General features: G+C 52.5%; 216 protein-coding genes, 8 tRNA genes, 1 other RNA gene, 9 pseudogenes, 1 riboswitch and 1 other annotated feature (1 of these 236 running past the window's edge). Of the genes and pseudogenes, 138 read left to right on the top strand and 96 right to left on the bottom strand.

The window, feature by feature from the left end:
* Positions 1 to 103 precede the first annotated feature (103 nt).
* The 3 genes from ybfE to fur all read left to right on the top strand — a co-directional run bounded on the left by ybfE (position 104) and on the right by fur (position 1,890).
* Positions 104 to 391: a LexA regulated protein gene (gene ybfE, locus ABIE29_RS05155; RefSeq protein ID WP_021805298.1), complete on the top strand. Its 288-nt coding sequence runs from the start codon at positions 104 to 106 to the stop codon at positions 389 to 391.
* A 203-nt stretch (positions 392 to 594) separates the two neighbouring features.
* Positions 595 to 1,134 carry a flavodoxin FldA gene (fldA, locus tag ABIE29_RS05160; protein ID WP_429617126.1) on the top strand — a complete coding sequence of 180 codons (540 nt, stop codon included), beginning with the start codon at positions 595 to 597 and terminating at the stop codon, positions 1,132 to 1,134.
* Positions 1,135 to 1,443: 309 nt separating this feature from the next.
* On the top strand, positions 1,444 to 1,890 hold the full coding sequence (gene fur / locus ABIE29_RS05165) for a ferric iron uptake transcriptional regulator (RefSeq protein ID WP_429617127.1): 447 nt from the start codon (positions 1,444 to 1,446) through the stop codon (positions 1,888 to 1,890).
* Positions 1,891 to 2,034: 144 nt separating this feature from the next.
* Here the strand turns inward: fur and ABIE29_RS05170 are convergent, their stop codons facing one another.
* The 5 genes from ABIE29_RS05170 to nagE form a co-directional block, all read right to left on the bottom strand.
* Positions 2,035 to 4,698 carry a beta-N-acetylhexosaminidase gene (locus tag ABIE29_RS05170; RefSeq protein ID WP_429617128.1) on the bottom strand — a complete coding sequence of 888 codons (2,664 nt, stop codon included), beginning with the start codon at positions 4,696 to 4,698 and terminating at the stop codon, positions 2,035 to 2,037.
* Between the two features lie 18 nt (positions 4,699 to 4,716).
* Positions 4,717 to 5,043, bottom strand: a complete 327-nt coding sequence (gene chiQ / locus ABIE29_RS05175) for a ChiQ/YbfN family lipoprotein (protein ID WP_429617129.1) — start codon at positions 5,041 to 5,043, stop codon at positions 4,717 to 4,719.
* Positions 5,044 to 5,093: 50 nt separating this feature from the next.
* Entirely contained in the window at positions 5,094 to 6,482 is a 1,389-nt protein-coding gene (gene chiP, locus ABIE29_RS05180; protein ID WP_429617130.1) for a chitoporin ChiP, read from the bottom strand.
* 561 nt (positions 6,483 to 7,043) lie between these two features.
* A complete protein-coding gene (gene glnS / locus ABIE29_RS05185; RefSeq protein ID WP_429617131.1) occupies positions 7,044 to 8,708 on the bottom strand; it encodes a glutamine--tRNA ligase in 1,665 nt (554 codons plus the stop codon).
* 190 nt (positions 8,709 to 8,898) lie between these two features.
* Positions 8,899 to 10,932: an N-acetylglucosamine-specific PTS transporter subunit IIBC gene (nagE, locus tag ABIE29_RS05190; RefSeq protein ID WP_429617132.1), complete on the bottom strand. Its 2,034-nt coding sequence runs from the start codon at positions 10,930 to 10,932 to the stop codon at positions 8,899 to 8,901.
* A gap of 336 nt (positions 10,933 to 11,268) precedes the next feature.
* Here nagE and nagB point away from each other — a divergent pair, with 336 nt between their 5' ends.
* The 12 genes from nagB (at position 11,269) to ABIE29_RS05250 (ending at position 18,473) form a co-directional block, all read left to right on the top strand.
* Entirely contained in the window at positions 11,269 to 12,069 is an 801-nt protein-coding gene (gene nagB / locus ABIE29_RS05195; protein WP_021805317.1) for a glucosamine-6-phosphate deaminase, read from the top strand.
* An 18-nt stretch (positions 12,070 to 12,087) separates the two neighbouring features.
* Entirely contained in the window at positions 12,088 to 13,227 is a 1,140-nt protein-coding gene (nagA, locus tag ABIE29_RS05200; protein WP_429617133.1) for an N-acetylglucosamine-6-phosphate deacetylase, read from the top strand.
* A 26-nt stretch (positions 13,228 to 13,253) separates the two neighbouring features.
* The gene (nagC, locus tag ABIE29_RS05205) at positions 13,254 to 14,474 is read left to right on the top strand and encodes a DNA-binding transcriptional regulator NagC (RefSeq protein WP_429617134.1); all 1,221 of its coding nucleotides are present in this window, start codon (positions 13,254 to 13,256) and stop codon (positions 14,472 to 14,474) included.
* Positions 14,475 to 14,541: 67 nt separating this feature from the next.
* On the top strand, positions 14,542 to 15,294 hold the full coding sequence (locus tag ABIE29_RS05210; protein ID WP_074027926.1) for an HAD-IIA family hydrolase: 753 nt from the start codon (positions 14,542 to 14,544) through the stop codon (positions 15,292 to 15,294).
* A 581-nt stretch (positions 15,295 to 15,875) separates the two neighbouring features.
* Positions 15,876 to 17,540: an asparagine synthase B gene (asnB, locus tag ABIE29_RS05215; protein ID WP_021179986.1), complete on the top strand. Its 1,665-nt coding sequence runs from the start codon at positions 15,876 to 15,878 to the stop codon at positions 17,538 to 17,540.
* A gap of 217 nt (positions 17,541 to 17,757) precedes the next feature.
* Positions 17,758 to 17,834: transfer RNA gene (locus ABIE29_RS05220), tRNA-Met, on the top strand.
* A gap of 9 nt (positions 17,835 to 17,843) precedes the next feature.
* Positions 17,844 to 17,928 (top strand) — tRNA-Leu (locus tag ABIE29_RS05225).
* 29 nt (positions 17,929 to 17,957) lie between these two features.
* Positions 17,958 to 18,032, top strand: a tRNA-Gln gene (locus tag ABIE29_RS05230).
* A gap of 41 nt (positions 18,033 to 18,073) precedes the next feature.
* Positions 18,074 to 18,148, top strand: a tRNA-Gln gene (locus ABIE29_RS05235).
* A 42-nt stretch (positions 18,149 to 18,190) separates the two neighbouring features.
* Positions 18,191 to 18,265: transfer RNA gene (locus ABIE29_RS05240), tRNA-Gln, on the top strand.
* Positions 18,266 to 18,303: 38 nt separating this feature from the next.
* A tRNA-Met gene (locus ABIE29_RS05245) sits at positions 18,304 to 18,380 on the top strand.
* Positions 18,381 to 18,398: 18 nt separating this feature from the next.
* Positions 18,399 to 18,473 (top strand) — tRNA-Gln (locus ABIE29_RS05250).
* A gap of 90 nt (positions 18,474 to 18,563) precedes the next feature.
* On the opposite strand, the gene ubiF is transcribed toward ABIE29_RS05250, so the two are convergent.
* Positions 18,564 to 19,745 (bottom strand): 3-demethoxyubiquinol 3-hydroxylase, encoded by a 1,182-nt coding sequence (gene ubiF / locus ABIE29_RS05255; RefSeq protein ID WP_429617135.1) that lies wholly within the window; start codon positions 19,743 to 19,745, stop codon positions 18,564 to 18,566.
* A gap of 176 nt (positions 19,746 to 19,921) precedes the next feature.
* Here ubiF and miaB point away from each other — a divergent pair, with 176 nt between their 5' ends.
* The 11 genes from miaB (at position 19,922) to rihA (ending at position 30,735) form a co-directional block, all read left to right on the top strand.
* Complete coding sequence (gene miaB / locus ABIE29_RS05260; protein WP_024483191.1) at positions 19,922 to 21,346, top strand: tRNA (N6-isopentenyl adenosine(37)-C2)-methylthiotransferase MiaB; 1,425 nt, start codon at positions 19,922 to 19,924, stop codon at positions 21,344 to 21,346.
* Positions 21,347 to 21,440: 94 nt separating this feature from the next.
* Entirely contained in the window at positions 21,441 to 21,776 is a 336-nt protein-coding gene (locus tag ABIE29_RS05265) for a zinc ribbon domain-containing protein YjdM (RefSeq protein ID WP_429617136.1), read from the top strand.
* Positions 21,777 to 22,000: 224 nt separating this feature from the next.
* Positions 22,001 to 23,056 carry a PhoH family protein gene (locus ABIE29_RS05270; RefSeq protein WP_429617137.1) on the top strand — a complete coding sequence of 352 codons (1,056 nt, stop codon included), beginning with the start codon at positions 22,001 to 22,003 and terminating at the stop codon, positions 23,054 to 23,056.
* Entirely contained in the window at positions 23,053 to 23,526 is a 474-nt protein-coding gene (ybeY, locus tag ABIE29_RS05275) for an rRNA maturation RNase YbeY (RefSeq protein ID WP_429617138.1), read from the top strand. Before ABIE29_RS05270 ends, ybeY begins: the two co-directional genes overlap by 4 nt.
* A gap of 81 nt (positions 23,527 to 23,607) precedes the next feature.
* Positions 23,608 to 24,486 (top strand): CNNM family magnesium/cobalt transport protein CorC, encoded by an 879-nt coding sequence (gene corC / locus ABIE29_RS05280; RefSeq protein ID WP_429617139.1) that lies wholly within the window; start codon positions 23,608 to 23,610, stop codon positions 24,484 to 24,486.
* A gap of 7 nt (positions 24,487 to 24,493) precedes the next feature.
* Positions 24,494 to 26,023, top strand: a complete 1,530-nt coding sequence (lnt, locus tag ABIE29_RS05285; protein ID WP_429617140.1) for an apolipoprotein N-acyltransferase — start codon at positions 24,494 to 24,496, stop codon at positions 26,021 to 26,023.
* Between the two features lie 361 nt (positions 26,024 to 26,384).
* Positions 26,385 to 27,281, top strand: coding sequence for an amino acid ABC transporter substrate-binding protein (locus tag ABIE29_RS05290; RefSeq protein WP_414825777.1), 897 nt, complete (start codon positions 26,385 to 26,387; stop codon positions 27,279 to 27,281).
* A 201-nt stretch (positions 27,282 to 27,482) separates the two neighbouring features.
* Positions 27,483 to 28,223, top strand: a complete 741-nt coding sequence (locus ABIE29_RS05295; protein WP_021179996.1) for an amino acid ABC transporter permease — start codon at positions 27,483 to 27,485, stop codon at positions 28,221 to 28,223.
* Positions 28,223 to 28,897: a glutamate/aspartate ABC transporter permease GltK gene (gltK, locus tag ABIE29_RS05300; RefSeq protein ID WP_429617141.1), complete on the top strand. Its 675-nt coding sequence runs from the start codon at positions 28,223 to 28,225 to the stop codon at positions 28,895 to 28,897. The genes ABIE29_RS05295 and gltK overlap by 1 nt, the downstream gene beginning before the upstream one ends.
* Entirely contained in the window at positions 28,897 to 29,622 is a 726-nt protein-coding gene (locus tag ABIE29_RS05305; RefSeq protein ID WP_021179998.1) for an amino acid ABC transporter ATP-binding protein, read from the top strand. The genes gltK and ABIE29_RS05305 overlap by 1 nt, the downstream gene beginning before the upstream one ends.
* Before the next feature lie 180 nt (positions 29,623 to 29,802).
* On the top strand, positions 29,803 to 30,735 hold the full coding sequence (rihA, locus tag ABIE29_RS05310; protein WP_429617142.1) for a pyrimidine-specific ribonucleoside hydrolase RihA: 933 nt from the start codon (positions 29,803 to 29,805) through the stop codon (positions 30,733 to 30,735).
* Between the two features lie 110 nt (positions 30,736 to 30,845).
* Here the strand turns inward: rihA and ABIE29_RS05315 are convergent, their stop codons facing one another.
* Entirely contained in the window at positions 30,846 to 31,724 is an 879-nt protein-coding gene (locus tag ABIE29_RS05315; RefSeq protein WP_429617143.1) for a LysR family transcriptional regulator, read from the bottom strand.
* Between the two features lie 512 nt (positions 31,725 to 32,236).
* On the opposite strand from ABIE29_RS05315, the gene ABIE29_RS05320 reads away from it, so the two are divergent.
* From ABIE29_RS05320 to ABIE29_RS05340, 5 genes are all read left to right on the top strand, one after another.
* Positions 32,237 to 32,743 carry an MBL fold metallo-hydrolase gene (locus ABIE29_RS05320; RefSeq protein ID WP_429617144.1) on the top strand — a complete coding sequence of 169 codons (507 nt, stop codon included), beginning with the start codon at positions 32,237 to 32,239 and terminating at the stop codon, positions 32,741 to 32,743.
* Between the two features lie 12 nt (positions 32,744 to 32,755).
* Positions 32,756 to 33,901 carry an MFS transporter gene (locus ABIE29_RS05325; protein ID WP_429617145.1) on the top strand — a complete coding sequence of 382 codons (1,146 nt, stop codon included), beginning with the start codon at positions 32,756 to 32,758 and terminating at the stop codon, positions 33,899 to 33,901.
* A gap of 229 nt (positions 33,902 to 34,130) precedes the next feature.
* Positions 34,131 to 34,676 (top strand): glutathione S-transferase N-terminal domain-containing protein, encoded by a 546-nt coding sequence (locus ABIE29_RS05330; protein ID WP_429617146.1) that lies wholly within the window; start codon positions 34,131 to 34,133, stop codon positions 34,674 to 34,676.
* 42 nt (positions 34,677 to 34,718) lie between these two features.
* Positions 34,719 to 35,483, top strand: a complete 765-nt coding sequence (locus tag ABIE29_RS05335; RefSeq protein ID WP_429617147.1) for a carboxymuconolactone decarboxylase family protein — start codon at positions 34,719 to 34,721, stop codon at positions 35,481 to 35,483.
* A gap of 48 nt (positions 35,484 to 35,531) precedes the next feature.
* A complete protein-coding gene (locus ABIE29_RS05340; protein ID WP_429617543.1) occupies positions 35,532 to 35,777 on the top strand; it encodes a YfhL family 4Fe-4S dicluster ferredoxin in 246 nt (81 codons plus the stop codon).
* A gap of 103 nt (positions 35,778 to 35,880) precedes the next feature.
* On the opposite strand, the gene ABIE29_RS05345 is transcribed toward ABIE29_RS05340, so the two are convergent.
* Positions 35,881 to 36,363, bottom strand: a complete 483-nt coding sequence (locus tag ABIE29_RS05345; protein WP_024531309.1) for a zinc ribbon-containing protein — start codon at positions 36,361 to 36,363, stop codon at positions 35,881 to 35,883.
* A 267-nt stretch (positions 36,364 to 36,630) separates the two neighbouring features.
* Between ABIE29_RS05345 and leuS the strand changes: the two genes are divergently transcribed.
* From leuS to lipB, 12 genes are all read left to right on the top strand, one after another.
* On the top strand, positions 36,631 to 39,213 hold the full coding sequence (leuS, locus tag ABIE29_RS05350; RefSeq protein ID WP_429617148.1) for a leucine--tRNA ligase: 2,583 nt from the start codon (positions 36,631 to 36,633) through the stop codon (positions 39,211 to 39,213).
* A gap of 14 nt (positions 39,214 to 39,227) precedes the next feature.
* On the top strand, positions 39,228 to 39,791 hold the full coding sequence (gene lptE / locus ABIE29_RS05355) for an LPS assembly lipoprotein LptE (protein ID WP_429617149.1): 564 nt from the start codon (positions 39,228 to 39,230) through the stop codon (positions 39,789 to 39,791).
* Positions 39,788 to 40,822: a DNA polymerase III subunit delta gene (gene holA, locus ABIE29_RS05360; RefSeq protein WP_429617150.1), complete on the top strand. Its 1,035-nt coding sequence runs from the start codon at positions 39,788 to 39,790 to the stop codon at positions 40,820 to 40,822. Before lptE ends, holA begins: the two co-directional genes overlap by 4 nt.
* A complete protein-coding gene (gene nadD, locus ABIE29_RS05365; RefSeq protein WP_429617151.1) occupies positions 40,812 to 41,474 on the top strand; it encodes a nicotinate-nucleotide adenylyltransferase in 663 nt (220 codons plus the stop codon). Before holA ends, nadD begins: the two co-directional genes overlap by 11 nt.
* A 184-nt stretch (positions 41,475 to 41,658) precedes the next feature.
* Positions 41,659 to 41,976: a ribosome silencing factor gene (gene rsfS, locus ABIE29_RS05370; protein ID WP_429617152.1), complete on the top strand. Its 318-nt coding sequence runs from the start codon at positions 41,659 to 41,661 to the stop codon at positions 41,974 to 41,976.
* Positions 41,977 to 41,979: 3 nt separating this feature from the next.
* Positions 41,980 to 42,450 (top strand): 23S rRNA (pseudouridine(1915)-N(3))-methyltransferase RlmH, encoded by a 471-nt coding sequence (gene rlmH / locus ABIE29_RS05375; RefSeq protein ID WP_004949595.1) that lies wholly within the window; start codon positions 41,980 to 41,982, stop codon positions 42,448 to 42,450.
* A gap of 37 nt (positions 42,451 to 42,487) precedes the next feature.
* Entirely contained in the window at positions 42,488 to 44,383 is a 1,896-nt protein-coding gene (gene mrdA / locus ABIE29_RS05380) for a peptidoglycan DD-transpeptidase MrdA (protein ID WP_429617153.1), read from the top strand.
* A gap of 8 nt (positions 44,384 to 44,391) precedes the next feature.
* Positions 44,392 to 45,504, top strand: coding sequence for a peptidoglycan glycosyltransferase MrdB (gene mrdB / locus ABIE29_RS05385; RefSeq protein WP_429617154.1), 1,113 nt, complete (start codon positions 44,392 to 44,394; stop codon positions 45,502 to 45,504).
* A 10-nt stretch (positions 45,505 to 45,514) separates the two neighbouring features.
* Positions 45,515 to 46,594, top strand: a complete 1,080-nt coding sequence (gene rlpA, locus ABIE29_RS05390) for an endolytic peptidoglycan transglycosylase RlpA (protein WP_429617155.1) — start codon at positions 45,515 to 45,517, stop codon at positions 46,592 to 46,594.
* Positions 46,595 to 46,820: 226 nt separating this feature from the next.
* Positions 46,821 to 48,032, top strand: a complete 1,212-nt coding sequence (gene dacA, locus ABIE29_RS05395; RefSeq protein WP_429617156.1) for a D-alanyl-D-alanine carboxypeptidase DacA — start codon at positions 46,821 to 46,823, stop codon at positions 48,030 to 48,032.
* Positions 48,033 to 48,134: 102 nt separating this feature from the next.
* On the top strand, positions 48,135 to 48,401 hold the full coding sequence (gene ybeD, locus ABIE29_RS05400; protein WP_021180010.1) for a DUF493 family protein YbeD: 267 nt from the start codon (positions 48,135 to 48,137) through the stop codon (positions 48,399 to 48,401).
* 135 nt (positions 48,402 to 48,536) lie between these two features.
* The gene (gene lipB, locus ABIE29_RS05405; RefSeq protein WP_429617157.1) at positions 48,537 to 49,205 is read left to right on the top strand and encodes a lipoyl(octanoyl) transferase LipB; all 669 of its coding nucleotides are present in this window, start codon (positions 48,537 to 48,539) and stop codon (positions 49,203 to 49,205) included.
* Between the two features lie 155 nt (positions 49,206 to 49,360).
* Here lipB and ABIE29_RS05410 read toward each other — a convergent pair whose 3' ends face one another.
* The 3 genes and pseudogenes from ABIE29_RS05410 to ABIE29_RS05420 all read right to left on the bottom strand — a co-directional run.
* On the bottom strand, positions 49,361 to 49,690 hold the full coding sequence (locus ABIE29_RS05410; protein ID WP_429617158.1) for a hypothetical protein: 330 nt from the start codon (positions 49,688 to 49,690) through the stop codon (positions 49,361 to 49,363).
* A 115-nt stretch (positions 49,691 to 49,805) separates the two neighbouring features.
* Positions 49,806 to 49,934: pseudogene (locus tag ABIE29_RS05415) on the bottom strand (IS200/IS605 family transposase); the annotation flags it as partial.
* A 37-nt stretch (positions 49,935 to 49,971) separates the two neighbouring features.
* Positions 49,972 to 50,112: pseudogene (locus tag ABIE29_RS05420) on the bottom strand (zinc ribbon domain-containing protein); the annotation flags it as partial.
* A gap of 124 nt (positions 50,113 to 50,236) precedes the next feature.
* On the opposite strand from ABIE29_RS05420, the gene lipA reads away from it, so the two are divergent.
* Entirely contained in the window at positions 50,237 to 51,202 is a 966-nt protein-coding gene (lipA, locus tag ABIE29_RS05425; protein WP_429617159.1) for a lipoyl synthase, read from the top strand.
* A 95-nt stretch (positions 51,203 to 51,297) separates the two neighbouring features.
* On the opposite strand, the gene tatA is transcribed toward lipA, so the two are convergent.
* The gene (gene tatA, locus ABIE29_RS05430; RefSeq protein ID WP_121606181.1) at positions 51,298 to 51,504 is read right to left on the bottom strand and encodes a Sec-independent protein translocase subunit TatA; all 207 of its coding nucleotides are present in this window, start codon (positions 51,502 to 51,504) and stop codon (positions 51,298 to 51,300) included.
* Positions 51,505 to 51,722: 218 nt separating this feature from the next.
* Between tatA and adrA the strand changes: the two genes are divergently transcribed.
* Both adrA and crcB read left to right on the top strand, forming a co-directional pair.
* Positions 51,723 to 52,799 carry a diguanylate cyclase AdrA gene (adrA, locus tag ABIE29_RS05435; protein WP_429617160.1) on the top strand — a complete coding sequence of 359 codons (1,077 nt, stop codon included), beginning with the start codon at positions 51,723 to 51,725 and terminating at the stop codon, positions 52,797 to 52,799.
* A 140-nt stretch (positions 52,800 to 52,939) separates the two neighbouring features.
* A riboswitch (Fluoride riboswitch) is annotated at positions 52,940 to 53,002 on the top strand.
* Between the two features lie 73 nt (positions 53,003 to 53,075).
* Positions 53,076 to 53,459, top strand: a complete 384-nt coding sequence (gene crcB, locus ABIE29_RS05440) for a fluoride efflux transporter CrcB (protein WP_429617161.1) — start codon at positions 53,076 to 53,078, stop codon at positions 53,457 to 53,459.
* 249 nt (positions 53,460 to 53,708) lie between these two features.
* On the opposite strand, the gene cspE is transcribed toward crcB, so the two are convergent.
* Positions 53,709 to 53,918, bottom strand: coding sequence for a transcription antiterminator/RNA stability regulator CspE (cspE, locus tag ABIE29_RS05445; RefSeq protein ID WP_002210315.1), 210 nt, complete (start codon positions 53,916 to 53,918; stop codon positions 53,709 to 53,711).
* Positions 53,919 to 54,265: 347 nt separating this feature from the next.
* Here cspE and ABIE29_RS05450 point away from each other — a divergent pair, with 347 nt between their 5' ends.
* Positions 54,266 to 54,748 (top strand): cold-shock protein, encoded by a 483-nt coding sequence (locus tag ABIE29_RS05450; protein WP_429617162.1) that lies wholly within the window; start codon positions 54,266 to 54,268, stop codon positions 54,746 to 54,748.
* Between the two features lie 73 nt (positions 54,749 to 54,821).
* Positions 54,822 to 54,983 (top strand): YnfU family zinc-binding protein, encoded by a 162-nt coding sequence (locus ABIE29_RS05455; RefSeq protein ID WP_021180016.1) that lies wholly within the window; start codon positions 54,822 to 54,824, stop codon positions 54,981 to 54,983.
* 4 nt (positions 54,984 to 54,987) lie between these two features.
* Here ABIE29_RS05455 and ABIE29_RS05460 read toward each other — a convergent pair whose 3' ends face one another.
* A complete protein-coding gene (locus tag ABIE29_RS05460) occupies positions 54,988 to 56,436 on the bottom strand; it encodes a diguanylate cyclase (protein WP_429617163.1) in 1,449 nt (482 codons plus the stop codon).
* A gap of 1,094 nt (positions 56,437 to 57,530) precedes the next feature.
* On the opposite strand from ABIE29_RS05460, the gene ABIE29_RS05465 reads away from it, so the two are divergent.
* The 4 genes and pseudogenes from ABIE29_RS05465 (at position 57,531) to ABIE29_RS05480 (ending at position 59,511) form a co-directional block, all read left to right on the top strand.
* Positions 57,531 to 58,199 (top strand): DUF3313 domain-containing protein, encoded by a 669-nt coding sequence (locus ABIE29_RS05465; RefSeq protein ID WP_429617164.1) that lies wholly within the window; start codon positions 57,531 to 57,533, stop codon positions 58,197 to 58,199.
* A 439-nt stretch (positions 58,200 to 58,638) separates the two neighbouring features.
* Positions 58,639 to 58,946: pseudogene (gene pnuC, locus ABIE29_RS05470) on the top strand (nicotinamide riboside transporter PnuC); the annotation flags it as partial.
* Positions 58,947 to 59,018: 72 nt separating this feature from the next.
* Entirely contained in the window at positions 59,019 to 59,225 is a 207-nt protein-coding gene (locus tag ABIE29_RS05475; RefSeq protein WP_021180021.1) for a hypothetical protein, read from the top strand.
* 109 nt (positions 59,226 to 59,334) lie between these two features.
* On the top strand, positions 59,335 to 59,511 hold the full coding sequence (locus tag ABIE29_RS05480; RefSeq protein WP_429617165.1) for a hypothetical protein: 177 nt from the start codon (positions 59,335 to 59,337) through the stop codon (positions 59,509 to 59,511).
* 355 nt (positions 59,512 to 59,866) lie between these two features.
* Here ABIE29_RS05480 and ABIE29_RS05485 read toward each other — a convergent pair.
* Positions 59,867 to 59,971: pseudogene (locus ABIE29_RS05485) on the bottom strand (Rpn family recombination-promoting nuclease/putative transposase); the annotation flags it as partial.
* 101 nt (positions 59,972 to 60,072) lie between these two features.
* A complete protein-coding gene (locus ABIE29_RS05490) occupies positions 60,073 to 61,005 on the bottom strand; it encodes a DMT family transporter (RefSeq protein ID WP_429617166.1) in 933 nt (310 codons plus the stop codon).
* A 161-nt stretch (positions 61,006 to 61,166) separates the two neighbouring features.
* Between ABIE29_RS05490 and ABIE29_RS05495 the strand changes: the two genes are divergently transcribed.
* Positions 61,167 to 61,655, top strand: a complete 489-nt coding sequence (locus tag ABIE29_RS05495; protein WP_429617167.1) for a YbaK/prolyl-tRNA synthetase associated domain-containing protein — start codon at positions 61,167 to 61,169, stop codon at positions 61,653 to 61,655.
* A gap of 181 nt (positions 61,656 to 61,836) precedes the next feature.
* Here the strand turns inward: ABIE29_RS05495 and ABIE29_RS05500 are convergent, their stop codons facing one another.
* The 7 genes from ABIE29_RS05500 to nrfA all read right to left on the bottom strand — a co-directional run bounded on the left by ABIE29_RS05500 (position 61,837) and on the right by nrfA (position 68,318).
* Positions 61,837 to 62,418, bottom strand: coding sequence for a TPR domain-containing protein (locus ABIE29_RS05500; RefSeq protein ID WP_429617168.1), 582 nt, complete (start codon positions 62,416 to 62,418; stop codon positions 61,837 to 61,839).
* A complete protein-coding gene (locus ABIE29_RS05505) occupies positions 62,415 to 62,801 on the bottom strand; it encodes a cytochrome c-type biogenesis protein CcmH (RefSeq protein ID WP_429617169.1) in 387 nt (128 codons plus the stop codon). Before ABIE29_RS05505 ends, ABIE29_RS05500 begins: the two co-directional genes overlap by 4 nt.
* Positions 62,789 to 64,486: a heme lyase NrfEFG subunit NrfE gene (nrfE, locus tag ABIE29_RS05510; protein ID WP_429617170.1), complete on the bottom strand. Its 1,698-nt coding sequence runs from the start codon at positions 64,484 to 64,486 to the stop codon at positions 62,789 to 62,791. Before nrfE ends, ABIE29_RS05505 begins: the two co-directional genes overlap by 13 nt.
* A gap of 216 nt (positions 64,487 to 64,702) precedes the next feature.
* Positions 64,703 to 65,650: a cytochrome c nitrite reductase subunit NrfD gene (nrfD, locus tag ABIE29_RS05515; RefSeq protein WP_429617171.1), complete on the bottom strand. Its 948-nt coding sequence runs from the start codon at positions 65,648 to 65,650 to the stop codon at positions 64,703 to 64,705.
* Positions 65,647 to 66,318, bottom strand: a complete 672-nt coding sequence (gene nrfC / locus ABIE29_RS05520; protein WP_429617172.1) for a cytochrome c nitrite reductase Fe-S protein — start codon at positions 66,316 to 66,318, stop codon at positions 65,647 to 65,649. Before nrfC ends, nrfD begins: the two co-directional genes overlap by 4 nt.
* On the bottom strand, positions 66,315 to 66,884 hold the full coding sequence (nrfB, locus tag ABIE29_RS05525; RefSeq protein WP_429617173.1) for a cytochrome c nitrite reductase pentaheme subunit: 570 nt from the start codon (positions 66,882 to 66,884) through the stop codon (positions 66,315 to 66,317). The genes nrfC and nrfB overlap by 4 nt, the downstream gene beginning before the upstream one ends.
* Positions 66,885 to 66,926: 42 nt before the next feature.
* The gene (gene nrfA / locus ABIE29_RS05530) at positions 66,927 to 68,318 is read right to left on the bottom strand and encodes an ammonia-forming nitrite reductase cytochrome c552 subunit (protein WP_429617545.1); all 1,392 of its coding nucleotides are present in this window, start codon (positions 68,316 to 68,318) and stop codon (positions 66,927 to 66,929) included.
* Between the two features lie 281 nt (positions 68,319 to 68,599).
* On the opposite strand from nrfA, the gene ABIE29_RS05535 reads away from it, so the two are divergent.
* Positions 68,600 to 69,091, top strand: coding sequence for a hypothetical protein (locus ABIE29_RS05535; protein WP_429617174.1), 492 nt, complete (start codon positions 68,600 to 68,602; stop codon positions 69,089 to 69,091).
* A gap of 266 nt (positions 69,092 to 69,357) precedes the next feature.
* On the opposite strand, the gene ABIE29_RS05540 is transcribed toward ABIE29_RS05535, so the two are convergent.
* Entirely contained in the window at positions 69,358 to 70,287 is a 930-nt protein-coding gene (locus ABIE29_RS05540) for a LysR substrate-binding domain-containing protein (protein ID WP_021180041.1), read from the bottom strand.
* 530 nt (positions 70,288 to 70,817) lie between these two features.
* Between ABIE29_RS05540 and ABIE29_RS05545 the strand changes: the two genes are divergently transcribed.
* From ABIE29_RS05545 to ABIE29_RS05575, 7 genes are all read left to right on the top strand, one after another.
* Entirely contained in the window at positions 70,818 to 71,423 is a 606-nt protein-coding gene (locus tag ABIE29_RS05545) for an ankyrin repeat domain-containing protein (protein ID WP_429617175.1), read from the top strand.
* Positions 71,424 to 71,567: 144 nt separating this feature from the next.
* On the top strand, positions 71,568 to 72,356 hold the full coding sequence (locus ABIE29_RS05550) for a DUF2877 domain-containing protein (RefSeq protein ID WP_429617176.1): 789 nt from the start codon (positions 71,568 to 71,570) through the stop codon (positions 72,354 to 72,356).
* A complete protein-coding gene (fdrA, locus tag ABIE29_RS05555; RefSeq protein WP_429617177.1) occupies positions 72,316 to 73,863 on the top strand; it encodes an acyl-CoA synthetase FdrA in 1,548 nt (515 codons plus the stop codon). Before ABIE29_RS05550 ends, fdrA begins: the two co-directional genes overlap by 41 nt.
* Positions 73,863 to 75,281 carry a DUF1116 domain-containing protein gene (locus ABIE29_RS05560; protein WP_429617178.1) on the top strand — a complete coding sequence of 473 codons (1,419 nt, stop codon included), beginning with the start codon at positions 73,863 to 73,865 and terminating at the stop codon, positions 75,279 to 75,281. The genes fdrA and ABIE29_RS05560 overlap by 1 nt, the downstream gene beginning before the upstream one ends.
* A 119-nt stretch (positions 75,282 to 75,400) precedes the next feature.
* Positions 75,401 to 76,951: a xanthine permease gene (locus ABIE29_RS05565; RefSeq protein ID WP_429617179.1), complete on the top strand. Its 1,551-nt coding sequence runs from the start codon at positions 75,401 to 75,403 to the stop codon at positions 76,949 to 76,951.
* A 209-nt stretch (positions 76,952 to 77,160) separates the two neighbouring features.
* Positions 77,161 to 78,111, top strand: a complete 951-nt coding sequence (locus tag ABIE29_RS05570) for a carbamate kinase family protein (RefSeq protein WP_429617180.1) — start codon at positions 77,161 to 77,163, stop codon at positions 78,109 to 78,111.
* 13 nt (positions 78,112 to 78,124) lie between these two features.
* A complete protein-coding gene (locus ABIE29_RS05575; RefSeq protein WP_429617181.1) occupies positions 78,125 to 79,519 on the top strand; it encodes an amidohydrolase family protein in 1,395 nt (464 codons plus the stop codon).
* A gap of 416 nt (positions 79,520 to 79,935) precedes the next feature.
* Here the strand turns inward: ABIE29_RS05575 and ABIE29_RS05580 are convergent, their stop codons facing one another.
* The 3 genes from ABIE29_RS05580 to murQ form a co-directional block, all read right to left on the bottom strand.
* Positions 79,936 to 81,390, bottom strand: coding sequence for a Wzy polymerase domain-containing protein (locus ABIE29_RS05580; RefSeq protein ID WP_429617182.1), 1,455 nt, complete (start codon positions 81,388 to 81,390; stop codon positions 79,936 to 79,938).
* Between the two features lie 681 nt (positions 81,391 to 82,071).
* Positions 82,072 to 83,523: a PTS N-acetylmuramic acid transporter subunit IIBC gene (murP, locus tag ABIE29_RS05585; RefSeq protein WP_429617183.1), complete on the bottom strand. Its 1,452-nt coding sequence runs from the start codon at positions 83,521 to 83,523 to the stop codon at positions 82,072 to 82,074.
* Between the two features lie 8 nt (positions 83,524 to 83,531).
* Positions 83,532 to 84,434 (bottom strand): N-acetylmuramic acid 6-phosphate etherase, encoded by a 903-nt coding sequence (gene murQ, locus ABIE29_RS05590; RefSeq protein WP_429617184.1) that lies wholly within the window; start codon positions 84,432 to 84,434, stop codon positions 83,532 to 83,534.
* 228 nt (positions 84,435 to 84,662) lie between these two features.
* On the opposite strand from murQ, the gene ABIE29_RS05595 reads away from it, so the two are divergent.
* Complete coding sequence (locus ABIE29_RS05595; RefSeq protein ID WP_429617185.1) at positions 84,663 to 85,523, top strand: SIS domain-containing protein; 861 nt, start codon at positions 84,663 to 84,665, stop codon at positions 85,521 to 85,523.
* Positions 85,524 to 85,631: 108 nt separating this feature from the next.
* Here the strand turns inward: ABIE29_RS05595 and ABIE29_RS05600 are convergent, their stop codons facing one another.
* Positions 85,632 to 85,871 carry a DUF1127 domain-containing protein gene (locus tag ABIE29_RS05600; RefSeq protein WP_429617186.1) on the bottom strand — a complete coding sequence of 80 codons (240 nt, stop codon included), beginning with the start codon at positions 85,869 to 85,871 and terminating at the stop codon, positions 85,632 to 85,634.
* Between the two features lie 166 nt (positions 85,872 to 86,037).
* Here ABIE29_RS05600 and ABIE29_RS05605 point away from each other — a divergent pair, with 166 nt between their 5' ends.
* From ABIE29_RS05605 to ABIE29_RS05615, 3 genes and pseudogenes are all read left to right on the top strand, one after another.
* Entirely contained in the window at positions 86,038 to 87,480 is a 1,443-nt protein-coding gene (locus tag ABIE29_RS05605; RefSeq protein WP_429617187.1) for a PLP-dependent aminotransferase family protein, read from the top strand.
* Positions 87,481 to 87,483: 3 nt separating this feature from the next.
* A pseudogene (locus ABIE29_RS05610) lies at positions 87,484 to 87,720 on the top strand (transposase); the annotation flags it as partial.
* 236 nt (positions 87,721 to 87,956) lie between these two features.
* Positions 87,957 to 88,889, top strand: a complete 933-nt coding sequence (locus ABIE29_RS05615; protein ID WP_429617188.1) for a diguanylate cyclase — start codon at positions 87,957 to 87,959, stop codon at positions 88,887 to 88,889.
* A 193-nt stretch (positions 88,890 to 89,082) separates the two neighbouring features.
* Here the strand turns inward: ABIE29_RS05615 and ABIE29_RS05620 are convergent, their stop codons facing one another.
* A complete protein-coding gene (locus ABIE29_RS05620; protein WP_429617189.1) occupies positions 89,083 to 89,856 on the bottom strand; it encodes an N-acetylmuramoyl-L-alanine amidase in 774 nt (257 codons plus the stop codon).
* A 169-nt stretch (positions 89,857 to 90,025) separates the two neighbouring features.
* Between ABIE29_RS05620 and ABIE29_RS05625 the strand changes: the two are divergent.
* Positions 90,026 to 90,121, top strand: a pseudogene (locus ABIE29_RS05625) (hypothetical protein); the annotation flags it as partial.
* 359 nt (positions 90,122 to 90,480) lie between these two features.
* Here the strand turns inward: ABIE29_RS05625 and ABIE29_RS05630 are convergent.
* A complete protein-coding gene (locus tag ABIE29_RS05630; RefSeq protein ID WP_429617190.1) occupies positions 90,481 to 90,687 on the bottom strand; it encodes a hypothetical protein in 207 nt (68 codons plus the stop codon).
* A gap of 20 nt (positions 90,688 to 90,707) precedes the next feature.
* Here ABIE29_RS05630 and ABIE29_RS05635 point away from each other — a divergent pair.
* A pseudogene (locus tag ABIE29_RS05635) lies at positions 90,708 to 91,769 on the top strand (tyrosine-type recombinase/integrase); the annotation flags it as partial.
* A gap of 15 nt (positions 91,770 to 91,784) precedes the next feature.
* Here the strand turns inward: ABIE29_RS05635 and ABIE29_RS05640 are convergent.
* Together ABIE29_RS05640 and ABIE29_RS05645 are read right to left on the bottom strand one after the other, a co-directional pair.
* A tRNA-Arg gene (locus ABIE29_RS05640) sits at positions 91,785 to 91,861 on the bottom strand.
* Between the two features lie 443 nt (positions 91,862 to 92,304).
* Positions 92,305 to 92,517, bottom strand: a complete 213-nt coding sequence (locus ABIE29_RS05645; protein ID WP_429617191.1) for a hypothetical protein — start codon at positions 92,515 to 92,517, stop codon at positions 92,305 to 92,307.
* Positions 92,518 to 92,745: 228 nt separating this feature from the next.
* Here ABIE29_RS05645 and folD point away from each other — a divergent pair, with 228 nt between their 5' ends.
* On the top strand, positions 92,746 to 93,612 hold the full coding sequence (folD, locus tag ABIE29_RS05650) for a bifunctional methylenetetrahydrofolate dehydrogenase/methenyltetrahydrofolate cyclohydrolase FolD (RefSeq protein ID WP_429617192.1): 867 nt from the start codon (positions 92,746 to 92,748) through the stop codon (positions 93,610 to 93,612).
* 11 nt (positions 93,613 to 93,623) lie between these two features.
* Positions 93,624 to 93,836: a ribosome-associated protein YbcJ gene (gene ybcJ, locus ABIE29_RS05655; RefSeq protein ID WP_021180059.1), complete on the top strand. Its 213-nt coding sequence runs from the start codon at positions 93,624 to 93,626 to the stop codon at positions 93,834 to 93,836.
* A 270-nt stretch (positions 93,837 to 94,106) separates the two neighbouring features.
* On the opposite strand, the gene ABIE29_RS05660 is transcribed toward ybcJ, so the two are convergent.
* Positions 94,107 to 95,297: an MFS transporter gene (locus tag ABIE29_RS05660; RefSeq protein WP_429617193.1), complete on the bottom strand. Its 1,191-nt coding sequence runs from the start codon at positions 95,295 to 95,297 to the stop codon at positions 94,107 to 94,109.
* Positions 95,298 to 95,369: 72 nt separating this feature from the next.
* On the opposite strand from ABIE29_RS05660, the gene ABIE29_RS05665 reads away from it, so the two are divergent.
* From ABIE29_RS05665 to ABIE29_RS05685, 5 genes are all read left to right on the top strand, one after another.
* Positions 95,370 to 95,945 carry a Gfo/Idh/MocA family protein gene (locus ABIE29_RS05665; protein ID WP_429617194.1) on the top strand — a complete coding sequence of 192 codons (576 nt, stop codon included), beginning with the start codon at positions 95,370 to 95,372 and terminating at the stop codon, positions 95,943 to 95,945.
* Positions 95,946 to 96,057: 112 nt separating this feature from the next.
* Complete coding sequence (locus ABIE29_RS05670) at positions 96,058 to 96,378, top strand: hypothetical protein (protein WP_429617195.1); 321 nt, start codon at positions 96,058 to 96,060, stop codon at positions 96,376 to 96,378.
* Positions 96,379 to 97,185, top strand: a complete 807-nt coding sequence (locus ABIE29_RS05675; RefSeq protein ID WP_429617196.1) for a DegT/DnrJ/EryC1/StrS family aminotransferase — start codon at positions 96,379 to 96,381, stop codon at positions 97,183 to 97,185.
* Positions 97,186 to 97,196: 11 nt separating this feature from the next.
* Positions 97,197 to 97,487: a DegT/DnrJ/EryC1/StrS family aminotransferase gene (locus ABIE29_RS05680; RefSeq protein WP_429617197.1), complete on the top strand. Its 291-nt coding sequence runs from the start codon at positions 97,197 to 97,199 to the stop codon at positions 97,485 to 97,487.
* A complete protein-coding gene (locus tag ABIE29_RS05685) occupies positions 97,487 to 98,176 on the top strand; it encodes a hypothetical protein (RefSeq protein WP_429617198.1) in 690 nt (229 codons plus the stop codon). Before ABIE29_RS05680 ends, ABIE29_RS05685 begins: the two co-directional genes overlap by 1 nt.
* Positions 98,177 to 98,313: 137 nt before the next feature.
* Here ABIE29_RS05685 and tnpA read toward each other — a convergent pair whose 3' ends face one another.
* Positions 98,314 to 98,634, bottom strand: coding sequence for an IS200/IS605 family transposase (gene tnpA, locus ABIE29_RS05690; protein ID WP_429617199.1), 321 nt, complete (start codon positions 98,632 to 98,634; stop codon positions 98,314 to 98,316).
* Between the two features lie 198 nt (positions 98,635 to 98,832).
* Positions 98,833 to 100,218: a cysteine--tRNA ligase gene (gene cysS, locus ABIE29_RS05695; RefSeq protein WP_429617200.1), complete on the bottom strand. Its 1,386-nt coding sequence runs from the start codon at positions 100,216 to 100,218 to the stop codon at positions 98,833 to 98,835.
* A gap of 285 nt (positions 100,219 to 100,503) precedes the next feature.
* Here cysS and ppiB point away from each other — a divergent pair, with 285 nt between their 5' ends.
* From ppiB to purK, 4 genes are all read left to right on the top strand, one after another.
* Positions 100,504 to 100,998, top strand: a complete 495-nt coding sequence (gene ppiB / locus ABIE29_RS05700) for a peptidylprolyl isomerase B (RefSeq protein WP_248944760.1) — start codon at positions 100,504 to 100,506, stop codon at positions 100,996 to 100,998.
* Positions 100,999 to 101,008: 10 nt separating this feature from the next.
* On the top strand, positions 101,009 to 101,731 hold the full coding sequence (locus ABIE29_RS05705) for a UDP-2,3-diacylglucosamine diphosphatase (protein WP_429617201.1): 723 nt from the start codon (positions 101,009 to 101,011) through the stop codon (positions 101,729 to 101,731).
* Positions 101,732 to 101,861: 130 nt separating this feature from the next.
* On the top strand, positions 101,862 to 102,386 hold the full coding sequence (purE, locus tag ABIE29_RS05710; RefSeq protein WP_429617202.1) for a 5-(carboxyamino)imidazole ribonucleotide mutase: 525 nt from the start codon (positions 101,862 to 101,864) through the stop codon (positions 102,384 to 102,386).
* Positions 102,383 to 103,450, top strand: a complete 1,068-nt coding sequence (gene purK / locus ABIE29_RS05715; protein ID WP_429617203.1) for a 5-(carboxyamino)imidazole ribonucleotide synthase — start codon at positions 102,383 to 102,385, stop codon at positions 103,448 to 103,450. Before purE ends, purK begins: the two co-directional genes overlap by 4 nt.
* A 339-nt stretch (positions 103,451 to 103,789) precedes the next feature.
* On the opposite strand, the gene ybbP is transcribed toward purK, so the two are convergent.
* Positions 103,790 to 106,222: a putative ABC transporter permease subunit YbbP gene (gene ybbP, locus ABIE29_RS05720; RefSeq protein WP_429617204.1), complete on the bottom strand. Its 2,433-nt coding sequence runs from the start codon at positions 106,220 to 106,222 to the stop codon at positions 103,790 to 103,792.
* Complete coding sequence (gene ybbA, locus ABIE29_RS05725) at positions 106,219 to 106,905, bottom strand: putative ABC transporter ATP-binding protein YbbA (RefSeq protein ID WP_429617205.1); 687 nt, start codon at positions 106,903 to 106,905, stop codon at positions 106,219 to 106,221. The genes ybbP and ybbA overlap by 4 nt, the downstream gene beginning before the upstream one ends.
* On the opposite strand from ybbA, the gene tesA reads away from it, so the two are divergent.
* From tesA to ABIE29_RS05740, 3 genes are all read left to right on the top strand, one after another.
* The gene (gene tesA / locus ABIE29_RS05730) at positions 106,876 to 107,514 is read left to right on the top strand and encodes a multifunctional acyl-CoA thioesterase I/protease I/lysophospholipase L1 (protein ID WP_429617548.1); all 639 of its coding nucleotides are present in this window, start codon (positions 106,876 to 106,878) and stop codon (positions 107,512 to 107,514) included. The two genes, ybbA and tesA, sit on opposite strands and share 30 nt — an antisense overlap.
* Positions 107,515 to 107,539: 25 nt before the next feature.
* A complete protein-coding gene (locus ABIE29_RS05735; RefSeq protein WP_024486095.1) occupies positions 107,540 to 108,316 on the top strand; it encodes an SDR family oxidoreductase in 777 nt (258 codons plus the stop codon).
* An 85-nt stretch (positions 108,317 to 108,401) separates the two neighbouring features.
* The gene (locus tag ABIE29_RS05740) at positions 108,402 to 109,256 is read left to right on the top strand and encodes a co-chaperone YbbN (protein WP_429617206.1); all 855 of its coding nucleotides are present in this window, start codon (positions 108,402 to 108,404) and stop codon (positions 109,254 to 109,256) included.
* A 43-nt stretch (positions 109,257 to 109,299) separates the two neighbouring features.
* On the opposite strand, the gene ABIE29_RS05745 is transcribed toward ABIE29_RS05740, so the two are convergent.
* The 5 genes from ABIE29_RS05745 to ABIE29_RS05765 form a co-directional block, all read right to left on the bottom strand.
* Complete coding sequence (locus tag ABIE29_RS05745; RefSeq protein ID WP_429617207.1) at positions 109,300 to 110,526, bottom strand: MFS transporter; 1,227 nt, start codon at positions 110,524 to 110,526, stop codon at positions 109,300 to 109,302.
* Between the two features lie 43 nt (positions 110,527 to 110,569).
* Positions 110,570 to 111,472 carry a carbamate kinase gene (locus ABIE29_RS05750; protein WP_429617208.1) on the bottom strand — a complete coding sequence of 301 codons (903 nt, stop codon included), beginning with the start codon at positions 111,470 to 111,472 and terminating at the stop codon, positions 110,570 to 110,572.
* 69 nt (positions 111,473 to 111,541) lie between these two features.
* The gene (locus ABIE29_RS05755; RefSeq protein ID WP_429617209.1) at positions 111,542 to 112,360 is read right to left on the bottom strand and encodes a DUF2877 domain-containing protein; all 819 of its coding nucleotides are present in this window, start codon (positions 112,358 to 112,360) and stop codon (positions 111,542 to 111,544) included.
* 43 nt (positions 112,361 to 112,403) lie between these two features.
* Positions 112,404 to 113,669 carry a DUF1116 domain-containing protein gene (locus ABIE29_RS05760; protein WP_429617210.1) on the bottom strand — a complete coding sequence of 422 codons (1,266 nt, stop codon included), beginning with the start codon at positions 113,667 to 113,669 and terminating at the stop codon, positions 112,404 to 112,406.
* Positions 113,670 to 113,678: 9 nt separating this feature from the next.
* Complete coding sequence (locus ABIE29_RS05765) at positions 113,679 to 115,346, bottom strand: acyl-CoA synthetase FdrA (RefSeq protein WP_429617211.1); 1,668 nt, start codon at positions 115,344 to 115,346, stop codon at positions 113,679 to 113,681.
* Between the two features lie 364 nt (positions 115,347 to 115,710).
* Between ABIE29_RS05765 and allD the strand changes: the two genes are divergently transcribed.
* The 4 genes from allD (at position 115,711) to allE (ending at position 120,248) form a co-directional block, all read left to right on the top strand.
* Complete coding sequence (allD, locus tag ABIE29_RS05770) at positions 115,711 to 116,760, top strand: ureidoglycolate dehydrogenase (protein ID WP_429617212.1); 1,050 nt, start codon at positions 115,711 to 115,713, stop codon at positions 116,758 to 116,760.
* A 135-nt stretch (positions 116,761 to 116,895) separates the two neighbouring features.
* The gene (allC, locus tag ABIE29_RS05775) at positions 116,896 to 118,143 is read left to right on the top strand and encodes an allantoate deiminase (RefSeq protein WP_429617213.1); all 1,248 of its coding nucleotides are present in this window, start codon (positions 116,896 to 116,898) and stop codon (positions 118,141 to 118,143) included.
* A complete protein-coding gene (locus ABIE29_RS05780; RefSeq protein ID WP_429617214.1) occupies positions 118,140 to 119,417 on the top strand; it encodes an MFS transporter in 1,278 nt (425 codons plus the stop codon). Before allC ends, ABIE29_RS05780 begins: the two co-directional genes overlap by 4 nt.
* Before the next feature lie 45 nt (positions 119,418 to 119,462).
* A complete protein-coding gene (gene allE / locus ABIE29_RS05785) occupies positions 119,463 to 120,248 on the top strand; it encodes a (S)-ureidoglycine aminohydrolase (protein WP_024486475.1) in 786 nt (261 codons plus the stop codon).
* 662 nt (positions 120,249 to 120,910) lie between these two features.
* Here allE and ABIE29_RS05790 read toward each other — a convergent pair.
* From ABIE29_RS05790 to ABIE29_RS05815, 6 genes are all read right to left on the bottom strand, one after another.
* Positions 120,911 to 122,257, bottom strand: coding sequence for an MFS transporter (locus tag ABIE29_RS05790; protein ID WP_429617215.1), 1,347 nt, complete (start codon positions 122,255 to 122,257; stop codon positions 120,911 to 120,913).
* Positions 122,258 to 122,439: 182 nt separating this feature from the next.
* Positions 122,440 to 123,321: a 2-hydroxy-3-oxopropionate reductase gene (gene glxR, locus ABIE29_RS05795; protein ID WP_429617216.1), complete on the bottom strand. Its 882-nt coding sequence runs from the start codon at positions 123,319 to 123,321 to the stop codon at positions 122,440 to 122,442.
* Positions 123,322 to 123,331: 10 nt separating this feature from the next.
* Positions 123,332 to 124,111, bottom strand: a complete 780-nt coding sequence (gene hyi, locus ABIE29_RS05800) for a hydroxypyruvate isomerase (protein ID WP_429617217.1) — start codon at positions 124,109 to 124,111, stop codon at positions 123,332 to 123,334.
* Positions 124,112 to 124,122: 11 nt separating this feature from the next.
* Positions 124,123 to 125,904 (bottom strand): glyoxylate carboligase, encoded by a 1,782-nt coding sequence (gcl, locus tag ABIE29_RS05805; protein ID WP_429617218.1) that lies wholly within the window; start codon positions 125,902 to 125,904, stop codon positions 124,123 to 124,125.
* Between the two features lie 126 nt (positions 125,905 to 126,030).
* Positions 126,031 to 126,855: an HTH-type transcriptional repressor AllR gene (gene allR, locus ABIE29_RS05810; protein ID WP_429617219.1), complete on the bottom strand. Its 825-nt coding sequence runs from the start codon at positions 126,853 to 126,855 to the stop codon at positions 126,031 to 126,033.
* Between the two features lie 69 nt (positions 126,856 to 126,924).
* A complete protein-coding gene (locus ABIE29_RS05815) occupies positions 126,925 to 127,416 on the bottom strand; it encodes an ureidoglycolate lyase (RefSeq protein ID WP_429617220.1) in 492 nt (163 codons plus the stop codon).
* A 359-nt stretch (positions 127,417 to 127,775) separates the two neighbouring features.
* On the opposite strand from ABIE29_RS05815, the gene allS reads away from it, so the two are divergent.
* Positions 127,776 to 128,699: an HTH-type transcriptional activator AllS gene (gene allS, locus ABIE29_RS05820; RefSeq protein WP_429617221.1), complete on the top strand. Its 924-nt coding sequence runs from the start codon at positions 127,776 to 127,778 to the stop codon at positions 128,697 to 128,699.
* Positions 128,700 to 128,708: 9 nt separating this feature from the next.
* On the opposite strand, the gene ABIE29_RS05825 is transcribed toward allS, so the two are convergent.
* A complete protein-coding gene (locus ABIE29_RS05825) occupies positions 128,709 to 129,050 on the bottom strand; it encodes a hypothetical protein (RefSeq protein ID WP_429617222.1) in 342 nt (113 codons plus the stop codon).
* A 459-nt stretch (positions 129,051 to 129,509) separates the two neighbouring features.
* Here ABIE29_RS05825 and ABIE29_RS05830 point away from each other — a divergent pair, with 459 nt between their 5' ends.
* The 4 genes from ABIE29_RS05830 (at position 129,510) to ABIE29_RS05845 (ending at position 131,452) form a co-directional block, all read left to right on the top strand.
* Positions 129,510 to 129,716: a hypothetical protein gene (locus ABIE29_RS05830; protein WP_429617223.1), complete on the top strand. Its 207-nt coding sequence runs from the start codon at positions 129,510 to 129,512 to the stop codon at positions 129,714 to 129,716.
* 5 nt (positions 129,717 to 129,721) lie between these two features.
* Entirely contained in the window at positions 129,722 to 129,937 is a 216-nt protein-coding gene (locus tag ABIE29_RS05835; RefSeq protein ID WP_429617224.1) for a hypothetical protein, read from the top strand.
* Between the two features lie 148 nt (positions 129,938 to 130,085).
* Complete coding sequence (locus ABIE29_RS05840) at positions 130,086 to 130,991, top strand: SPFH domain-containing protein (RefSeq protein ID WP_429617225.1); 906 nt, start codon at positions 130,086 to 130,088, stop codon at positions 130,989 to 130,991.
* Between the two features lie 2 nt (positions 130,992 to 130,993).
* Positions 130,994 to 131,452, top strand: coding sequence for an NfeD family protein (locus tag ABIE29_RS05845; RefSeq protein ID WP_429617226.1), 459 nt, complete (start codon positions 130,994 to 130,996; stop codon positions 131,450 to 131,452).
* Here ABIE29_RS05845 and cueR read toward each other — a convergent pair.
* The gene (gene cueR / locus ABIE29_RS05850) at positions 131,449 to 131,850 is read right to left on the bottom strand and encodes a Cu(I)-responsive transcriptional regulator (RefSeq protein WP_429617227.1); all 402 of its coding nucleotides are present in this window, start codon (positions 131,848 to 131,850) and stop codon (positions 131,449 to 131,451) included. The genes ABIE29_RS05845 and cueR overlap by 4 nt on opposite strands.
* A gap of 243 nt (positions 131,851 to 132,093) precedes the next feature.
* Here cueR and ABIE29_RS05855 point away from each other — a divergent pair, with 243 nt between their 5' ends.
* From ABIE29_RS05855 to ybaK, 5 genes and pseudogenes are all read left to right on the top strand, one after another.
* Entirely contained in the window at positions 132,094 to 132,657 is a 564-nt protein-coding gene (locus tag ABIE29_RS05855) for a YagU family protein (RefSeq protein ID WP_429617228.1), read from the top strand.
* 84 nt (positions 132,658 to 132,741) lie between these two features.
* A pseudogene (locus tag ABIE29_RS05860) lies at positions 132,742 to 132,895 on the top strand (transposase); the annotation flags it as partial.
* A gap of 220 nt (positions 132,896 to 133,115) precedes the next feature.
* On the top strand, positions 133,116 to 135,830 hold the full coding sequence (copA, locus tag ABIE29_RS05865) for a copper-exporting P-type ATPase CopA (protein ID WP_429617229.1): 2,715 nt from the start codon (positions 133,116 to 133,118) through the stop codon (positions 135,828 to 135,830).
* Between the two features lie 148 nt (positions 135,831 to 135,978).
* On the top strand, positions 135,979 to 136,782 hold the full coding sequence (locus tag ABIE29_RS05870; RefSeq protein WP_429617230.1) for a TraB/GumN family protein: 804 nt from the start codon (positions 135,979 to 135,981) through the stop codon (positions 136,780 to 136,782).
* Positions 136,783 to 137,003: 221 nt separating this feature from the next.
* Positions 137,004 to 137,483, top strand: coding sequence for a Cys-tRNA(Pro)/Cys-tRNA(Cys) deacylase YbaK (gene ybaK, locus ABIE29_RS05875; RefSeq protein WP_429617231.1), 480 nt, complete (start codon positions 137,004 to 137,006; stop codon positions 137,481 to 137,483).
* A gap of 42 nt (positions 137,484 to 137,525) precedes the next feature.
* Here the strand turns inward: ybaK and ushA are convergent, their stop codons facing one another.
* Entirely contained in the window at positions 137,526 to 139,178 is a 1,653-nt protein-coding gene (ushA, locus tag ABIE29_RS05880; protein ID WP_429617232.1) for a bifunctional UDP-sugar hydrolase/5'-nucleotidase UshA, read from the bottom strand.
* A gap of 253 nt (positions 139,179 to 139,431) precedes the next feature.
* On the opposite strand from ushA, the gene ABIE29_RS05885 reads away from it, so the two are divergent.
* Positions 139,432 to 140,652, top strand: coding sequence for an MFS transporter (locus tag ABIE29_RS05885; RefSeq protein WP_429617233.1), 1,221 nt, complete (start codon positions 139,432 to 139,434; stop codon positions 140,650 to 140,652).
* 225 nt (positions 140,653 to 140,877) lie between these two features.
* Positions 140,878 to 142,569, top strand: a complete 1,692-nt coding sequence (gene ybaL, locus ABIE29_RS05890; protein WP_429617234.1) for a YbaL family putative K(+) efflux transporter — start codon at positions 140,878 to 140,880, stop codon at positions 142,567 to 142,569.
* A gap of 53 nt (positions 142,570 to 142,622) precedes the next feature.
* Here ybaL and ABIE29_RS05895 read toward each other — a convergent pair whose 3' ends face one another.
* The 9 genes from ABIE29_RS05895 to dnaX form a co-directional block, all read right to left on the bottom strand.
* Positions 142,623 to 143,927 carry an inosine/guanosine kinase gene (locus ABIE29_RS05895; protein ID WP_429617235.1) on the bottom strand — a complete coding sequence of 435 codons (1,305 nt, stop codon included), beginning with the start codon at positions 143,925 to 143,927 and terminating at the stop codon, positions 142,623 to 142,625.
* Positions 143,928 to 144,038: 111 nt separating this feature from the next.
* Entirely contained in the window at positions 144,039 to 145,001 is a 963-nt protein-coding gene (gene hemH / locus ABIE29_RS05900) for a ferrochelatase (RefSeq protein WP_429617236.1), read from the bottom strand.
* 126 nt (positions 145,002 to 145,127) lie between these two features.
* On the bottom strand, positions 145,128 to 146,276 hold the full coding sequence (locus ABIE29_RS05905) for a glycerate kinase (RefSeq protein WP_429617237.1): 1,149 nt from the start codon (positions 146,274 to 146,276) through the stop codon (positions 145,128 to 145,130).
* 135 nt (positions 146,277 to 146,411) lie between these two features.
* A complete protein-coding gene (locus ABIE29_RS05910; RefSeq protein ID WP_429617238.1) occupies positions 146,412 to 147,545 on the bottom strand; it encodes a sugar diacid recognition domain-containing protein in 1,134 nt (377 codons plus the stop codon).
* 112 nt (positions 147,546 to 147,657) lie between these two features.
* Positions 147,658 to 148,302: an adenylate kinase gene (gene adk / locus ABIE29_RS05915; RefSeq protein ID WP_429617239.1), complete on the bottom strand. Its 645-nt coding sequence runs from the start codon at positions 148,300 to 148,302 to the stop codon at positions 147,658 to 147,660.
* A gap of 247 nt (positions 148,303 to 148,549) precedes the next feature.
* Positions 148,550 to 150,415, bottom strand: coding sequence for a molecular chaperone HtpG (gene htpG / locus ABIE29_RS05920; RefSeq protein ID WP_429617240.1), 1,866 nt, complete (start codon positions 150,413 to 150,415; stop codon positions 148,550 to 148,552).
* A gap of 141 nt (positions 150,416 to 150,556) precedes the next feature.
* Entirely contained in the window at positions 150,557 to 151,162 is a 606-nt protein-coding gene (recR, locus tag ABIE29_RS05925) for a recombination mediator RecR (RefSeq protein WP_024484410.1), read from the bottom strand.
* Positions 151,162 to 151,491, bottom strand: a complete 330-nt coding sequence (locus tag ABIE29_RS05930; RefSeq protein WP_021180123.1) for a YbaB/EbfC family nucleoid-associated protein — start codon at positions 151,489 to 151,491, stop codon at positions 151,162 to 151,164. The genes recR and ABIE29_RS05930 overlap by 1 nt, the downstream gene beginning before the upstream one ends.
* Before the next feature lie 40 nt (positions 151,492 to 151,531).
* Entirely contained in the window at positions 151,532 to 153,484 is a 1,953-nt protein-coding gene (dnaX, locus tag ABIE29_RS05935) for a DNA polymerase III subunit gamma/tau (protein ID WP_429617241.1), read from the bottom strand.
* Positions 152,135 to 152,199, bottom strand: a sequence feature (DnaX frameshifting element). (Overlaps the previous gene by 65 nt.)
* 426 nt (positions 153,485 to 153,910) lie before the next feature.
* On the opposite strand from dnaX, the gene ABIE29_RS05940 reads away from it, so the two are divergent.
* The 15 genes from ABIE29_RS05940 (at position 153,911) to ABIE29_RS06010 (ending at position 166,579) form a co-directional block, all read left to right on the top strand.
* Positions 153,911 to 154,711 carry a winged helix-turn-helix domain-containing protein gene (locus tag ABIE29_RS05940; RefSeq protein ID WP_429617242.1) on the top strand — a complete coding sequence of 267 codons (801 nt, stop codon included), beginning with the start codon at positions 153,911 to 153,913 and terminating at the stop codon, positions 154,709 to 154,711.
* Positions 154,696 to 155,187 carry a hypothetical protein gene (locus ABIE29_RS05945; protein WP_429617243.1) on the top strand — a complete coding sequence of 164 codons (492 nt, stop codon included), beginning with the start codon at positions 154,696 to 154,698 and terminating at the stop codon, positions 155,185 to 155,187. Before ABIE29_RS05940 ends, ABIE29_RS05945 begins: the two co-directional genes overlap by 16 nt.
* 435 nt (positions 155,188 to 155,622) lie before the next feature.
* Positions 155,623 to 156,096 carry a winged helix-turn-helix domain-containing protein gene (locus ABIE29_RS05950; protein ID WP_429617244.1) on the top strand — a complete coding sequence of 158 codons (474 nt, stop codon included), beginning with the start codon at positions 155,623 to 155,625 and terminating at the stop codon, positions 156,094 to 156,096.
* 36 nt (positions 156,097 to 156,132) lie between these two features.
* The gene (locus ABIE29_RS05955) at positions 156,133 to 156,672 is read left to right on the top strand and encodes a type II secretion system protein N (protein ID WP_429617245.1); all 540 of its coding nucleotides are present in this window, start codon (positions 156,133 to 156,135) and stop codon (positions 156,670 to 156,672) included.
* A 61-nt stretch (positions 156,673 to 156,733) separates the two neighbouring features.
* Positions 156,734 to 158,659 carry a type II secretion system secretin GspD gene (gene gspD, locus ABIE29_RS05960; protein WP_429617246.1) on the top strand — a complete coding sequence of 642 codons (1,926 nt, stop codon included), beginning with the start codon at positions 156,734 to 156,736 and terminating at the stop codon, positions 158,657 to 158,659.
* Positions 158,656 to 160,140, top strand: coding sequence for a type II secretion system ATPase GspE (gspE, locus tag ABIE29_RS05965; RefSeq protein WP_429617247.1), 1,485 nt, complete (start codon positions 158,656 to 158,658; stop codon positions 160,138 to 160,140). Before gspD ends, gspE begins: the two co-directional genes overlap by 4 nt.
* Positions 160,127 to 161,341, top strand: coding sequence for a type II secretion system inner membrane protein GspF (gene gspF / locus ABIE29_RS05970; protein ID WP_429617248.1), 1,215 nt, complete (start codon positions 160,127 to 160,129; stop codon positions 161,339 to 161,341). Before gspE ends, gspF begins: the two co-directional genes overlap by 14 nt.
* Before the next feature lie 15 nt (positions 161,342 to 161,356).
* A complete protein-coding gene (gspG, locus tag ABIE29_RS05975) occupies positions 161,357 to 161,800 on the top strand; it encodes a type II secretion system major pseudopilin GspG (protein WP_429617249.1) in 444 nt (147 codons plus the stop codon).
* Positions 161,784 to 162,287 (top strand): pilus assembly FimT family protein, encoded by a 504-nt coding sequence (locus ABIE29_RS05980; protein ID WP_429617250.1) that lies wholly within the window; start codon positions 161,784 to 161,786, stop codon positions 162,285 to 162,287. Before gspG ends, ABIE29_RS05980 begins: the two co-directional genes overlap by 17 nt.
* The gene (gspI, locus tag ABIE29_RS05985) at positions 162,277 to 162,642 is read left to right on the top strand and encodes a type II secretion system minor pseudopilin GspI (RefSeq protein WP_429617251.1); all 366 of its coding nucleotides are present in this window, start codon (positions 162,277 to 162,279) and stop codon (positions 162,640 to 162,642) included. Before ABIE29_RS05980 ends, gspI begins: the two co-directional genes overlap by 11 nt.
* Positions 162,630 to 163,238 (top strand): type II secretion system minor pseudopilin GspJ, encoded by a 609-nt coding sequence (gspJ, locus tag ABIE29_RS05990; protein WP_429617252.1) that lies wholly within the window; start codon positions 162,630 to 162,632, stop codon positions 163,236 to 163,238. The genes gspI and gspJ overlap by 13 nt, the downstream gene beginning before the upstream one ends.
* Entirely contained in the window at positions 163,235 to 164,191 is a 957-nt protein-coding gene (gene gspK / locus ABIE29_RS05995) for a type II secretion system minor pseudopilin GspK (RefSeq protein ID WP_429617253.1), read from the top strand. The genes gspJ and gspK overlap by 4 nt, the downstream gene beginning before the upstream one ends.
* Positions 164,191 to 165,291, top strand: a complete 1,101-nt coding sequence (gene gspL / locus ABIE29_RS06000; RefSeq protein ID WP_429617254.1) for a type II secretion system protein GspL — start codon at positions 164,191 to 164,193, stop codon at positions 165,289 to 165,291. The genes gspK and gspL overlap by 1 nt, the downstream gene beginning before the upstream one ends.
* A complete protein-coding gene (gspM, locus tag ABIE29_RS06005; protein WP_429617255.1) occupies positions 165,288 to 165,734 on the top strand; it encodes a type II secretion system protein GspM in 447 nt (148 codons plus the stop codon). The genes gspL and gspM overlap by 4 nt, the downstream gene beginning before the upstream one ends.
* A 17-nt stretch (positions 165,735 to 165,751) precedes the next feature.
* Positions 165,752 to 166,579, top strand: a complete 828-nt coding sequence (locus ABIE29_RS06010) for a prepilin peptidase (protein ID WP_429617256.1) — start codon at positions 165,752 to 165,754, stop codon at positions 166,577 to 166,579.
* Positions 166,580 to 166,634: 55 nt separating this feature from the next.
* Here ABIE29_RS06010 and gspS read toward each other — a convergent pair whose 3' ends face one another.
* A complete protein-coding gene (gspS, locus tag ABIE29_RS06015) occupies positions 166,635 to 167,012 on the bottom strand; it encodes a type II secretion system pilot lipoprotein GspS (RefSeq protein WP_429617257.1) in 378 nt (125 codons plus the stop codon).
* Between the two features lie 275 nt (positions 167,013 to 167,287).
* Here gspS and gbpA point away from each other — a divergent pair, with 275 nt between their 5' ends.
* Positions 167,288 to 168,709: an N-acetylglucosamine-binding protein GbpA gene (gbpA, locus tag ABIE29_RS06020; protein WP_429617258.1), complete on the top strand. Its 1,422-nt coding sequence runs from the start codon at positions 167,288 to 167,290 to the stop codon at positions 168,707 to 168,709.
* Positions 168,710 to 168,790: 81 nt separating this feature from the next.
* A complete protein-coding gene (locus ABIE29_RS06025) occupies positions 168,791 to 169,321 on the top strand; it encodes a cytochrome b (protein WP_429617259.1) in 531 nt (176 codons plus the stop codon).
* Positions 169,322 to 169,673: 352 nt separating this feature from the next.
* On the opposite strand, the gene apt is transcribed toward ABIE29_RS06025, so the two are convergent.
* Both apt and ABIE29_RS06035 read right to left on the bottom strand, forming a co-directional pair.
* Entirely contained in the window at positions 169,674 to 170,225 is a 552-nt protein-coding gene (gene apt, locus ABIE29_RS06030; RefSeq protein ID WP_429617260.1) for an adenine phosphoribosyltransferase, read from the bottom strand.
* A gap of 147 nt (positions 170,226 to 170,372) precedes the next feature.
* Positions 170,373 to 170,753: a DUF454 family protein gene (locus ABIE29_RS06035; RefSeq protein ID WP_429617261.1), complete on the bottom strand. Its 381-nt coding sequence runs from the start codon at positions 170,751 to 170,753 to the stop codon at positions 170,373 to 170,375.
* Positions 170,754 to 170,900: 147 nt separating this feature from the next.
* Between ABIE29_RS06035 and priC the strand changes: the two genes are divergently transcribed.
* Positions 170,901 to 171,437, top strand: a complete 537-nt coding sequence (priC, locus tag ABIE29_RS06040; protein WP_429617262.1) for a primosomal replication protein PriC — start codon at positions 170,901 to 170,903, stop codon at positions 171,435 to 171,437.
* Between the two features lie 132 nt (positions 171,438 to 171,569).
* On the top strand, positions 171,570 to 171,749 hold the full coding sequence (rsmS, locus tag ABIE29_RS06045; protein WP_021180129.1) for a pleiotropic regulatory protein RsmS: 180 nt from the start codon (positions 171,570 to 171,572) through the stop codon (positions 171,747 to 171,749).
* A 30-nt stretch (positions 171,750 to 171,779) separates the two neighbouring features.
* Here the strand turns inward: rsmS and mscK are convergent, their stop codons facing one another.
* From mscK to acrR, 3 genes are all read right to left on the bottom strand, one after another.
* Positions 171,780 to 175,172, bottom strand: coding sequence for a mechanosensitive channel MscK (gene mscK / locus ABIE29_RS06050; protein WP_429617263.1), 3,393 nt, complete (start codon positions 175,170 to 175,172; stop codon positions 171,780 to 171,782).
* Between the two features lie 106 nt (positions 175,173 to 175,278).
* Positions 175,279 to 175,632 carry a DsrE/DsrF/TusD sulfur relay family protein gene (locus tag ABIE29_RS06055; protein ID WP_429617264.1) on the bottom strand — a complete coding sequence of 118 codons (354 nt, stop codon included), beginning with the start codon at positions 175,630 to 175,632 and terminating at the stop codon, positions 175,279 to 175,281.
* A 20-nt stretch (positions 175,633 to 175,652) separates the two neighbouring features.
* Entirely contained in the window at positions 175,653 to 176,300 is a 648-nt protein-coding gene (acrR, locus tag ABIE29_RS06060; RefSeq protein WP_429617265.1) for a multidrug efflux transporter transcriptional repressor AcrR, read from the bottom strand.
* Positions 176,301 to 176,442: 142 nt separating this feature from the next.
* On the opposite strand from acrR, the gene sdeX reads away from it, so the two are divergent.
* The 4 genes from sdeX to ykgO all read left to right on the top strand — a co-directional run bounded on the left by sdeX (position 176,443) and on the right by ykgO (position 181,360).
* Positions 176,443 to 177,627, top strand: a complete 1,185-nt coding sequence (gene sdeX / locus ABIE29_RS06065) for a multidrug efflux RND transporter periplasmic adaptor subunit SdeX (protein WP_429617266.1) — start codon at positions 176,443 to 176,445, stop codon at positions 177,625 to 177,627.
* Between the two features lie 17 nt (positions 177,628 to 177,644).
* The gene (gene acrB, locus ABIE29_RS06070; RefSeq protein ID WP_429617267.1) at positions 177,645 to 180,791 is read left to right on the top strand and encodes a multidrug efflux RND transporter permease subunit AcrB; all 3,147 of its coding nucleotides are present in this window, start codon (positions 177,645 to 177,647) and stop codon (positions 180,789 to 180,791) included.
* 158 nt (positions 180,792 to 180,949) lie between these two features.
* Positions 180,950 to 181,207 carry a type B 50S ribosomal protein L31 gene (locus tag ABIE29_RS06075; RefSeq protein ID WP_429617268.1) on the top strand — a complete coding sequence of 86 codons (258 nt, stop codon included), beginning with the start codon at positions 180,950 to 180,952 and terminating at the stop codon, positions 181,205 to 181,207.
* A gap of 12 nt (positions 181,208 to 181,219) precedes the next feature.
* Positions 181,220 to 181,360, top strand: coding sequence for a type B 50S ribosomal protein L36 (ykgO, locus tag ABIE29_RS06080; protein WP_021805462.1), 141 nt, complete (start codon positions 181,220 to 181,222; stop codon positions 181,358 to 181,360).
* A 108-nt stretch (positions 181,361 to 181,468) separates the two neighbouring features.
* Here the strand turns inward: ykgO and ABIE29_RS06085 are convergent, their stop codons facing one another.
* The 3 genes and pseudogenes from ABIE29_RS06085 to ABIE29_RS06095 form a co-directional block, all read right to left on the bottom strand.
* On the bottom strand, positions 181,469 to 182,347 hold the full coding sequence (locus ABIE29_RS06085; RefSeq protein WP_429617269.1) for a metal ABC transporter substrate-binding protein: 879 nt from the start codon (positions 182,345 to 182,347) through the stop codon (positions 181,469 to 181,471).
* Between the two features lie 25 nt (positions 182,348 to 182,372).
* Entirely contained in the window at positions 182,373 to 183,230 is an 858-nt protein-coding gene (locus tag ABIE29_RS06090; protein ID WP_429617270.1) for a metal ABC transporter permease, read from the bottom strand.
* A pseudogene (locus tag ABIE29_RS06095) lies at positions 183,230 to 183,865 on the bottom strand (metal ABC transporter ATP-binding protein); the annotation flags it as partial. The pseudogene ABIE29_RS06095 and the gene ABIE29_RS06090, both read right to left, overlap by 1 nt.
* 171 nt (positions 183,866 to 184,036) lie before the next feature.
* Between ABIE29_RS06095 and ABIE29_RS06100 the strand changes: the two are divergent.
* The 4 genes from ABIE29_RS06100 to ABIE29_RS06115 all read left to right on the top strand — a co-directional run bounded on the left by ABIE29_RS06100 (position 184,037) and on the right by ABIE29_RS06115 (position 185,437).
* Positions 184,037 to 184,279: a hypothetical protein gene (locus ABIE29_RS06100; RefSeq protein ID WP_429617271.1), complete on the top strand. Its 243-nt coding sequence runs from the start codon at positions 184,037 to 184,039 to the stop codon at positions 184,277 to 184,279.
* Between the two features lie 24 nt (positions 184,280 to 184,303).
* Positions 184,304 to 184,657: a hypothetical protein gene (locus ABIE29_RS06105; RefSeq protein WP_429617549.1), complete on the top strand. Its 354-nt coding sequence runs from the start codon at positions 184,304 to 184,306 to the stop codon at positions 184,655 to 184,657.
* Between the two features lie 157 nt (positions 184,658 to 184,814).
* On the top strand, positions 184,815 to 185,183 hold the full coding sequence (gene tomB, locus ABIE29_RS06110) for an Hha toxicity modulator TomB (RefSeq protein WP_261288428.1): 369 nt from the start codon (positions 184,815 to 184,817) through the stop codon (positions 185,181 to 185,183).
* A gap of 50 nt (positions 185,184 to 185,233) precedes the next feature.
* Positions 185,234 to 185,437 carry an HHA domain-containing protein gene (locus ABIE29_RS06115; protein WP_021180142.1) on the top strand — a complete coding sequence of 68 codons (204 nt, stop codon included), beginning with the start codon at positions 185,234 to 185,236 and terminating at the stop codon, positions 185,435 to 185,437.
* 75 nt (positions 185,438 to 185,512) lie between these two features.
* Here the strand turns inward: ABIE29_RS06115 and ABIE29_RS06120 are convergent, their stop codons facing one another.
* Positions 185,513 to 186,445 carry a LysR family transcriptional regulator gene (locus tag ABIE29_RS06120; RefSeq protein ID WP_429617272.1) on the bottom strand — a complete coding sequence of 311 codons (933 nt, stop codon included), beginning with the start codon at positions 186,443 to 186,445 and terminating at the stop codon, positions 185,513 to 185,515.
* A 135-nt stretch (positions 186,446 to 186,580) separates the two neighbouring features.
* Here ABIE29_RS06120 and ABIE29_RS06125 point away from each other — a divergent pair, with 135 nt between their 5' ends.
* Positions 186,581 to 188,368 carry an adenine deaminase gene (locus ABIE29_RS06125; protein ID WP_429617273.1) on the top strand — a complete coding sequence of 596 codons (1,788 nt, stop codon included), beginning with the start codon at positions 186,581 to 186,583 and terminating at the stop codon, positions 188,366 to 188,368.
* 298 nt (positions 188,369 to 188,666) lie between these two features.
* Here the strand turns inward: ABIE29_RS06125 and ABIE29_RS06130 are convergent, their stop codons facing one another.
* Both ABIE29_RS06130 and ABIE29_RS06135 read right to left on the bottom strand, forming a co-directional pair.
* Positions 188,667 to 188,894, bottom strand: coding sequence for a DUF2188 domain-containing protein (locus ABIE29_RS06130; RefSeq protein WP_429617274.1), 228 nt, complete (start codon positions 188,892 to 188,894; stop codon positions 188,667 to 188,669).
* Between the two features lie 177 nt (positions 188,895 to 189,071).
* A complete protein-coding gene (locus ABIE29_RS06135; RefSeq protein WP_039995762.1) occupies positions 189,072 to 189,641 on the bottom strand; it encodes a recombinase family protein in 570 nt (189 codons plus the stop codon).
* A 360-nt stretch (positions 189,642 to 190,001) separates the two neighbouring features.
* Here ABIE29_RS06135 and ABIE29_RS06140 point away from each other — a divergent pair, with 360 nt between their 5' ends.
* On the top strand, positions 190,002 to 191,822 hold the full coding sequence (locus ABIE29_RS06140; RefSeq protein ID WP_429617275.1) for an ATP-dependent nuclease: 1,821 nt from the start codon (positions 190,002 to 190,004) through the stop codon (positions 191,820 to 191,822).
* Positions 191,823 to 191,917: 95 nt separating this feature from the next.
* Here the strand turns inward: ABIE29_RS06140 and ABIE29_RS06145 are convergent, their stop codons facing one another.
* The 4 genes from ABIE29_RS06145 to ABIE29_RS06160 all read right to left on the bottom strand — a co-directional run bounded on the left by ABIE29_RS06145 (position 191,918) and on the right by ABIE29_RS06160 (position 194,334).
* Complete coding sequence (locus ABIE29_RS06145; RefSeq protein WP_429617276.1) at positions 191,918 to 192,589, bottom strand: EAL domain-containing protein; 672 nt, start codon at positions 192,587 to 192,589, stop codon at positions 191,918 to 191,920.
* 268 nt (positions 192,590 to 192,857) lie between these two features.
* Entirely contained in the window at positions 192,858 to 193,208 is a 351-nt protein-coding gene (locus ABIE29_RS06150; RefSeq protein WP_429617551.1) for a hypothetical protein, read from the bottom strand.
* Between the two features lie 48 nt (positions 193,209 to 193,256).
* Positions 193,257 to 193,841 carry a hypothetical protein gene (locus ABIE29_RS06155; RefSeq protein WP_400189626.1) on the bottom strand — a complete coding sequence of 195 codons (585 nt, stop codon included), beginning with the start codon at positions 193,839 to 193,841 and terminating at the stop codon, positions 193,257 to 193,259.
* A 244-nt stretch (positions 193,842 to 194,085) separates the two neighbouring features.
* Positions 194,086 to 194,334: a transcriptional regulator gene (locus ABIE29_RS06160; protein ID WP_400189625.1), complete on the bottom strand. Its 249-nt coding sequence runs from the start codon at positions 194,332 to 194,334 to the stop codon at positions 194,086 to 194,088.
* A gap of 102 nt (positions 194,335 to 194,436) precedes the next feature.
* Here ABIE29_RS06160 and ABIE29_RS06165 point away from each other — a divergent pair, with 102 nt between their 5' ends.
* Positions 194,437 to 195,051, top strand: coding sequence for an XRE family transcriptional regulator (locus ABIE29_RS06165; protein WP_429617277.1), 615 nt, complete (start codon positions 194,437 to 194,439; stop codon positions 195,049 to 195,051).
* Between the two features lie 454 nt (positions 195,052 to 195,505).
* Here the strand turns inward: ABIE29_RS06165 and ABIE29_RS06170 are convergent, their stop codons facing one another.
* The 4 genes from ABIE29_RS06170 to ffs form a co-directional block, all read right to left on the bottom strand.
* Entirely contained in the window at positions 195,506 to 197,113 is a 1,608-nt protein-coding gene (locus ABIE29_RS06170) for a type III restriction endonuclease subunit R (protein ID WP_429617278.1), read from the bottom strand.
* A gap of 31 nt (positions 197,114 to 197,144) precedes the next feature.
* A complete protein-coding gene (locus tag ABIE29_RS06175) occupies positions 197,145 to 197,519 on the bottom strand; it encodes a hypothetical protein (RefSeq protein ID WP_429617279.1) in 375 nt (124 codons plus the stop codon).
* Positions 197,520 to 198,181: 662 nt separating this feature from the next.
* Positions 198,182 to 199,252, bottom strand: coding sequence for a tyrosine-type recombinase/integrase (locus ABIE29_RS06180; RefSeq protein ID WP_429617280.1), 1,071 nt, complete (start codon positions 199,250 to 199,252; stop codon positions 198,182 to 198,184).
* A gap of 110 nt (positions 199,253 to 199,362) precedes the next feature.
* An RNA gene (gene ffs / locus ABIE29_RS06185) (signal recognition particle sRNA small type) lies at positions 199,363 to 199,459 on the bottom strand.
* A gap of 213 nt (positions 199,460 to 199,672) precedes the next feature.
* On the opposite strand from ffs, the gene ABIE29_RS06190 reads away from it, so the two are divergent.
* A complete protein-coding gene (locus ABIE29_RS06190; protein WP_429617281.1) occupies positions 199,673 to 199,987 on the top strand; it encodes an MGMT family protein in 315 nt (104 codons plus the stop codon).
* 54 nt (positions 199,988 to 200,041) lie between these two features.
* Here ABIE29_RS06190 and ABIE29_RS06195 read toward each other — a convergent pair whose 3' ends face one another.
* The gene (locus tag ABIE29_RS06195) at positions 200,042 to 200,530 is read right to left on the bottom strand and encodes a YbaY family lipoprotein (protein WP_429617282.1); all 489 of its coding nucleotides are present in this window, start codon (positions 200,528 to 200,530) and stop codon (positions 200,042 to 200,044) included.
* A gap of 234 nt (positions 200,531 to 200,764) precedes the next feature.
* Between ABIE29_RS06195 and tesB the strand changes: the two genes are divergently transcribed.
* Positions 200,765 to 201,628 (top strand): acyl-CoA thioesterase II, encoded by an 864-nt coding sequence (tesB, locus tag ABIE29_RS06200; protein WP_429617283.1) that lies wholly within the window; start codon positions 200,765 to 200,767, stop codon positions 201,626 to 201,628.
* 53 nt (positions 201,629 to 201,681) lie between these two features.
* Here the strand turns inward: tesB and amtB are convergent, their stop codons facing one another.
* From amtB to ABIE29_RS06225, 5 genes are all read right to left on the bottom strand, one after another.
* A complete protein-coding gene (gene amtB, locus ABIE29_RS06205) occupies positions 201,682 to 202,968 on the bottom strand; it encodes an ammonium transporter AmtB (protein ID WP_429617284.1) in 1,287 nt (428 codons plus the stop codon).
* Between the two features lie 37 nt (positions 202,969 to 203,005).
* Positions 203,006 to 203,344, bottom strand: coding sequence for a P-II family nitrogen regulator (gene glnK, locus ABIE29_RS06210; protein ID WP_004949337.1), 339 nt, complete (start codon positions 203,342 to 203,344; stop codon positions 203,006 to 203,008).
* Between the two features lie 273 nt (positions 203,345 to 203,617).
* The gene (locus ABIE29_RS06215; RefSeq protein WP_429617285.1) at positions 203,618 to 205,396 is read right to left on the bottom strand and encodes a SmdB family multidrug efflux ABC transporter permease/ATP-binding protein; all 1,779 of its coding nucleotides are present in this window, start codon (positions 205,394 to 205,396) and stop codon (positions 203,618 to 203,620) included.
* Positions 205,389 to 207,164 carry a SmdA family multidrug ABC transporter permease/ATP-binding protein gene (locus tag ABIE29_RS06220; RefSeq protein ID WP_429617286.1) on the bottom strand — a complete coding sequence of 592 codons (1,776 nt, stop codon included), beginning with the start codon at positions 207,162 to 207,164 and terminating at the stop codon, positions 205,389 to 205,391. Before ABIE29_RS06220 ends, ABIE29_RS06215 begins: the two co-directional genes overlap by 8 nt.
* An 80-nt stretch (positions 207,165 to 207,244) precedes the next feature.
* Complete coding sequence (locus ABIE29_RS06225; RefSeq protein WP_429617287.1) at positions 207,245 to 207,706, bottom strand: Lrp/AsnC family transcriptional regulator; 462 nt, start codon at positions 207,704 to 207,706, stop codon at positions 207,245 to 207,247.
* A 166-nt stretch (positions 207,707 to 207,872) separates the two neighbouring features.
* On the opposite strand from ABIE29_RS06225, the gene ABIE29_RS06230 reads away from it, so the two are divergent.
* Positions 207,873 to 208,913: a PLP-dependent cysteine synthase family protein gene (locus ABIE29_RS06230; protein ID WP_429617288.1), complete on the top strand. Its 1,041-nt coding sequence runs from the start codon at positions 207,873 to 207,875 to the stop codon at positions 208,911 to 208,913.
* A gap of 181 nt (positions 208,914 to 209,094) precedes the next feature.
* On the opposite strand, the gene cof is transcribed toward ABIE29_RS06230, so the two are convergent.
* Positions 209,095 to 209,916: an HMP-PP phosphatase gene (cof, locus tag ABIE29_RS06235; protein ID WP_429617289.1), complete on the bottom strand. Its 822-nt coding sequence runs from the start codon at positions 209,914 to 209,916 to the stop codon at positions 209,095 to 209,097.
* A 132-nt stretch (positions 209,917 to 210,048) separates the two neighbouring features.
* Here cof and ABIE29_RS06240 point away from each other — a divergent pair, with 132 nt between their 5' ends.
* Entirely contained in the window at positions 210,049 to 211,755 is a 1,707-nt protein-coding gene (locus ABIE29_RS06240) for an SgrR family transcriptional regulator (protein WP_429617290.1), read from the top strand.
* 152 nt (positions 211,756 to 211,907) lie between these two features.
* Positions 211,908 to 212,606, top strand: coding sequence for a 7-cyano-7-deazaguanine synthase QueC (gene queC, locus ABIE29_RS06245; RefSeq protein WP_429617291.1), 699 nt, complete (start codon positions 211,908 to 211,910; stop codon positions 212,604 to 212,606).
* Positions 212,607 to 213,176: 570 nt separating this feature from the next.
* Here the strand turns inward: queC and ABIE29_RS06250 are convergent.
* The 9 genes from ABIE29_RS06250 to bolA all read right to left on the bottom strand — a co-directional run bounded on the left by ABIE29_RS06250 (position 213,177) and on the right by bolA (position 224,031).
* Entirely contained in the window at positions 213,177 to 213,590 is a 414-nt protein-coding gene (locus tag ABIE29_RS06250) for an acyl-CoA thioesterase (protein WP_429617292.1), read from the bottom strand.
* Between the two features lie 197 nt (positions 213,591 to 213,787).
* The gene (locus tag ABIE29_RS06255; RefSeq protein WP_429617293.1) at positions 213,788 to 214,165 is read right to left on the bottom strand and encodes a ComEA family DNA-binding protein; all 378 of its coding nucleotides are present in this window, start codon (positions 214,163 to 214,165) and stop codon (positions 213,788 to 213,790) included.
* 269 nt (positions 214,166 to 214,434) lie between these two features.
* Positions 214,435 to 216,315, bottom strand: a complete 1,881-nt coding sequence (ppiD, locus tag ABIE29_RS06260) for a peptidylprolyl isomerase (protein ID WP_429617294.1) — start codon at positions 216,313 to 216,315, stop codon at positions 214,435 to 214,437.
* Between the two features lie 170 nt (positions 216,316 to 216,485).
* Positions 216,486 to 216,758, bottom strand: coding sequence for a nucleoid-associated protein HU-beta (gene hupB, locus ABIE29_RS06265; protein ID WP_004954599.1), 273 nt, complete (start codon positions 216,756 to 216,758; stop codon positions 216,486 to 216,488).
* Between the two features lie 217 nt (positions 216,759 to 216,975).
* Entirely contained in the window at positions 216,976 to 219,330 is a 2,355-nt protein-coding gene (gene lon, locus ABIE29_RS06270) for an endopeptidase La (protein ID WP_021805482.1), read from the bottom strand.
* A 194-nt stretch (positions 219,331 to 219,524) separates the two neighbouring features.
* Positions 219,525 to 220,796 carry an ATP-dependent protease ATP-binding subunit ClpX gene (gene clpX, locus ABIE29_RS06275; RefSeq protein WP_248944682.1) on the bottom strand — a complete coding sequence of 424 codons (1,272 nt, stop codon included), beginning with the start codon at positions 220,794 to 220,796 and terminating at the stop codon, positions 219,525 to 219,527.
* 207 nt (positions 220,797 to 221,003) lie between these two features.
* Entirely contained in the window at positions 221,004 to 221,627 is a 624-nt protein-coding gene (gene clpP / locus ABIE29_RS06280; protein WP_429617295.1) for an ATP-dependent Clp endopeptidase proteolytic subunit ClpP, read from the bottom strand.
* Positions 221,628 to 222,047: 420 nt separating this feature from the next.
* Entirely contained in the window at positions 222,048 to 223,352 is a 1,305-nt protein-coding gene (gene tig / locus ABIE29_RS06285) for a trigger factor (RefSeq protein ID WP_429617296.1), read from the bottom strand.
* A gap of 364 nt (positions 223,353 to 223,716) precedes the next feature.
* Positions 223,717 to 224,031 (bottom strand): transcriptional regulator BolA, encoded by a 315-nt coding sequence (gene bolA, locus ABIE29_RS06290; RefSeq protein ID WP_429617297.1) that lies wholly within the window; start codon positions 224,029 to 224,031, stop codon positions 223,717 to 223,719.
* A 354-nt stretch (positions 224,032 to 224,385) separates the two neighbouring features.
* On the opposite strand from bolA, the gene ABIE29_RS06295 reads away from it, so the two are divergent.
* The 6 genes from ABIE29_RS06295 to ABIE29_RS06320 form a co-directional block, all read left to right on the top strand.
* Complete coding sequence (locus ABIE29_RS06295; RefSeq protein ID WP_429617298.1) at positions 224,386 to 224,964, top strand: lipoprotein; 579 nt, start codon at positions 224,386 to 224,388, stop codon at positions 224,962 to 224,964.
* A 48-nt stretch (positions 224,965 to 225,012) separates the two neighbouring features.
* Positions 225,013 to 226,491, top strand: coding sequence for a muropeptide MFS transporter AmpG (gene ampG / locus ABIE29_RS06300; protein ID WP_429617299.1), 1,479 nt, complete (start codon positions 225,013 to 225,015; stop codon positions 226,489 to 226,491).
* A gap of 444 nt (positions 226,492 to 226,935) precedes the next feature.
* Entirely contained in the window at positions 226,936 to 227,889 is a 954-nt protein-coding gene (gene cyoA, locus ABIE29_RS06305; RefSeq protein WP_429617300.1) for a cytochrome o ubiquinol oxidase subunit II, read from the top strand.
* A gap of 4 nt (positions 227,890 to 227,893) precedes the next feature.
* Complete coding sequence (cyoB, locus tag ABIE29_RS06310; RefSeq protein ID WP_429617301.1) at positions 227,894 to 229,885, top strand: cytochrome o ubiquinol oxidase subunit I; 1,992 nt, start codon at positions 227,894 to 227,896, stop codon at positions 229,883 to 229,885.
* Positions 229,875 to 230,489 carry a cytochrome o ubiquinol oxidase subunit III gene (locus tag ABIE29_RS06315; protein WP_024528376.1) on the top strand — a complete coding sequence of 205 codons (615 nt, stop codon included), beginning with the start codon at positions 229,875 to 229,877 and terminating at the stop codon, positions 230,487 to 230,489. Before cyoB ends, ABIE29_RS06315 begins: the two co-directional genes overlap by 11 nt.
* A protein-coding gene (locus tag ABIE29_RS06320; RefSeq protein ID WP_024483939.1) for a cytochrome o ubiquinol oxidase subunit IV crosses the window boundary here: on the top strand, positions 230,489 to 230,686 show its 5' portion. 141 nt of this gene lie beyond the right edge of the window; the window shows 198 of its 339 coding nt (coding positions 1-198); the start codon lies at positions 230,489 to 230,491; its stop codon lies off the right edge, out of view. Before ABIE29_RS06315 ends, ABIE29_RS06320 begins: the two co-directional genes overlap by 1 nt.

Raw genomic sequence — 230,686 nt, forward strand, 5'->3', positions numbered from 1 at the left:
GGGGCGAATTTGGGTTAGGGTTTATTGGCCCGAATTGTGTAAATCAAACCGTCAGGAAGCGTAAACCGCTTTTTGATGCAAACTCCCTTGCAGTAGCGCAACAATGGCAAAAGAACAAACGGATCGCACGACGCTGGATTTGTTCGCAGATGAACGCCGTCCAGGGCGCCCGAAAACCAACCCGCTTTCCCGTGATGAACAGCTTAGAATTAATAAGCGCAATCAGCTACGACGGGACAAAGTGCGTGGATTACGGCGTGTGGAGCTGAAAATCAACGCAGACGCGGTAGATGCTCTGAACAAACTGGCCGACCAGCGCAATATCAGCCGCAGCGAATTGATCGAACAAATGCTGTTGGCCCAACTGGCGGAAGAACAGCCAGAACACTGATCTCTGCTGCCGCACGCGCGGCACGGCGTTAAGGATGACGCCAGATCGGTTCCACCTCCGCTGAGGCATCGCATAAACGCGATAAAACCTCAGGGCAAATTTCTGGCATGATACGCATTTACGGCTGAGCAAGCCTTCCCTTGGCAGCGCCTCAGGCCGCGTTTACGCAATACATTCATTTGAATTAAAAGGTTATTCTCACTATGGCTCATGTAGGCATTTTCTTTGGCAGCGACACTGGCAATACCGAAAACATTGCCAAGATGATCCAAAAGACGCTTCAGCAAAAATTCGGCAACGACGTGGCAGAAATCCACGACATCGCCAAAAGCAGTAAAGAAGATCTGGCAGCGTTTGACATCCTGCTGCTCGGTATCCCAACCTGGTACTACGGCGAAGCACAGTGCGACTGGGATGATTTCTTCCCGACGCTGGAAGATATCGACTTTAACGGCAAGCTGGTAGCGCTGTTTGGCTGTGGCGATCAGGAAGACTACGCGGAATATTTCTGCGATGCGATGGGCACCATCCGCGACATCATTGAACCACGCGGTGCGGCCATCGTCGGCCATTGGCCAACCAAAGGCTACCATTTCGAAGCCTCCAAGGGTCTGGCAGATGACGATCACTTTATCGGGCTGGCCATTGACGAAGATCGTCAACCTGAGCTGACCAACGAACGCGTAGACGCCTGGGTCAAGCAAATCAGTGAAGAGCTGAGCCTGGCCGAGATCGTCGGCTAAGCTCTGAACATATTGTAGGGGCGCCGTATACTGCGCCCTTCTGTTATCGGCATCACGGATTAGAGCAATAGAAGCTACAAGTTTGTAACTTCCTGCCTCGCCACGGTAGACTAAGACATCGGTTTATCCCATCCATCAAAGCTTTGCATGATTACCCTGTAAAAGTGCAAAGATATGTTTGTTAACAACCGGCGGTTTCTATTTGCAGCAACCGGTTCTATAATGAGACGCGATTAACGCTTTGTGCCGACCGATGCCATAGGCGAGAACGCCTCAACTTGATTAGCATAGTAACAGGACTGAATCCGCATGACTGATAACAACTCCGCATTGAAGAAGGCTGGCTTAAAAGTCACTCTTCCGCGACTCAAAATCCTGGAAGTCTTGCAGGATCCGGCATGCCATCACGTCAGTGCGGAAGATCTGTACAAAAAACTGATAGATATGGGCGAAGAAATTGGCCTGGCCACGGTATACCGCGTGCTGAACCAGTTTGACGACGCAGGTATTGTGACACGCCACAATTTTGAAGGCGGCAAGTCGGTATTCGAACTGACTCAGCAACACCACCACGATCACCTGATTTGCCTGGACTGCGGCAAAGTGATCGAGTTCAGCGACGAATCCATCGAAGTGCGTCAGCGCGATATCGCCAAGCAACACGGTATCAAGCTCACCAACCACAGCCTGTACCTGTACGGCCACTGTGAAACCGGCGATTGCCGCGAGAACGAAGCGCTGCACGACAAGAATTGATTCTGGCCCGCGCCAGAACGCGAAAACCGCCTACATGGCGGTTTTTTTATGCCCGGATGACAGAGAAAAAAATCCCCGGACAGGCCCGGGGAAAAATATCCACTCAATGATCACTATTGCAGTTTGCTCTCACCTCGCACTATTTTACGCTTTCACCGGTTCGGCGCGGCTGAAGCGTTTGCCGTCCGGGCTGATTGCACGGATTTGCACGTCACCCGCTACCGCAGGGCGCGCTTTATCGTCATAGCGCTGCCACTGTTTGCCGCCGTCGGTGGAATATTCAATCCCCAAACCTGGCAGAGAAATATTCGCTTCCAACTGACCACCGACGATACGTGCACCTGGAACCGGCAGGCGATAGCTCACGCCCGCTTTATCCATCTTGGCCAGCTCACGTTGACCAATCAGGTTAGCAAAGCGCAGCCAGTCCTGGTCCAGGGTTTTGGTATCGACCTGGTGGGTTTCGCCACCTTTGTACTCACGGCCAGCTTTGTAATCCTGCTCCCAGCTGGCGCGGTGCCATGCACGCTCTGCAAGCGACACTGCACGTGGGTAAATCATGTATTCCATCTGCTGGTCGGTACGCACGACTTCGCTCCACAGTTGTGCGGAAAGACCATATGCGCCCGGCCATGGTTTGTCGCTCTTGGCGGTGAAGTGGTTACCGTCACGGTCAACCGAGGTTTCGGCGTTCTGCGGCAGGTTGTTCGGCGCAAAGCTGAAGATCTTCTGCTCGTCGCTGAAGCGGGTGCCCCAGTAATAACCGTGTTCGTCCGGGCTGACTTCATATGGGAAGTCCATATAGACGTAGTCCGGGTTAGAGATCACCACGTCATAACCCTTGTTCGCCCAGTCGTTAGCCGAGTCGAAACCACCCCAGTACAGGGTATCCCAGAAGTTCACCGCCACATGCTTGGTCGCAAAGGCCTTCGAGTCTTTGGCATCTTTCAGGCCGTCCTGCCACGCCTGCATTCTGTCAATGCCGTGCGCTTTCACCAACTGGCTGACTTCCAGACCGAAGTAGCTTGGCAGGTGTTCCATATCTGCCACCTTGCCGTCTTTGATGATGGCCTGGCAAACCTGCGACTTGGCCCACGGCTTGTCTTCTTTGCTCAGATCGAGGATACCCTTGCCCGCTTCCGGTTTTTTCACGTCGGTATAGCCAGCACCCAGACGGATGTTCTTCGCTTCGTCCCCACCAAAGTGCCAGGTTTTCAGCGGTTGGCCGGCCTCTTTGTGCATCTGGGCCACTTCACCAATCACTTTGTCCACAAAGCTCTTGGACGAATCCAGGCATGGGTTCAGGTAGCTCTGGCGGTTGAAGTACTGCACCGAGGTGGTATTGGAGGTATCGGTCGGATCCACCAGGCGGAACTCGTTAGCCTCTTTCTCTTTCCCTTCGGCAAGCAGTTTCTTGTAGCGAGCTTCCATGGAAATAATCGCTGCACGAGCGTGCGCTGGCATGTCGATCTCAGGGATCACTTCAATCTGGCGCGCCTGAGCATATTTAACGATGTCGATATAGTCCTGACGGGAGAAGAAACCACCGTGCGGTGCCGGGCCAGAGCCATATTGCGGCATCAGGCAGGTGGTTTCACTCAGGTCATGGCAACGCTGGCCGCCCACTTCGGTCAACTCTGGCAGGCCAGGGATCTCAATACGCCAACCTTCATCATCCGTCAGGTGGAAGTGGAATTTGTTCAGCTTGTAGGCTGCCATCTGATCCAGCAGGCGCAATACGGCGTCTTTTTGGTGGAAGTTACGCGCCACGTCCAGGAAGATGCCGCGGTATTGGAAGCGCGGTGCATCTTTGGCATCCAGCGTCGCGATCTTCTTGCTACCATCCGAAGGGATTAGCGACAGGATGGATTGCAGACCATAGAACACCCCAGTCTGATCGAAACCGACGATCTCGGCACCTTTCTCGCCGATCTTCAGTTGGTAGGCACCTGGCACGGCCCGATCGCCTTTGAATGCAGCGGGCTTAATATCCGTCTTGATCGGATAACCGCTCTCCTGGCTCTCAATGCCCAACAGGGCAAAACGCTCGGCTGCTGCATCTGCCGCTGGCTTGGCCAAGGCGCTCAGTTCCAACGCCACGCCTTTGCTCAGGTCAATATCCTTCGCATGGACTTTAACTTCCATCGGGGTTGGGATGATTTGCCCACGCAGCGATGCCATCGGCAACACTTTCAGATCCTGGTTCTTGGTGAAGCGGCTTTCCGGCACCATCAGAATGTTGTTGTCATCCTTGGTACGCTTCCACTGGTCACCGGTGAACGGGGCAACAAACTGGTGAACATCTTCGGTATCGGTATTTGACAGGATCTTCGGCTGAGCATCGCCGGAAGTGGCATACCAGCGCGGCAGGAAGTCGGTGCGGAACAGCTGCCAGTATTCGGCAATAATCGGAATTTCCACCGCCTGGTTGGCCGGGAAGCTGGTGAATTTGTCCGTCGGCTCCAGCTTATACAGATCGCCGGTAATGTGGGTGATTTTGAACTGGTCGTTATCGACCTTCAGCGTCTGGCGCGGGCTGTGGAAATAGATCGCCCAGTCTTTATCTTTGATTTCCTGATTGCCGTTGGTCAAGGTGATCAGCACCTTGTGGCAGGACGCCCAGTCGGCACCCAGCTTGGCACAGTCCACGCCGTTCTCAGCGGCACGGTTATCCAACATTTTCAAATTGACCTGCAACTGGCTGAGTTGATCAACCACCTGCTGGCTGGCCATGGCAGAACCTACACTGCCCAAGAGTCCAAAGGTAGCCGTCAGGGCGGCGAGAGCACTCATCTTAAACTTGTTCATCTGCAACCTCTTGCGTAATCAGTTGTTGTTTGCGCGAATTTCTTTCCACAGCTTGCCGCATTTGGCGTCATACGCCTGGCCATTGCCGGTATGGGCGGCCTGGATGCAGCTTTGATAATCCAGCACCCGCACGGTTTCCTGTTCAGCGAACTGTTGATGCTGTTTCTCTTGCTTCAACACGTTCAGCACCGCCTGGCAGGCCTGCAATTTTTCTGGCGAACCTTCTGCGGTATTGATACAGGCGCTGTAGGCCTGGCGCAGCTTGACATCTTCCGGGGGCGCGGCAGATTGCGAGCAGGCGCTAAGCCCGGCAACCGCAGCCATAATCAGCATCAGTTTTTTCATGGTTAAAGTCCTGTGACATTTCCCCGGCAGCCTGGCCACCGGGGAGTGCATTAGAAGATGGTGAACGGTGCGATAACGATGAATTTGACGTCTTTCTCGTCCTGGAAGATGTTGCCGTAACCGCCGCCCCAGCTTGGGATATCGGAATGGTTGTCATACTGCGTGAAGTGCAGTTTGAACAGGGTGCCTTTGGCGCGCCCGTCCTGCATGGTGTACATCGCATCCAGGCTGTAAGCACTCTCTCTCAGGCGCTGGCTCTGATCGTAAATCGGATTGGTGCTTGGCTTGGCGTCCCAGGCGTAAACGTAGGAAGCGCCGACGGCCATACCAGGCAGGTTCCAATTGCTCAGGTCATACATCACGCCACCGAACACGGCTTTTTCGCCGTTGGCGTTAAAGTCGGAGCGGTTATCCCACCAGATATCGAGGCGGCCGTTTGAGGAGGCATAGGTCGGGGTCATACGCTGCAGGAAGAAGCCTTGGTTACCTTCCGCCTTGACCATGGTGCCTTCCAGACGCCAGTTGAACTGGCCGGTGGTATAACCGAAGGTCAGTGCCTGCAACCACGCCAGGCCATCATAGATGCTGTTCGGATCGCTATTGTCACCGATACGGTCTTCAGCGCCGTAAAACTGGTAGCTGGTGGTCAGCGGATTACCGGCCAGATCAAACTTGTAAGACGCCTTGGTGAAATACTGATTCACGTAGCCTTGCGCCTGGCCAAATGCGGCTTCCAGCACCAGGTTGTTCTTGAAATCGTATTTGGCACCCAGCGAGTGCAGGTAGGAAACGTCGGTCTTGCGATCGTTCTGACGGAAGTCGTCCATCTCGATGTGCCAAGGCGCTTTGTACTTGTTGGTCCACATGTAGGAAAAACTCAGCGCACCTGAATCGCCATAGTCAAAGTTGGCACCGGCTTCGGCACCCTGGTAGGTACCCGGCATAAGGCTCCAGTGCGGGGCCAGCAACGTTTGCCCGCTTGGCTGGATATAACCGGCACGCGCCCAGACCGGGCCATACTTGAACTTACCGGCTGCTTTATACAGGCTGATACCGCTTTTATCGCCGGAGTAATCTTCGTCATAGGTACGGTTACGGCTGGAGAACGCAATTTCGTTTGGGTGGCCACTCTCGCTGGATTCCGCCATTTCTATGGCGGTGAACGCCGCCACATCGATACCGAACATGTCCGCCGCATAACCGGAGGTGAAATCCAGGTTGGCGTTCCAGGTAGAGTGAGAGAGGTTGGTTTTAAACTCACCGGTTTCAACGTCTTTGCGATCGCGTTGACGTTGCCAGTAATACACCCCACCGGTCAGCGTAGAGTCATCGATAAACCCTTCAGCTTGCGCTTCTGGGGCCATGACGAATCCGCTTCCTAATATTGCACCCGCGACAGCGAGCGCCAGCGTTTTACGCTGAGCACCGTGCGTACCCATAAGTAAATTCCTCTTTGACTTTGACTTTAAAGTGCGCCCGTCTGCGTTCACCACTGCCCTGCACGGTCGCTAATAAAAAACCCTAATCGGGTAAAATTGTGCCGGATAAGAAAATTCATCTCGGCCTTGATACTGTAGCTAGACTATTTTTCGCGACGCGAATTATCAAATGAAAAGTGAGATAGATTTGTCAAAGTATGACAAGGTGCACACATTGATGATATTTCGTTACAATAATGATCGGTGTCACTTTCTTGATAAAAAATTCAATAAAATCATCAAATAGAGACATAAACAGGCTATTGCCTTGTTAATTGAAAGGTTTCAGCACGACAAAAAAGACAGTTCTGAACAAAAATGAGAGCGCTCTACAAATGATATTAATTCGCATCACGAAAATACGAACAACAATGATAAGAGCGGAGGCCAGATAAAAACGGGTTAATTCTTGGCGATAATCAAGTGATAGCTGAGATGGGAACGGCAAAAAGGGGGGTTGGTTTTGAAGACAAAAAAAGCGCAACCGAAGCTGCGCTTTAACAAACGATGGTGAATTAGCGTTTAAGCGCCAATCTTGGCCCAGGTATCACGCAGACCTACGGTGCGGTTAAACACCAAGCGCTCAGCCGTAGAATAGCGGCTGTCGGCGCAGAAATAGCCTTCACGCTCAAACTGATAGGCTTTTTCCGGTTGGGCACCCGCCAGGCTTGGCTCAACAAAGCCTTGCTTGATAATCAGCGATTCCGGGTTGATGGTGGCGAGGAAGTCCTCTGCCGCCGCCGGGTTAGCCACGCTGAACAGACGATCGTACAGGCGAATTTCTGCCGGTAAGGCGTGTGCCGCAGACACCCAGTGGATCACGCCTTTCACCTTGCGGCCATCGGCAGGATCTTTACTCAGCGTATCAGGGTCGTAGGTACAGAAAATGGTGGTGATTTCCCCCTCCGCATCCTTCTCTACGCGTTCGGCCTTGATCACATACGCATTACGCAAGCGCACTTCTTTGCCCAACACCAGGCGTTTGTACTGCTTGTTGGCTTCTTCACGGAAGTCTGCACGATCGATATACACTTCGCGGCTGAACGGTACTTCACGGCTGCCCATTTCCGGCTGGTTCGGGTGGTTAGGCATGGTCACCATTTCCACGTCTTGCGACATGTTCTCGATGATCACCTTCACCGGATCCAGCACGGCCATGGCGCGCGGTGCGTGCTCATTCAGATCGTCACGAATACAGGACTCCAGCGCCATCATCTCGACGTTATTGTCCTGTTTGGTAACGCCGATACGCAGGCAGAACTCGCGAATGGAGGCGGCCGTATAGCCACGACGACGCAGGCCGGACACGGTCGGCATACGTGGGTCATCCCAACCTTCAACAATCTTCTCGGTCACCAGCTGGCTCAGCTTGCGCTTGGACATGATGGCGTATTCGAGATTCAGGCGCGAGAACTCGTACTGACGCGGATGGCAAGGGATAGTGATGTTATCCAGCACCCAGTCGTACAAACGGCGGTTATCCTGGAACTCCAGGGTACACAGCGAATGGGTGATCCCTTCCAGCGCATCGGAAATGCAGTGGGTGAAATCGTACATCGGGTAGATGCACCATTTGTTGCCGGTCTGATGATGTTCCGCAAACTTGATGCGGTAGATCACCGGATCGCGCATCACGATAAACGGCGAGGCCATATCGATCTTGGCGCGCAGGCAAGCGGTGCCTTCGGCAAACTCGCCGTTACGCATCTTTTCGAACAGCGCCAGGTTCTCTTCAACCGTGCGGGTACGGTACGGGCTGTCTTTGCCCGGGGCCGTCAGCGAGCCACGATATTCACGGATCTGCTCGGGAGAAAGTTCATCAACATAGGCCAGGCCCTTGTTGATCAGCTCGACCGCATACTGGTGCAGTTGATCGAAATAGTCCGAGGAATAACGAACGTCGCCGCTCCAGGTAAAGCCTAACCACTCCACATCGTGCTTGATGGAGTCGACAAATTCGATGTCTTCTTTTACCGGGTTGGTGTCATCGAAGCGCAGGTTACATTGGCCCTGATAATCCTTGGCGATGCCAAAGTTCAGGCAAATGGACTTGGCATGGCCGATATGCAGATAGCCATTGGGCTCCGGTGGGAAACGCGTATGAACCGACGTATGCTTCCCTGATGCCAGATCTTCATCAATGATCTGACGGATAAAATTGGTTGGGCGGGCTTCTGCCTCACTCATGTCACTATTCCTCAAATGCAAAGCGCTACACATAACCACCTATGTTCCAACAAGCCACGTCCAGAAACAACCGTTATTCGTCGAGTTCCCGTGGTGCAAAAACAAAAAAAGCGGGAAAAGATCGCTCTTTTCCCGCTGATACTGCTCACCGCCCGTTTAACACCCGAGCGGAGCCAGGGTTAAACCCGACTTATTTCTGGATCTCGAACAGTTTGGTCTGGCCAGCAATCACATTGCCGGTAGCCAGCGCCGTCAGGCCAGCATAGTCATCAGCATTACTGACCACGACCGGGCTGATCATCGAGCGCGCATTGGCGTTCAGGTATTCCAGATCCATTTCCAGGATTGGTTGGCCTGCTTTCACCTCAGCACCCTCTTCCACCAGGCGTTTGAAGCCCTGACCGTTCAGCGCCACGGTGTCGATACCCATATGCACGACGATCTCCGCACCCTTGTCTGTTTCCAGGCAGAAAGCGTGGTTGGTGTTGAAGATTTTCACCACGGTGCCATCAGCCGGCGCCACAACGGTTTTATCGGTTGGGCGAATAGCCACACCGTCACCGACCGCTTTGCTGGCGAAGGCTTCGTCCGGCACCTGATCCAGAGCAACCACTTCACCGGTTACCGGCGCCACCAGCGCTTCCAACACGGTTTTAGCGGCGTTAGGTACGGCCTGCGGTTTAACTTCTGCCGCTGCGGCTGCGGCGGCTGGAGCAGAGGCTGCCGCTACCGGGCCTGCTGCAATCACTTTGGTCATCGCACTGGCAATCAGCTCGGCACGAGTACCGACAATCACCTGCACGCTTTGCTTGTTCAGACGGATCACGCCAGAAGCACCCAGGCGTTTAGCCAGAGCATCGTTCACCAACGCAGAATCTTTGACGTTCAGACGCAGACGGGTGATACAGGCATCGATCCCGGTCAGGTTGTCAGAACCCCCGATGGCGCTCACATAGCGGCGAGCCAGGGTCGTGGTTTCATCTTCGTTTTTACCTGCAGTGGTATCCACGTCATAACCGTCGGTTTCGTCACCGGCAACCGCCAGTTCACGGCCTGGGGTCATCAGGTTGAATTTTTTGATGGTGAAGCGGAACACCACGTAGTAGATAGCGAAGAACACCAGACCTTGCGGGATCAGCATGAACCAGTGAGTGGCCAGTGGGTTACGCGTTGACAACGCCATATCCACCAGACCGGCACTGAAGCCAAAACCGGCAATCCACTGCATGCTGGCTGCGATGTACACGGAGATACCAGTCAGAATGGCGTGGATCACATACAGCACAGGAGCAACGAACATGAAGGAGAATTCCAGCGGCTCGGTGATCCCGGTGAAGAAGGCAGCGAACGCCCCCGCCATCATGATACCCAGCACTTTCGCTTTGTTCTCAGGACGCGCGCAGTGGTAGATGGCCAGTGCTGCACCTGGCAGACCGAACATCATGATTGGGAAGAAGCCTGCCTGGTAACGACCGGTGATACCAACAGTGGCTTTACCCGCTTCGATAGACTGCGAGCCACCCAGGAAGTTAGGAATATCGTTAATACCGGCAACGTCAAACCAGAATACCGAGTTCAGCGCATGGTGCAGACCGACTGGAATTAACAGACGGTTGAAGAAGGCGTAGATACCGGCACCGGCAGAACCGAGTTTTTGGATCTGCTCACCGAAGCTGACCAGACCGTTGAACACCACCGGCCAGATATACATCAGGATGAAGGCAACCAGGATCATCAGGAAGGAGATCAGGATTGGCACCAGACGGCGGCCGCTGAAGAATGACAGCGCTTTCGGCAGTTCAACACCGCTGAAACGATTGTAGACTTCAGCAGAAATGATACCCACCAGGATACCCACGAACTGGTTCTCAATTTTGCCAAAGGCGGCTGGAACCTGATCGAGAGGGATCTTCTGAATCATTGACACGGCGGCAGGTGAACACAGCGTGGTCACTACCAGGAAGCCGACAAAACCGGTCAGTGCAGCAGCACCGTCTTTGTCTTTAGACATACCATAAGCCACACCGATGGCGAACAGGACAGACATATGATCGATAATGGCCGAACCGGATTTGATGAACAAAGCTGCCAGAGCGTTGTCCCCACCCCAGCTAACCGGGTCAATCCAGTAGCCGACGCCCATCAGGATGGCCGCGGCAGGCAGTGTGGCTACCGGAACCATCAAGGCCCGACCCACCTTTTGTAAATAACTAAGAATGTTCACCTTTTCCCCCTATTCGTCCGATGCCGGACCCTATTGGCAGTTTATTGAGATAACTCACTACCTTTTTAGAAATAACGCTTGGTACGTATCACTCATGCGGAGTGTAAAAAAATTATTTCGTATCGCAAATTAAAACCTCCTTTTTTGTGACAAATATCACCAAAAAGCAGTGTTAAACTGCCACATTGCTAGCCATCGCACAAAACTTATTTTATCATTCAAAAAATCAACGGGCAGTCATCCCTAACACCTGCTTCACAAAGCTGAGTTACGCTTTAAGCTACGGTTGTTGCCCGTACCAGTATAGACACAGTTTATTCTACCTAGAGGTGTACGATGAGACTTATCCCACTACAAGACACTACTCAAGTCGGCAAATGGGCCGCACGCCATATCGTTCAGCGTATCAACGCCTTCAAACCGACCGCAGATCGCCCATTCGTCCTTGGCCTGCCAACCGGTGGCACCCCGCTGGAAGCTTACAAACACCTGATCGCGATGCACAAAGCCGGTGAAGTCAGCTTCAAGCACGTCGTGACCTTCAACATGGATGAATATGTTGGCCTGCCGCAGGAACACCCGGAAAGCTACCACACCTTCATGTACCGTAACTTCTTCGACCACGTTGATATCCCACGTGAAAATATCAACCTGCTGAACGGCAACGCACCAGACGTTGACGAAGAGTGCCGTCAGTACGAAGCCAAGATGAAATCCTACGGCAAAGTTAACCTGTTCATGGGCGGCGTGGGCTTCGATGGCCACATTGCGTTCAACGAACCTGCGTCTTCCCTGGCTTCACGCACCCGTATCAAAACGCTGACCGAAGAAACCCGCATCGCCAACTCCCGCTTCTTCGACGGTGACGTAAGCCAGGTGCCAAAATATGCCCTGACCGTTGGCGTAGGTACCCTGCTGGATGCGGAAGAAGTGATGATCCTGGTCACTGGCCGTGGCAAGGCACAGGCGCTGGAAGCCGCAGTGGAAGGCAGCATCAACCACCTGTGGACCATTAGCTGCCTGCAGCTGCATGCCAAAGCCGTGGTGGTTTGTGACGAGCCGTCCACCATGGAACTGAAGGTAAAAACCGTTAAGTATTTCCGCGAGTTGGAAGCGGAAAGCGTTAATAGTCTTTAATTTTTTGCAGGGGGCTACATGTTCGCTTTAACCCAATGCCGGATTTTTACCGGCCATGACGTGCTTGATGACCATGCGGTAGTGATTGCTGATGGCCTGATTGAACGAGTCTGCCCACTGGCCGAGCTGCCAGCAGGCATCGAAACGCGCGATCTGGGTGGCGCCATCCTAGCCCCCGGTTTTATCGACGTGCAGCTTAACGGCTGCGGCGGCGTGCAATTTAACGACTCACTGGAAGCCATCTCGGAAACCACGCTGGAAATCATGCAGCACGCCAACGAGAAATCCGGCTGTACCAGCTATCTGCCAACGCTGATCACCTGCAGCGACGATTATATGAAGCACGGCATCAACGTGATGCGCGCTTATCTGAAGAACCATCCCAATCAGGCCCTTGGCCTGCATCTGGAAGGGCCGTACCTGAGCCTCGAGAAGAAAGGTACCCACAACCCGGCGTTTATCCGCAAGCCTACCAGCGAGATGATCGACTACCTGTGTGCCAATGCCGACGTGATCAGCAAAGTGACCCTGGCGCCAGAAATGGTGGAACCACACTTTATCAAACAGCTGAGCGACGCCGGTATCGTGGTATCCGCAGGCCACTCCAACGCCACTTACGATCAGGCACGCGTGGGTTTCGCCGCAGGCATTACCTTCGCCACCCATCTGTACAATGCCATGCCGTACATCAGTGGCCGCGAACCGGGCCTGATGGGCGCGATCTTCGACACGCCAGAAGTGTATACCGGCATCATTGCCGACGGACACCACGTGGCCTGGGCGAGTATCCGTAACGCCAAGCGGGCAAAAGGTGATAAGTTGGTGCTGGTTACCGATGCTACCGCACCTGCGGGCGCGGATATCGATCAGTTTATCTTCGCGGGTAAAACCATTTATTATCGTGACGGCCTGTGCGTTGACGAAAACGGCACGTTGAGCGGCTCCGCACTGACCATGATCGAAGCGGTACAAAACAGCGTAGAGCATGTCGGTATCGCACTGGACGAAGCGCTGCGTATGGCGACGCTCTATCCGGCTCGCGCTATCGGTGTCGAACAGCGTTTAGGCACCATCGAAGCCGGCAAGGTCGCCAACCTGACCGCCTTTACCCGTGATTTCCAAATCACCAAGACCCTCGTTAACGGCAACGAGGTTTAATCCATGAACAGCGAGTAGAATGATTGATGAGCACTGGCGGACAAGCACAAATAGGGAATGTTGATTTAGTTAAGCAACTTAACGGCGCAGCAGTGTACCGCCTGATCGACCAGCAAGGCCCGATCTCGCGCATTCAGATTGCCGAACTCAGTCAGCTTGCCCCCGCCAGCGTCACTAAAATTACTCGCCAACTGTTGGAGCGCGGGCTGATCAAAGAGGTCGATCAGCAAGCCTCCACCGGTGGCCGCCGTGCCATTTCCATTGTCAGTGAAACCCGCAATTTCCACACCGTTGCCGTCCGCCTGGGCCGTCACGATGCCACCATCACGCTGTACGATATGGGCGGTAAGTCGCTCGGCGAGGAACACTATCCTCTGCCGGAACGCACCCAGGAGACACTGGAAAACGCACTGTTCAACGCCATTGCGCAGTTTATCGAAAGTTACCAGCGCAAACTGCGCGAACTGATCGCCATTGCCGTGATCCTGCCTGGCCTGGTCGATCCGGCTTTAGGCGTGGTGCGCTATATGCCGCACATCAGCGTCGATAACTGGGCGTTGGTCGCTCATCTTCAGCAACGCTTCAACGTCACCAGTTTTGTCGGCCACGATATCCGCAGCCTGGCCTTGGCGGAGCACTACTTCGGGGCTACCCGGGATTGCGAAGACTCCATTCTGGTGCGCCTGCACCGGGGCACCGGGGCCGGGATCATCGTCAACGGCCAAATCTTCCTTGGCAATAACGGCAACGTGGGGGAGATTGGTCATATTCAAATCGATCCCCTCGGCGAGCGCTGCCACTGCGGTAACTTCGGCTGTCTGGAAACCGTGGCAGCCAACGCCGCTATCGAACAGCGCGTACGTCACCTGCTGACTCAGGGCTATCCAAGCAAAATGACGCTGGACGACTGTAGCATTGCCGCCATCTGCAAAGCCGCCAATCGCGGAGATTTGCTGGCCAGCGAAGTGATCGAACACGTTGGCCGCTATCTGGGCAAAGCGGTAGCCATCGCCATCAACCTGTTCAACCCGCAGAAAGTGGTGATCGCCGGTGAAATCACCGAAGCGGACAAAGTGCTGTTACCCGCCATCCAAAGCTGCATCAACACCCAGGTACTGAAGGATTTCCGCAGAAACCTGCCGGTGGTTACTTCCGAACTCAATCATCGTTCAGCGATCGGTGCTTTTGCCCTGGCTAAACGGGCAATGCTCAACGGTGTACTTCTCCAACGGCTGCTAGAAAGTTAAACTGCCTGTTTGGCAGGGATGCACTTCTGGCTTTTTTGCCCTGCCGTTCATCATGAGACCAGCAACAATGACTATCAAAAACGTGATATGTGACATCGACGGCGTGCTGCTGCATGACAATACCCCGATCCCGGGAGCCGATCTGTTCCTGGCTCGTATTCAGGAGCAGGGGATGCCGCTGGTGGTACTCACCAACTACCCTTCGCAAACCGCCCAGGATCTGGCCAACCGCTTTGCCGCCGCTGGCCTCGACGTGCCAGAAAGCGCGTTTTATACCTCAGCCATGGCGACGGCCGATTTCCTGCGCCGTCAGGAAGGTAAAAAAGCCTATGTGGTGGGCGAAGGTGCACTGATCCACGAACTCTACAAAGCCGGCTTTACCATCACCGACATCAATCCGGATTTTGTGATCGTGGGTGAAACTCGTTCCTACAACTGGGACATGATGCATAAAGCGGCCTTCTTCGTGAACAATGGGGCGCGGTTTATTGCCACCAACCCGGATACCCACGGCCACGGTTTCACACCGGCCTGTGGGGCTCTGTGTGCGCCGATCGAGAAGATCACCGGCCGCAAACCGTTTTATGTCGGCAAGCCTAGCCCATGGATTATCCGCGCGGCGCTGAACAAGATGCAGGGACACTCGGAAGAAACGGTGATTGTCGGGGACAACCTGCGCACCGATATCCTGGCTGGCTTCCAGGCCGGGTTGGAAACCGTGCTGGTGCTCTCTGGCGTCTCAACGCTGAACGATGTTGAATCCATGCCGTTCCGCCCGAGCCATATCTTCCCTTCAGTGGCGGATATCACTATTTTTTAAGCCGCAAGCAATGGCCCCTCACCCTAACCCTCTCCCACAGGGAGAGGGAACCGATCGAGCTCGTTGATCGCTTGACGTAATACCTTACCTTTCTTGTTCTTACACCCTACTTTCCGAAGTCGCACAAACTAATCAAGATCTCCGGACAGCTCCCTCTCCCAGTGGGGTCCGATCGAGCTCGTTGATCGCTTGACCTAATACCTTACCTTTCTTGTTCTTACACCCTACTTTCCGAAGTCGCACAAACTAATCAAGATCTCCGGACAGCTCCCTCTCCCTGTGGGAGAGGGTTGGGGTGAGGGGAAACATCGATCATCGAAACACCAGAAAATTTACCCCGCCCTCACCTCATTCGGCAATAAATTAGATATTCAACAATTTTTAACGCTAAAAAATGAATATTCACTAATTTTAACCCCCCACCCCAAGACTATTTTTCAGCGTAACGTTAAATCGCTTGCATCTACCTCAGCTTTTGACGCATTTTCATTATCAGAAGGCAGCAAAGCCGCACCGTTACTGATTATGCAGGCGCGCTGTACATCACATTACCGCCATAAAATGTCGTTAGGAGAGTTTGTATGTGTTCTATTTTCGGTGTGCTCGATCTGAAGTCCGATCCGGTTGAATTGCGTAAAAGAGCGTTGGAACTGTCGCGCCTGATGCGCCATCGCGGCCCAGACTGGTCCGGCGTTTACGCCAGCGATAAAGCCATTCTGGTTCACGAGCGCCTGTCGATTGTTGACGTGAATAACGGTGCCCAACCGCTGTACAACGCTGCGCACACCCACGTATTGGCGGTTAACGGTGAAATTTATAACCATCAGGCCCTGCGTCAGCAGTTGGGTGAGCATTATCAATTCCAGACCGGCTCTGACTGCGAAGTGATCCTGGCGCTGTATCAGGAAAAAGGCCCGAACTTCCTGGACGATCTGCAAGGTATGTTCGCCTTTGCCCTATACGATACTGAAAAAGACGCTTACCTGATTGGCCGCGACCACCTCGGCATCATCCCGCTGTATATGGGCCACGATGAGCACGGCAACCTGTATGTCGCTTCTGAGATGAAGGCGCTGGTGCCAGTCTGCCGCAGCATTAAAGAGTTCCCGGCGGGCAGCTACCTGTGGAGCCAGGACGGTGAAATCCGTGAATACTACCAGCGTGACTGGTTCGACTATGACAACGTCAAAGACAATGTCACCGATGCCAACGCCCTGCGCAACGCGCTGGAAGAGTCGGTCAAAAGCCACCTGATGTCCGACGTGCCTTACGGCGTGCTGCTCTCCGGCGGGCTGGATTCCTCGGTGATCTCTGCCATCACCAAAAAATATGCCGCACGCCGGGTAGAAGATGATGAGCGCAGTGAAGCCTGGTGGCCGCAGTTGCACTCCTTCGCCGTCGGGCTGGAAGGTTCCCCGGATCTGCGTGCGGCTCAAGAGGTCGCTAACCACCTTGGCACCGTCCACCATGAAATCCACTTCACGGTACAGGAAGGCCTGGATGCTATCCGCGATGTGATCTACCACATCGAAACTTACGACGTCACCACCATCCGCGCCTCCACGCCGATGTATCTGATGTCACGCAAAATTAAAGCGATGGGCATCAAGATGGTGCTATCTGGCGAAGGGGCGGATGAGGTGTTCGGCGGCTATCTGTACTTCCATAAAGCGCCAAATGCCAAAGAGTTCCACGAGGAAACCGTGCGTAAACTGCTGGCGCTGCATATGTACGACTGCGCTCGAGCCAACAAAGCGATGTCTGCCTGGGGGGTAGAGGCCCGTGTGCCGTTCCTGGATAAAAACTTCCTGGACGTGGCGATGCGCATCAACCCGCAGGATAAAATGTGCGGCAACGGCAAGATGGAAAAGCACATTATTCGCCAATGTTTCGAGTCTTATCTGCCAGCCAGCGTGGCGTGGCGTCAGAAAGAGCAATTCTCCGACGGTGTGGGTTACAGCTGGATCGATACGCTAAAAGAAGTGGCCGCCAAGCAGATTAGCGATCAACAGCTTGAAACAGCACGTTTCCGCTTCCCGTACAACACGCCAAACAGCAAAGAAGGCTACCTGTACCGCGAGATTTTCGAAGAGCTGTTCCCACTGCCGAGCGCGGCGGAATGTGTCCCTGGTGGCCCTTCCGTAGCCTGCTCGTCAGCAAAAGCCATCGAATGGGACGAATCCTTCAAAAAGATGGACGACCCATCAGGCCGCGCCGTAGGCGTACACCAGTCAGCCTATAAGTAAGCCACCACCGTTTTACCTTCGGCGGGCCTGATGGCCCGCTTTTTTGTGGATGTTTTCAACCGTTAACCCTCCGAACTGCCGATTTTATCACCATACTGTTCACAACCCAGACAAACAACCCGCCCAGTCGCTTTTTCGGGAAAAAACTAGTTGACGCAAATCGGCCATATACGCATAATGCGCCCCGCAACGCCGATGAAGGTTGAGCGAAAAAGATGGCTACGTAGCTCAGTTGGTTAGAGCACATCACTCATAATGATGGGGTCACAGGTTCGAATCCCGTCGTAGCCACCAATCTTTTTTGCGGGAGTGGCGAAATTGGTAGACGCACTAGATTTAGGTTCTAGCGCCGCAAGGTGTGCGAGTTCAAGTCTCGCCTCCCGCACCATTTTCTTTCATCGTCGCGCGTACAGCAGGTGGGGTATCGCCAAGCGGTAAGGCACTGGTTTTTGATACCAGCATTCCCTGGTTCGAATCCAGGTACCCCAGCCATCTTTCCGGATGGAGCGCTGTAAAAAAGTCAGTTGTGCTATTGGGGTATCGCCAAGCGGTAAGGCACTGGTTTTTGATACCAGCATTCCCTGGTTCGAATCCAGGTACCCCAGCCATCTTTCTCAGGATGGAGCGCGGTAAAAAGTTGATTGTGTTATTGGGGTATCGCCAAGCGGTAAGGCACTGGTTTTTGATACCAGCATTCCCTGGTTCGAATCCAGGTACCCCAGCCATACAACACCATTGACAAGCATCAAAAAGTAGCAAATATGGCTACGTAGCTCAGCTGGTTAGAGCACATCACTCATAATGATGGGGTCACAGGTTCAAATCCCGTCGTAGCCACCATACTATCTGCTTCAAAATTGGGGTGTCGCCAAGCGGTAAGGCTCTGGTTTCTGATACCAGCATACCCAGGTTCGAATCCTGGCACCCCAGCCAAATTTAGAAAAGCTCGCTTCGGCGGGCTTTTTGCTTTTCTGGGGTTCTGCGTTTGGATAAATAGGGCGCTGCATGCGGCGCCCTATGTCATCACAGACCTAATGCATACTTCAGCGCCCGCTTTTTCAGCTTGCCCGCCCTTTCCGCTACCATCAGTGCCAGATTGCGTGCCACACCCAGCGGGGCCAGATTATTGCTGAAAGCGGTATAGAACAGATCCATGCCGCTTTGCATCAGCAGGTTATCGGTGCGACGACGGCGCTGATAGCGCATCAGCACCGCTTCACTCGCCCAATCCTCTCCCTGCTCCCGGGCGTCGCTCACGATCTCCAGTAATGCATCCACATCACGATAGCCAAGGTTCACCCCCTGCCCGGCCAGCGGATTGATGGTATGTGCAGCATCGCCGAGCAACACCAGCCCTGATTGCACATAGCGTTGCGCGTGACGGCGCACCAGTGGGAAAGATCCGGCGGCATGAGCCTTCACCGTGCCCAAGCGGGATGGGAAAGCCACCGCTATCTCTTGTTCGAGCTGTGCCATAGGTAACGCCTGCAACTGGCGAATACGCTGCGGGCTGTCATACCACACCAGCGTTGCCCACTGGTCGTACAGCGGCAGGAACGCGCGTGGACCAGAGGGGAGGAATTGCTGCCAGGTTACATCCTGCTGCGGCTGACTGGTTTCCACGGTGATCAACATGCACGCCTGGCGGTATTGCCAACCGCTGGTACCAATCGCCGCCAGCTTGCGCACCTGTGAGTGCGCACCGTCGGCACCCACCACCAAACGCGCCTGTAGGGTCTCTGACGAGCTTAACGTCACCTGCCATTGATCATCGGCTCGATGCATCGCCAACAGCCTGGCGGGGCAGTACAGCGTTAAATTCTCGCATTGTGCCAACTGCCGCCATAGGGCGAGCTGCAAAATACGGTTCTCGACCATAAAACCCAGCTCTGGCAGCCCCAGCGTTGCCGCATCAAACGCCACCCGCGAGGACTCCCATTCCCAGGTTTCCAGCCTGCGGTACGGTGCCGATCTCATCTGCAACACCGCAGGCCAGGCATCAAGCTGCTTCAACAAACCAACGGAGGTGCAGCCAATAGCGGAGATCCGCAGGTCCGGCGGGCTTTGGGGATCGAACGCATCTGGAGCCTCGTGCTCTAACAAAGCGACCGACAACCCGGCGCGAGCCAGCCCCAGCGCGGCGGCGGCCCCTACCATCCCACCGCCAACCACCACGGCATCAAAGCGTTTTTGAGAAGTGTTCATTTTGGCTATACTTTTGGTTAATTGGGCATCTTGGCTCAGTGTACCGGATTTTTAATCCGGCTTCAGGTCGCATGCTACTGCCACTTCGCTGGTCACCAGCGTGCCAAATGATTACAATGGCCTTCCTGCATGGCGCGTAACGCAATTTTCTCTCCGCACTGAGTAATGGCAAGTCAATGACGAAAAAACTACATATCAAAACCTGGGGCTGCCAGATGAATGAGTACGACTCATCGAAGATGGCAGATTTACTGGGGAGCACACACGGCTTCGAGTGGACTGAAAACGCTGAAGAAGCAGATGTGTTGCTGCTCAATACCTGCTCGATCCGCGAGAAGGCGCAGGAAAAGGTTTTCGCGTTGTTGGGCCGTTGGAAGCAACTGAAAAAAAACAATCCCGATCTGATTATTGGCGTCGGCGGCTGTGTTGCTTCACAGGAAGGGGAACATCTGCGCCAGCGTGCGCCCTGCGTTGACATCGTTTTTGGCCCACAGACATTGCACCGCCTGCCGGAGATGATCAACCACGTGCGCGGTTCGCATAGCCCGATCGTGGACATCAGCTTCCCGGAAATCGAAAAGTTCGACCGCCTGCCGGAACCCCGTGCCGATGGGCCAACCGCCTTCGTCTCGATCATGGAAGGCTGCAACAAATACTGCACTTTCTGCGTGGTGCCTTACACCCGTGGTGAAGAAGTCAGCCGCCCAAGCGACGATGTGCTGTTCGAAGTTGCCCAGTTGGCCGCCCAAGGCGTACGTGAAGTGAACCTGCTGGGCCAGAACGTCAACGCTTATCGTGGCGCAACCTTTGATGGCGGCATCTGTTCATTTGCCGAACTGCTGCGTCTGGTGGCCTCCATTGACGGAATCGATCGCATCCGCTTCACCACCAGCCACCCGATTGAGTTCAGCGATGACATTATCGCGGTGTATGAAGATACGCCCGAGCTGGTCAGCTTCCTGCATCTGCCGGTACAAAGCGGTTCAGACCGCATTCTGACCATGATGAAACGCGCCCACACGGCGCTGGAATACAAAGCGATTATCCGTAAGCTGCGTCAGGCACGGCCCAATATCCAGTTCAGCTCTGATTTCATTATCGGTTTCCCAGGGGAAACCCAGGCCGATTTTGAACAGACCATGAACCTGATTGCCCAGGTAAATTTCGACACCAGCTTCAGCTTTATCTACTCTTCTCGCCCCGGTACGCCTGCGGCAGACATGGTTGACGACGTCAGCGAAGAAGAGAAAAAACAGCGTCTGTATCTGCTGCAAGAACGGATCAACCAGCAGGTCATGCAGTTCAGCCGCCGTATGCTGGGCACCGTACAGCGTATTCTGGTCGAGGGCACCTCACGCAAGAGCTTGATGGAACTCTCTGGCCGTACCGAATGCAACCGGACGGTCAACTTTGAGGGCACCCCGGATTTGATCGGCCAGTTCGTCGACGTCGAAATTACTGAAGTGTTAACCAATTCTCTGCGCGGTACCCTGATCCGCACCGAACAGCAGATGGAACTGCGCGTGCACCAATCCCCTCAAGCGGTGATTGCACGTACCCGTAAGGAAGATGAGCTGGGCGTCGGTAGCTACCAACCCTGATCGCCCCGCCACCTTGGCATTTTCCTTTTTCTCTGCCGGGCAGTCATTGCCCGGTAATTTTGTTTTTTTATTTTGATGATAAGGCGACACAATAATGCAACTCCCACACTGCCCGAAGTGCAATTCCGAATACACCTACCAGGATAACGCCCTGTTCATCTGCCCTGAGTGCGCCCATGAGTGGAGCGACAGCGCGGCCGTTGAAGATGCCGATACCCTGATTGTCAAAGATGCCAACGGTAACCTGCTGGCCGATGGCGATGCGGTGACCGTGGTCAAGGATCTGAAGGTCAAAGGCAGCTCTTCCATGTTGAAGATCGGCACCAAGGTGAAGAACATCCGCCTGGTGGAAGGCGATCACAACATCGATTGCAAAATCGACGGCTTTGGCCCGATGAAGCTGAAATCCGAATTTGTGAAGAAGAACTGATTTCCGCTGTTAGCCTGTTGTTGGGCCAAGCTATTTGGCCCAATTCTGCCCCCCACCCCCTTGAATTCCCTCCGCTGCGCACAGATAGATCAGAGGTAAACTTGCGCCAGTGCGGTACACCATGAATAATTCAGGGTAGAGCAGTTCGGGGGTTACCCCGAATGCCCGTGCTGAAATCGCGTTACGTGACATCAACCAGGCCCTGTTGAGCCTTGAGGAATCGTTTGAACGTCGCAACACAAGAAATCCTGTTGGAGCCCGCAGACAACCAACGCCTGTTGAGCCTGTGCGGCCCGTTTGATGACAACATCAAACAACTCGAACGTCGGCTGGGGATTGAAATCAACCGCCGTGACAACCGTTTCAAGCTGGTCGGTAAAAACCTGTGCGTGGTTGCCGCCGCCGATATTCTGCGCCATCTGTACGTGGATACCGCGCCGATCCGTGGCGTGACACCAGATATCGATCCGGAACAGATCCACCTGGCCATCAAAGAGAGCCGGGTGCTGGAGCAGGTGGCTGAAAGCGTGCCGGATTACGGCAAATCGGTCACCATCAAGACCAAGCGTGGCATGGTGAAGCCCCGCACGCCTAACCAGGCGCAATATATCGCCAATATTTTCGCCCATGACATCACCTTTGGCGTTGGCCCGGCGGGTACCGGTAAAACCTATCTGGCGGTTGCGGCTGCGGTAGATGCTCTGGAGCGCCAGGAAATCCGGCGTATCCTGCTGACCCGCCCGGCGGTTGAAGCGGGTGAGAAGCTGGGCTTCCTGCCGGGGGATCTGAGCCAGAAAGTCGACCCGTATCTGCGCCCGCTGTATGACGCCCTGTTTGAAATGCTGGGCTTCGAGCGCGTGGAAAAGCTGATCGAGCGTAACGTGATAGAAGTTGCGCCGCTGGCCTACATGCGTGGCCGTACGCTGAATGATGCCTTTATCATTCTCGATGAAAGCCAGAACACCACCATCGAACAGATGAAAATGTTCCTGACGCGTATCGGTTTCAACTCAAAAGCGGTGATCACCGGCGACGTGACCCAGATCGACCTGCCGCGTAATCAGAAATCCGGCCTGCGCCACGCGGTGGAAGTACTGTCTGAAGTAGAAGAAATCAGCTTTAACTTCTTCCACAGCGAAGACGTGGTACGCCACCCGGTAGTCGCCCGTGTGGTGGTCGCCTATGAAGCCTGGGAAGCCGCCGAACAGCAACGCAAAGACGCCATCGCCGAACAACGCAGACGTGAGGCACCGGTTGCCTCTGAACAGGAAACACCATGAGCCAGGTTATTCTGGATTTACAAATTGCCTGCGCCAGCAGTGAAGGATTACCGGATGAAGCCACCTTCCAGCGCTGGCTGGAAGGGGTATTGCCACAGTTCCAGGAAGAGGCCGAAGTCACCATCCGTCTGGTGGATGAAGCGGAAAGCAATGAGCTGAATCTGACCTATCGTGGTAAAGACAAGCCCACCAACGTGTTATCATTCCCGTTCGAGGCACCACCGGAAGTCGAACTGCCGCTGTTGGGTGATTTGATTATTTGTCGTCAAGTGGTTGAACAGGAAGCGGTTGAGCAACACAAAACGCTGGAAGCACACTGGGCGCATATGGTTGTTCACGGTAGCCTTCATCTGCTAGGGTATGACCACATCGAAGACGATGAAGCCGAAGAAATGGAATCTTTGGAAACCGAGATAATGCAGGAGATGGGTTACCCAGACCCTTACCTCGCGGAAAAAGATCCCACCTGATGTTAGCTGAGCACCCCGCAGCCCCGATTGGGGCTGTCGCTAATTTTGATAACTCAATAGAGTGATATTAACGAAAACGCCATGAGCGACGACCATTCACAAAGCAATGACAGCCCCAGTCCCAAGAAGGGGTTCTTTACTCTTATCCTTAACCAGCTGTTCCACGGTGAACCTAAAAACCGTGGCGATCTGGTAGAGCTGATCCGTGATTCCGAGCAAAACGACCTGATCGATCCCGATACCCGTGACATGCTGGAAGGCGTGATGGATATCGCCGAGCAGCGCGTGCGCGACATCATGATCCCGCGCTCCCAGATGGTGACGCTCAAGCGTAACCAAACGCTGGAAGAGTGCCTGGACGTGATTATCGAATCCGCCCACTCGCGCTTCCCGGTGATCAGCGAAGATAAAGATCACATCGAAGGCATTCTGATGGCCAAGGACCTGCTGCCGTTTATGCGCGCAGACTCCGAGCCATTCAGCATCGACAAGGTGCTGCGTACCGCCGTGGTGGTACCGGAAAGCAAGCGGGTTGACCGGATGCTGAAGGAGTTCCGCTCCCAGCGCTATCACATGGCGATTGTCATTGATGAATTCGGCGGCGTCTCTGGCCTGGTGACCATCGAAGATATTCTGGAGCTGATTGTCGGGGAAATTGAGGACGAATATGACGATGAGGAAGATCGTGACGTTCGCCAACTGAGCCACCACATGTTCACCGTGCGGGCACTGGCGCCGATCGAAGACTTCAACGACACCTTCGGCACCCATTTCAGCGACGATGAGGTGGACACCATCGGCGGCCTGGTGATGCAAGCCTTCGGCCACCTGCCAGCGCGCGGGGAAACCATTGAAATCGAAGGTTACCTATTTAAAGTTGCGATGGCCGACAGTCGACGTATCATCCAGGTTCATGTCAAAATTCCGGACGATGCCCCGCAACCGAAACTGGAAGAATAACTTACCCATGGCTAAAGCCTCATTATTCGATCGCCAGCGGGTTCGTGCCCTGCTGGCGCTTTTGACCGGTGCCTGTGGCACGCTGGCCTTCTCACCTTATGACATCTGGCCTGCGGCCATTGTCTCGCTGTTCGGCCTGCTGGCCGTCACCCTCAACCGCACCACCAAACAATCCGCCCTGCTCGGTTTCTGCTGGGGCATGGGGCTGTTCGGTAGCGGCGTGAACTGGGTTTACGTCAGCATTGCCGATTTCGGCGGTATGCCGTTTGCCATCAATATTTTCCTGGTAGTACTGCTGGCCGCCTATCTTTCGCTGTATACCGGGCTGTTCGCCGGTTTACTGACGCGGATATGGCCACGTACCACCTGGTGGCGGCTGGCTATTGCCGCTCCGGCTCTCTGGCAACTGACCGAGTTCCTGCGCGGTTGGGTGCTGACCGGTTTCCCCTGGTTGCAATTCGGTTATACCCAGATCGACGGTCCGCTGAAAGGCATTGCGCCATTGCTGGGTGTCGATGCGATCACCCTGATCCTGATGTCTCTCAGCGGCCTGCTGGTATTTGCCCTCAATCAGCGGCGCATCACCCCGGCGGTCATTGCTATCGCCATGCTGTTGCTACCATGGCCGCTGCGCCAGATCGACTGGTTTACGCCGCAACCGGATAAAGCGGTGAACGTCGCCATGGTGCAGGGCAACATCGAGCAGTCGATGAAGTGGGATCCGAAGGCGTTGCTCAGTACGCTGCAAACCTACCTGGATGAGAGCCGTCCGCTGATGGGCAAAGCGCCGATCATCATCTGGCCGGAGTCAGCCATTCCCGATGTGGAGAGCAATCAGAACGGTTTCCTGACCATGATGGACGATCTGATGCGTGCCAAGAGCAGCAGCCTGATCACCGGCATTGTGGACTTTCGCGCCACCCCACAAGGCAATCAGTTCTTCAACAGCGTGATCGTACTTGGCGAGGAACAGCCTTACAGCTACCCGGCTGCCAACCGCTATGACAAGCATCACCTGGTGCCCTTTGGTGAGTTTGTGCCGTTGGAAACGCTGCTGCGCCCGTTGGCTCCGTTCTTCGATCTGCCGATGTCCTCATTCAGCCGTGGTAATTATGTGCAGCCACAGCTCAGCGTGCGCGGTTATAACCTGACGGCCGCCATCTGCTATGAAATCGTGCTGGGCCAGCAGGTGCGCGATAACTTCCGTCCAGATACCAACTTCCTGCTGACCGTGTCCAACGATGCCTGGTTCGGCCACTCCATCGGCCCATGGCAACACTTCCAGATGGCGCGTATGCGTTCATTGGAGCTGGGCAGGCCATTGCTGCGTAGCACCAATAACGGCATCACCGCTGCCGTTGGCCCAACCGGCGAAGTGTTGGCATCCATCCCACAGTTCACCCGCAAAGTGCTGGAAGTGAAGGTGACACCAACTACCGGCATCACGCCGTATGCCCGCTTTGGCTCTGCGCCAGTGTGGATCATCACCGTGCTGCTGGGTGGCATAGCGCTGCTCATTGGCTGGCGCCGTAGATAAGTTCTCTTTGGGCACGGTACCTTACCGTGCCCTCTTCATTTTTGTTGCCCCTTCCCTTCTGATGTTTCTGGCATGCTCCTTGCTTTAATTACCCTGTAGAACGTTGCTGATTTGCTTTAACTGGCATCTTGTCGCATCCGTGCACAACTCCTGCGCAAGGCTCGCACCTCAGTGGTGCATCAGGGGTTTATTGCATTCATTTGGTGCGCGCGACGTCGCAAAAATGAAACAACCTGGTTTCATCTTGTTCACAATCGGTTATTTTCTATCGTAAATCGGCATTAGGACTATCTTTATAGCTCAGCCGTATTAACCCGCCCTCCCTGAGTGCGGGCAATCACAACAGCACAGGAGTTGGACCATGCAAATGCGCAAATTGGCGTTATCGTTACTGCTGATCGGGATGGCGAGTAGCGTAGCCCATGCGGAAGAACTGACCGGTACGCTGAAGAAAATCAAAGATAACGGCGTGATTGTTGTTGGCCACCGTGAATCCTCAGTTCCGTTCTCCTACTACGATAATCAGCAGAAAGTTGTGGGTTACTCCCAGGACTATTCCAACCAAATCGTTGATGCCATCAAGAAGAAATTGAACGAGCCCAATCTGCAGGTGAAAATGCTGCCGATCACCTCGCAAAACCGCATTCCGCTGTTGCAAAACGGCACCTTCGATTTTGAGTGTGGCTCCACCACCAACAACCTCGAGCGCCAGAAACAGGCAGCCTTCTCTGATACCATCTTCGTCGTCGGTACCCGCCTGCTGGTCAAGAAAGGCTCTGACATCAAAGACTTTAAAGATCTGGCCGGTAAAGCCGTGGTCGTCACTTCAGGCACCACTTCCGAAGTGTTGCTCAACAAGCTGAACGACAAAGATCAGATGAAAATGCGCATCATCAGCGCCAAAGACCACGGCGATTCCTTCCGTACCCTGGAAAGTGGCCGTGCGGTGGCGTTTATGATGGATGATGCCCTGCTGGCAGGCGAACGCGCCAAGGCCAAGCAGCCGGATCAGTGGGAAATCATTGCCACTCCACAGTCCAAAGAAGCCTATGGCTGCATGATGCGTAAAGACGATCCACAGTTCAAAAAACTGGTGGATGAAACTATCGCTCAAGCTCAAACCTCTGGCCAGGCTGCCAAATGGTTTGAGGTCTGGTTCAAACAGCCAATCCCACCAAAAAACCTCAACATGAACTTCGACCTGTCCGACGACATGAAGCAGTTGTTTAAAGAGCCGAACGACAAAGCACTGAACTAATCTAAAAAGATCAAGCCAGCCAAGCTGGCTGTTGTAGATGACCGTAACAGGACAGACAGGTATGCGGGGGGCCGTTCCCCTCCCGCATTCTTTCCCAAACACGGCTCAGGGCACACCAAAAAGCCAGCCTGACTGGCGTGCGCCACGACTGAACGGTCATCAAGTTGTAAGGTGTTCTGCACCTGTTTAACGGAGTTCGTTATGTCAATAGATTGGAACTGGGGTATCTTCCTGCAGCAGGCCCCGTTTGGGAATACCACCTACCTGGGCTGGATCTGGTCCGGCTTTCAGGTTACGGTCGCCCTCTCCGTCTGTGCATGGATTATTGCCTTCTTTGTCGGTTCACTGTTCGGTATTTTGCGTACCGTACCCAACCGTTTTCTCTCCTCACTAGGTACCTGTTACGTCGAGCTGTTCCGTAACGTGCCACTAATCGTCCAATTCTTTACCTGGTATCTGGTGATGCCGGAGCTGCTGCCAGCCGACATCGGCATGTGGTTCAAGAGCGAGCTTGATCCCAACGTGCAATTCTTTGTTTCTTCCATGCTGTGCCTTGGGTTGTTTACCGCCGCACGCGTTTGTGAACAGGTACGTGCTGCAATCCAATCCCTGCCACGCGGCCAACAGGCGGCCGGGCTGGCAATGGGTCTGACGCTGCCACAAACCTATCGCTATGTGCTGCTGCCCAACGCCTATCGGGTGATCGTGCCGCCGATGACCTCGGAAATGCTCAACCTGGTAAAAAACTCCGCCATTGCCTCAACCATCGGGCTGGTGGATATGGCCGCTCAGGCCGGGAAGCTGCTGGATTACTCCGCACACGCCTATGAATCCTTTACTGCCATCACCCTCGCCTATGTCGCTATCAACGCCGTCATCATGCTGTTTATGCGTATTGTCGAGAAGAAAGTGCAGTTACCTGGCCATATGGGGAGTAAATAATGTACCAATTTGATTGGGGATCGATTGTCCCAAGCTTCCCGTATCTGCTGCAAGGGCTGGTCGTCACGCTGAAAATCACCGTGACGGCTATTGTGTTCGGTATCCTCTGGGGTACCGTGCTGGCGGTGATGCGACTGTCGCCGTTCAAGCCGATCAGCTGGTTTGCGGCGCTGTACGTCAACCTGTTCCGCTCCGTACCGCTGGTGATGGTGCTGCTATGGTTCTATCTGGTGGTTCCAAGCTTATTACAACAAGTTCTTGGGCTCTCACCGAAAACCGATATTCGCCTTATCTCGGCTATGGTAGCCTTTTCGCTGTTTGAAGCCGCGTACTACTCGGAGATTATCCGGGCAGGCATTGAAAGCGTCTCGCGCGGTCAGTCCTCAGCCTCGCTGGCGTTGGGCATGACCCAGTGGCAATCGATGCGGCTGGTGATCCTGCCGCAGGCGTTCCGCGCCATGGTGCCGCTGCTGCTGACCCAGGGGATCGTGCTGTTCCAGGATACCTCGCTGGTGTACGTACTTAGCCTGGCCGATTTCTTCCGCACCGCTTCAACCATTGGTGAGCGTGACGGTACGCAGGTGGAGATGATCCTGTTCGCCGGTTTGGTCTATTTTGTTATCAGTCTCGCCGCCTCGGCGCTGGTAAGCTATTTGAAGAAAAGGACTGTTTGATGATATCCCTGAAAAATGTTTCTAAGTGGTACGGTCACTTTCAGGTTCTGACCGACTGCACCACCGAAGTCAAAAAAGGCGAAGTGGTGGTGGTTTGCGGTCCTTCCGGTTCAGGCAAATCGACCCTGATTAAAACCGTCAACGGACTGGAGCCGATCCAGAAAGGCGATATCGAAGTTAACGGTATTCAGGTCAACAACAAGAGCACCAACCTGGCGCAGTTGCGCTCCAAAGTAGGGATGGTGTTCCAACATTTTGAACTGTTTCCTCACCTGTCGATCATTGAAAACCTGACGCTGGCGCAGGTTAAAGTCCTCAAGCGCGACAAGGCTGCCTCACGCGATAAAGCCCTGAAACTGCTGGAGCGCGTGGGCCTGTCGGCACATGCCGAAAAGTTCCCTGGGCAGCTCTCTGGTGGCCAGCAGCAGCGCGTGGCGATTGCTCGTGCGCTGTGTATGGATCCGATCGCCATGCTGTTTGATGAGCCCACCTCGGCGCTCGATCCGGAAATGATCAACGAAGTGCTGGACGTGATGGTCAAGCTGGCGCAGGAAGGGATGACCATGATGGTGGTGACCCACGAAATGGGCTTTGCCCGTAAGGTGGCCCACCGGGTGATCTTTATGGATGAGGGGAAGATCGTGGAAGACACCAATAAAGATGACTTCTTCAACAACCCACAGTCAGAACGTGCCAAAGACTTCCTGGCCAAAATCCTGCATTGATGTACCAGATGCGCCCTGCAAGGGGCGCATCTAGGCTCGCAACCAACTCACCCCGAAGGGCACTGCATGCTGCGTCCGTTTAGATAATCTGACATTGTCATTTTGCCATCATTTGTGCTTGTTTCTTTCGCACTTTCCCCCGATCCTCAAAGCATAATGATAACGCTGAAGGAGAAAGTGATGTCCCGCCCTATTATTATCGATTGTGATCCAGGTCTTGATGACGCGATTGCCCTTGCCATGGCGCTGCGCGCTCCAACGTTAGACGTCAAAGCCGTCACGACTTCCGCCGGTAACCAAACCCCGCAAAAAACCCTGCACAACGCACTAGGCTTGCTGACGCTGATGCAACGACAGGATGTCCTGGTCGCTGGCGGTGCCGCCAAGCCCTTGATGCGCGATCTGGTGATTGCCGATTACGTGCACGGTGATACCGGTATGGGTAACACCCATCTGCCGGCACCGAGTTTCCAGCCAGTAAAACAGACGGCGGTTGAACTGATTGCCGAGCTGCTGCGTACCAGCCCAGAGCCGATTACGCTGGTAGTGACCGGCCCGATGACCAATATTGCCTTGCTGTTGTCACAGCACGCAGAGCTGAAAAACAAGATTGAACGCATCGTGTTTATGGGCGGTGGGATGAATGTAGGCAACACCACACCGGTGGCCGAATTCAATATCTACGTCGATCCGGAAGCAGCCGAAATCGTGCTGCAATCCGGCGTACCGCTGACCATGGCCGGGTTGAACGTCACCCATCAGGCATTGGTGTTACCGCAGGATATCGAGCGCATCCGCAGCATTAATAATCCGGTGGCAGCAGCGGTAGCCAGCATGCTCGATTTCTACCTGCCGTTGTATCTCAGCCACCCACGCGGCCTGCCGGGTGCCGCCATGCACGACCCTTGTACCATCGCCTGGCTGCTGGCCCCGGAGCTGTTTGAAAGCCGTGAGCTGTGGGTGGGTGTGGAGACCCAAGGCCAATACACCGTCGGCATGACGGTAGTGGATGAGTTTGGCCAGAACGGCAAACCGGCCAACGTCGAGGTGTTGACCCATATCAACCGCCAGGGCTTTATCGATCTGATGGTCGAGTGCGTTTCACGTTATTAACCTGCAGGGCGCTAGTGCGCCCTAAAAAACGAGCAGCAAAGTTGATTAATGTGGCTATTTTTCAATTTATAATGCCAATTACACCGATGATCCACACAAGGTCTCGCGGGTCAAACCAGGGACGATTCCTCATTCTGCCTAATCATAGCGACCAGATCGCGTAATAACTCACGGGAACGCAAATCCAGGCAGTTATCGTCAATAACGACAGAGGCCGAAGGTAATTTTGGCAAATTCAAGCACTCGGTGACCTCTATAACTTCAAGTTGGTCCTCCCAGCTTAACAAGCTCCGGGGCAGTGCTGCCACACCTAGCCCCATTTTTACCGCTGCGAGAATGGTATTCACTCCTCCGCCCTGAAAACTGTCGTACCAGCCTCTCCCATGTTCCACAAGCAGATTGATGATTAGTTTTCTCAAACGACACGACTCTTTCAGAGTAATCAATGGCAATTTGATCATATCTGCGTTGATATTTGCTGCCCCATACCAACCATAGTGCTCCCACCGCAAATGTTCCCCACATTGCTTATCACCTGTTCGTGTAATTATGGCGATATCAATTTTTTTATTTTGCAGCCCCTGAAAAATGGACGAGGAATCCTCTACGATTGTCTTAATTAAAAGGTCAGGATAGCGTTGCCGCAATTGATATAAAATAAACATAAATCGATGGTCAACTATATGCTCGCTGATACCAATAACGATTTCTTTATATATATCAATCACATTTATAGATTTCATAGCGGTAAGGTGTGCATTTAACAGCATCCTGGCTTTGGGCAAGAAACGTTCTCCCTCCGGCGACAAGTAGACCTGCCTAGGCGTCCGGTGGAACAGCAATTGCCCCATAAATTTCTCAAGCTTTTGAATTTTAACCGTAACACCAGCTTGTGTTATGCAAAGTGACTCCGCTGCCAACGTAAAGCTATTCAGTTCCGCAACCTTCAGAAATGCCTCAACCGTGTATATATCAAGATAGTACCCCATGAACATCTCCTCTCGTTATTTCTGAAATAACAATAAGTAAATTGTATCACGCTAAACATCTTGGTAAAAATGATTATCAAGGCAATTAAAATTTCAAGCATGAATTATTACTCTCAATGTTGAGATGTTATCTTTTCGCAATATGAAAAAGGTGGTTATCAATGGATACAACTTCCAGATTTAAACCTTATACTAAAAGTAATATTCATCAGGCTCCTCAATGGAAAAGTTTCACATCTGAAACACGCCATGCTATTGAGGTCACGGTACGTGGCCCATCGATGAGCGCATTTCCAGGTAAAGTCGTCATCGATGGTGTGACCCAACTTGGGTACGCCGACCATTCTACGCAAAATACAATCCGACAGCCTCTTGGCTAGAAGATTTAAAACCGGCATTTGGCGAGCCTCAATTCTTCTTCGAGCAGCAAACCAATATATCGATGACATCAATAGTAGAAACCAGGATCGACATCACACAGAACTGACTAATTATTGATAGAAAATAACATCATGAAAAAAACATACTATGAGATTTATGCCTTACGTTATGCCGAACACAAACAACGTTCACGCAATGAAAATTTCATTTCAAGTGACGAGCATAATAACAGCAACATGCCATTGGATTTTTACTTTTGGCTGATAAAAAAGGGGGAGGCTTGTATTCTGGTTGATACTGGCTTTAATGCCGAAATGGCAGAAAAGAGAAATCGTCATTACCACGCTACGCCAGAATCCCTACTGGCACAATTAGGAGTTAATGCTGGCAATATCCAGCACCTGATTATTACCCATATGCATTACGACCATATTGGAAACCTTGCTGTATTTCCGAACGCGGTCTTGTACGTGCAAGAGAAAGAAATGCACTACTGCACCGGGCGCGCAATGAGTCATACGTTTATTCGTGCTCCTTATGATGCAGGAAACATCGCCAATGCCATTTATCGCCCTCACACAGAATGCGAAAAGAAAACAATGATTTCGTCAATATTTATTCCGAGTAACTATGTTTAAGGATGACAGTAAATGGTTGATACTCCTGCTCAAACAACATTAAGTCCTACCAAGGTTATGACGCACGTGTTCTTGCCTTTTGCCTTTGGTCATTATACCTCGTTTATATTTCGTAATATCAACGCAGTGTTAACCCCTTTTCTAGTCTCTGCGCTGAGTTTATCAGCCGGACAACTAGGTATTTTGTCCAGCGCATACTTTTTCTCTTTCTCGCTGGCACAATTGCCTGTTGGCTTGGCGCTTGACCGTTATGGCCCAAAGCGTGTGCAATTATTCCTGCTTGGCATTGCAGTCATAGGTGCAGTGCTGTTTGGTATCGGACAGAATTTTTCAACACTTTTAATCGCACGTATTTTGATTGGCCTTGGTTTGGCCTCCTGTTTTATGGGGTCCATCAAGATTCTTTCTTTCTGGGTACCTGACAAGAAGCTACCTTCTATCCACGGTTTTCTGCTCGCGGCAGGCGGCTTGGGGGCAATGACCTCAACCTTACCAGTAGCATGGCTGGTTGGATTTATCTCGTGGCGCATACTCTTCTTTGCCTTGGCAGGCATAACGCTAATGGTCATGCTAGCCATAGCCATTTGGGTGCCGAAAGATCCGATCGAGCGCCGGACGGTCAAATGGCAGAGCTTGACCTCATTGAGGGAGGTTTACCGTAACCGTGCCTTTCGTCGGGTCATCAGCTTATTGTTATTGCCGCACACCGTTGCTTTCGGCCTGCAAGGGCTATGGATGGGAAAATGGCTACAGGATATTGGCCGATATGATAATGAAACTACGTCAATTTATCTGTTCATCGGCATGGGGGCCATTGCCCTGGGTTCATTGTCCGTGGGGTTCATTGTCCGTGGGCTCCATCACCGAATGGGCGGGCAATTTCGGTATCAGGCCCATGGAAGTCGCTGGTTTGGGCGTAATTTTATTCCTGCTGGTGCAGATTTTATGCCTCTTCAATATCGTTCCCTTACTGCCGGCACTGTCGATCGCATTTACCCTGATTGGTACCATCGCTGGCCTGGAATATACCATCGTAGCACAGAGTGTGTCGCCTGCAATGACTGGCCGTGCAGCAACCTGTCTAAACCTGCTGATTTTATTCGGTGCCTTTCTGACGCAAACCGGCTTTGGCGTCATCATTGGTTTTTGGTCTGTTGACCAATTTGGCCATTATCCCGCAACTGCCTATCAGGTTGCCTTTGGCTTTATGATACTGCTGCAGTTGCCAGGATTACTTCGTTGGGTTGGTCATGTGTTCCGTCATGGAACTCTGCGTATCCCGGAGGGTCAGGAATAATGGCTTCTTCGCTCGTTTTATACGCCGGATCACTATCCTCCGCATCAGCACGTGTCCGTATAGCGCTCAGGTTAAAACAACTTACGTTTCGTGAGCATCCTGTTGATTTATCAAAAAAATGAGCAGCAACAGACTGATTATTCACGGTTACAGCCCCAAAAGTTGGTCCCCGTACTGGTTGATGAGAATTGCGCGTATGTACAGTCAATTGCAATCATCGAATATCTGGACGAATGCCACCCTGTTCCAAAATTGTTACCCGAGATAGCCAGTGAACGCGCCTGGGTCCGAGCATTTTCCCTGATTTTCTGTACTGACACACACCCTTTACTCACTCGGCGGGTATTCTCACTGCTAAAACAGCTGGGAATGGGAGAGGTGGAAATACAGAGTTGGCAAATGCATTGGCTTAGTGAAAGCTTTATCGCCGCGGAGAGAATGTTGGCGCAGCGGTCGAAAGTCACGATTTATTGTCACGGCGATCAACCAGGATTGGCCGATATATGCCTGGTACCACAATGTGACGCCGCACTCCGCATGGGATTTATACTCGAACCCTATCCACACATTTTGCGTATTTATCGTTATTGCAAGCAATTAGCACCTTTTAGAAGTGATAATGAAATTGTACGCTAGCCCCCCCTAGTTAATATTCTATAAGACATGGTTTTTATTAACATGAAGAATATAAACCAATTAACTTTTACATATAAGGACATCGTTATGTCGTATTTGTCAAAAAAAGAGTCTATCGGTTGGTTGATGGGTTTACTGTTGATATGGAGTCCCCTTGTTGCACAGGCAATAGTAAAAGGTAGCGATCCGCTCAACTGGCCGTTGCAGTGTGCCGTTGTTAATTATTCCCCAGAGGAACAAGCTCTGGCACGTTTACCTAACCTGACACCTCAACAGGCAACACCGGAGCAATTGCTGGCGATAAAGAAAATTACAGAAGGCCCCCGTGGTTGTATTTTTGGTCCCTTCTCTGTGTTATTACGCAGCCCCGAGCTACTGAATCGAGTCCAGGCGCTAGGCGAATATATTCGCTTCCAATCTCAACTACCGCTGCAAGTAAGGGAGTTTGCCATTCTCATCACAGGCCGTGAAGTCCAAGCACCTTACGTATGGTATATCCACGAGCCCATAGCGTTACGCGCCGGAGTTAGCTACGAGACGGTAATGTTTTTAGCCAAACAGCAGCGCCCTCCACATTTAACAGATGATGAACGCCTGGTATATGACTTTATAAACGAGTTGCATCGTACCCATATGGTGCAAGACAACACTTTTTTATCAATACAACAACGTTTTGGTGATGCCGGTATCGTCGAATTAACCGCGTTGGATAGCTATTTTGCCTTGCTTGCCCAACAGCTCAACATTGCCAGAACCCCCGTCCCAGAAGGGGTCGTGTTGCCCTTTAATCCGCCTTGGAAACCTTAGTTTTGGTAGGCCTTGACCAAATATGGGGGGACTCTCCAGACAGCATTAATGGTTTTCCATTTCCCAAGCTCACAACAGGGGCTCTCTCATGGCTTTAAATGCATTTATTGCGATATTTGCCGCCCTGCCTGTCCGAACAACGCAATCTCAGTTGGCAGCGATTATTATCAAATAGATCCTGATCTATGCACTGAGTGTATAGGGCATTATGACGAACCACAGTGCCAGCAGGTCTGCCCTGTGGAGTGCATATCTCGGTTGCTGGAAAATGCCGAGATACAAGGGCATATATGATTAATATGCACCGTTTCACACTGGCCGAGTGCAAAAAAGCTTACCACAGTGAAATGTGTAGTAGCGCCCACAACGGTATCAAACCGGTGGGCGCTGTTACGCCTCAAGGCTCAAACGGCCGGCGTTGGAACTGATCGTGGCCACACTTCGGGCACAGTGGCAGCACTTCCGGGGTATAGAAAGCCAGATGGTGATGGCATTTCTCACACACCAGATTGCCCAGCCCAACCACCTCGCCGCTGTGGTAGACGCCGTGATGGCTGACATCCTTAAACACCTCACGCCACTCCAACTGGGTCTTATCGGTGATATCCGCCAGTTCCTGCCACAGGCTTTCTTTAATTACGCGCATAAACACGCTGTCGGTGAATTCCTCCCGGCTCTCTTCATAGCTGCGGGCGAACTCTTCCAAATCGCGGCGCACCGCCCGGGTCAACTGCTCCACTTCCGTACGGCTGAGTTCCTCCACCTCGTTCAAACGTTTCTCGGCACTGGCGACCAATTGGTCAATGTCTCGCTCACCGTTCTTTAAACGTTCCGTCAGCGATGTCACCAACTCGCGGTAATACTGAGCAACCTTGTTCATAGCTTCTCCTAGATGGTCTACTGCGACAGGACTTCCCCCTAAAACTACTCGTTATTATTTTAGTCGTAAATCACTGATGTGGCTTGGCTAGGTGAGGTTTTGGCAGATTGTGAGTCACATCATGGCAGCGTTATTTTTTTAATACGCCGAGCCGGGCCGCTTGGTGTTGTTGCTGGTAGGGCTTATCAGCTATGCTATGCAGATCTATAGATACTCACAGAATGCTACGGATGTAGCTGTTAAACACCTACAGGACCATCGGCCGCCATGCAAGAGCAATACCGCCCCGAAGAGATAGAATCGAACGTACAGCTTCACTGGCAAGAGAAGCAAACTTTCAAGGTTACCGAAGACGCCAGCAAGGAAAAGTATTACTGCCTATCCATGCTGCCATACCCTTCTGGTCGTCTGCACATGGGTCATGTTCGTAACTACACCATTGGCGACGTGATCTCCCGCTACCAGCGTATGCTGGGCAAAAACGTGCTACAGCCGATTGGCTGGGATGCGTTTGGTTTGCCGGCTGAAGGCGCGGCGGTAAAAAACAAAACCGCACCGGCCCCTTGGACTTACGACAACATCGAATATATGAAGAACCAGCTGAAACTGCTGGGCTTCGGCTATGACTGGGACCGCGAGATCGCCACCTGCGATCCTGACTACTACCGTTGGGAGCAGTGGTTCTTCACCAAGCTGTACGAAAAAGGCATGGTCTACAAGAAGACCTCGGCGGTGAACTGGTGCCCACACGATCTGACCGTGCTGGCCAATGAACAGGTGATCGACGGCTGCTGCTGGCGCTGTGATACCAAGGTTGAGCGTAAAGAGATCCCACAGTGGTTTATTAAAATCACCGATTACGCCGATCAATTGCTCAACGATCTGGACACGCTGGAAAGCTGGCCAGAGCAGGTGAAAACCATGCAGCGTAACTGGATTGGCCGTTCCGAAGGGGTAGAAATCACCTTCGACGTTGCCGACAGCGCTGAGAAAGTCACCGTTTACACCACCCGTCCAGACACCTTTATGGGGGCTACCTATGTCGCCGTTGCCGCAGGTCACCCGCTGGCACAGCAGGGCGCGGTCAATAACCCTGCGCTGACAGACTTCATCGACGAATGCCGCAACACCAAGGTTGCCGAAGCCGAAATGGCCACCATGGAGAAGAAAGGCATGGCCACCGGCCTGTTTGCCATTCATCCGTTGAGCGGTGAGAAGCTGCCAATCTGGGTAGCCAACTTCGTGTTGATGGAATACGGCACCGGTGCGGTAATGGCCGTCCCTGGCCACGATCAGCGTGACTGGGAGTTCGCCACCAAATACGATCTGCAGATCAAACCGGTCATTTTGAACCTGGACGGCAGCAAGCCAGACGTCAGCGCCGAAGCGATGACCGAAAAAGGCACCCTGTTCAACTCCGGCGAATTCGACGGCCTGGATCACCTGGCGGGCTTTAACGCCATCGCCGACAAGCTGGTGGCCAAAGGCGTCGGCCAGCGCAAGGTGAACTACCGTCTGCGTGACTGGGGCGTGTCGCGTCAGCGCTATTGGGGGGCTCCAATCCCAATGGTCACCCTGGAAGACGGCACCGTAATGCCAACGCCAGAAGACCAACTGCCGGTGATCCTGCCGGAAGATGTGGTGATGGACGGCATCACCAGCCCGATCAAAGCCGATCCCGAGTGGGCAAAAACCACCGTAAACGGCCAACCGGCGCTGCGTGAAACCGACACCTTCGACACCTTTATGGAATCTTCCTGGTACTACGCGCGCTACACCTGTCCTCAGTACGATAAAGGCATGCTGGATCCGGCTGCGGCCAACTACTGGCTGCCGGTAGATCAATATGTTGGCGGGATCGAACACGCCATCATGCACCTGATGTATTTCCGCTTCTTCCACAAGCTGATGCGCGACGCTGGCCTGGTCGATTCAGACGAACCAGCCAAACGCCTGCTGTGTCAAGGCATGGTGTTGGCCGATGCCTTCTACTACACCGGCACCAGCGGCGAACGCGTCTGGGTATCTCCGGTTGATACCACCGTCGAACGCGACGAGAAGGGCCGCATTGTCAAAGCGACCGATCCTGAAGGCCGCGAACTGGTCTATGCTGGCATGAGCAAAATGTCGAAGTCGAAGAACAACGGCATCGACCCGCAGGTGATGGTAGAGAAATACGGCGCGGATACCGTGCGTCTGTTTATGATGTTTGCTTCTCCGGCAGAAATGACGCTGGAATGGCAAGAATCTGGCGTAGAAGGGGCTAACCGCTTCCTCAAACGCGTCTGGAAGCTGGCTTACGACCACGTTGAGAAAGGTGCCGTTCAACCACTGAACGTCAGCACGCTCAGTGAAGATCAGAAAGCCCTGCGTCGCGACGTGCACAAAACCATCGCCAAAGTGACCGACGATATCGGCCGCCGCCAGACCTTCAACACCGCCATCGCCGCCGTGATGGAGTTGATGAACAAACTGGGCCGTGCGCCGCAGGAAAGCGAGCAGGATCGTGCTCTGCTGCAAGAAGCCTTGCTGGCCGTGGTGCGTATGCTGTATCCGTTCACGCCACACGTCTGTTTCACCCTGTGGCAGGCATTGAATGCGGAAGGCGACGTAGACACTGCGCCATGGCCGGTAGCTGACGTTGCCGCCATGGTGGAAGATTCCAAGCTGGTGGTGGTACAGGTTAACGGCAAGGTACGGGCAAAAGTCACCGTGCCAGCCGATGCTACCGAAGAACAAGTGCGTGAGCGCGCCGCCCAGGACCATCTGGTGGCCAAATATCTGGAAGGGGTCACGGTACGTAAAGTGATCTATGTTCCAGGCAAATTGCTTAACCTGGTTGTGGGTTAACACAAGGAGGCTTTGTGCGACTTCGTATTCTGACGTTGTTGCTGGGGTTGGCGGTGCTTGTCACCGCCGGCTGCGGTTTTCATCTGCGTGGCAACGCGCAGGTGCCCACAGAATTACATACGCTGATCCTGGACAGCTACGATCCCTTTGGCCCTCTGACCCGTGCCGTACGTGAGCAATTGCGTCTAAGCGGGGCAACCGTGGTCAAATACGATCCGGCCCACAAGGAAGTCCCGTCACTGCGCATCGTCAATTCGACGCAAAGCCAGGATACGGTTTCGATCTTCCAGGATGGTAAAACTGCGGAGTATCAATTGGTGATGACGGTGCAGGCTCAGGTACTGATCCCGGGCCACGACATCTACCCGATCAACGTCAAAGTCTTCCGTTCGTTCTTTGATAACCCGTTGACCGCGTTGGCCAAAGACTCCGAGCAGGACATCATCATGCAGGAAATGCGTGAGCAGGCTGCCCAGCAAATTCTGCGTAAAATGCTGGCGGTGCACGCGGCAGTGCAAGAGACGCAAGAAAAAGCCGCTCTCGCCGGTGAAAAAGCGGCCAGTACCACAGCACAATGATCCGTCTTTATCCTGAACAACTTGCCGCGCAGCTCCGAGAGGGGCTGCGCGCTTGTTATTTATTGAGCGGAAATGAGCCCTTATTGCTGCAGGAAAGCCAGGATCTGATCCGCCAGGCCGCCCAACAGCAGCAGTTCACCGAGCATTACAGCATTTCCCTGGATGTCCATACCGACTGGGATGCCATCTTCAGCATCTGCCAGGCTATGAGCCTGTTTGCCAGCCGGCAAACCCTGTTACTGATTTTCCCCGAGAACGGCCCGACGGCCCCGATCGGCGAGCAATTGGTCAAGCTGGCCGCTTTGCTGCATGACGATATCCTGTTGGTACTACGCGGCCCGCGCCTGACCAAAGCCCAGGAGAACAGCGCCTGGTTCAAGGCGCTCAGCGCCAATGGAGCCATGATCGCTTGCCAAACGCCGGAACAGGCACAGCTGCCGCGCTGGGTCGCCCAGCGGGCCAAATCCATGCAGTTGGCTCTCGATGACGCAGCCAATCAACTGTTGTGTTACTGCTATGAAGGCAACCTGCTGGCACTTTCGCAGGCGTTGGAACGGCTGTCGCTGCTGCACCCCGATGGTAAACTGACGCTGCCCCGCGTAGAGCAGGCGGTAAACGATGCGGCCCACTTCAGCCCGTTCCACTGGCTGGATGCCCTGCTGGCAGGCAAGAGCAAACGTGCCTGGCATATCTTGCGGCAACTCCAGCAAGAGGATGTCGAGCCGGTGATCCTGCTGCGTACCCTGCAACGGGAACTGCTGATGCTGCTGAACCTGCAACGCCGCATGGCGCACACCCCGCTACGTACACTATTCGATCAGCTCAAGGTCTGGCAAAACCGCCGCAGCCTGATCACTCAGGCTCTGCAACGTCTGTCGGGTCAGCAATTGCAGCAGGCGGTGCACCTGTTGGCGCAAATTGAGCTCACCCTCAAGAAAGACTACGGCCAGCCGGTTTGGCCGGAACTGGAAACCCTGTCGATGCTGCTTTGCGGCAAACCTCTGGCCACGAGAGTCACCGATGCCTACTAGCCCGCAACATCCACATACCCTGCACGCTTTTTTCGGTGGCACCTTTGACCCAATCCACTACGGTCATCTGCGCCCGGTGGCTGCCTTGGCTGAGGAAGTCGGCCTTGATAAGGTCACGTTGTTGCCCAACCATGTGCCTCCCCATCGGCCACAACCGGAGGCCAACGCGCAGCAACGGCTAACCATGGTTGAGCTGGCCATCGCCGGTAACCCGTTGTTTACCGTAGACGATCGTGAACTGCACCGCACCACCGCGTCTTACACCATCGAGACTTTCGAAACGATTCGTAAAGAACGTGGCGCCACGGCACCTCTGGCGTTTATTATTGGCCAGGATTCGCTGCTGAGCCTGCACAAATGGCATCGCTGGCAAGACCTGTTACACTTCTGCCATCTGCTGGTGCTGGCGCGCCCGGGTTATAACCAGCAGATGGATACGCCAGAGCTGCAACACTGGCTGGAACGGCACCAGATCGCTGATGCCACCCTGCTCAGCCGCCAGCCGCACGGGTTTATCTACCTGGCAGATACCCCTTTACTGGAGATATCCGCCACCGAGATACGCCAGCGCCGTCACCAAGGCATCAGTTGTGACGATTTGCTGCCACGCCCGGTGCAGCGTTATATCGAGTTACAGGGTTTATATCGATAGGCCACATGCTATACTGCGCCGCTATTTTTCAGGTATCCGCTGAAAACCCCAAGGATCTTGGCTAGCTGGGAAAAACCAGCAGGCTTTCAGCGGCATCCTGCCGAAACCATCACCATTCAGGCCAGTGACTCTGGGCAGTTGTCCATAGCGTCCTGATGAACAGAACACACCCGAGGGGGAACCTTTGCAAGGTAAAGCGCTCCAAGATTTCGTTATCGATAAAATTGATGACATGAAAGGCCAGGATATTATCGCTCTGAATGTTCAGGGTAAATCCAGCATCACCGACTGCATGATCATCTGTACCGGCACCTCAAGCCGCCATGTAATGTCGATTGCCGAACATGTCGTACAAGAAGCCCGCTCTGCTGGTATGGAACTGTATGGCATGAAAGGCCAGGCCGTTTCCGACTGGGTCGTGGTCGATCTGGGCGAAGTGATTGTGCACGTGATGCAGGAAGAAAGTCGCCAATTGTACGAACTGGAAAAGCTCTGGGGTTAAGCGGTGAAACTGCAATTGGTTGCAGTCGGCACCAAAATGCCCGACTGGGTGCAGACCGGCTTTATGGATTACCTGCATCGCTTTCCGAAAGATATGCCGTTTGAACTGACCGAGATCCCGGCGGGCAAACGCGGCAAGAATGCGGATATCAAACGCATTCTGGAAAAGGAAGGCGAACAGATGTTGGCAGCGGTGGGCAAAGGTAACCGCATCGTTACGTTGGATATCCCAGGCACCCCGTGGGAAACGCCCCAGTTGGCACAACAGCTCGAACGCTGGAAACAGGATGGCCGCAACGTCAGCCTGTTGATTGGCGGCCCTGAGGGGCTGGCTCCGGCCTGTAAAGCCGCCGCTGAGCAGAGCTGGTCGCTTTCCCCGTTAACGTTACCGCATCCTTTAGTGCGCGTTTTGGTGGCAGAGAGCCTCTACCGCGCCTGGAGTATTACTACAAATCATCCTTACCACCGGGAGTAACCGGTGGTGACAGTCACAGAGTGAAAAAAGCAGCGGGATGAAAATAGAACGTAACCCTTTTCGCGACTATACGGCCGAGTCCGCCCTGTTTGTACGCCGCGCCGTGGTGGCGTTTTTTATCATTCTGGTGCTGATAGGCGTCTTGATTGCCAATCTGTATAATCTGCAAATCGTGCGTTTTGAAGATTACCGCACCCGCTCCAATGAAAACCGCATCAAGCTGCTGCCTATCGCCCCCAGCCGCGGCATTATTTACGATCGTAACGGCACGCCGCTGGCGCTTAACCGCACCATTTATCAGTTGGAACTGATGCCGGAGAAAGTCGACGATCTGAAAGCCACGCTGGATGCCCTGCGCCCGGTGGTCGATCTCACCGACGACGATATCGCCAACTTTGAGAAAGAGCGCAAGCGCTCGCGCCGTTTCGTCTCGATCCCGGTGAAAACCCCGCTGACCGAAGTGCAGGTGGCCCGTTTTGCCGTCAATCAATTTCGCTTCCCCGGCGCGGAAGTCAAAGGCTATCAACGCCGCTATTATCCTTATGGGTCTGCCCTCACCCACGTGATCGGTTACGTGTCGAAAATTAATGACCGCGACCTGGAGCGCCTGGACAAAGACGGCCAGCTACGCAACTATGCCGCCACCCATGATATCGGCAAGTTGGGTATCGAACGTTACTATGAAGATGTCCTGCATGGCAAAACCGGCTATGAAGAGGTTGAAGTCAACAACCGTGGCCGGGTGATCCGCCAATTGCATGAGCAACCGCCGTCCGCCGGTAAAGACGTTTATCTGACGCTGGATCTCAACCTGCAGCGCTATATTGAGCAGTTGCTGGTGGGCAGCCGTGCCGCTGTAGTGGTCAGCGATCCGCGCACCGGGGGAATTCTGGCGATGGTTTCCAATCCTAGCTACGATCCCAACCTGTTTGTTGATGGCATCTCCAACAAGGACTATCAGGGGCTGCTCAACGATCCGAACCGCCCACTGATCAACCGTGCCACTCAAGGGGTTTACCCGCCTGCCTCCACGGTCAAACCCTATATTGCCGTTTCTGCCCTGAGCGCCGGGGTGATCACCAAAAATACCGTCGTGTTCGATCCGGGCTGGTGGCAATTGCCAGGCTCTGAGAAACGCTTCCGCGACTGGAAAAAATGGGGGCATGGCCGTCTCAACGTCACCAAAGCGCTGGAGGAGTCTGCGGATACCTACTTCTATCAGGTAGCTTACGATATGGGGATCGATCGCCTGTCCACCTGGCTGACCAAATTCGGCTACGGCGAATATACCGGTATCGATCTTTCCGAAGAGCGTTCCGGCCTGATGCCAACGCGCGACTGGAAATTCAAACGTTACAAGAAACCCTGGTATCAGGGCGACACCATTCCGGTGGGCATCGGCCAGGGCTACTGGACCGCGACGCCGATCCAGATGTCCAAGGCGCTGAACACCCTGATTAACGACGGCAACGTCAAAGATCCGCATCTGCTGCAAAGCACCAAGATCAACGGCGTATTAGTGCCGTTCAAGCAAAAAGAGAGCAAGCAGATCGGCGATATCCATTCAGGCTTCTGGGAAATAGCCAAAGACGGCATGTACGGCGTTGCCAACCGGCCTAACGGCACGGCACGCAAGTTCTTTGACAAGACACCGTATAAAGCCGCGGCAAAATCGGGTACCGCGCAGGTATTCGGCTATGAAACCTATAACGCTCACAAACTCGCTGAACACCTGCGGGACCATAAATTGATGACCGCCTTTGCACCCTACGATAACCCAACGGTTTCGGTGGCCATCATTTTGGAGAACGGCGGTTCAGGCCCGGCGGTAGGCACCATTACCCGCCAGATCCTCGACCACATCCTGTTGGGCGACAACAATACGCAATTACCGGATGCAGTACCGCTGCCGCCAGGTATAGAAGGTGATTAAGGTAGAACATGACTGAAAGCCAACAAAAGGGCTCTATCTGGACCAAAATCCATATCGACCCGACATTCCTGCTGTTTATTCTGGCCTTGCTGATCTACAGCGCCGTGGTGATGTGGAGCGCCAGCGGCCAGGATATAGGCATGATGGAGCGTAAAATCGGCCAGATCCTGATGGGGCTGATCGTAATGGGCGTGATGGCGCAAATCCCGCCGCGGGTTTATGAAAGCTGGGCACCCTACCTATATATTTTCTGCGTGATACTGTTGATCCTGGTGGACGCCTTCGGCCAAATCAGTAAAGGGGCGCAGCGCTGGCTGGATCTGGGCTTTGTGCGCTTCCAACCTTCGGAAATCGCCAAGATCGCCGTGCCGTTGATGGTGGCACGCTTTATGAACCGTGACGTGTGCCCACCTTCGCTAAAGAATACCGGCATCGCGCTGGTGCTGATCTTCCTGCCCACCTTGCTGGTTGCCGCACAGCCCGATCTGGGTACCTCGATCCTGATCGCCGCCTCTGGCCTGTTTGTGCTGTTCCTGTCGGGGATGAGCTGGAAGCTGATCGCCGTGGCTGCCGTGGCGTTAGCCGCCTTTATCCCGGTGTTGTGGTTCTTCCTGATGCACGGCTATCAGCGTGACCGCGTGATGATGCTGCTCGATCCGGAAAGCGATCCGTTAGGGGCTGGCTACCATATTATTCAATCGAAAATCGCCATCGGCTCTGGCGGCCTATCGGGTAAAGGCTGGCTGCACGGCACTCAGTCTCAGCTCGAATTTCTGCCGGAACGCCACACCGACTTTATCTTCGCGGTGTTGGCAGAAGAACTTGGCCTAATCGGCGTGCTGGTGCTGCTGGTACTGTATCTGCTGGTGATTATCCGTGGGCTGATGATCGCCGCCCGGGCGCAGACCACCTTTGGCCGCGTGATGGTCGGCGGGCTGATGCTGATCCTGTTCGTCTATGTGTTTGTTAACATTGGTATGGTCAGTGGCATTTTACCGGTAGTTGGCGTACCTTTGCCTTTGGTCAGTTACGGGGGTTCGGCGCTGATCGTACTCATGGCTGGGTTCGGCATCGTGATGTCGATCCACACGCATCGGAAAATGTTGTCTAAAAATCTATAAGAGGTGTGCAATGCGTAAGGAATGGCTTTGGGTCGGCGCGGTTGCTGCTGCGGTATTACTTTCCGCCTGTACCACTACGACGGAAGAAACACAGGCTCCGGTGCAACAAGCCTACAACGGGCCAGTGACCGAAATCGGCGGCGTGGAGCCTCACTATGAACCCTATAACCCTGGCACCCTGCAGGATTATAAGGTTAATGGCGACACTTATCGTATCGTGCAAGACCCGCAGAACTTCTCGCAAACCGGTCTGGCGGCCTGGTACGGCGAAGAGGCCAACGGCAATACTACCGCCATTGGTGAGCAGTTCGATCCCAATGCGCTGACCGCTGCGCATCCAACCTTGCCTATCCCAAGCTATGTACGCGTTACCAACCTGGCCAATGGCCGCCAACTGGTGGTACGCGTCAACGATCGCGGCCCTTATACCTCTGGCCGGATTATCGATCTGTCCAAAGCTGCAGCCGATCGCCTCAACCTGTCTAACAACACCAAGGTGAAGGTTGACTTTATCAAGGTAGCCCCAGACGGCACGTTGAGCGGCCCTGGCACCGTGGGGACCGTCGTCGCCAAGCAAAGCTACGCCCTACCTCCGCGTCCGGATCTCACCTCTGGCAGCGGTATGGACACGCCGATGCAGCAATCGGCACCGGTTGCCGCCCCTGCCGCTCAAGCGATTGACAACGGCAGCATGAACTACAACGACAGCAGCGCCCCCCCTGCCGCCTCCACTGGCCGTAGCGGTGGTTTCCTTGGTGCGCCGCAGCCGTTAGCCCCTGGCGTATTGGAAGGTTCAGAACCCCAACCGGTCATCAGCGCGCCAACTGCCGCCCCGGTTGTGGCCACCGCCAACGCTAGTGCCAGCGGTAGCTATGTCGTACAGGTAGGTGCACTGAGTAATGCCGAACGTGCGCAAAGCTGGCAACAACAGCTGAGCCAGCAGTTTGGCGTTCCCGGTAAGGTCGCCGCCAACGGTGCCGTCTACCGTGTGCAGTTAGGCCCGTTCAGCAATCGTCAACAGGCCGCACAGTTGCAACAGCGCCTGGCGAGTGAGGCACAACAACAGTCCTTTATCACTGCCGCCCCCTAAGCACCATGGATAATTACGGCTATATGTGGACTGTTGATACCCTATGAATTTCGAGTTGGCCGCTCGAGCAGTCAACCTGAAAGGCATGGTACTGAAACATTTTCTTTCAGGTAAATCTGTGTAAACCCTGATCTGTCGGCTCATTGGCTAATGCCTGCCAAGGCCTCGTCTGCTATAGTGTGACTCGTTTTTTAACTTAACTTTTACGGATGTTGTAGTCCCGATCATGAAACAGGTAACCTCTTTTCGCTTAATCAAAAGCCTCACGCTTGGCACTGCCATCGCGCTCAGCGCAGCGTCAGTTGCCCACGCAGACGACGTTAATATTAAAACCATGATCCCAGGTGTGCCGCAGATTGATGCCGAGGCCTACATCCTGATTGATTACAACTCCGGTAAAGTGCTGGCGGAATCGAACGCCGACGCACGCCGCGACCCTGCCAGTCTGACCAAAATGATGACCAGCTATGTCATCGGCCAGGCGCTGAAATCCGGCAAGATTGGCCAGGATGATATGGTCACCGTTGGTCAGGACGCCTGGGCTACCGGCAACCCGGTGTTCAAAGGTTCCTCGCTGATGTTCCTCAAACCGGGCGACCGCGTGCCGGTTTCCAAGTTGACTCGTGGTATCAACCTGCAATCTGGTAACGATGCCTGTGTTGCTATGGCGGACTACGTCGCGGGTAGCCAGGATGCGTTCGTTAACCTGATGAATACCTACGTCAAACAGCTGGGCCTGCAAAATACCCACTTCCAAACCGTGCACGGTCTGGATGCGGAAGGCCAGTTCAGCTCGGCGCGTGATATGGCGTTGATCGGCCAGGCGCTGATCCGCGATGTGCCAGACGAATACGCTATCTATAAAGAAAAAGAATTCACTTTCAACAATATCCGTCAGTTGAACCGTAACGGTCTGCTGTGGGATACCAGCCTGAACGTCGATGGGATTAAAACCGGCCATACCAATTCGGCGGGTTATAATCTGGTGGCTTCAGCGACGGAAGGCCAGATGCGTCTGATCTCCGCCGTGCTGGGTGGCCGTACCTACAAAGGCCGCGAAACCGAGAGCAAAAAACTGCTGACCTGGGGCTTCCGCTTCTTTGAAACCGTGGCACCGTTGAAAGCAGGCAAAGAGTTCGCTTCTGAACCCGTTTGGTTCGGCGATGCCGATCGCGTTGAGCTGGGCGTAGACAAAGATGCCTACCTGACCATCCCACGCGGCCGGATGAAAGATTTGAAAGCCAGCTACGTGCTGAATACTCCGGAAATTCATGCTCCGCTGGCCAAAAACCAGGTGGTTGGCACAATCAATTTCCAGCTGGATGGCAAAACCATCGATCAGCGTCCACTGGTAGTGCTGAACGAAGTGAAAGAAGGCGGCTTCTTTGGCCGCATCGTGGATTATGTCCGTCTGATGTTCCATCACTGGTTCGGCTGACCCTTGAATCGGCCGAGTTCGGCCCCATATTACAATTAACACTAACTCCCGCCCCGGCGGGAGTTATAATTTAGAGATCCGCCACTGCTGGAGCGCCCCCACATGCAAAAGACTAAACTGAACGAACTGCTCGAATTCCCTTGTACCTTTACTTACAAGGTAATGGGCCTGGCACACCCCGAGCTGGTAGACCAGGTGGTTGAAGTGGTGCAACGCCATGCTCCAGGGGATTACAACCCGCAGGTCAAACCGAGCAGCAAAGGCAACTACCACTCCGTTTCCATCACCATCACCGCCACCCATATCGACCAGGTGGAAACGTTATATGAAGAGTTGGGCAACATTGAAATTGTCCGTATGGTGCTGTAATTAAAGCATAACTCCCTGCCAGCCAACCTGGCTCAGCGCAAGTGCTGTCCGGGTTGCCCTGGTTCTTCGGGGATAAATGCTGGTCGCGGGCCAGGGCGCCCGGTATAATGTTGTTACCACTTCTGTAACCTGACGATGCCCCGCTTGCAACACAATAAGATCATTCTCCGTCAGCTAGGGTTGCAGCCCTATGAGCCTGTATCCCAAGCCATGCACAACTTCACCAATCGCCGCGACGAGTCCACGCTCGATGAATTGTGGCTGGTGCAGCATCAAGCCGTGTTCACCCAAGGCCAGGCCGGTAAGGCAGAGCATTTGCTGATGCCGGGCGATATCCCGGTGATCCAGAGCGATCGCGGTGGTCAGGTCACCTATCATGGCCCCGGCCAGCAGGTGCTGTACGTGATGGTGGATCTGAAACGCAATAAAGTGGGTGTTCGCCAACTCGTCACGGCCTTGGAAGAGACCGTTATCAATACCCTCGCCCATTTCAAGATCGAGTCACGCGCGCGCCCGGATGCGCCCGGCGTGTACGTAGGCGAACAAAAGATTTGTTCATTAGGCTTGCGGATCCGCAAAGGCTGCTCATTTCATGGCCTGGCCCTGAATGTTGCCATGGATCTCACCCCTTTCCTACGCATCAACCCCTGCGGTTATGCCGGAATGCAGATGACGCAAGTCAGCGCGCTGGCACCCGGTGTCGGGATAGCCGATGTGCATCCCATACTGGTACAGGAATTTGTTCATTTACTCGGCTACCAGACGCTCGAACTTCGTAACTGGACCCTCCAAGACTATCTATAATTTAACCTATAATAGAAAAGCCTCGGACTATGCCGAGGCTCTTTTTTTGACTGACTTTATCTTCTTCGATTATTCGAAAGTCTGCGGCTAATTATTAAATGCTCATTATCTTGAATGAACCATAACTCTATTAGCCTCGGGCAATACCCCCCCATTTACTGAATACAACTGAAGGTTAATTTCGCCACCCCATTCACCAGAAGGTGTGAATCAGTTTCTTCTTTAATTACCTTCATATTTTTGTTCATTGCTTTACAGTAGGCAACGGCATCTCTAGTGACAAGCCCCTGCGCACCACTAACACGGCCACGGCCCAGAGATGCTTCTACGGAAGCGACATAATTACCATCAGCAAGTTTTTCTACATTAGAATGATAAGACAACCCTATTGCACCAACCTCTGTTTTGTCATTTTCAACAGCACACCCTGATAACAACACCCCTGCCAGAACAACACCACAAACACCAATATGAGAATATTTCATTATGACTCCATTCGTCTTTTTAAATGATAATGTACGCATTATAAATACATTATCTAAATGGTAGTTAAACTAAAATATCCTGGAATACGGAGCGCCTCCCTGATTTAGATTTCGTTTAACTTATCAGGTGCGTCGTAAAACCCCGTCCTTCAGGGCAGGGATATAAGGCGCGGTTTTCCGACTAACCTGGTGTTTGCTGCTGCTCGATGTATTGCCGGATGATCGAAATGGGCGCACCACCGCAACCCCGTCGCCTGTCTTTCCTGTATGCCCTGGCTCTAGGTGTTAATGGCCGCATTGATATCGCGGTCATGTTCCGTACAGCAGGCGGCGCACTGCCAGATGCGCCTATTCAGCGGTGTTTCGGACATTTTGTGACCACATCGATGACTGACCTCAACCGTGATACAAGAGGGCTGAATGGATCACAATAAAAGTGATATAATTTTACCCGAGTTTTACCACCACTTTACCCCGATTTTGTAATCGCTTGATCTTAAGCAAGTAAAGCAAACATCGAGGTTCGTAACTGGAACCTGCACGATTATGAGTAAACCGATTCAGATGGAACGCGGCGTCAAATACCGCGATGCAGACAAAATGGCGTTAATCCCGGTAAAAACGGTGGCCACCGAACGCCAAGAGCTGTTACGCAAACCCGAGTGGATGAAGATCAAACTCCCTGCCGACTCTACGCGCATTCAGGGCATCAAGGCCGCGATGCGCAAAAACGGCCTGCATTCGGTCTGCGAAGAGGCGTCATGCCCGAACCTGTCTGAGTGCTTTAACCACGGTACCGCCACCTTCATGATCCTGGGGGCCATCTGTACCCGCCGTTGCCCATTCTGCGACGTGGCCCATGGCCGCCCGGTGGCTCCCGATGCCAACGAGCCGGAAAAACTCGGGCAGACCATTGCCGATATGGCACTGCGCTATGTGGTGATCACCTCGGTTGACCGTGACGATTTACGTGACGGTGGCGCGCAGCACTTTGCCGACTGTATTACCGCCATCCGTGCCAAGAGCCCGAACATCAAGATCGAAACCCTGGTGCCAGACTTCCGTGGCCGTATGGATCGTGCGCTGGAAATCCTTACCGCCACGCCGCCAGACGTGTTTAACCATAACCTGGAAAACGTACCGCGTGTTTATCGCCAGGTGCGTCCTGGGGCTAATTACGAGTGGTCATTGAAGTTGTTGGAGCGCTTTAAGGAAGCTCACCCCTCTATTCCGACCAAATCGGGCCTGATGGTGGGTTTGGGTGAAACCAACGCGGAAATTGTGGAAGTGATGCGCGATCTGCGCCGTCATGGTGTCACCATGCTGACGCTGGGGCAGTATCTGCAACCAAGCCGTCACCATCTGCCAGTGCAGCGCTATGTCAGCCCGGCGGAATTTGACGAAATGAAAGAACAAGCGTTGGCAATGGGCTTTACCCATGCTGCCTGCGGCCCGTTTGTGCGCTCGTCCTATCATGCGGACCTGCAGGCCAAAGGGCTGGAAGTGAAGTAAGCGCGGTAATCTTTTGTTACGTTTCCCCCGCAATTAACGCCAAAAAACGGATGTCCTTGCGGCATCCGTTTTTTATGGCTCAACCGCAGAGGCGGTTAAATGTCTTTCTTTTCGACGCTCTGCTGGGCCGTAGGAGTTTCAGCCGTATTCTGTGCAGGAGGGGTATCGTCGCCCACCGCTTTTTTGAAGCCTTTCAGCGCCGCCCCCAGATCCGCGCCCAGAGTACGCAGTTTGCTGGTGCCGAACAGCAACACGATCAACACCGCAATTACCAGCAGCTTGGTAATACTGATACCTTCCATATTCACCTTCTTTATTCATTTATGGCTGCAGGACGCAGCGCGGGAACAAATTTTGTCTATAGGTATTTAGCGACTTTCTTTCGGCTATAACAACAACCAGTTGTAACAAGGTGAGATCTACCCGGGATGTTCTATGCTTAGATTATAGGGCATATTCTTAGCTATTCGCTTTTTCCGGCTCCAGGCTGGCTGCATAATTCATCACAGGGAAACATGGGATGCCTACAGCTCCATCGGCTTTTAACACCCGGCGTGCAGGCCTCAACTTCGCCAGGCGCCTCTACCTGCCGCGTATTGTCGGCCTGGGGATTGGTTTCTTGTGCGTACTTACGGCGCTCTATCCTGGGCACCAGCCGGTTGGCGTGTGGATCTTGCTGGCAGTGAATGGCTTTATCTGGCCACATGTCGCTTATCAGTGGTCTATCCGCAGTAAAGACCCCTACACTACCGAGATCCGCAACCTGCTCATCGATGCATTGTTAGGTGGAATGTGGGTCGCCATCATGGGTTTCAATGCGCTCCCCGCCGTGGTGATCCTGTCGATGATGGGGATGAACAATATCGCCTCCGGCGGGCCGTCTCTGTATTTCAAAGGGCTGATAGCGCAAATTATCGGGGCGCTGGTTACCAGTGCAATGCTGGGCTTCCCCTTTACACCACAATCCACGCCACAGCAGGTTTATCTGTGTCTGCCGATGATCTTCATCTACCCGGTCTTCCTTGGTTACGTGACCTACCAAACCGCCAAGCGGCTGGCAGAAAAGCAACATGAGTTATTGCGTATCAGCACGCGTGATGGCCTGACCGGCGTGTTTAACCGCCGTCATTGGGAACACCTGCTGCACAATGAGTTTGATAGCTGTCGGCGCTATAACCATACGGCTACGCTGATCCTGATGGATATTGACCATTTCAAAGCCATCAACGACACCTTCGGCCATGGGCTGGGGGATGAGGCGCTGATCGTTTTGGCGGAAGAGTTGGTGCTGGGGCTGCGGGCGGTGGATATCGTTGGTCGCTACGGCGGTGATGAATTCGGCGCGGTATTGCCTAATACCAGCGCCGAACAGGCCAGCCTGGCACTCCATCGCATTCAGGAACGCCTGAACGAGGTCGTCTTCCGTGAGGCTCCTGGGTTAAAGCTGACGATCAGCGCCGGGGTCGCCGATTACCAGCCCGAGATGCCCGGCTACCAGGAGTGGTTGAAGGCTGCCGATATTGCGCTTTATCGGGCTAAAAATAATGGCCGCAACCGGCAGGAACGCGCCGATAGCAATGCTAACCCACTGGTTTAATAAGTTAATAAACTGGTGAATTGATAAGCTGATTGGATAAACAGCTGGGGTAATTGTGCAGCAGGTGGGCAATTTCCACTGGCCCCCACCACTACAAAACCACGGCGACAAGGTGTAAAATCTGCCCCGCACGCTGCGTGCCAACAAACGGAGATGACATTCCTCCATAACCGCCTTCTCGGGCTGATGATGTCTACGTAACCTCTCAGAGAGGTACGTAGGCGCTTGCCTGAACCTTTCTGAGCATCTTCCATCTTTATGACAGGATTTATCACCATGTGGGGTTCTTTACTGGCTGTGTTTATTGGCGGTGGTTTGGGTAGCGTATTGCGCTGGGCAGTGAGCCTTAAGCTCAACCCTCTACATCCGCATATTCCATTGGGCACTTTGACCGTAAACCTGGTGGGGGGGTTTATCATCGGGCTGGCCCTGGCGCTGTTTGTCCGCATGACACACATTGACCCGGTTTGGAAACTGCTGATCACTACCGGCTTTTGCGGCGGGCTGACCACCTTCTCTACCTTCTCACTAGAAGTGGCCTATCTGTTGCAGGACGGCCGCGTTGTCTGGGCCATCGCCAATATGCTGCTCAACCTGGCGGGTTCGCTGGCGATGACGCTGTTGGCCTTTATGCTGGTCAGAGCGTTTTACGGCCAATAAAATCTCGGGGCTTAATGTTTTCTTAATCTGCCATCGGGATAATCCTCGCTCAGTATCTTGGGCTGAGTGAGGAATTGAATGTTTAATCTGCCAAAAACCACTACTGAATGGATTGTCACCCTGACGTGCATGCTGATCGTGCTGGCCTTCATCAAGGTTTACCTGTTCCCTTAACCGTTTCCCAGCCTGAAAAAAAAGCATAAAAAACCCGCTCATGGAGCGGGTTTTAACAATTTTGGCTACTGTAGCTTAGATAGCGATAACGTTAGCAGCAGATGGCCCTTTGGCACCGTTCGTGATTTCAAATTCTACACGCTGGCCTTCAGCAAGAGTTTTGAAACCATTGCTAGCGATGGCAGAAAAGTGAACGAAAACGTCCTTGCTACCATCTTCTGGAGTAATGAAACCGAAACCTTTAGATTCATTAAACCACTTAACGCTACCTTTAATCTTAGACATCAAACTTACCTTTAACGTGAATGTAAGACACAGAATGTGTGTCCAATACAGTACAGCAATTAGACGGGATTTTGTCCACAACACAGATCACATAAAATCGATAAAAAGTGAAAAAGTCGGTTATTTGCCATGTGGATTGATGTCAGCGGTTACCAGAGATGTCCAAGGTAGCCCAATCCGCCAAAAAACCGTTGAGTGACCAATTAAACACCTCTGTGGCCCATTCTTGCCCCTCAACCCGCAATTTTTAAGCTTTCGTCTTGCTGATGAAACACCGCCCCCCCTGTCACTGCACGGCATTACGCGTTATCATTAGCGCTGTTACGAACGACCTGATGAGAATGACCATGAACGGCAAGATAACGACTTTTTTTGAAGACAAAGGCTTCGGTTTTATCACCGACGAGAACGGGGAAAATCGTTATTTTCACGTGATTAAAGTGCAAAACCCAGAGCTGATTAAGAAAAATGCGCTGGTAACCTTTGAGCCAACCAACAATACCAAAGGACCATCGGCCTATGCGGTGAAGGTACAGGCACCAAGCAAGTACATCACCATCGCCAACGAGAGAATCAAAATCTCCAGCATCAAGTCCTTCGATATCTTCACCAAAGAAGTGCCGGTCAAGGTGGAGGTCGATAAAGAGAACACCGTGTTGTCCGTTGGGTTATTGATGAACCGTATCCGTCCACAAGTAGCCGAAGCGCCACAGACCGCCACGAAAACGCTGCGTATGCTGTCAGTCACCACCTTCCAGAACGCAACTCACGTCTTCTCTGAGCATGAAATCGATATCGATGAAACCGTGCAGGCGTTGAAGAGTCTATAACCCCTGAAAACATTCAAAGCTATTTATTGACGCCTGTGTTAGCGTGGGTTCTCACCTGACACAGGTACGCGACATGTCTGAATCCACCAGCGTTAAAGGTTACAATAACCGCACCACTCAAATTGCCTGTCCAAAGTGTGCTTATGTTACCGAACAGCAATGTTCAAAACTGCGTAAACTCAGCACCTTGATTTGCCCCAACTGCGGCACGCAATTCGCACCAAAGCAGGGCTAAGACGCTATTTGAATATCACATGGTTGGGGCCGTTGCCGCTGACGATGTTAAACGATTCGACGCAGTTGCGCCCCTGGGACTTGGCGCGATAAAGCGCAATATCCGCCATATTCATCAGCTGTTCCAGTGACTTATCCTCATTCATTGCCAAACTCGCCACGCCTACACTAATCGTGATCCGCAATGGAGCCTTGCCGTTGGGGGGCAACTCGGCGCTTTCTATCCGCCGACGCAAATGTTCCCCCAGGGCCACTGCCTGTGTCCCCAGCGCCCGCGGCAACATAATGGCAAACTCTTCGCCCCCCAGACGGCCAAATAACTGATCGTGGCGCAGTTCACGCCGCAAAATGTGAGCGAATGCTGCCAGGACATGGTCACCGATGGCATGGCCATGGGTATCATTGATCAGTTTGAAGTGATCGATATCGATTAACAACAGCGACACCGCTTCTTTCGAACGCTGCTTCTGTTCCAGCATTTCCCTGCCTTTGCGCATTAAAGCACTACGTGCCAACGTCCCGGTAAGGAAGTCGTGGTTCGCACTGTGCTCCAGCCGGCGCAGCAGTTTACGGCTAACGGCAATCGAGCTGGACAAAATCAGCGGCCCCATCACCAACATGGCAATCCCCAAACGGGCTGACATCAGACTGTCCATGACCGCCCCTCGCGCTCCCGGCGTTTCATACAGCATCAGATTGGCAGAAATGCTGACAATCTCCGTCACGCCGGTGAGAAACGTCAGCAAGGTGACGGTAAATAAATGATAACGCACGGCGCACCACAGCAGTGCGGGGATGGGGAAGGCTATCGCACCCGGTCCACCGATATACACGCTAAGCGCCAACGAAAGCAACAACGCCAGCAGAGGCAGGCTGGAACGCCATTGCCAGCCAAACTGCAGGCTCAGCAATTGCTTTAAGCGTGGCGCGGCCAGCAAGACCGGCAAGATTAACAGGTTGGTAGAGAACTGTTCACTAAACCAGGACATCCAGGCAATGATCAGCGTATTGTTGTATTGACTGTCACTGCGCAACACCGACAGCGTTGCCGACAGCGCGGCCCCAAGCAGGCAGGCTGTAAACATGTATAAAATCGCCTGAGGCTTACCCATACGCCGTTGAGACTTGGGCATCATCAACATCACGGCATAGCCGGTGGCAATCAGCGCCATATTGCAGGCATTTAGCCAAAGTGCCAGTGGCCAGTTTTCGCCGGTGCTCAGATCGGCGGCGATCATGCCAAGATAGGTCCCTATCCATCCCAACATCGTCGCATAGCCAGGTTTACGCAACATCAAGCCAAGCAAAATAGCATTCACCGGCCAAAACAGGGAGAGTGAGCCTAACGGACGGATGAAAATGCCAAACAAGGAAAGCAGGTAGGCCAGTAAAAATACATTGACCAGTAGCACCGTCGCCGGCAAACGCTGTTTTGCCTGCATTTCTTTGCTCATGAAACAACCCGCAAGGAAATAATTATGATATTGACTATAAGCATGCTTTCTTTCCCCCAAAAAAGTAACAACGAACCACAGCGAAACATTAAAATAGTCAATTAAATCAATAGAAAGCCGTATCTTTTCTTATTAGTTTAATGCGCCAATGAAAATTTAGAACCCTGTGTGCTGGACTCATCCCTTTAGCGAAAAAGATTGTTAACAGCATAGTCAAAATTGTTAACATCACAAAAATAGCAAACAATGGGAGATTACAAGGGCACAAGTTAAGACTCTTCTTACTTATCGGTTATTTTCCTGCAACGCCAGCAGAAGCGCAATGAAAAAAGCCCGCAAAGAGCTGCGAGCTGGCTGAAATGCAACAACTGATTTGACAGTTACGGCGCAGGCCCACAGACCTCTCAGGTAGTGATAGTAAAGCACCAAGCTTAAGCAGACCTTAGGCGTAAAAAAGCCCGGCTAGGAACCGGGCATAAGACTACGAAATGCAGTGTCAACCCAAACGGGCTAATAACTGGCTTATCTTAACCCTCAATTGTGCAGAAAAAGTGGATCACACCAAGCTCCCTCCCTCTTTAACCGGCAAGTCACCACGCTGTCTAACCGCAGTCAGACGGCTAACGCATTGAGCACGTCCGGCACAAAAAAAATCCCGCACAAGGCGGGATAAAATCAAAGGGATGGTAATACACTACAGGACTAACACAACATCATCGGGCTGGAATAACCTTACCAGCGCGAGTGTATAGAAATGTCATACTTGGGTAATGATGATGCAACAGATGTAACGCCTGATAGAAGGCACTGACAAACCTGCAGTTTTCACTCTGACAGAAGATTAATTGTAACCAAGGGCAACATGTTTTTTTGGAGTGTGCCGCGCGCCGATCGCCTGGTGGATTACTGGCTGAGCATTATCAACTGCAAGATCCCACCATCCCGCCGAGGTTTATAAATGAGCGTTTCCCATAACAATAAAAGTCAATTTGTAACAACCGGGCTTTTCTGTAGGAGCTATCACATGTCTTATTTTGCAGGTTAGTGCTATATTTTTCAGGCACAAACCAAACCTACTTCATGACGGGAAGTATATGAAAAAAAATCGTTTTGGCGTTGCCGCAGCCGTATTGGCTGCGGGTATGTTGTTGGCGGGATGTTCCTCTAAGGTCGCAGAAACTACGCAGTATTCCGGGTTCCTGCAGGACTATAGCAAACTGCAAAAAACTGAAACCGCCAGCGGGCATCAGGTTTTGCGCTGGATCGCTCCAGGCTTTAAAGAGTCTAACTATCGTGGCATCTATATTGCACCGCTGGTGTTCTACCCACAGGCAAAACCGAATGCCCGTGTAAGCCAGCAAACGCTGGATCAGATCAGAGAGTACGCCAGTACCTCACTAAGGAATGCCGTGGCAAAGCGTACAACGCTGTTGCCTACCCCATCGGGATCACGCGTACTGGTCGCTAAAGTCGCCATTACTGCGGTAAGCGCTGAAAACGAAGGTGTGCAATTCTATGAAGTTGTTCCTGTTGCCGCCGTCATTGCCACCACCATGGCTGCCAGCGGACACAGAACACAAGACACCGCGTTATTCATGGAAATCAAACTGATCGATCAAGATACCGGTAAAACGGTACTGGCCGTAGTCCGTAAAGGTTTGGGTAAAACGGTCAGCAATGAGAATACCCCAATCACCTTGGCTGACATCAAGAAAGCCATCGATGATATGGTGACGGATATTGTGAACTTCCCAAAACAATAAGTGGTGCTGCAAAAGATGGGGAAATAGTTTTCCCCATCTTTTCCCCTCCCTTTTTCCCCGTTTAATCTGTAAGCACCATCACATCGCCACCCTGCCGCTAAACAAGCTGGGACAAATGTCCCGAGCAATATTCTAATATCAGAGCCAACTTCCAGTTTTACACTCTTTTTGGCATTTCCGTCGGACTGGCGTCCTGTCCTAACCTGCCGAGGAACTTTATTACGGTGAACGGATTGCGGTGATCGACCCAGCCCGATTACACCAACAGGCCGAGTTTTAATTTTTGGCCATAGTGCCAACCAGCATAAATTTAGGTAAGCCCATGACTCATCTACAACCGCATATCCGGCTTAGCCGGTAGATGACACACGCCCATCACGCGCTGTTACCGGGCGATCCGCAACGCGTCGAACACGTTGCCCGCTTTCTGGATCAAATGGGGCTTTCTGTGGTGATGCCTGAACTGCAGCCGGACGCCTTCCCACTGTGGGATCCACCATGCTGGTACTGTCGATCGCCGCCATGGTGCTGATGACGCGCAAATACGACGAGAACTGGCTGCTGTGGGTACTGATTGACGTGATCAGCGTAGTGATTTACGCCATTCAGGGAGTTTATGCCATGTCGTTGGAGTATATTTTACTGACGGTGATTGCGCTGATGGGATCGTTTGCCTGGATCAACAGTGCACGCCAAAATGGTTCAAAGCCGTTGGAACAAGAGACAGCACTCAAGACAATGCCTTGAAAACGGCGGGCATCCCCCCCATGTAACCTGTGTTGTCTGCCATTTCGGTAGGTCTAGCGAAAGGATATGAACATGTTAGAGAATTATTTTGGCTCTGGGATCGCTCCAACTGAAGAGCAAAAACGCAGATTACTGGCGGTGCAGGCAGCACTGGAACTGTTGAAGGCAACGCTGTCTGACACCAACGACGGCAACGGTGTCGAATACCAACTGAAAACGGCAGAAAAGCACGTCAGCTCTCTGGCAGATGCCATTCAGGCAGCCGTAGAGAAAAAGTAACGTCCTTGCCTTGCCGCCCCCTGCACAATCCACGTTGTGCGGGGTTTTTATTGGCTACTCTCCTCAAAAAAAACCGCTTACCTCCCCCGCGGGCTTTGGCTTTGGCAATATGACGATAGTGATGGCCCTGCTGGTCTGCGTGACCGCGGCGCTGACCGGCTCAGGCGTGGCTGCGTTCTTCTCCTTCTCCGGGCTGGCTCCAGGTATTGCCGCCAAGTTTGGCGAAAGCGCCGTCAGCATGATCCTGCCAATGCAACTGATGGCCGGATTACCATGCTGGTACTAAACGGTATCTTGAATTAACACCCGTTAAAACTCGGGGCAGGGAAATCTCCGCCCTATCATCCCCCCTGACCAGCTGTCCATTATTTGACCACCAACCTGGTCTTTTCTGAAATGTGCTACCGCCTCTATATCGCCTGGTAATCCCACTGTACACTGCCTGAAAATCGCCCTTAATCCGGATAGGGATGCCGTTTTATTAACAAGGAGTGTTGATATCATGTTCTCAAAGATCATGTTTATTCTGTTTACCGCCACCGTGGTATTGGTGCTGATTAACTGGGAACGCCTGTGGGACTATATCCGCCCGATGGTGTAATCAGCATAACCCTTGCCCCAGCGTTATAGGCATCCTTCAGCAAGGCAGGTGGCAAGTGAAATTCCAGAAAATCTCGGGCCGTATCTGGGTGAGTCAGAAACTGTTTAAATACCGCATCGTGCAGTGTAGGAGTGGTTTTTTTCATGTTGGTCATCCTGGACTTAACATAAAAAAACCTACCACAGGCATTCGCCCACTCACATTATGACAGTATTTATATGGAATCTGACTCGCATGCGGGCGCCCCTACGATGCCTCTTTGCGCACCACGTTGACCCGCCAGATACCAAAGCACACCAGCACCAGCGCCACGGCATAACGCCATTCCATGATGCTTTCCTGTAAGAAAATGGCCGACAGCACCGCGCCGGAAACCGGGATCAGGAAGTTGAACGGCGCAATCATACCCACGCGGTTATATTTCAGCAGCAGGCTCCAGAGCGCAAAAGCAACCGAGGACAGCAGCGCCAGGTAGCTCAGGATCGCCACCGATGCCCAGCCGTGGAACTCTAACCGGCCCCCCGCCAGATATCCCCCAACCGTCAGCATCACGCCGCCGATAGCCAGTTGCCAGCCGGTCATGATCGTCGGATCGACGGTCTGCGAAATGCGCTTGCCATACAGCGTAGCGGCCGAAAGGATAAACGCGGCGATCACCACAAAGCCGTCCCCCAGCCAGCTAAAGCTGAAGTCCATCAGTTGGCTGTTGAAGTTCACCACCATCACCCCGGCAAAACCCACCACGCAGCCGACGATTTTATTCATGCTAAGACGATCGTTTTTATAAATGAAATGCGCCAGCAACACGCTAAAGAAGGTGCCGGTCGCATTCATGATCGATCCTTTTACCCCGGTGGTGTAGGCCAGACCGATATAGAAGAAGACGTATTGCAGCGCCGTTTGCGTGCTCCCTAACACCACCAACTGTGAATACTGGCGCCGTGACAAACGGCCGATGGTTTTACCCTGCAAGATGGCAAACAGCAGCAATAAGCCCCCTGCAATCACGAAGCGGTAACCGGCAAAGACGATCTTGCCGGGGAGATCGTCGGTGGCGATCTGGAAAATTTCATAACCGTTTTTAATCGCCGGATAGGCACTGCCCCACAGCAAACAGCAGAAAGCCGCACACAGCCAAACGAACTTCGGCTGGGTATACAACGACAGGTTAGTCTTCACGCCCCTTTCCTTTCAAAAAATTAAAATCCCGTTTCATAATTGTGTATTATCCGTCAAAACCAAAAAATAGCCCGTTGTTTAATCAATAATTTGGCTGAGCCATTCTCTGTCACAACGCGTTATGATAGGGGCAAGAAAATCAAAATTCTGGAGAGCATGGCGTGTCTACCGCAACCTTTAGTCGTTTAACCTCCCTTCTTGACCAGCAGCAGGCGCGCTATCGCGTGGTTGAGCATCCCACGGCAGGAAAATCCGAAGAAGTCGCCAAGATTCGCGGCACCCAGTTGGGGCAAGGGGCGAAAGCGTTGGTGTGCCACGTCAAGGGCAACGGCATCAAGCTGCACGTGCTGGCCATCCTGCCCGCCGACCAACAGGCCGATCTCGGCGCGTTGGCGCAGGGTGTTGGCGGTACTCGCGCCTCACTGGCCAGCCCGGTTGAAGTCGACCAACTGACCGACTGCGTCTTTGGCGCGATCCCGCCGTTCAGCTTCCACCCGGATTTGCTGCTGGTCGCCGACCCGCTACTGTTTGAACGCTTTGACGAGTTGGCCTTTAATGCTGGCACGCTGGAGCGTTCGCTGATCCTCAACGCTGGAGATTATCAGAGGATTGCTCAGCCTAGATTGGTGAATTTCATTCGCATGGCGTGAGCTCCGGCCCCCTCACCCCAACCCTCTCCCCCAGGAGAGGGAGCTGCTACGGTGTTGTCGTTTTGTGCAGAAATTAACTTTAATATATTGATATATAAGATAAATAAATTAGCCAACAGGTGGCACGTACGGTCCCCTCTCCCTTTGGGAGAGGGTTAGGGTGAGGGGAAATCGCTCAATTTTATTGATTCTGTAACAGCAGTTTGGCCATATTGATGGCCTCAATCAGCTGTGGCCGGTTAACCCGTGGCGACTGGCTGTCCAACAGGCGTTGCCATAAGCTTATCGCCTTGGCATATTCTGTATGCATAAAGGCATCGGCTGCCAGCAGCATCAGCGCTGAAACCTCATCTTTATCCAGCGCCAAGGCTTTTTCTATATTGCTCTCCACCTGCGGGGTGATGCGCTGCCCCGCCTGGTAATAAAGCACCGTCGCCAGCGCCGAGTACAATTCGGCATTCGCACCCCGCAGAGCCAATGCCCGCTGATAGGCCGCCTGCGCATCGGCAAAATTATCGTTAAACAGATAATATTCCCCCAACTGCGCCCACAACACGCTGTCTTGCGGGGACTGCTCGATCTTTTGCTGTAACTGCAGAAACTCGCTTTCGACCTGCTCTTGAGGAGTGAGCCGTTGAGCTGGCAAGCTGCGCTGATGCTGTTCGGCCAACACAGTGGCCGGGCGGCCACTGACCACATAGCAACCCGCAGTGAGGCCAAGCACCAGCGCGATAAACAGCAGGGGGTAAGAACTCGTTTTCATTCCACTTTCCTCCGCCGCCATAACACCAGCCCGATCGCCCCTAGCATCAACGGCGGCAATCCCCAAAGTAACAATGTCGGGGCCTCGAGAGTCGGTTGGTAGCGGACAAAGTTGCCGTAGCGTGCCGTCATGAAATTCATGATTTCCGCCTGCGTTTTGCCTTGTTCGGTCATGGCAAACACCTCATGGCGCATGGCGACCGCCGCAGGGGCATTGGACTCCAGCAGGCTCTGATTCTGGCATTGCGGGCAACGGATCTGGCCTGCCACCGTCAGCGCCCGCTCCTGCATTTCCGGCGAGCTGAATGCCCAGGTATCAACAATCTGGGCCGCCAGCGGTAACGTGATGCTCCCCCACAACAGCAGAGCGGTCAACCAGCGCATGTTTGCCTCCTTTGCCAACCGGCGGCCAACACGCCAATCATCATCAACGCCCCACCCCACCAGATCCAACGGATGCCGGTCTGCACATAAAAGCGCATGGCATAACGCTGCTCACCACTTTTTTCGCCCATCACCACGTACCAGTCATGGAAAGCGTTCCAGTCGATGCCTGGCTCAAACATCTGTTGGCGGCGGGCGGTGTAAAACCGCCTTTCAGGCGTTAACTGGGCCACGGGCTTGCCTTGCTGGCTAACCTCAATCACCGCCTGTTCACTGGTGAAATTAGCCTGAGCCTGTAGATCTACCGAACGCAGCGTAAATTGGTATCCCGCCAGGCTAACCGTCTCGCCCACGGTGACGTTCAGGCTGATTTCATGGCGTTGCAGCGCCGAACTGGCAATGCCTAATGCCGTCAGCAACACTCCGGCGTGAGCAATCCACTGGGCATAGCGCCGCCGCCTGAATCCGCCATAACACATCAATACCAACCCCAGCAGCCCAAACGGCAGCAGCACCAGATTGAAATAAGGCGCGCCAACAGAGATCTGCCCCCACCCCATTATCCGATAGAGCATCGGGTACAAAGTCCCCACCAGCACGATCAGGGCGGCGGAACTGAGAAGCAACAACGCGCCGAGCAATGCAGGTTTCACCGGGGACATAACGGCTTTCCCCCGGTTGGCACGTAAGGCATAGATTAAAAATGACGACCCGCTAAGAAAGGCAAACAGGATAAACAGCGGCAATGCACGTTGCTCATCCAATGCAAAGGCGTGCACTGAAACCAGGATGCCAGAACGCACAATCAGGGTGCCCAACAGGCTGAGAACAAAGGTGCCCAACGTCAGCAATAGCGACCAATGCCGCAATCCTCCGGTACGCTGGCCGACTGCCAAACTGTGTAACAAAGCGGTCGCGGTCAGCCAAGGGAGCAGTGAAGCATTCTCCACCGGATCCCAGAACCACCAGCCGCCCCAGCCCAACTCGCTGTAAGCCCACCAGGACCCCAAAATAATCCCGGCAGTGAGGAAACACCAGGCCGGTTTGGCCCAGCGCAGGCACTGCCCGGCAACCTCGGCGCTAAACTCCCCTTGCAGCAAAGCAGCAAGCATCAGAGCACTACAGGTGGCAAACCCTGCATAGCCCAAATAGAGCAGCGGAGGGTGCAGGATCAGGCCGATATGTTGCAGCATCGGGTTCAGATCGCGCCCTTGAACCGCGGCGGGGAAGAGCCGAACGAAAGGATCGGAGAAGAACAGGATGAAAAGCAGAAAACAGCCGACGATCAACGCCAGAATGGCCAGCGTGAGCGGCTGTAGTGAGCGCATCGATTTGGGGCTGAACAAGGCAAAGCAGGCAGACCAACCGGCCAGGCACAGCAGCCAGAGCAGCAGCGAGCCTTCATGCCCACCCCACAACGCCCCGACCTTCATCAGCGGTGGCAACTGGCTGTGACCATGTTGGGCTACGTACATGACCGAGAAGTCATTGCGCAAAAACAGCAGTAGCAGAATGGCGAAGGACAGTGCGATTAACACAAAAATGCCCAGGCTCCAACCACGCACCGGCAACAGCCCACCCCAACGGCAATCCATCAACGCCAACAGCGTGATGCCAGCCAGCAGCAGCGACGCCGTGCAGGCCAGCAATAACGCAATAAATCCCAGCTCGGGTAACCACAACACATCTACCGCCTTATTCTCTTCTATCTGTCCTGCTCTACCCTATGGATTTCAAGTCGGCCGCTCATGCGCATCCCTACGCTCGCGGCATTTGTACATCCTTGTACAGCACTGCTAGGCGACAAGCTTGTTCATCCCCAGGAGCTTACTTTTAGTAAGTGACTGGGGTGGGCAAGTGCAGGTAACAACGCTGCGGCTTGAAAGACGACGGGTAAGCACTCAGGCAACCGTCATCTGCCCGGCATACAGAATAAAATAACGCAGCAGCAGCACGCCACACAGGCTAGCGCCGCTGATCAACAGGATATGGAAATGCGCTTTCCCCCAGCCCAGAGCTTTCAGCAGCAAGGGCATAATCAGCCCACAGCCCACGACGCCCAACCAGAACCACCAGGACCAGAATCCACCGCCAAGTGCCGCCGACAAGGCACGGAGTTTGCCGTCATCCCCCAGCCACAGGCCGATGAAGAACGCCGCCAGCAGGAAGATCTCCAGCCATACCACCGGCGTCTCCAGGCGATGCAGGAAATGCACTTCCCGGCTGTGCAGATGACCTTTAGGTCCGAAGGCCGCTACCAGCAATGCCACCGCGATCCCGGACGAAATGCCAGAGAACAGGAACAGCACCGGTAACAACGGGTTATTCAGCATCGGGTACGACTTCAGCGCCGAAAGCAGGAAACCGGTATAAGCCCCCAACAGCACCGCCAACACCAGCATCACCGTTTCTATTAGCCGCAACAGCGGCAGCAAGCGCTGCAGCAGGCGTGGGATCACCGCCAACTTTGGCAACCAACGCTGTTGCAGCGCCGCCACCTCATCACGAAAGATCAGCGCCAGCCAGACCACCAGCACCACCATATAGACCTGGAACAGCATCACCCCCATCGACATCACCGAGGTGACGCTATAGTGGAACATCAGTTTCCAGAAGGTCCACGGACGGGTCAGGTGGAAGATCAGGATCACCAGCCCCAGCATGACCGAGGTTGGGGCGATAAACAGCGTGGTTAACATCACCCGGCTGTTTGAGGCCCCCTCCTCTGGATGATAGCGGCGCAACAGGATAGCCAGGGTGACCAAACCGGCAGAGATGCCGATCAGGAACAGGTAAATCGCAATGGGCCAGTCCCAGACCAGAGAGTCAAAATGAAAGGCAGAAGTCATTGACTTGTCTCCCCATATTTAAACGGCACGCGATACATTTTTGGCCGGGTCCCCAAGGCTATCTTGTAGCGATAAGTGGTCTTTTGCTGCAACAGACACGAAATATCACTGTGTGGATCGTCGAGATTGCCAAAGGTTAATGCCTTGGTGGGGCACGACAATACACAGGCTGGCTGCTTGCCCTGCCGCAGGTTGGTCTTGCGGCAAAAATCGCATTTATCCGCCGTTTTGCTCACCGGATGAATAAAGCGTACCCGGTAAGGGCACGCAGCGATGCAGTATTGGCAACCGACACAGAGATCCGGGTTCACGTCGACAATGCCGCTGGCGGCATCGATAAACGAGGCTCCGGTTGGGCAAACATGCACACAGGGAGCGTCATCGCAATGCTGGCACGAATGGCGGAAAAACCGGTACTTCACGTCCGGAAATTGGCCTATCGGTTCGCTACGGACGATCTCCAGGCGCGAAACCCCCACCGGCACCTGATTGACTTCGCGACAGGCATCCATACAGGCGGTACAGCCGATGCAACGCGACTCATCGTGGATCATGCCGTAACGGATGCCATTGACGTTCATGGTGCGCGCCAGCAGCTTTTCCGCCAGAGTCGAGCCAGCCGCCAACACGCCAATGCCTACGATAAAACGGCGCCGTGAGCAGCTCATGGCTGCCCCTTATCCAGCCTTACAGACGCTGGATTAAACGCGGGATCATCCTGTTGTTGACGGTGGCAGTCCACGCAGAGCTTGATCCGCCCCTTGTCGTTCAACCCTTGTACCTTATCCTGCTGCGGGTGCAAGGTATGGCAGCTGGCGCAGCTCACCTTGGCCAAATGCACATCATGTGGCCAGAAGGCTTTTTGCAACGTCTCTGGCAAATGGCAGGACAGGCAAACGCTGTTTTGCTGTTCCACGCCGAACATCGGCTCGTTGAAACGCATCACATCCTTCACGCCCTCACGGTGATGCAGCGAAGGTGAACCGTGACAGTTGGTGCAGGTCAGCGGCAATTGGTTATTCGGGTTAATGGCTCCCGCATGTTTACCGTGCATCGCATTCTGTTGCGGCTTGTGGCAACGCAGGCAGGCCTCATCCGGATTACGTTGCAAGGTGACTTCCGCCGATTGCTGTTGAACAGCGGGGCTGTCGGCCTGGGCCGATACCGGTAATACTGTCAGCCAAAGGCTACAGGCAAGCACCCCGGTAGTTAATAACGAACGCAGTACGCTCATATTGACTCCATTTGTTTACGCCCCGCACACGGGGCGGAGGGGTTATTTGCCTAACAGCCCGGCTTTACGTGCCTGTTCTTCCCACTGCGGTACCACCGTCTTGAGGAATTCCTGTTTTTCGGCATTTAGCTGTGGCATGTCCATACCCAGCGCCAACTGTGCTTTTTCCTTGGTGGAAATGTCCGGCAACTTGACTTCAGTGGTGATGCCCTTGGTCGCTAGCAGACGGATCAACTGAGTCCGTGCCTGTGCTGCCTGATCGAGCGCGGTACCCAAAATGCGCAATGCAACTTCTGGCGCATGCATTTGAATACCGTGGGAAGCAATGGAATAATCCCAGCGCCATTGCGCATGACGGATGTGGGTCAAGATAGGCTTCATCTCAGCTTCGGTGGCACCGGCATCCCAGGCCGCTTTCGCCTCAAAGTGCGCGTGAACCAGCTGGTCTTCCACCTTCAGCTTGATCTCGTTGATATCCTGCTTACGTTTTTCCACCACCGCCTGCATGCTGGCTTTATCCTGGGTGTGGCAGTTCTTACAGGTTTGTTCGTAGTTATCGAACGGGTTGCCAATTTTGTGATCGGTATAGATCTTGCCTTGGGCGTTTTGCACTTTCGGCATATGGCAGTCGATACAGGTGACGTTGTTCTTGCCATGAATACCCGCGCTCCAGGTTTCGTATTCTGGATGTTGGGCTTTTAGCATTGGCGTCTTGGACAGCGGGTTGGTCCAGTCGGAAAATTCGATGTTGTCGTAATACACTTCCATGTCATCGACCGTAGTGCCCTTGTCCCAAGGGAATTTCACCGCTTTGTCTTTACCATCGAAGTAATACTCAACGTGGCACTGCCCACACACCATCGATTGCTGATCGAAGCGGCCTGCCTTGTCAAACGGCTTACCTATCGTTTCCATGGCTCGAGCCGCGTAAGGGCGGGACAGTTGCAGCGCAGGTTTACCGGCGGCAAAATCAGCGGAAGCGGTATTGTGGCAATCCGCACAGCCGAGGTTATTGACGATTTCCGGCCCGCCACGCGCCCATTTACCATGGAAATAACTCGCTTCACCCTGTTCGGCGATCACCCTGGCAACGTCCGGGCTTTTGCAGCTCCAGCAGGCCATGGGCAACGGACCATCTTCTGCCGTTTTCGGTGCACCGGTACGTAAGGATCCACGGATATCCGTGATGGCATAGGCATGCCCACGCGGCTTGTTGTAATCCTTGGCAAACGGGTATCCGGCCCAAAGAATGACCAGACGCGGGTCGCCAGCCAAAGCGTCTACCCGATCGGACTGCTCGGAGGTCGCCTGCCAGGACTTATATTGGTCAGGGTGAGGTGCAGAGAAGGTTTCATTCTTGGCTTCAACCTTCTGCGGCGTGGCGGCAGGTGTCGCATCTGCCTGTGCCGGGAAAGAGAGAAAAACCGCGTACATCCCTGCCAGAAATAGCATCAATAACTTGCTTACCTTATTCATAAGCATCCCATCCATTTTGCCTGCTTGAGAGCAGTGCTTTTATTAGTCGTTAAGTTCTTGTTAGAACAGATTTTCGCCATTACACCGTGCGTAGGGATACCATAGCCCCCACAAAAAATGTTGTCTTTGGTCAAGTTCCGGCAGGTTGTTCGGTTGTTGATTGAATTTTGCGAGGCAGCGCAAACTTGAACTAACTCTAATTAGTTATTGAAAGATAACGGGTTGGATGAGGAAACAAAATGATGACACGTACTCGATGTTCCCTCCTCCTCCACAAAGATGAAGTACTGGCAGCGTTGGCACAGCAGCTGTGTGCCGAGATGGTTGCCCGCTCACAAATCATTGCCGACGATCCGCAACTGGGGGCGATTGAAAAGTTCTGCGCCATCATCGCCGCGCAGAATCAAACCGTAGAAGCCGGGCAGGCTTTGGTTGAGGACTTACACCGCCCAGAGAACCGCGCATTACATGAGCGCAGCAATATTGAAACGGTGTTGGCCTTTGGGCCGATCCTGGCAACAGTGGTGGAGCAAGGAAACCAGGAAGGCGTTTTTCAAGTTGATGATCCGCTATCGACGGTGCAGTTCATTCTCGCCGGTTCGCTGTTCCTGTTCGGTCACCAGATGTTTAGCTGGACGCCTGAAGAGCAAGCCGCGCGTATGCAAGCCATAACATTTCATTACTGTATCGATAAAAATCTAAAGTTTTGTTATCGGCTCATTAGCGGCTGATGACAACCTTTTGACCTAACTCTGGGATATTTGTCATGACGGATTATTCTTTTTTATCCACTCGCACATCATTTTTAACAGTTCAACCACTCTCGCTGGCAGCCATTTTATTAACGAGCAATGCCTAAGCTGGCGACTTGTCGGTAGGTGTTGGCGTACTGGCAGAACAGTTACCCGATCGCGACTATGATGCACAATAGCCAGCTTTTAAGGCGCAGTTTACTTTCTGCCAGGGTAAGGGGATTTTAGGCACCAAGATCCCCGAGTCACTCCCGGTAAAGCAAATCCCCATAAATCCCAGTCAGCACCCCACCCGGAGCGAACTGCTTTTTGATCCACTGGGTGACCTGCCCGGTTGCCGCATGCTGCGTCGCCAGCAACATGCTGGAATCCTGACGTGGGTTATGAATGGCACGGGTAGCCAATAGCCCTTCCGCTACCGGCTCACGCGCCATATATTCCGGTAAGAAACCAATCCCCTCCCCTAAAATCTGGCATTGGCACTTGGTGTTAAAGTCCGGCACCAGGATCGCTTCCTGCCCGTGCAGCAACCATCCCACCTTCTTGTTGATGGTATGCGCGGTGTCTTCCACCATGATGTTGGGATAGAGCCGCAGCTGGCTCTCAGAGATCGGCTCCGGCATAAACGCCAATGGATGATCGGGCGCAATGGCGAACACCCAACGGATGGCGCCGATTTCGGTGTAATCAATGCCACCGCCGTCCAGCAACGTATCCGGTGCGCCAATAGCGATATTGGCCTGGTTGTTGATGATCGAATCCCAGACACCGTTGTATACCTCGGTGGTCACCGTGATATGGCAGGTGGGGAATTGCTTCTTCAGCACCTGTAACAGCCGAGCGGTATGCCGTGGGGTGTAGAGTAACTGATTGATACAGATGCGCACCCGCGCCTCGATGCCCTGAGAGATGGTATCAATACCGCGCTTGATGGCATGGAAGTCGTTGAGCAGATCGGTCGCTTTACGGTAGAAGTAAAAACCGGACTCGGTGAGTTCGATGCTGCGCGTGCTGCGGTTAAACAGCACCACGTCCAACCCGGTTTCCATGCGTTTGATGGTATAGCTGATGGCCGAGGTCGTCAGATCCAGTTCCTTGGCCGCCTTGCTGAAGCTGCCAAAACGCGCCGTGGTGGTGAATGCCAACAGGTTTTCTTCGGTAAAAATAGAATTCATAGGCCTCTCACCCTAACCCTCTCCCACAGGGAGGGGACTGATCGAGTTTGCTGATTTTTCTGCGTAATAACCCATACATCTTCTTTTACACCCCACTTTCCGAAGCTGCTCGGGCCAACCAAACGCTCCGGTCAGCTCCCTCTCCCCGTGGGAGAGGGTTGGGGTGAGGGGCAGCCGCATTGTTGAATGTATTTGTAAATCCTATGACACGCAACCAGTATTGAACAAAATTTAACACTGCCATTACAACTGTTTTGAAGACAATCACACTTCTGATTATTAGTTTGGAGCCTGATGTGGCGCGAGATGAAAGCCCATATCCCGCAGGGATGTTTATCGTGGTAAAAGACCTAAAACATAAGAGAAAGATTGCGCCGACGCACAGTTTGTCTTTATTGTTGAATTGTTTTCAATAATTACTCCCTTTGCGATGAATGATTCTTAAGCGGATGTTTTTATCCGGCATCTGTTGCTATTCTCAGTAGCAATGAAAGCATCCAAAGCCCACTGGAAAAATAGGGAGCCAGAATATGTCTGATAAGGCGCTAATCACAGAATTTCTTTTTGCAGCAGAACAGGGCGACTGCGACGCGCTGAAAAGTTGCCTGAGTAAAGGGGCAGATATCAATGCCACCAACCGCCAAGGCCGCACCGCAATTACGCTTGCCAGCTTGAATAAACATTACGACTGCGTGGAATTATTAATCGCTGCCGGTGCAGACATTGATAAGCAGGATCAGACCTGTTTTAACCCCTTCCTGCTGAGCTGCCTGAATAATGACTTAACGCTACTACGTCTGGTATTGCCAGCAAACCCGGATTTGGACCGTTTAACACGCTTTGGCGGCGTGGGTATTACCCCAGCCAGCGAAAAAGGTCACGTCGATATTGTACGTGAATTGTTAACGCGTACCGAAATTAACGTCAACCACACCAATTTTGTCGGTTGGACGCCGCTGCTGGAAGCCATTGTGTTGAATGATGGCGGCGCGAAACAGCAAGAGATTGTCAAATTACTGCTCGATCACGGTGCCAATCCTCATATGACCGACAAATATGGTAAATCTCCCCTGACGCTGGCCCGTGAAAAAGGCTATCACGAAATTGCTGAACTGCTGGTTGCCGCCGGCGCTTAACAGAGGAGAAATGCCATCGCACAGCCGCAACGGCAGTGCATTACAGCGTTATCGGCGGAGGTGGCGTTCCCCCGCCAGCAGCTAAGTGGGCAGGTCGAACAGGTTTTTTCCCGCGCGGTAAACCTGTTCGTCCCCGAGCAGAACATGCTCTACACGTTATTAAGCGACGAGTACGATAACGCCCCCAATAGTTGCCGCATAGCGCTCAGGCACTGTGACCAGATATTTAGCCCAGGAGATCGCGTCGAGTTTTCTCAGGGCAGCATTGAAATAGGTCAGCATAGTTGGATTGATTTATCTCACTGCCAGACATGGCAGCAGCCTGACCTGTATTTAACCGAAGCAAGCAGAGCATCAATTGCTTGGCACCAATGGGGAGCATACATTAATCAACAGGCTTCATCCGGTAATTCGCTGTTTAATTACCGTGGAGAAAATATATTTTACCGGGAAACGGCCAGATTATTACAGCTTCATCGTGATGCGTTATTCCTGGCAATACGGCGCAATGAAAATCCCGACGAGGCCATACATTCTCTCATCGGCTTAGGCATTGGCCTGACGCCTTCCGGTGATGATTATCTGGTTGGGCTTTGCTCTATATTACTGCTACCCGGCCATCCGGCACAAAAATATCGCGAGGTTTTTCTGGCGGCACTGGAAAAAGCGCAACATAAAACCACGCTGCTAAGCGCTATTACATTAGAGGCAGCAATCAATCAGCGTTACCGACAGGTGATAAGCCACCTGTTAGAAAAATTAGTACACGACGATCGTCACCTTATTATCGATACCATTAACAAGATTAAACAGATTGGTTCAAGTTCGGGTTGCGACATGCTGTATGGCATGACCGATGCCTGCCTCTTGACCTCCTATTTTGGAGAAAAATATGCCCATCAGGATCGTGGTAAAAAACAACACCTGGTTTGACTCTGTTTCGCTGATGTCTATCTCCACCAAAGCGAACAAACTTGAAGGCGTTGAACAAGCGTTTGTGGCCATGGCCACGGAGATGAACAAAGGAGTGCTGGAGAACCTGGGCTTGTTAACCCCAGAGCTGGAAGCCGCCAAAAACGGCGATCTGATGATCGTGATTAAGGGCGCCAGCGATGAAGCTAACGAGGCGACCCTGCAAGCGATTGAAGCCTTGTTCACCCACAAAGATAAAGGTGGCCGCCACGAAGCGCGCTACGCCACCCTCGCCAGTGCGAAAACCAATATCCCGGAGAGCAACCTCGCGGTGATCTCGGTAAATGGCCTGTATGCGGCGCGTGAAGCTCGTCAAGCGCTGGAAAACAATCTCAACGTGATGCTGTTCTCCGATAACGTTTCCATCGAGGATGAATTGGCGCTGAAACGGCTGGCACATGAAAAAGGTCTGCTGCTGATGGGGCCAGACTGCGGTACCGCCATCATTAACGGCACCGCTCTGTGTTTTGGTAACGCGGTACGCCGTGGCAACATCGGCATCATCGGTGCATCCGGCACCGGTAGCCAGGAGCTGAGCGTGCGTATCCATGAGTTCGGCGGTGGTATTTCGCAGCTGATTGGCACCGGCGGGCGCGATCTAAGTGAAAAGATCGGTGGCCGGATGATGCTGGACGCGCTGGAGATGTTAGACAACGACAACGGTACGGAGGTGATTGTACTGGTCTCCAAGCCCCCAGCCCCTGCCGTGGCACACACCGTGCTCGAACGCGCCCGTGCCTGCCGTAAACCCGTAGTGGTTTGCTTCCTTGGGCGCAATGAGCCACCAGCCGATGAGCCAGGGTTACAGTTTGCGCGTGCAACCAAACAGGCAGCGTTAAAGGCCGTGCTGCTTACCGGCATCAAAGAAGAGTCGCTCGACCTGCATCCACTGAACTGGCCGCTGATTGAAGAAGTGCGTGCCAAGCTGACGCCACAGCAAAAATACATTCGCGGCCTGTTCTGTGGCGGCACTTTGTGCGACGAAGCGATGTTCGCCGCACTGGAAAAATACGACGACGTTTACAGCAATATTCAACCCGACCCGGCCATGCGCCTGCCAGACCTCAACCGCAGCGTGGCACACACCTTCCTCGACTTTGGCGATGACGACTTCACCAATGGCAAGCCACACCCGATGATCGACCCGACCAACCGCATCCAACGTCTGTTGCAGGAAGCGCGCGATCCCGAAGTTGGCGTGATCGTGATGGACTTCGTGCTTGGCTTTGGCTCTCACGAAGATCCGGTGGGCGTAATGATCGAGGCGATCAAAGAGGCCAAGGCCATTGCGGCCAGCGAGAGCCGGCCGTTGGAGATCCTCGGCTATGTGCTGGGCACCGATCTCGATACGCCGTCGCTACAGCAGCAGTGCCAGATGCTCACCGATGCGGGAGTGATCTGGGCGAGCAGCAGCACCAATACCGGATTGCTGGCGCGTGAATTTGTTTGTAAAGGAGGGAAAGCCTGATGAGCCACACGTTATTTAACCAACCGCTGAACGTCATTAACGTCGGTATCGCCATGTTCAGTGATGACCTCAAAAAACAACATGTGCCGGTAACCCAGCTCGATTGGACTCCGCCGGGCCAGGGCAATATGGCGGTGGTTGAGGCTCTCGATCAGATTGCCTCCCCGGCGCTTGCCGAGAAAGTGGCTGCCGCGAACAAACTGGCGCTGGAACGCATTATTCAGTCGCATCCGGTGCTGGTAGGTTATGACCAGGCGATCAACGTCGTCCCTGGGATGACGCGCAACACCATTTTACATGCTGGCCCACCGATCACCTGGCAGAAGATGTGCGGCGGGATGAAAGGCGCGGTCACCGGTGCGCTGGTGTTTGAAGGGTTAGCGGCCAACCTTGACGAAGCCTCGGAATTGGCTGCCTCTGGCGAAATCATCTTCTCGCCGTGCCATGAGCATGATTGCGTTGGCTCAATGGCAGGCGTGACTTCTGCATCAATGTTTATGCATATCGTAGAAAACAAAACCTACGGCAACCGCGCTTATACCAATATGAGCGAGCAGATGGCGAAGATCCTGCGCATGGGGGCCAATGACCAGAGCGTGATTGACCGCCTGATCTGGATGCGCGATGTGCAAGGCCCGATGCTGCGCGATGCCATGAAGCTGGCCGGTGAGATCGACCTGCGGCTGATGCTGGCACAGGCGCTGCACATGGGTGACGAGTGCCACAACCGCAACAACGCGGGCACTTCACTGCTGATCCAGGCGCTGACGCCGTGGATTATCCAGGCAGGCTACCCGGTTGAGCAGCAGCGCGAGGTCTTCGACTTTGTCGCCAGCAGCGATTACTTCTCCGGCCCAACCTGGATGGCGATGTGTAAAGCGGCAATGGATGCGGCGCACGGTATTGAGTACAGCACCGTCGTCACCACCATGGCGCGCAACGGCGTTGAGTTTGGTCTGCGCATAAGCGGATTGCCAGGCCAGTGGTTTACCGGCCCAGCGCAGCAGGTTATCGGCCCGATGTTTGCAGGCTATAAACCGGAAGACTCGGGGCTGGATATCGGTGACAGCGCCATCACCGAAACCTACGGCATTGGCGGTTTTGCCATGGCAACCGCTCCGGCCATCGTTGCACTGGTAGGGGGCACGGTGGATGAAGCGATCGATTTCTCACGCCAGATGCGTGAAATCACCCTGGGCGAAAACCCCAACGTCACCATTCCCCTGCTGTCGTTTATGGGGATCCCAACGGCGATCGATATTACCAAGGTCGGCAGCAGCGGCATCCTGCCGGTGATCAATACCGCCATTGCCCACAAGGATGCAGGGATCGGCATGATCGGTGCCGGGATTGTGCACCCGCCGTTCGCCTGTTTTGAGAAAGCAATACTGAGTTATCGCGACCACTACTGCCAATAAAAAAAACGGGGCTAACCCAACGTTAGCCCCACCTGACACCAGAGAGTTGTTCACCTGCAGGACCAATGGCGATCCCGTTGATCGTCGAGAGTTGTTAAACGACCTGTGAAGGATTTTCCATGAACAAAATGAAATTAGAGTGGAAACGCGGTGACTGGGCAGCCTACTTCGGGCTGATGACCAATAACCTGACCAACCTGCTCACCATGATGGGGTTACTCATCTTTGTGGTGGGTATTCCCAAAGAGATTGTCTACGGGCGCATAGCCCCGGCCTTTGGTCTGGCCGTGATGATGGCCAGCATCTGTTACACCTGGTTCGGCCTGCAAATGGCTCGCCAGACCGGGCGGAGCGATGTGACCGCGCTGCCTTCTGGCCCGAGTGCGCCGTCTATTTTTACCGTGACCTTCCTGGTGCTGATGCCGGTTTATCAGTCGACCGGCGATGCGGACTTTGCCATTGCGATCGGCCTGGTGTGGTGCTTTGTTGAAGCACTGATCCTGGTGGGCGGCTCTTTCCTCGGCGAAACCATCCGCAAGATGATCCCGCGCACCGTGCTGCTCTCCTGCCTTTCCGGCCTGGGGCTGTTGCTACTGGCGATGAACCCGATGTTGCAGGCGTTCGAAGCGCCGACCGTTTCGTTCATCGTGCTGCTGCTGATCTTTATCAACTGGTTTGGCAAAAAGCCGATGTTCGCCCGCATTCCGACCGGTTTGCTGCTGCTGATCGCCGGTACCGCTCTGGCGTGGATCTCCGGCCTGCAAAGCCCAGATGCGATTAAAGCCTCGATGTCTTCCTTTGGCTTTAACCCGCCAGGATTCCATGTCGACAGCTTCATGCAGGGCCTGCCACACGCGCTGCCGTATCTGGCCTCTGCCGTCCCGCTGGGGCTGGCGAACTACATCTTTGACCTGGAGAACATCGAGAGTGCGCACGCCGCCGGGGATGAATACAACACCCGCAAAGTGATGATGGCCAACGGTCTCTCCTCCATGTTCGGCTGCCTGCTAGGCAACCCGTTCCCGGTGACCGTGTATGTTGGCCACGCCGGTTGGAAAGCCATGGGGGCCAGCATTGGTTACACCTTGGCTTCCGGCGTGACGATGTTCCTGGTTCCGCTGTTCGGGCTGGGTGCCTTTATGTTGGCGGTGATCCCGATGACGGCAATCGTGCCTATCCTGGTGTTTATCGGCGTGGTCACCGCCAACCAGGTGGTGAGGGAAACGCCGAAAATCGAGGTCCCGGTGATCTTCATCTGCCTGTTCCCGTGGATCGCCAACTGGGGATTAACCATGGTTAACAGCGTGCTGGGGGCGGCGGGCACCTCGGGAGCCAAGCTGGGCGCTGAGTTGCTGCATAGCAAAGGCGTGTATTACCAGGGGTTGGTGCATTTGGGTAGCGGTGCGCCGCTGGCCAGTATGCTTTGGGGATGTGTCGCGATTTTCGCCATCATCAACAAACCGCTGCGTGGTGCGGTGGCGGCGGCAACCGGTGCTCTGCTGGCGCTGTTTGGTGTGATCCATGCGCCAGCCGTGGGCTTTGCCGAGGGAAGCTCATTGCTGTTCACGCTGGCTTACCTGATGATGTCGGCCATGTTTGTGGCGAAGCATTTCCTCGATAGCCGTGAAACGGTGGCTGCCGCAGTGCAAGAGCCAACCAAGACGGCCTGATCCCTCACCCCAGCCCTCTCCCACAAGGAGAGGGAGCTGCCCCGAGTGCACAACCAGCCCGGACAGTAGGGAGTAATAAAAACAAAGTATTACGCGGAAAAATCAACGAACTCGATCGGTTCCCTCTCACTAACGGAGAGGGTTAGGGTGAGGGGACAATCATAGGCTCCCGCCCCTATTTAAACGGCCTTTTTAATCGGAAGACCCAAATGAAAGAACTCGTCGTCGTCGCCATTGGTGGCAACAGCATTATCAAAGACAACGCCAGCCAGACCGTGGAACATCAGGCCGAGGCGGTGAAAAAGGTCGCAGACTCGGTGCTGGAAATGCTGGCATCGGATTACCACATCGTACTCACCCACGGCAACGGCCCGCAGGTGGGGCTGGAATTGCGCCGTGCAGAAGTGGCCCACGAACATGAAGGGCTACCGCTGACCCCACTGGCCAACTGCGTAGCGGATACCCAAGGTGGTATCGGCTATCTCATTCAGCAGGCACTCAACAACCGTCTGGCGCAGCATGGCGGGCAGAAAGCGGTAACCGTCATCACGCAGGTTGAAGTGGATAAACAAGATCCCGCCTTCACCAACCCCACCAAACCTATCGGCGCTTTCTTTAGCGAACAACAGCGCGATGTATTATTGCAGCAATACCCCACCTGGCGGTTTGTGGAAGACTCCGGGCGCGGCTATCGCCGGGTGGTCGCCTCGCCAGAACCGATAAGAATTGTGGAAGCCGACGCAATCCAGGCACTCACGCAACAAGGGTTTGTAGTCATCGGAGCGGGCGGCGGTGGCATCCCTGTCACGCGCAATCCACAAGGGGATCACCAAAGCGTCGATGCGGTGATCGATAAAGATCTCTCCACAGCCCTGCTTGCCAGGGAAATCCGCGCCGACGTGCTGGTGATCACCACTGGCGTAGAGAAAGTGTGCATTCACTTTGGCAAACCGGATCAGCAGGCGTTAGGCCAGGTGAACGTGGCCGAAATGACCCGCTATATGGCAGAGGGCCACTTCCCTGCTGGCAGCATGCTGCCGAAGATCGTCGCCAGCCTGGCATTCTTACGCGATGGCGGCAAACGCGTCGTCATCACCTCGCCGGATTGCCTCCCCGCCGCACTGCGCGGTGAAACAGGCACCCATATCGTTAACCTCTGAGAGGCAACAACAGATGAATGAGAACAAAAGCCGCCGTGAGTTTTTGAGCCATAGTGGCAAAGTCGCTGCGGCCTGCGCGCTATTGGGCGCAACCTCCTCTGTCGGTTATGCTGCTAACCCGGCAACCGCGAACAGTGAGGCAGACCAGCGCATGAAAATTACCGACCAGCACTATTATCTGGATAACGTGCTGCTAGAGGCGGGTTTTGAGTTTGACGGAGCAACCCCGGTCAGCACTCGCACCGAACTAAAAACGCTGGAGATCAACCAGGGCAAGATCGTTGCGTTGCGCGATAACCGCCAGCATGCGGACAGTGCGCTACCGGTTTACGACGCTGGCGGCAAACTGATGCTGCCCGCCATGCGTGATATGCACATCCATCTGGACAAAACCTTTTACGGCGGCCCATGGCGTTCGCTGAATCGCCCGGCGGGTACCACCATCAAGGATATGATCAGGCTGGAACAGAAGCTGCTGCCGGAACTGCAACCTTACACCCAAGAGCGGGCCGAAAAGCTGATAGATTTGATTCAGTCCTACGGTTCCACCACCGCCCGCAGCCATTGCAACGTTGAGCCAACCTCGGGGCTGAAAAACCTGGAGAATCTGCAAGAAGTGCTGGCACGCCGCAAATCCGGCTTTGACTGCGAGATTGTCGCGTTCCCACAGCATGGCCTGTTGTATTCGAAATCAGAGCCGCTAATGCGTGAGGCAATGCAGGCAGGAGCGCACTATGTCGGTGGTCTGGACCCGACCAACGTCGATGGCGCAATGGAAAAGTCGCTCGATAGCATGTTCCAGATCGCGCTGGATTATAACAAAGGGGTGGACATCCACCTGCACGAAACCAGCCCGGCAGGCATTGCGGCGGTGAACTACATGGTAGCAACCGTCGAGAAAACGCCACAGTTAAAGGGCAAGCTGACCATTAGCCACGCCTTTGCGCTGGCAATGATGAATGAACAGCAGGTGGATGAGATTGCCACCCGTATGGCAGCACAGCAGATCACCATTGCCACCACGGTCCCTATCGGTACAATGCACATGCCGCTCAGCCAGCTGCGTGAGAAAGGCGTGTTTTTGATGACCGGCACTGACAGCGTGATCGACCACTGGTCGCCATATGGTTTGGGCGACATGCTGGAGAAAGCCAACCTTTATGCTCAGCTTTACGTACGCCCGAATGAGGGAACCCTGTCACGTTCGTTGGCACTCGCCACCGGTGATGTCTTACCGCTGAATGACAAAGGTGAACGCGTATGGCCGAAAGCCCAGGACGATGCCAGCTTCGTATTGGTTGACGCCTCCTGCTCCGCCGAGGCGGTAGCGCGTATTTCCCCAAGAACCGCCACGTTCCATAAGGGCGAGATGGTTTGGGGCCGCGTTGGGCAAGGTAGTAAGGCCTGATCGATGTGGTGACACCAGGGGTGCAGCACGCTGCGCCCATTTACATCATCATTGGCTTAACCCGTACTTGCATTAACAATCCACCAGCAGAACAGACCGAGCAATGCCAAAAATACCAATAAGGTGATTAACCCCCGTCTCCGCGTGCGCCCTTTGGTAAAAGAATAAATGAAGTTCACAATTTCGTAGATGGCTTCCAGTATCCCAAAAATAATTCTGAATACCAGGTTCACCAACTCACCGATACTTTCAAGCATTCCCTGCCCCCTTGCTATCCATAAAGACCATACCGTAGCAGCAAGGCATATGATAAGCCACTGACCTGCGCTGGCAGGCCAACTGATTGCCCATTCTTACCAGCGCATTGTTGGCTTACACGGATCATAGTCCGCATCCCCGTGTAAACTTATCGCTCTTCACTCAGGCATATCGGTTAAAAACCGTGGATCGGTGGGAAATAATGCCTTTGCTTCCTGGTATAAACGCCGGTAGGTGGCGGTATCCTGTTGATATTGTGCGATAGCTAACCATGAGGCATAAACATTTTTATCGATCCGCTGAGCAAGATAGCCCTGTGCCCATTGAGCATAGTTTTCAAGCAAGCGGGGGTCGCGGGTCTGATTATACATTAGCAACGCATGGGTCTGTTGATCGTAATGCCAACGTTCGGTATTCACCCAGGGGTCAAACGTCATCGCACGGCGAGTGGGTTGAATATCCGCGAAGTAATTACGTTCAAAGGCGGTTAAAGACAAATTGGCATATAACCCAATACTGGCCACTATGCAGATGGCGGCTGAAGCCATGGGCACTACAGCCCGCAAAAATGAGGGGATTACCGAAGAAAAAGTACGTTCTGTAGCCTTATCGGTTTGGCGATCCCACTGTGCCAGCAGCAGTAAAAAAATAGCCCAATGCGCGCTAGACAGCATAAAGGGATATTCCGTTTGGCTGTGTAACAGCAAAGGGAGCAGCGCGCTGGCCAACGCAAGGCTTTCGCCGTTTTTTCGCCAAGATAGCCAGAATAACCTGATACCGGCACACAGTAAAATTACCATGCCTGCCAAGGCAACCATGCCCCCTTCAACCCACCACAGTAAGATTTCATTATGCGGATGGCGCACCACGCCAAGACCTAATGTTGATAATCCGGCAGCCAGACGATAGTGCTGAAAGCTGTATTCAAATCCGCCGTAACCCCAACCAAGCCAGGGCTTTTCGGCAATCATCTTTAAGCTGTCCTGTAACATGATCAGCCGGGCATGGTTTGATGCGGCGTGTTCAACCCCTCCATTTATTTGTAAAATAAAGGCGATAGCGATACCAAAGAGCATTAAACCTGTTGCGATACCCGTGAGCTTTTTTGCCTGCCGCCATCCCAGCCAGAGCAACAATACCCCGCTGATAATGCCGCCTAGCCAGCCTATCCGTGACTGTAACCATACCAATAGCGCGGGGAACAGCACCAGCACCATCCCCAAGACATACCGTCTGCATCGTTCTGCTTTTGGATGAGTAAAGGAAAAGTCAGGCAACAACAACAGCATTAATGCCAGCGCCAATCCGCTGGCTATAAAGCTGGCCAGAACATTCACCTGTTGGAAGACCCCATAAGGTCGACCGTTTTTCATTGGGTAGTCAAACCAGTCTGGTACGGTTCCCGGCAGGAACAATTGCAACAGAGCGATCAGCGCCTGGAACATAGCGGCCACCAGAATGGCGTAAAATAGCCAATGGCGGGCGAAGTACGGTGGACGATATTGCATCCATGAGACATAAAAAATCCAACCGCCAGCCAACCCTAGCCAGCGTGCCAGTCCAGCACTCTGCCAAGGGGGAGAGGTATATAATAGGGGAATTGCCAGGATCACCACGGCCAGCAGTAGCCAACGGGCTGTTACGCTAACAGAGATGGGGGTATTAGCCGATAGAGTTAACCATAGGGTAGCGGTAGTGGCAGCCATCACCGCCCAAGTCAGGATATTATGCGGTAGTTTCAGGCCGCTTCCGCCCATATGAGGCAAGGCGAGCGGAATTAGAAATATCAACCAAATCAGTAGCAGCCCTAGAGGCAATAAAGATAGCCCCACCGGGCTAGCCAATGGTAAAGGTCTTCGTGGATGACGCATTTTTCACCTGATGAAATAAGCTTCAGTACTGAGGACTACGGTATTACTCTTTTATACCTATCACTCTTCAAATTACGGGGGTGGTCAAGTAATAAATTGCACTTCAATTATAGCGATTGATACAAAAGAGGCTACAATATCTTGAAAAACCAATCAATTTAATAATTGATAATTAAAAAATAATATCTTTGGTTATTTATAATAAAAAATTAAATGTTCGATGAACGGCAGAGTTCGCAATCTAAAAGGCAATACTGCTGAATTTCCAGTAGGCTGAATGCATGCCACCCTATTGATAGCTTATTGATTATTAATAATTACAAATGCGACACCCGTTTTAACGTAGCCGGTTGATGAGTATCTGGCCCGGTAAACCGGGCCATCGTGCGATAAGAAGATTAAATCAACTAAAAAAAAGTTATATCAACTTAAATCAACATCCTTGCTGCCAAACAGCCAGGTCAGAATAAATCCGGCGATATAGGAGATCAAAATACCGGCGACATACACCAGCATACCGACGAAAATCCCCTTGGCTGAGGTCATTAATGGAATAGACACCAGACCCGAAGGACCGAATACCGTATTCAGCCCCACCGGCAACCCCAACCAGGCAACCAGACCGATAAAGAAGCCACCAACCGCGCCCCCCAGACAAGCGGTAACGAATGGCTTCAAGCGTGGTAAGGTTACGCCGTAAATCAGCGGCTCACCAATCCCCAGCAGGCCAGGGAAAATGGCACCTTTAATCTGGGTACGCAGCAGAGAACCTTTAGGTGAGCGAGCAAACAGCGCCAGTGACGCCCCCACCTGCCCTGCACCGGCCATCGCCAGAATAGGGAACAGTGAGTTAAAGCCCTGCGCATCCATCAAGGCAAAGTAAACCGGTACAAAGCCCTGATGAATGCCAAACACTACGGCGATCAGGAACAACCCGGCCAGAATGGCGGTGCCGAACGGGTTGCCGTTCAGGTGCATAAACAACCACGACATCCCCTTAAACAGCTCACCGCCAACCGGCATAATCACCACAAAAGTGATGGCGCCAGTGATCAGCAGGGTGATTGACGAAGTCAGGATCATATCCAGATTATCGGGGATCACCCGGCGTACCTGCCTTTCGATCCATGCGCCCAGGATACAGGCCAGTAGAACGCCAATTATGTTGCCGCGTGGGTCGATCGCCAGCCCAAAAAAGTCACTCATACCCGCGTAGTAGCCGGTAGTCCCTTCTGGTACATAGCGTAAAACAAACAGCGAAGCGATGATCGCGCCGTTAACCTCGGTGCCGCCAAAGGCTTTCTGAGTGTTAAAGCCGATCAGGATGCTGAGGAAGGTAAACAAGCCGATGCTGAACACTTTCATGTAAGCAATCAGCCCTTTTAGCCATGCGACTGGTGCCACGCCCTCGACGATCAGCGTTTGCTGCATCAGGGTGGCAATCCCCAACAACAATCCTGCGGCGATAAACCCTGGGATCAACGGGGTAAAAATAGTGGCAAATTTAGTCAGGAAATTATGCACCGCGCTATTTTGCCTGGCTTTCATCTGCTGCTTGTTTTCACTTGCCAGGGCCTGCAAGTCCACTTGCTCGACATTCCCCCGTTCCTGCTGCGGCTGCGCCGTTAACAACGCATTCATCATCTCGCTGGCAGTCTGAGCTTTGCCAGGGCCGAGGATAACCTGCAGTTGATCGTCGCCGTTAACTACCCCCATCACGCCAGGTATCTTCTTCAACTCATCGAGCCGTATTTGCTGACGATCTTTTAACGTCAGACGCAGTCTGGTCATGCAGTTACCGCAGATAATGATATTTTTACTGCCACCCACCAGGAGTAAAATTTGCTCTATCATAGGAACGGTTATTTTCGCCATGATTATGCCTATATCCCTTGCAGTGCTTGACGGATAAATCCTTTGTTTTTACTCAAAAGCGCGCTGGCCTCAGGTGCAGACAAGCCGCCGAGGATCATCACAATCGCGGTTTTACAGTGGCGACGGCATTGATTAAGCGCGTCCTCAGCCTCTTCAGGGCTACACTCGGTGGCTTCGACCACGATATTGACCTGGCGCTGGACCAGCTTGGCATTGGTGGCCTCCACATCGACCATCAGGTTGCTGTAAACCTTGCCGCTGCGGATCATCGCACCGGTGGTGATCATATTCAGGATTAACTTCTGCGCCGTTCCCGCTTTCATACGCGATGAACCGGTCACCACTTCTGGCCCCACCACGGGTTCAATCGCGATATCTGCCGCCTGACTCATTGCGCTATTCGGATTGCATGAGATGGCCACAGCAGTCGCCCCCACGCTACGGGCATACGCCATAGCCCCCAGTACATAAGGGGTGCGGCCACTCGCCGCGATGCCAACCAACACATCACGCGCGTTGAAACCGAGATTTCGCAGATCCTGTTCGCCCATTTGCGGATTATCTTCGGCATTTTCCACTGCCTGCAAAATCGCGGCATGCCCCCCGGCGATCAACCCGACCACCTGCTCACGCGGCGTACCGTATGTTGGTGGACACTCACTGGCATCCAGGATCCCCAACCGGCCAGAAGTACCCGCTCCGCAATAAATCAATCGACCACCGCAGGCAAAAGCCTCTACCACCAAATCCACTACCTTGGCGATTTCTGGCAAGGTAGCGGCTACCGCCAGCGGCACTTTTTGGTCTTCGCTGTTGATCACTGCGAGCATGTCCAGAGTGGGCAGCGTATCAATTTGCGAACTGGCCGGGTTGCGGCTTTCCGTCACCATCTGGCTTAAATTAATCTTCATAGGGGCTTCCAATGGGTTAAAATTTTCGACAATGTTAAGGAATTATTTATTCAGCAAATGTGATAACTGTCACGGCGAATCTATTCTCGACCACGTGTAAAGCAGGAATAAATGAGATAAAAACGCGCCATTTAAAATGCAATCTTCAATAATTTCAAATAAATGAGCCAAAGGAATGTCAAGCACCCTTGCTGGAATAGTCTATTACATACAGTGGAGATATTATTGATGTCGGTGCTAAACGAAATCACCTGGCTGATGCCAAACCTGGCCGAAAACCAGCAAAAGATCGCTAAATATATCCTTGATAACCCGCAAGCCGTCCTGAGCCTGTCTTCTTCCCGTTTTGCCGAGGATGTGGGGGTCAGCCAGTCTGCCATCGTCAAGTTTAGCCAGAAAATCGGCATGAAAGGCTTCCCCGCGCTGAAGATTGCCATCAGTGAAGAACTGGGCAGAAATAATCTGTTCAAGTCTTATCCGCAAAAAGCTTTGCATAACGCCATCTCATCGGAAGATCCTTTGATGGTGGTGGCACAAAAACTGGCTCATGAGAAAACTGCCGCGATCGTAGAGACGACCAAAAGGATAAATTTCTCCACTTTCCAACAGGTGGTCGATGCCATCGATAATGCTCAACGCGTGCAGATCGTGGGCATTTGGGGCTCGGGCCTCACCGCCAAAGATTTGAGCTACAAATTACAGAAGATCGGTATCCTCAGCCTGGTGGAAGCCGATCTTCACGTCCAGATTGCCACCGCGCAGGCGCTGAATGCCAAAGACGTACAGATCGTTATCTCTTTCAGTGGCCGCAGGAAAGATATGCATATCGCCGCCTCCATGGCAAAAGCCCAAGGCGCGACGGTGATAGCCATAACCGGCAACAAGGGCAATCCTTTAGCCAAGATAGCCGATTATGTCCTGGAAAGTGTCTCTGATGAAAATGAGTGGCGCAGCTCTTCGATTTCGTCCAGAACCGCACAGAATACCCTGACGGATTTGATTTTCCTGGCGTTAATGCAACAGCGCAAAGAAAGTGCCAAGCCTCTGGTGCTGAATGCGAGCATGACAATTAACAATCTGGACGACTGACCCCAGAGTCAACTGACTCTGATTAACACAACGCAGAGAATGAGTCTAAGCGGGCGCAGCACATGCAACGCCCTTACAGCGCGAACGAATTGAACCGGGTTTCTATAATCAGCGCCAAAACGGGCGGCTGTAGTCTCGCTTGATATCATCCCGACGTAGGCCGATATCCTTTAGCTGCTCGCAATTCAGCCTTGCCAGCGTATTGGCAGCTTTGCGTCGCTCATTCCATCGATTTACCCATCTGTATGCTTTTAACCATAAACGGGCAAATCTATTGCGGCGTTTCCTTGTTGCTCCCTCAGCCAATAAACAGCCACCATCATGTTGATTTTCAATGATATCACTCATAACCCGCTCCCCGTCAGTCGATGAGCCATTAGCATGATACTTGGCTGAAAAACATTACAGATGCAAATTGCGGCTATTATTTCCATACAGATCTGTGCTAAACAGTCTGAATGGTCAAAATCAGCGCCATCTGTACTGGTCCCTCTCTCTTTATCTGGTGATATCCATGACTCGCTACCAACAATTGGCCGATATCCTTAGCCAACGCATCAAAGAAGGGCTGTATGTTGCCGGAGAGCGGCTGCCATCTGTTCGGGTATTGAGTGATGAGCACGGGGTCAGTATCAGCACCGTACAACAGGCGTATCGGCAACTTGAAGAGTGCCTGCTGATCGAGGCGCGGCCGAAATCGGGATACTTCGTGCGCTGTAGCTCAAATCTGCCGGCTTTACCCGCCCTATGCAGCCATGCGCAAAGGCCCGTCGAGATATCCCAATGGGAAAATACGCTGGAGTTTTTGAAGGTTAGCACTCAGGATAATGTGCTACATCTGGGCGTCGGTACGCCCGACCTGTCTGGCCCTGGCCTGAAAATACTCAGCCGTTTGCTCGCCCGTATCAGCCTGCATCAACGCGAGGAAGTGCTGGATTACGACAGTATTTACGGCACTCTGGCATTGCGTGAGCAGATTGCTCGCCTGATGCTGGACAGTGGTAATCATCAATCCGCAGAAAATATCATCATTACCTCGGGCTGCCATGGCGCACTGGCTATTGCTTTAGGGGCCGTTTGCCAGCCTGGCGATATTGTGGCGGTGGACTCCCCCAGCTTTCATGGCGCGATGCAAACCCTGAAAGGGATGGGGATGAAGGTGATTGAAATCCCGACCGATCCGGTGGTGGGAATTAGCCTGGAGGCGTTGGAAATGGCGCTGGATCAATGGCCAATTAAAGCCATCCAACTGACGCCAACCTGCAATAACCCGTTGGGTTACAACATGCCGGATGAGCGTAAGAAAGCGCTGTTAACGCTGGCTCAACGCTATGACGTGGCCATTATTGAAGACGATGTATACGGCGCACTGGCTTATCAATACCCACGCCCGCCGACCATTGCCTCATTTGATGAGGATGGCCGCGTATTGCTATGTAGCTCCTTTTCTAAAACTGTTGCGCCCGGTTTGCGGGTTGGCTGGATTTCTCCAGGGCGTTACCTAGAAAAAGCGTTACATATGAAGTACATTTCTGCCGGGCGGGTACCCACCTTGCCACAGCTGGCCATGGCTGAATTCATCAAACAGGGGCATTACCTGCAACATTTACGCCGTATGCGTCGCCAGTACCAACGTAATCGCGATATCATGACAGGTTGGATCATCAAGTATTTCCCGCCAAATACCTGCCTGAGCAGGCCGCAGGGGAGCTTTATGTTATGGGTGGAACTGCCTTACGGATTCGATAGCCTGCGTCTGAATCGCTGCTTGTTGCCACAGGGCATCCAGATTGCCGTCGGATTTATCAGTTCTGCGGCGGGAAAATACCGCAATTGCCTACGGCTAAGTTACAGCAAGCCCATGACCCGTGAGATTGAGCAGGCGATCCAAAAGGTGGGGAAAACAATTTATGAATTGCTGGAGGGAGAGCAGCCAGCAGCGGTAGCAGAAAAGTAAAGCCAAGCATGGTACGATGAGCCAAAACACCTCCACGGGCGTCCCCAACGCTATTCTGAGCTGGCTAATTCCACCGTACTGATGTTCAAACGTATCTTTCACCTGACACTGCGGGCGGCTCAGGGATTTATTGAATCCATTTTTACGTTAACGAAACTCCCGCTTCGCTGCCAAGATTATTCCAGTGTTAGCAGGCAAGCCAAGTCCGCCCCTTTCAAGAATCCTATGCGCGACGAGATTGGCATTACTTAAAGGACTGGCGCGGCAACCCTCACCGGGAATTAAGTTTCTCAGCCTTTGAGCTCTTTTTGACAGCAACCACCCAGTTCTGGCTCCGGTTAGTAACAAGGCCAAAAAACGGACACGGTCCATTTTCAACAACTACACTTGTAAAATTGGTTTGATCGCGTGTGATCCCTTGATGCTGCGTTGCTTACAAACAACGTTTTCCCTACGATCCCACTAACGGACTTCGTATGAAGATTGAAATTCTTAAACAGGCGGTTATGGATTCACGAGACGGCATCACCATCTCAGACAATGCCATAGACGACAATCCTTTGATTTTTGTAAATCCGGCTTTTGAGAGAATGACCGGCTACTCCTTCGAAGAAATTACCAACATCAACTGCCGATACCTACAAAATAACGATCGGGAACAGCCAGAGCTGGAGATTGTGCGCAACGCCGTTAAAAATGGCGAGTACTGCCTTGTAACCTTGCGAAACTACCGCAAGGATGGAACTATGTTTTGGAACGAGTTAAGCATATCGCCAATTCATGATGAGAGTGGGGCTGTAACCAATTTTATCGGGATCCAAAAAGACGTAACACCAAGAATGATAATCCAGCAACAGCTCCGTGATGAGCATCGGTCCCTCGAGGAAATGAAAATACACTTCGAGCAACTCTCCATAAAGGATGGACTCACCGGAATTTATAATCGTCGTTTTTTTGATACGCAGTTCGACATTCAATGCAAAATTGCCATCCGTAATGGCGACTCATTGACTCTCGCCATGATTGATGTCGATCACTTCAAATCATTCAATGATATTTATGGACATCAGGCAGGCGATGAAGCGCTAATACGTGTCGCTGATTGCTTGAGTAAGTCCTTCAAACGGGGTTCTGATTTTGTAGCCAGGTATGGCGGCGAAGAATTTGTCATTCTCTCCAATGGCATGACGAAAGAACAGGCAACGCTGTATGTGCAGACACTATGCCAACTCGTACGGGATTTGAGAATACCGCACTCCGCATCCAGCACAGGATACTTGACTATAAGCATCGGTTTTTCAGTTCATACATTTGGCCAATTGCCCCAGTCTAACGTACTACTGACACATGCCGATAAAGCTCTCTACGTAGCTAAAGCCCGGGGCAAAGATCAGTTTTTCAGTCTTTAGGTTCTGTATAAAAATCTGTGGGGCATGGGGATGAACTGGAGATCCCCCGCAGCCATTGTGGAATGGGATTGATTACCACCCAGACGTCTGGGTTACTTTTATGCATTTGCATATGTCCCTACCCCGCTGGGCATCAGAAATGAGAAAGGCCCACCTGAGTGAGCCTGCGAAGATTACTGAGGAATTAAATTAGTTATTTCTCTGGAAAATACTTATCCACCAACGCATACAGTATTGCTGCTGTTTCAGCATCTAAAACGCCATCATATCTTTCCTGCCGGAAATGAAGCTGAAATGCACGGATAAGATCTCGGTAACCACTTTCAGTATTGGCACCTGATGTGTCATACCCGTAGCGGCTAAGTTTACCAATTACCTCCGTTTTCTCTGGAAGTTGGCAGCAAAACTTATGCTGATAACGGTGCTTGGTCTGCTCATCATACCAGGCTCCCACCCCCTCTTCGTAAAGTGCTTTCCAGGGGAATGCGGCCCCCGGATCACTTTTTCTTCCCGGAGCGATATCGTTGTGTCCAATAACATTGGTAGGCGTGATATCGGGGTAACGCTGTAGGATATTCAGCGCCAATTCTTTGATAGCATCGACCTGAGCCGGATTGTACGGAGGGAAGGTGAACTCTCCGTTGTTATCTGTTGCCAGATTAACGGTTTCGATGCCAATGGCAGTGTCATTGAGGTTACTTCTCCCAGCCCATGTACTGACGCCGGCATGCCACGCCCGCTCACTCTCATCGACCAGATTAAAAATACGCATATCCTTGAAACCTGCCTCGATATACGTTTTTTCTGATGGGTCTGGTACGAGATAATGCGCACTGACGCCACCATCGCCGGAAAGTAGTTTAACCGAAGTGGCAAAATCAACGGCGGTGTAATGCATGACCAGAAAACGAACTCGGCGATTGAAGCCTTTTACCGAGCGATAGCTATTATAATCAATTTGATACATAGGAAACTCCTGTTATGTCATTGTGTTTGAGTTTTAAAAAATAACAGAAAGCACCGTACATAAAAGCAATGTCATCTTAGCTATTGACCAGCAAACAAAGTCTCAATGTAATACTCAGCCCAGGCATGAGAAAGCCCCAGCGGTTACACCTGGAGCAGAGTAAAGCATAAAGGCGATGGGTGTCGGCCTCAACGATACCGCTTGCCGGGTGCTACGTGACCAGATAGGGATACACAATAAATGGGTATTTGTGCATATCGTCGCGACTGTCTCGTTGAACTCATTCAAATTGACGGCTCTCACCATGACTGGTTTGAAGGCCGTGCATCAAAATACTGTCTGTTGGTTTATATGGATGACGCAACCGGCCGGCTGATGCATTAGGGATTTCCAGACTATAGTTTTTCAAACTTGTATGCCACGCCAACGACTCGCTTTTCCTGACAAGGAATTTCGCCACATGTCAGTATTGAATCCATCAAAGGTGACGTCCCCATTCTTGGAATTATTGATGCTGTCGGGGCCAACGAAAAAGTAATTTTAGATTAACGCTGCCTAACAACGTAAATACCATTTATTTTATGAAGTTACCCGATAAATCTCGGGTAACTGAACCATTAATGATTACTTACCAACCAATTCAACCATGGCATACCCAGAACGCAAAGGCGTTGAGGCATTAGCCTGAATATAAACTACCTGATTCTCTGAAATGTTGGCAGGTGCCGTCCAGGTCACTTTGCATAGGTAGGAGCCATCTTCTAACTCTATCTCTTCCTGCTGGCTAAAGGTACCCAGAGCCGGATAGGCCACCCAGCTATCAACAACCACCAGATCATCAATGGCTACTGCAGGAACTCTATGATCAGCTAAGAGCGAAAGCGTGGCGAGTTAACAAATTGGGAGAGAGGGCGGATCACACATTTGATGAAGCCTGCCTGCGCTGGCTGACGGAGAAGGAGGATAAGCGGTCTCTGGATGATGACCGCACTAAGATAGAATTCTTCCTGCAGCATTTTTCAGGCAAAAACATTGCTTCTATAACAGAAGATCACATTGTGGCTGCTGTGGCAAAAATGCCAAATAGGAAGCACTTGCAGCGATGGGAGTCACAGCGAGACGCGGCCGAGAGAAAAGGTAAGCCGATCCCGCCGTATGTTGCGAAGCCTGTAGCGGCTGCTACGCGAAGTCAGCACCTTTCATTTATGCGAGGATTGTTAAAAATCGCCGCTGATGAATGGAAGTGGCTGCGTAAAGCTCCAGTGATCAAGGTAAGAAAGCCGATAAGCAAGCGCGTTCGATGGCTGACAAAGGAAGAGGCCACCACGCTGATTAAGTGCATGCCTGATGGTTTTCGACATGTTGTAGTTTTTGCCTTGGCCACCGGTTTGCGGCGCTCCAACATAATCAATTTGGAATGGTCGCAGGTCGATATGCAAAGAAAGGTGGCATGGATTCATCCAGAAGATGCAAAGGCTGGCAAGGCGATCGGCGTGGCACTCAATGACACGGCTTGCAAGGTGCTAAGAGATCAAATAGGCCGACATTCTCGGTTTGTATTTGTTCACACCCAGGCTCGCAAGATCGCCGGTGGCAGAAAAACAGCGGCAGTCAGAAAATTGAGGGTTGATGATAATTCTGCGTGGAATACAGGAAAGCGGCGCGTAGGGATAACAGACTTCCGATTTCATGACCTGCGGCATACGTGGGCGAGCTGGCTGGTTCAGACAGGTGTCCCACTTTCTGCTTTGCAAGAAATGGGGGGATGGGAAAGCATAGAAATGGTGCGTCGGTATGCCCACCTGGCACCAAGTCATTTGACCGAACATGCGCGCCAGATTGATGCGATTTTTGGCGTTAGTGTCCCAAATCTGTCCCACCTTGAAAAACAGGAAGGAACGAATGATGCGTAAGTCTATGATTCAAAATGGTACGCCCTACAGGGCTCGAACCTGTGACCTACGGCTTAGAAGGCCGTTGCTCTATCCAACTGAGCTAAGGGCGCATTAAAATGCGGATGCGGCAACCAAGGTTGCGGAGTTGGATTATACGGTCAGAGGTTATCGAGTCAATGCCTTTTGACGATGTGGCGGCAACAGAGGTGTTTTATGGCGATTTTTCGCACAAAAAACCATGGTAAATTACCCTAACGCGATGATCTGGTTACGCTAATCCCCTGCCACAATACCGCATCATCGACCCTTTGTGGTTCAGCCGCTGGTGCAAATGGGGGTGGGTTTGGCCTCTGCCCTGCTTTTTGCGGCAAACAGGCACGTGCCGATCGCACCACGGCGTTGATATCCCCCCAATCGGTCTGCGGAACGTTTAGCACATTACAGGTCTGCGCCAGCATTGCCCCCGACAACTCACTGGTTGCCAAGGTATTCATTGATGCCTGGCAAAATGGCATCGCAAGCAGTGATGCCAACAGTAAAGCAGCACAGCGCATCATTGGCGACTCCTTTTGTACCACTGCGCCATACGCTGGTTCCAGGAAGGACCGGGGCGCTTCGGCTTACAAAGCCGATGTAGCGCCTGCAACAATGCAACCTGCGCCGGATGCAGGGAGGAATCAAACACCGTTTCACCAATATGCCGCTGTTCATCTGGTAGATTGTTGCCACGTTGATGCAATGGATAGAGCCGAGTAATCGTCTGCATGATCCTGCCGCCATAGGCCCCAAACGCCAGGGGCAATGGGTAAAGCCTAAAAGACTGGAGGTAAAAAAAACGTAGAGGATCATTCCGTTGGTGTAAAAAATGTATAAATCGCTACGCAATCGTGTGCTTATTCTCTGCATTAACCCGATCGAAAGCCTGACAGCGCGCCTCTCTTCTGCCAAAATAGCGCCATCCCCCGCTTTTCTTAAATGATGGATTTCCTCACTGATGGCAGCAAAGATTATTGATGGCAAAACGATTGCGCAGCAGGTTAGAAACGAAGTGGCTGAGCAAGTGAAACAACGTCTGGCGGCTGGCAAGCGTGCGCCGGGCCTGGCGGTGGTACTGGTTGGTGAGAATCCGGCTTCGCAGATTTATGTCGCCAGCAAGCGCAAAGCCTGTGAGGAAGTGGGCTTTATCTCCCGCTCTTACGATCTGCCGGCCTCCACCAGCGAGCCTGAACTGCTGGCGCTGATCGACAAATTAAACACCGATCAAGAAATCGACGGCATTCTGGTACAGCTCCCTCTGCCTGCGGGCATTGATAACGTGAAGGTGCTGGAGCGGATCAGTCCGGACAAGGACGTGGACGGTTTCCACCCTTACAACGTCGGCCGCCTGTGCCAGCGCGCGCCCAAGCTGCGCCCTTGTACCCCACGCGGCATTGTCACCCTGTTGGAACGCTACAACATCGATACCTATGGCCTTAACGCCGTGGTGGTAGGTGCCTCCAACATCGTTGGCCGCCCGATGAGCATGGAGCTGCTGCTGGCCGGGTGTACCACTACCGTGACACACCGCTTTACCAAAAACCTGCGCCACCACGTCGAAAATGCCGATCTGTTGATCGTTGCCGTAGGCAAACCAGGGTTTATCCCAGGTGATTGGATCAAACCGGGCGCGATCGTGATCGATGTCGGCATCAACCGCCTGGAAAGTGGTAAAGTAGTCGGCGACGTAGACTTCGAAGCCGCAAGCGAACGCGCGGCCTACATTACTCCGGTTCCTGGTGGCGTCGGCCCCATGACCGTTGCTACACTGATCCAAAATACCTTGCAAGCCTGCGAGGAATTTCACGACGTTCAACCTAACTAAGTTAAGGCAGTATGGAAATTTTCAATCTGGAAGGTCACCCTCATGTCGAACTGTGCGATCTGCTGAAGTTCCAGGGCTGGTGTGACAGCGGCGGTGCCGCGAAAGAAGTGATCGCCGAAGGGCAGGTCAAAGTAAACGGTCAGGTCGAAACGCGTAAGCGCTGCAAGATCGTTGATGGCCAGAAGGTCAGCTACAAAGGCATGAACGTCACGGTTAAAGCCTGATTGTTCAACCGCCAGGAAAAAAATGCCGGGTCGGCCAAGCTACCCGGCATTTTTGATCCACTCAAACCTGTTAATGCTCCAATGCGACGAAGCACACGTGTTGCATAGCGCGCAACGTGCCATACAGTTCGTCCAGGGTCGTCCTTTTCCTTACCGTTAGCTTAAAGTTGACTTCAATCCTGTGTTTTTTGACATCACGTATCGTCATCGCATCAATCAGGTTTCTCTGCTGATTAAGCTGGGCCATTAAGAAAATTGCTTAACGGTAAACTACCCCCTATGTTTTACGGTAAATATTAATATACAGAATGCAAAAATTGATGTAACCAAGGGAATGCTCCAAAAATAAACCCAACCTTCAGTTTCTTCAACTCCTACCCAATTATTATATGCCATACCACAAACTAAGGAAGCGAGTGATGAACCGATACCATTAATAAAAAAAACCTTGAAACTTTGCATTTTATGATTATTTTCATCAGATGAAATATTTTTCAATAATATATCTAGAGTAATAAAAAAGAGCACCCAAGAAATACCCTGAATGATAAGGACCACAATCATCAATGCAGTAAAATTATAAACCTCAGCACTAATAAACAATATATTTCTCAGTAAATAGGCAAGGGAACCAAAAATTAAAATATTTCTTACTTTAAATTTATTAAGTAACAACGACAAAGAAAAAATCAAAAGAAGTTCTGAAATTACAGCCAGTTGCATTATACTTGTTGGACTTTTAAAACCTAGATATCTAAGATAAATAGGTATATATGCACTATAGGAGACCTGTGAAATCATAAGCAGCAAGGCACATATTATTATTAGGACCGAGTTTCCTTTCTTTATCGAGCACCATACGCTACTTAAACTTAAAATAAAATTATCTTTAGTATTATTTCTTATCACGTTTAGCTTTAGATTGCCATTTATAGATACAATTGCCATTAATACTGAGAAAAATGATGCAATCAAATACAGATTATAATTATCTTCAATTTCATAATATCCGATGATAAACCCAGAGAAGATGAACCCTAGAGTTCCAAATGATATTATAATAGGAAACAACTTTTCATTGCTTATATTTTGAAATGTTATTGAGTTAACCAAAGATATCGTAGGATAGAATAAAACTCCCGTAAGAAAAATAATCCCCATGACAATATTAATATTGCCATGATAAAATGAAACATATAAAATTATAAAATTTATCCCATTCAATAAGTACAGAGCAGCTAATATAGCCTTCGGTGATATGATCTTATCTGAAATATAGCCAAAAGCCAAAGGGGATAATATAGTTGCAACTCCTAGTAAAAAGAAAGCTGTTTTAATGTTGCTTGCCATGTGATTATTTTCTAATACCAGTCCAAGAGTCATGCTCCATGTTCCCTGGATAAAAAATTGAAAGAATGTCATGGATGACAGCAGCGTAATATTGCCAATGTTGTATTTCATTTTTGTGATCTTATTAACATCATTGTGATCACCACACTAGCATTATTGAACCTTGATAACAATGGAGGTGTTATGAATATTGCAATCATTGGGGCTGGGTATTGGGGAAGGAATATCATTCGCAATGCTATTAATAATAATGATATTAGTAACATATTCATTCATGACATAAATATAAAAACTTCCTCATCTTATGAAAAGATTAGTGAGAAAATAATTTCCATAGATTACTATGAGACCATCCTTCGAGATCAATCTATTGATTCTGTCTTCATCGTTACCCCAGCACATACTCACTACCGACTTGCCAAGCTGGCTTTAGAAAACGATAAGCATGTTTTCGTTGAAAAACCTATCACTCCAAGTTCTGAAGAACTTAAGGAGTTAATAGATTTAGCAAATAAAAATAAAAAGATAATTTTTTCAAGCCATACATATCTACATACACCCGAAGTTAAAGCGCTGCGTAAAGCGATTAAGGATGAAGTTAATTTAGGCAATCCGATTTTATATCAATCAAACCGTTCAAACTTTGGTAGATTTAGAAAGGATGTAAATGTTCATTGGGACTTGGCCATACATGATCTTTATATCATTAAGTTTTTATTTGGAATAACGTCCGCTATCTGTTTCAGCCTCAGGTGTTAAAAGTCATTATGGTTATAATGAAACCCTATGCCAAATATTAATACGGTATGAGGAGGGATTCAATGCATCTATTGTGGTTAACTGGTTAAGTCCCTGTAAATTCAGGGATACAGTGATTATAGGATCTAAAGGCTCATTGTTCTATGACGATTGCCTATCCAACAATAAAATCACCATATATAAAAATGAAATACCAGAAAAATTAGATAGCGTTGATTACAGTAGATCTTTGTTAAAAGAAAGTATTTATCTTGAGAAAACAGAAGCCATACAAAATCAAATAAATACCTTTATAAAATTAATTAAAAATAGAGATTATAGAAATGATAATGCGGTGTTCGCTTTAGACATCTTAATTCTATTGGAAAGCATTGACCGGTCTATAGCAAATAATAGTGATTTTGTTCCTGTCGGTACAACGGAGGTATTATAGATGAAGGTTAAATATTTAGATCTGGTTTCTCAATATAACTGTATAGAAACAGAGATTAATAATGCTATATTAAATGTAGTTAAAAGTGGTCACTATTGTCTTGGTGAAAAAGTTTTTCAATTTGAGAAAAATTTTGCCAATTTTTGTAATGTACCCTATGCCGTAGCCTGTAATTCTGGCACAAGCGCATTACATATGGCTCTTCTCGCAGCTGGTATTCAGGAAGGAGATGAAGTGATCACTACAGCTACCACATTTGTTGCCACCGCAGCAGCAATCAGGCTATCAAGAGCGGTGCCTGTATTGGTTGATATTTCTGATAAAACGTTGAATATAGATTGTGAAAAAATTGAATGCCTGATCACCGATAAAACGAAAGCAATTATCGCTGTTCATCTACACGGTAACCCATGCGAAATAGATAAAATCAGAAATCTAAGCCGTAAACATGGCCTAGTTCTTATCGAGGATGCTGCTCAGGCACATGATAGCGAATATAAAGGGCATAGGATAGGATCTATAGGTGATATGACATGCTTTAGCTTTTACCCTGGGAAAAACTTAGGCGCCTATGGAGAGGCGGGAGCTGTAGTTACAAACAATGAAATGTATGCAGAAAAACTTAAACTAATCCGTGACTGGGGAAGCTCTCGAAAATATGAACATAACATTGAGGGCTATAACTATAGAATGGATGCAATACAAGGTGCCGTCCTCGATATAAAATTAAAGTACTTACCGTTATGGACTAGCTCTAGAATAAATAAAGCAGAACTATATAAAAAAACTTATCTGGTCTCCCTGTAATCACTAGCACTGTGTTACCTGAGGCAAAGCATGTCTACCATGTCTTTGCAATTAGAACAGAAAAAAGAAATGCATTAAAAGAGTTTTTAACTCTAAAAGGAATAGAAACTGGCATCCACTATCCTATTCCTGTACACAAACAGCCAGCCTTAAAATTAATTTGTAAGAAAAGTAATAGTTTAAAAATATCAGAGATCGCTGCTGATCAACTACTTTCACTACCAATATACCCCGAATTATCAAATGAAAGCATTCTTTATACTTGTCAAGTCATTCAAAAGTTTTTTGAGGAGGTTCGATAATGAGGTATGCTTTTATTAGAAATGCAACATTAAAAAAACTTGAAAAAGGTTCTAAATGGCTTAAGCAAGTAAATAATGATGACATGATTGACATTAGTTTAAATGTTGGTCAACTTGACATTCCTCTTTATAAAGAGGCAGACGAGAAATTCTTTGATTTCATCAAAAGCATTGATGATTACTGTCATGCCTTGGCCGCGCTATTTCCATTCATATCTATTGAACCACAAGAAAGGTTGCACTCTACTCTTCTCACTGTATTTAACGATACGAGACCGATATTTGATAGCAAAAAAAGTGAGCTGATTTTATTTTGTCGAGAAATAGCAAACATTTACAATAAGATAGGGATGTTAAAGGTTAAGTTTAAAGATGTATTACTAACCTCTAACGGTACGTTGATATTAATTGGAGAATCATCAGCACTAATGACCTTCAGAAGGGAGGTATACAATGCCATCGCAATCCCACAAGAACTGCATAAAAACATTATACATATCACATTAGGTCGATTACTTGTTGATACCACTAATGATAACATGCTTGATTTATATAATTACTTATTGATGCATGGGCAATTAAATCTTCCGGAACTAGATGTCTCAAAGCCAAAATTCGTTGTCTGCAATGACTCATTAGCAACTAAACATGAAGCTTCTTTAACAACTCATTTTAATAAACTATGGTGAATATCATCTAAATTATTATGCTTTAAAGCTAATAAATATCCTCCGGCATAGCCGGAGGTTTTTCATATGCGCCTATAAGGCTCTGTTGCCAGCTGCGCCCTAACAGGTGCATCGCGATTGACATTTGCATCTATGGATTACTTACGGCCCGTAAACGGGCTACCCGGATAGGAGATCGACAACTGCTCATAAAGCATCAGGCTGCTCTTTCCCTTCAGATATCCCATAAAGCCCGACACACTCATCTTGGGTGGGATTTCCTGAAGCATATGGATGTGATCCACACAGCATTCCGCCTCCAGAATATTCACGTTCTTCCATTCGCACAGCTTTCTTAAGATACTGCCAATCGCTTTGCGCTTTTCCCCGTAGAACACCTGTCTTCGGTACTTCGGCGCCAATACTATGTGATATTTACAGTTCCATCGCGTGTGCGCTAAGCTCTTTTCGTCCCTCATAGGGACCCCCTTTTGATTTCTAGTTGAACGTTTGCAGTTGCCAGACCGCAAACTGTTTTAACAAATCAAAAGGGGTTTTTATAACTGGCTCAAAGCTGAAAGCTTTACGGAACCTCCAGCCTAGCTGGAGGTTTTCTGTGCACAAAAAAGCCGGATCGCTCAAGCGGTCCGGCTACTCATGTTGATCAAGGATCTAACTTACTTACGACGCCAGCTAGTCCCCTGCGGGCCATCTTCCAGCACGATATTCATCTCGTTCAACCGATCGCGAGCGGCATCTGCCAGCGCCCAGTCTTTGGCGGCACGTGCATCATTACGCTGTTTGATCAACGCTTCGATCTCTGCTACTTCCGAGTCATCCGCTTGCGCGCCACCTTGCAGGAACTGTTCAGGCTCCTGTTGCAGCAGGCCCAGTACCTTGGCCAGTTTACGCAGCTCTGCCGCCAACCCATTCGCCGCCGCCATGTCCTCGCTCTTCAGGCGGTTTACTTCACGCGCCAAATCGAACAACGCGGAATAGGCTTCTGGGGTGTTGAAGTCGTCGTCCATGGCTTCACGGAAGCGCGCTTCAAAGACTTCGCCGCCAGCAGGTTTGGCATTCGCGTCAGTGCCGCGCAACGCGGTATACAAACGTTCCAGCGAGGCACGCGCCTGCTTGAGGTTGTCTTCGCTGTAGTTCAGTTGGCTGCGGTAGTGGCCAGACATCAGGAAGTAACGCACGGTTTCGGCGTCGTAGTACCCCAGCACGTCGCGGATGGTAAAGAAGTTGTTCAATGACTTGGACATCTTCTCTCTGTCGATCATCACCATCCCGGAATGCATCCAGTAATTGACGTACGGGCCATCATGCGCGCAGCTGGATTGGGCTATCTCGTTCTCGTGGTGCGGGAACATCAGATCGGAGCCACCGCCGTGTATGTCGAAATGGGTGCCAAGCTGTTTGCAGTTCATGGCCGAGCATTCGATATGCCAGCCTGGGCGGCCTGGGCCCCAAGGCGATTTCCAGCTTGGTTCGCCTGGCTTGGACATCTTCCACAGCACGAAGTCCATCGGGTTGCGCTTCACGTCGTCGATTTCTACACGCGCACCGGCTTGCAGTTGCTCCAGATCCTGGCGGGAAAGCAGGCCGTATTGCGGATCGCTATCGATGGAGAACATCACGTCACCGTTGCTGGCCACATAGGCATGATCGCGCGCCAACAGGCGTTGGGTGATCTCGATGATTTCTTCGATATGATGGGTGGCTCGCGGTTCCTGATCCGGGCGTTCGATCAGCAGTGAATCAAAATCGGCGTGCATCTCTGCCAGCATACGCGTGGTCAGTTGATCGCAGGTTTCGCCGTTTTCTGCCGCGCGGCGGATGATTTTATCGTCCACGTCGGTCACGTTACGCACGTAGTTCAGCGAATAGCCGAGATAACGCAGATAGCGCGCTACCACGTCGAAAGCGACAAAGGTACGCCCATGACCGATATGACACAGGTCATAAATGGTTACCCCGCACACGTACATACCGACTTTACCGGCATGAATAGGCTTAAATTCCTCTTTTTGACGACTCAGGGTATTAAAAATCTTTAGCATCAGGGCTGTCCGTGGTGTGCGTGATAACAAAATATCCGCATATTGAAACCCGAAGGCTGCTCTATTGCAAGGTCAAGCCCAAGGATTGCTGAATTGATCGGCAGAAAATTGCGTAAGATCGGAATTAACCCAATCCAGACCAAGATTACAACACATGTATTTCTGCCGCGGAACTGCCACTCTAGCCACTGCTGACTGATTAATGGAGATATGTTATAAAGTCGGTCTGATTGCTCACACGCCTTCCTATGTGACAGCTCATTTCATCTTGCTAGGACTAAAACTATGGTTACTTTCCACACCAATCACGGCGATATCGTTATCAAAACCTTTGCTGACAAGGCACCGGTTACCGTTGAAAACTTCCTGAACTACTGCCGTGAAGGCTTCTACAACAACACCATCTTCCACCGTGTCATCAACGGCTTTATGGTTCAGGGCGGTGGTTTTGAACCTGGTATGCATCAGAAAGACACCAAAGCAACCATCAAGAACGAAGCTAACAACGGCCTGAAAAACACCCGTGGCACCCTGGCAATGGCTCGTACCAACGATCCACACTCTGCTACCGCCCAGTTCTTCATCAACGTGGTTGATAACGACTTCCTGAACTTCCGTGCTGAAAACGCCCAGGGTTGGGGTTACTGCGTATTTGCCGAAGTGGCAGAAGGCATGGACGTGGTCGAGAAGATCAAAGCGGTAAAAACTGGCCGCAGCGGCATGCACCAGGATGTACCGGTTGAAGATGTGGTGATCACCAGCGTTACCGTCAGCGAGTAATCGCGGCTGCATGAGCACGCTGTTCATCGCAGACCTGCATCTATGCGCACAGGAACCGGCAATCACTGCCGGTTTTCTGCGTTTTTTGCAGCGTGAAGCCATTCACGCCGATGCGTTATACATTCTGGGCGATCTGTTTGAAGCCTGGATTGGTGATGACGACCCCGAGCCGTTGCATAGCGAAATTGCCGCCGCACTAAAGGCGTTGCCCCAGGCCGGAGTGCCCTGCTACTTCATTCACGGCAACCGCGATTTCCTGTTGGGTAAGCGCTTTGCCAAACAGAGCGGCATGATCCTGCTACCGGAAGAGCAAGTCGTCGAGCTGTATGGTCGCAAGATCCTGATCCTGCATGGCGATACCCTGTGCACCGACGATCAGGCCTATCAGGAATTCCGCAAAAAAGTTCATAACACCTGGATCCAACGTGCTTTTCTGGCGCTCCCCCTGCGCTGGCGCTTGAAGATCGCCGCTAAAATGCGTGCACGCAGCCAGCAAAGCAACCAATACAAATCCACCGCGATTATGGACGTCAACCCGCAGGCCGTTGAGCAGGCCATGTTGCGCCACAACGTCCACTGGATGATCCACGGCCACACCCATCGCCCGGCAATCCATCCGCTGACATTACCGAACGGTGAAGCCCATCGCGCCGTGTTGGGAGCCTGGCATACGGAAGGCTCGATGATGAAAGTCACGGCAGATGCCGTCGAACTGATCCAATTCCCCTTCTAAGCTGTTTTCACGCTTTTGATGGCAAAACCGTCGACGCAACCGTTTTCCTTACCCTGTACCCATGATATGCTCTACGCCCTCATACGGCCTGCCAGCCGACGTTTGTCCACATCACAGGAGCCATGCACTCATGGGAGCCACCGCTACTTCAGCCGCCAACGCTGGGGTTAAAATCGCAATCGTAATGGGTTCAAAAAGTGACTGGGCCACTATGCAGTCCGCGGCCGAAGTTCTGACCACGCTGAATGTCCCGTTCCATGTCGAAGTTGTCTCCGCCCACCGTACGCCGGATAAACTATTCAGCTTTGCCGAACATGCCAAGGCCATGGGTTTTGACGTGATCATCGCCGGTGCCGGTGGTGCTGCGCATCTGCCAGGCATGCTGGCGGCCAAAACGCTGGTTCCGGTGCTGGGTGTGCCGGTACAAAGCGCTGCATTGAGCGGTGTCGATAGCCTGTATTCCATCGTGCAGATGCCACGCGGCATTCCGGTTGGTACGCTCGCTATCGGTAAAGCCGGTGCGGCCAACGCCGGGTTGCTGGCAGCACAAATCCTGGCGCTGCACGATGCCGGGCTGGCACAGCGGTTGGCGCAGTGGCGTCAGGCCCAGACCGACGAGGTACTGAACCACCCGGACCCACAGGAGGACGCATGAAGCCGGTTTGCGTACTGGGTAACGGCCAGTTAGGGCGTATGCTGCGCCAGGCCGGTGAACCGTTGGGGATTGCAGTTTATCCTGTCGGTCTGGATGCCGAACCGGAAGCGGTGCCCTATCAAAATGCGGTGATCACCGCAGAGATCGAGCGCTGGCCAGAAACCGCTCTGACCCGCGAATTGGCGACGCACAATAACTTCGTCAACCGCGATATCTTCCCGCGTTTGGCCGATCGCCTGACACAGAAGCAACTGCTCGATCGGCTTCATCTCGCTACCGCCCCTTGGCAATTGCTGGCAAATGCTGGCGAATGGCCTCAGGTGTTTGCCACCCTGGGTGAGTTGGCGATCGTTAAACGCCGCGTTGGCGGTTACGACGGCCGTGGCCAATGGCGTTTGCGCCCTGGCCAGGAGGCTGAGTTACCAGCGGATAACTATGGCGAATGCATCGTCGAGCAGGGGATTAATTTCTCTGGCGAAGTGTCGTTGGTGGGTGCTCGTGGTCTCGATGGCCAGTCGGTATTCTATCCGTTGACCCACAACCTGCACGAAGAAGGCATTCTGCGTACCAGCGTGGCGCTGCCACAGCCCAATCCGGCGTTGCAGCAGCAGGCCGAGCAGATGTTGGCCGCGATCCTCGATGAGTTGAACTACGTGGGTGTGATGGCGATGGAGTGCTTTATCGTGGGGGACAGCCTGTTGATCAACGAGCTGGCTCCGCGTGTCCACAACAGCGGCCACTGGACGCAAAACGGCGCTTCCATCAGCCAGTTTGAGCTGCATTTGCGTGCCATCCTGGGGCTGCCGCTGCCTAAGCCGGTGGTGAATACGCCTTCGGTGATGGTTAACCTGATTGGCACGGCGGTTAATCAGCAATGGCTGGCCCTGCCGCTGGTGCACTTGCACTGGTATGAGAAAGAGGTGCGCGAGGGGCGCAAAGTGGGTCACCTGAATCTCAACGATCCCGATGCAGCCTCTTTGCAACAGGCATTGCAGGCGTTAGCGCCGCTGCTGCCAGCCGAGTACCAAAGTGGCTTGGCCTGGGCGCAGCAAAAGCTGGGGTGATCTTGTGGGGTGATAGGCATTTAATCTCTGTGTATCCCCCTCACCCTAACCCTCTCCCAAAGGGAGAGGGGACTTACCGTGCCACAAATTAACTACGGCATTCATCCTCTACATCAATCTGTTACAGATCAACATATTCACCTGATAGCAACCCCGTACGGCTCCTAAAGGGGACTTACCGTGCCACAAATTAACTACGGTATTCATCCTCTACATCAATCCGTTACAGATCAACTCCTTCACCTGATAGCAACCCCGTACGGCTCCCTCTCCCTGTGGGAGAGGGTTGGGGTGAGGGGCAATTAACCTTGCTCTACCATCGCTACAGCCATTAAAAAATTAACCTTCATAGCTGCGGAACAACGCCCTGCCGCGCAGCAGGCGTACACCAAGCCAGCCGCCGCACAGCGAGAGCAGCAAGGCACTCAGCAGCGGTAACGCCCACCACAGCACCGGCGTAGGTGCCCACGGGAAGTCGAACACCTTGGTTTGCAACAGCCACAGCGCGGCTTCCGCCCCCACCGCCGCCGCGATCCCGGCCACCAGCCCCAGCAAAGCAAACTCGCACCACAGCGTGGCGCGCAGCAGACGTTTGCCAGCGCCTAGCGTGCGGTAAACCACCAGTTCCTGCCTACGTTGCCGCATCCCTACCTGTACCTGTGCCAGCAACAGCAGACCGCCGCAGATCACCACCAGCACCACCATCACCTCCAGCGCCCTGCTCACCTGCTGCAACACGCCGCCGACCTGCTTGAGGATCGAACCGATATCCAGCAGGCTCAGGGTTGGGAACTGGCGGTTAAGCTGTGTCAGTACCTTGCCGTCGCCGTCGTAGCGGAAGCTGGTCAGCCAGGTTTGTGGCTGCCCGTCCAATGCACCCGGCGGGAAGATAAAGTAGAAGTTCGGCTTCAGGCTTTCCCAATCCACCTGCCGCAGGCTAGTCACTTTGGCGTTGAACGATTGGGTATCGCCGCTGAACGTCAAGGTATCGCCCAGTTTGATCTTGAGCCTGCCGGCGATCCCTTCATCCATTGAGACCTCGCCGGTTTTCGGCGGCCAGGTGCCTGCCGTCAGCGGGTTATGATCCGGCAGATCGTTTTGCCAGGTCAGATTCAGTTCACGGTTAACCGCCTCGCCACCGGGATCGTCTTCACGTACCCGCTCCGTTGCCACCTGTTGGTTAATTTCCGACAGGCGCACACGCACGATAGGGTAAAAGGTTTCCTCATGCAGCTGATGCTGTTGCAAGAAGGCTTTCACCTGTGGAACCTGTGCCGTAGTCATATTCAGCAGGAAATAGTTCGGGCTGTCTGGCGGTAATTGCTGTTGCCAACGTTCAAGCAGATCGCCACGCAATACCAGCAGCAGAGCCAGTAACATAAACGACAACGAGAATGCCGCCAGTTGGCTTACCGTCACCCAAGGCTGATGTAACAGGCGATTCACCGCCAACCGCAGCGCCAGATTTTTCAGCGTGATGCGCCGCAGCAGCAACAGGCTGCCCCAGCCAATTCCCCCCAGCAGCAAGGCCAGCACCACCATACCGGCCAGAATGGCCCACAATAGCGTACTTGCCCCCATCAATACCGTCAGTAGCCCGACCACAATCACCGCCGTGGCCGGCAGGAAGTAACGCAGCGGCCAGACGTTGGCTACCACATCCCGGCGCAGTACGCGCAGCGGCTGAGTTGCCAGCAGTTGCCGATACGGACGCAGCCCGACCAACAGCGAAATCATGACCAGTGCACCCATCGCCCACAGCCACGGCCAGCCCCCGGCTGCAGGGAGTTCCCCCGGCAACACCGGTGCCAGCAAGCGGATCAGCACCGCTTCAAACCCGAGCCCCATCACGCTACCGCAGGTTCCCGCCAGCAGTAACACCGCCAGCCACTGGCCAATAATCAGCTTGCTGAGTGCCTTTCTGCCCGCGCCAAGGGTTTTCAGCACCGCAATCAGGTCATAGCGGCTGCGGCAATAGTGGCTCATCGCCACCGCCACGGCGGCGATCGACAGCAGCAGGGTCAGCAGCGCCGAAAGCAGCAGGAACTGTTGGGAACGCTGTAGCGATTTGCCTAGCGCGCTGCCGGACTCCTCCAGCCCATACCAACGCTGATCGGGTTTGAGCTGCGGTTTGAGGCGATCCTCATAGCGTTGAATATCGGCTGGCGTACCAGCAAACATATAACGGTAGGTCAGGCGGCTGCCCGGCTGTACCGCGCCGGTTTTATCCACATCTGCCAGGTTGATGATAATGCCAGGCGCAGTCTGGAACGGATTGAAGCCGGAATCTGGCTCCTGCACGATTTCACCGGCGATGCGTAACGTGGTATCCCCTACCTCCAGATTGTCACCGACCTTGATATCCAATAATGCCAACAGGCGGGGAGCCACCAGCACGCTGCCTGGCATGGGTTTGAGATTGGCTGGCAGGGTTTCCAACTGCCCATACAGCGGATAGGCCGCATCGGTGGCCTTCACGTTGGCCAGTAGCGGACGATCCCCTGCGTAGGTCATGGTGGTAAAAGAAAGCTGGCGGCTGACTTTCAGCCCTTGTTGCCGAGCATCGTTCAGCCAGCCTTCCGGCACCGGGTGCGCGGTACGCAATACCCGATCTCCGGCGATAAAGTCGCGACTTTGCTGGCTCAAGCCTTTGTCCATGCGATCGCTGATGCTGCCCAGTGCCAGCACGCAGGCGACCGACAGCGTCAGCGCCAGCCAGACGATCAGCAGCGAAGGCGAACGCCATTCACGCCAGAACCAACGCCAAATCATGCTTCCTCCCACAGCTTGCCTTCACGCAAGCGCAGCCGCCGCTGACAGCGTGCCGCCAGGGTCTCGTCATGGGTAACCAGGATCAGTGTGGTGGCAAAATCGCGGTTGAGGGAGAACAGCAGATCGGCAATGCGCTCACCGGTCTGGCGATCCAGGTTGCCGGTGGGTTCATCGGCAAACAGCACCCTTGGGCGGCCACTGAACGCCCGTGCCAGCGCCACACGCTGTTGCTCACCGCCGGAAAGTTGCGCTGGCAGGTGGCCAAGGCGCTTGCCTAACCCCAGCTGTTCCAGCAGTTGCACCGCTTGGTCCCGGCTTTGGCGATCGCTTTCCCCACGCAACAGCGCGGGGAGTTGTACGTTTTCCAACGCGTTCAAGGTGGGGACCAACATAAAAGACTGGAACACAAAACCAACGTTTTTTGCCCGCAGTGCGGCGCGCCCTTCTTCATCCAGCGTGGTCAGCGATTCCCCCAGCAGCCGCACTTCCCCTTCGCTGCCGTCATCCAGCCCGGCAAGGATACCCAACAGAGTTGATTTCCCCGAACCTGACTCGCCGATCAACGCAATTGTCTGCGCGGGTTTGACAACCAGCTCGACTCCGGTGAGGATGGTAAGCTGATGCTCACCCTGACCAACGTGTTTACTAAGATGATGAACTTCAAGAACGTTTTCCGCTGGCATCTTCCCTTCCTTTTGCTGTTGGGATTATTCAGTTTACGTGCTGTCGCGGCCGATACCTTATTGATTTTAGGCGACAGTTTAAGTGCTGGTTATCGGTTACCGGTGGCCCAAGCCTGGGCCACTCGCCTGGCCGATGAGTGGCAGAAACAACCTGGCTATCCAAACGTGATCAATGCCAGTATCAGCGGGGACACCGCCGCTCAGGGGCTGGCACGCTTGCCCGAGCTGTTGAAACAACATCAGCCCCGCTGGGTGCTGATCGAACTGGGTGCCAACGATGGTCTGCGCGGCTTCCCGGCTACGGATATCGAGCGCGATCTCAACCAGATTATCACGCTGGCTTTGCAGGCGGGGGCCAAACCGCTGCTGATGCAAATTCATATTCCGCCAAACTATGGCCGCCGCTACACCGAGGCCTTCGGTGCGCTGTATCCGGCGTTGGCCAAGCAGTTCAACATTCCGCTGCTGCCGTTTTATATGGAACAGGTGGTGATCAAACCGGAATGGATGCAGGATGACGGATTGCATCCCAATCAGGATGCCCAGCCGTTTATTGCCTCCTGGATGGCACAACAGCTGGAACCACTAGTAAAACATGAGTCTAACTGAATAGGGTTATCTACTAGGTAAAGTTATGCAAAAAGCGGTATTGATAACCGGCTGTTCCAGCGGGATAGGATTGATTGCGGCGCAGGACCTGCGTAACCGTGGCTATCGCGTGCTGGCCGCCTGCCGTAAGCCGGAAGATGTGGAAAACATGCGCCAGCTTGGGCTGGAAGGCATTGAGCTGGATCTGGACGATAGCGCCAGCGTAGAACGCGCCGCCGCACAGGTGATCGAGCTGACCAACGGGCGGCTGTATGGCCTGTTCAACAATGCCGGTTTCGGCGTTTACGGCCCACTCAGCTCGATTTCACGCCAACAACTGGAACGGCAATTCTCCGCCAACCTGTTTGGCACCCACCAGCTCACCCAGTTGCTGCTGCCAGCCATGCTGCCGCACGGCGAAGGGCGCATTATTCAAACCAGTTCGGTGATGGGGTTAATTTCCAGCGCCGGGCGTGGGGCCTATGCCGCCAGCAAATTTGCGCTGGAAGCCTGGTCAGACGCATTGCGTATGGAACTGCACGGCAGCGGCATTCAGGTCAGCCTGATCGAGCCAGGCCCGCTGACAACCCACTTCACCCAGAACGTCAATCAGGCGCAGAGCGATAAACCGGTGCACAACCCGAGCATCGCCAAGCGTTTGACGCTACCTGCCGAAGCGGTGTTACCAAAGCTGCGCCACGCGCTGGAAAGCCCCAAAGCCAAGCTGCGCTACCCGGTCACCCTACTGGCGCATACCATGAGCATCCTGCGACGCCTGCTGCCGGGCCGTGCGCTGGACTGGCTATTGCGCAGTAATGGTTAAGCAAACGGGGGCCAAGGGTTGAAGCACGCCGCTTTGCCCCCATCTAGAATAGATTGATTCTGCAAGATCAGATTAGAGAGAAACCATGCTAGCTCAAGCCGTTGTTGATATTAACGAAACTAACCTGCACCAGACGCTGGAACAGTCCATGTCCCAGCCGGTGCTGTTCTACTTCTGGTCGGACCGCAGCCAGCACTGTCTGCAACTCACCCCGATCCTGGATAAGCTGGCGGCGGAATACGCGGGTCAGTTCATTCTGGCGAAGGTGGATTGCGATGCCGAGCAGGCAATCGCCGCCCAGTTTGGTCTGCGTTCCCTGCCAACCGTCTATCTGTTCAAGGAGGGTCAGCCGGTTGATGGTTTCCAAGGGCCGCAGCCGGAAGAGATGATCCGCGAATTCCTGCAGCGTTTCCTGCCAAAGGCCGAAGATCTCAAGCTGGCGGAAGCCAGCGAACTGTTGCAGCAAGACCGCGCCGTAGACGCACTGCCTTTGTTGAAAGACGCCTGGAGCCTCAGCAATCAGCGCAGCGATATCGGCCTGACGCTGGCGGAAACCCAGATCGCCCTGAACAAGACGGATGATGCCGAAGCCGTGCTGGCGACCATCCCATTGCAGGATCGCGATACCCGTTACCTCGGTCTGGTCGCGCAGATTGAGCTGATGAAGCAGGCCGCCGATACGCCGGAAATTCAGCAGTTGCAGCAGCAGGTTCAGCAACAGCCGGAAAACGTCGAGCTGGCCGTGCAGCTAGCCTTGCAACTGCATCAGGTTGGCCGTAACGAAGAGGCGCTGGAATTGCTGATGGGTCATCTGAAAAAGGACTTGGCGGCGGCGAACGGTAACGCCCGCAAGACCTTGATGGATATTCTGGCCGCACTGGGGACTGGCGATGCGCTGGCCGCCAAATATCGCCGCCAGCTGTATTCACTGCTGTATTAATCGAACATGGGCGCAGCCGCACGGTTGCGCCCTGCATCGAATATCAAGCCTCCTGCGCCGGTTTTCCCTCTTTGACAAACAGCATGGCGATAAAGCCCACCACCGTGATCATCGCGGCAAAATAGAAGCCCGCATTCAGCGTCCCCGTGCTGTCGGCAATAAAGCCGGTTACGTAAGGCGCAAAGATCGACGCCGCCATGCCAAAGAAGTTATAAAGCCCGAAAGCGGTACTGAGTGCGGCACGCGGAGCGTTGTCTGCCACCAGTGCGATCAGTACCGGGTTAAGGCTGATTTTGCCGATAAAGCCATACAGCACCAATACGCCAATCAACGCCGCTTCGCTGGTGGAATAGACGATGCCGAAGATCGCCAGCAGTGAGAAAGGCAGCATAAACAGCACCACCGGTTTTCTGCGCCCCAGTTTGTCGGAGATATAGCTGCAAATCAGCGTCCCCAGCACCGAGATCCACGGCACGATGGAAGCGATGCTGGCCGCGTGCACAATATCCATACCGCGTTCTTTTTGCAGATAATACGGCAGCCAGGTAATGATCACGAAGAAGCCATAGATCGAGCAAAAGATGGTGATGTAGGCCATCAGCAGGTTACGGTTTTTAAACAGATCCAGAAAACTGAATTCGCTCTTTGCTGTCTCCGCTACTGGAGTATTGCTGGCACTTTGCGGTGCTTTTTCCCGAATGAAAAACAGCATCAGCAGCGCCACAATCAATACCGGGACCGCCATCGCCAGGAATGGCATCTTCCACGAAGTATGAAAGTGTTCGATCATAAAGCTGGAAAGGTAATACCCCAATGCGATACCGAACGACATGCCACTACCGATCACCGCACTGCCCAAGGTGATCCATTTTTTGGGGATAGCCTCGGAAGAAAGCGCATACTGCGGGCCATAATAGACGCCTTGCGAAGCGCCGGTCAGCATCCACAGCACGATGAAAATCAGAAAGTTGGATGAGATGCTGATGGCGGCAATAAACAGCGCAAACAGCATAAAGCCGCTAACCAGAATGCGTTTTCTGCCCAGGCGGTCGCCCAATAGCCCGGCAGGCACCTGCAAAAGGGTGTAGGTCAGAAAGAACAGGCTGCTGATTAACCCCAGATGGCTTTTTGACAGCCCGAACTCGTTTTGGATCTGCGGCATAATGGGGCTAAGTACCGAGCGCCCGGCATAGATAACGACCCAGCCGAGGAAGAAGATCACAACGGTTTTAATCCAATAGGGTACTCGCTCTGTTTTTATAGTTTGCATATTCATTTTCCCTTGGTTGATGGGCCGCCAGGCCCATCCTGTATCACGGTGTAATTAATGTCCCCGCAGTGCCTGCCAGGACCGACTCGATATCTTGCAGAGCGCCGATATGTGCCACCTTGCCGCTACGCTGTACAAAGCGGCTGACCGCCATGATTTTTGGTCCCATCGAGCCATCGGCTACCGCCATAGGGGCCAGCTCTTGAGTGGTGGCAGAACGGATGGCTTTTTGCTGCGGCGTCCCCCAGTGCTGATATACCGCATCCGCATCGGTGAGGATCACCAGGTGATCGGCACTCAGAGCTTCGGCCAGTAACGCAGAGGCCAGATCCTTGTCGATCACCGCTTCACTGCCGACCATTCCCTGTGCACCGGCCACCATCGGAACGCCGCCACCGCCGTTGCAAATCACGATATGGTTTTTCGCCAACAGCAGATTGATCGCTTCAATATCGATAATCTTTTTCGGCTCAGGGGAAGGCACCACCCGGCGCAGGTATTTCCCATCCAGCTTCATGCTCCAGCCATACTTTTGTTCCAGCTCGGCTTGCTGCTGTGGCTCATAAACCGGCCCGATAAATTTGCTGGGTTCCCGATACGCCGGATCTTCGCTGTCTACCAAGACGCGAGTCAGCAATGTAGACACCGGCTGAGCAGGATGGAACGCCCCTAGCTGCTGAGCCAGCATATAGCCGATCATACCCTGGCTTTCCGCCACCAGAATGTCCAGCGGATAAGGGGGAACATCGCGATAGGACAGGTTTTGCAGCGCCAGCAGCCCGACCTGCGGGCCGTTACCGTGCACGATGGCGATGCGGTATTTCTTGGCCAGCTTGCCAATGGCATCGGCAATTAACGCAATGCTCTGGTATTGATTCTCTGCAGATAACACCGCGCCACGCTTTAACAGGGCGTTGCCCCCTAAGGCAATTACTAACGTTTCCATTCAGATACCCATTTTCAAGTAATAGCAGCCCATACCGAACGGCATTCGGTATGGTTTTCCGCTAATGAATTAATAAAGACGATTGATTGCCATCGCGCCCAGCCAGACGCCCAATAACGTATCCGCACCGGAAAAATGCCCGGTGGCCAACATATCGTTGATGGCCACGGGCAATTCTTTGGGCCTGAGTAAGGCACGTGCCAGAAGTTGTACCGGGGTAGAGAAAATCCCCTGTTCGGCAAACTGCAAATAGTGGACGCTGACCAAGGTGGTCAACTGGTTCAAGGGCTGGCTGGCGGCAAAAAAGGACGGCAACCTTGTGACATCCACGCGGCTATCGAGATGAGCCACCAGCAACATGCCCAGCACCGTGTCATCATTGCTTGGCGTCAAGCCAGGGCCTTTGCCAAGCACGACGCTCCAGTCTACTTCCTGCCCCAACAACCAGGCGGTAAAGTGCTGCTGTAGCTCGCGAATTTCCAGGCACTGCGGCTGATCAACGAGGCTATCCAGGCGGCCAAACAGGCCGGTATGGGCGGCAACATCGGCCAACGCGACGGCCAATGGCGGCAGCGCGATTTCGCCACTCACCTTCAGGCAGAGATCCAAACTCCTGCCCTGGCGGTGGATGGCAATGTCCTCCAGTTCGATCCCCGTCGAAGAAAGCTGGCAATGCTGGGCCGCAGGCAGGCTGTCAAAGATTTCGTCGAAGTCGTCATCGCCAATTTCCCAGCCCATCGGGCTAAGCCCACGCCCTTCACGGTGCAACGTCAGTAGCCGATCGTTAGGCGAGAGAAAGTTGATGGCATTGTTGAAACGCCCCACGCAGCGTAACGGGCCGTAATCTTGCGTGGCATAGTGGCTAACGGCTAACGCGGTGATGTCCATAACTTGCTCCCTAGCCCGGAGTCGCCTCCGGGCGAACCGGTTGTTACGCGCTGATGCCCAGTTTTTCTGCCAGTGCTTCGATGGCTTTTTCAAAGCAGCCCAATGGAGCACGCACGGTGCCGGCACCGATCTGCCCAACCCCGGCTTCACGGTGGGCAATCCCGGTGTTGATCAACGGCGTGATACCGGTTTCCACCACCCGGCGTGCGTCCAGCCCCAGGCAAGCCCCTTGGAAGTCCCAGGTTGGGATTTGCAGCATCATGTTGCGTTCCAGGTAAATCTCGGCCATTTCTTCGGAGATATCGGTCGCGGCACTCATACCACCGGCTGCACCGACAAAGCGGGTCACGCCAGGAGCTGCGACCATGGCCGCACCGCCAATGCCGAAGGTTTCGGTAATGGCGCTGTCGCCAATATCCGGGTTGGCGTCGGCCTGGCTATAGCCGGAGAAGAACAGACCTTCCGGCGTATTGACCGGCGCGGTAAACCATTGGTCGCCCATGCCGCTGATCTTGACGCCAAAGTTTTTACCGTTACGGGTCATCACCGTCACGATGGTGCCTTGCTTAATCTCGGCCCCGGCATCCATGGCCGCCTTGCAATAGGCCATCGCCAGATTGAGGAAGAACTGATCGGTGATGCTGAGGAACTGCATGACCTTGGCCAGTTCAACGTTGTCCCGCTCAAGCAGGCTGATTTTAGGGGCCAACAGACGCATCAGCAGCGCCGACGCCGCGATATTGCGCTGGTGGAACTCGTCCCCCATGGTGATGGCCTGGGCCATGACGGCGGTGAGGTCAATCCCCTCATCAAAGTTGGCCAGCACCTCTTTCAGCACCGGTGCCAGTGAGTCACGCATCCAGCACAGACGAGCCTGCACGTCCGGCCCATAGGCGCCAAAGCGCATCACCTTGCCGATCCCTTCGTTCAGGTTGCAGTAGGCATAGTTGCCATGAACGGTGTTTTTCACCACCACCAGCGGCATATGCGCCGAGGTGATACCGCCCATCGGGCCAACGGCACTGACGTTATGGCAAGGGATGAACTCAATCTCGCCGTTTTCCAGCAGCGCCAGCGCCTGTTGCTCGTTTTCGGCCCACTGCTCAAACAGGCAGGCCCCAATGCAGGCACCGCGTACCGGGCCGCTCATTTCCGCCCAGGTGACCGGTGGCCCGGCATGCAACAGCTTTCTTCCCTGCGCCAACTGCGGGATCAGGTTTTTCGCTAAATCAACATCCTGCCAATGAGGGCGGGCTTCACGGATCCTGGCGATAACGGCGGCGTTTGCTTGTTCAATAGTTGCGGTCATATCAATCCCTTACTTTAAATTTTTCAGTATGTTAGCCAATCGTTGATTACCACCGGCCACCGGGGCCCATTGGTAATGCACCACTGAAATTTCGTTGGTTTGCAGATCGTCGGCAAAGCTACGCAAGCCTGCATTGATCACGGAAACACCGGCCAGCATGGCGGGTGCCGGTTCGCTAATGCCTTGCGCTGGCGGGGCGATTAACTGGCAGGCCAGCGCTACCGCTTCAGGCAGCGAATTCATCACGGCAATGCCCGCCTCGTTGAGCGTGGCAATCTGCTTGGAACGCTGCTGGGGATCCTGCTCGGTGCCGGTCACCGTGGCGATAACCGCTAACGGATGAGCCGTGCCACGCTTTTCGCGCACTCGTTTGACTTCGGTAGCCAAGGAGTCTGCGGGATCAATCTGTGCGCCATAGCCAATCACCACATCCAGCAGCAACACGCCAATCTGCGGCTGTTGAGCAAGGTGGGCAATTTCCTGATTGCGGGTGGAGGGGTCGATCATTGGGTGTGGTTTGCCCTGGGTGTAGAAATCGTCCCCCATATCGATAATGCGGTGCCCGTCAGCATTAAGCATTGAGCCATGTTGATGCTTGCTGTCGGCCTCCACGCCCAGCCGATCGGCCAGCAGCATGGCGCATTCCGCCGCCAATGTGCCACCGGCGTACAGACCGGAGATTTTGCCACCACACACCGCAGGTTGCTGTGCGGCCATTTGCTGCACGTTGGCCAACATCGCAGCCAGGCGGGCGGCTTCATCCAATGTCGCGGCGAAGGTGATATTACCCTGTTGTTTGGCAGGCGCTTTGGCTCCCAGGAACAGCGCGACCACCGGCTTGCCAAGGGTCTTCATCTCATCGATAACCCGTTGACGTACCGCTTCTGCCGGAGGCTTGGAGACAAACGCCAACACCTGGCTTTGCGGATCGGCCGCCAACATACGCAGTGCGCTGATCGCGCTGATGCCACCGATTTCGGCGGTTAAATCACGCCCGCCCAAGCCAATGGCGTGAGAGATGCCCTGCCCGGCCAGGGTAATTTGTGAGGTGAGTTCCTGAATACCCGTTCCTGAAGCGCCAATGATGCCGATCATGCCTTTGGGGGCGACGTTGGCAAAGGCCAGCGGTGCCCCGGCAATATTGGCCGTGCCGCAGTCTGGCCCCATCACGATCAGGCCCTTGTCGCGCGCCTTGGTTTTTAACGCCACTTCCTGCTCGACGCTGACGTTGTCGGAAAACATCATCACGTTGCAGCCATCGTCCAGCGCCTGATCGGCCAACTCCGCGGCATATTCCCCTGCAATGGAAATCAGCACCATATTGGCATCCGGCAGCTTCTGCCGCGCCATGCGCCAACTGCGTGCCTTGAGCAGGCGTTTACCGCCCTGCTGCCCCTGGGCAATGGCCTTCAACGCCAGGTCTAACGCTTCACCGATCTGTGCGGTGATGCTGTCATCGGCAGATTCCGCCTTGATCGCCACACAAATATCATTGGGGGTCGCTTCACTGAATTGCGGATGCCAGAAGCCGGTCGCTTCAAGTAAGGATTTATTGGCCGGCGTCCCCATCATGACCGATATTTCTTCGACGTTAGGTGATTCACTGAGCTTGCGGGAAATTAGCATCAGGCTGACGGAATCCTGAAAGCTCCCTTTTTTTATAAAAGCATGGATCATAGTGATATCCTTAAAACAGCATGTGAACTTCGCAATGGGCATTCTCAGATATTTTCAGTAACCTATTTATTTCAGACCCCATATTCTTATTGGCCAAGCTACAAATAAAACCCATTGACGAAGGTGAGTCTCATCACACTTTGTCCATTGTTAGAAAAAATCATCAAGTCCAGTGGGGATTAATTGAATTCAATCATCAAAAACACGGCGCTTTGTTAAAAATAATCTAACAATGGTAATGCCATTCAATGAAAATTTAAGCCAATAAAACAATAGCCGTCTGGATCACATTATTTAGTCCTCAGCTTTATACATTACATACCAGAGATAGTTTAAATAAACCGTAGTAACGAAAGGACTGTCTATGAAAGTCTCTAAGCAGCAACTGCATCAACTGATTAAAAATAAAATTCATTCTGCAGGTCTAAGCCAGGAACACGCCGGAATTGTCGCGGACGTTTTGGTCCATGCGGATGCGCGCGGGATCCATTCTCATGGCGCGGTGAGGGTGGAATATTATTCTGAACGCATCAGCAAAGGCGGCACCAATAACAACCCGCATTTCACCTTTGAAAAAACCGGCCCTTGCAGCGCAGTTTTTGATGGCGACAACGGTGCCGGGCATGTCGCGGCCAAGCTGGGTATGGACCACGCCATCGAAATGGCGAAAGAGAACGGCGTGGCGGTGGTCGGCGTTCGCCGCATCGGCCACAGCGGCGCACTGTCTTACTTTGTGCAACAGGCCTCCCATGCGGGCATGATTGGCATCTCAGTGTGTCAGTCGGATCCGATGGTCGTCCCTTATGGTGGCGCAGAGGTCTATTACGGCACCAACCCCATCGCTTTCTCGGCACCGGCTGAAGGCAACGACATCATGACCTTCGATATGGCCACCACGGTTCAGGCCTGGGGCAAAGTGCTGGATGCCCGTTCGCGCAACGTGCCCATCCCGGATACCTGGGCGGTAGACAGCGAAGGCAATAACACTACCGATCCTTTCGCCGTCAGTGGGCTGCTGCCTATCGCCGGGCCAAAAGGCTACGGCCTGATGATGATGGTCGATATTCTGTCCGGCGTGTTGCTCGGCCTGCCGTTCGGTAAACACGTCAGCTCGATGTATCACGACTTAAGCGCAGGCCGGGAATTGGGCCAGCTGCATATCGTGCTCAACCCAAGCTATTTCACCAACGAAGCGACCTTCCGCAAACATATCAGCCAGGTCATGAGAGAGCTGAACGAAATCAAACCGGCACCTGGCGTGAAACAAGTGCTCTACCCTGGCCAGGGTAGCCATATTCGTGAAATAGAAAATGAAAAAAATGGCATCGATATTGTCGACGAGATTTATCAATACCTGATTTCTGACGATATTTACCAACATTCCTACGACCACAAAGATCCGTTTGCCAGTTAACCGGCAGATAAATTAAAGCAGGCGGAGAAACGCTATTTTCACCGCCGTTTTTTCTTATAACCCCTCAGTTGGCGGACAATGAGAACCGACTCAGCCTCCACGTGACTCAGGGAAGTTACTAGCAGGCAGATAAATATGAAAAATTTCCAACAAGAAATTCGCGAAACTTCTGGCTGGTTATCCAAAATAGGGGCAGATCCCAGCGGCGGCATGACGCGCTTGCTGTATACCCCTGAGTGGGTGGAAGCCCAACGGGCGCTGAAGCAGGCTTTTGAAACCGCCGGTCTGACGACCTCCTTTGATGCCGTCGGCAATTTATCCGGCCGCCTGCAGGGCAGCAAATATCCCGACCAGGTGATCCTTTCCGGCTCGCATATTGATACGGTCGTCAACGGCGGCAACCTTGATGGGCAGTTTGGCATTGAAGCCGCCTATCTGGCGATCAAACATCTGAAAGAAACCTACGGCGCGCCGCTGCGTACGCTGGAAGTCATCTCGCTGGCCGAGGAGGAAGGCAGCCGTTTTCCTTACGTTTTCTGGGGCAGTAAAAACATTGTTGGTTCCGCTCGCCCGGAAGAAGTCAAAAGCATCTGTGATGCCAAAGGCGTGAATTTCGTTGACGCCATGCATGGCGCAGGCTTTGATTTCCGCCCGCAAGACCAGCCACTGCGCAAAGATATCGCCGCTTTCGTTGAACTGCATATCGAACAGGGCAAGGTGTTGGAGACCGAAGGAAAAACCATTGGCGTGGTCACCAGCATCGTCGGCCAACGCCGCTACGATATCAAACTCAAGGGCGAGGCCAACCACGCGGGCACCACGCCAATGGGTTACCGTAAAGACACCGTTTATGCCTTCAGCCGGATCTGCTGCGAATCCATCGCCAAGGCCAAAGCGGAAGGCGACCCGCTGGTGCTGACCTTTGGCAAGGTAGAACCCAAACCCAACACCGTCAACGTCGTGCCTGGCTTTACCCATTTCACCCTGGATTGTCGCCACACTGACAAAGCGACGCTGCTGCGTTTCACCCAAGAAATCGAAGCCGATATTCAGCGCATCTGTGCCGAAATGGGCATTGAGGTCGAGATCGACCTGTGGATGGATGAAACACCGATCCCGATGGACAAACAGCTGCTGGCCTGCGTCAGCCACCTGTGTGAAAGCCACAAGCTGAACTATCGCATGATCCACAGCGGTGCTGGCCATGACTCGCAGATTTTTGCCCCGCACGTGCCGACGGTCATGATGTTTGTACCAAGCATTGCCGGTATCAGCCATAACCCGGCGGAGAAAACCGAACTGTCCGATCTGGCCGAAGGGGTGAAAATTCTGGCGCATACCTTATATCAACTGGCCTATACCGAGCAGGGAGCCCGCCTATGAGCAACAACAAAACCGACTCCAACACCGGGTCTGACCCGCTGTACTGGAAAAAAATCGTGGTAGTCCTGTGTCTGGGCTGGGCGGTGATCTGGATTTACCGCACCGTGCTGACACCGATCTTCCCTGAGATCCAGGCGACCATCGGCACGCATTCGAACGCCGAGATGGGCCTGATCGCCAGCTTCTACTTCTTTGCCTATACCGGGATGCAAATCCCGGCCGGGATCCTGGTGGATAAGTTCGGCAAGAAGGTCGTGCTGATCCCAGGCTTTTGCCTGTTCATCATCGCCACCTTGCTGATCGGTAACGCCACCAACCTGACCATGATCTACGCCGGTAGCCTGCTGGCCGGGATGGGCTGTGGCTCTTACTACGGCTCGGCTTACTCGCTTTCATCAGAAAACATTCCGTTGGAACGCCGTGGTTTGGCTACCGCCATTATCAACAGCGGCTCGGCGCTGGGGATGGCTATTGGCCTGATCGCCTCCAGCCTGCTGGTGAAAAGCATGGGGATGGACTGGCAAATCATGCTGTTTATCATCACCGGCCTGCTGGTGGTGATGACGTTGGTGTTCAGCCTGGTGATCAAGGGCGGCTCCTACACCGCCTCACTGACCGCCAGCCCGGCAGCCGCTGCGGCCACGCCGGTAGCAGAAACCGAGGAAGCCAGTGGGTTGTTCAGCCTGCGGATGATTTCCGCCTACGTGATGTATTTCGCCACCTGCTATGGCTACTACATGATCGTGACCTGGCTGCCCTCCTTCCTGCAACAGGAACGTGGGTTCGAAGGCGTAGCCATCGGCTTCTCCGCCGCGCTGGTGGCCTTTGCCTCCGTACCAGGGGCGCTGTTCTTCAGCCGCATGTCTGACCGTTTCCGCGCCAAGAAAGTGCAGTTGATCATCTTCTTGCAAATCTGCGCCGCAGTGACGCTGGTCTGCACCGTGATCTCACCAGACTCCACCACCCTGCTGGTCAGCCTGATCCTTTATGGCCTGCTCGGCAAGCTGGCGGTGGATCCGATCATGATTTCCTTCGTCGCAGATAACGCCCCCAAGAAAGGCTACGGCACCAGCTTTGGCGTATTTAACTTCTTCGGCATGTCCTCTTCGGTGATTGCTCCATTCCTCACCGGAGTGATCTCCGACAGCACCGGCTCCAAGGTGATGGGGTTCTATATCTCAGCCGCCATCCTGCTGATCGGCACCGTGATCTTCTTTACCGTCAACGTGTTGATGAAGCAGAAAAACAATCGCCAAACGGCGGCACAGGCATAATTTTTTGTTGTAGGGCTACGGCCCTGACTAATCAGGAGAATTAACGTGGGTTATATCAATAATCAGATTGGCTATCCAAAAGATATCTTGGCTTCGCGCTCCATTATCAAACGCGACAACTATGCCGTGATCCCACCAGATGGCCTGGTGCGTAACATCATTCCTGGCTTTGAGAATTGTGACGTCACCATTCTTGCCACCCCGAAACTGGGTGCCACTTTTGTCGATTATCTAGTGACGCTGCATGATGGCGGCCGTAACCAGCAAGGGTTTGGCGGTGAGAATATTGAAACCTTGGTCTACGTTATCGAAGGTAACATCACCGCTTCAGCCGACAGCACCGATTATCCCCTCACCACTGGCGGCTATCTGTATTGCCCTGCCGGGGTGATGCTGCGCCTGGAGAACACCAACGGCGGCAAGCCAAGCCAGCTATTCCTCTACAAGCGAGTCTACAACCGCATCAAGGGTTATGAAGCCCACGTGGTGAGCAACAACGTCAACAAGCTGGAAAGAATTCACTATGAAGGGATGAGCGATGTGATCCTGCAAGATCTGCTGCCAAAGGATCTGGGGTTCGATATGAATATTCATATTCTCTCCTTCAAGCCAGGTGCCAGCCATGGCTACATCGAGACCCACGTGCAGGAACATGGCGCGTATATTCTCAGCGGTGCCGGGGTTTATAATCTGGATAACGAGTGGATCCCGGTCAAGAAAGGGGATTACATCTTTATGGCCGCCTATGTTCCGCAAGCCGGTTATGCGGTGGGCCAGGAAGAGTTCAGCTATATCTACTCGAAAGACTGCAACCGCGACGTCGACTTCTAAACCCGCTTCAAGGCCACGTTGCGTTTAGCGTGGCCTAACTGATTGAAATAGAGCCATATTGTTCATTCGGCAATCAATTTACCCCTCACCCCAACCCTCTCCCACAGGGAGAGGGAGCCAGTTCAGCGCAGCGTTCAAGTTAGAAGCCCATCGGGAAGACAAAGACATTAATACGCTGGAGTTAATCCGTGGCACATTCGGTCCCCTCCCCCAAACCTTTCCCACAGGGAGAGGGAGCCAGTTCAGCGCAGCGTTCAAGTTAGAAGCCCATCGGGAAGACAAAGACATTAATACGCTGGAGTTAATCCGTGACACATTCGGTCCCCTCCCCCAAACCTTTCCCACAAGGAGAGGGAGCCAGCTCAGCGCAGCGTTCAAGTTAGAAGCCCATCGGGAAGACAAAGACATTAATACGCTGGAGTTAATCCGTGGCACATTCGGTCCCCTCTCCCTGTGGGAGAGGGTTAGGGTGAGGGACATAACACCGAGTCACCTGTTATTCACTCCACTTTTAGTATTGTCACCCAAACGTTTTCCCTCTTTATCATTGGGCAATAAAAAAACCATCCCCCTCTACCTTTAAAATAGAACAACATATAGGCAGAGAGAGCATGGTTTTTATCAATCAGAGCTATTATCAGTAACCGACTTTCTATTGAGTATTATTTATTAACCAGTTTTGCCGGAACACTATAGGTCAGAATGGCCCCCAGTATCATCATACTGGATAGTACACACATCGCGACCAGATTACTCTCCGTCGTATTTTTAAAATAGCCAATAATATAAGGAGAAATAAAACCACCTATATTGGCAATCGAGTTAATTAACGCTATCCCAGCGGCAGCACAGGTACCGGTAAAAATAGCATTTGGCAAACTCCAGAACAGAGGGGAAGGAACCAGACTGGAGGCGACTGCAATACATAATGCCACCATCACAATGACTTTATTGTCTGGGAACAGGCCGATAAAGATCAGCGAAACCGCAGCAATACAGAAAGGAACAATAATATGCCAACGCCTTTCTCGATGTTTGTCGGAACTGCGTGCAGCCAGTAGCATGGCAACGACGGCAAGCATATACGGTAGCATGGTCAGCAAACCAATATCCAACACCGAGCTTACCCCGGTATCACGGATCATGGACGGAACCCAGAATGCCAGTCCCCCTTGCCCCATCACCGTGCAGAAACAGATCAACCACATTTTAGTGAAGGCAGAAGACTTCAGCATTCTCTTCATTGTCCACTCCTGCGTCGCACCATCTGCCCCCACCTTTTTCGATGTTCCCTGCACCATATCTTGCGTGATCATTTCTTTTTCTTGTGGACTGAGCCAATTAGCACTCTGATAGGTATTATCCAGGAAGAAGAAGATGACGACTGCAATCAATACCGCACGCGGACCACTGATAAAAAATAACCATTGCCAGCCGGACAGCTCAAACATGCCATTCATGTTTTCAATAATCCAGCCGCAGAGTGGCCCACCAATGATGTTACTTACCGGTATCCCGCAAACAAACAACGCCGTCATTTTTGCCCGCTGGCTTGAAGGGAACCACAGTGTCAGATAGAGGATCACGCCAGGATAAAAACCGGCTTCGGCTAACCCCAGCAGGAATCTGGCCAGATAAAACTGCATTGGATTGGTAATAAAAATGCTCAGCATTGAAATGGTGCCCCATATCAACATCAACAGGGCAATGACTTTCCGTGCACCATATTTACTCAGTAAGATATTGCTTGGAACACCGGCGATAATATAGCCAATAAAAAATACGCCAGCCCCCAGACCATACACTGCCTCGGCCATTGACACATTACCTTGCAGAATATCTGGCATCATTTGGAACTTGGAAAAGGATATCCCAACGCGATCAAGATAACCAATGATATAACTGATTAATAATATTGGCATAATGCGCCAGGCAATCTTACGGTATAACTTGCTTTTATCAGGGTTGGTCAGAATAGCTCTATCAATCGCAGCATCAACGGTTGCCATATAGGGTCTCCTTGGTCGGCATCCTGCTATTTCTTCTGTTATTTTTTGCACATATTTTGATCGAAAGACCCTTTTCACTTTACATAAAAAGGGCGATAGAAATTTCAGCGACGTTTATTGCCTACTATTTTACAAGAATAGAGTCGGTATTGATAATGGTAAAAGAATACCGACTTATCAATTTAATCAGAAACTTTATGGTTGGCCATAATTTCCAATGCCTGTACCAACGCGGAATGGTCAAGATCTTTGGCCCCATTGGCCGCGCAGAGGTTGAACAGCTCTTGGCAAGTGGCGGTATTAGGCAAACTGAGCGCCAACGACTTAGCGCCCTGCAGTGCCAAATTGAGATCCTTTTGGTGCAGGGAGATACGGAAGCCCGGCTCAAAGGTTCGTTTGATCATCCGCTCGCCATGTACTTCCAAAATGCGCGATGAAGCAAAGCCGCCCATCAGCGCATCACGTACCCGTGCCGGATCGGCCCCCGCTTTGGAAGCAAATATCAGCGCCTCGGAAACCGCTTCGATCGTCAGGGCCACAATAATCTGATTGGCAACTTTGCAGGTCTGGCCGTCGCCATTGCCACCAACCAGCGTAATGTTTTTTCCCATCAGGGCCAGTAAAGGTTTTACCCGCCCAAAGATGGCTTCGTCACCGCCGACCATGATGGTCAAGCTACCCTGCTTGGCCCCCACTTCACCACCCGATACCGGCGCATCCAGATAATCGGCCCCCAGTTGGTTGATGCGTTTGGCAAACGCCTTGGTCTCCAGCGGCGAAATAGAACTCATATCCACCACGATCTTGTTTTTGAGTGGTGCTTCGGCACAACCATTGGCGGCAAACAACACCTCTTCTACCTGTGGCGTATCGGGCACCATAATAAAAATAACGTCAGCCTGCTCGGCCACCTGCTTGGGAGTGGCACAGGAGATGGCCCCTTTTGCCACCAACTCCGGCGGAACCTGATGCAAGGTGTTGGCATACAGCTGATGGCCACCAGCGATCAGCTTTTCAGCCATTGGCGTACCCATGATCCCTAAACCAATAAAGCCTACTTTCATGATATATCCCTCAATGTTGATATTGCTTGATCCATGACAGGCCAGCAGCCGTCGTTGTCGCAGGTTTGTATTCGCAGCCAATCCAACCGCTGTAGCCCATCTTATCCAGCGCACGGAACAGATAGTCGTAATTGATTTCCCCGGTTCCCGGCTCATGACGCCCCGGATTATCGGCGACCTGGATATGCGCGATTTTCTGCAGCAGCTTTTCCATAGTTTGGGCCAGCTCACCCTCCATGCGCTGCATGTGGTAGATATCGTATTGAATAAACAGGTTGGGGCTTGCTACCCAATCCATCAGCTCCAACGCCTGACGAGTGGTTTGCAGATAGAAGGCGGGCATATCGTATTTATTGATCGGTTCGACCAACAGACGGATATTGGCCTTGGCCAGCTCCCCTGCCGCATAGCTCAGGTTAGCGACCACAATCTCATCGGTCTTGTGTGGGGCGACGGATTTATCCGGGTTACCGATCAGGCAGTTGATCTGCGCACAACCCAACGCACGGGCATACTCCACCGCCAGACCTACGCCATCACGAAACTCGGACTCGCGCCCTGGCAGGCAGGCAATACCCCGCTCACCCGCAGCCCAATTCCCGGCAGGCAGGTTTTGTAATACCTGCGTGAGTTGATTCTCTTCCAGTGCTCCCCTCAACGCCTGCACGGAATAATCATAGGGAAACATATATTCAATCGCCGTGAATCCCTGCTCTTTGGCACAGCGAAAACGCTGCATAAAATCGACTTCATTAAACAACATCGATAAGTTGGCTGAAAACTTTGGCATGAGCCTGCTCCTTACTGATAGCTAAAGTAGCTGACCGAGGTCGGCGCATCTTCTGGCGACTCGGCAACGGGTTCGAATTCATTGACGTTGTCCAGCTCTGTCCCCATAGAGATGTTGGTGACCCGTTCGAGGATAATCTCCACCACCACCGGAACCTGATGCAGACGCATTAACTCTTGCGCCTGTTGGAAGGCCGGGGCGATATCCTCAGGCTTAACGACACGGATAGCTTTACATCCCAGCCCTTCGACCACCTTGACGTGATCGACACCGTATTCGCCCCCTTCCGGGTTGTTGATGTTTTCATAGGACAGTTGGACGCAGTAATCCATATCGAAACCGCGCTGCGACTGGCGGATCAGCCCCAGATAGGCGTTGTTGACCACCACGTGGATGTACGGCAGCTTGAATTGCGCGCCAACGGCCAACTCTTCGATCATGAACTGGAAGTCATAGTCACCCGACAGCGCGATCACTTTGCGCTGCGGATCGGCGGCACAGACGCCCAAAGCAGAAGGAAGAGTCCAACCTAATGGGCCAGCCTGCCCGGCGTTAATCCAATGGCGTGGTTTGAACACGTGCAGCATCTGTGCCGCCGCGATCTGCGATAACCCGATGGTGGTGACGTAGCAGGCATCACGCCCAAACGCCCGGTTCATCTCTTCGTATACGCGCTGAGGTTTGATTGGCACATTATCGAAATGGGTTTTACGCAGCAGAGTCTGTTTGCGCTGGAGGCAGGTTTCCACCCACTGTGAGCGATCCGGCAATCGTCCTTGATCCGCACGTTCACGAGCTCTTGCCACTAACATTTGCAGGGCGATTTTGGCATCGGAAACAATGCCCAGATCTGGGCAAATCACGCGGCCAAGTTGGGTCGGTTCGATATCGATGTGGATCACCTTACGCCCGGCGGTGTATTTATCTACCGAACCGGTATGGCGATTGGCCCAGCGGTTGCCGATGCCAAACACCAGATCCGAATCCAACAGGTTGGCGTTACCGTAACGGTGTGAGGTTTGTAATCCAGCCATCCCTGCCATCAACGGGTGATCGTCAGGGATACAGCCCCAGCCCATCAGCGTTGGGATCACCGGGACGTTACAGGTCTCCGCCAACTCCTGCAGCAGTTCGGCCGCATCCGCGTTGAAGATCCCGCCACCGGCGATGATCAACGGTTTGCTAGCGGCACACAGCATGTCCAGGGCTTTGTCGATCTGCGCCTCAGTGGCCGCCGGTTTGTAAGCCCCCAGCGAGGAATAGGTATCCGGATCAAACTCAATCTCGGCCATCTGCACGTCATAAGGCAAATCGATCAGCACCGGGCCAGGGCGGCCAGAGCGCATCAAGTGGAAAGCCTGCTGTAGCACGCGAGGCACCAACGCCGGTTCCATGACCGTCACCGCCATTTTAGTGACCGGCTTGGCGATCGATTCAATATCTACCGCCTGAAAATCTTCCTTATGCAAACGCGCCCGGGGAGCCTGGCCGGTGATGCACAAAATGGGAATGGAATCGGCAGAGGCGGAGTAAAGCCCGGTGATCATGTCCGTTCCCGCAGGCCCCGAAGTTCCGAGACACACCCCGATATTGCCGGGTTTAGCCCTGGTGTAACCTTCCGCCATGTGGGAAGCGCCTTCAACATGACGCGCCAGATAGTGCTTGATGCCGCCATGTTGACGCATCGCGTTATAGAAAGGGTTGATCGCCGCGCCAGGCACGCCGAATGCGGTAGTCACGCCTTCCTTTGCCAGCACGTACATTGCCGCATCTACTGCTCGCATAATTGCCATCTAAACGTTCTCCTAAATTTTTGGAAAAATTTTCCAATTTTAAAATGAGTTCAAAAAAACCCGTTTAGGTAATAAACGGGGAGGTATCCTCATCCTGCAGCCGCGAGCGCGACCACAGGCTTTACTTTAATCGTGATCTTTCTTACTGCGCGACTCACCTAGCGCGGTACTGATGTCGTTGGCCACATCACGCACCAATTCCCCCAGTTCCTTGAAACGATCGCTGCTAACGCGCGAGCTAGGCCCTGAAATAGAAATGGCCGCAATAACGTTGTTGCTACGGTCGAAAATCGCCGAAGCCAGGCAATTCAGGCCAAGAGCGTGCTCTTCAGCATCAACGGTATAGCCCTGCGCCTGCGATTGCGCTAAATCCTTACGTAATAAATTTACGCTGGTCAGAGTCTTCGGGGTAAAAGAATGCAGCCCCGAACGCACGAACAAATCCAGCATCTCCTCTTCCGCCAGCGGATACAACAGCGCTTTCCCCGCCCCGGATGCGTGCAGCGGTAAGCGGCTACCTAGTGGTGCACACATGCGCACCATGGCCTGGCACTCACATTGACGGATCAGCACGGCGTCAAAGTTATTCCTGATGGCCAGATTGGCGGTTTCGCCTGATAGCAACATCAGCCGCCGCATATAAGGGCCCGCAACCGAAACCACGTCTCTGTCATTCATATAAGCCGCACCGACGGTAAACGACTGGATGCCGATATGCCACCAGCCAAGCTGGGGATCCTGAAAAACAAACTCAGATTTTTCCAGTACTTTCAATAACCTGAAAGTTGTTGATAGCGGTAACTCCAACTTCTCGGATAGCACGGAAACGGACGAACTTCCGCCGGCATTGGCCAGAAATTGCAGGATCTCCAACCCACGATCCAACGCCTGCGCGCCTTTCGTCGCCCCTGCTTCTGTCGTCGGTCTTCCCTTTCTGCGTACTTCGTTCATTCAGGCTTTCCTTTATTTAGCTCAAGGTTTCCCCGCTATAATAAACAGCCTATGCGCTTGGGGACAGCGCTATCCAAGCACAACCCGGTAAGTCTCTGGCAATGATTTGACGATACAGTTGTCGGGACCGCCACGATCGATCGTGAAAAAGTCGGTGATCGCACCATAGGCAAACAGCGGGTGGTGCCAAACATTGCGGTGATAATTCACTCCTTGCTTACCGTTGGTGATAAAGGCGCGCAAAGTATGTAGCGGAATTTCGTCCCCTTCCCCGGCTTCAGCAACAATCACCACAAAGCGCTCCCCCTTCATGGGCATAAAAGCCTGAGATGACAAAGGATGTTTCTCCAACGCTGAGAACTCCAACGGCAGATCGCAGGGTTCAGATCGGTTGATGCTGACCAGCACCCGATGATCATCGGCCACCTCCACTTTGGCAAGATCATGATATCGTTCTGTTTTCCCACCATTGATATGGAAAAATGGCGCCCCCTCAATCTGCAATACATTCCCGTAGGGTGCAAAGGCTTCGGGCGTTAACTCAACGGCAATCAGGTCCATCAGTTTCTCCAGGATCGTTTCAAAAAGGAACATTACTGAATAGTCTCACTCTAGACAGGTCGCCTGAAATTTAAAAGTTAATATTGGAAAAATTTTCCATAATACGATCTGCTGCACATTTTTTATGCCGAGCTGGAAATATTCAATTAATAATCAAATAATTAAAAAAACAAGCCACTGCAATACAATTATTTAGCATAATTGCAACCTGCAGCGATATTCAGTAGAGGAAGGCCAATAACAATAAAACGTGAACAAGATCACGATAAGCGGCTTTATGACTAACCCAAGACGATTAAGGCCAGTAAATTCTTGTGTAACATTAGGGGAATGATGGCCGCACCGGTTAAGGAAGCGCTATGCTGGATCACGAAACAATTCGATCGTTTATCAAAGTCGCGGAATGCCAGAGCTTTTCCCGCGCAGCCGAATTACTGCACAAGACCACTGCCACCATCAGCTACCGCATCAAAACGCTGGAAGAAAGCATCGGCACACAGCTTTTTATCCGTACCACCCGCAGCGTGAACCTGACCCCCGCCGGTGAATACCTGCTGGAACGTTGCCGCCAATGGCACAACTGGCTCGACTCCATGCCCGATGAGCTACGCCAGATCAACGACGGCGTGGAGCATCAGGTCAATATCGTGATCAACAACCTGCTGTACAACCCGCTAAGCGTCGCCCGGCTGTTGGCCTACCTGCAACAGCGTTATCCTTTCACGCAGTTTCATATCTCGCGTCAGGTATATATGGGAGTATGGGATTCGTTGTTGCACGGCGATTTTCAGCTGGCCATTGGCACCACCGGCTCTGAATCACTGGCTAATGACGTCAGCGTATTGAAATTGGGGGGGATCAGTTGGGCTTTTGTGGTCACGCCAGATCATCCGCTCGCGGCCTGCCAGGACACGGCACTGCATGAAGATCGGCTGCGCAGCTACCCGGCGATCAACGTGGAAGATACTTCGCGCAACCTGACAAAACGCGTTGCCTGGCTGTTGCCCGGCCAAAAAGAGATCAAGGTGCCAGACCTGCGTAGTAAACTAGAGTGCCACCTGCAGGGGCTGGGCGTAGGTTTTTTGCCAAAAAATCTGTGCCAACCCTATCTGGATAGCGGCCAGTTGATCACCCGTGACGTCATCAATCAGCGGCAACCATCACCGCTCTCCCTCGCCTGGCGTAACGACTGTGGTAAAGCCGTGGAAGAAATTGTCACGCTGTTCCAACGGCGCGATGAACGTATCACCGGCTTTCTGCAATGTATTGATTTACCGGTTTAACGTGGTGGCTTATCGCTTCTGGGCCGCCACCTGGGCCCGGAGTTTCTTAATCGGCGGCGACGGCTCCCGCTTCAGCACGTGCAGGAATTCATACGCCTTCTCATTAGTGGCGTACTCTGCCGGCACGCCAAAGTCCTGGATCATCATCCAGCGCTGGAACAGCTCCGGATCGGACTCTTTGATAAACCACAGCATTTTGACTGCGGTCGTGGCGATAGCCGGGATTGCAGTTACGGTGCCATTCACCCATTTATTCAGGGTGCTGCGCTGCACCCCCAAGAGTATGCACAGTGCAGGCTGCTCAATGCCTAATCGTTCCAGATAGCTTTTAAACTCTGCTTGATTATCCACCCTGCGATTTCCTATTGATCTCAACAGACGTATTGCAGTTTAGCACATAAATTCCGTCCCCCACAGCTACACAAACCCCGACCCATGGTTATTACAACCCCAAACCAGGAGCTAATAGCTACATCAAAATGATTTTTGAGACCAACTCCAAGTAGCTAGAAAAAATTGACATTGGTCAACATAATGGTTAAAACGTGATACACAGCTAGGAATATTCTGTAGCATCAGCTCGGTAAAACGACAAACCAGGCTAAATATCGTGTTATTACGTAGCTAATAGCTTCGTGATAACGCGCAAAATTAAACCCAGGGACACCCCGGTGCTATCCTGACTAACTCGAAGAATGAAAAAATGATGGTCAAGACACTGTCTACCGTGGAGATTGCCATCTTGCTGGTTGTATTTCTTCGGCGTCACGCATAGCCGAGTGTGAGGCACAGACAGCAAAGAGCAAGACATTGCAGGCACGAATTGCCGGCATAGACAGCAAGATTTCACCAGATATCAAACAGGGCTACATTGAGCAAACGACCGCCGCGTTGGCCGAAGAAAACCAGTATGCGCAGGTTTATCAGAAAGGTGTCTTCATCGCCATCTGGTACCGGCAAAAACACAAGATGGTGCGGCTGCATGATGGCCAAATCATCGGCACCGCCAAAGGATGACTCTCTTGAAAAAATCCCAAACCGACAGATTCAAACATTTACCCGAGATGCAGCAATTCGTTTGTCTTAAAGCGCTTCGACATATCGAGCAGACCAATCTTCAATCCGGCGTGCTCGGCATGGCGGTCAGTGTGCTGTTGACCGATGGCAACACGGTGACGCTGAGCAAATTCGACGCGGCTCCTGAAGAAGTTTCCATTATCACATCATGGCAACGTTAAGCCGTTCCTGACAAACCTGATAAAAATGGCCCATTCGCGGTGAGATGTTGCCGTTTTCTACAAAAAACGATCTTATCCTGGTGATGAATTAGGTATTCCCCTGCCGCTAGCGTAATATCTAGCAATATGTCTGACAGGAGGTTGTGCCATGTTTACCATTATTCCGATCGTGATCGTTGTCGCGCTGATTATCGTCTTCTCGAGCATCAAAATTGTCCCGCAGGGCTTCCAATGGACGGTAGAGCGCTTCGGTCGTTATACCAAAACGCTGATGCCGGGTTTAAACCTGGTAGTGCCTTTTATGGATCGCATTGGCCGCAAGATCAATATGATGGAACAGGTGCTGGATATCCCTTCCCAGGAAATTATCTCGCGCGATAACGCCAACGTGGCGATCGATGCCGTCTGCTTTATCCAGGTGGTCGATCCGGCTCGTGCCGCCTATGAGGTCAGTAACCTCGAGCAGGCGATCGTTAACCTGACCATGACCAACTTCCGTACCGTGCTCGGTTCCATGGAGCTCGACGAAATGCTGTCACAGCGCGATAGCATCAACACCCGCCTGTTGCATATCGTCGATGAGGCCACCAACCCCTGGGGCGTTAAAATTACCCGTATCGAAATCCGCGACGTTCGCCCACCGGCCGAACTGATTGTGGCGATGAACGCCCAGATGAAGGCAGAACGAACCAAGCGTGCCGACATTCTGGAAGCGGAAGGGGTACGTCAAGCCGCGATCCTGCGCGCCGAAGGGGATAAGCAATCGCAGATCCTGAAAGCCGAAGGGGAACGCCAGTCGGCGTTCTTGCAGGCCGAAGCGCGAGAACGTGCCGCTGAAGCAGAAGCACGGGCAACCCAGTTGGTTTCGGACGCCATCGCCACCGGCAATATCCAGGCGATTAACTACTTCGTAGCCCAGAAATACACCGACGCATTGCAGCAGATTGGCTCTGCCAATAACAGCAAAGTGATCATGATGCCGCTGGATGCCAGCAGCCTGCTGGGCTCTATCGGCGGTATTACCGAATTGCTGAAAGATAGCAAAGGTAAGTAATTATGCTGGAACAGATCGCAGCAAACCCACAATGGTTCTGGATCTCGTTAGGCGGGCTGCTGTTGGCCGCGGAAATGCTCGGTGCCAGCGGCTATCTGCTGTGGAGCGGCGTTTCTGCGGTGATTGTCGGGGTGATTACCTGGCTGCTGCCGGCGTTGAGCTGGGAGTGGCAAGGTTCCCTGTTTGCCGTGATGACCATTGCCGTGGCCTACCTGTGGTGGTACTGGCTGCGCAAGCGGCCAACGGCAACCAGTGGTTCACCGGTGCTCAACCAGCGTAACCGTCAACTGATCGGCACCCGCGCCACGCTGACAGAGCCGATGCATAACGGCCATGGCCGCATCAATATCGCCGACAGCAGCTGGCGCGCGCAAGGCAACGAGGATCTGCCGATCGGCACCGAAGTTGAAGTGGTGGCGGTCGAAGGCACCACCTTGGTGATCCGCGCCATTATACGCTAGCCTCGGTGGCAGCAGCCTGCCAGATTATTGATGATTGGACAGTCTGCGCCTTCATCTCCAGGGCATTGTTCCGCCAGCGCCAGCAGCCGTTGGCGCATTTCCCCCAGTTCGCTGATGTGCTTTTCGATATCGGTGACTTTCTGCAGCGTGCGGGCTTTGACATCGGCACTGTGCCGCGCCGGATCGTTAAACAACGCGACCAGTTCACGGCACTCATCAAGGTTGAACCCCACCTGCCGAGCCTGGCGCAACAACGTCAGTTCTTCAATATGCCTGGCGCTGTAGCTGCGGTAGCCGTTGTCCGTACGGATCGGGGCGGTCACCAATCCTTTCTCTTCATAAAAACGGATGGCTTTGCTGGTCAAACCGGTTTTTTTGGCAACGTCGCTGATATTCAATAGATCCCCCTTGACCTTACCCTTGCTGAAAAGGTCTATATACCCCACCGCCACCCAAGTGACAGTGGTAACTCGATAAATTATACCCCCATTACTCCCCAATGCTCACCAAATACAGCCCGTATATCGCCTCACGGGGATGTAGCTGAAAAATTGTCATATCTTGATGCTTTCAGTGATACGCCGCAACACGCGCGTGGCGTATAATCAGGGCTCATTTTTCCTTTTCACGGACGTGGAGTTATGAACATTTGTAGTAAAGTTAATTTACGTATTTTTTTGTGGGCAACCTTCATCGGTGGTGCGATCAGTTCATTGGTGAAGTCAGGTTCCGAGGCCAATATGCCGCCGCGCATCGTCGGTGAAGCATCGCCGCCCGCCCTTAACATTGATGCCTGGCTTGGCTGGCTGGGGATTAACTCCCATTCTATGGATTATGTCTACCAGGGCGTAACGATCCCCGGCGCAGTAATGCTGTATCACTGGATGTTCAGCTTTATCTTTGCGGGCCTTTACGTTCTGGTTTCAGCTTATACGCCCAAAATCAGGCTCTGGTATGGTGCGGCTTACGGTATTGTGATCACGCTGGTCATGCACGGTTTACTTATCCCGGCGCTAGGATTCAGGCATCCGGCCTATATCTCAGGTGAAGCTGGCTGGCTCTGGAACCTGAATGGGTATGAGTTCTGGAGTGAGCTGATCGGTCACATTTGCTGGTCAGTCTCCATTGAAGTGAGCCTTATCGCTGTGCTGGCGCTGCTTTCCCGACCAATCACGGGGATGTGGTCAGCGAACAACATGAAGTAAAACATTTTAAGGGCGGGCCTAGGTGGCCCCGTCTGATGCTGAACCATACTCTATGACGTCAGCATCCCTTTCAAAAACCCAACGCGCCACGTCTGGCGAAAACTGCACCTGGCCATGGAGTTCGATACTCACGAGGTTATCTGTGCTGACCTGTCACTGAACAACTTGACCGATGTGGAGGCATTCCCGGGCCTCGTCCGCCAGATCTATCAGAAAAATCAGGGTGGTTTCAGCAGATGCTTAAACCAGCCTCCAAGCCGGTTTTTTATCCCTAGAGAAAAACTCGCAAAATTCGGGCCTTATGTCGATGTGTGTCCATGTTGTGGACAGCGTTAATAAAAATCCTTTTCTATCAACGTAACATTCTATTGACCTTACCCTTGCTGGAAGGTTTAAGATCATTCTTAATGAAAAGAACCTAGGCGGCCAACCGCCATTATTTTGCGAGGAAAATCATCATGTCACAAACTACCGTGCTGGCGTTGCAGGGACTCTCCTGCATGAACTGCGCACAAAAGGTGAAAAAAGCCTTGGAAAGTCGCGCGGATGTCGAACAGGCCAACGTCAACATTCACTACGCTAAAATCACTGGTGCAGCCCCGGCTGCCGAGCTGATTGACAGCGTCGTTGCCGCGGGCTTCCAGGCAGAAATCGCCCATCAGGCAGACACCGAATTACAACTTTCCGGCCTCTCCTGCATGCATTGTGTGGGCAGCACCCGTAAAGCACTGGAAGCGGTGCCGGGCGTGATCGCCGCCGACGTTACCATTGAGGGCGCCAAAGTCTATGGCGATGCCACACCAGAGCAGCTCATCGCTGCGGTCGAGGATGCTGGCTATCACGCCAGCCAGGCGGGAGCCAACAATCACCCAAAAACTGAGCCGCTGACTGAATCTGCCCCAACCTTGCCGGAAACCCAGGCAGCGGCTCCCTCTTCCCTTCCGGCAAGCGAGACCGACGACGACAGCATCCAGTTGTTGCTCAACGGCATGACCTGTGCCAGCTGCGTCAACAAAGTGCAGACGGCGTTACAGAATGTCCCCGGTGTTGAGCTGGCGCGGGTAAACCTGGCAGAGCGCAGCGCACTGATCACCGGTAAGGCCACGCCGCAGGCGTTGGTCGCAGCGGTAGAAAAAGCCGGCTATGGCGCCGAGATGATCCAGGACGAAACCAAGCGCCGCGAACGCCAACAGCAAACCGCACAGGCTAATATGAAACGCTTCCGCTGGCAGGCCGCATTAGGCTTGGTGGTAGGCGTGCCGTTGATGGCCTGGGGCGTGTTTGGCGGCAGCATGTCGCTGACGCCAGAAACCCAGCGGCCGTGGCTGATGGTTGGCATCATTACCCTGGCGGTGATGGTGTTTGCCGGTGGCCACTTCTACCGCAATGCCTGGCGATCGTTGATGAACGGCAGCGCCACCATGGACACGCTGGTAGCCCTGGGGACCGGAGCCGCCTGGTTGTACTCCATCAGCGTCAACCTGTGGCCAGACTTCTTCCCGATGGAGGCACGGCACCTGTATTACGAAGCCAGTGCGATGATCATCGGCCTGATCAACCTTGGTCATGCCATGGAGCAGCGCGCGCGGCAGCGTTCTTCCCAGGCGCTGGAACGGCTGCTGGATCTCACTCCACCGACCGCCAGGCTAGTCACAGAACTGGGTGAGCAAAGTATCCCGCTGGCTGAGGTGCAGTTAGGCATGACGTTGCGCCTGACGACTGGCGATCGCATCCCGGTTGACGGCGAAATCGTGCAGGGCGAAGTGTGGATCGATGAAGCCATGCTGACCGGCGAAGCGTTGCCGCAGCAAAAAGGCGTCGGCGATACGGTGCATGCCGGTACGGTAGTAGACGACGGCAGCGTGCTGTTTCGCGCGGCGGCTATTGGTACTCAAACCACGCTGGCACGCATTATCAAGCTGGTGCGCCAGGCGCAAAGCAGCAAACCGGAAATCGGTAGGCTGGCGGACCGCATCTCGGCGGTATTTGTGCCCACCGTAGTCGCCATCGCCCTGCTCAGCGCCGCCATCTGGTACTTCTTTGGCCCGCAACCGCAGTTGGTCTACACGCTGGTGATCGCCACCACGGTGCTGATCATCGCCTGCCCTTGCGCCTTGGGGCTGGCAACGCCGATGTCAATTATCTCTGGCGTTGGCCGGGCCGCTGAGTTTGGCGTGTTGGTGCGTGATGCCGATGCGCTGCAGCAGGCCAGCAATCTCGATACGCTGGTGTTCGATAAAACCGGGACGCTGACGGAAGGTCAGCCGCGCGTGGTGGAAATCATCACCTTTAACCAGGTGGATGAGCAGCAGGCCCTACGTTGGGCCGCCGCGCTGGAACAAGGGGCTAACCACCCGCTGGCGCGTGCCATCGTCGAACACGCTACAGGGCAGACATTGCCTATGGTACAGCAGTTCCGTACGTTGCGCGGCTCCGGCGTCAGTGGTGAGGTTGAAGGTGTGCAGCTGTTGCTGGGTAACGCCAAGCTGTTGCAAGAGAATCAGATCGCGACCGATGAACTCGCGCAGCAGATGCAGCAACAGGCTGAACGCGGTATCACGCCGGTGCTGTTAGCTGCCAATGGCAAACCTGCCGCGCTGATCGCCATCCGCGATCCGTTGCGCAGTGACAGCGTGAGCGCACTACAGCGCCTGCATCAGCAAGGCTATCAACTGGTGATGTTAACAGGCGATAACCCGGTGACTGCCAATGCGATTGCCAAAGAGGCCGGTATTGACCGCGTGATTGCTGGCGTGTTGCCCGATGGTAAGGCCGAAGCGATCAAGCAGTTGCAGGCACAGGGCCACCGGGTAGCGATGGTCGGTGACGGCATCAACGACGCCCCGGCTCTGGCCCAGGCCGATGTCGGCATCGCCATGGGCGGCGGCAGTGATATCGCCATTGAAACCGCAGCGATCACCCTGATGCGTCACAGCCTGAACGGCGTGGCGGACGCGCTGGCCTTGTCGAAGGCGACGCTGCGTAATATGAAGCAGAACCTGCTCGGGGCATTTATCTACAACGCACTTGGCATTCCCATAGCCGCCGGTGTGCTGTATCCGCTGACGGGCACTCTGCTCAGCCCGGTGGTCGCCGGTGCTGCCATGGCTCTCTCCTCGATTACCGTGGTCAGCAACGCCAACCGATTGCTGCGTTTTAAACCCAAGCAGTAATCCTCAACCGGGGCGCAGACCATCGCGCTCCGGCCTTTTGAGATAATTCACCTGCCCTCGGGCTTTATTGTCAGCCACTTAGCGTTTAGCATGGGGAAAGCCAGCGGCCATCTTGCCAGCTGGAAGAAAGGATCAGGAGCCACGCTGTATGGGTCAACTGTTACGCCGCATTGCTACCTTTCTCGGTATTATTTCCCCGCAGAGCTACACCTACCCGGCCCTCGACATCAGGCTAACGGGAAATCGCCAACTGCATTTGGTCGGCAGCATTCATATGGGCACCGTCGATATGTCGCCCCTGCCTGCCCGGTTGGCCGCACGCCTGCGCCAGGCCGATGCGTTGATCGTTGAGGCCGATATTACCGGCTCCTCTTCGCCATTTGGCCACGCTGAGCCTCAACTCGAGCTTGAGCAGCGTCTTGGCGATGAGGAGTTCCAACGGTTGCGGATGCTATGCCAGGAACTGGGGGCGGATGTAGAGAGCTTCTCTGCCCTTCCCGGTTGGCAAGTTGCGCTAATGATGCAAGCACGGCAGGCACAACGGCTAGGATTACGCGCCGAATACGGGGTTGATTACCAGCTATTGCAAGCCGCTAAAGTGCGGCAGATGCCCGTGATCGAACTGGAAGGGGCCGAGGAACAACTGAGCATGCTGGAACAGTTGCCAGAAGGCGGCATGGCCCTGCTGCACGATACGTTAGAGCACTGGCACACCAACGCCCGTTTGCTGCAAACCATGGTGAGCTGGTGGCTGGACGCCAAGCCGAATACCGCGTTGGAAACGCTGCCATCCACCTTCAGTGCCGAGCTGTACGACGTATTGATGCTCCGCCGCAATCGCCACTGGCAGCAAAAACTGGAAGCGTTACCGCCGGGCAACTATGTGGTGGCGGTCGGAGCTTTGCATCTGTATGGCGAAGACAATTTACCGGCCATGTTGCAAGCGCAATAAAAAAGTGGCCAATATCGCTATTGGCCAGTCAAAGAGGAATTTTTCATATTTTAGTTATACGCATTGTAACCGTGTTAACGATTACAATAGACAGGGTAGCAACCTGACGAACCTATTGGCAACTGCCTTTCATCCTACTTGGCACAGGTTGCTCATTCGGCGCCATTTTTGTCGGTTCGTTGCCACCGATGACAACTTCCCTCTGTTTTGGAAAAGAGATTATGACACCCGCAGTGGTTCTGCTTGAAAAACACAAGGTGGCCTTCACCCTCCACGCGTATCACCACGATAGCGAAGAAACCAACTTTGGCGACGAGGTGGTAAAAAAGCTGGGGCTGAACGCCGAACAGGTCTACAAAACGCTGTTAGTAGCCCTCAATGGTGATGCAAAAAATCTGGCCGTCGCGGTAACGCCGGTAGCGACCCAGCTGGATTTGAAGAAGGTGGCAAAAGCGTTGGGGGTCAAGAAAGCCGAAATGGCCGATCCGACAGTCGCTCAACGTGTGACGGGTTATCTGGTTGGCGGGATCAGCCCACTCGGGCAAAAGAAACGCTTACCCACGGTGATCGACAGCCCAGCGCAGCAGTTTGCCACCATTTTCGTTTCCGGCGGCAAACGCGGGTTGGATATTGAATTGGCGGCCAGCGATCTCTGCCGCTTGCTGTCCGGTACCTTCGCCGAGATCGCCAAGCGGGACTGAATACTTAGGCCGTTACCTTCCTCTGCAACGGCCTATGTCACCTTACTTGTAAACGATCTCGCCTTTAGGCTCGTACGCCGTCGCGTCCAGCGGTGAGTGCTTCTCGATATACTGCTTGAGCACTTCCGCATCGATAAAACCGGTATTGACGTAGCTTGGCAGGGTATCGATCTTCGGATAGCCGTCGCCCCCCAGCGCGTTGAAATTCAGCGTCGCCATACGATAGGTCTTGTCTGCCTGTAAAGGTTCGCCCTTGATCTTGACGTCGCTGACGCCCTTGCCGTCCGCCACCAGGCTAACATTGGCGAATTGAGCATAGGCACCGGAATCCACCTTCATATTGGCTACCGCTGCCAAATATGGCTCAACCTCGCTGCCTTTCATATCGACATACACCAGCGTGTTGCCAAACGGCTGCACCTTGAGCACGTTTTTATAGGTGATATCACCGGCCTCGATCGAGTCACGCACGCCGCCGCCGCTCATCACGGCAAAGTCTGCATTGGCACGCTCCATCTGCGCGGCTAACAGCACGCGCGAAAGGTTGGTCTGCACGAAGCGGACTTTACTGCGATCCCCTTCCAGTTTGCCGTTGACGCTGCCCACCTTCACTTCCAACTGGGCCTTGCCCTTGTCCTGGAACGGCGTCAGCAACTTCATCATCGCCGGATCTTCCTGGATCTGCTGGGTGTAATACACCCGCTCGCTGGTGCCGTCGGCTTTCTCTACCTTTTTCTTCAGGTTGATCGGGATCAGTTGGTAATGCATCAGTTTCAGCTCGCCGTTGCGGAACTGGAAGTCGGCACGGCCTACGTATTTACCCCATTCGTGGGCCTGGACGATCCAGGTACCGTTTTGGCGATCTGGCGCGCAAGGCGTACCCGGTACGTAATCCACCTGTTTGTGGTTTTCACTGGCCATGCAGACCGGATTTTGTGAATGCCCACCGACTATCATATCCAGGTAGCCCGCAGGCAGGCTGCGCGCCATCTCCACGTCGCCCGGCGCGTTGGAGCCATGATTACCATCGTCGTAGTGGCCCATATGGGTGGCGGCGATAATCACGTCCGGTTTTTCATTTTTGCGCAGTTGCTCTACCACCTGCCTGGCTTCTTGTGCCGGGACACGGAATTCGATATCGGTAAAGTATTCCGGGTTGCCGATTTTTGCGGTGTCATCGGTGGTCAGGCCGATCACCGCAATCTTCACCCCTTGCTTTTCAAACAGGGCATAAGGCTTGAACAAGCGTTGCTGGGTGCTTTTTTGATAAATGTTGGCGGACAACAGCGGGAAAGAGGCCCACTTCTCCTGCTGGCGCAACACGCTGAGCGGGTTGTCAAATTCGTGGTTGCCGATTGCCATCGCGTCGTAGCCGATCAGCGTCATGCCACGGAAATCGGGTTCTGCATCCTGTAAGTCCGACTCAGGCACGCCAGTGTTGATGTCCCCACCAGACAACAGCAGCACGCTGCCACCTTTCGCCGCCACTTCCTGACGGATGCTGTCCACCAGCGTCTTTTGCGCCCCCAGACCGTACTCGCCGTGATCGTTCTGCCAGAAATGGCCGTGATGATCGTTGGTGTGCAGGATGGTGATATCGTAGGTTTTATCCTTTTCCCAGGCACTGACCGTTCCTGAAAACAACGTCAGGGAAACAGCCAACGCACATGCGGTGGTGTGAAGCGAAAAGCGCATGGCAGATCTCCATTGTTAATAATGGGTATTTTTTGATGAGGACGAAATTGTAACGCGAATCAGCTGCAACTAATTTCAAATTTTTGCGACATACGTCAAATTATGTCGGAAAGGCACCGCCGGTCCGAATTTTATCGGCACTCTCGATAGCACATAATGAGCAATTAGAATCAGCTACCCCCGTTGTCGGACGAAAGATGAACGTTATAAGATATCGGCACTTCCCCCTCTCACTTACCAGGCTAATTATAATATGACTGACCGTAGTGAAACGGCTATTCCACCGGTAACCAGCAGCGCGGCTAAAGGCACAGCATTCTCTATTCTCGGTGCTATCAGCGTTTCTCACCTGCTCAACGATATGATGCAATCGCTGATCGTGGCGATTTACCCGATTTTGCAAGCCGATTTTAGCCTCAGCTTTGTGCAGATCGGGATGATCACCCTGACCTATCAGCTCACCGCATCGCTGCTACAACCGCTGATTGGTTATTACACCGACAAACACCCACAGCCTTATTCGTTGCCCATCGGTATGGGATTTACCCTGTCGGGCTTACTGCTGCTTTCGGTGGCCAACACCTTCCCTCTGGTGCTGCTGGCGGCCGCTTTGGTAGGTACCGGTTCTTCCGTATTCCATCCTGAGTCATCCCGCGTCGCGCGCATGGCTTCCGGCGGGCGGCACGGTTTGGCCCAGTCGCTGTTCCAGGTGGGTGGCAACTTCGGCAGTTCCCTCGGCCCGCTGCTGGCCGCGCTGATTATCGCCCCCTACGGCAAGGGCAATATCGCCTGGTTCTCACTGGCTGCGCTGCTGGCCATTGTGGTCTTGTTGCAGGTCAGTAAATGGTATCAACAGCAACATCGGGCTGCCCAAAGCAAGCCAAAAGCCGCTTCCCTGGTCAAACCGCTGCCAAAACGTACCATCATGTTCTCCTTAAGCATCCTGCTGGTGCTGATATTCTCCAAATACTTCTACTTGGCGAGCATCAGCAGCTATTACACCTTTTATCTGATACATAAGTTTGGCGTTTCAGTACAGAATGCCCAATTCCATCTGTTTGCCTTCCTGTTTGCCGTAGCGGCAGGAACCATCATTGGCGGGCCTTTAGGTGATAAGTTCGGGCGTAAATATGTGATTTGGGGCTCCATCCTGGGTGCCGCCCCCTTTACTCTGGCTTTACCCCATGCTTCTCTCTACTGGACCGGGATTTTGACGGTAATTATCGGGGTTATTCTAGCCTCGGCTTTCTCGGCCATTCTGGTGTATGCGCAAGAGTTGATCCCCGGCAAAGTGGGGATGGTTTCCGGGCTATTCTTCGGTTTTGCTTTCGGTATGGGCGGGTTAGGCGCGGCAGTTCTTGGTTATGTCGCCGATTTGACCAGCATCGAACTGGTTTATCAAATCTGTGCATTCCTGCCACTTATCGGCATTATCACCGCATTGCTACCAAATACGGAGCATAAACAGCATTAACCCTTATAACACCCCGGTTTAGCTCAAAGATTAAACCGGGTTATCTACTCCACAACCCCACTTAATCCGGTCAATTACGCCATAATTCACCTTTCTCCTGCAAAAATAGACGATTGGTCTGGTTTTTCACATAAAACCTCAAATTAGCTAAGCAATGAACGCACAAATGCAATAAACTAAATGTATCCTTTCGTAACCCCCGTGAGCACAACCAGAGGAGTATGGATGCATAATTCAACACCCTTGATCACCACTATTGTTGGAGGGTTAGTACTCGCCTTCCTCTTCGGAATGCTGGCAAACCGCCTGCGCATCTCCCCGTTGGTAGGGTATCTAGCCGCAGGCGTACTTGCCGGCCCGTTTACCCCCGGTTTCGTCGCCGATACTTCATTGGCACCGGAGCTAGCGGAGATTGGGGTGATCCTGCTGATGTTCGGTGTTGGTCTCCATTTCTCGCTTAAAGATCTCCTCGCAGTAAAAAATATCGCTATCCCAGGGGCCATTGCCCAAATCGCCGTCGCGACGGTGTTAGGGATGGGGTTGTCCAAACTGATGGGCTGGGATTTGGTTTCCGGCCTGGTGTTCGGCCTGTGTCTGTCCACCGCCAGTACCGTGGTACTGCTGCGCGCCCTGGAAGAACGGCAACTGATCGACAGCCAACGTGGGCAGATCGCCATCGGCTGGCTGATTGTCGAGGATTTGGCCATGGTGCTGGCCCTGGTGCTGCTGCCAGCGTTTGCCAATATGCTCGGCAACGATAACGCCAGCACCACGCAACTGCTCACCGAGTTGGCCATCACCATTGGCAAGGTTATCGCCTTTATCGCGCTGATGATTATCGTTGGCCGCCGTGTGGTGCCATGGATCCTGGCAAAAACCGCCAGTACCGGTTCGCGCGAGCTGTTTACGCTGGCGGTGTTGGCACTGGCGCTGGGTATAGCCTATGGCGCTGTCGGCCTGTTTGACGTCTCATTTGCCCTGGGTGCCTTCTTCGCCGGTATGGTGCTGAACGAATCGGAACTGAGCCACCGCGCAGCGCACGATACGCTGCCGCTGCGTGACGCCTTTGCGGTGCTGTTCTTTGTCTCGGTCGGTATGCTGTTCGACCCGATGATCCTGATCAACCAGCCTCTGGCAGTGTTGGCGACCTTGGCAATTATCCTGTTTGGTAAATCGGTGGCGGCCTTCGCGCTGGTCAAAATGTTCGGTCACTCCAAGCGTACCGCGCTGACCATTTCCGCCAGCCTGGCACAGATTGGTGAGTTCGCCTTTATCCTGGCCGGATTGGGGGTCACACTAGGCATGATGGATCAGCATGGCCGTAATCTGGTACTGGCCGGGGCGATCCTGTCAATCATGCTCAACCCGCTGCTGTTTACCTTGTTGGAGCGCTATCTGGCCAAGACGGAAACCATAGAGGATCAGATCCTGGAAGAAGCGGTGGAGGAAGAGAAGCAGATCCCGGTCGATATCTGCAATCACGCCGTTGTCGTGGGTTATGGTCGGGTTGGCAGCCTGCTAGGGGCCAAGCTGACCGAAGAAGGGGTCTCGATGGTGGTGATAGAAAACTCCCGCCCCCGCGTAGAAGCGCTGCGCGCTCAAGGGATCAAGGCAGTGTTAGGCAATGCGGCCAATCCTGAGATCATGGAACTGGCACGGCTCGACTGTGCACGCTGGCTGCTACTGACCATTCCCAACGGTTATGAAGCCGGTGAAATCGTGGCCTCGGCCCGCACCAAGCGCCCTACTCTGGAGATTATCGCCCGCGCTCATTACGACGACGAGGTTTCTTATATCTCCGACCGGGGTGCCGATCAGGTGGTGATGGGTGAACGCGAGATCGCCAACAGCATGTTGAATATTCTCAAGCTGGATACGTTGTCGGAAGAAGAGAAGCTGCCCGCCTGCCCAATCTGAGGTCATTAAGCCGGTAAGGGCGCTAAAACAGCGCTCTTACCGGTTGTTGCTGATTACCGTTCCCAGTAAGACTCTTCCAGACTGTCTTCCCGCTCCGGCAACCCACGGGTCAAACGTGGCGAGTGCTGGTTAAGCACCTGGTAGCTGACGCGGTTGGCATATTTGCATACCTGTGCCAAAGACGAATAAGTCAGGTAACTACGTACATGCTTGCTGGAGTTTGGCACGTTGTTACGGTGATAGCCGTTAGCAGCGATATCATGCAGCAGCGCAGACAGCGCACCGTCGCCCGCACCATTGGTATTCATGATCTTTTCCGGGCCGCCCATATACGGGGCGATATGCGAATAAACCTTGAGCGCGTTTTCGCAGCTTGCACGACGCATCGCACGGCTGAATTCGAAGCGGTTAAACTCGGCGATATGCCCCGGCAACAGCGGATGCTGAGTTTCACGCTTGTTGGCCTCTTCGGTATAACCCGCCATATACAGGCCGTTTGGCCCGGCGGTACACAGCACCAAATCTACCCAATCCAGCGCCATTTCCGATGCCATCAGAGGATCGCTCAGCCCGGTCAGTTCCAACGCCTCATCTTCATTCATCGCCAAAATGGAGACATGTTCCTTGAGAAAGTCACGCCACCACACCGGGTTATCCGCAATGACGTACTTGGTGCCCAACGTCAGCACCACCGGTACATCATGCTTTTTGGCAAACGCAATCGCCTGCATGGTGGCCTCCGGCATCGGCTCACCGGGTTTGCAGCGCACCAGATAGGAGGTCAGCACCAACGCGGCTGCCCCGGCGATCACCGCTTCCGGTATGCTTTCCGGGCGTAGCTGGTTCATCTGGCCTGGGCTGATGGCAAAGGTACGCTCGCCGCTCTCGTTAATCAGCGTAAAGCAACGGCCAATGGCCCCATCCACCGCTTGCAGGTAGTTGAGATCGGTTCGGCTGGAGGTGTTGCACAGATAGCGATAGGCATAGCTGCCAATTTTGACGTTGCTGCACATCACGCCAAGCAGCACGGAACGATCGTCCGCCAGTACCGAGTAATTGTGCAGGGTGTTACCGATGGTGCCACCGGCAAATTGATGAGTGATCAGGTTGTTGTCGCTCAGTTCCTGATACAGCGCCTCGGCAACGTCGTCTTCAATGACCAGCGAATGCCCCAGGCTAAGGCCGTAGCGCTCGACAAACGCGTCATCCACTTTAGCTTCGATATCCACCAGCGTCTGATCGATACCGACGATATAAGAGGTACTGACTTCATTTTCAGGCTGTGTCTGCTGCAATAACGGATCGCGGGCGTTAACCGGAAAATAATGTTTGGATTTACGTTTACCAGGAAATTTCATGTGATTGGCGGTGAGTTGCGGTGAACAGGCAGGAATGTTAGCACATTCTTGCCTGATTGCTGCGCTTTCACATAAGCATTTTGCCAACCGGGCCGCGAAAAACCGGCTTGATTACAGCCGCAGCCCCACTAACTGTTGCATCATATCTATATGGGCGGAGTCATCATTGAGTGCCGGAATATATTCAAACTTCTCGCCTCCCGCCGCCAGGAAGATTTCGCGGTTCTGCTCTTTGATCTCCTCCAGCGTTTCCAGGCAATCCGCAGAAAAACCGGGGCAAATCAGCTGGATATGCTTCACCCCTTGCGCTGGCAGACCCTTCAGGGTTTCGTCGGTGTACGGCGTCAGCCAAGGCTCCCGGCCAAAGCGCGATTGATAGGTCATCATCACCCGATCTGGGGCCAGCGGTATGGCCGCCGCCAGCGCGCGGTAGGTATCCTCGCAGCGTTGCGGGTAATCGTCGCCCAGAGTGGCGTAGCGTTTGGGAATACCGTGGAACGACATCACCAGGCGATCGGGCTTACCGTGTTCGGCGAACGCCCGCTCAACGCTTTGCTGCAAGGCCAGGATATACGCTGGATGCTCGGCATAGTCACGGATAAAGCCGATCGATGGCAGACGGCGATAACCTTTCAACACCCGCGCAACACCATCCCAGACCGCTGCGCTGGTCGAACACGAGTATTGCGGATACAGCGGCAACACCACCAGATTGGTCACCCCCTGCGCCAATAGGCTGTCGATCGCCTGTGCCAGACTCGGTGAACCGTAGCTCATGCCCAGTTCCACCGGGGTATTTGGCATACGCGCCGCCAGCTCCCGCTGTTGGCGGCGGCTGTAGACCAGCAACGGTGAACCTTCGTCCATCCAGACGGATTGATAAAGTTTTGCCACACGCGGTGAACGGATCGGCAGAATGATGCCGTTAAGAATTGGCCACCAGATCAGCGGTGCAGTGTCCACCACCCGGTTATCACTGAGAAATTCTTTCAGATAGCGTTTTACCGCCTGCGGGGTAGGTGCATCTGGCGTCCCCAGATTAACCAGCAATACCCCGTGTTTCTCTTGTTTCATTCCGATCCCCTTGTCCTTCCCGGCAAATACCCTGTTATTTCTCAGCGTATTAACAGCCACTCATGCGGCCTATTGTAGCGGAAAAGTGCCCGACCGGAACCTATATCAGCAACAGGCAGAACGGGGTTATTTTTGCGCCAATTGCCAGACAGCGGCTACGTTGCGCGCCGTGACTTCCAGGTTATGGGCCGCGTCCGCCAGAGCCTCTGGCAGCGTCACGATGCGGTCGATCACCGAGAAAGCGGCGTCGATGCCGTGTTGATGCACCACCTGATAATCTTTTGACAGGCTACCGGCAATGGCGATCACCGGTAATTGATGGCGTTTGGCTACCCGCGCAACGCCGATTGGCGTTTTGCCGTGGATCGACTGGCTGTCGAGCCGCCCTTCGCCAGTGATCACCAGATCGGCATCACGTACCGCGTCCTCCAGATGCAGCGTTTCGATCACGATTTCGATGCCTGGCCGCAGTTCTGCTGCCAGAAAACCGATCAATGCCGCCCCCATGCCCCCTGCCGCCCCCGAACCAGGTACCTGCAACACCTTGCGCCCAGTGGTCTGCTCCAGAAGCGTGCCGTAATGATGCAGTGCCTTGTCCAGTTGCTGCACCTTCTCCGGCGTGGCCCCTTTTTGTGGGCCGAAGATTGCTGAAGCCCCGTGATCGCCACACAGCGGGTTATCCACGTCGCAGGCTACCGTAATCTTCACCTGTTGCAAACGGGGATCCAACTGGCTGAGATCGATATGTGCCAGCTGCGCCAACGCAGCGCCGCCAGGCCGCAATTCCTGATGGTGATGGTCGAGCAGCTTGGCCCCCAGCGCCTGCATCATGCCTGCCCCACCATCGTTGGTTGCACTACCGCCAATACCCAGAATGATCGACTGCACACCGCGTTGCAGTGCCGCCAGGATCAGCTCACCGGTGCCGAAGCTGGTGGTCACTAACGGATCGCGTTCGTCACCCGCCACCAGGTGCAGCCCGGACGCAGCCGCCATTTCGATAACTGCAGTTTTCCCTTCCCCCAGCAGGCCATAAAATGCTGCGGTGGGTTTGCCCTGCGGCCCACTCACCTGCACATTGATGATCTCCCCACCGGTGGCGGCCACCATCGCATCGACGGTGCCCTCGCCTCCATCCGCCATGGGCAGCAAGACGTAGTGCGCCTGCGGGTAGATTTGCCGGAAACCACGCTCGATCGCTTCTGCGACACCCTGAGCACTCAGGCTCTCTTTAAAGGAGTCGGGGGCAATTACCACTTTCTGTAGGGTGTTCATCGACAGTGCCTTAATCGTCAGAGGATGCCACTGCATCGGTTAGTGAATACCATACCCTGCCAACAACGGAAATTCTTTAGCGATAGACACAAACAAAACGGTAAAAAATAACGATATTTTGTGCATTCACACAATTCAATCCTGCATCAACATACCGATATACAGTTGCAAGACGTCCGCCAATTGATTGATCTTCAGGCCAGTCGTTTTTTCTACGCGCTGTAGACGGTAACGCAGGGTGTTAACATGAATATGCAGCTGTGCCGCTGTCTTGGTTTGATCACAATTATGATTGAAATAGTGGCGCAGCGTGTTTCTCAGCATCCCTTTTTCATCCTGGACGCTCAATTGCCGCCAGGGCCGTGAAAGCTCCTGGGCTCGCCAATCTTCCCCCAAATCGCACAGCAACGAGGGCAGCGGGTAGTCATCATAAAACAGCGTATGCTGGAGCAACTTGAGGCGATGCGCCATGGTTTGCACGGCCCGTGCGGTCTGGATGGAGCGGTATACGCCTGCATCACCACTGTAAAAACCCCCGACGATCAACCGCAGGCCAAAGCGTTGCTGCAGCTCATGCTGGAGCTGCCGGGCCAGCTTGCGCTCCTGCTGCACGTCCCACACGCCCTGTTTCATACAGGCCGGGCGCAACAACACCAGTTCATTAAAGCTGGTCATAGTGATAAGCGCCTCACGCTGGGTGATCTCCAGCTCGGCCAGCAAGCCTCTCAGTGCCTGCGGCTGCGGCTCATACAGCTCAAGCAGCCAGACAATGCGTGGCTGTTGCAGATCCAGCTCTAAATAGGCCGCCATCGCCTCGCGCGAACCAGGTTCACTGTGGCCTTGCAACAATTGGTTGGCCAGCTCTTCCCGGTAACGCTTTTCCCACTGATGCTGATCGAGCATCGCAGCCTGTTCCACCATCAGCTCCGCCGCCATTTTCACCAGTTCGCCATAGGCTCGCACCTGGGCCGGATCGCCGGAAACCCCAATCGCGCCCACCAGTTGATTACGAAAGCTGAACGGCAGATTGATGCCGGGCTGCACGCCCTTCAGATGTTGTGCCGTGGCCTCATCAATCTCCACCACCCGGTTTTCGGTCAGGGCCAATACCGCCCCCTCGTGGCGCTGATACAGGCGCGAGGGGTTGCCGGAGGCAATGATGACGCCGTTGCTGTCCATCACGTTGACCGAATGGTGAATGATGCTCATTGCACGTTGCACGATCTGGCGCGCGGTCGCTTCTTGCAAAAAATTTGTCTGCCTGGGCATGCGGCTCTTCCTGTCGAGCGAAACGGTGGCACTGATAACCTACCATGAAGCGGCAAAAAAAAACGCCGGGCAGCAACAGCAAGCCCAGCGTTTTCTACAGCCTTGACACCGATTAGCCCAGAATGGTCGCCAGCTCAGCGCTCACTTCCGTCACCTTACGGGTGCCATCGATCTTGTGGTAGGACGTATTGCCCACCTCGGCTTCTTTATGATAGTAAGACACCAGCGGCGCGGTCATCTGATGGTATTCCACCAGGCGCTTACGCACGGTCTCTTCCTGATCGTCTTTACGGGTGGTCAGCTCTTCGCCCGTGACGTCGTCTTTACCTTCCACCTTCGGCGGATTGAATTTGATGTGGTACACGCGGCCAGATGGCGCATGTACGCGGCGGCCAACGATACGATCGACGATCAGCTCGTCCGGCACGTCAAACTCCAGCACGTAATCCACTTTAATGCCGGCATCTTTCATCGCATCGGCCTGTGGAATGGTGCGTGGGAAACCGTCCAGCAGGAAACCGTTACGGCAGTCTTCCTGGGTAATACGCTCTTTGACCAGCGCAATCACCAGTTCATCGGTCACCAGCTTGCCGGCGTCCATGATTTCTTTCGCCTTTTTGCCCAGCTCAGAACCGGCCTTAACGGCTGCGCGCAACATATCGCCCGTGGAGATTTGCGGAATGCCGTATTTCTCCATGATGAATTGAGCCTGAGTGCCTTTACCAGCGCCTGGAGCGCCCAGCAGAATGATACGCATTGCGTAAATCCCCTTGCTATGTATTTCCCTTCATTCTTCGGGCCGCGGCCAGAAGTCTATCGGGTTTGAGTTTTTATTAAATTTCGAAAACACTCAACCTTACCATTTCTGAGGGGGGTGGCTCAAGGTAGCGAGAGGAAATCGGTTGCGGAAAGATCGGGCTGAAACGAGGCAAGCAGCGAGAAAATTTAACGGGAATAGAGGAGATTACGCCCCAAACCCTAGAGTCTGGGGCGTATTTTGCTGATTAAGCGGACAACAGCTTATTCATGCGGCGGATAAACTGGTTTGGATCTTCCAGCGTCCCACGCTCGGCCAGCAGGGCCTGATCCAACAGCAGATCGATCCATTCGGCAAATTGTTCGTTATCGCCCACATCGGATGCGCGTTTGACCAACGCATGCTCCGGGTTCAGCTCGAAGATATACTTCACTTCCGGCGCAGCCTGCCCCGCAGCGGCAAACAGTTTGGCCATCTGGGTGCTCATCTCGTCGGCATCGGTGGTGACGATGGCCGGGGTATCCGTCAGGCGATGCGTCAGACGCACGTCCTTCACGCGCTCACCCAGCAGCGTCTTGACTCGCTCGATAAACGGCTCCAGCTGCTTCTCGGCTTCTTTCTGCTCTTCGGTTTCATCCGCCAGTTTATCCAGCGCTTCATCCGCTTTGCTGACCGACTGGAACACCTTACCGTCAAACTCGGTCAGGTAGCTCATCATCCACTCGTCGATGCGGTCAGACAGCAGCAGGACTTCGATGCCTTTCTTGCGGAACAGCTCCAGGTGCGGGCTGCTCTTGGCGGCGGCATAACTGTCGGCGGTGATGTAGTAAATCTTGTCCTGGCCTTCGGTCATGCGGCCAACGTACTCTTCCAGCGAGACGGTTTGCGCCGAGCTGTCATTGTGCGTAGAAGCAAAGCGCAGCAGTTTGGCGATGGCCTCTTTGTTGCCGCCGTCCTCCGCTGGCCCTTCTTTCAGTACCATACCGAACTGTTGCCAGAACTTCTGGTAGGCTTCCGCGTCGTCTTTCGCCAGCTTGTCCAGCATCTGCAACACGCGTTTGGTCAGCGCACCACGCAGGTTCTGGGTAACACGGCTGTCCTGCAGGATTTCACGCGAAACGTTCAGCGGCAGATCGTTGGAATCGATCAGGCCACGTACAAAGCGCAGGTAGTTCGGCATGAACTGCTCGGCGTCATCCATGATAAACACGCGCTGAACGTACAGCTTCAGACCGTGTTTATGATCGCGATTCCACATATCCCACGGCGCCTGAGCCGGGATATACAGCAGGCTGGTGTACTCCTGCTTACCTTCCACCCGGTTGTGGCTCCAGCTCAGCGGATCGGTAAAGTCATGGGCAATGTGCTTGTAGAACTCTTTGTACTCTTCTTCGGTCACGTCGGCTTTACCGCGAGTCCACAACGCTTGCGCCTTGTTGATTTTCTCCCAGGTGACGGTGCCGTCTTCTTCATTCTTGGTTTCGATCTCTACCGGCAACGCAATGTGATCGGAATATTTACCAATCACCGAGCGCAGACGCCAGCCATCGAGGTATTCGTCTTCGCCTTCACGCAGGTGCAGGGTAATTTCGCTGCCGCGATCGGCCTTGCTGATATCAGCGATGGTGTAATCACCTTCACCGGCAGATTCCCAGTACACCCCTTGATCTTCCGCAGCACCAGCCGCGCGGGTACGTACGGTGACCTTGTCCGCCACGATGAACGCCGAGTAGAAACCTACGCCGAACTGACCGATCAGTTGGCTGTCTTTCGCCTGGTCGGAACCGATAGACTCCAGGAAAGCCTTGGTACCCGATTTGGCAATCGTCCCCAGGTTTTCGATCACTTCTTCACGGCTCATACCGATGCCGTTATCGGCAATCGTCAGGGTGCGTTTCTCTTTGTCGAAAGACAGACGCACGCGCAGTTCGCCATCACCTTCATACAGTTCCGGCTTGGAAAGCGCACGGAAACGCAGCTTGTCTGCCGCATCGGAGGCGTTGGAGATCAGCTCACGCAGGAAGATTTCTTTATTGGAGTACAGCGAATGGATCATCAAATGAAGCAGCTGTTTGACTTCAGACTGGAACCCACGGGTTTCTTGACCTTTCATACTCATTGATTACCTCAAAGACAGTAACGACCAAATCGGACATGGGGATTAAATGGGGTTAACTGTGAGGTTTTTCAAGCGGCTGGCGGGGAATTTTTTATCAACTGATTACGGGGCAGAGGGCCGCCCCGTACAGAATCATCAGAATTTGATCGCGTGGCGTCCAGCCAGGGAGTGCGACAGCGTGGTGCCGTCCACCATTTCCAGTTCACCACCCACCGGGACTCCGTGGGCAATGCGGCTGGCAAGTACGCCATATTGGCCACACATCTCGGCGATGTAGTTGGCCGTGGCGTCCCCTTCCACCGTCGGGTTGGTGGCCAGGATCACTTCGGTGATGGTTTCCTTCTCCAGCCGTTGCTCCAGCCGATCCAGGCCGATATCGCCAGGACCGATGCCGTCTAACGGTGACAGATGGCCCATCAGCACAAAGTAGCGCCCGGCAAACTGGCCGGTCTGCTCGATGGCGTGAATATCCGCCGGACTCTCCACCACGCAAATCTGGCCGTTTTGCTGGCGGCGCACATTATTGCAGATGGTGCAGGTATCCTGCTCGGTGAAGGTACGGCAATCGGCACAGTGGCCGATCTCCGACATGGCACGGGTCAGCGCCTGTGCCAGCCGCATCCCGCCGCTGCGATCGCGCTGCAGCAGTTGGAACGCCATACGCTGCGCCGACTTCGGGCCAACGCCCGGCAGGCAGCGCAGTGCCTCCATCAATGATTCAAGGAGCGGGCTGGTTTGCATCAGAACGGCATCTTAAAGCCTGGCGGCAACTGCATCCCGCTGGAAACCGACGCCATCTTCTCTTTCTGGGTTTCTTCGATGCGACGTGCTGCGTCATTGAAAGCGGCAGCGATCAGATCTTCCAGCATCTCTTTGTCGTCTTCCATCAGGCTTGGGTCGATTTCCACCCGGCGGCAGTTATGCGCCCCGTTGATGGTCACTTTCACCAGACCTGCGCCGGATTCACCAGTCACTTCCAATTTGGCAATTTCTTCCTGCATCTGCTGCATCTTTTCCTGCATTTGCTGGGCTTGCTTCATCAGGTTACCCATACCGCCTTTACCAAACATAGTCGTCTCTCATAGCATTGGCCGCGCACCGTGCGCCGCATTAAATAGGGCGAATACTCTCTTCATCCAGATCTGCATCGAAGAACCGGCGCAGGGTCTGAATATTGGTATCCGCAACGATGGACTGGCGAGCCTGCGCCAGTTTTTCTTCATAAATGGCTTGCCGCCACTCCAGCGGAGTCCGCTCCGCCGGATTATCGTCTTCCACCACGCTGAGTTCAACCGTACGGCCATGTAACTCACTGAGTGCCTGCGCCAGCGTCTTTTGCGCCGAAGGCGAATTCAGATGACGCTGCGAAGACCGCAGGTGGAGACAAATGCTGTCCGCTGCCAGCTGCTGCTTAAAGGCATTTAGCGCCAGTTGCTGCACCAGTTTCGGTATTTTTAGCTGGTCGATCTCTGCCGCCCAAGGATCGCGCTCGATGGACTCAACCACCAGTTTAGCCGACAGCTCAGGCGTTTTTTCATGTTCGAGCGCCGTGCGCAAGGCTTTTGGCGTGGCCCGCGGTTCCGGCGCGGCTTCAGGTTCGGTTAGCGCACGCCAGCGATAGGCTTCCGGCTTGGCCGGTTTTTCCGTTACGATCTTTTCGGCCTGACGCTTCTGGCTGCGTTCGGTTACCGAGGCTAAACGCTCTAGTGCCGAGTTAGCCGGCCGCGCTATTCCTGGCGCCGCCGGCTCATTCTTTTTTGCTGTGGATGCCCCCTGTTGCCGCAGCAACTGGGTTCGCGCTTTAAGTAGCTGCGCGGTAGCATCCGGTAAATTGGTCGGCTGAGTATTCTGCGGCGACGCCGCCTGCCCTAAGGGAGGCGGCGCATCCAGATAGGGAGAAGGGGGCGCAACCGCCGTATTCCCCTGCGGCTGTGCGGGCGCGATCTGCACCATCGCCACCGGCTCCGGGATCACCGCTTTTGGGTGAAACGCCAGTGCGCGCAGCAGGGTCATCTCAACGCCCATACGGCGATCCGGAGCATAGGCCAGCTCTTTGCGGCCAACCAGCAAGGTTTGATAGTAAAGCTGTATGTCCGTTGGCGGCAGGGTGCGCGCCAACTCACGTAACCGTTGTTCAATCGCTGCGTAATGGTTGTCCAGCACCGAGGGCAGCAGTTGTACCATCGCAATACGGTGCAACAGCGCCAGCGTTTCCACCAGCAGGTTTTCCCAGTCCACGCCGCGTGATGCCGCCTGGGCGACCTGTGCCATCACTTTTTCGCCGTCGGCACTCACCAAGGCTTCCAGAATGGCCAGTGGCTGCTCATCATCCAAGGTCCCCAGCATCTGGCTGACGGTGTCGGTCGTCACCTGCCCTTGCCCCATGGCAATCGCCTGGTCGGCCAGGCTAAGGGCATCACGCATACTGCCATCGGCGGCTCGCGCCAACAGTTGTAATGCGCGGGCATCGCTGGTGATGTGCTCTGCCAGCAAAACGGTTTCCAACTGTGCGCGGATCTGCTCCACGTCCATCGCTTTAAGATGGAATTGCAGACAGCGGGAAAGAATAGTGACCGGCAGCTTCTGCGGATCGGTCGTTGCCAATAGGAACTTGACGTGCGCAGGCGGCTCCTCCAGCGTTTTCAGCAACGCATTGAAGCTGTGGCGCGAGAGCATGTGCACTTCATCGATCAGGTAAACCTTGAAACGGCCACGCGCCGGAGCGTATTGCACGTTATCGAGCAGATCGCGAGTATCTTCCACTTTGGTTCTGGAGGCGGCATCGATCTCGATCAGATCGACAAAGCGTCCCTGCTCGATCTCACGGCAGTTATCACATTGGCCACAGGGCGTCGCGGTGATGCCCGTTTCGCAGTTCAAACCTTTGGCCAGCAGCCGGGCAATGGTGGTTTTACCCACGCCGCGCGTGCCGGAGAACAGATAGGCGTGATGGATGCGCCCCAGAGAGAGGCCATTAGCCAGCGCCGTCAGGACATGCTCTTGTCCGACAACCTCTGCAAACGTTTGGGGGCGCCACTTACGGGCAAGAACCTGATAGCTCATTAAGACTTCATCACTGATTTATGGAGTAATTTCAACCCAGGTAGTACATCACAACATCGAAGACATTGCCATGTGGGCAACCAGCCTGCTGGGTGCCGGGGTTGAACCGATACCTTTTTACCATCTGGCAGACCTGCCATGGAAAACCAATACACAATGAGTTTAGTGTAACAGTACGTCCGCCGTCATTCCTATAACTTTGCATCAAGGCCGCCGTGGCCTATCAGGAACAGAAGGTCTTCAGCTTCAACGGGCGCAACATGCAGCGCTCCCTACACTTTAGCTTTTCATGCAGTGGTCGGATGAGATTGAAAGTCGCGTCATGTTATTATTCGCTGCGAATTAACGATTCATTGTGGTCAACTACTGCAGATTGAAAATGGAAAGGGCTAAATTAAGAGGCCGTTGCAGCTCTTAGGTAACCATATGATTTACTTGATTAATAGGGTTGTAGCTTTTAATCCTGATAATGGCAGCTTGAAAAACGTGCTCAATCACCGAGAAGTGTTTTTATCCAGCCTGAATGCCCAAATTCTCCATCAGTTGCTCAAAGCAGGCCCGGTTTGTCTGCGACGAGAAGAGTTACTGCAACAGGTTTGGCAACAACATGGCCTTAGCCCGGCATCCGCAACGTTAAGTCAGTATATCAGCGTCACCCGCAGAGCATTGGTCTCTATTGGCCTTCAGGAACGCCTTATTATTACCGTTGCCAAAACAGGCTATCGCCTCAACAACAGCATCCATATCGAAACGGAAAATACGCCATGTTCCCCCGGTGTGGTTGCTACAGAGTTGAACTCCCACTCCGCCAACCCACTCTCGACACACACCAAGAAAAAACCATTAGCGCCCTCTTTTCTTTATATCAACCTGGTGATCCTGCTGCTGGCCACTGCTGGCTTGCTATGTTTCCTGATCAACAAACGCTATCAAGAGTTGTACAAGCCTCAAGGCGTTATTTATATTGGCAAAATAAATAGCTGCCCGATCTATTTTCTCAATACAATACGGGACGAGGATCAACAGCGCTACCTCAAGTTTTTAGCCACCAACAACCTGGTGGCCGAGGGCTGTATAAAGGATGAAGTTATACTGGCGCAGGCCAGTCGTCAGTTGAACATGTCAGAGGGTATCGGTCATCAGTTTGTCGCCAAATGCTCAATCGATATGCAAGGAAACTATTATTATTGTGAGAATGAGTACACCACATTATGGCAATCAAACTAAAAATACCGCTGGTGCTACTGGCTCTGCTATGCTTTTTTTTCGCTCTGTATTACCTTTATCTGTCCAAAATTGACGATCCGTTGGCAGGGATCCATTGCGAAACTTCATTATACTTGAGCCATACGCTGGCAAACAGTGATGGCACGCAGGAAGGGATTGATATGACAGCGTCAATCAATTTTGCCTTCACTGGCAACAAACAAGGCGTCGTTATTATCGGTGGCCTGCTTTCCGATAATCACCACCGTTACAAATTCAAGCGAACCTACAATTTCAGCTATACCCCCAAGCCTATGTTCTATAAGTTCTCATTTCAACACCTTAAAGAACAGAATGAGGATGAGGCAGCCTCCAGGCTACTCAATACTCTACTCACTAAAGTCGGCACTCATATTGAAATCAGTTGGCTGGATGATAAAAACCTGCTGTTAAGCAATATGTTCTCCCCCATGCAAGTCTGCAATATCACCCAGTAACTCTGCCTGATAACCACACTTAAAAGCGTATCGGGTAGGGAGAGCATACAGAACGCCGACACTCCGTGAATCAGTCCCTGGAGACTCGTATTGTGCACTCTGGTGCTTAACGTTCGGATAACCTGCTGCCCCTACCTGTCTCAAGCTTCTGTGACATGGTATTAACTTCTATTATTTAGCTAATTTTATCCTTACAACAGATAATTTTGTAAAGATGGTAATATTGTCATTTAATTTATTATAAAACACTTAGTTCCCATAAAAAATTACCAGTAATAAAAACATCAACACATTGTTTTATATGATTATTTTTTTAGAAAAACCACCAAGCACAATGATATCGTGAAAATTTGACTTGCCCTATGTCATATGTTTTCTTATAGGCATCGATGATTACCATGAATTTCAATTTAATTACTAACAGTGGGTATTATAATGTTACTGGCTGAAAGTGAATCAGTACTTGAAAATGAAAGCGTTTATTTCGACATAGATAAAAACACCATAACTTTCAAAAAAGACGAGATCGTCATTACGCTTACCGAGTTTCAGGGAAGATTAGTCTTTCTCTTACTCACTGGCGTAACAAAAAAAAGGGATATCATCAAGATGGTATGGCCGGATAATCACACTTCAATTACTGACAATAACTATCATCAACTGATCTATCAGTGTAGAGCCCTGTTCAATCGTCATGGTATTCCTGCTCACGTACTAAAAACGATACCGCGCCACGGTGCGAAATTTAATTTCGCAGCCTTAGATAAGGATGACAACCCTGTTGAAGCGCTAACGGAAAAACCGAAAAAAGCATCAAAAATCTTATCAATAATAAAAAGAAAGCAGATCCATTGGACCCTGCTAATTCTGGTAATGAGCAGCTTCACGCTTTACGAATTCATATGTTGATTGCCCCCGGCGGATAAATTTCTCCAAGGTTTATAGATGACTTCTTCAATATTATCAATGCATAAAACATTGTCAGTTCTCTGTCATCAGAAAGTGGATATTTCGGCCTATGGGGCTATTGGCATCTTACTTTTGGGTCTGGGCAGCTTTCTTTGGATGGGGTGGCAAACAATGATCTCCCCAGACACCAATATCGAGCAGATTATCCTGCCACGATCCAATGCTCCCTCCCCTTTCCCCAGTAGCTCGCTACAAGAGGAACTAATCGGGTTATACGGTTCCACCACGCCCTCATCAGCCACAGGCAGCCAGGAACGCTTCCATATTCACGGCTCTGGGGCAGATGACACCCTGCTCCTAGCCGCTCCTCGCGCCAAGCTCAGAGATAGCCTGGTAGGGGTGTTGATCAGCAGCAATCCGGCAAAAAGCACGGCGATTATCGAAAGCGGCGGTAAACAGGTCAGCTACGGGATAAGCGATCGGATTGCCGGGAAATTTACCGTTCTGCGGATACTGCCAGACCGGGTCGTGATAAATGAAAACGGATTTTATGCGGCATTGATTTTAGCAGACTGATGATAGAACCCAATTAAATTCAAGTTATTGCTAACACCTGGCCTACTGATTACTTTACTGAATGGATAAAGGAATGCGCTGGTTTACTGCCTTATTTTTAATCACCTTAGCTTCGACATCCCCCGTCAGAGCAGAAACGTTCTCCGCTAATTTTAAGGGAACGGATATCCACGAATTTATCAACACCGTCAGTAAAAACCTGGGGAAGACCATTATTCTGGATGATTCGGTGAAGGGAAAAGTCACCGTCCGCAGCTATGAACAACTGGATGCCAAGGAATACTACCAGTTCTTTCTCAACGTGCTGGATGTCTACGGTTATGCCGTGATCGGCATGCCTAATAACGTGCTGAAAGTGATCCCTGCCAAGGAAGGAAAAAGGGCGGCGTTGACTCAACTCAGCACCGCCGCACAGGGTGATGAACTGCTGATGCGTATTGTTCCGTTGCGTAATACCGCAGCCAAGGATATTGCGCCCTTACTGCGCCAGCTCAATGACAGCATCGGGGTAGGTAACGTGGCCTACTATGAGAGCGGTAATGCGCTGCTGATCACCGGCCGGGCCGACGTGGTTAATGGCCTGGTTGAACTGGCCAAAGAAATGGATCGCGACGATCAGACCGTGGTGGAGTCAATTGCTCTGGAGCACGCGTCCGCACCTGAGATTGTGAGAATTATCAGTACGCTGCTGCGCGATGACAGCAAACAGAAAAGCGGTGCGCTGGCAAATACCCAGGTGGTTGCCGATGAGCGTACCAACACGGTTTTGGTCTCCGGTGACGGTGCCATGCAAGATTATCTGCGCGATTTGATCGAACAATTGGATCAGGAAAAAGCCTCGCAGGGCAATACCAAAGTGATCCGGCTGAAATATGCCAAAGCACAAAGCCTGGTTGAAGTGTTGACTGGCGTCAGCGCCAGTCTGCAAAACGAAAAACAGTCTTCCGCCGCCGAGGCTGCCGTTTCGGTAATTAAAAACGTGGTGATTAAAGCCGACGAACAGACCAACGCCCTGATTATCAGCGCGGCACCAGACGTGATGCGCGATCTAGAAGGGGTTATCGAACAGTTGGATGTTCGCCGGGCGCAGGTGCTGGTGGAAGCGGTGATCGTCGAAATGCAGGATGCCGACGGCCTTAACTTCGGCATTCAATGGGCCAATAAATACGCGGGCGGCACCCAGTTCGCCAACGCCCAGGCGCAGATCGCCCCAGGTTTTAAAGGCGGCATGAGCGAAGTCTTCAAAAACGCCAACGGACTGGTGACCGGCTTTTACAGCGGCAACTGGGCGGGATTGCTGACGGCGATCAACAGCACCAGCCAAAATAATATTCTGGCTACACCAAGCATTGTTACGCTGGATAATGAGGATGCCGAATTCAGCGTCGGCCAGGATGTGCCGATCCTGACCGGTTCCCAAACCACCAACAGCGATAACGTTTTCAACACCGTTTCGCGCAAAACGGTTGGCATCAAACTCAAAGTCAAACCGCAGATCAACAAAGGCCAGTCGGTGCTGTTGCAGATTGAGCAGGAAGTCTCCAGCGTGGCGGAAAACAGCTCGGTGGATAAAGACAATCTGGGGGCTACCTTCAACATCCGTACCGTCAATAACGCCGTGCTGGTGGAAAGTGGTGAAACGGTGGTGGTCGGCGGCCTGCTGGACAAGTCACAGTCCGAAAGCCAGAGCGCCGTGCCCTATTTGAGCCGTATCCCGGTGCTGGGTGCCCTTTTCCGCTCCAGCGCCCACAAAGACAACAAACGTAACCTGATCCTGTTTATCCGCCCGACCATTATCCGTTCTGCCGACGGTTACAGCCTGGAAAGCGTTCGCAAGGCCCAGAGCTTTCAACAGGAGCATGACCAGGACCAGCCGTTGAAAGAGGAAATGAAGGACAAACTGAGCAGCGTTCACTCGGCCAACACCGCCGCCTTCCAACGGGCGAAACAGCAACTCGTGGCCTTCTATGGACAGCAACAGCCATGAATGAGCCACATATCCCATTCAACTGGGCTCGCCAACAGCGGGTGGTGCTGTCTCAGGAGCAAGACGGCCTGACTCTCTGGTGCGCTCATGACGTTAATCCGTCGGTGTTGGCTGAGCTTGCTCGTCTACTGCCTGCCACCAGCCGTTTGATCCCGCTTGATGCGGCGGCATTCGAACAGAAACTGTTGCAGAAGTACCAACAGCAAAGCGACGATGCGCAAAAGATGATGGAAAATCTGGGCAACGAGCTGGATTTCTACACCCTGGCGGAAGAGTTGCCAGAGCAGCAAGACCTGCTGGATGAACAAGATGATGCGCCGATCATTCGCCTGATCAACGCCATGCTGAGCGAAGCGATTAAACAACGCGCCTCCGACATCCACATTGAAACCTATGAAAGTGAGCTGGTGATCCGCTTCCGTGTCGACGGTGTGTTGACAAAAATTCTCACGCCGCAGCGCCAGTTGGCCGCTTTATTGGTATCGCGCATTAAGGTGATGTCGAAATTGGATATCGCTGAAAAACGCGTGCCGCAGGATGGGCGCATCACGCTGAAAATTGGCGGCCGGGCAATCGACGTCCGGGTTTCCGTGATCCCTGCCAGCCATGGTGAACGTGTGGTCATGCGCTTGCTGGATAAAGGGAGCGTCAGCCTCGACTTGCCCCACCTGGGTATGGGTCAGGAGGAACTCCTCGCACTGCTGCGTCTGATCAATCTGCCGCATGGCATTATCCTGGTGACCGGCCCGACTGGCTCCGGCAAAAGTACCACGCTCTATTCGTTGCTCAATCAGATCAATGATGACAGCCGTAACATCATGACCATCGAAGATCCGGTGGAGTTTGAGCTCAGCGGTATCTCGCAAACGCAGGTCAATCCCAAGGTCGATATGACCTTTGCCCGTGGTCTGCGCGCACTCTTGCGCCAAGATCCCGATGTGGTACTGATCGGCGAAATCAGGGATAGCGAAACCGCACAGATTGCCGTACAGGCTTCGCTCACCGGCCATCTGGTGCTATCGACGCTGCATACCAATACCGCCATAGGTGCCATTACCCGTTTACGTGACATGGGGATCGAACCCTTCCTGCTTGCCAGCTCGTTGAGTGGAGTGCTGGCCCAACGCCTGCTGCGCAAACTCTGCCGCCATTGCCGACAGCCTTACCCCCTCACCCATGAGCAATGTTCGTTATTGCAGCTGCTGCCACAGGATTCGCCAACCGCCTGGCGGCCCGTGGGATGTGAACACTGCCATGATCAAGGTTACCTTGGCCGCCTGGCTATTCATGAACTGCTCCTGGTCAACGACGCCGTGCGTAGAGCGATCCATCAGGGGGATAGCGAATTGAACATTGAACTGCTGGCGGACGAGCAGCGCAAATCCCTGCGCCAAGACGGCATCCGCAAAATGTTGGCAGGCGAAACCAGCCTGGAAGAGGTTCTACGCGCCACCGGGGAAGAAAATCATGGCGAAGTTTAGCTATCGCGCCTGCGACAACGCGGGAAAAACCTGCAAAGGCACGCTGGAAGCGGAATCGGTGCGACGAGCTCGCCAGCAGCTGCGTGAAAAAAAACTCACGGTGCTGGACATCGCCCCGGCTCGGCAGAGTTTGCTGGCACGTTTTCACACCAACGATAAGCGGCTACGCCTCAGCAGTGGCGATTTGGCTTTAGTCATCCGTCAGTTAGCCACCCTTATTGCCGCTGCCCTGCCGCTGGAAGAGGTGTTACTCGCGGTGGCACGGCAATCGGAAAAGAAATCGGTCGCGGCCTTGATCATGCAGATCCGCAGCCGGGTGTTGGAAGGGTTCCCGCTGGCGCAAACGCTGAGCCAGTATCCCGCCGTGTTTGACCGCCTGTTCTGCGCCATGGTGGCCGCAGGCGAAGCGACCGGTCAGTTGCCCCTGATCCTCACCCAGTTGGCCGACCACGTGGAGCAGCGGCAAAAAATCAAAAGCAAAATGACCCAGGCCATGACCTACCCGGTGGTCTTGACGCTGGTGGCGATTGCCGTGGTCAGCCTGCTATTGACTGCCGTGGTACCCAAGGTGATCGAACAGTTTATCCATATGAAGCAGGCTTTGCCGATCACCACCCGCATCCTGATTGCCTGTAGTGACTTTTTACGGCAGTGGGGACTCCCCCTGTTACTGATCGTCGTTACAGCCTTGCTGGGAGGCAGGCAGTTGCTGAAGCAGCCGCATCTGCGACTGGCCTGGGACCGACGCTTGCTGAAAATCCCCGTGCTCGGGCCACTGTTTCTCACGCTCAATACCGCACGCTATGCCCACACGCTCAGCATCTTGAACGCCAGCGCGGTGCCCTTAATCGACAGCATGAAAATCAGCGCTTCGGTGCTGGCTAACGAATATGCACGCGAGCAGCTTCTCAACGCCATGGTACGCGTGCGGGAAGGCGAGTCGTTGTATCAAACGTTGGAAAATACCGCGCTGTTTTCACCGATGATGCGCCACATGATCGCCTCTGGTGAGCGCAGTGGTGAACTGGACACTATGTTAAAACGCGCCGCCGATATGCAGCAGGATGCACTTAACCAGCGGATCACCATGGCATTGAGCCTGTTTGAGCCACTGCTTGTCGTGAGTATGGCCAGCGTCGTGCTGTTCATCATCCTGGCGATACTGCAACCCATCCTTCAACTCAACAGTCTGATTGGTTAACTCATGGAGAACACAATGTATTCAACCCCCACTTCACCACGACAGGCTCAACAGCGTGGCTTTACCCTGCTGGAAATCATGGTGGTGATCGTCATCCTCGGCTTACTGGCCAGCTTTATCGTGCCGAACCTGATGGGTAATAAAGATAAAGCCGACAGACAAAAGGCCGTGAGCGATATTGTCGCGCTGGAAAATGCGCTGGATATGTACCGGCTGGATAATGGCCGTTATCCCAATAATCAACAGGGATTGGCAGCCCTGGTTGACAAGCCGACAACCCCGCCGACGCCACGCAATTATCCTGAAGAAGGCTATTTGCGTCGCCTGCCACAGGATCCCTGGGGCAACGATTACCAACTGCGGAATCCTGGCAAAATGAGCAAGATAGAGATTGTTTCCGCTGGTCAGGACGGCGAGTTCGACACTGAAGACGACATCAGCAATGACACCTCGAGCTAATCGCCGTCACAGAGGATTCACACTACTGGAAATGATGCTGGTCGTGGTGTTGATCGGCATCACCGGTACGTTGGCGTTTGGCCGTCTGTCCGCCGACCGGAACCCCTTCACTCGTCCGGCGACAACGCTGATGGCCACGTTACACCATGCGCAGGAACAGGCCATACAGCAAGAGGCGTTGTACGGACTGGCCCTGGCGCGCAACGGCTGGCGCATGATGATCCATCGCGGCAATCGTTGGCACCAGGTTCAGCAGCCGTCCTTCACCTTGCCAGAGCGGATGGACATTGCGCTCCAGATTGAGCAACAGCCCATTTCCCTGCCAACAGGGCTGACATCCCAAACCGAACCTCAGCTCTGGATCTATCCAGGCGGTGAAACCAGCATATTTACCTTAAGTCTGTTACAAGGCGGCTGTCGCCAACGCTTCACCGCCAACGGATTTATGACCTTTCAACGCGATGAGGTGCAGTGCGATGAAAAGTAAAACACAGCGAGGCATGACCCTGCTGGAAGTTTTGGTGGCTTTGGTAGTGTTTGCCATCGGCTGCATGACCGTGATCCGCACTACCAGCCAGCAAATTCGTAGCCTGACTGAGTTAGACAAGAAGATCGTCGCGGGCTGGGTGGCCGATAACCAACTGGCCATACTGACTCTCAACGGCAGACGCCCTTCGCTGCTGTGGCAACAAGGCGGTGAGAAAATGGTCGATCGTGATTGGTTCTGGCGCTATCGCAGCCTGCAAACCACCGATCCCCAAGTTTATGCCGTGGATATAGAGGTCACCGATGACCCCGCATTCACACGCTCAACGGTACAGGTTCGCACATGGATGAAATAACCCTCCCCCGCCAGCGGCAAAAGGGATTCACGCTGATTGAAATGATGCTGGCTATCGCCATATTTGCGCTGCTTTCACTGATGGCAACGCAAATTTTGCGCAGCATTTTGCAAACTAACCAACGGGTGCAGGAAAAAACCCAAGAGATGACGCAAATTCAATTGGCCCTGGCGCTGATGGAGCGGGATATCAGCCAGGCCACGGTGCGGCCAGCCGCCGATGAATCTCGCCCAAATCTGGCCGATTTCATCGTGGTGAAAGGCACGTCGGATGAAATTGAACTGGTACATCGCCACTGGGCAAATCCTGGGGCGATGATCGCTCGTTCTTCGCTAGAACGCGTGAAGTACCGTCTGAGGGCTGGCCAGTTGGAGCGGTTGAGTTTCCCCACTCCCGAAGCTCCTCTCTCTCAGGCGCGGATTGTGCCAGTACTCCAGGGGGTTGAGCGTTTTCAGCTACGATTCTCGCAGACCGGTGCCTGGCAGGACGGATGGTATGCCAGCGCCGTGTTACCACAGGCTATCGAAGTCACCGTTGAATTACCGAAATATGGCAGCCTGCGCCGCATTATCTTACTGGCAGAGCAGGCGTTATGAAGCGAGAAAAAGGGATGGCACTGCTGATGGTGATGCTGTTACTGGCCTTGATGGCAACAATAGCCGTAGGTATCAACCAATTCTGGTACTCGGCGTTTAACCGTACCCTCAACCAACAGTCGCGTATTCAGGCCAAATGGGATCTGTTAGGGGGCGAAACCTTTGCCCGCCAATGGTTGATGGAGAGTCTGCAAAGCGAACCTGAGGTTCATCTTGGTCAACGCTGGGCCAAACCCGGCCAATCGCTACGTACCGAAGGCGGCAATATTGCCATTACCTTCAGTGATGCTCAGGCCTGTTTTAATATCAATAGCTTGAACTATCGCGTTCCTTCTGTTGATCAAACGGCAGAAAAACCATTCCCGCCTACCGAAGACAGCCCGCCCCCCGTTTTCAGGGCCGATATCGCTCATCAGGTCTTCAACGCCTTATTGACCAATCTTGGCTTTAGCGAAGTGGAAGCACGACAGCTAAGCGACAGCATCAAGACGCGATTAGCCCCGGGCTCACTGGCATTCAGTGACATTTCCGAACTTCGCCCAATGCCGGGCGTTGGACGCGAACGTTTTTTGCGGCTCTCCCCAGTGCTTTGCGCATTACCGGAGCAAAATCCGCAGATTAATATCAATACCTTAGGCTATGAACAGCTACCGCTATTGCAGGCACTCTTTCTCAACAAAGCCTCGCAGAATGCGTTACAGCAGTTGCTGGCATCCCGGCCCTTTAACGGCTGGAAAAATGTCAGCGATCCCGCCTTTCAGCAAACCTTGCGCTCGTTGCACCTTCCCCCGCTGGAGGGTGAAAAGCTGCTGGCCACCCGTAGTCACTACTTTTACGTCCGTCTGACCACAGAAAGTGACAGGAGCGGCTACCAATTACAGAGTTTTTTGCGTTATCAACGGAAAAAAATAAGCGTGATCGAACGTCAGTTAAGATATGGAAGGGAGCAGTAATGAGCATGGAAACCAAGCGGCTGATACTGTCACTGGGAGGATCGCAGGAACCGATCCTTTGGTGCTGGGGCAGCCTGGCAAAGGACGATTGTCAGCGGCAGGGCGAGTTGTTCGAAGGGGAAAGCCTACCGGAGGAAGTTCTTGAGACCCCTGCCATCGTTCTGGTTCCTGGGCAGCAAGTGGTGTTACGCACCGCACAATTCCACGGTTCCTCTCGGCTAGCCACGGCTCAGACGCTGGCATTTCAGTGTGAAGATGAACTACTTGAGGAGGTAGAGGCGCTGCATTGGGTGATCCTGGGGCACGAGGGAGCAAACTATGCATTAGCCGGTTATCGCCGCACGGACATGCAAAACTGGCTGGCGTTACTGGCCTCACTGGGTATTCGGCCCAGCGTATTGCTGCCGGACGTGCTGGCTTTCCCCTACACAGGGCAACCTACACGGCAGGTTCTCCGCCAGTATGCGTTGTGGCGAATCGGCAAGTGGTCTGGCTATTGCCTGCCCCAACATTGGTCATTGCCACAGCTTGATGTCGGCGACCAAAACCAGGCCGTTACCGATACCTCAACCCTATGGCAGTGCGCCGTCAATGAAGTGGATAACGATACCACCTTACTCAAAGGGGAATTTACCCCCAGCGCTCAATGGCGAACTTCTGGCGCCTGGCGTTATTGGGCGTTGAACGCTGGCCTGGTGCTGGTCCTGAGCGCATTAGCGATGGGGTGTTTTCATCAATATGAGCTGACAAAGACCCTGCATCAGCAGATGGGGCAAACCCAGGCTCGGCTTTTTCCCGGTGAAAAAACACCTGTAAAACCATTGGAGGCGATAAAAAATCGGATAAAAATCCTGCGGCACCAACAGCAGCAGCCGCAGTTTTTCGAGCTGGCACAACAGCTGCGCCAGGCGCTACCTGCACAGTATCAAAACAGCCTCCAGCGGCTGAAATTTGATGGCGATAATGCCGAACTGTCGATCACTCTCAACGTCACCGCAGCCCAACCCTTCAGCCGCATCAATGAGCAAGGCAATCAGGTTTCACTGCAGCCCATCGCCGGGGAAAACTCAGCAATACTCACCGTGAAGGAAAACCCATGATCCCGCTACTCCAGACAAAGGGTAAAAAGCTAACCTGGGCCTTCGTCGCCTTATTAGGGCTTGGCCTACTGGTAAGTTATTGCTACCAACTGGCTCAGGCACGGCAGGCCGCAGCCGATCTCCTCGAGCTGCAACACCATGCACAACGTCTGGCTCGCCTACAATTGGCCCAACCCAGCGTGGAAAGCCTCTCGCTGCCGCTAACAACGGTGATTGAACAATCTGCGCTACGCCATCAACTTACCCTGATATCTATGGAGCCCGAGGAGGATGAGATCAACCTGACCTTGGCCCCAATGCCTTTCGACCGGCTGATTATCTGGCTGGCCGAATTACAGCGTGAACACGCTATCAGAGTACAAACTTTAAAAGTGACCGCCCTCCCGGCACCGGGAACGATCCACGTTGATGCGTTGCGTTTGCAGCGCCTGTTTTCACATTGAGGTTAACAATATCCAGAATGTTATTTGAACTCAATATTCTCGTCTGGCCTATGCTGGCCGGCCTGTTTGGCCTGTGCATCGGCAGTTTGTTAAATGTGATTATTTACCGTTTGCCACTGATGTTACAGCAACAAGAGACTCACTATGCCAGCCAATTTTCCCCGCAGGCTGAGGTTAATAGCAAAACGCACTTCAATCTGTTCTTACCGCGTTCACACTGTACAGAGTGTAAAACACCAATTGCCTTTTATGACAATATCCCCTTGGTCAGCTGGATTATATTGCGCAGGCGTTGCCGGTATTGCCGATCGTTGATTTCCTGGCGCTACCCGATGATCGAAATGGCTATAATGTTAGCAGCCGTCACCCTGGCCTATTATTTCCCGCCAGGTAGCCATTGGTTATTGCTGTTAACTTTTACTGCATTATTAATCATGCTGGCAACGATCGACTTTGATTGCCAATTATTACCCGATGCGTTGACCTATCCGTTATTATGGCTCGGTTTGATTTGGCATTGTCTCCACGCTCGCGATTTTCTTCCAACAGCCATTGTTGGTGCCATCGCTGGATATATGACGCTATGGCTAATCTTTTGGGGCGGAAAATTACTCACAGCTCGGGAAGGATTGGGTTACGGTGATTTTAAACTGCTGGCAGCGCTGGGTGCCTGGTTTGGCTGGCCACGGCTGCCGGAAATGTTGCTGATTGCGGCCTGTACGACGCTATTGACCCAACTCCCTTATTGGCGCAATACACAACGGGTTTGGTTACGGCCATTGCCTTTTGGCCCTGGGCTGGCGGTGGCGGGGTTCTGGATGATGATTGTCAGCCTGATTAGCTGATTACCCCAGGCCGAGCGCCTCAATGACAAATGCCATTGAGGCGCTCGCGCTGACATTACTGACGGCGTGCCAGCTCGATAAACGGTGCCAACTGCTGGTTAAAGTAGGCACATTTCTCCGCCAGCGGCGTCCCATCCCGATTCAGATCCGTTAAAATACTTTTGGCTCGTGCCGCAAGCTGTTGCTCTGCCGCACCGTTCAATACCCATCCTTTGCTCTTAGCCTGTGAATACGCGGCCGTTATCAGCTTCGCCTTTGCCGGCACATCACTGCGTTGGCAGTGGTCTCTTAAAAAACCGCTTGAGGCCACCAGCGTGGCGAGTTGCTCTACCTGCTGTGGCTGTGCCAAAGACGCATTTTGCCCTGAAGCCGAGAGTGAACAGCCAGTCAATAAATTCGTACTCAACAGCAGAGGGAGTATGTATTTTTTCATATTGATTTCATCGTTTGTCATTAGATAGCAAGGCGACTATTTTAAGGTTTACCGTTAAATTATAACATTGTTATCTTCTTAAATGTCATTAGATAACCACCTTAATGAACGCCATGTAAGATTAAAAACACTTAATTTAATCGATTATAAGATGCCGGGTCAAAAAAAATCGCTAACATGTTTTCAAGGAGATCAAGGAGTACACTCCGATACCAAAAGGAATATCTTTATATCATCCTTTTAATTATACCAATTTAATTTTTTCGGATAATACAATGAAATTAAAAAAAATTGCATTAGCTGTTTCTGCTTTGATTATTTCTTCGGGTTCTTGGGCACACGGTTACATTGAGCTCCCAGAAAGTCGGGCTTATAAATGCAAGATGCAACAGAACTACGGTTGTGGTCAGGCGGAGTTCGAGCCACAAAGTATTGAGAAAGATTCTGGCTTCCCAACGGGGCCTTTTCCTCGGGATGGCGAATTGGCTAGCGCCAGCCTTCCTCAATTCTCTCCGCTGGATAAACAAAGTACCAATCTGTGGGCAAAGAACCAGATTAAAGCGGGTATGAACAACTTCACCTGGTACCACACGGCTCCGCATAAAACCAGCAACTGGCGCTATTACATCACCAAACAGGATTGGGATCAGAACCAGCCGCTGACACGTGCCGCTTTTGAAAGTACGCCTTTCTGCCAGGTTGATGGTCATCAGGAAATGCCTCCGACACGCGTCACCCACAGCTGTAATGTTCCACAGCGTACCGGTTCCCAGGTGATCTATGGCGTATGGGAAATCTTCGATACCGTCAACAGCTTCTATCAGGTCGTTGATGTTGACTTTGGCGATCAAGAAGGCGTGGTTTCAGAGTGGAGCACTCAGCTTGCGGGCCAAGTCGTCGGTAAAGACTTGCACCAAGGTGATAAAGTCATCGCTCGTTTCTTTGACGATCAAGGGGAGGTTCAGGCCAAACGCACTGAAATGACTATCGCCACCCAGGAGCAGACGGATAAAAACCGTTGGTCCTACGATTTGGCAACCCAGATCAACAGCACCCATAACGATATTCGCGTTGGGGTCAAAGACAGCCAAGGCAATGTGAACCCGGTATTCGGTAATAACAGCGCGTTCGTGAAGAAAGATAGTCGCCTGAATAAAGTGGTGATCTCCTATGAAGAACAGTCTGCTGAAATTACAGAAGAAGTGACCGTTTCCGGTGCACGGGTCAGCAAGATCCAGGACGGCAAGGCCAAGCTGGACTTCAACGTGCAGGCAAAAGGCGAGATCAGCTTCGAAGCCACGGTGATCAATCACCAGGGCAGTGAAAAAGGTTACGTGAAACAGGATATCGCCGACGCCAACAAGCCGTTCAGCATCGTCCTGAAAGACGTGAAGCCTGGACATCACATGCTCAAATACTTTGCTACCAATAAAGACGGTAAATTGGTCAAACAAGACGTGATCAATCTGCAATTGGAAAGCGCGGGGAATGGAGGTACCGGTGAATACCAGTATATCTTCCCGGAAAATATCGCTTCGTACGTTGCCGGGACTGTGGTCTTACAGCCAAAAAATGGCAAAACCTACAAGTGTAAACCTTTCCCTTACAGCGGTTACTGCACTCAGTGGACCCCAACCACCTCACAGTTTGAACCGGGTGTAGGTCGCAACTGGCAAGATGCCTGGACACTGAAATAAGCGTCTGGAACGAGTTTACTTTTCCTCCTGCGGCCCTTCGTGGGCCGCTATTAGTATGAGCGTTTTTCAAGGAAGCCCATAATGACGATCAATAACCCCCTTCATAAAACACGTTATGACCTGTTCTCCCGCGTCTTGCACTGGGTGTTAGCCATAGGGATCATTTATGCCACTATCGTGGGTTACGGTCTGCACTTCATTTCAGATCCGCAGGTGTTCAGGTTCTTTTCCGAACTGAACATGTCACTGGCGACGATAATGGCTACGTTGATGGTCATTCGTTTTATCTGGCGCTTCTTCCGCCCTTCCGTTCCTTACGGCAGCCATATCACTGGACACAAGAAAGGACTGGTCATCCTGCTACACGAGATTTTCTATCTCATCATCTTTGTTGTTTTGGTCAGCGGCTTCCTGATGTTGGAACATGGTTACAGCCTGTTTGGCCTGATCCACGTCCCACAACCGTTGAGCAACCTGGAAGTTAACCGGTTCTTTTTCGCCGTGCATCGCTATAGCTGCATCGCGCTCGGGCTGATGCTGCTGATGCATGTCTGTGCGGTGATCAAACATCAGTTGATAGACAAGAACTCGATTCTTTCCCGCATGGTTTAACCCGATCCAGGCACCTTGCCAGCTATGGACGTTCAAAATCGGTAACCCCGTGGCGCGGGTATCTATCTATCGCCCCAATTGACCGGGGCGCACTGGATTAGCAGGTTCTACGCTTAGTTGCGGCTTGAAATCCATCGGGTTGGAAAAGGGTCGGTCAGAGACGGAGAACGGCCAGCGAATGTTAGCCGTAAAATATTTAGCGGTGGATCTGGGCCAGTTAGTCTGCGTGTTCGGGCACTCGTTGTGCCAGCTCGCGTACAAAGGCTTCGGCGTCAGTCGAACAGAGAGATACGAAGAAGTAACGCTGAAACACCAACCCCGCAGCGAACCACGGGGTTGTCTATCGAAGGTATCAATGCCCGGCGAAGTCGAGCAGGCAGTAGCAATCAATACCCAGATTATTCAGACGCGTTTCGCCCCCGAGGTCCGGCAGGTTGATAATAAATGCTGCATCTGTCACTTCACCCCCCAAACGGCGGATCAGCGTGGCAGTGGCTTCGATCGTGCCACCAGTGGCCAGCAGATCGTCAACGACCAGTACTTTATCGCCAGCAGCGATGGCGTCGGTGTGAATTTCCAGTTTATCGGTGCCGTATTCCAGCTCATAGCTTTCGCTCAGGGTAGCACGCGGCAATTTGCCCGGTTTGCGAACCGGCACAAAGCCAACGCCCAACGCAAGCGCAACCGGTGCACCGAACAGGAAACCACGCGCTTCAGTACCCACCACCTTGGTGACGCCCGTATCGCGGTAACGTTCAACCAGCAGGTCAATACTGGAAGCATACGCCAGCGGATTTTCCAACAGGCTGGTCACATCACGGAACAGAATACCCGGCTTCGGATAGTCGGGAATGGTTTTGATACTGTCTCTAATATACTGAAGCTGTTGCGCAGTCGCGGTCATAGTTATTGCCTGATAAAACTACCTGATAACTTCCACACAGGCCTTCAACTACCACGCTTTGAATAAAAAAACGTCGGAAGGAAACCTGCGCACGAAAACGCCCAAATCTATGCAAAATGGCGGATAAATGCAACTGGCGCCGCACGATCAGCGCTGTTTTTGTTGCGGCAGGTCAATAACTGGCAGTCGGAGCATAAAGGTCAGCAAAATAACCAGGATCGCCAGCAATACACCTCGCACCCACCAAAACTTCACCAACCAGAGGGAAACGGCAAACGTCAGGACAATAAACAGCACCGCTTTCCACTTGGTTCCGGGCGGTAACGCCTTATGCTGTTGCCAATGGCGCAAATAAGAACCGAACCAGGAGCGATACAGTAACCAATGGTGAAACCGCGGTGAGGAGCGTGCAAAGCACCAGGCGGCCAACAATAGAAATGGGGTCGTTGGCAGCAGTGGCAGCACCACGCCCAACGTTGCCAGCACCACGGCTAACCAACCCAGTATAATCAACAACCAACGAGTCATGCCTGTCCTTACCTATCATGATGGCCCGTTTACTGTAGCATCCTTGGCCATGATGCTGCCAGTTGGCGGCTTTATCCATCCGAAGCTTGTCTCATCGCCCTTTCACGGGCAAGCTTAGGCACCTACTGCCTTATCGAAGGATCTCACGTGACTACGCACCGCTTATTACAGGCGCTTGAACAACAGATCGCCGCCCTGGCCAGCGAAATCCAACCGCGAGGTGATACCCCGATCTCGCAGGCGAGATTTGACGTTGCCCTGTTCTCCAACCACGGCACGCGTTTACGAGACTATCTGGCTGAGATACAAAAGAACTTTGCCCAGCTACAAACGGCAGTAAAAGACAACCGTATCGCTCACGTCGCCTTTCTGGCGGAAAAGCTGGTGGCACAGCTCACCGCGTTACAGCGCGAAATGGCAACCCAGACGATACGGCGTAAAAATCAGCCAAAGGAAGTGGCGGTGGTCGATTTGTACCATAAGCTCGCCGAACATCAGGATTATGAACGCCGCTTGATTGCCATGATCCAGGATCGCGAAAGTCTGTTGGGGCAACAAACCACCTTTGCCGCACAAAAGAGGTTACAACAAGAACTGGCCGCATTCGAGGGCAGATTAGTGCGTTGTCGGCAAGCGTTGGCGCGTATAGAACGCAGTATCGAGCGAAAAGAAAACGGTTTTTGAATATTTGTCACATTATTTTAATGATTATTCCCCTCCCCGCGCCAGGTTCACTATACTCAGCCAAAGCACAATATCGTCTCTCCCGCGTTTAAAACACGGGAAGATCCCTTCACTAACACAAACGTTGGACTTATGTCGCTAGAAAATGCCTCCCCAGAATTACAACTGGCGGTAGACTTGATTTACCTGCTGGAATGCAACGAGATCGATCCGGCAACGGCGCTGGCCGCGCTGGACATCGTCAGGAAAGACTATCAGGAAAAGATGCAGCGTGCTGGCATCACCTCACCGTATTTGCCCGCAGGCCAATGATCATGGCCCGCTAGCATTATTGTCAGGTTCCTACACCGCAGGTTGATTACCGATGCCTGGAACCTGCGCCCGCTTGACCTCCTGCACTTCGTTGCCCTGCTGGTTATGCAGATACACTTCCAACTGGTTGAAGGCGATATTAATGTCGTTCTCACGGCATAGGCGGTCAATCGCCCGGTTCAGTTCATCCACCGTATAGCTACGATCGCGCAGCTCACGCACGTACAACCGCAGCTCATGATCCAGCGTGCTGGCGCCAAAGTTGAGGAAAAAGACCATCGGCTCCGGATCCGTCATCACGCGCGGGTTTTCATGCGCCGCTTGCAACAGCACAGCCTTGACCTTGTCCAGATCAGAGCCATAGGCCACCCCCACTTTAATCAGCACCCGGGTAATGGTGTCTGACAGTGACCAGTTGATCAGCCGCTCGGTGACAAACGCTTTGTTAGGAATGATCACTTCTTTTCGGTCAAAGTCCGTAATGGTGGTAGCGCGAATACGGATCTTGCTGACCGTTCCGGAGTAGGTGCCGATGGTGATGGTATCGCCGATCCGCACCGGGCGTTCAAACAGGATGATCAGGCCGGAAACGAAGTTGGCAAAGATTTCCTGCAAACCGAAACCCAAGCCTACCGACAGCGCCGCCACCAACCACTGTAGCTTGTCCCAAGAGACGCCCAGCGATCCTAACGCAGTGATGGTCCCCACCGCCGTGATCAGATAGGTCAGAATGGTGGTGATGGCGTAAGACGCCCCCTGTCGCAGCTGCAGGCGGGATAACACCAGCACCTCCAACAGCCCCGGCAGGTTACGCGTCATGACGTAAGCGACGATCACCGCCAGGACGGCCACCATCATATTGCCCAGCGTCACCGCCTGCGGTATTACACTGCCCGCCACGCTGCTGGAGTAATGCCACAGGGTAACGCTGTCGAGATAAGAGATCACCGTCACCAGATCCGACCAAATCGCATAAAATGCACTGGCAAAGATCAGAAACAGCACCATGGTGGTCAAACGCAGTGACTGTTGGTTGATTTGATCCAGCGCCAGCGGGGGTTCCTCTACCGGCTCGTTACCCTCGGCTCCCTCTTTCTCTTTGGCCAGGCTTTGGCGGCGCGCCAGGGCACGACGATAGGCCAGCCGACGAGCCGCGACGCTCAGACCACGGATCGCTGCCAGATAAACGATATTCCACAGAAAGAACAGATACAGGCTATCGATCCAACGGCCAGCCAAACGTAACGTGGTATAGAAGTAACCGGCAAACATCAGCCCAAGCAGGATCACCGGTGTGGCAGCTAACGCGGTAACCATCAGCAACCGCACCTTATGGGAGTCTTTTTCACGCCAGTGGTCGCGGCAGATGGGGAACACCAGCACCGCTAATAGCGCCAACGTCAGGATCACCACCACCTGGCCAATAACATCCTCAACCAGTCTCAGCGGGGCTTTTTCACCCAGCACTGACCAGAAGATCAGGGGTAACAGGGCAAGCCCCAACCTGAGGGTCTGGCGGCGATAGTGCGCGCAACGATCGGCCGGGGCATTAAAATGCCGCTGCGAAATACCGCCGGGGGCCAGCATGCGGAAGGTGAAACCAAACACCAGCCAGAACAGCGCCAGCTGCTGTGACAAGGCCCAAATAAAATCGCTGATGCTGAAATCGGCCCGATAGAACCAGAACCCGGCACCGAGCAGCAGTAACGAGCCAGGTAATACCTTTAACAAGGTCAGCAGAATGGCTTTCGGCGTATGCAGTTGGCTATCGCGCTTTAGCTGGCCAACGTCATTGGCCAGTTTTTGCAGATGCCGGTCAATCAGGCGATAGCGCCAGCGCAGCAGGCCAATCACTATCAGCAATGGGATCAGGAACACCAGCGCATGCAGCCCTCCCAACAGCATCTGCCCGGGTTCGAATTTGAAATCCAGCCCGGCAAGCTGGTCTTTCACCGCGCCTGGCAGCCCCTTGAGCCAGGCGAAATCGATAGGCTTGTTGCTGTTAACCCAGAAAATCTGCTGGGTCAGCGTATCCTGTACCGAGCTATAGACGCTGGTCAGTTGCTGCTGATTAATCTGCAGGCTGATGGCCAACGACAGTTGATTATTGAGCTGTTTATTCAGTTGATCGAGTAGCTCACGGCGCATGTCGACAATTTCATTCAACGCATCAAGCACGTCACCGCTGGCCTTTTCCTTACTGTCGGCCACCAGTTTATTGATGAAGTCATCGCCCTTGAACAGCTCATCGCGCTGCTGGTTGATCTCAAACTGCTCCAGCCGTAAGTCCGCGATCTGGGTGCTCATATCCGCCACCAGCGTGCCCGGCGGCAGATTTTGCTGCTGCTGATAAAGAATGCGCGACAGCACCAGGCTGCCCTTCAGCACCTGGATCTGTTCTTTCAGGTTTTGTTCCGATTGCAGGCCGCGATCGAGCCAGTTTTTTACCTGAATATTTTGCTGGAACAGGGTGTTACTCTCTTGCGTGGCGGTGATCAGCCGCTGGCTGATTTGCCGGTTGATGTTCAGCTCTTTACTCACCAGCTTGTCGCTCTGGATATCGCTGGCATCTTCCGGATTCTGCGCCTCTTTCGCCGTCTTTTCCGACAGCGTCAGCCGTTTGCTGTTGACCACACCCTGCAATACCTGCACCCGGCGATCCAGGGCGTCGATGTTCATGGTGGTGTAATCGCGCTGCTTTTGGAGCAGATCTTGTAGCGTGGTATTAGCCTCCAGACTTCTGCGCTGCAGGTCTATCTCTGCATTCAGCAGCACCTGCTCCGTATTGAGCATGACCTGCTGGGTACTGCGTAACACCTCTTGCCCAGGCCCGCGATCGCTAAGGAGGTTACGGATCTCCTGCAGGCGCTGGGAGGCGGTGTACATACTGCTCTGCACACGTTCGGGCTGGGTCTGTAATAAGATGAGCTGGCTGTTGTAGGTCGAGAGGCTTTCCTGGGTGTCCTGCAGTTCGTCCAACGTTTGGTACAGGCGGCTTTCCAACTGGCGCAGGGAAAGCGGCAGCAGTTCGGCTCGCGTTACCGCTTCATCAGCCGGGTTCTTCAGTTGCTCCAGATCTCGCGTGACCTGCTGTAATTTGGCAGGTGCCTGCTGAACCTGCTGTTTAAGCTGATTGACCTCTTGCTTGGTGCGGTCGATGCCGTCAAGCAACGCCATCGTGCGGGTTAAATCCTGCAGGGATTGTTTTTCGACCGGTGTCAGGTTTTTTTGCTTGTTCAGCGTCTCTATCTGGCTCTGAATGTCGCTGCGCGCAGGGAGATCACCACTTTGTGCCGCGAATACCCCCATTGGCAGAGCCAGTGCCACCAACAACAAAAACCATAGCGTGATAATGCGGAACTGGCCCACAGCATAAGATAAGGAAACCGTTTGGACTACGGGGAGAATACGCCTGCGACTCATGATTTAGCGTCGGTTTAGCAATCAAGAGCCAAGGTTATCACGTTCGCAGGTTGGCAATGAACAAGAAAAGCGTTGCAGATGATGTACTACTCAGGTTCCGTGGCAATCAGAAAGTCAGCACTTTATCCGCCGCCAGCGTCCACTGGGCCAATTCCACCAGCGTGCTAATTTCTACGCCATCGGCCAGCTTCAGTTGGCTGACGCCACGGGCATCGGCACAGGTTTTACACAGTTTTACCGGCACCTGTTGCGCCGTGAGAATTTCCAGCATTTGCTGCAAATGATAGCCTTCACGCGGCTGCTGCCCGGCAATACCCGCCACGACCGCATCTGACATCAGAAACAGTTTCAACTGCAGCTCGGGCTGCTGCTCTTTCAGGGTGATTGCCAGTCGTAACGCATTGAACAACGATTCCTGGCCATAGGCCGCACCGTTGGCAATCAGTAACAGGGATCGCATAGGGTTCTCCTTATCGAGGTCTACCGGGCAGGCGCGTTTACACGCAAAGAAGGGCTAAGCTGCGCCATTTCGAGGAAGCTGTCGACCAAGATACTCGCCTCGGCTTTGAGATCAAAGCTTTCCGGCATAAACAGCCAGTTCTCCATCAGGCCAGTGAGATAAGCACGCAGGATGATTGCGGCCCGGCGGGTATGTAGATCGGCTGGGAGTTGACCGTGATCCATACTATTGCGTAAAACGCGTTCGATACGCTCATGACCTTCAAGGTAAAGCACCTTGCGAGCGTCATGTAACGGCATCATTTCACCGATAAACTCGCATTTATGGAACACAATTTCCATCAATGCTCGGCGGCGGCAGTCATCGACCGTCGCGGTCAGAATATAAATCAGAATTTCTCTTAAAATACGCAGTGGATTATCGGGATACTTTGCCTGATACTCTAACTCCAGATCGCCTATTTTCGACTCTGAGAGCTCCCAAACTTCATTAAACAGGTCTACCTTATTTTTGAAGTGCCAGTAAATTGCACCACGCGTAACCCCGGCAGCGGTTGCGATATCAGTCAAAGAAGTTGCCGAAACGCCACGCTCGGAGAACTCCCTCACTGCGGCGTCGAGGATCTGTTGTCGTGTTTCTTGCGCCTGCTGTTTGGTTTTTCGTGCCATGATGTTGTTTTTTAGGGGCGGTGTGATTTACATACATTCGCGAATGTATGTACCATAGCACGCAGATAAAATTAACGCAGCAATGGGTTTTAAAGCTTGTGATCCATTGATCAATTTGAAATCGGACACTTGAGGTTTTTCTATGAACAAAAACAGAGGGTTAACGCCTCTGGCGGCAGTTCTGATGCTTTCAGGCAGCTTAGTGCTTACAGGATGTAATGATAAAGAAACCCAGCAACAAGCCCAACAACAGGCTCCTGCAGTGGGTGTAGTAACGTTGAAGGGTGAACCTCTCAATATTACTACCGATCTTCCTGGCCGTACCGCAGCATACCGCATCGCCGAAGTTCGCCCTCAGGTTGGTGGCATCATCCTGAAACGCAACTTTATCGAGGGCAGCGATATCAAGGCGGGTGTCTCACTGTATCAAATCGATCCCGCTACCTATCAGGCAGCCTATGACAGTGCCAAAGGCGATCTGGCCAAAGCCCAGGCCGCTGCAGAAATCGCGCGTTTGACGGTCAACCGCTACAAGCCTTTACTGGGTACTAACTACATCAGTAAGCAAGACTTCGACAATGCCAGTTCCACCCTGCTCCAGGCTAACGCCGCCGTAGTCGCTGCCAAGGCCGCCGTGGAAACCGCACGTATCAACCTGGCTTATACCAAAGTGACTTCACCAATTTCTGGTCGTATTGGTAAATCAGCGGTCACCGAAGGGGCCCTGGCCACTACCGGTCAGGCCACTGCGCTGGCTACCGTTCAGCAACTGGATCCGATGTATGTCGACGTGACTCAGTCAAGCAACGACTATCTGCGCCTGAAACAGGAATTGGCTAACGGCACTCTGAAACAGGAAAACGGCAGGGCTAAAGTCAAGCTGCTGCTGGAAAACGGCCAGGAATTCGCGCAGGAAGGAACACTTGAGTTCTCCGACGTGACCGTTGATGAAACCACCGGCTCCATCACTATTCGTGCCATTTTCCCTAACCCGAACGACAGTTTGCTGCCAGGTATGTTCGTACGCGCCCGTCTGGACGAAGGTGTGCGTAGCGATGCCTTGCTGGTTCCACAAGAGGGCGTCACCCGTAACCCACGTGGTGAAGCTACCGCGATGGTGGTAGGTGCAGACGATAAAGTGGAAGTTCGTACGCTGACCGCCGCGCAGGCTATCGGCAACAAGTGGCTAGTGACTGCAGGTTTGAAACCGGGCGATCGCGTCATTGTTACCGGCCTGCAGAAAATCAGACCTGGCGTTCAGGTGAAAGCGCAAGAAGTTGATAGCAGCAAGCCACAGACTGCGTCCGAACCCGAGAAGAAGTCATAAAAAGGAGCCGGTAATACATGGCTAAGTTCTTTATAGATCGCCCCATATTTGCATGGGTAATCGCCATTATCATTATGTTGGCGGGCATCTTGTCGATCATGAAGCTGCCTATTGCGCAATATCCTACCATTGCGCCACCAGCAGTCACGATCTCCGCCAACTACCCGGGCGCAGACGCCAAAACGGTGCAGGATACCGTGACGCAGGTTATCGAACAGAATATGAACGGTATCGATAACCTGCTGTACATGTCCTCCAACAGTGACTCGTCCGGTAACGTCCAGATTACGTTGACCTTCAACTCTGGTACCGATCCTGATATCGCTCAGGTGCAGGTGCAGAACAAGCTGCAGCTGGCAATGCCACTGCTGCCGCAAGAAGTGCAGCAACAGGGCGTCAGCGTTGAGAAATCAAGCAGCAGCTTCCTGATGGTAGCAGGCTTTATTTCCGAAGACGGTAGCATGACGCAAGAGGATATCGCGGACTATGTAGGTTCCAACATCAAGGATCCTATCAGCCGTACCTCTGGTGTGGGTGACGTTCAACTGTTTGGTTCCCAGTACGCGATGCGTATCTGGCTTGATCCCAACAAACTGAACAACTACCAACTGACCCCGGGCGATGTTATCGCTGCGATCAAAGTTCAGAACAACCAGGTTGCCGCTGGCCAGCTCGGTGGTACTCCACCGGTGAAAGGCCAACAGCTGAACGCCTCGATCATTGCGCAAACCCGCCTGACCTCGCCGGAAGAATTCAGCAAGATCCAGCTGAAAGTTAACCCGGACGGTTCGCAGGTACGCCTGAGAGATGTGGCCAGGGTTGAACTGGGCGGTGAAAGCTACAACGTCATTGCCCGTTTTAACGGTAAGCCTGCTGCCGGTATCGGTATCAAACTGGCAACCGGTGCCAACGCTCTGAACACGGCGGCTGAAGTCAAGGCAGAACTGGCCAAACTGGAGCCGTTCTTCCCTGCAAGCCTGAAAGTTGTTTACCCTTATGACACCACGCCGTTCGTTAAGATTTCCATTAACGAAGTGGTAAAAACCCTGATTGAAGCGATCATCCTGGTGTTCCTGGTGATGTATCTGTTCTTGCAGAACTTCCGCGCTACGCTGATCCCAACGATCGCCGTGCCGGTAGTATTGCTGGGGACGTTCGCCATCCTGGCTGCGTTTGGCTTCTCGATAAACACCCTGACGATGTTCGGCATGGTGCTGGCGATAGGTCTGCTGGTGGATGACGCCATCGTGGTGGTAGAAAACGTCGAGCGTGTCATGGCCGAAGAGGGCCTGCCGCCAAAAGAAGCCACCAAGAAATCGATGGAGCAGATCCAGGGCGCATTGGTGGGTATCGCCATGGTGCTGTCAGCGGTATTTATCCCGATGGCCTTCTTCGGTGGGTCAACTGGGGCAATCTATCGCCAGTTCTCGATTACCATCGTTTCCGCCATGGTGCTGTCGGTATTGGTGGCGTTGATCCTGACGCCTGCGCTGTGTGCCACCATGCTCAAACCGATCCCGAAAGGCGATCACGGCATCAAGACCGGTTTCTTCGGCTGGTTCAACCGCCTGTTTGAAAATAGCACCCACCACTATACCGACAGCGTAGCGAACATTCTGCGTAGCACCGGGCGTTATCTGGTGATCTACCTGCTGATCGTGGTCGGCATGGCGTTTCTGTTCCTGCGCTTGCCTTCTTCGTTCCTGCCGGACGAGGACCAGGGTATCCTGCTGACCATGGTACAAATGCCAGCGGGTGCCACTCAGGAGCGCACCCAGAAGGTCCTGGACGAGGTTAACCGCTACTACCACGAGAAAGAAAAAGACAACATTAACTCGGTGTTCACCGTTAATGGCTTCGGCTTCAGCGGCCAGGGTCAGAACACCGGTTTGGCGTTTGTCAGCCTGAAAGACTGGTCTGAACGTAAAGGTGAAGAGAACAAGGTACCGGCTATTGCTGCCCGTGCAATGGGGGCTTTCTCGCAGATTAAAGACGGTTTGGTATTCGCCTTTAACCTGCCAGCGATTGTGGAACTGGGGACGGCGACCGGCTTCGACTTCCAGTTGATCGATCAGGCTAACCTGGGTCACGAAAAACTGACCGCAGCACGTAACCAGCTGTTGGGCATGGCTGCAGAGCATTCTGATTTGCTGGTCGGCATGCGCCCGAACGGTCTTGAGGACACACCTCAGTTCAAACTGATCATCGATCAGGAAAAAGCACAGACGCTGGGCGTTTCCCTGAGCGATATTAATACCACCATCGGCACCGCGCTGGGCGGCTCCTATGTAAACGACTTTATCGACCGCGGTCGTGTGAAGAAGGTTTACGTACAGGCTGAAGCCCCGTTCCGTATGTTGCCGGAAGATATTAACAACTGGTTTGTTCGTGGTAGCACCGGGCAGATGGTACCGTTCTCCTCCTTCGCCACGGCGAAATGGGAATACGGTTCACCGCGTCTGGAACGCTACAACGGCCTACCATCGATGGAAATCCTCGGCCAGGCAGCACCGGGTAAGAGTACCGGTGAAGCGATGGACATGATGGAACAACTGGCGGCGAAACTGCCAAACGGCGTCGGCTATGACTGGACCGGTATGTCCTATCAGGAACGCCTGTCCGGTAACCAGGCTCCGTCACTGTATGCCATCTCACTGATCGTGGTGTTCCTGTGTCTGGCTGCTCTGTATGAGAGCTGGTCGATTCCGTTCTCCGTTATGTTGGTTGTGCCACTGGGCGTCATCGGTGCCCTGTTGGCCGCGACCATGCGCGGGCTGGAAAATGACGTTTACTTCCAGGTAGGCCTGTTGACAACCATTGGGTTGTCGGCGAAGAACGCGATATTGATCGTGGAATTCGCCAAGGACCTGATGGATAAAGAAGGTAAAGGGCTGATCGAATCAACGTTGGAAGCGGTGCGTATGCGTCTGCGTCCAATCCTGATGACATCACTGGCCTTTATCCTCGGGGTTATGCCGCTGGTTATCAGCAGCGGCGCAGGCTCCGGCGCTCAGAACGCGGTAGGTACCGGCGTAATGGGCGGGATGGTGACAGCTACCGTCTTGGCTATCTTCTTTGTACCGGTGTTCTTCGTGGTGGTTCGCCGCCGCTTCAGCAAAAAGACTGAAGATCTGGAACACGCCCATCCGGTTAAGCATCACTGATACTTTCCTGCTGACATCCAAGGCCGCGCAAGCGGCCTTTTTTATGCCTGCTATTTAGCCAATAAGCCCAACGCTGATTAACGCTATTTTGGGGTTGATCCCGATCCCAGAGAGGTGCATAATTATTGTTATAGTATAACATAACAATTGAGGTCATCATGAAGCCAGGCATCCATCCAGACTACCGTACCGTGGTATTTCACGATCTCAGCGCCGATACCTTCTTCAAGGTGGGGTCGACCATCAAAACCGATCGCACTATCGAGCTTGAGGGTAAAAGCTGGCCCTACGTCACCGTAGATGTCTCTTCCGCTTCACATCCGTACTACACCGGCAAGCAGAAAGAGTTCTCAAAAGAAGGTAGTACCGCGCGCTTCCAACAGCGTTTTGGTCATTTGATTAACAGCAGAAAATAATCGGGGTTGATGATGCAAGTATTGAGTTCACTGCGTTCGGCGAAAGGTCGCCATCCGGATTGCAAAGTTGTACGCCGTCATGGCCGCGTCTTTGTGATTTGTAAGTCCAACCCGCGTTATAAAGCGGTACAGGGACGTAAGAAGAAACGTTAAGCCAAAGTGTCATTGGTAGCCAAAGCCCCGTTGCTGCTCAACGGGGCTTTTTTATTACCAACTGCCACTGCAAAGAGAAAAACCCACCGCACACGGTGGGGATAAAATCTACTTCATGCTGCCAACAATGGCCTCGACATTGTGTTGGAATGCCTGAACATAGCTGGCCGCCGGGCCTTGCGGTTTGGATAGCGCTTCAGGATACAATTCGCCTGCCGCTTTCGCTCCCGTAGCTGCCGCGATCTGCTGCACCAAGCGCGGATCCGTTTGGTTCTCAAGAAAGTAGGCATGGACCTTTTCCTGCCTGATCTGCTTGATCAACCCGGCGACATCGCTGGCGCTGGCTTCAGCCTCGGTAGAAAAACCGACCGGGGCAAGGAAGGTGACGCCGTACTCTTGACCAAAATAACCGAAAGCATCATGGCTGGTCAGCACCTTGCGTTTTTGCCGTGGCACCGCCGCGAACTGTGCTTTGGCCCAACCATCGAGCTGCTGAAGCTGTTGAATATACTCACCGCCACGTTGGCGGAAATAGGCGGCATCTTCAGGATCTGCAGCAATCAGCGCATTCATTACGTTGGTCGCATACTGCACGCCATTGTTCATGCTGTTCCAGGCGTGTGGATCGGTGACCCGTTTGCCCTCTTCTTCCACGCTGCGCGACTCGATCCCTTGGGATGCGGTGATCACCTCCCCCTGATAACCGGAAGCCTTCACCAATCGATCGATCCAACCTTCAAGCCCCAACCCGCTGACAAACACCACATCGGCCTGCGCCAGTTGCTTGCTGTCTTGCGGCGATGGCTCAAAGCCGTGCGGATCGCCATCCGGGCCAACCAGCGTGCTGACCTTCACATGTTCACCTCCCACCTGTTTGACGATATCGCCAAGAATAGAGAAGCTGGCTACGGCCTCAACGGTTTTCGCCTGCGCTAACGGGCTGGCGAGCAGAGCAGCTGCCACCAGCGTCATGGGTAAAGATTTCATGTTTTCTCCTTGCAGATAGCACTTCTCAATGACGCGTACGGCGCAACATCCCGCCACGCGTCCCAAATAAAACCGAGATTAAAAACATCATGCTGGCACTGAGGACAATCGCCGGGCCTGCGGGCAATGAAGCGTAATAGGACCACTCCAGACCAACCAGGCTGGCGAACAGCCCAATCCCCATCGCCACGGCCAATGTCTGCGGCAAATCTCGCGCCCAGAACCGAGCGCAGGTCGCCGGTAGCATCATCAGCCCCACCGACATCAGGGTGCCAAGGATTTGAAAACCGGCCACCAGGTTGATCACCACCAAGGCGAGAAAAAGCCCGTGGATCCACGCCAGCCAGCCTGGTGCACTGACGCGTAAAAAAATGCTGTCAAAAGATTCAATCACCAGAGCGCGATACAGCACTGCCAGCATCATCAGCGAAATACTGGCGATAATACCGACCATAACAATCGCCTGCGCATCGACCGCCAGGATCGAACCAAACAGTACGTGCAGCAGATCAACACTCGACCCGCGTAAAGAGACCAGTGTGACACCCAACGCCAGCGACCCCAGATAAAAACCCGCAAAGCTGGCATCCTCTTTTAACGGGGTTTTGCGGCTCACCAAACCGGACAGCATGGCTACGGCCAACCCGGCAATAAATCCCCCTACGCCCATCGCTACCAGCGACATGCCAGAAATCAGATAGCCGATAGCTGCACCGGGTAATACCGCGTGAGAAAGCGCATCGCCCACCAGGCTCATCCGGCGCAGCAATAAAAACACCCCTAGTGGTGTGGCACTCAGAGAGATTGCCAGACAGGCTACCAATGCCCGGCGCATAAACCCGAAAGAGACAAAAGGATCGAGCAGCAGATGGAATAGCGCCATTACGCGCGCCCCCTCTGATTAGCCGCCGTCGAATAATGCGCTAACACCCGCTCGGCGTTATCCCAATGGCAGCGTTTGGGAGTGAGCAATAGCGCTTCGGGAAAGTGGTTAGCTACGGTAGACATATCGTGCAATACGGCAATCACCGTTCTTCCCTGCCGATGTAACTGCGCAACGACTCGCAGTAACAGTTGAGTGGTTGCCGTATCGATGCCGGTAAAGGGTTCATCCAGTAAAATCAGTGGCGCTTGCTGAACCAGTAAACGGGCAAATAATATGCGTTGCAACTGCCCACCGGATAGCTCCCCCACCGCCTCACACGCCATTGAACTCATGCCTACGGTATCTAACGCACCGGCAATTTGCTGCATGGAACGTTTATTCACACCGCCAAACAGGCCGCTTTGCGGCCAGCAACCCATGGCGACCAGATCCTGAACCAGAATAGGAAATTGCCGATCCAGCTCCGCCAGTTGTGGCAAATAGGCCATCGCCGGTGCCTTCCCGCCGGCAAAATTTAGCTTGCCGCCCAGCAGCGGTTGCAACCCGGCCAACGACTTCAACAACGTAGATTTACCGGCACCGTTAACGCCTATCACCGCCGTTAATGAACCGGCGGCAAAACGACCGCATAACGGTGGAAACAGAGGGGTGTGGTCATAGCCCACGATGGCATTTTGCAGCGTCATCATGGCAGCGCAACCGCCCACGCAATGGCTAGCCATAGCAGGATCAGCAACAGCGTAACAGCACCGCAGCGCAAAACCGCGGCTGAGGTAAACAGGGTAACGGGAAGGAAAGACAGCATGGTTATCGCCGAAAAGATTATGGTTAAATGTAATGATATAACATCACATAAACTACAAAATCTCAAGCCGATCAACTGCGAACAATGCAACGGGACGTCACCTTCCCAGGCTATCGAGCCGATACTGCTGGGTGAGCAGCAGAACGATCGAACGGCAAAAATCTCAAAGCTGGGTAAAAAAGCGTTATTCAGTGAAAAGTTTGCCCATCAAGGCTGGAAAAGGAGTAAGATAGAGGCATAGAATGTGATACAACCAGATATCCAAATGCTAGTGACGCTAAGCCGTTGTTCCGAAGTAGGCACACTTTCTGTGAAGCAATTAAAGAAAGTGATCGGTAATCAATTATCAGACTTGGCACCGGCGCTCACCAGTGGACTAAGCTTTTACTCCGAGAATGCACGCTATGTGGAAAGCTCATTAGAAATTATTGAGATTAACTGCATCAGTAATAACGAGTATTCAATGAGTTACCGCTATCAGTGGTCTGTTTTTAACGCATGTCTGGATATCAGTGGTGACGAATACATAAATGATTCTGTCACTTTTGCCGTGACGGAAAAGGGTTTGGTGTTTGAGGTTATCGACAACTCACGTCCATCAACCGCTGACGAATTGTAAGTTTCGGTAATAGTGACAAGCTAGATGGCAAAAAATGATTTATATTTATTATGCAGAAAGTTTATTAAGCTTGAACTAAGCTTCACTGCATACGATGTTAAATCAGTGTACTCACAGAGTGTTATCAACACCGAAATTAAGACTGACGGGGGATGATATGGATGAGTATTCGCCTAAAAGGCACGATATTGCTCAACTCAAATTCTTGTGTGAAAATTTGTACGACGAAGGCATCGCCACCTTGGGTGACAGCCACCACGGTTGGGTAAACGATCCAACGTCTGCCGTCAATCTGCAGCTTAATGAGCTGATCGAACATATTGCTTCGTTTGTCATGAGTTTTAAAATTAAATACATGGACGAAGGTGATTTATCGGAACTGGTCGAAGAGTACCTCGACGATACCTACACGCTGTTTAGCAGCTACGGTATTAATGACTCCGATTTGCGTCGCTGGCAAAAAACCAAAGCACGCACATTCAGATTGTTCTCAGGAGAGGGCATCTGTACCACGATGAAAACTTAGGGGATAATTATCCTCAAATTATTTTATGATTAATAAGACTAAAGGTTATCATGACAAAAATTGACTATCTGATGCGTTTGCGTAAATGCACCACGATTGAAACCCTTGAGCGCGTGATTGAGAAAAATAAGTACGAACTCTCTGATGATGAGCTAGAGCTGTTCTACTCTGCCGCCGATCATCGCCTGGCCGAACTGACCATGAACAAGCTGTACGATAAAATCCCGGTCGCCGTTTGGAAATTTGTAAGATAATCAAAGTAGCCTTGCGTTGAGCCGATAATATTATCGGCTTCAATGGTGTCTTGGATTAAGCATTATCTTAAAAACTCAAGTTAACTTGCCTCTGAGCTGGAAATCGTGCAGCAACAACTGGAAGCAATTTTCAATTAAAGGCGAGTGATTTTGTTTTGCGCTGCGCATAAGTGCCACAGTGCGGCTAAGTAATGGCTGTTGTAATTGAATAACGGTTAATTCTTCATCGTTTAAATGCGTGGTATAAAGCTGCGGCAAAATAGCCACCGCTAATTGTGACCGCACCAAACCATACAGCGTTTCCAGAAAATCGACCTGATAACGCGCGGTTAAGTTCAGACGATGGCTTTCCGCCAGTGCCGACACCAATCTGCTGCTATTCCCTTTCGAGAATACCGCAATATCCCTGTCAGCCAATTGCCGCCAAGGTAGATGATGTGGTTCTGCCAAGGGATCATCCCGGCGCATCACCGCTACAAACGGATCTTCCTGCAACGGATAAATCTCAAGCCGATCGGATACCGAACTGTCCAAAGCCCCGATGCCGAAATCTATCTGCCCATTTTCCAACTGTAGCAGCAGGGAATCATTGGTTTGATCGTGGAATTCTACGCGTAAACGCGGGAAATGTTGCGCCAGCAATCGCGGTACCGCAGGAAACAGCAGGTTACTCACCGAAGGCACCAGACCGATACGTAACGTGCCATCCCCTCCGGCCAACATGACGCGCTGCATATCATCAAAGGTAGCGTGAGCCACATTCAGCAGCCGTTGCGCATGCGGCAGGATCGCCGTGCCTAATTCAGTCAGGGTCACCGCAGAGGCCGTTCGATTGACTAACTTCCCGCCAAGCACGGTTTCGATTTGCCGCAGCGCACTGCTTAGCGCGGGCTGACTGATCGCCAGACGGCTGGCGGTATCGGTGAAATGTCGTAGCTGCGCCAGGGTCACAAAGTACTGAATTTGCTTGAGGGAAAGCGCGGGTAACCGTCGCCATGGCTCAGACATAGCCTAACCTGCCAGGAAAAAAGTAAACGTTTACCACAGCATAAACGTTTCTTATCGCGCAATAAATTAAATCATCTGTGCAAAACTTACGCCCCCGCCTACAGTAACTCCCTTACTCTTATTCCGGGGATTATCATGACCACCTTTTCTGTCAGTAACGGTGAACGCCAACGTGCCGTACAGGCTGCGCTGGGTAATACGCCGTTTGATCTCTTGCTGACCAATACCAACCTGATCGATATGGTCACCGGGGAAATCCGTCTGGTTGATATTGGCATTGTCGGCCCGCTGATCGCCAGCGTTCATCCTTGTGGCTCCTTGCCAACGGCACATCGGACACAAGACCTGGCAGGAGCTTACCTCAGCCCTGGTCTGATCGATACCCATGTGCACGTTGAGAGTTCCCACCTGCCACCAGAACGCTATGCCGAAATCGTCGTCGCACAGGGCACCACCACCATCTTTTGGGATCCGCATGAATTGGCGAACGTGCTTGGCGTTGCTGGAGTGCGCTATGCGGTGGATGCCAGCCGTAACCTGCCTTTACGGGTGATCTGCGCGGCGCCCTCCAGCGTGCCTTCGACGCCGGGGCTGGAAATGTCTGGTGCCGACTTTGGCGGCAGCGAGATGGATACCATGTTAGCGTGGCCCGAAGTGGGGGGCGTGGCGGAAGTGATGGATATGCACGGCGTGCTGCACGGCAGCGAACGGATGCAGGAGATCCTCAACGCCGGGCTTAACAGCGGCAAATTGATTGAAGGCCACGCGCGTGGTTTGAGCGGCCCGCAGCTGCAAGCCTATCTGGCTGCGGGTGTGACTTCCGATCATGAGCTGACCTCCGCCGCCGATGCCCTGGAGAAATTACGCTCCGGGCTGACGCTGGAGATCCGAGGTTCTCATCCTTATCTGCTGCCTGAAATTGTTGCGGCATTAAAATCCCTGCCACACTTCTCCTCCCAAATCACCCTCTGCACTGATGATGTGCCGCCCGATATACTGCTGGAGAAAGGCGGCGTTATCGCCCTGCTCAATCTGCTGATTGAACACGGATTACCGGCCACCGATGCGCTACGGATGGCTACGCTCAATGCCGCCATTCGCTTGCAACGTAACGATCTGGGCCTGATTGCCGCAGGAAGGCTCGCCGATCTGGTCGTCTTTGACTCCCTGGAACACCTCCAGGCCCGGCGGGTTTACGTTGCTGGCCAATGTCTGGCAGAGCAGGGCAAAATGCTGGCCCCAGTGCAAGCCACGCCAGGCGTATCCGCACCGCGTGATACGCTCCACCTACCGCCATTGGCCGCTGATGATTTCATCATGCGGGTTGCCGCCATTCGCCACGGCCAGGCCACGTTGCGCCATATCAAAGGTGCACGTTTCACCCAATGGAATGAAACCACGGTAGAAGTGCGCGACGGCAAGGTACAGCTCCCGCCGGGGTTCAGTCTGATCTGGGTACAGCATCGCCACGCCCGGCACCCGGCCAAGCCTCAGTTGGCGTTGCTGGAAGGTTGGGGTGAATTACGGGGTGCAATTGCCACCAGCTACTCTCATGATTCGCATAACCTGGTAGTGCTGGGCCGCGATCCTCATGATATGGCGCTAGCCGCCAACGCGCTGATCGCCACCGGCGGCGGCATGGCTCTCAGCCAGAACGGTGAAATATTGGCGCAGGTGGCGATGCCGATTGCTGGTATGCTTTCCGATCTCCCCGCCCCGCAACTGGCAGAGCAGTTTAAAAACCTGCGCGATCTGAGTGCCAAGGTTGCAGACTGGGAACCCCCCTACCGGGTGTTCAAGGCGATTGAGGGCACCTGCCTGGCATGCAATGCCGGGCCGCACCTGACGGATTTGGGCCTGACCGACGGCACAACACGCCAGATCGTCGATCCGCTGATTGCCTGCTGGGAAACCCCGGCATAAGCATCATATAGGTAAGGCATCGGCGGCTTGTCGGTGCTTTTTTTTTGGGGAGGGGGAGCTAGAAATTGGTGGGGACCCTGCCAAGTGCCGTTAGTACTAAATTGTGTTGGTTAATCAATTGGTTATCATGTTAGTACTACAACAGTACTGTACCACTCTCGATAGTACCGTCCAGCACAAAATCTTGCAAGTTAACGTGTTTGTAAGATTAGGTACATAACGTCAACTTCTGGGGATTTGTAGTGTCGTTAGTGCTCACCAAGTGCACACAAAAAAGGGGCGACAAGCCCCTATCCGGTTACTTCTTGTCTTTTGGCGGACAAGGATCGTTACCATGCGAATCTTTTTTCGCAATCTTGCCATCCTTGTTATGGATGACAAGCTCACTCTTTTGGTTTGTAGCAATCCCTCTTGCAGCATCCACCGCAGCTTGCTTTGTTGGATGCACAGAAGTCGCTTTACTGTTTCCAGCTCCCTTAACTGCCCAACCATCATCATGAGGAACAACATGCTGATCTTTACCCATTATCAAACCCTCTATTTCAATGGAAATATCAGCATATAGTTATTTTAGCAATCACTCAATACTACATATTGTGTTTCACTTTGACTTTTATCACAAAAACAAGGATGGATATCGAAAGGATTTGAACCGTTCCCCCTTACACAAACCCTTTCCTTTACCCCTTCTGCTATATCAGTCCTAAGTACGGGTAGTACTGGCAAGCATTTCCTTTTTGACACGGAACACCGTCGCCCTTCCGCAGTCGCACAACTTAGCGATCTCGTCCGGTGTGTTCTTACCTACCTGAAGCATTTCAATGATTTTGTTATGAAGCTCTTTGTTCTTCTGCTTGCCCTTGTATCTTTTGGCCTCTTTAGCAAGGGCAATCCCTTCATTTCGTCGTGATGCAATCATTCCCCTTTCAAATTCAGCTACAGCTCCCATCATGGTTAAAATCAGACGGGATTGTGGGGAGTTATCGAAACTCATAGAGTTTGCAAGAAAGCGAACAATGATCCCCCGCTCTACAAGACCATCAATCATTTCAAGTAAATCACGGGTATTACGAGCAAGACGGTCGATTGAATGAGTAATCAAAGTATCACCGTCGCGGAGGTGTGAAAGCAGGTTCAACAGTTCAGGTCTGTCACTGGTAGACTTCCCTGATTCCTTCTCTGTAATGATTTTATCGCAGATAGGTTCCAGTACTGCTAACTGACGTTCCAGATTTTGATCCTTCGTAGACACTCTCGCATAACCAAAAATCATTTTCCTACCCTCAAACTTTATTTTGTATCATTTAAGTTAATCTAACGATACAGTATCATTTAGAACCTTTCAACCTATAAATGAGACTAAACGAGACGATAAAGTAGAGTATCGTTGGGGAGTACGCTTATGAGATTACAATCACAGAAATATAATCCCATTCATGCATGTCAAAACATCATGATTAAGAAAGCAATAGCCGTTTGTTACTATGTGTCATTATCAATTGATTGCATTGGAAATATTTTTATAAAGAAATAATTAGTCATATAACAATTTATTTTCAAACCAATTTAAACATCTTGAAAAAAAACCATTATTATGTATGTTAAGTAAACATACTTTGCAAAGGATATAGCAATGAAACTACGTGAGATAGAAATAAAAAATTTCAGAGGCATAGGGGAAGCTACAGTTAAACTTGAAGATTTTACTACTTTAATAGGATCAAATAATATTGGAAAATCTACAATACTTAAAGCTATAAGTATACTTCTTGATACAAGTAACCCAACTTCAGAAGACTGGCCCTTTAGAAAGGCCAGTACAGAGGAAATGATAATCTCGGGCACATTTTCTGATATTCAAGAATGGGAAGCAAGCAAACCAGCAATCTCAAATATCATATTAGATGGTAAACTAAAGATCAGAGTTAGAACACGTTGGAATGAAGAAACTGAAACTATTGATACACCAATTTATGAAGCATACTATCGAGTGGAGGAAATCGAAGGGTTTACTGATAAGATAGGTGAAGCAAAAAAGTCAGAGTATATTAAGCCAATTTTAGATGAATTAAATATAACCAATGCAGGAGCATATAAATCTGCATTAAATGATGTAATTGGAATAATTAGAGATAGACATCCAGAAAAAATAACTTCTTCTATTGGGTGGTCAAGTGATAATATAAATTTCAAAAACAGTCTACAGCAAGCACTACCTCATGTTTTATACATTCCTGCATGTTTTAAAATTGAAGACGAATTAAAGTCACAGAAAGGTACTCCATTTGGCTTTTTATTCTCCAATAGAATATTCCCAACACTTCAGTCAGATACTGCATTTCATGAATATAAAAAATCAGCTTCGCATCTACAAAAAAAAATGAAAGGCGAAATTGATGGTGATCTAATACCTGGATTAAATGAGTTAATGAATTCAATTTCAGACTCCCTAAATCAGGTAATGGACTTCTCTTCTAAAGTTAAACTTTCCGTTGGCGAGATTGAACTTGACCAAGTGTTTATGAAGGCAGCAACACTTGTTATTGAAGACAAATTAGAAACACAGTTAGAATATCAAGGCAGTGGTGTACAGAGAGCACTTGCCTATTCATTACTTGAATCTAATGCTATTTTTTCGGTTACTGAAAGCCGTCGTTCAACAGTAATACTGTATGAGGAGCCTGAACTTTATATACATCCTCATCTAATGCGAATATTGAAAAATAGTCTCAGAGAAAAGTCATCAAAGATTGAATGGCAAGTTATTGCCAGCACTCACTCCCCATTCTTAATTGATATAGCTGAAAACCCTTCATCATTAAAGTTAATAAAAGATGCAGATCATGGTTTACGCACTGTTCATGAAGTTCCTTCTGACATATTCCATGAAGATGACGAGTATAATGAAAGAGACATGTTAAGAGCAGCACTAGACTTTCATCCCACAGTATGTGAAGCATTCTTTGCTAAGAGAGCTGTTATTGTTGAGGGTGATACAGAAGTAGCTGTGCTTAGATTTTCAAATGAATTATGTCAAAAGCTAAACGTTAGTAATACATTAGTAAAAGATACAACTATAGTATCTGCTGGTGGAAAATGGACTATACCGGCAATTGCTAAAATACTAAAGAAACTAAATATTCCATTTAAAGTTGTTCATGACTTAGATAAAAAAGATAGGACGCCAGAACAACTGGCTGAATTATCAGCAATCAGCGAATATAAAGCAAATGATAAAATAGAAAAAATTGTTGGGATTGATAATGTATTCAGAGTAGATGATACATTTGAACATGTCCTTTGGGATAGGCATTCCGGTGAACATTCACCTACCGATGGAGGAAAACCTTTCAATGCATGGAAACGGATAAGAGGATACCTAGATGGAACTGTAAATCTAAAACCCGAATGTGAGAAACAATTAAGAGATATAATTAAATTCATTTATGAATAATTATATCCATAAAAAAATTAAATCTCATAGTAAAAACTGTGCGATACTATAGAATGAATTCTTGTATCGCACAAAAAAATAACACTTCTTTGAGCCTAGAGTAGATAACGTATATTTTGCAATGGTACTGACTCATACAACTCACCTTGCACACCCCAAACGCCCCATTCCTTCAAGTACTGCAATAATTCACTATCAAAAACCCCTGATACGATAATCCTCGGGCAATACTTCATTATATCCTTTAGTAGTACTGGAAAGCTGCTTTTGTAGAATTGAGTACTGAACAAGGTTTCATCAATCTTAACTACTTCAAACATGGTACTAACACCCGTTCTTACATTGTCAACGCCTAGATAATTGAGGAAAAGAGCATTGTTACTATGTGAAAGTGATTTCAGTACTGGATTCTTTAGCCCCTGTTCACTCTTTAGAAAATCCTCTGAGATCTGTAACTTAACATATGGCATTGATTGTAGAAGTACTCGAATGTATGCGTCATGCCTCAAAATCAATACGGTGCTCTGATCGATATTGAGAGAGCAAAACAGTTTATTCTCAAGGAAAAACTGTTCTTCATTGCTAATAAAATTTATTAAATCAATTAGATAAACTCTTTTTTCGTGGATAGACCAGCCTTGCATTATCTCCGCTGGTGCTGGATTAAACACGTTAAAACCGTTTTCCTGAAATTTAGTCAATACTTCTACCCCTAACAACTTCTGATCTGTGCTCATTACAGGTTGTGCAAAGTATTGAGTAATCATCTCTGGCTATCCTGACTTTTAATGTACTGATGTTTGATTATACCAGTCAGGCCAGCTACAAACTAATGCGTATAAAAAACACTCTACTTTTAATTTGTGTAGGCAATCCCTTGAACTTTCTAATTCGGTAGTAGCTACTCTGGGGTTTGATTCTTTGAAACGTTGAAGTGCAGTAACATTAGCCCGATCGACACACCTTGCAAGTGAACGCATTCCAGGCAACAACCAAAAAAAGGCCGCTTTCGCGACCTTATGCCAGTACAAACACTCATTGAGAACGATCAAGTACCATGTACGCTGGCTGGCACATACTCCCCCGTTCCTGTAGCCAGTAGTAATCCAGATCGGCGACACGTACATTCAGGCCCGAATCTACACGGTTTATCTGTAACCGTAGCCCTATAGTGTCCTTGTACGATAGACCGGATTTAACATTGTATTTGTACTTAACCCCGCTTTCTTCTTCAAATGACTTAAGATAAGGGGTGATTTGCTTCTGAATTTCTTTCAAGCAAATAACTTCATTACCAACAACAAAGGGCTTTTCTGTTTTCCCATCAGGAATAGTAGCCGCTATTGTAGTTAATGACAGTACAGTTAAAAGTATTGCGTATAACATTGTTCTCATTTATCTATACCCTGAAACAAAATAACAAATATAAACAAACTACCCTTTAGAACAAATCTGTGTTAATGTCATATTGGCATTAAAATCTATCATAATTACTTTTATAGTACTGTCATTCAACACAGAAACAAAGAAATTACTAGACGAATTACCATATTTCCGCGACCCGTCTTCTGCAATCTTATTGAACTTTGCTGTATCAGTACTATCTGTCATATCAGGAACAAACAGAGTTGTGATTAATTCATCATCCGTAATGATATATGTGATGTGAGTAGCTGCATCGGAATAGTATCCTGAATTATGTTTAGTGCCTTGTCTGGTCTGAGTAATTGCATCGAATTTATTGCAAGTATAAACGTTCTTATTTTTTTCGTTAGAACGGTTATGGGTAGTGTTTTTTACCTGAACAGTGTTCTCGGAAATTTTGCTCCCTTCATTAGAAGGGAAAAAGCTGGCTACGCCGATGCTCATTGTGAGCATGAATAGCAAACTACTTGATATCAGTGCAGTCAAAAAAGTCCTAACGTTACCTCGACCTTTGTTACGGCAACTATTTGCAATCTTCTTATAGAAAAGTACTGAAATAAAAATACAGATAACAATGATAACTAAACCAATCATGTAAATCCCTTTTAAGTCATATCATTTCTGAATGAATACACGTAATTGAATATTCATCAACTAACTTTTATCACGTTACCTTTACCGTCAACGGTTACTTTTATGTTCTTTGAACAATTCCGGCATTGACCAACACCAGTACCATTTTTAGATACTCCGGTCTGAACGGTTGTAGTACTGCCGCAATGTGGGCATGTAATCGTAAAATAGTTCGCCACTATATATCCTCTTTTATCGTCAAATTTTAATAACGTTCAGGCCAGATTGTGCTCACGGGTACACCGATAAAATCAGAAATGATCTTTTCACCTTTCGGCCAATGCCGATCCAATGTGTTGTACAACGTTCTTTCGTGTAACCCGCTATCCCTTGAAAGTTGTGCCAGTGTCCCCCCTCGTTTCTTGATAGCTGCCAAGATATCCGCTCTATGCCAGTTCTCAGCACTGGCATTTTGCTCCTTTATCTGAGATTCTAACTTGTTGTGAATACTCATAATGACCACTCATTACTAACATTAAGAACATGATTGATCATTAAAAGGAATTCGTCAAATAGAAATGAGGAACAAAGTTCCTTTTAATGTGGTGGGTTGTGCATGGCTGGCAAAAAAGAAAGCGTTGAACAGTTCAGCGAAAGGCTAAAATCGATAGTACCTTCTGGTACAGGGCGAGATTTCGCCAAAAGAGCAGGCATTGGTTACAGTACTGTCCACAACTATCTACAAGCTGTATCAAGCCCTACACTTGAGAATCTTGTGCTACTGGCTAAAGCTGGGGGCGTGTCAGTTGAATGGCTGGCAACAGGGAAAGAGTTTACAAAATCACTAAGCACAAACCGAACCGAAAAACTGCTAAAAATACCTTTTATTGATAGCAAAGGTTTCCTTTTACTGGACTCAAGTACTTTCCCCGATTTGCAGGAAAAGGCTGCATATATCGCAGCCCTGCGAGTCGTTACCGACGTAATGGAGCCAACATTCACTGTTGGGAGTATCTTGCTTGTAGACCAACACCAGAAGCAACTAAAAGAAGGGAAAGTAGTAGCACTGCATAAAGACGGTAACTACTTGTACAAGCGGGTTCAGATAGCCCCTGAAGGGTACAAGTTAAGCACTGATAACAGCAAATACAGTGCAATGATCATCAAGGAAGATTCACTATCTTCCTTTGACGTGCTGGGGGAAGTGCTGGCTGTACTGAATCATCTGTAATTTAACGCTCTCGTGCATTTCTGAGGCGTTTTCTGACTGGTTCGATGCCTGACTTCCCCTTCAGGGGCTTCCTGTGCGTCTTGTCGGAAACACCATCATGGAGGGGAATTGATCGGATCGGGTTCGCTTCGCTCTGGAGAGTACTGATAGTGGTTTTTCAGTAACAGGAATGACTTGTGTAGTACTTAAAGCGATTTATTACATGTAAACACTTAAAAAACAATTGGTTATGTACTTCCAAAAAGAATAAAAAACGCGATTGGGTTCGATCTGCCAGTGACCGGAGGGAATGCAGCAGTAGAACCGAATCCAGCGAACAGTACTCGCTTGCGGGTACTGTTTAATCGTTTATATAATTATAACAATGAGATACCTATCAAGTACTCACTGCGTGAGCACTCTCACTAACTGCCCGAATCAGTTCGCTTGCTTCGCCGCCCCTGACTTCAGGCAGTTAATTCGCTTTCGCTCTTTGAATGATGTCCGTTTTTTCTCTTAATTCTATATATAAGGGATTATTTTTGGACACACCGTTGCTTTTCATGTCGGTGTTTCGGACTGCATTTGCGTCTTTTTTTCGTACTGCCTTTTCGAATCGGCTCAACATGGCCGCTTTATCTTCAGTACTGAGATCGGCATTAACATCACTTTTCAGGAATGCATGGAATGAAGTCAATTCAAGCCCCGGATTGCCAGTTTTCCAGCGGTTGAAACGCTTCGATTTTGTATTACTCAATGCAGGTAGCCTGTTAACGTTTGTGGCTCCTTTTGGCCTTCCTGGTACACCCGGAGCTACATTTTCCAGTACTTCAGGAATATGTTCAATATTTGTACTCAATGACTCAGCCTGCCACTTATCGAACACATAGACAATCTGTGTTGCATCATTGTTGAACTGACGTGATATCCCCCTTAAAGCGAACTGGTGAAGGTTTTCGTACTCTCTCGCCTGATGGATGTCTTCCCCCGTAATGTTTAATAACAACTCGCACAATTTCGCTTCTGTATCATCAGGTCTCATACAGGCGAGCCAGACGCACGTATGCCGATCTTTGTAGTCGTTATGCCCCCTCGCATCAGGGCTTATTCTGTAATCCTTGCGTAGCTTCTGTTTGTCGGTATTGTTGTTCGTCCAGTAGTATTCCTGACCTTCGAGTACTTCAGAGAGGTAATCATAAACACGCTGGAGTTGGCTGGGATTCCTATCCTTCCACGTCTTTGATAATTTTATGTTTTCTGAGAAATAGTATACTTTCAGCCGTTCAGCTAACGGTACTCTTCGTTGTTGCAGATTATCCAGACTGATTTCTTCAAACATCCCTTGATTTGCCTTATAAATCAATGAATTTTCGAAGTTCGCCCCCATGAAAGTAACGGGTAATCCGAGATACTTACTGAGATCTTTCCATCCAAGAATACTCAATTGCACTTTCTCAGGATCGACAAAGTAATCGTTGTTCATGATAAAAATATCATTCTCAGCTATAACAGAAAGTTCTTGGGCGATTTTGTTCATTAAATCACCTTTTACTGCTTTCTTTTTGGCTGTTAAGTATTGTTCCTTTTCCTCATCAACAATCTCATGCTCTTGCATAAGATCATGATATATAATATCTTTGATTCTCTGATTATCGTCATTAACATTTTTGAATGAGTGGAAATTAGTCACATCATCAAACCAAATCTGCCAACCTTCTAACATTTCTACCGGTATTCTAAAAAATGTCTTATCACTAATAATAAGTACTCGCTCAACTGGTGCATTGAGAAAATCCAGTACTGTATTAATGACATTTTTACCCTTGGGCGTTAAATCGCTAATCAGCAATTTGCAGCTATCAAAATTTTTAGATGTATCTGTAGCGAGTTTCTGCGTGTTTTGTACGATAATATACTTTTCAGTACTGAATTTTGTGTTAAGTACTTTATTGATATTCTCACATAATTGATATGTTTTACCTGAACCACATTCAGCAGATACGTACTTAAACTTGTTATAAATAGGCGTAGGATTAATCACTTGCACACGCTCCATATTGATTAATTTAGAAAGGTCAGCCATTCCAGTGTCTGACCTTTCGTTGTTTTAGTTATTAGTATTTAGGAGTTGCGACAACTACAAGACCATGCTTATCAACAAGTGAAAGAAGTTGGTTCACCGCCTCAAAAGCTACAGGAAGTTTCATAATTAATGTCGAATACATCGCAAATTTTACTTCGTTATCCTCTATATCGACTTCTGTTATATTTCCGCTTTCTACATTTAGGCCACGATAACGTATTTTATTATCCTTTAGGTAAATGGTGTGAATCCTCTCATTCCCCTTATATTCATCCAGAACCTGTATGTAGGCTTTTGTACTACTTTGCTTACGTTGAACTGTAACGCCAAAAGCAGCTAACTCATTGAATAGATGCTTGATTTCATTAACAATTGCGGAAGGTATCTTACTATTTTTCTTTGACATTTCGTTACTCCTCTAAATTAAAAGTCATCTCATGGTTAACCTCCTACGGCTGCTGTTTATGTTCGATTTGTTATATGTTAACGGGCAAAATTGCCCCAATCAAGGAATAGTTGCAACTTTTTCTTGACAATCTCATTACTATTCAAATCAAAAAATCATATATCATTTAGGCACTATCTTTGTACTTTTTAACTGATACATTCTTCTATTAAGTCGCAAGTATCCTTGTACTTTTTTACAGATACATTCATTAATTATTTCAAATGTACTCTTGTACTTTTCAAGTGGTACAGAAATTTATGCAACGGTACGATCCAATGGAATACTGAACTATTATAGATAAAAACATCTATAAATCAGTACAAACACGTTAACTTGCAAGATTTTGTGCTGGACGGTACTATCGAGAGTGGTACAGTACTGTTGTAGTACTAACATGATAACCAATTGATTAACCAACACAATTTAGTACTAACGGCACTTGGCAGGGCCTCCACCAATTTGTATTAAAGTACTTAATTATTAATCAGTTAAGTACTGAAATCCCGCCTCCATAGCCTTAGTGGTACAAAAACTGTGTATCACCAGTAAGGCTTCACGATGTCTCTTATGCTCTCCCGTCAATAAGCAGGCTCTTAGTAAAGAGGCTGCTTAGAACGAGATCAAATATGCTCCAATAGATCATATAATCGCGACACAGCCACTGATTTGCCATATCTCCTGTATGTGATTGAGTTATCTGCATGTCCTAAGAATGCAGCAGCGTAATGCTCCACTACACCAGCATTTTTAAACTTGGTAGCAACGTAATGTCTCAGTGAATGAAACTCAGGAACGCCTAATCTTTTACGATAACCGCTAAACCAACGGGTGAAGTAGTGGCTATATGATCCCTTATAGAGAGTTAGCTGGGGAAATAATCTGCCTTTTTGCTTTTGTACATAGTGCAAAAAACCAATATCTATCAATTTGTTATGAATTGGTATGGTACGTTTACTGTTCTCTGTTTTAACCACTTGTCCTTCATAACGATCATCTATCCTGATGCACCACCTCCCATCATTTTTGAATATATCGTTATGATATAGTTGGCAAATTTCGTTTGCCCTCATCCCTGTAAAACGACCAAGTAAAACAATCCACCTCTTCCATTCAGGCAAAGTAGTGATCCCATTCTCAAGGTGTTGAATCTGAAAATCTGTATATGCCTCTCGCTTTTGGGATAATGGCTCACGATCCTTCTGGAGCAATCCTTCAAAAGGGTTTTGAAAATCATAGTCAGTACGATGTTTCAGCCATCGGAAAAATCCGCTGATTTTCTTAACATATTTGTTCTTCGTAGGAATGGCGACATCTAGCCCGCTAATGAATTCAGCAGCCCTGCTACGCTTAAGAACTTGATCAGTAAAGTTAAAGTACTTGCCAATACAGCGTTTGATAGAAGCGGCTTCCCTCTCGCAAACTTCAAGGCTTTTAAACTCAACATACTGTACAGCCTGTAATTTTAGCTCTTCGAATGACAATTCTGATTGAGGGGTTTGGCTCATACCGATTGTAGGACTGACAGTTTCAGTAATCAGCCAGGGGCGATCAGCGAAACGTAAGGAACGCTTTGTCGCTTCAATCTTTGAACGAGTACCTAACGAGCGACGAAATTCGCGGCGTTTACCACTGGGCAAAACGTTTACTTTCCGGTAGTACCAGATCCCATGACGGGAGAGCATAAGAGACATCGTGAAGCCTTACTGGTGATACACAGTTTTTGTACCACTAAGGCTATGGAGGCGGGATTTCAGTACTTAACTGATTAATAATTAAGTACTTTAATACAAATTGGTGGAGGCCCTGCCAGCTACATCCCGGCACACACGTCACTCGCTACGGCTGCTTCCTTCCGGATCTGACCGAGTTCACCAGTTAGTGTTGCGGGAGAACCAACAGGGCCCCCATTGACGGCTTCTTGGATTGCGAAGCGGTGGGCATTATCGGTGATGGCCAGGCAAATAGCAAGCCAACCGGGAGCAACCGCTGTTTTCTTACCCATCTCGCCTGTGGCACACTGGTTAATATTGATGACCCAGTGGGTAGGGGTGCCGCATACTGCGCCCGTTTTGCTGTATGCCGTTTCCACACATCACACAGGATAAACAGCCATGCAACCAGAAGACGCAACCTTCAGCCAACGCGTATTTCATATCGTAGCCGCCATTCCTCCAGGCAAGGTCACCACCTACGGCGAAGTTGCGCGGCTGGCAGGCTCACCCCGTGCAGCTCGTCAGGTTGGCGGCGTACTACGGCGTTTACCGGAGGGCAGTACCCTGCCCTGGCACCGGGTCATTAACCGCCACGGGCAGATCTCTCAGCAGGGCGAAGATTTTCAACGCCAACGGCAGGCGTTACTGGCTGAAGGGATTATTTTTGGCCCGCAAAGCACGGTTGACTTTCAACTGTATGGCTGGCACTGGTAAGAAAACAGCCCAAGGCCAGAGGGCGCAAGGGCTGTCAGATGCAGGTATGTTTATTTACGGAGCCTGCGTCGGCGCAGCCTGAAGCGGAACGTTTTGTACCGGCACCAACAGGAGGTCGGCCTGGTTTCCGTTGCGGTTGATCACTTCTTGAATGGTGTCGGTGATAAACATCAACTGGCCATTCACCGTAATCGCCGCGCTCAGGATGATACGCGCATTAGGCTGAATGTCCGCTGGATTGTACGGCAGCGTAAAGCGGAACGGGCTCTGCAGCCCTTCGGTACGCATCGCATGTTGTGAAATCACGCGCGAAGGGGCATCAGCAAGTGATGCATCGGACAAGGTCACGGTCAGTACCGCATCCGGTGGCAACGCGATACGCTGGCGAATATTAACTGAGCCTTTCACCGCCGGGCCTTGGATCTGCGTTTGCGAGGCCGCAGCGTTAGCCGTCTGCGTTGGCACATCTGCATTCTTATGGGCACAGCCTGCCAGTGTGATCGTCAATGCGGCTGCTCCCCCTACCATTTGCCAGAGTTTCATGGGTCGGTCTCCTTTATTATTAGTCACATGTTGGTGGCTTAAACCACTACACTCGTTAAACCTAGCACAAAATACTAACAATCGCCTATCGGACTAGGCCTAAATAGCCCTAAGGCATCATGACGTATCCCCTGGCTACGGTAGCCTCCCCGGCAGAAATAACGCAAAATATTGACGTCCTGCCATCATATTCAGCACACTGCGCAATATGATAACTAAAAGGATCGCCACTTTATGAGCCAGGCACTGCACAACCTCCTCGAACTGCTGGATTTGGAAAAAATTGAAGAAGGTTTATTTCGTGGCCAAAGCGAAGATCTGGGGTTACGCCAGGTCTTTGGCGGTCAGGTCGTTGGCCAGGCGCTGTATGCCGCCAAGCAAACCGTTCCTGCGGAGCGTATCGTTCACTCCTTCCACAGCTATTTCCTGCGCCCTGGGGATAGCAGTAAACCGATTGTTTATGACGTAGAAACCCTGCGCGATGGCAATAGCTTCAGCGCGCGCCGCGTTAGCGCCATTCAAAATGGCAAACCTATTTTCTACATGACGGCCTCTTTCCAAAGCCCCGAGCAAGGTTTTGAACACCAAAACACCATGCCGGATGTCCCACCGCCGGAAGGATTGATGTCGGAGTCAGAAATTGCACAAAAGCTGTCGCATATGCTGCCGGAAAAAGTGCGCGAAAAGTTTATTGGCCCGAAGCCGATCGAAATGCGCCCGGTGAAATTCCACAACCCGCTGAAAGGCAGCGTAGAAGAGCCTTATCGCCACGTCTGGTTCCGAGCCAACGGCACCATGCCGGACGACCTGCGGATCCATCAGTATCTACTTGGCTACGCCTCTGACTTCCACTTCCTGTTGACGGCGCTACAGCCGCATGGCGTCGGTTTCCTCGAGCCGGGCATGCAGGTTGCCACCATTGACCATTCCATGTGGTTCCACCGCCCGTTCCGTATGGACGACTGGCTGCTGTATGCGGTAGAAAGCACCTCCGCCTCCGGTGCCCGTGGTTTTGTGCGCGGCCAGTTCTATACCCGAGAGGGTGTGCTGGTGGCAACGACCGTGCAAGAAGGCGTGATCCGCAAACGTGATGCTTAATTGAAAAAGGGGCGATGTCTCCATCGCCCCCTCTGTGTTTAATTCAACGTATTTTACTGGTTGTAAGCATTCTCGCCATGGCTGTTCACATCCAGTCCTTCACGTTCCTGCTCTTCTGGTACGCGTAGCCCTACCACAGCCCCAGCCACTTTAAAGGCGATAAACGCGGCCACGCTTGACCACACCAGCGTCACAACGACGCTCAGCAACTGGATCCACACCTGATGCCCCATGGTGACGCCAGCGGCGTAGCCCGTACCGCCCAGTGATGAGGCGGTAAAGACGCCGGTCAACAGACAGCCGACGATGCCGCACACCCCGTGCACACCAAACACATCGCAGGTGTCGTCCACTTTCAGCCATTTCTTCAGCGTAACCACACCCCACAGGCCAGCGATACCGCCTACCAGGCCGATAATCAGCGCACCACCAACACCCACGGTACCCGCCGCTGGCGTAATCGCAACCAGACCAGCGATACAGCCCGAGCAGGCTCCCAGCAGAGAAGGTTTACCACGCACGACCCACTCGGCAAAGGTCCAGGAGAGGATTGCTCCGGCGGTAGCTATCACCGTGTTGAGGAACGCCAGCGCCGCAATACCGTTGGCCGCACTGGCCGAACCGGCGTTGAAGCCAAACCAGCCGATATACAGGATCGAGGCTCCGGTAAACACCATCGGCAGGTTGTGTGGCTTGAAGGCCTCTTTGCCATAGCCGGCACGTTTACCCAACAGATAAGCCCCTACCAGACCAGCACTGGCGGCATTGATATGCACCACGGTACCGCCCGCAAAGTCCAATGCACCGTCGGTTGCCAGGAAGCCACCGCCCCAAACCATATGCGCAATCGGCAGGTAGGAAATCGTGAACCAGATGGCGGCAAAAATGACCACCGCAGAGAAGCGGATACGCTCGGCAAAGCCGCCGACCACCAACGCCACGGTAATACAGGCAAAGGAACACTGGAATGCCACGTGGATCATCTGGCTAAAGGTGCCGGTCAGGCTGTCTACGCCGATCCCTTTGAGCATCACCGTCTGGAAGCCGCCGAAGAAGGCGTTACCTTCGCTGAACGCCAGGCTGTAGCCATAAATGACCCACAGCACGCACACCAGGGCAAAGGTGACGGTCACCTGAGTCAACATTGAGAGGACGTTCTTCGAGCGCAGCAGGCCGCCGTAGAACAGCGCCACGCCCGGTAGAGTCATAAACAGCACCAGCGCGGTGCAAATCATCATAAAGGCGTTGTCCGCCTTGTCTGCCACCGCCGGAGCGGCCAGTGCCAAAGAAGGGACCAGGGTTACCAAACTCAGGCCCAACGTGGATAACAGTCTTTTCATTATCAATCCATCCCCATTCAGTTGACTGAGCCTGCGATCACAGAGCCGCTTCGTCGGTTTCGCCGGTACGAATTCGAATCACACGTTGCAATTCGGCAACGAAAATTTTGCCGTCACCGATCTTGCCGGTGTAGGCTGCCTTGCTAATCACATCAACCACTTCATCCAGTTGGTCATCGGCAATAGCGATATCAATTTTGACCTTCGGTAAGAAATTGACGCTGTACTCTGCCCCGCGATAGAGCTCGGCATGGCCCTTCTGGCGGCCAAATCCTTTGACTTCAGTTACGGTCAGCCCCTGAATACCTACAGAGGATAAGGCTTCACGCACGTCCTCTAATTTGAATGGTTTGATCACCACGGTAACCAGCTTCATATTGCCTCTCCACGATTAAGCCCAAAAACTTACCCCCGGTACGAGTCATATAAAGCAAAGGCTGTGCCATAAATTATTTTATATTTAAATTCAAATGATTATATGGAAACATCCACAATCAGAGGCCAGCTCTGGAGGAAAGCAGAGATCGCTGCCTGGGGATCGCGCACCCTTTTGGTGCATTACGCGTTGGGAAAGTGCAGCAGGAGGGAGTTGAATAGCGCTATTGCCTGTTGGTGGTGCGGGCTCCTGGAACGAAGCCCTTGCTTAAGGTTATGCGGGCTGAGTTTCATCGCGAGCCGTGGCAGCCAACTCTTCGCCCACCAGCTGTAGCTGATACATCTGGTAGTAGCGGCCCTGCTGTGCCAACAGTTGCTGATGGTTGCCCTGCTCCACGGCATGACCGCGATGCAGTACCAGAATAGAGTCGGCATCCACAATGGTTGAAAGGCGATGGGCGATCACCACCAGCGTCGTCTGCTCGCGGATCAACCGTAAGGCACGCTGGATCGCCTGCTCGGTGCCAGAGTCGATGTTTGCGGTCGCTTCATCCAGGATCAGGATCTGCGGTGCCTGGACCAGCACGCGCGCCAAGGCCAACAGTTGCTTCTGTCCTACGGACAGGTTATTCCCCTGCTCCCCCAGGCGCGTATGGATGCCCTGTGGGAAGCTACGTACCAGTTCCCCCAGTTGCACCGTTTCCAGCGCCTGCCAGACTGCCTCTTCACCGATAGAGCGACCAAGCGTGACGTTCGCCAGCACCGATTCCGCCATCACCACCGGATCTTGCTGCACCATGGCAATACCTTGGCGCAGGGTACGGTGCGAAAGCGTGGACAACGGGCGACCATCCAGACGAATTTCCCCTTCGCTCAGCGGGTAATAACCCATCAACAGGTTAGCCAAGGTGCTCTTTCCGCTGCCGGTATGCCCCACCAGGGCAACAAAACCCCGTGACGGCACCTGCAAAGAGATATGCTGCAGCACTTTTTTATCACTGCGGTAGGCAAAACTCAGGTCGCTGATATCGATACGGCCACTCGCCAACGGCCTATCGTCACTGCCATAGCTCTGCTGGCTGCGATCCATCAGCTCGAAAATACGCTCACCGGCCACCACGGCCTGCTGCAATATCGATTGCTGGGCAGTCAGCTCAATCAACGGTTCGTTCAACCGGCCAAGATAGTTGATGAAGGCATACAGCACCCCCACGCCAATCGCGCCCTCACCGCTGAAACCAAACAGCATCAACAGACCGCATAGTACCAGGGCAGAGAACAGGCTAAGCAGCGGCCGTAACAGGAAACCATCCAGCCGCAGTGTCTGCATCCGGGCGGTATAATGCGAGCGGCTGGCCGCACTCATGCGCTCACCAAAGCGGATCTGCTGGCGGAACTGCTGGATCACTCCCATGCCGCTGATCACTTCGTTGAAGCCGTCGTTGATATCCGCCAGGTAGCTACGCATCCGCCGCACGATTGGCGTGCTGTAGTATTGATAGATCCCCATCACCACCAGCACCGCCGGGAAGATGCAGATCGCCACCAGCGCCATGCGCCAGTCCAGGCTGAACATCGCCACCAGCATCGCCCCGATCAGCGCCGCACTTTTCAGTACCGTGGACACCACCATCACATACAGATCTTTGATCACTTCGGTATCGTTGGTGACTCGCGAGATCAATTGCCCGACAGGCTGGGTATCAAAGGCACTCAGCGGTTGGCGCAAGGCCGCGTCCATCACGTCGGTACGCAACCGCTGTACCACCCCAACCGCTACCCGATTAAACAGGATGGCCTGGAAATAGTGCAACGCCGCAGCGAGCAGTTCCAGCAGGATATAAGCCGCTGCCAGGGAGCTGACAATCATCAGCGGCAGCTGCCCTTTGGCAACATAGTTATCAATAAAGTAGCCGATCAGAATTGGCCCGGCGACTTCCGCCGCCGCCGCTACCCACAACATCAATACCGCCAACCCCAGAGGTTTACGATAAGGCGAGCCATAGGCCAGCAAACGTTTCAGCGTTGGCCATATAGTTTGTATTTTACTCATCGGCCAAACCCTCCTCGGTGCTATCAGGAGCCTCATCCAACGCCGCTTCCAGTTGCTGATAGCGATACATGTCGCGATACCAGCCAGGCTCTGTAGCCAATTGCCCATGCTGTCCGCGCTGTACCACCGAGCCGTGTTGCATTACCAGAATTTCGCTGGCTTCCGTCAGGGCCGAAAGGCGGTGTGCGCTGATGATCACCGTGCGGTTTTGCCCCCAACTGCGCAGATTATGCAGGATCTGGTGTTCGGTGCGCCCATCCACCGCCGAGAGGGCATCGTCGAGGATCAGAATTTCCGCCCCCAGCAGTAGCGCTCGCGCGATGGAAATACGCTGTTTCTGACCACCAGAAAGCATCACGCCGCGCTCACCCACCTCGGTCTCGTAACCCTGAGGTAAACGCAGAATATCTTCATGCACGCTGGCCAGGCGCGCTGCCTGTTCAATCTGTTCCTGAGTGGCCGCCGGGTTGCCCAAGGCAATATTATTGGCCACGCTATCGGAGAACAGGAACGGCGTCTGGCTAACGACCGACAGGCGTGAACGCCACTCGTCGAGCTTGATCTGGGTGAGCAGCAAGCCGTGATAGCTGATATGGCCGTCATCAATATCAAACTGGCGCTGGATCAACGAAAGCAGCGTCGATTTACCCGAACCTGTCGGCCCACACAGCCCCAGCATTTGTCCCGGCTGAAGCTGCAACGCCACGTCATGCAGCGCAGGTTTGTTGGTTTGCGGATAATGGAACGCATTGATTTCCACGCTTAGGCAGCCGCGCCCATCGGGTAGCTCAAGTTCACCATCCTTCACGGCCGGTGCCTCTTCCAGCAGGCTGCGGATACGGCTATAGGCGGCACTGCCGCGCTCGACGATGTTGAACATCCAGGCCAGTGCCAGCATCGGCCAAATCATCAGGCCAAGGTACATGACAAAGCTGGTCAGTTGGCCCAGCGTGAGGGAACCGTTAACCACCATCCAGCTACCGCCGCCGATCGCCAGCAGGTTGGCCGCACCGATAGCGATGTAAATCGTTGGATCAAAGCGCGCATCAACTCGCGCCACGTGCATATTCTTCGCGCCGGTTTGCGCTGCCACTTCGGCAAACTGGTTGGACTGATGATCCTCCAGGCCAAAAGCCTTGATCATACGGATGCTGGTCATGCTCTCCTGTGCCTGATCGTTAAGGCTGGAAAACGCGGCCTGCGCCGACTTGAAACGCTGGTGCAACTGATCGCCATAGTATTTGATGACGATCGCCATGATCGGCATCGGGATCAGGGAAAGCAGGGTCAATTGCCAACTGATCTGGGTACTCATCACAATCAGCACCGCCAGCCCCATGACCAAAGAGTCCACCAGCGTCAGCACGCCTTCACCGGCGGCAAACACTACGCGGTCAACATCATTGGTCGCTCTGGCCATCAGATCGCCGGTTCGGTGGCGCAAATAGAAAGCCGGGTTCTGACGGCTGAGTTGACGATAGAAGTTTTCCCGCAGTTCTACGGCCAGCTGGTAGGAAGCGCCAAACAACAGCACTCGCCACACATAGCGCAGCAGATAAACCACAATGGCGGTGCCAAGCATCAACCCCAGCCAGGCCATCAGCACCTTGTTGGACATCTGATCCTTGGTGACGCCATCGACAATGATGCCAACCAGCTTAGGCGGTAGCAGTTGCAGTATGGCAATGGCAATCAGTAGCACCACCGCCCCGAGGTAGCGACGCCACTCGCGGCGAAAATACCAGCCGATTTGAGCAAAGAGTCTCACGCAGTTTTATTCCAGACAGTATCCGACAAATTAGCGGCCGCAACCCTGCAACCTTAACATTCAACAGTAGAGTGACGATTTCACTCTGGCACGGGTAGCGCCGTGGTGTATTTGATTTTTTCCATCGCGAAGCTGGAAGTGACATCAATCAGTCCCGGCACGCCGGTCACCAGGCGCTTATAGAAATTGTCATAGCTTTTCATGTCCGCCACCTCGACCTGCATCAGGTAATCATACTCCCCCGCCATACGGTAAAACGCCAACACTTCCGGCATCTGCGCGGTGAGAGCGACAAATTTTTGATACCACTCGCTGCTGTGTTGCTGGGTTTTTATCAGCACAAACGCCGTCAGGCCAAGCCCAAGCTTTTCATTATCCAGCAGCGCGACGCGCGCGCGAATGTAACCTTCATCTTCCAGCCTTTTCAGCCGTTTCCAGCAGGGCGTTGAGGTCAGATTCACCGCTTCGGCCAGCACTTGCAGCGATTGCGTACAGTCCTGTTGCAGCATGCACAGCAGTTTACGGTCAGTTTTATCCAACATAAGGGGGGTTCATAGAAAATATTTCTCCCATTAGGCGATTAAACAGGAAAAATGGCAATCCTTTTTTCTCGCTGAACCGCTATGCTACACCTCAAACATCCCTGCTGAATTTCAAGCTACAGCTTGCAAAGCGGCAAGTTTAAGCCCCCTATTTTGAGGCCAGATCATGACAAACGCTTGGGTAAAATATGCTATTGGTGAAATAGAAGCGGATTTCCAACGCTCCGCCGATACGCACTTGATCCGCTTGAACTTGCCGGAATTTCCTGGCATCTATCTTTACCTGAAAGATGAAAGCACCCACCCCACCGGTAGTCTGAAACACCGCCTGGCGCGTTCACTGTTCCTTTATGGGCTCTGTAACGGCTGGATCAACCAGAACACGCCGATTATTGAAGCCTCTTCGGGGAGCACGGCGGTATCTGAAGCCTATTTTGCCCGCCTGCTCGGCCTGCCGTTTATCGCGGTGATGCCTTCCTGTACGGCTAAACGTAAGGTGGAGCAAATCGCCTTTTACGGAGGCCGCAGCCATTTTGTCGATCATGCGGCCCAGATTTATGCGGTGTCAGAGGAGTTGGCCAAAGAGCTGAACGGCCATTATATGGATCAGTTCACCTTTGCCGAACGCGCCACCGACTGGCGTGGTAACAACAACATCGCCGACAGCATTTTCCGCCAGATGGAGCGCGAACCGCACCCGGTTCCGAAACACATCGTGATGAGTGCTGGCACTGGCGGCACCTCAGCAACGCTGGGGCGCTATATTCGCTATCAAGGTCATGATACACAGCTCACCGTGGTCGATCCGGAAAACTCGGTGTTCTACGACTGCTTCCATCATGGCGATCGCACCATCATCGGTAGCTGTGGCAGCCGTATCGAAGGTATTGGCCGCCCACGCGCCGAACCGTCGTTTATCCCTTCGGTGATCGATAACATGCTGCGCGTGCCCGATGCCGCCAGTATCGCTACTATTTATTGGTTGGAAAATATTCTTGGCCGCAAGGTAGGAGCCTCCACCGGCACCAACGTCTGGGGAGCACTGCAACTGGCCAGACAGATGCGGGAAAAAGGCGAGCAAGGTGCCATCGTCACTCTGCTATGCGACAGCGGCGAGCGCTATCTGGATACCTATTACAGCAGCGACTGGGTCAGCAACCATATCGGCGATCTGACGCCTTATCGCACTCAGTTGACCAAGCTTTAAGTGAATAAATATCCCCAATGGATTTCAAGTTGTAGCTAGGCGGCAAGGACACTCATCCCCAGGAGCTTACTTTTGTAAGTGACTGGGGTGAGGGTACGCAGCCAACAACGCTACAACTTGAAAGACGAAGGGGGAAAAAAAAGCCGGGTAGTCATACCCGGCCGGCTGTAATGCTAATACCTCAGAATTCGGGGGAATAGGTGAGGTGTGGTGAACGCAGCCAATGATGTAAATAGTGAGCCACCGCCTGCTGTTCGCAGTGGCCGATAACCTGTAATTGGGGCAATGACGATTTCAACTGTGGCAAAGCATTGCCCATCACCACGCCATGCCCGACACCCGCCAGCATTTCCTTATCATTCATCGCATCGCCAAAGGCCATACAATCGGCCAACGTCAGCCCCAGATGGTGGCTCAACCTGTCCAATGCAGCGCCCTTGTTGCAGCCTTTTGGCAACACCTCGAGGCAATCATAGGCCGAGAAGCACAGGTCGGCACGGGTGCCAAAATGCTCACTCAACTGTGTCTGCAGTATGACCAGTTCTTCATGGGGGGCACAGAAACAGACCTTGCTGTTGCCAAACGCGGGCAGACGGCGCAAATCGGCGAGTTGGAAATGAAAGCCACTGAGATGATGTGCAGCCAGCATTTCCGGCACTGCGGTTTCGGTCAACCATCCCTCATCACGAAACACGTGCATGCTGGCAGAGGTACGCCAATGGGTATGCAACACCTCTTCGGCAATCTCCGCCGGTAAGTCGGTAGCATGCAGTTGCTGCCCTTGCTGGTCATAGACGCGAGTGCCGTTACCGGTGATCAGATAACCTTGTAAACCCAGTTGCGCCATGACCGGCTGGGCATCGAGGTAATGCCGCCCAGTGGCAAAGGTCACCACTATCTCCCTGTCGATAAGCTGCTTTAACACGCTCAGCGTTTCCGGCCCGACACGGTGATCGGGGGTCAGCAGGGTGCCATCCATATCGAAAGCGGCCAGGCGATACATAGGAACCTCGTAAATGTGAGCACAATGGCAATCACCGCAGTATGGGGTGGTATTTGCGGAAGTAATAGTGAACAATTGCCCCAAATGCTTCCTGATTTATCTTTCATCGCTTGCAACCCCTAGGATAACGCTATGCGCCTAGTTCATCGCCTCGGCCAGTATCAACGTTTGTACCACCAGCTAGGCAGCGCGCCGGTGGCGATCACCATCGGTGAATTAGCTGCGATCTTCTGTTGCAGCGAGCGACATGCACGCACCCTGGTGCAGCAGTTGCAGCAACAAGGTTGGCTAAGTTGGCACTCACAGGCCGGGAGGGGGAAACGCGCACAGTTGCAATGCCTGAAAACCCCCGATGAACTACGGGCCGCTCATCTTCAACGTTTACTGCAACTGGGCGATCACCAGGGAGCCCTGGAAATGGCGCAGTTGGCGCCACAGCATCTGCAAGAATTGCTGAGCCCCCACCTCGGCGGGCAATGGCAGGAAGGCAGCCCTACGCTGCGTATCCCTTATTACCGCACGTTGGAAAAGCTCGATCCGTTGACGCTAAGCGGCCGCGCGGAACAGCATCTGGTCGCCACCGTTTATGCCGGTTTGACACGCTTCAATACCGGTTGCCCAGAACCGCAGCCCGATCTGGCCCATCACTGGCAGGTTAGCGAAGACGGCCTGCGTTGGCAGTTCTTTCTGCGCAATCAGCTGCGATGGCATAACGGCGAGACCTTGACGGCCCAACAGCTATTGCAGACTCTCAATACCCTGCGCCAGCACCCTCGTAGCCAGCCATTATTGAGCAGCGTGGCGGCAATCAGCCTGCCGCATACGCTATGCGTCCAGTTCGATCTGCAAATACCCGACTATTGGCTGGCACACCGGCTGGCAGAACTGCCCTGCCTGATGACCCATCCAGAGTTACCGACCCTCGGCGCAGGTCCCTTTAAGCTGGCACTAAACGAGCCGCATATGGTGCGACTGGAACTGCATCCTTACTACCACCTGCAACATCCTTATCTGGAAAGCATCGAATACTGGATCACGCCAGAGTTGCCAACCCGCAGTACCGACACCAGTTGCCAGCACCCGGTACGCATCACCATCGGCCAGCAGGAAGAGCTGGCACAGGCACGGCCGGTACAACGCAGTATGAGCCAAGGGTGGTGCTACCTGGCAATTAACCAGCGCCGTGGCGTGCTGAGTGAGACCCAAGGGCAAAAGCTGCTGATGCTGATCCAGCGCTCCGGGCTGCTGGCCAGTTTGCCCATCCAGCAGGGCGTGATCATGCCAAGCCATGAAATGCTGCCGGGCTGGGCGATCCCTGAGCATGATGTCAGAGAGGATGTTGAGCTCCCCCCTCGGTTGACGCTGCTGTACCATCCACCGATCGAACTAGAAAGCGTGACTCAGGCTTTGCAACAATTGCTGGCGGAGCATGGCTGCCAATTAGCGATCCGCTATTATTCCGGCAAACGTTGGCAAAGTACCGAGCAGATAGCCCAAGCCGATCTGCTGCTGGCCGATAACCTGATTGGTGAAGCCCCGGAAGCGACGTTAGAAAGCTGGCTACGTCGCGATTTGCTGTGGCAAGGGATCTTGCGAGAAGAGGATTGGCAACACCAGCAGCGTATCCTGCAGCAGATCCAGCAGTGCCCTGTACCACTGCAACGCTACAGCCAGTTAAAAGCGTATTATCAACAGTTGATGGAAGCCGCCATCCTGACGCCACTATTCAACTATCAGTACCAGGTGAGCGCACCTCCTCGCATTCATGGCGTAATGCTCACCGCCTACGGCTGGTTTGATTTTTGCCAGGCGTGGCTGCCACCGCCGCTGGATGAGTAGGTTGCCCTACGCTGCAGGAAGCATTTCTGATAGCATCCCCGCAGTATGAGTATGTAGCCCTCAGGCCATCAGCGCTTAAGCCTGGTGGAAAGGGCATAAACCGGCCGCCCGAATGTGCATCGGGAATGGCTCCTAGCCAGAAGGTAGATTGTATGAAACGCGCAGTCGTCGTTTTTAGCGGTGGACAAGACTCCACGACCTGCTTGATCCAGGCATTGCAACAGTATGATGAAGTTCACTGCATCACGTTCGATTACGGCCAGCGCCATCGCGCCGAAATCGAGGTGGCCCAGGCCCTATGCCAAACCCTGGGGGCCAAGGCGCACAAGGTTTTGGACGTTGGGTTGCTCAATGAGCTGGCCATCAGCAGCCTGACTCGCGATAACATTCCAGTTCCCGCCTACGACAGCACGCAGACCGATGCCTTGCCAAGCACCTTTGTGCCGGGGCGCAACATCCTGTTCCTCACCCTGGCGGCGATTTATGCCTACCAGGTGGAAGCCGAAGCCGTGATCACCGGCGTGTGCGAGACGGATTTCTCGGGCTATCCGGATTGCCGCGACGAGTTTGTCAAGGCCCTGAATCAGGCCATCGTGCTGGGGATTGCACGTGATATTCGCTTTGAAACCCCACTGATGTGGCTCAACAAGGCCGAGACCTGGGCGCTGGCGGACTATTACCAGCAGTTGGAACGCATCCGCCATGAGACGCTCACCTGTTATAACGGCGTTCAAGGCGACGGTTGTGGTGAATGTGCGGCCTGCCATCTGCGCGCCAACGGGTTGCAACAGTATCAGCAGGACAAGGTCGGCGTGATGGCCAGCCTGAAGCGGAAAACCGGCTTGGTTTAAGCCAATTCATGGGCGGCTGCAATGCCGCTCAATAAGTCAGATTAAGCTATCGTTGGGTCCCCTCACCCCAACCCTCTCCCACAGGGAGAGGGAGCTGGTACGCCGCTGTCATCTAGGCAAGAGTCACCCCCGTCCATGAGTTGATACGGTGTTGTCATCCAGGCAAGAGCCATCCCTTCCATGAGTTGATACGGTGTTGCCATCCAGGCAAGAGCCATCCCTTCCATGAGTTGATACGGTGTTGCCATCCAGGCAAGAGTCACCCCTTCCATGAGTTGATACGGTGTTGTCATCCAGGCAAGAGCCATCCCGTCCATGAGTTGATACGGTGTTGTCATCCAGGCAAGAGCCATCCCGTCCATGAGATGATACGGTGTTGCCATCCAGGCAAGAGTCACCCCTTACATGAGTTGATACGGTGTTGTCATCAGGTACTGAGATATACCTGTAGCACCGACCCTTTCATTTACCGATGGGCAGGTCGTGAGAGAAATAACCACAGGCACGTTCGGTCCCCTCTCCTTGTGGGAGAGGGCTAGGGTGAGGGGCCATGACAAGCACGATGCTTAATCAGACCTCAGCATCTTTCTGCTGTAGTGCCACCAGGTGTTCACGCAGTTCACCTTCAATCGGCAGTGCCCGCTGGGTTTTCAAATCGATACAGACAAAGGTCAGCGTCGCGTCCGCGACCACTGCCCCTTCTGGTTCCAGCAATACCTGCTGACTCAGCACGCCGCTCTTGCCATTGAGTTGCAGCATCTGGCTATCGATACGCAACTTATCCCCCAATACGGCGGGCTTACGATAATTGATATTGATGTTCACCACGATAAACGCGATGTTGTTTTGCGTCATCCAGTGGAAAGCATCCAGATCCTCCAGCCACTCCCAGCGTGCTTCCTCCAGGAATTCCAGATACCGGGCATTATTAACGTGTTGATAGACATCAAGATGATAGCCACGAACTTTGATATAAGTCTGCATAGTGAAACAACCGCTCCTGCTCTGGTGATGGCGAATTAATACCGGCATACCCGTTCAGTGATATCCCTCCTTGCAGGCCGCACGCTTGTACCATCGGGCTTGGGCAAAGAGTTGGCGATGGATGACTGGTATGACCTGTAAAATGTAGCAGAGCAGCGCGGCTGCGAGAGCACTTTGCCACACAGCCGCGAGCGGGATCACATTTTCAGTCGATCACGATTTCTTTCCACCAAGGAGGGTCCGATCCCCGGCACCTCCTGTAGCTGGTCTATTTCGCTAAACGGCCCGTTCTGTTCGCGGTAGCGCACTATGGCCTCCGCCTTTTTCAGCCCTACGCCGTTCAACACGCTGGCTAGTGCCTCTGCATCTGCCTGGTTTATGCTGACCTTGGCTTCACTCTCGCTTTGCGCTTCAGGGCTGACCTTAGGCGACACCGCTGCGGCCTGTGGTTGCCCCTGAGAGGGTTTATCTGCGGCAATAGCCGAGTTCCCTATCAGGCCAAACAGCGCCGCCACCAAGAGTAGCTGGCGAATAACGGTAAAACGGACAATGGTTTTATTTTCGCTAAATTGCATGCTGTATCCTCCTTGTGTTTGACAGCTTGGTTACCTTGCCGCAGCGGCGGAGGATCGGCAAATGGCAGAGTTTAAATGTGGAAAAGGCCGCGAAAGCGGCCTTTGAGTCTTTCAAGCTGTTGCAAAAAAATGCGGTGCGAATCCCCGTCGTCTTTCAAGCTGCAGCGTTGTTACCTGCACTTGCTCACCCCAGTCACTGACGAAAAGTAAGCTCCTGGGGATGAACAAGCTTGTCGCCTAGCTGCAACTTGAAATCCATAGGGGACAAGTTACGGCTGTTGCTGCTCAGCGGCACCCATTTTGATCTTGGCTTCTTTGCGCAGGTTAGTCAGCAAGGTATCGAAGGTCACGCTAGCGCTTCCCTTCTCCATGTTGCTGACGAAGGTTTTCATTTCGTCTGCTGGCAGCGTGCCTGGCTTAACGCTATCGAGGGCGATCAACACCACGTTCCCTTGAGCATCCTGCGACATGCCGTAAACCACTTTACCGGTTTCCGGGTGCGGCAATGCGAATACGGCTTCCACCAGTTGGCTGTCTTCCGGGGCGCGTGCCATTTTCTGTACGCTGCCGAAGCTCAGACCAGCGGCTTTCATCGCCTCATCGCCTTTACCCTGCTTCAACTCAACCAGCAGTTTTTCACCCTGCAGCTTGGCTTCTTGCAGTGCCTTGTTGTGTTTGACCATCGCGGTTACGCGATCTTTCACCTTGTCGAAAGGTTCAATCCCTTCCGGCTGATGGGCCACAATACGAACAACAAACGCACGGTCACCGTCAACGGTGATGACGTCAGAGTTGCTGCCTGGTGCGCCGTTCTCGCCAATCAGCGAACCATCGAAGATAGCCTGCACGACCGGCTTGAAGTTCAACGCAGCAGGAACCGTGTCACGGGTAAACCATTCGGTGTCAGCCGCCTTGATACCCGCAGCTTCTTCTGCTGAGGCCAGGGACTCGTTATCGCTGGTCGCCGCCTCGCTGACTTTCTGCTGCAGCGCATAGTAGGCATCTACCGCTTTTTCCTGCTTGATCTGCTTGGCGAGAGCATCGTGCACTTCGCTCAATGGCTTCACCAGCGCTGGCTTGATATCGTCCAGGCGCACGATCAGGTAACCCACTGAAGACTTCACTACGCCAGAAAGTTGGCCTTTCTCGGTCAGGTTAGCCTGTTTCAGTTCGTCAGCCGTGGTGTTTGGCTCCATCCAGTCCATTTCGCCACCGGTACGGCGCGAGATGATGTCGGTGGACTTCTCTTTCGCCAAGGCAGAGAAATCGCCACCGTTTTTCAGCTCTTCCAATACCGCTTTGGCGTCCGCTTCGGTTTTCAGCTGGATCACGCTGTATTTTTTGCGTTCCGGCTGGCCAAAACTGCTCTGGTGCCCATCGTAATAGGCGCTGATATCCGCTTCGGTAACGGTCACTTTATCTTGCAATGCCGCAGCATCCAGCGGGATAAAGCTCACTTTCACCTTCTCTGGCGCGATGAAGCTGTTTTTGTTCTGCTCGAAGAAGGCCTTCAGCTCTTCGTCGGTGACGGTTTGCTTGGCCATCATGGCATTGAGATCGATCGTCGCCAGACGCACGGCGCGCTCTTGCAGTACCAGGGCAACCATCGACTGTGCTTCGCTTGGCGGAACGATATCGGAACCGCCGAAGCCCTGGATCATCTGCTGGTTGATTAAGCGCTGGCGTGTGTATTGCGCATATTGATCTGCGCTAAAGCCCGAGCGGGTAATCAGGTCGAGATATTTGACATTGTCGAACTTGCCGTCCGTCTGGAAATAGGCTTCCTGACGGATGGCATCTTTCACCTGATCGTCACTGGCACTCAGGCCCAGCGTCTTCGCGTACTGGTCCAGCAGCGACTTGTCGATCAGTTGAGACAACACCTGCTGGCGCATCTGCTGCATATAGCCTTCGTTGCCAGCCATGGCTGAGAAACGGTCGCCCAGTTCCTGCTGCATACGGCTACGTTCACTCTGGAAAGCCTGTTCCAGCTGGGCGCGTTCGATCACCTGGCCATTTACTTTCGCAGCGTAATCGCCGGCACTTCCCTGATAGCTGACTACTCCAGTCAAAAGAAATGACAAGATAATCAGCCCCAGGATGATTTTTAGCACGACGTGGTTAGCAGCCGCGCGTAAATTGTCCATCATAGTGTGACAACACTCCGCTGTGATGTGGATTAACAACCCTTGTGCAGGCGCGTTCCCTGCGACAAAAATAAAAAAAGCGCATCAACCTGATGCGCCTTATATCTTACCTTACCAATACCGCTGCGTCAGGTGATTGTTTACCGGCGACGCGATGCGATTAAACGCCGTAATCAGTTTACTGCGTCTTTCAGGGCTTTCCCTGCACGGAAAGCCGGAACTTTGGCTGCCGCAATTTTGATCTCTTTACCCGTTTGCGGGTTACGGCCGGTACGAGCTGAACGCTCACGCACGGTGAAAGAACCGAAACCAACCAGAGCCACGTCATCCCCTTCTTTCAAGGAATCGGTAACGGAAGCAATAATTGCGTCCAACGCACGCCCTGCTGCCGCTTTAGAAATATCAGCACCCGCGGCAATTTTGTCGATCAGTTGTGACTTATTCACTCTATCATCCCCTCTAGAATTCAAAACGTCGCACCGAAAAAATCACTACGGTTACGACAGCGCAGCTGTTATATCAATCCCGTCGGGCCTTGGCAAGCCACCAAACGGCGGCAAAACGCGAGCCGACAGGGATCTAACTTAGCGGCACAAAAAAATACTGGCAAGTCCGAATTGGCTTGCCAGCATAAGTTTTATCAATGGTTTTTGCTATACGTCACTATTTTACCGCTACCGGCTGTGCGCCGAAGGCCGGATTGACCAGTGCAATGTTCAAAACTTCATCGATTCGCTGTACCGGATGGATCTCCAGATCGGCAATGACGTTGTCCGGGATCTCTTCCAAATCGCGCTTGTTCTCGTAAGGGATCAGCACGGTTTTGATACCACCACGATGCGCCGCCAGCAGCTTCTCTTTCAGGCCACCAATCGGCAACACATGACCACGTAAGGTGATCTCACCGGTCATCGCCACATCGGCGCGCACCGGGTTGCCTGTCAGGCAGGAAACCAGCGCGGTACACATGGCAATACCGGCGCTTGGGCCGTCTTTCGGCGTCGCCCCTTCCGGCACGTGGACGTGGATATCACGTTTTTCATAGAAATCGGCGTTAATGCCCAACTTCTCTGCACGTGCACGTACCACGGTCAACGCAGCCTGGATCGACTCCTGCATCACCTCACCCAGAGAACCGGTGTAGGTCAGCTTGCCTTTGCCCGGTACGCAGGCGGTTTCAATGGTCAGCAGATCGCCGCCCACTTCCGTCCATGCCAGCCCGGTTACCTGGCCTACGCGGTTTTCGGTGTCTGCACGGCCATAGTCAACACGCTGAACGCCCAGGTAGTCCTTGAGGTTCTCACCGTTGATCTCGATGTGCTTGAGCTTCTTGTCCATCAGCAGCGACTTGACCGCTTTACGGCACAGCTTGGAAATTTCACGCTCCAGGCTACGTACCCCGGCTTCGCGGGTGTAATAACGGATAATGCCGATAATGGCGCTATCATCCACCGTCAATTCGCCTTTCTTCAACGCGTTGCGCTCAAGCTGCTTTGGCAACAGGTGCTGTTTGGCGATGTTCAGCTTTTCGTCTTCGGTGTAGCCGGAAAGACGGATCACTTCCATACGGTCCAGCAGTGGTGCCGGGATGTTCATTGAGTTCGAGGTCGCCACGAACATCACGTCGGACAGATCGTAATCCACTTCCAGATAGTGATCGTTAAACGCCACGTTCTGTTCTGGATCCAGCACTTCCAGCAGGGCTGAAGCCGGATCGCCACGCATGTCGGATGACATCTTGTCGATCTCGTCGAGCAGGAACAGCGGGTTTTTCACCCCAACCTTGGCCATTTTCTGGATCAGTTTACCCGGCATGGAGCCGATGTAAGTCCGGCGGTGACCGCGAATCTCCGCTTCGTCACGTACGCCGCCCAGCGCCATACGGACATATTGGCGGCCGGTCGCACGAGCGATCGACTGCCCCAACGAGGTTTTACCCACGCCAGGAGGCCCTACCAGGCACAGGATTGGGCCCTTGATTTTGCTGACGCGGCTCTGCACTGCAAGATACTCAAGGATGCGGTCTTTGACGCGCTCCAGGCCGTAGTGATCGGTATCAAGCACTTCCTGCGCCTTGAGCAGGTCTTTTTTCACCTTGCTGCGCGCATTCCACGGCACCTGGATCATCCAGTCGATATAGCCACGCACTACGGTTGCTTCCGCAGACATCGGCGACATCATTTTCAGCTTTTGCAGTTCCGCTTCGGTTTTCTCACGCGCTTCTTTCGGCATTTTGGCCGCTTCGATCTTGCGCTTCAACGCCTCGTGTTCATCCGGCGTGTCGTCCATCTCGCCCAGTTCTTTCTGAATCGCCTTCATCTGCTCATTCAGATAGTACTCGCGCTGGCTCTTTTCCATCTGTTTCTTGACGCGGTTACGAATGCGCTTCTCAACCTGCAGCAGGTCGATCTCCGACTCCATCATCGCCATCAGGTACTCAAGACGCTCGGTGATATCGAACATCTCCAGCACCGACTGCTTGTCGCTGAGCTTCAGCGGCATATGCGCGGCGATGGTATCTGCCAGGCGTGCAGCGTCGTCGATGCTGTTTAATGACGTCAGCACCTCCGGTGGAATTTTTTTGTTCAGTTTGATGTAGCCTTCAAACTGATTGATCGCCGTGCGCACCAGGACTTCCTGCTCACGCTCGTCGATAGCCGGTGATTCAAGATATTCAGCCTGGGCAGCGAAATGTTCACCGCTGTCGGAGAGCGTGGTAATACGCGCACGCTGCAAACCTTCGACCAGCACCTTGACCGTGCCGTCCGGCAGTTTCAGCATCTGTAAAATCGAGGCAACGGTACCGACCGAGAACAGATCGTTAATGCCAGGTTCATCCGTTGAGGCCTCTTTCTGCGCCACCAGCATGATCTTTTTATCGTGATCCATTGCGGCTTCGAGGCACCGAATCGATTTTTCCCGGCCAACAAACAACGGGATCACCATGTGCGGATAAACCACCACGTCGCGCAATGGCAACACGGGGATTTCAATGCGTTCGGAACGCTCAGGGTTCATAGAGCTCTCTCTTAGTTTAATTTCCGCCAGGATTTAGGGGGATCTCATGAGACGCCAGCATCAAACGTTTCACAAAATCTGGATTATGAGTATATGGGGATGAATCTCTGACATTCAACGGTAACAATGTAGAGAAAAAGAAAAGGGGGATAAAATCCCCCTTTTACGATTAACTTTCTGGTTTGACTGGCTAATTATTCGCCAGAAGCCTGCGCTTCCGGCTTGCCGTAAATCAATAACGGCTTGGATTGGCCAGCGATCACCGATTCGTCGATCACCACTTTATCTACGCTCTCGAGCGACGGCAGATCGTACATGGTGTCCAACAGCGCGCCTTCTACAATCGAACGCAAGCCACGGGCACCTGTCTTACGCGTCATGGCCTTCTTGGCGATGGCGTTCAGGGCTTCCTCGCGGAATTCCAGATCGACCCCTTCCAGATTGAACAACGCCTGATACTGCTTGGTCAGGGCGTTTTTCGGCTCTTTCAGGATCTGGATCAGCGCTTCTTCGCTCAGTTCGCTGAGGGTGGCAACCACTGGCAGACGACCGATGAATTCCGGGATCAGGCCAAATTTGATCAAGTCTTCCGGCTCTGCCTGCAACAGCAGTTCGCCTTCGGTGGCTTTTTCAGATTCACCCTTCACCGTGGCACCAAAACCGATACCGGAACCGGTGTTAACGCGCTGGCCAATCACCTTATCCAGGCCGGCAAACGCACCACCACAGATAAACAGGATCTTGGAGGTGTCCACCTGCAGGAACTCCTGCTGCGGATGTTTACGCCCACCCTGTGGTGGAACCGCCGCAATCGTGCCTTCGATCAGCTTCAGCAACGCCTGCTGCACGCCTTCGCCCGAAACGTCACGGGTGATGGACGGGTTGTCTGACTTACGTGAAATCTTGTCAATTTCATCGATATAGACGATACCGCGCTGGGCTTTCTGCACGTCGTAGTCGCATTTCTGCAACAGTTTCTGGATGATGTTTTCCACGTCCTCACCCACGTAACCGGCTTCGGTCAACGTCGTGGCATCGGCCATGGTGAAAGGCACATCCAGGAAACGTGCCAGCGTTTCTGCCAGCAAGGTTTTGCCGCTACCGGTTGGGCCGATCAGCAAAATATTGCTTTTGCCCAGTTCGATGCCATTGCTGGTATCGCCGTTACGCAGGCGTTTGTAGTGGTTGTAGACCGCCACAGCCAGAACTTTTTTCGCCTGCTCCTGACCGATAACATAATCGTCCAGGTGGTGACGTATTTCGTGCGGTGTCGGCAATGAGCTACGCTCGCGATGCGGCGCAACTTCTTTAATCTCTTCGCGAATAATGTCGTTACACAGATCAACACATTCATCGCAGATATACACTGACGGACCGGCAATCAGCTTACGCACTTCATGCTGGCTTTTGCCGCAGAAAGAGCAGTACAGCAACTTACCTGAACCGTCTTTGCGCTTATCTGTCATGAGTCAAACCTCTTCTTTTGTCTTTGTCCCGCACCATTACGCGGCGACAATGCGCCCAAACTTTATACCGGGAACGCCGATAACGCTGTTTAAAGCGAGCCAGGCCCGCTCTGAATACTATAGCCTATCGGCCCGCAAGCCGCGCTGTACCCATAACCTTTCAGGCAACTGGTACGCACTACAGCTTGCGACCCTTCGGGTATGGTTTTAGCTGCGGTGCGTCAGAATGCTGTCGACCAGACCGTATTCTACCGCGTCTTGCGCAGTCATGAAGCGGTCACGTTCGGTATCACGTTCGATCTGCTCCAGCGATTGGCCGGTATGCTGCGCCATCAACTCATTCATGCGAGCCTTCACCTTCAGGATCTCACGCGCATGGATTTCAATATCCGTTGCCTGGCCCTGGTAGCCACCCAGCGGCTGGTGGATCATCACTCTGGAGTTTGGCAGGCAGAAACGCTTGCCCTTGGTGCCTGCCGTCAGCAGGAACGACCCCATGGAACACGCCTGCCCCATACAGATGGTGCTGACGTCCGGCTTGATAAACTGCATGGTGTCATAGATTGACATGCCAGCCGTGATCACGCCGCCCGGTGAGTTGATATACAGGAAAATATCTTTTTCCGGGCTTTCTGCCTCGAGGAACAACATCTGCGCCACGATCAGATTAGCCATATGATCTTCAACCTGGCCGGTCAGGAAGATAATGCGCTCTTTCAGCAGGCGGGAATAAATATCGTAAGAACGCTCCCCGCGCGAAGTCTGCTCTACCACCATCGGCACCAGTGCCATGTTAGGTGCAAATTGGTCTCGTTCGCCACTGTATGACATTACCGTCTCCTAATAGAAATTGCCTTGGCGCCATTGTCTGTCGATTCTACTTGAGAACGGCCATCATGACTACGTTCAAGCCATCGACAGGCTCCACACTGATTTGACGGCGCTATCATTCCGCCTGGCGGATAAAGCGGCCCATACTGTTGTAGGAATTGGGGGTCACAGAGCGAATTTCAAGCCCGGTGAACAATTTCACCAGCATCCCTGTGTGGCAGGCAAGGTCACAACCACTGGCCTTCCGCTACCGCCATTCATCCTCGACCCAATAAATATAGTGCATATTGCCACAGTTAAGCCGAGATTAATCAGTCACGTGGCAAAAGAAAAGCCCGCAACCAAAGTTACGGGCCTTGTAAGGAACTCCCTGCTACGGCAATGGACCTGCCATCAGGTTGATCCTGGCATCAACCAGCATTACGCTTGTTGAGTCTGGTTCATCAGCTCGCTGAAGGTAGTGGCTTTTTCAGTCACTTTCGCTTTAGCCAGCAGGGCTTCTACCGCTTGTTCTTCCAGAGCAACGTTACGCATGTTGTTCATCAGCTCTTTGTTTTTGCTGTAGAACTCAACAACTTCGCTCGGATCTTCGTAGGCGGAAGCCATTTCTTCGATCAGGGTCTTAACGCGAGCTTCATCGGCTTTCAGATCGTTGGTGCTGATCACTTCGCCCAACAGCAGGCCGACCACAACGCGACGTTTGGCTTGCTCTTCGAACAGTTCGCGCGGCAGTTCCAACGCTTGCTTCTCGTTGCCACCAAAACGCTGTGCAGCCTGACGACGCAGAACGTCGACTTCGCCGTCGATCAGTGCCGCTGGCACGTCGATTTCGTTAGCGTTGACCAGACCGTCGATAGCCTGAGTCTTGATGCGGTTACGCACGGCGCCTTTCAGTTCGCGCTCCATGTTTTTACGCACTTCGGTACGCAGACCGGCGAGAGAACCATCAGCCACGCCGAAACGCTTGATGAACTCTTCGGTCAGCTCTGGCAGTTCGCGCTGTTCAACTTTCTTCAGCACGATAGCGAACTTGGCCGCTTTCCCTTTCAGGTTTTCTGCGTGGTAATCTTCTGGGAAGTTGACGTCGATGGTGAACTCTTCACCGGCTTTGTGACCCACCAGACCTTCTTCAAAGCCAGGGATCATGCGGCCCTGGCCCATAGCCAGAACGAAATCGACAGCTTTACCGCCTTCAAACTCTTCACCGTCGATAGAGCCGGTGAAATCAACGGTCACGCGGTCTTCAGCAGTGGCTGCGCCGTCGGCGTCTTTCCAGGTCGCCTGCTGCTTACGCAGGGTTTCCAGCATGGTATCAACATCGGCGTCGTTAACTTCAACCACAGGTTTTTCAACCTCGATGCTTTCCAGGCCTTTCAGCTCAACTTCTGGATAGACTTCGAATTCCACGGTGAAAGCGAAATCTTCGCCTTCTTTATACTCGCCCGGTACGTAGTTTGGCGCACCGGCCGGGTTGATTTTCTCTTTGATGATCGCGTCAACAAAGTTGCGCTGCATCAGATCGCCCAGCACGTCCTGACGGACGGAGGCGCCATAACGCTGTTCGACGATGTTCATCGGCACTTTGCCTTTACGGAAACCGTCGATACGTACGCTTTTAGCTGCGTTGATCAGCTCTTTCTTTACTGCCTGATTGATAACATCAGCGGGTACAGTAATAGAGAGACGGCGCCCAAGGCCTTGAGTGGTTTCTACTGAAACTTGCATCTTGTTACCTCAAAAAAATCACAGTGCTCGGTCAACTCCGTTCCAAGAACCAGGACGGCTACATTAAAAACCGAGTTCCCTGATGTCGAGAGCGTTCCGAAACCATTCCGGAAAAAATAGACGCGACATTATAGCGGCGCAAGCGTAGCTAGTCGAGGATGGCAAGGCGGCACTGGCGCGTTAAAAATCACACTTTTGCCGATTTTACGCCCAAATACCTGGCTGCCGTAGCCATCAAAGCTGCAAAAACCTTCGGCTTTGTCGTCATCAAAAACAGCAACGGCCCGCAGGCCGTTGCAAAATTCGTCAGTAGTAATACCTTAAATACGGGTAAAAGTTCCACTGATACCGTAAATTTTAGGTTTTAGGCTAATGTGCCAGCCCCGCGACAGGGGGGCGAAGCGGGAACCGTATCCTGCAACGCTTCCCATTCCTTCAGGGTATAAGTATGTAATGCCAGGGCGTGTACGCCATCTTCCAGTTCCTGCGCCAACACGCCATAAATGGCGCGATGCCGGGTCAGGAAACGTTCGCCGACAAAGCGATCACTCACCAACACCACCTTGAAATGACTTTCGGACCCAGCAGGAACATTATGTCGATAGCTCTCATCTGTCACGTCCAGATACGCGGGTTCAAACGCCGCCCTTAACTTTGCTTCTATTTGCTCGCGGATCATAGGATCTCCTTCCAACACCGGCAGACTACCAGGCTCTACTTTAATATTAGTCGGTTTTGCCCCCATCAGAACATGGCTTCTCGTAAATCCCATGACACAATGCTGAAAAATGCATCAAAAAAAGCCGGTCGGTTGAGGTTTATCCGATTGAGCCGCTCGAAAAAGCCTGTTTTTATCCTGGTTGAGGAAAAATTTACGTCATGGCCACCTTCAATACTTCCCCCCGTTGTTGGCAATGCTATGATGGCGGCAATTTATCGTTGACTCTAGCGCTTTGATTATCAAGCACCCACAACCCTGCCCGCGGGCTTGAACAGCACCGGGTATAAAACCACGATTGATGAGACAGTCATAATGTTAAAAAAACTTTGTCTTCCACTGCTGGCTGCACTGTTGCTGGCTGGCTGTGCTACCACCACCAATACGCTGAACGTGACTCCGAAGATCGTGTTGCCTCAGCAGGATCCAACCCTGCAAGGGATCACCATCAGCATTAACGGTGCCGATCAACGCCCAGATCAGGCGCTGGCCAAAGTGAACCGTGACGGCCAACTGATCACCCTGACCCCATCGCGCGATCTGCGCTTCCTGCTGCAAGAAGTGCTGGAAAAACAGATGGGCGCACGTGGCTATATGATTGGGCCATCGGGTGCGGTTGATTTGCAGATCGTGGTGAATACGCTGTTTGCCGACGTTTCCCAAGGAAACCTACGCTACAACATCACCACCAAAGCCGATATTTCAATCATCGCGCAGGCCAAAAACGGCAACAAGCAGGTGAAGAACTACCGTTCTACCTATAACGTACAGGGAGCCTTCACCGCCAGCAATGACAAAATCACCGATGCGGTCAACACCGTGCTGGGTGACGTCATCGCCGATATGGCTCAGGACACCAGCGTCAACGACTTTATCAAGCAAAACGCACGTTAATCAGGCAATGCGTTGCCTGTACCTCCAGGCAACGCAGACCAGGATCTCATGTCGAAACAGTATCTGAATATTTTTACCCAGCGTAATTCCGTCATCCTGTTGGTGTTGGGTTTTGCCTCGGGGCTGCCGTTGGCATTGACCTCCGGCACGCTGCAAGCCTGGATGACCGTCGAAGGGCTCGATCTGAAAACCATTGGCATCTTCTCGCTGGTAGGTCAGGCCTATGTGTTCAAGTTCCTCTGGTCACCGTTTATGGATCGCTACACACCCCCGTTCCTTGGGCGGCGGCGTGGCTGGTTGTTGATCAGCCAGTTACTGCTGGTAGCGGCCATCGTGGCAATGGGGTTTATGAATCCTTCACAGCATCTGTGGTGGCTGGCCTCGCTGGCGGTGGTGGTGGCATTCTGTTCCGCCTCACAGGATATTGTTTTTGACGCCTACAAGACCGATCTGCTGGCGGCCGAAGAACGCGGTGCCGGGGCAGCGGTGTCGGTGCTGGGTTATCGCCTGGCGATGCTGGTCTCCGGCGGGCTGGCCCTGTGGTTGGCCGATCGCTATTTCGGCTGGCAGGCGACTTACTGGTTAATGGCCGGGCTGATGCTAATTGGCGTAGTCGCTACCTTGATGGCCCCGGAACCGGACGACAGCATTCCTGCGCCGCGTACCCTGGAGCTGGCGGTCGTCGCTCCGCTGCGTGACTTCTTCGCCCGTAACAATGCCTGGCTGATCCTGTTGCTGATCGTGATGTATAAGATGGGTGACGCCTTTGCCGGGAGTTTGAGCACCACCTTTCTGATCCGCGGCGTCGGCTTCGATGCTGGCGAGGTCGGCCTGGTGAATAAAACGCTCGGTCTGTTTGCCACCATTGTCGGGGCCCTGTTCGGCGGCGTCCTGATGCAGCGTCTCAGCCTGTTCCGGGCGTTGATGCTGTTCGGCATTCTGCAGGCGGTGTCCAACATCGGTTACTGGCTGTTGGCGATCACCGATAAAAACATCCTCACGATGGGCAGTGCCATTTTCCTGGAAAACCTGTGTGGCGGCATGGGCACCGCAGCCTTTGTCGCCCTGCTGATGACTCTGTGCAACAAGTCCTTCTCCGCCACCCAGTTTGCCCTGCTCTCGGCACTCTCCGCCGTTGGCCGTGTTTACGTCGGGCCAATTGCCGGTTGGTTCGTGACCGCCCACGGCTGGCCACTGTTTTATCTGTTCTCCATCGCGGCTGCGGTTCCTGGCCTGCTGCTGCTGTTAATCTGCCGTCAGACGCTGGAGTACACGCAACGTACCGACAACTTTATGCCACGTACGGAGTTTCGTGCCGCCTATCGCTGGGCACTGCGTCTGCTGGGCGTCGGTTGCTCACTGCTAGGTATATGGCTGCTGCTGCTGATCGCCAACGCACTGGATTGGACCCACTGGCCCAACCTCGCCGTGCAGCTGCTGCAAACCGGTGCCATGCTGAGCCTGGTGGGGATTATCATGGGCAGCCTGTTGGACTACCTGGCGTTACGCAGAACACAATTAGCGTGATTTTTTGTCGGCCGATAAAATTCGGCCAACAAAAAAGCATCAGAAAAACGAACTTATTTCGTTAAAAATTTTATATTTTCGCCAAAGTTATTTTTTTACCCGAGTAAAACACTCAGAAATAGAATTTAATTCACCTGGATAAAACAAAAAATTCACATTAAATAAACCTTTTTGTGCCTATTCAAGCATCGCCCCCACTGACGGCATACCCTGACATCACCTTGATTTTCCATGACATAGCATCCTCCCGGAACGATTCAGCTCGCCAACATATTGTTGCCATTAGTAAATTGTCACCTAAGGTTACATGTGTGACCCCCTTAACAGAAAGTGTCAACAAGCCGCTGACACTCTCTTAAGTATGTTTACAGTACTGCAACCTTCCCGTAAAATGCCCGCACACATGAAACGACAATATAGAGCCTTGGTAATTGGGGTCGTTAGATGAGACTTAAGAAATACAATAAAAGTATTGGGATGTTATCCTTAATTGTCGCCGCCGTTATGCTAAGCGGTTGCGATATGGTGTTGATGGATCCCAAAGGAGCAATAGGTGTTGAGCAACGAAGACTGATCCTCACGGCAATCGGCTTGATGCTGATCGTTGTGGTACCAGTGATCTTCATGGCGTTTACCTTTGCCTGGAAGTATCGTGCTTCCAACAAAAGCGCCAAGTACAGTCCTAATTGGTCACACTCCAACAAGATTGAAGCGGTCGTCTGGACCATTCCAATCATTATCATCGCCATCCTTGGCACCATAACCTGGAAAACGACCCACGCGCTGGATCCATTCAAGCCGATTGTCACCGACAAAAAGCCAATGACCATCGAAGTGGTATCGTTAGACTGGAAGTGGCTGTTCATCTACCCAGAGCAGGGTATCGCGACCGTTAATGAGCTGGCTTTCCCGAAAGATGTTCCAGTCGAATTCAAAGTCACCTCTAACTCGGTAATGAACTCGTTCTTTATTCCTCAGTTAGGTGGGCAGATTTATGCGATGGCCGGGATGCAGACCAAACTGCACCTGATCGGCAACGAAGCAGGCAAATACGACGGTATTTCCAGCAGCTTCAGTGGCCGCGGGTTCTCCGGCATGAAATTCACCGCCATTGTCACCCCGACCGAAGGCGACTTCGATCAGTGGGTAGCCAAGGTGAAAGAATCGTCTAATACCCTTAACGCCACCAGCGATTTTAACAAACTGGCAGAGCCGAGTGAAAACAACCCGGTTGAGTACTTCTCCAGTGTCAAACCGAATTTGTTCAAAGAGACTATTGGCAAATTCATGGGTGATATGCACATGCACAAAGGCGCAGAAGCTTCCGCGCACCAGGGCATGGACATGAGCCAGGGTATGGACATGAGTGAACATGCTCACGCCGGAGCCGAGGAATAATCTGATGTTGGGAAAATTAACACTTGATGCGGTTCCGTTGCATGAACCGATCATCATGGTCACCGTTGCTGCAATCATCGTTGGCGGGCTGGCACTGCTGGCGCTGATCACGTATTTCGGCAAATGGAAGTGGCTGTGGAGCGAATGGCTGACCTCGGTCGACCATAAAAAAATCGGTATCATGTACATCATCGTGGCCATGGTTATGTTGCTGCGTGGTTTTGCTGATGCCATCATGATGCGTAGCCAGCAGGCGCTCGCGTCTGCCGGTGAGGCCGGATTCCTGCCGCCGCACCACTACGACCAGATCTTTACCGCGCACGGCGTCATCATGATCTTCTTCATGGCGATGCCTTTCGTGGTGGGTCTGATGAACGTGGTGGTACCGTTGCAAATCGGTGCGCGCGACGTTGCCTTCCCGTTCCTGAACTCCCTGAGCTTCTGGTTCTTCGTGGTTGGTGTGGTCCTGATCAACATCTCGCTGGGTGTCGGTGAATTCGCACAGACCGGCTGGTTGGCCTATCCGCCGCTATCAGGCAAGGAATACAGCCCTGGCGTCGGGGTCGATTACTGGATCTGGAGTCTACAGATTTCCGGTCTGGGTACCCTGTTGACCGGTGTGAACTTCTTCGCCACCATCCTGAAGATGCGTGCCCCTGGCATGCCAATGATGAAGATGCCAGTGTTCACCTGGGCAGCACTGTGTACTAACGTGCTGATCATCGTCTCCTTCCCAATTCTGACCGTCACCGTTGCATTGCTGACCCTGGATCGCTATCTGGGCACCCATTTCTTTACCAATGATATGGGCGGCAACATGATGATGTACATCAACCTGATTTGGGCCTGGGGTCACCCAGAGGTGTATATTCTGGTTCTGCCGGTGTTCGGTGTATTCTCTGAAGTCACCGCCACCTTCTCGAAGAAACGCCTGTTCGGCTATACCTCACTGGTATGGGCAACCATCGCGATCACCGTTCTGTCGTTTATCGTTTGGCTGCACCACTTCTTTACCATGGGGTCAGGCGCCAACGTTAACGCCTTCTTCGGCATTGCCACGATGATCATTTCCATCCCGACCGGGGTGAAAATCTTCAACTGGCTGTTCACCATGTACCAAGGCCGTATTCAGCTTAACTCCGCGATGCTGTGGACCGTGGGCTTCATCATCACCTTCTCCATCGGTGGGATGACCGGCGTGCTGCTGGCGGTACCGGGTGCCAACTTCGTGCTGCACAACAGCCTGTTCCTGATTGCCCACTTCCATAACGTGATTATCGGTGGTGTGGTGTTCGGTTGCTTCGCTGGCCTGACCTACTGGTTCCCTAAATCCTTCGGCTTCCGTCTGAATGAGACTTGGGGTATCCGCGCATTCTGGTTCTGGATCATCGGGTTCTTCGTCGCCTTTATGCCGCTGTACGCACTGGGCTTTATGGGGATGACCCGCCGTATCAGCCAGAATATCAATCCTGAGTTCCACCCTCTGCTGCTGGTTGCGGCTGGCGGTGCAGCGCTGATTGCCTGCGGTATCCTGTGCCAGGTGATTCAGGTTTACGTCAGTATCCGCGACCGCGAGCAGAACCGCGATCTAACCGGTGACCCGTGGGGTGCACGTACGCTGGAGTGGTCAACGTCTTCACCACCTCCGTTCTATAACTTCGCCGTAGTGCCAGAAATTCATGACCGTGATGCATTCTGGGACATGAAAGAAAAAGGCGAAGCCTATAAGAAACCCGCGAAGTACGAGCCGATTCATATGCCGAAGAATACCGGTGCCGGTGTGATTATTGCTGGCTTCAGCCTGGTATTTGGTTTCGCGATGATCTGGGATATCTGGTGGATGGCGATTGCCGGCTTCGTCGGCATGATCGTGACCTGGATCGTCAAGAGCTTCGATGAAGATGTTGATTACTATGTGCAGGTTGATGAGATCGAGCGCATTGAAAACCAACACTATGAACAAATCAGCAAAGCAGGCGTGAAACATGTCAACTGATACTCTGACCAACCATAGCGCAGCCCATGCCGAGCATGGGCACCACGACGCAGGAGAAACCAAGGTCTTCGGATTCTGGATCTACCTGATGAGCGACTGTATTTTGTTTGCGAGCTTGTTCGCAACCTATGCAGTACTGGTGAACGGGACCGCGGGCGGTCCCACTGGGAAAGATATCTTCGACCTGAATTTTGTACTGGTTGAAACTTTCCTGCTGCTGTTCAGCTCCATCACCTACGGTATGGCGATGATCGGCATGAACAAGGGCAAGGTAAGCAGCGTTAACACCTGGCTGTTCCTGACCTTCCTGTTTGGCGTCGGCTTCGTGGCGATGGAGATCTATGAATTCCATCACCTGATCGCCGAAGGTTACGGCCCAGACCGCAGTGCGTTCCTCTCCAGCTTCTTTGCGCTGGTAGGTACTCACGGTCTGCACGTGACCACCGGCCTGATCTGGATCATCATCATGATGATCCAGGTGAGCAAGCGTGGCCTGAACCCAACCAATAAAACCCGTCTGATGTGTCTGAGCCTGTTCTGGCACTTCCTGGACGTGGTCTGGATCTGCGTATTTACCGTTGTCTACCTGCTGGGGGTAATGTAATGAGCCATTCATCCCATGATACCTCTCACGGCGGCGCAAGCCACGGTAGCGTGAAGTCATATCTGACCGGCTTTATCCTGTCGGTCATCCTGACGGTGATCCCATTTGCGATGGTGATGAGCGGCAGCGCCTCTCACTCCACCATCCTGGCGGTTGTGGTCGGCATGGCGGTTATCCAGGTGATCGTTCACCTGGTT

Source organism: Serratia sp. 2723 (assembly GCF_050434425.1).
Lineage (GTDB): Bacteria > Pseudomonadota > Gammaproteobacteria > Enterobacterales > Enterobacteriaceae > Chania.

Bases quoted from the DNA above. Each gene is read 5' to 3' on its own strand.
- ybfE (WP_021805298.1), top strand. From the start codon at position 104: ATGGCAAAAGAACAAACGGATCGCACGACGCTGGATTTGTTCGCAGAT.
- fldA (WP_429617126.1), top strand. From the start codon at position 595: ATGGCTCATGTAGGCATTTTCTTTGGCAGCGACACTGGCAATACCGAA.
- fur (WP_429617127.1), top strand. From the start codon at position 1,444: ATGACTGATAACAACTCCGCATTGAAGAAGGCTGGCTTAAAAGTCACT.
- ABIE29_RS05170 (WP_429617128.1), bottom strand. From the start codon at position 4,698: ATGAACAAGTTTAAGATGAGTGCTCTCGCCGCCCTGACGGCTACCTTT.
- chiQ (WP_429617129.1), bottom strand. From the start codon at position 5,043: ATGAAAAAACTGATGCTGATTATGGCTGCGGTTGCCGGGCTTAGCGCC.
- chiP (WP_429617130.1), bottom strand. From the start codon at position 6,482: ATGGGTACGCACGGTGCTCAGCGTAAAACGCTGGCGCTCGCTGTCGCG.
- glnS (WP_429617131.1), bottom strand. From the start codon at position 8,708: ATGAGTGAGGCAGAAGCCCGCCCAACCAATTTTATCCGTCAGATCATT.
- nagB (WP_021805317.1), top strand. From the start codon at position 11,269: ATGAGACTTATCCCACTACAAGACACTACTCAAGTCGGCAAATGGGCC.
- nagA (WP_429617133.1), top strand. From the start codon at position 12,088: ATGTTCGCTTTAACCCAATGCCGGATTTTTACCGGCCATGACGTGCTT.
- nagC (WP_429617134.1), top strand. From the start codon at position 13,254: ATGAGCACTGGCGGACAAGCACAAATAGGGAATGTTGATTTAGTTAAG.
- ABIE29_RS05210 (WP_074027926.1), top strand. From the start codon at position 14,542: ATGACTATCAAAAACGTGATATGTGACATCGACGGCGTGCTGCTGCAT.
- asnB (WP_021179986.1), top strand. From the start codon at position 15,876: ATGTGTTCTATTTTCGGTGTGCTCGATCTGAAGTCCGATCCGGTTGAA.
- ubiF (WP_429617135.1), bottom strand. From the start codon at position 19,745: ATGAACACTTCTCAAAAACGCTTTGATGCCGTGGTGGTTGGCGGTGGG.
- miaB (WP_024483191.1), top strand. From the start codon at position 19,922: ATGACGAAAAAACTACATATCAAAACCTGGGGCTGCCAGATGAATGAG.
- ABIE29_RS05265 (WP_429617136.1), top strand. From the start codon at position 21,441: ATGCAACTCCCACACTGCCCGAAGTGCAATTCCGAATACACCTACCAG.
- ybeY (WP_429617138.1), top strand. From the start codon at position 23,053: ATGAGCCAGGTTATTCTGGATTTACAAATTGCCTGCGCCAGCAGTGAA.
- corC (WP_429617139.1), top strand. From the start codon at position 23,608: ATGAGCGACGACCATTCACAAAGCAATGACAGCCCCAGTCCCAAGAAG.
- lnt (WP_429617140.1), top strand. From the start codon at position 24,494: ATGGCTAAAGCCTCATTATTCGATCGCCAGCGGGTTCGTGCCCTGCTG.
- ABIE29_RS05290 (WP_414825777.1), top strand. From the start codon at position 26,385: ATGCAAATGCGCAAATTGGCGTTATCGTTACTGCTGATCGGGATGGCG.
- ABIE29_RS05295 (WP_021179996.1), top strand. From the start codon at position 27,483: ATGTCAATAGATTGGAACTGGGGTATCTTCCTGCAGCAGGCCCCGTTT.
- gltK (WP_429617141.1), top strand. From the start codon at position 28,223: ATGTACCAATTTGATTGGGGATCGATTGTCCCAAGCTTCCCGTATCTG.
- ABIE29_RS05305 (WP_021179998.1), top strand. From the start codon at position 28,897: ATGATATCCCTGAAAAATGTTTCTAAGTGGTACGGTCACTTTCAGGTT.
- rihA (WP_429617142.1), top strand. From the start codon at position 29,803: ATGTCCCGCCCTATTATTATCGATTGTGATCCAGGTCTTGATGACGCG.
- ABIE29_RS05315 (WP_429617143.1), bottom strand. From the start codon at position 31,724: ATGGGGTACTATCTTGATATATACACGGTTGAGGCATTTCTGAAGGTT.
- ABIE29_RS05320 (WP_429617144.1), top strand. From the start codon at position 32,237: ATGAAAAAAACATACTATGAGATTTATGCCTTACGTTATGCCGAACAC.
- ABIE29_RS05325 (WP_429617145.1), top strand. From the start codon at position 32,756: ATGGTTGATACTCCTGCTCAAACAACATTAAGTCCTACCAAGGTTATG.
- ABIE29_RS05335 (WP_429617147.1), top strand. From the start codon at position 34,719: ATGAAGAATATAAACCAATTAACTTTTACATATAAGGACATCGTTATG.
- ABIE29_RS05340 (WP_429617543.1), top strand. From the start codon at position 35,532: ATGGTTTTCCATTTCCCAAGCTCACAACAGGGGCTCTCTCATGGCTTT.
- ABIE29_RS05345 (WP_024531309.1), bottom strand. From the start codon at position 36,363: ATGAACAAGGTTGCTCAGTATTACCGCGAGTTGGTGACATCGCTGACG.
- leuS (WP_429617148.1), top strand. From the start codon at position 36,631: ATGCAAGAGCAATACCGCCCCGAAGAGATAGAATCGAACGTACAGCTT.
- holA (WP_429617150.1), top strand. From the start codon at position 39,788: ATGATCCGTCTTTATCCTGAACAACTTGCCGCGCAGCTCCGAGAGGGG.
- nadD (WP_429617151.1), top strand. From the start codon at position 40,812: ATGCCTACTAGCCCGCAACATCCACATACCCTGCACGCTTTTTTCGGT.
- mrdA (WP_429617153.1), top strand. From the start codon at position 42,488: ATGAAAATAGAACGTAACCCTTTTCGCGACTATACGGCCGAGTCCGCC.
- mrdB (WP_429617154.1), top strand. From the start codon at position 44,392: ATGACTGAAAGCCAACAAAAGGGCTCTATCTGGACCAAAATCCATATC.
- rlpA (WP_429617155.1), top strand. From the start codon at position 45,515: ATGCGTAAGGAATGGCTTTGGGTCGGCGCGGTTGCTGCTGCGGTATTA.
- dacA (WP_429617156.1), top strand. From the start codon at position 46,821: ATGAAACAGGTAACCTCTTTTCGCTTAATCAAAAGCCTCACGCTTGGC.
- ybeD (WP_021180010.1), top strand. From the start codon at position 48,135: ATGCAAAAGACTAAACTGAACGAACTGCTCGAATTCCCTTGTACCTTT.
- lipB (WP_429617157.1), top strand. From the start codon at position 48,537: ATGCCCCGCTTGCAACACAATAAGATCATTCTCCGTCAGCTAGGGTTG.
- ABIE29_RS05410 (WP_429617158.1), bottom strand. From the start codon at position 49,690: ATGAAATATTCTCATATTGGTGTTTGTGGTGTTGTTCTGGCAGGGGTG.
- lipA (WP_429617159.1), top strand. From the start codon at position 50,237: ATGAGTAAACCGATTCAGATGGAACGCGGCGTCAAATACCGCGATGCA.
- tatA (WP_121606181.1), bottom strand. From the start codon at position 51,504: ATGGAAGGTATCAGTATTACCAAGCTGCTGGTAATTGCGGTGTTGATC.
- adrA (WP_429617160.1), top strand. From the start codon at position 51,723: ATGCCTACAGCTCCATCGGCTTTTAACACCCGGCGTGCAGGCCTCAAC.
- crcB (WP_429617161.1), top strand. From the start codon at position 53,076: ATGTGGGGTTCTTTACTGGCTGTGTTTATTGGCGGTGGTTTGGGTAGC.
- cspE (WP_002210315.1), bottom strand. From the start codon at position 53,918: ATGTCTAAGATTAAAGGTAGCGTTAAGTGGTTTAATGAATCTAAAGGT.
- ABIE29_RS05450 (WP_429617162.1), top strand. From the start codon at position 54,266: ATGAACGGCAAGATAACGACTTTTTTTGAAGACAAAGGCTTCGGTTTT.
- ABIE29_RS05455 (WP_021180016.1), top strand. From the start codon at position 54,822: ATGTCTGAATCCACCAGCGTTAAAGGTTACAATAACCGCACCACTCAA.
- ABIE29_RS05460 (WP_429617163.1), bottom strand. From the start codon at position 56,436: ATGAGCAAAGAAATGCAGGCAAAACAGCGTTTGCCGGCGACGGTGCTA.
- ABIE29_RS05465 (WP_429617164.1), top strand. From the start codon at position 57,531: ATGAAAAAAAATCGTTTTGGCGTTGCCGCAGCCGTATTGGCTGCGGGT.
- ABIE29_RS05475 (WP_021180021.1), top strand. From the start codon at position 59,019: ATGTTAGAGAATTATTTTGGCTCTGGGATCGCTCCAACTGAAGAGCAA.
- ABIE29_RS05480 (WP_429617165.1), top strand. From the start codon at position 59,335: ATGACGATAGTGATGGCCCTGCTGGTCTGCGTGACCGCGGCGCTGACC.
- ABIE29_RS05500 (WP_429617168.1), bottom strand. From the start codon at position 62,418: ATGAAAACGAGTTCTTACCCCCTGCTGTTTATCGCGCTGGTGCTTGGC.
- ABIE29_RS05505 (WP_429617169.1), bottom strand. From the start codon at position 62,801: ATGCGCTGGTTGACCGCTCTGCTGTTGTGGGGGAGCATCACGTTACCG.
- nrfD (WP_429617171.1), bottom strand. From the start codon at position 65,650: ATGACTTCTGCCTTTCATTTTGACTCTCTGGTCTGGGACTGGCCCATT.
- nrfC (WP_429617172.1), bottom strand. From the start codon at position 66,318: ATGAGCTGCTCACGGCGCCGTTTTATCGTAGGCATTGGCGTGTTGGCG.
- nrfB (WP_429617173.1), bottom strand. From the start codon at position 66,884: ATGAGCGTACTGCGTTCGTTATTAACTACCGGGGTGCTTGCCTGTAGC.
- nrfA (WP_429617545.1), bottom strand. From the start codon at position 68,318: ATGTACGCGGTTTTTCTCTCTTTCCCGGCACAGGCAGATGCGACACCT.
- ABIE29_RS05535 (WP_429617174.1), top strand. From the start codon at position 68,600: ATGATGACACGTACTCGATGTTCCCTCCTCCTCCACAAAGATGAAGTA.
- ABIE29_RS05540 (WP_021180041.1), bottom strand. From the start codon at position 70,287: ATGAATTCTATTTTTACCGAAGAAAACCTGTTGGCATTCACCACCACG.
- ABIE29_RS05545 (WP_429617175.1), top strand. From the start codon at position 70,818: ATGTCTGATAAGGCGCTAATCACAGAATTTCTTTTTGCAGCAGAACAG.
- ABIE29_RS05550 (WP_429617176.1), top strand. From the start codon at position 71,568: ATGCTCTACACGTTATTAAGCGACGAGTACGATAACGCCCCCAATAGT.
- fdrA (WP_429617177.1), top strand. From the start codon at position 72,316: ATGCCCATCAGGATCGTGGTAAAAAACAACACCTGGTTTGACTCTGTT.
- ABIE29_RS05560 (WP_429617178.1), top strand. From the start codon at position 73,863: ATGAGCCACACGTTATTTAACCAACCGCTGAACGTCATTAACGTCGGT.
- ABIE29_RS05565 (WP_429617179.1), top strand. From the start codon at position 75,401: ATGAACAAAATGAAATTAGAGTGGAAACGCGGTGACTGGGCAGCCTAC.
- ABIE29_RS05570 (WP_429617180.1), top strand. From the start codon at position 77,161: ATGAAAGAACTCGTCGTCGTCGCCATTGGTGGCAACAGCATTATCAAA.
- ABIE29_RS05575 (WP_429617181.1), top strand. From the start codon at position 78,125: ATGAATGAGAACAAAAGCCGCCGTGAGTTTTTGAGCCATAGTGGCAAA.
- murP (WP_429617183.1), bottom strand. From the start codon at position 83,523: ATGGCGAAAATAACCGTTCCTATGATAGAGCAAATTTTACTCCTGGTG.
- murQ (WP_429617184.1), bottom strand. From the start codon at position 84,434: ATGAAGATTAATTTAAGCCAGATGGTGACGGAAAGCCGCAACCCGGCC.
- ABIE29_RS05595 (WP_429617185.1), top strand. From the start codon at position 84,663: ATGTCGGTGCTAAACGAAATCACCTGGCTGATGCCAAACCTGGCCGAA.
- ABIE29_RS05600 (WP_429617186.1), bottom strand. From the start codon at position 85,871: ATGAGTGATATCATTGAAAATCAACATGATGGTGGCTGTTTATTGGCT.
- ABIE29_RS05605 (WP_429617187.1), top strand. From the start codon at position 86,038: ATGACTCGCTACCAACAATTGGCCGATATCCTTAGCCAACGCATCAAA.
- ABIE29_RS05615 (WP_429617188.1), top strand. From the start codon at position 87,957: ATGAAGATTGAAATTCTTAAACAGGCGGTTATGGATTCACGAGACGGC.
- ABIE29_RS05620 (WP_429617189.1), bottom strand. From the start codon at position 89,856: ATGTATCAAATTGATTATAATAGCTATCGCTCGGTAAAAGGCTTCAAT.
- ABIE29_RS05645 (WP_429617191.1), bottom strand. From the start codon at position 92,517: ATGCAGACGATTACTCGGCTCTATCCATTGCATCAACGTGGCAACAAT.
- folD (WP_429617192.1), top strand. From the start codon at position 92,746: ATGGCAGCAAAGATTATTGATGGCAAAACGATTGCGCAGCAGGTTAGA.
- ybcJ (WP_021180059.1), top strand. From the start codon at position 93,624: ATGGAAATTTTCAATCTGGAAGGTCACCCTCATGTCGAACTGTGCGAT.
- ABIE29_RS05660 (WP_429617193.1), bottom strand. From the start codon at position 95,297: ATGAAATACAACATTGGCAATATTACGCTGCTGTCATCCATGACATTC.
- ABIE29_RS05665 (WP_429617194.1), top strand. From the start codon at position 95,370: ATGAATATTGCAATCATTGGGGCTGGGTATTGGGGAAGGAATATCATT.
- ABIE29_RS05675 (WP_429617196.1), top strand. From the start codon at position 96,379: ATGAAGGTTAAATATTTAGATCTGGTTTCTCAATATAACTGTATAGAA.
- ABIE29_RS05685 (WP_429617198.1), top strand. From the start codon at position 97,487: ATGAGGTATGCTTTTATTAGAAATGCAACATTAAAAAAACTTGAAAAA.
- tnpA (WP_429617199.1), bottom strand. From the start codon at position 98,634: ATGAGGGACGAAAAGAGCTTAGCGCACACGCGATGGAACTGTAAATAT.
- cysS (WP_429617200.1), bottom strand. From the start codon at position 100,218: ATGCTAAAGATTTTTAATACCCTGAGTCGTCAAAAAGAGGAATTTAAG.
- ppiB (WP_248944760.1), top strand. From the start codon at position 100,504: ATGGTTACTTTCCACACCAATCACGGCGATATCGTTATCAAAACCTTT.
- ABIE29_RS05705 (WP_429617201.1), top strand. From the start codon at position 101,009: ATGAGCACGCTGTTCATCGCAGACCTGCATCTATGCGCACAGGAACCG.
- purE (WP_429617202.1), top strand. From the start codon at position 101,862: ATGGGAGCCACCGCTACTTCAGCCGCCAACGCTGGGGTTAAAATCGCA.
- purK (WP_429617203.1), top strand. From the start codon at position 102,383: ATGAAGCCGGTTTGCGTACTGGGTAACGGCCAGTTAGGGCGTATGCTG.
- ybbP (WP_429617204.1), bottom strand. From the start codon at position 106,222: ATGATTTGGCGTTGGTTCTGGCGTGAATGGCGTTCGCCTTCGCTGCTG.
- tesA (WP_429617548.1), top strand. From the start codon at position 106,876: ATGAACTTCAAGAACGTTTTCCGCTGGCATCTTCCCTTCCTTTTGCTG.
- ybbA (WP_429617205.1), bottom strand. From the start codon at position 106,905: ATGCCAGCGGAAAACGTTCTTGAAGTTCATCATCTTAGTAAACACGTT.
- ABIE29_RS05735 (WP_024486095.1), top strand. From the start codon at position 107,540: ATGCAAAAAGCGGTATTGATAACCGGCTGTTCCAGCGGGATAGGATTG.
- ABIE29_RS05740 (WP_429617206.1), top strand. From the start codon at position 108,402: ATGCTAGCTCAAGCCGTTGTTGATATTAACGAAACTAACCTGCACCAG.
- ABIE29_RS05745 (WP_429617207.1), bottom strand. From the start codon at position 110,526: ATGCAAACTATAAAAACAGAGCGAGTACCCTATTGGATTAAAACCGTT.
- ABIE29_RS05750 (WP_429617208.1), bottom strand. From the start codon at position 111,472: ATGGAAACGTTAGTAATTGCCTTAGGGGGCAACGCCCTGTTAAAGCGT.
- ABIE29_RS05755 (WP_429617209.1), bottom strand. From the start codon at position 112,360: ATGGACATCACCGCGTTAGCCGTTAGCCACTATGCCACGCAAGATTAC.
- ABIE29_RS05760 (WP_429617210.1), bottom strand. From the start codon at position 113,669: ATGACCGCAACTATTGAACAAGCAAACGCCGCCGTTATCGCCAGGATC.
- ABIE29_RS05765 (WP_429617211.1), bottom strand. From the start codon at position 115,346: ATGATCCATGCTTTTATAAAAAAAGGGAGCTTTCAGGATTCCGTCAGC.
- allD (WP_429617212.1), top strand. From the start codon at position 115,711: ATGAAAGTCTCTAAGCAGCAACTGCATCAACTGATTAAAAATAAAATT.
- allC (WP_429617213.1), top strand. From the start codon at position 116,896: ATGAAAAATTTCCAACAAGAAATTCGCGAAACTTCTGGCTGGTTATCC.
- ABIE29_RS05780 (WP_429617214.1), top strand. From the start codon at position 118,140: ATGAGCAACAACAAAACCGACTCCAACACCGGGTCTGACCCGCTGTAC.
- ABIE29_RS05790 (WP_429617215.1), bottom strand. From the start codon at position 122,257: ATGGCAACCGTTGATGCTGCGATTGATAGAGCTATTCTGACCAACCCT.
- glxR (WP_429617216.1), bottom strand. From the start codon at position 123,321: ATGAAAGTAGGCTTTATTGGTTTAGGGATCATGGGTACGCCAATGGCT.
- hyi (WP_429617217.1), bottom strand. From the start codon at position 124,111: ATGCCAAAGTTTTCAGCCAACTTATCGATGTTGTTTAATGAAGTCGAT.
- gcl (WP_429617218.1), bottom strand. From the start codon at position 125,904: ATGGCAATTATGCGAGCAGTAGATGCGGCAATGTACGTGCTGGCAAAG.
- allR (WP_429617219.1), bottom strand. From the start codon at position 126,855: ATGAACGAAGTACGCAGAAAGGGAAGACCGACGACAGAAGCAGGGGCG.
- ABIE29_RS05815 (WP_429617220.1), bottom strand. From the start codon at position 127,416: ATGGACCTGATTGCCGTTGAGTTAACGCCCGAAGCCTTTGCACCCTAC.
- allS (WP_429617221.1), top strand. From the start codon at position 127,776: ATGCTGGATCACGAAACAATTCGATCGTTTATCAAAGTCGCGGAATGC.
- ABIE29_RS05840 (WP_429617225.1), top strand. From the start codon at position 130,086: ATGTTTACCATTATTCCGATCGTGATCGTTGTCGCGCTGATTATCGTC.
- ABIE29_RS05845 (WP_429617226.1), top strand. From the start codon at position 130,994: ATGCTGGAACAGATCGCAGCAAACCCACAATGGTTCTGGATCTCGTTA.
- ABIE29_RS05855 (WP_429617228.1), top strand. From the start codon at position 132,094: ATGAACATTTGTAGTAAAGTTAATTTACGTATTTTTTTGTGGGCAACC.
- copA (WP_429617229.1), top strand. From the start codon at position 133,116: ATGTCACAAACTACCGTGCTGGCGTTGCAGGGACTCTCCTGCATGAAC.
- ABIE29_RS05870 (WP_429617230.1), top strand. From the start codon at position 135,979: ATGGGTCAACTGTTACGCCGCATTGCTACCTTTCTCGGTATTATTTCC.
- ybaK (WP_429617231.1), top strand. From the start codon at position 137,004: ATGACACCCGCAGTGGTTCTGCTTGAAAAACACAAGGTGGCCTTCACC.
- ushA (WP_429617232.1), bottom strand. From the start codon at position 139,178: ATGCGCTTTTCGCTTCACACCACCGCATGTGCGTTGGCTGTTTCCCTG.
- ABIE29_RS05885 (WP_429617233.1), top strand. From the start codon at position 139,432: ATGACTGACCGTAGTGAAACGGCTATTCCACCGGTAACCAGCAGCGCG.
- ybaL (WP_429617234.1), top strand. From the start codon at position 140,878: ATGCATAATTCAACACCCTTGATCACCACTATTGTTGGAGGGTTAGTA.
- ABIE29_RS05895 (WP_429617235.1), bottom strand. From the start codon at position 143,927: ATGAAATTTCCTGGTAAACGTAAATCCAAACATTATTTTCCGGTTAAC.
- hemH (WP_429617236.1), bottom strand. From the start codon at position 145,001: ATGAAACAAGAGAAACACGGGGTATTGCTGGTTAATCTGGGGACGCCA.
- ABIE29_RS05905 (WP_429617237.1), bottom strand. From the start codon at position 146,276: ATGAACACCCTACAGAAAGTGGTAATTGCCCCCGACTCCTTTAAAGAG.
- ABIE29_RS05910 (WP_429617238.1), bottom strand. From the start codon at position 147,545: ATGCCCAGGCAGACAAATTTTTTGCAAGAAGCGACCGCGCGCCAGATC.
- adk (WP_429617239.1), bottom strand. From the start codon at position 148,302: ATGCGTATCATTCTGCTGGGCGCTCCAGGCGCTGGTAAAGGCACTCAG.
- htpG (WP_429617240.1), bottom strand. From the start codon at position 150,415: ATGAAAGGTCAAGAAACCCGTGGGTTCCAGTCTGAAGTCAAACAGCTG.
- recR (WP_024484410.1), bottom strand. From the start codon at position 151,162: ATGCAAACCAGCCCGCTCCTTGAATCATTGATGGAGGCACTGCGCTGC.
- ABIE29_RS05930 (WP_021180123.1), bottom strand. From the start codon at position 151,491: ATGTTTGGTAAAGGCGGTATGGGTAACCTGATGAAGCAAGCCCAGCAA.
- dnaX (WP_429617241.1), bottom strand. From the start codon at position 153,484: ATGAGCTATCAGGTTCTTGCCCGTAAGTGGCGCCCCCAAACGTTTGCA.
- ABIE29_RS05940 (WP_429617242.1), top strand. From the start codon at position 153,911: ATGATTTACTTGATTAATAGGGTTGTAGCTTTTAATCCTGATAATGGC.
- ABIE29_RS05945 (WP_429617243.1), top strand. From the start codon at position 154,696: ATGGCAATCAAACTAAAAATACCGCTGGTGCTACTGGCTCTGCTATGC.
- ABIE29_RS05950 (WP_429617244.1), top strand. From the start codon at position 155,623: ATGTTACTGGCTGAAAGTGAATCAGTACTTGAAAATGAAAGCGTTTAT.
- ABIE29_RS05955 (WP_429617245.1), top strand. From the start codon at position 156,133: ATGACTTCTTCAATATTATCAATGCATAAAACATTGTCAGTTCTCTGT.
- gspD (WP_429617246.1), top strand. From the start codon at position 156,734: ATGGATAAAGGAATGCGCTGGTTTACTGCCTTATTTTTAATCACCTTA.
- gspE (WP_429617247.1), top strand. From the start codon at position 158,656: ATGAATGAGCCACATATCCCATTCAACTGGGCTCGCCAACAGCGGGTG.
- gspF (WP_429617248.1), top strand. From the start codon at position 160,127: ATGGCGAAGTTTAGCTATCGCGCCTGCGACAACGCGGGAAAAACCTGC.
- gspG (WP_429617249.1), top strand. From the start codon at position 161,357: ATGTATTCAACCCCCACTTCACCACGACAGGCTCAACAGCGTGGCTTT.
- ABIE29_RS05980 (WP_429617250.1), top strand. From the start codon at position 161,784: ATGACACCTCGAGCTAATCGCCGTCACAGAGGATTCACACTACTGGAA.
- gspI (WP_429617251.1), top strand. From the start codon at position 162,277: ATGAAAAGTAAAACACAGCGAGGCATGACCCTGCTGGAAGTTTTGGTG.
- gspJ (WP_429617252.1), top strand. From the start codon at position 162,630: ATGGATGAAATAACCCTCCCCCGCCAGCGGCAAAAGGGATTCACGCTG.
- gspK (WP_429617253.1), top strand. From the start codon at position 163,235: ATGAAGCGAGAAAAAGGGATGGCACTGCTGATGGTGATGCTGTTACTG.
- gspL (WP_429617254.1), top strand. From the start codon at position 164,191: ATGAGCATGGAAACCAAGCGGCTGATACTGTCACTGGGAGGATCGCAG.
- gspM (WP_429617255.1), top strand. From the start codon at position 165,288: ATGATCCCGCTACTCCAGACAAAGGGTAAAAAGCTAACCTGGGCCTTC.
- ABIE29_RS06010 (WP_429617256.1), top strand. From the start codon at position 165,752: ATGTTATTTGAACTCAATATTCTCGTCTGGCCTATGCTGGCCGGCCTG.
- gspS (WP_429617257.1), bottom strand. From the start codon at position 167,012: ATGAAAAAATACATACTCCCTCTGCTGTTGAGTACGAATTTATTGACT.
- gbpA (WP_429617258.1), top strand. From the start codon at position 167,288: ATGAAATTAAAAAAAATTGCATTAGCTGTTTCTGCTTTGATTATTTCT.
- ABIE29_RS06025 (WP_429617259.1), top strand. From the start codon at position 168,791: ATGACGATCAATAACCCCCTTCATAAAACACGTTATGACCTGTTCTCC.
- apt (WP_429617260.1), bottom strand. From the start codon at position 170,225: ATGACCGCGACTGCGCAACAGCTTCAGTATATTAGAGACAGTATCAAA.
- ABIE29_RS06035 (WP_429617261.1), bottom strand. From the start codon at position 170,753: ATGACTCGTTGGTTGTTGATTATACTGGGTTGGTTAGCCGTGGTGCTG.
- rsmS (WP_021180129.1), top strand. From the start codon at position 171,570: ATGTCGCTAGAAAATGCCTCCCCAGAATTACAACTGGCGGTAGACTTG.
- mscK (WP_429617263.1), bottom strand. From the start codon at position 175,172: ATGAGTCGCAGGCGTATTCTCCCCGTAGTCCAAACGGTTTCCTTATCT.
- ABIE29_RS06055 (WP_429617264.1), bottom strand. From the start codon at position 175,632: ATGCGATCCCTGTTACTGATTGCCAACGGTGCGGCCTATGGCCAGGAA.
- acrR (WP_429617265.1), bottom strand. From the start codon at position 176,300: ATGGCACGAAAAACCAAACAGCAGGCGCAAGAAACACGACAACAGATC.
- sdeX (WP_429617266.1), top strand. From the start codon at position 176,443: ATGAACAAAAACAGAGGGTTAACGCCTCTGGCGGCAGTTCTGATGCTT.
- acrB (WP_429617267.1), top strand. From the start codon at position 177,645: ATGGCTAAGTTCTTTATAGATCGCCCCATATTTGCATGGGTAATCGCC.
- ABIE29_RS06075 (WP_429617268.1), top strand. From the start codon at position 180,950: ATGAAGCCAGGCATCCATCCAGACTACCGTACCGTGGTATTTCACGAT.
- ykgO (WP_021805462.1), top strand. From the start codon at position 181,220: ATGCAAGTATTGAGTTCACTGCGTTCGGCGAAAGGTCGCCATCCGGAT.
- ABIE29_RS06085 (WP_429617269.1), bottom strand. From the start codon at position 182,347: ATGAAATCTTTACCCATGACGCTGGTGGCAGCTGCTCTGCTCGCCAGC.
- ABIE29_RS06090 (WP_429617270.1), bottom strand. From the start codon at position 183,230: ATGGCGCTATTCCATCTGCTGCTCGATCCTTTTGTCTCTTTCGGGTTT.
- ABIE29_RS06100 (WP_429617271.1), top strand. From the start codon at position 184,037: ATGGTTATCGCCGAAAAGATTATGGTTAAATGTAATGATATAACATCA.
- ABIE29_RS06105 (WP_429617549.1), top strand. From the start codon at position 184,304: ATGCTAGTGACGCTAAGCCGTTGTTCCGAAGTAGGCACACTTTCTGTG.
- tomB (WP_261288428.1), top strand. From the start codon at position 184,815: ATGGATGAGTATTCGCCTAAAAGGCACGATATTGCTCAACTCAAATTC.
- ABIE29_RS06115 (WP_021180142.1), top strand. From the start codon at position 185,234: ATGACAAAAATTGACTATCTGATGCGTTTGCGTAAATGCACCACGATT.
- ABIE29_RS06120 (WP_429617272.1), bottom strand. From the start codon at position 186,445: ATGTCTGAGCCATGGCGACGGTTACCCGCGCTTTCCCTCAAGCAAATT.
- ABIE29_RS06125 (WP_429617273.1), top strand. From the start codon at position 186,581: ATGACCACCTTTTCTGTCAGTAACGGTGAACGCCAACGTGCCGTACAG.
- ABIE29_RS06130 (WP_429617274.1), bottom strand. From the start codon at position 188,894: ATGGGTAAAGATCAGCATGTTGTTCCTCATGATGATGGTTGGGCAGTT.
- ABIE29_RS06135 (WP_039995762.1), bottom strand. From the start codon at position 189,641: ATGATTTTTGGTTATGCGAGAGTGTCTACGAAGGATCAAAATCTGGAA.
- ABIE29_RS06140 (WP_429617275.1), top strand. From the start codon at position 190,002: ATGAAACTACGTGAGATAGAAATAAAAAATTTCAGAGGCATAGGGGAA.
- ABIE29_RS06145 (WP_429617276.1), bottom strand. From the start codon at position 192,589: ATGATTACTCAATACTTTGCACAACCTGTAATGAGCACAGATCAGAAG.
- ABIE29_RS06150 (WP_429617551.1), bottom strand. From the start codon at position 193,208: ATGTTATACGCAATACTTTTAACTGTACTGTCATTAACTACAATAGCG.
- ABIE29_RS06155 (WP_400189626.1), bottom strand. From the start codon at position 193,841: ATGATTGGTTTAGTTATCATTGTTATCTGTATTTTTATTTCAGTACTT.
- ABIE29_RS06160 (WP_400189625.1), bottom strand. From the start codon at position 194,334: ATGAGTATTCACAACAAGTTAGAATCTCAGATAAAGGAGCAAAATGCC.
- ABIE29_RS06165 (WP_429617277.1), top strand. From the start codon at position 194,437: ATGGCTGGCAAAAAAGAAAGCGTTGAACAGTTCAGCGAAAGGCTAAAA.
- ABIE29_RS06170 (WP_429617278.1), bottom strand. From the start codon at position 197,113: ATGGCTGACCTTTCTAAATTAATCAATATGGAGCGTGTGCAAGTGATT.
- ABIE29_RS06175 (WP_429617279.1), bottom strand. From the start codon at position 197,519: ATGTCAAAGAAAAATAGTAAGATACCTTCCGCAATTGTTAATGAAATC.
- ABIE29_RS06180 (WP_429617280.1), bottom strand. From the start codon at position 199,252: ATGTCTCTTATGCTCTCCCGTCATGGGATCTGGTACTACCGGAAAGTA.
- ABIE29_RS06190 (WP_429617281.1), top strand. From the start codon at position 199,673: ATGCAACCAGAAGACGCAACCTTCAGCCAACGCGTATTTCATATCGTA.
- ABIE29_RS06195 (WP_429617282.1), bottom strand. From the start codon at position 200,530: ATGAAACTCTGGCAAATGGTAGGGGGAGCAGCCGCATTGACGATCACA.
- tesB (WP_429617283.1), top strand. From the start codon at position 200,765: ATGAGCCAGGCACTGCACAACCTCCTCGAACTGCTGGATTTGGAAAAA.
- amtB (WP_429617284.1), bottom strand. From the start codon at position 202,968: ATGAAAAGACTGTTATCCACGTTGGGCCTGAGTTTGGTAACCCTGGTC.
- glnK (WP_004949337.1), bottom strand. From the start codon at position 203,344: ATGAAGCTGGTTACCGTGGTGATCAAACCATTCAAATTAGAGGACGTG.
- ABIE29_RS06215 (WP_429617285.1), bottom strand. From the start codon at position 205,396: ATGAGTAAAATACAAACTATATGGCCAACGCTGAAACGTTTGCTGGCC.
- ABIE29_RS06225 (WP_429617287.1), bottom strand. From the start codon at position 207,706: ATGTTGGATAAAACTGACCGTAAACTGCTGTGCATGCTGCAACAGGAC.
- ABIE29_RS06230 (WP_429617288.1), top strand. From the start codon at position 207,873: ATGACAAACGCTTGGGTAAAATATGCTATTGGTGAAATAGAAGCGGAT.
- cof (WP_429617289.1), bottom strand. From the start codon at position 209,916: ATGTATCGCCTGGCCGCTTTCGATATGGATGGCACCCTGCTGACCCCC.
- ABIE29_RS06240 (WP_429617290.1), top strand. From the start codon at position 210,049: ATGCGCCTAGTTCATCGCCTCGGCCAGTATCAACGTTTGTACCACCAG.
- queC (WP_429617291.1), top strand. From the start codon at position 211,908: ATGAAACGCGCAGTCGTCGTTTTTAGCGGTGGACAAGACTCCACGACC.
- ABIE29_RS06250 (WP_429617292.1), bottom strand. From the start codon at position 213,590: ATGCAGACTTATATCAAAGTTCGTGGCTATCATCTTGATGTCTATCAA.
- ABIE29_RS06255 (WP_429617293.1), bottom strand. From the start codon at position 214,165: ATGCAATTTAGCGAAAATAAAACCATTGTCCGTTTTACCGTTATTCGC.
- ppiD (WP_429617294.1), bottom strand. From the start codon at position 216,315: ATGATGGACAATTTACGCGCGGCTGCTAACCACGTCGTGCTAAAAATC.
- lon (WP_021805482.1), bottom strand. From the start codon at position 219,330: ATGAACCCTGAGCGTTCCGAACGCATTGAAATCCCCGTGTTGCCATTG.
- clpX (WP_248944682.1), bottom strand. From the start codon at position 220,796: ATGACAGATAAGCGCAAAGACGGTTCAGGTAAGTTGCTGTACTGCTCT.
- clpP (WP_429617295.1), bottom strand. From the start codon at position 221,627: ATGTCATACAGTGGCGAACGAGACCAATTTGCACCTAACATGGCACTG.
- tig (WP_429617296.1), bottom strand. From the start codon at position 223,352: ATGCAAGTTTCAGTAGAAACCACTCAAGGCCTTGGGCGCCGTCTCTCT.
- bolA (WP_429617297.1), bottom strand. From the start codon at position 224,031: ATGATCCGCGAGCAAATAGAAGCAAAGTTAAGGGCGGCGTTTGAACCC.
- ABIE29_RS06295 (WP_429617298.1), top strand. From the start codon at position 224,386: ATGTTAAAAAAACTTTGTCTTCCACTGCTGGCTGCACTGTTGCTGGCT.
- ampG (WP_429617299.1), top strand. From the start codon at position 225,013: ATGTCGAAACAGTATCTGAATATTTTTACCCAGCGTAATTCCGTCATC.
- cyoA (WP_429617300.1), top strand. From the start codon at position 226,936: ATGAGACTTAAGAAATACAATAAAAGTATTGGGATGTTATCCTTAATT.
- cyoB (WP_429617301.1), top strand. From the start codon at position 227,894: ATGTTGGGAAAATTAACACTTGATGCGGTTCCGTTGCATGAACCGATC.
- ABIE29_RS06315 (WP_024528376.1), top strand. From the start codon at position 229,875: ATGTCAACTGATACTCTGACCAACCATAGCGCAGCCCATGCCGAGCAT.